This window comes from Proteus sp. PR00224, from assembly GCF_016238105.1.
Classification (GTDB): domain Bacteria; phylum Pseudomonadota; class Gammaproteobacteria; order Enterobacterales; family Enterobacteriaceae; genus Proteus.
Window position 1 is genome coordinate 403,698 of sequence record NZ_JAEHQU010000002.1, and the last position, 206,313, is coordinate 610,010.

General features: G+C 37.1%; 163 protein-coding genes, 1 tRNA gene and 1 riboswitch (1 of these 165 cut by a window edge). Of the genes, 75 read left to right on the forward strand and 89 right to left on the reverse strand.

Going from position 1 to position 206,313, the window contains the following annotated elements:
• The 7 genes from ftsI to leuO all read right to left on the reverse strand — a co-directional run.
• On the reverse strand, positions 1 to 1,104 hold the 5' portion of the coding sequence (gene ftsI / locus JEP71_RS05205; RefSeq protein ID WP_109371150.1) for a peptidoglycan glycosyltransferase FtsI. It extends 693 nt beyond the left edge of the window; the window shows 1,104 of its 1,797 coding nt (coding positions 1-1,104); it begins with the start codon at positions 1,102 to 1,104; the stop codon falls past the left edge of the window.
• An 11-nt stretch (positions 1,105 to 1,115) separates the two neighbouring features.
• Positions 1,116 to 1,433 carry a cell division protein FtsL gene (gene ftsL, locus JEP71_RS05210; RefSeq protein ID WP_109371152.1) on the reverse strand — a complete coding sequence of 106 codons (318 nt, stop codon included), beginning with the start codon at positions 1,431 to 1,433 and terminating at the stop codon, positions 1,116 to 1,118.
• A complete protein-coding gene (gene rsmH, locus JEP71_RS05215; RefSeq protein WP_196533377.1) occupies positions 1,434 to 2,381 on the reverse strand; it encodes a 16S rRNA (cytosine(1402)-N(4))-methyltransferase RsmH in 948 nt (315 codons plus the stop codon). It lies immediately after the preceding gene.
• Between the two features lie 3 nt (positions 2,382 to 2,384).
• Entirely contained in the window at positions 2,385 to 2,843 is a 459-nt protein-coding gene (gene mraZ / locus JEP71_RS05220; RefSeq protein WP_075670769.1) for a division/cell wall cluster transcriptional repressor MraZ, read from the reverse strand.
• A 684-nt stretch (positions 2,844 to 3,527) separates the two neighbouring features.
• Complete coding sequence (cra, locus tag JEP71_RS05225) at positions 3,528 to 4,535, reverse strand: catabolite repressor/activator (RefSeq protein ID WP_075670767.1); 1,008 nt, start codon at positions 4,533 to 4,535, stop codon at positions 3,528 to 3,530.
• A 223-nt stretch (positions 4,536 to 4,758) separates the two neighbouring features.
• A complete protein-coding gene (locus JEP71_RS05230; protein WP_198620832.1) occupies positions 4,759 to 6,564 on the reverse strand; it encodes an AMP-dependent synthetase/ligase in 1,806 nt (601 codons plus the stop codon).
• Positions 6,565 to 7,083: 519 nt separating this feature from the next.
• Positions 7,084 to 8,028, reverse strand: coding sequence for a transcriptional regulator LeuO (leuO, locus tag JEP71_RS05235; protein ID WP_198625862.1), 945 nt, complete (start codon positions 8,026 to 8,028; stop codon positions 7,084 to 7,086).
• Between the two features lie 869 nt (positions 8,029 to 8,897).
• Here leuO and leuA point away from each other — a divergent pair.
• From leuA to mutH, 6 genes are all read left to right on the forward strand, one after another.
• Positions 8,898 to 10,457, forward strand: a complete 1,560-nt coding sequence (gene leuA, locus JEP71_RS05240; protein WP_109371162.1) for a 2-isopropylmalate synthase — start codon at positions 8,898 to 8,900, stop codon at positions 10,455 to 10,457.
• 2 nt (positions 10,458 to 10,459) lie between these two features.
• Complete coding sequence (leuB, locus tag JEP71_RS05245; RefSeq protein ID WP_109371164.1) at positions 10,460 to 11,551, forward strand: 3-isopropylmalate dehydrogenase; 1,092 nt, start codon at positions 10,460 to 10,462, stop codon at positions 11,549 to 11,551.
• 1 nt (position 11,552) lies between these two features.
• Entirely contained in the window at positions 11,553 to 12,962 is a 1,410-nt protein-coding gene (gene leuC, locus JEP71_RS05250; RefSeq protein WP_198620834.1) for a 3-isopropylmalate dehydratase large subunit, read from the forward strand.
• 11 nt (positions 12,963 to 12,973) lie between these two features.
• The gene (gene leuD / locus JEP71_RS05255; RefSeq protein WP_198620835.1) at positions 12,974 to 13,576 is read left to right on the forward strand and encodes a 3-isopropylmalate dehydratase small subunit; all 603 of its coding nucleotides are present in this window, start codon (positions 12,974 to 12,976) and stop codon (positions 13,574 to 13,576) included.
• Between the two features lie 267 nt (positions 13,577 to 13,843).
• Entirely contained in the window at positions 13,844 to 15,523 is a 1,680-nt protein-coding gene (gene sgrR, locus JEP71_RS05260) for an HTH-type transcriptional regulator SgrR (protein WP_198620927.1), read from the forward strand.
• A 623-nt stretch (positions 15,524 to 16,146) separates the two neighbouring features.
• Positions 16,147 to 16,824 (forward strand): DNA mismatch repair endonuclease MutH, encoded by a 678-nt coding sequence (gene mutH / locus JEP71_RS05265; RefSeq protein WP_198620926.1) that lies wholly within the window; start codon positions 16,147 to 16,149, stop codon positions 16,822 to 16,824.
• A 93-nt stretch (positions 16,825 to 16,917) separates the two neighbouring features.
• Here mutH and JEP71_RS05270 read toward each other — a convergent pair whose 3' ends face one another.
• The 4 genes from JEP71_RS05270 to speA form a co-directional block, all read right to left on the reverse strand.
• A complete protein-coding gene (locus JEP71_RS05270; protein WP_232797518.1) occupies positions 16,918 to 18,288 on the reverse strand; it encodes a calcium-binding protein in 1,371 nt (456 codons plus the stop codon).
• A gap of 272 nt (positions 18,289 to 18,560) precedes the next feature.
• On the reverse strand, positions 18,561 to 24,017 hold the full coding sequence (locus JEP71_RS05275; protein WP_198625863.1) for an anthrax toxin-like adenylyl cyclase domain-containing protein: 5,457 nt from the start codon (positions 24,015 to 24,017) through the stop codon (positions 18,561 to 18,563).
• Positions 24,018 to 24,213: 196 nt separating this feature from the next.
• Entirely contained in the window at positions 24,214 to 25,134 is a 921-nt protein-coding gene (gene speB / locus JEP71_RS05280) for an agmatinase (RefSeq protein ID WP_198625864.1), read from the reverse strand.
• A gap of 102 nt (positions 25,135 to 25,236) precedes the next feature.
• Positions 25,237 to 27,144: a biosynthetic arginine decarboxylase gene (gene speA, locus JEP71_RS05285; RefSeq protein WP_198620923.1), complete on the reverse strand. Its 1,908-nt coding sequence runs from the start codon at positions 27,142 to 27,144 to the stop codon at positions 25,237 to 25,239.
• 689 nt (positions 27,145 to 27,833) lie between these two features.
• Between speA and metK the strand changes: the two genes are divergently transcribed.
• A complete protein-coding gene (metK, locus tag JEP71_RS05290) occupies positions 27,834 to 28,988 on the forward strand; it encodes a methionine adenosyltransferase (protein WP_198620922.1) in 1,155 nt (384 codons plus the stop codon).
• Between the two features lie 185 nt (positions 28,989 to 29,173).
• Here metK and bcsG read toward each other — a convergent pair whose 3' ends face one another.
• Positions 29,174 to 30,919, reverse strand: coding sequence for a cellulose biosynthesis protein BcsG (gene bcsG / locus JEP71_RS05295; RefSeq protein WP_198625865.1), 1,746 nt, complete (start codon positions 30,917 to 30,919; stop codon positions 29,174 to 29,176).
• A gap of 843 nt (positions 30,920 to 31,762) precedes the next feature.
• Between bcsG and bcsR the strand changes: the two genes are divergently transcribed.
• The 5 genes from bcsR to bcsC are packed head-to-tail and all read left to right on the forward strand — an operon-like array spanning position 31,763 to position 40,984.
• On the forward strand, positions 31,763 to 31,954 hold the full coding sequence (bcsR, locus tag JEP71_RS05300; RefSeq protein ID WP_198625866.1) for a cellulose biosynthesis protein BcsR: 192 nt from the start codon (positions 31,763 to 31,765) through the stop codon (positions 31,952 to 31,954).
• An 8-nt stretch (positions 31,955 to 31,962) separates the two neighbouring features.
• Positions 31,963 to 32,700, forward strand: a complete 738-nt coding sequence (locus JEP71_RS05305; protein ID WP_196533366.1) for a cellulose synthase operon protein YhjQ/BcsQ — start codon at positions 31,963 to 31,965, stop codon at positions 32,698 to 32,700.
• A complete protein-coding gene (bcsA, locus tag JEP71_RS05310; RefSeq protein WP_198625867.1) occupies positions 32,700 to 35,285 on the forward strand; it encodes a UDP-forming cellulose synthase catalytic subunit in 2,586 nt (861 codons plus the stop codon). Before JEP71_RS05305 ends, bcsA begins: the two co-directional genes overlap by 1 nt.
• Before the next feature lie 59 nt (positions 35,286 to 35,344).
• Positions 35,345 to 37,666, forward strand: coding sequence for a cellulose biosynthesis cyclic di-GMP-binding regulatory protein BcsB (gene bcsB, locus JEP71_RS05315; protein WP_198625868.1), 2,322 nt, complete (start codon positions 35,345 to 35,347; stop codon positions 37,664 to 37,666).
• Positions 37,667 to 37,669: 3 nt separating this feature from the next.
• Positions 37,670 to 40,984 (forward strand): cellulose synthase complex outer membrane protein BcsC, encoded by a 3,315-nt coding sequence (gene bcsC / locus JEP71_RS05320; protein ID WP_198625869.1) that lies wholly within the window; start codon positions 37,670 to 37,672, stop codon positions 40,982 to 40,984.
• A gap of 82 nt (positions 40,985 to 41,066) precedes the next feature.
• On the opposite strand, the gene JEP71_RS05325 is transcribed toward bcsC, so the two are convergent.
• Genes JEP71_RS05325 through JEP71_RS05335 form a run of 3 tightly spaced genes read right to left on the reverse strand, consistent with a single transcriptional unit; the run spans position 41,067 to position 42,246 of the window.
• A complete protein-coding gene (locus JEP71_RS05325) occupies positions 41,067 to 41,480 on the reverse strand; it encodes a DUF6691 family protein (protein WP_198625870.1) in 414 nt (137 codons plus the stop codon).
• A 4-nt stretch (positions 41,481 to 41,484) separates the two neighbouring features.
• On the reverse strand, positions 41,485 to 41,919 hold the full coding sequence (locus JEP71_RS05330) for a YeeE/YedE family protein (protein WP_109371192.1): 435 nt from the start codon (positions 41,917 to 41,919) through the stop codon (positions 41,485 to 41,487).
• 3 nt (positions 41,920 to 41,922) lie between these two features.
• On the reverse strand, positions 41,923 to 42,246 hold the full coding sequence (locus tag JEP71_RS05335; protein WP_036912417.1) for an ArsR/SmtB family transcription factor: 324 nt from the start codon (positions 42,244 to 42,246) through the stop codon (positions 41,923 to 41,925).
• A gap of 105 nt (positions 42,247 to 42,351) precedes the next feature.
• Between JEP71_RS05335 and JEP71_RS05340 the strand changes: the two genes are divergently transcribed.
• A complete protein-coding gene (locus JEP71_RS05340) occupies positions 42,352 to 42,861 on the forward strand; it encodes a SprT family zinc-dependent metalloprotease (RefSeq protein ID WP_023581469.1) in 510 nt (169 codons plus the stop codon).
• Positions 42,862 to 42,937: 76 nt separating this feature from the next.
• Here the strand turns inward: JEP71_RS05340 and mgtE are convergent, their stop codons facing one another.
• The 4 genes from mgtE to hcp all read right to left on the reverse strand — a co-directional run bounded on the left by mgtE (position 42,938) and on the right by hcp (position 47,795).
• Positions 42,938 to 44,011, reverse strand: a complete 1,074-nt coding sequence (gene mgtE / locus JEP71_RS05345) for a magnesium transporter (RefSeq protein ID WP_100159143.1) — start codon at positions 44,009 to 44,011, stop codon at positions 42,938 to 42,940.
• Positions 44,012 to 44,086: 75 nt separating this feature from the next.
• Positions 44,087 to 44,258: riboswitch (M-box (ykoK) riboswitch) on the reverse strand.
• A 214-nt stretch (positions 44,259 to 44,472) separates the two neighbouring features.
• The gene (locus tag JEP71_RS05350) at positions 44,473 to 44,808 is read right to left on the reverse strand and encodes a DUF6694 family lipoprotein (protein WP_198620915.1); all 336 of its coding nucleotides are present in this window, start codon (positions 44,806 to 44,808) and stop codon (positions 44,473 to 44,475) included.
• A 271-nt stretch (positions 44,809 to 45,079) separates the two neighbouring features.
• On the reverse strand, positions 45,080 to 46,084 hold the full coding sequence (hcr, locus tag JEP71_RS05355) for an NADH oxidoreductase (protein ID WP_198620914.1): 1,005 nt from the start codon (positions 46,082 to 46,084) through the stop codon (positions 45,080 to 45,082).
• 58 nt (positions 46,085 to 46,142) lie between these two features.
• On the reverse strand, positions 46,143 to 47,795 hold the full coding sequence (gene hcp / locus JEP71_RS05360) for a hydroxylamine reductase (protein WP_196533359.1): 1,653 nt from the start codon (positions 47,793 to 47,795) through the stop codon (positions 46,143 to 46,145).
• Positions 47,796 to 48,289: 494 nt separating this feature from the next.
• On the opposite strand from hcp, the gene JEP71_RS05365 reads away from it, so the two are divergent.
• Entirely contained in the window at positions 48,290 to 49,771 is a 1,482-nt protein-coding gene (locus JEP71_RS05365) for an aldehyde dehydrogenase family protein (RefSeq protein ID WP_198625871.1), read from the forward strand.
• Positions 49,772 to 49,958: 187 nt separating this feature from the next.
• On the opposite strand, the gene JEP71_RS05370 is transcribed toward JEP71_RS05365, so the two are convergent.
• The gene (locus tag JEP71_RS05370) at positions 49,959 to 51,359 is read right to left on the reverse strand and encodes an alanine/glycine:cation symporter family protein (RefSeq protein WP_099074772.1); all 1,401 of its coding nucleotides are present in this window, start codon (positions 51,357 to 51,359) and stop codon (positions 49,959 to 49,961) included.
• Between the two features lie 195 nt (positions 51,360 to 51,554).
• On the opposite strand from JEP71_RS05370, the gene clcA reads away from it, so the two are divergent.
• Positions 51,555 to 52,976 carry a H(+)/Cl(-) exchange transporter ClcA gene (gene clcA / locus JEP71_RS05375; RefSeq protein WP_109371202.1) on the forward strand — a complete coding sequence of 474 codons (1,422 nt, stop codon included), beginning with the start codon at positions 51,555 to 51,557 and terminating at the stop codon, positions 52,974 to 52,976.
• 99 nt (positions 52,977 to 53,075) lie between these two features.
• On the opposite strand, the gene tehB is transcribed toward clcA, so the two are convergent.
• The 5 genes from tehB to JEP71_RS05400 form a co-directional block, all read right to left on the reverse strand.
• Positions 53,076 to 53,930 (reverse strand): SAM-dependent methyltransferase TehB, encoded by an 855-nt coding sequence (tehB, locus tag JEP71_RS05380; RefSeq protein WP_198625872.1) that lies wholly within the window; start codon positions 53,928 to 53,930, stop codon positions 53,076 to 53,078.
• A 78-nt stretch (positions 53,931 to 54,008) separates the two neighbouring features.
• Positions 54,009 to 55,124: an NAD-binding protein gene (locus tag JEP71_RS05385; RefSeq protein ID WP_232797519.1), complete on the reverse strand. Its 1,116-nt coding sequence runs from the start codon at positions 55,122 to 55,124 to the stop codon at positions 54,009 to 54,011.
• Between the two features lie 79 nt (positions 55,125 to 55,203).
• The gene (locus tag JEP71_RS05390) at positions 55,204 to 56,289 is read right to left on the reverse strand and encodes a linear amide C-N hydrolase (RefSeq protein ID WP_198620910.1); all 1,086 of its coding nucleotides are present in this window, start codon (positions 56,287 to 56,289) and stop codon (positions 55,204 to 55,206) included.
• Positions 56,290 to 56,537: 248 nt separating this feature from the next.
• Complete coding sequence (locus JEP71_RS05395; protein WP_109371210.1) at positions 56,538 to 57,116, reverse strand: YceI family protein; 579 nt, start codon at positions 57,114 to 57,116, stop codon at positions 56,538 to 56,540.
• A gap of 33 nt (positions 57,117 to 57,149) precedes the next feature.
• Positions 57,150 to 57,704, reverse strand: coding sequence for a cytochrome b (locus JEP71_RS05400; protein WP_198625874.1), 555 nt, complete (start codon positions 57,702 to 57,704; stop codon positions 57,150 to 57,152).
• A gap of 1,016 nt (positions 57,705 to 58,720) precedes the next feature.
• Here JEP71_RS05400 and JEP71_RS05405 point away from each other — a divergent pair.
• The 8 genes from JEP71_RS05405 (at position 58,721) to JEP71_RS05440 (ending at position 72,539) form a co-directional block, all read left to right on the forward strand.
• Positions 58,721 to 59,548: a MurR/RpiR family transcriptional regulator gene (locus JEP71_RS05405; protein ID WP_069367652.1), complete on the forward strand. Its 828-nt coding sequence runs from the start codon at positions 58,721 to 58,723 to the stop codon at positions 59,546 to 59,548.
• Positions 59,549 to 59,775: 227 nt separating this feature from the next.
• Positions 59,776 to 60,525 (forward strand): YadA-like family protein, encoded by a 750-nt coding sequence (locus JEP71_RS05410; protein WP_198620908.1) that lies wholly within the window; start codon positions 59,776 to 59,778, stop codon positions 60,523 to 60,525.
• Between the two features lie 229 nt (positions 60,526 to 60,754).
• Positions 60,755 to 61,246 carry an N-acetyltransferase gene (locus tag JEP71_RS05415; RefSeq protein ID WP_198620907.1) on the forward strand — a complete coding sequence of 164 codons (492 nt, stop codon included), beginning with the start codon at positions 60,755 to 60,757 and terminating at the stop codon, positions 61,244 to 61,246.
• A 326-nt stretch (positions 61,247 to 61,572) separates the two neighbouring features.
• On the forward strand, positions 61,573 to 63,132 hold the full coding sequence (locus JEP71_RS05420; protein WP_198620906.1) for a sulfatase-like hydrolase/transferase: 1,560 nt from the start codon (positions 61,573 to 61,575) through the stop codon (positions 63,130 to 63,132).
• Positions 63,133 to 63,277: 145 nt separating this feature from the next.
• Positions 63,278 to 64,162, forward strand: coding sequence for an OmpG porin family protein (locus JEP71_RS05425; RefSeq protein ID WP_198620905.1), 885 nt, complete (start codon positions 63,278 to 63,280; stop codon positions 64,160 to 64,162).
• Positions 64,163 to 64,198: 36 nt separating this feature from the next.
• Positions 64,199 to 66,364, forward strand: a complete 2,166-nt coding sequence (locus tag JEP71_RS05430; protein WP_198620904.1) for an autotransporter family protein — start codon at positions 64,199 to 64,201, stop codon at positions 66,362 to 66,364.
• An 11-nt stretch (positions 66,365 to 66,375) separates the two neighbouring features.
• Positions 66,376 to 69,441 (forward strand): chondroitinase family polysaccharide lyase, encoded by a 3,066-nt coding sequence (locus JEP71_RS05435; protein WP_198625875.1) that lies wholly within the window; start codon positions 66,376 to 66,378, stop codon positions 69,439 to 69,441.
• A 56-nt stretch (positions 69,442 to 69,497) separates the two neighbouring features.
• Positions 69,498 to 72,539, forward strand: a complete 3,042-nt coding sequence (locus JEP71_RS05440; RefSeq protein WP_198625876.1) for a chondroitinase family polysaccharide lyase — start codon at positions 69,498 to 69,500, stop codon at positions 72,537 to 72,539.
• Between the two features lie 1,715 nt (positions 72,540 to 74,254).
• Here the strand turns inward: JEP71_RS05440 and JEP71_RS05445 are convergent.
• The 11 genes from JEP71_RS05445 to agaR all read right to left on the reverse strand — a co-directional run bounded on the left by JEP71_RS05445 (position 74,255) and on the right by agaR (position 84,287).
• Positions 74,255 to 75,316, reverse strand: coding sequence for a glycoside hydrolase family 88/105 protein (locus tag JEP71_RS05445; RefSeq protein ID WP_198620901.1), 1,062 nt, complete (start codon positions 75,314 to 75,316; stop codon positions 74,255 to 74,257).
• A gap of 17 nt (positions 75,317 to 75,333) precedes the next feature.
• A complete protein-coding gene (gene kduD / locus JEP71_RS05450; RefSeq protein WP_109371232.1) occupies positions 75,334 to 76,089 on the reverse strand; it encodes a 2-dehydro-3-deoxy-D-gluconate 5-dehydrogenase KduD in 756 nt (251 codons plus the stop codon).
• Positions 76,090 to 76,182: 93 nt separating this feature from the next.
• Positions 76,183 to 77,013, reverse strand: a complete 831-nt coding sequence (kduI, locus tag JEP71_RS05455) for a 5-dehydro-4-deoxy-D-glucuronate isomerase (RefSeq protein WP_109371234.1) — start codon at positions 77,011 to 77,013, stop codon at positions 76,183 to 76,185.
• A gap of 43 nt (positions 77,014 to 77,056) precedes the next feature.
• The gene (gene nagA, locus JEP71_RS05460) at positions 77,057 to 78,226 is read right to left on the reverse strand and encodes an N-acetylglucosamine-6-phosphate deacetylase (RefSeq protein WP_198625877.1); all 1,170 of its coding nucleotides are present in this window, start codon (positions 78,224 to 78,226) and stop codon (positions 77,057 to 77,059) included.
• Positions 78,223 to 78,657 (reverse strand): PTS galactosamine/N-acetylgalactosamine transporter subunit IIA, encoded by a 435-nt coding sequence (gene agaF / locus JEP71_RS05465; protein WP_109371238.1) that lies wholly within the window; start codon positions 78,655 to 78,657, stop codon positions 78,223 to 78,225. The genes nagA and agaF overlap by 4 nt, the downstream gene beginning before the upstream one ends.
• A gap of 99 nt (positions 78,658 to 78,756) precedes the next feature.
• Complete coding sequence (locus tag JEP71_RS05470) at positions 78,757 to 79,647, reverse strand: PTS system mannose/fructose/sorbose family transporter subunit IID (protein ID WP_109371240.1); 891 nt, start codon at positions 79,645 to 79,647, stop codon at positions 78,757 to 78,759.
• The gene (gene agaW / locus JEP71_RS05475; RefSeq protein WP_099074752.1) at positions 79,637 to 80,404 is read right to left on the reverse strand and encodes a PTS N-acetylgalactosamine transporter subunit IIC; all 768 of its coding nucleotides are present in this window, start codon (positions 80,402 to 80,404) and stop codon (positions 79,637 to 79,639) included. Before agaW ends, JEP71_RS05470 begins: the two co-directional genes overlap by 11 nt.
• A gap of 47 nt (positions 80,405 to 80,451) precedes the next feature.
• Positions 80,452 to 80,946: a PTS N-acetylgalactosamine transporter subunit IIB gene (gene agaV, locus JEP71_RS05480; RefSeq protein WP_109371242.1), complete on the reverse strand. Its 495-nt coding sequence runs from the start codon at positions 80,944 to 80,946 to the stop codon at positions 80,452 to 80,454.
• Positions 80,947 to 80,970: 24 nt separating this feature from the next.
• Entirely contained in the window at positions 80,971 to 82,161 is a 1,191-nt protein-coding gene (locus tag JEP71_RS05485) for an SIS domain-containing protein (protein WP_160230601.1), read from the reverse strand.
• A 12-nt stretch (positions 82,162 to 82,173) separates the two neighbouring features.
• Complete coding sequence (gene kbaZ, locus JEP71_RS05490; RefSeq protein ID WP_109371246.1) at positions 82,174 to 83,454, reverse strand: tagatose-bisphosphate aldolase subunit KbaZ; 1,281 nt, start codon at positions 83,452 to 83,454, stop codon at positions 82,174 to 82,176.
• Positions 83,455 to 83,507: 53 nt separating this feature from the next.
• Positions 83,508 to 84,287, reverse strand: coding sequence for a transcriptional repressor AgaR (agaR, locus tag JEP71_RS05495; protein WP_075673686.1), 780 nt, complete (start codon positions 84,285 to 84,287; stop codon positions 83,508 to 83,510).
• A gap of 535 nt (positions 84,288 to 84,822) precedes the next feature.
• On the opposite strand from agaR, the gene JEP71_RS05500 reads away from it, so the two are divergent.
• The 7 genes from JEP71_RS05500 (at position 84,823) to JEP71_RS05530 (ending at position 92,386) form a co-directional block, all read left to right on the forward strand.
• Positions 84,823 to 86,058: an anaerobic sulfatase maturase gene (locus JEP71_RS05500; protein ID WP_198620899.1), complete on the forward strand. Its 1,236-nt coding sequence runs from the start codon at positions 84,823 to 84,825 to the stop codon at positions 86,056 to 86,058.
• A 40-nt stretch (positions 86,059 to 86,098) separates the two neighbouring features.
• Positions 86,099 to 87,709, forward strand: a complete 1,611-nt coding sequence (locus JEP71_RS05505) for a sulfatase family protein (protein WP_198625878.1) — start codon at positions 86,099 to 86,101, stop codon at positions 87,707 to 87,709.
• 55 nt (positions 87,710 to 87,764) lie between these two features.
• Positions 87,765 to 89,240, forward strand: a complete 1,476-nt coding sequence (locus tag JEP71_RS05510; RefSeq protein ID WP_198620897.1) for a DUF2264 domain-containing protein — start codon at positions 87,765 to 87,767, stop codon at positions 89,238 to 89,240.
• A gap of 114 nt (positions 89,241 to 89,354) precedes the next feature.
• Entirely contained in the window at positions 89,355 to 90,209 is an 855-nt protein-coding gene (locus JEP71_RS05515) for a tagatose bisphosphate family class II aldolase (protein ID WP_198625879.1), read from the forward strand.
• Positions 90,206 to 91,177 carry a sugar kinase gene (locus JEP71_RS05520; RefSeq protein ID WP_198625880.1) on the forward strand — a complete coding sequence of 324 codons (972 nt, stop codon included), beginning with the start codon at positions 90,206 to 90,208 and terminating at the stop codon, positions 91,175 to 91,177. Before JEP71_RS05515 ends, JEP71_RS05520 begins: the two co-directional genes overlap by 4 nt.
• Positions 91,158 to 91,799: a bifunctional 4-hydroxy-2-oxoglutarate aldolase/2-dehydro-3-deoxy-phosphogluconate aldolase gene (locus JEP71_RS05525; RefSeq protein WP_198620895.1), complete on the forward strand. Its 642-nt coding sequence runs from the start codon at positions 91,158 to 91,160 to the stop codon at positions 91,797 to 91,799. Before JEP71_RS05520 ends, JEP71_RS05525 begins: the two co-directional genes overlap by 20 nt.
• Positions 91,800 to 91,804: 5 nt before the next feature.
• Entirely contained in the window at positions 91,805 to 92,386 is a 582-nt protein-coding gene (locus JEP71_RS05530) for a DJ-1/PfpI family protein (RefSeq protein ID WP_198620894.1), read from the forward strand.
• 85 nt (positions 92,387 to 92,471) lie between these two features.
• Here JEP71_RS05530 and JEP71_RS05535 read toward each other — a convergent pair whose 3' ends face one another.
• On the reverse strand, positions 92,472 to 94,178 hold the full coding sequence (locus JEP71_RS05535; protein WP_198625881.1) for a phospholipase: 1,707 nt from the start codon (positions 94,176 to 94,178) through the stop codon (positions 92,472 to 92,474).
• A 454-nt stretch (positions 94,179 to 94,632) separates the two neighbouring features.
• On the opposite strand from JEP71_RS05535, the gene JEP71_RS05540 reads away from it, so the two are divergent.
• Positions 94,633 to 95,265, forward strand: coding sequence for a LexA family protein (locus JEP71_RS05540; protein ID WP_109371264.1), 633 nt, complete (start codon positions 94,633 to 94,635; stop codon positions 95,263 to 95,265).
• Positions 95,266 to 95,902: 637 nt separating this feature from the next.
• Positions 95,903 to 96,640, forward strand: a complete 738-nt coding sequence (locus JEP71_RS05545; RefSeq protein WP_196573887.1) for an ankyrin repeat domain-containing protein — start codon at positions 95,903 to 95,905, stop codon at positions 96,638 to 96,640.
• Positions 96,641 to 96,787: 147 nt separating this feature from the next.
• On the opposite strand, the gene JEP71_RS05550 is transcribed toward JEP71_RS05545, so the two are convergent.
• On the reverse strand, positions 96,788 to 97,081 hold the full coding sequence (locus JEP71_RS05550) for a helix-turn-helix domain-containing protein (protein ID WP_198620892.1): 294 nt from the start codon (positions 97,079 to 97,081) through the stop codon (positions 96,788 to 96,790).
• Between the two features lie 774 nt (positions 97,082 to 97,855).
• Here JEP71_RS05550 and JEP71_RS05555 point away from each other — a divergent pair.
• On the forward strand, positions 97,856 to 99,004 hold the full coding sequence (locus tag JEP71_RS05555) for a type I restriction endonuclease (protein WP_198620891.1): 1,149 nt from the start codon (positions 97,856 to 97,858) through the stop codon (positions 99,002 to 99,004).
• Positions 99,005 to 99,086: 82 nt separating this feature from the next.
• On the opposite strand, the gene JEP71_RS05560 is transcribed toward JEP71_RS05555, so the two are convergent.
• Positions 99,087 to 100,502: an NAD(P)/FAD-dependent oxidoreductase gene (locus JEP71_RS05560; RefSeq protein WP_100160198.1), complete on the reverse strand. Its 1,416-nt coding sequence runs from the start codon at positions 100,500 to 100,502 to the stop codon at positions 99,087 to 99,089.
• A gap of 1,192 nt (positions 100,503 to 101,694) precedes the next feature.
• Between JEP71_RS05560 and JEP71_RS05565 the strand changes: the two genes are divergently transcribed.
• Positions 101,695 to 102,003: a helix-turn-helix domain-containing protein gene (locus JEP71_RS05565; RefSeq protein WP_198620889.1), complete on the forward strand. Its 309-nt coding sequence runs from the start codon at positions 101,695 to 101,697 to the stop codon at positions 102,001 to 102,003.
• A gap of 147 nt (positions 102,004 to 102,150) precedes the next feature.
• On the opposite strand, the gene JEP71_RS05570 is transcribed toward JEP71_RS05565, so the two are convergent.
• Both JEP71_RS05570 and JEP71_RS05575 read right to left on the reverse strand, forming a co-directional pair.
• Positions 102,151 to 102,690, reverse strand: coding sequence for a hypothetical protein (locus tag JEP71_RS05570; RefSeq protein ID WP_198620888.1), 540 nt, complete (start codon positions 102,688 to 102,690; stop codon positions 102,151 to 102,153).
• 550 nt (positions 102,691 to 103,240) lie between these two features.
• Positions 103,241 to 103,317 (reverse strand) — tRNA-Arg (locus JEP71_RS05575).
• A gap of 189 nt (positions 103,318 to 103,506) precedes the next feature.
• Between JEP71_RS05575 and folD the strand changes: the two genes are divergently transcribed.
• The 4 genes from folD to JEP71_RS05595 all read left to right on the forward strand — a co-directional run bounded on the left by folD (position 103,507) and on the right by JEP71_RS05595 (position 106,868).
• Entirely contained in the window at positions 103,507 to 104,379 is an 873-nt protein-coding gene (gene folD, locus JEP71_RS05580; protein WP_099074709.1) for a bifunctional methylenetetrahydrofolate dehydrogenase/methenyltetrahydrofolate cyclohydrolase FolD, read from the forward strand.
• Positions 104,380 to 104,382: 3 nt separating this feature from the next.
• Positions 104,383 to 104,595 carry a ribosome-associated protein YbcJ gene (gene ybcJ, locus JEP71_RS05585; RefSeq protein ID WP_109371317.1) on the forward strand — a complete coding sequence of 71 codons (213 nt, stop codon included), beginning with the start codon at positions 104,383 to 104,385 and terminating at the stop codon, positions 104,593 to 104,595.
• Between the two features lie 650 nt (positions 104,596 to 105,245).
• Positions 105,246 to 106,187 (forward strand): 1-phosphofructokinase, encoded by a 942-nt coding sequence (gene fruK, locus JEP71_RS05590; RefSeq protein WP_196533997.1) that lies wholly within the window; start codon positions 105,246 to 105,248, stop codon positions 106,185 to 106,187.
• A 237-nt stretch (positions 106,188 to 106,424) separates the two neighbouring features.
• On the forward strand, positions 106,425 to 106,868 hold the full coding sequence (locus JEP71_RS05595) for a hypothetical protein (protein WP_109371321.1): 444 nt from the start codon (positions 106,425 to 106,427) through the stop codon (positions 106,866 to 106,868).
• 89 nt (positions 106,869 to 106,957) lie between these two features.
• Here JEP71_RS05595 and cysS read toward each other — a convergent pair whose 3' ends face one another.
• A complete protein-coding gene (cysS, locus tag JEP71_RS05600) occupies positions 106,958 to 108,349 on the reverse strand; it encodes a cysteine--tRNA ligase (protein WP_198620840.1) in 1,392 nt (463 codons plus the stop codon).
• A 375-nt stretch (positions 108,350 to 108,724) separates the two neighbouring features.
• Between cysS and ppiB the strand changes: the two genes are divergently transcribed.
• From ppiB to JEP71_RS05635, 7 genes are all read left to right on the forward strand, one after another.
• Complete coding sequence (ppiB, locus tag JEP71_RS05605; protein WP_036934689.1) at positions 108,725 to 109,219, forward strand: peptidylprolyl isomerase B; 495 nt, start codon at positions 108,725 to 108,727, stop codon at positions 109,217 to 109,219.
• 12 nt (positions 109,220 to 109,231) lie between these two features.
• Positions 109,232 to 109,954 (forward strand): UDP-2,3-diacylglucosamine diphosphatase, encoded by a 723-nt coding sequence (locus JEP71_RS05610; RefSeq protein WP_100160151.1) that lies wholly within the window; start codon positions 109,232 to 109,234, stop codon positions 109,952 to 109,954.
• Between the two features lie 134 nt (positions 109,955 to 110,088).
• Complete coding sequence (purE, locus tag JEP71_RS05615) at positions 110,089 to 110,610, forward strand: 5-(carboxyamino)imidazole ribonucleotide mutase (protein ID WP_196533995.1); 522 nt, start codon at positions 110,089 to 110,091, stop codon at positions 110,608 to 110,610.
• Positions 110,607 to 111,674, forward strand: coding sequence for a 5-(carboxyamino)imidazole ribonucleotide synthase (gene purK, locus JEP71_RS05620; protein WP_198625882.1), 1,068 nt, complete (start codon positions 110,607 to 110,609; stop codon positions 111,672 to 111,674). Before purE ends, purK begins: the two co-directional genes overlap by 4 nt.
• Before the next feature lie 123 nt (positions 111,675 to 111,797).
• On the forward strand, positions 111,798 to 113,075 hold the full coding sequence (locus JEP71_RS05625; RefSeq protein WP_198625883.1) for an MFS transporter: 1,278 nt from the start codon (positions 111,798 to 111,800) through the stop codon (positions 113,073 to 113,075).
• 42 nt (positions 113,076 to 113,117) lie between these two features.
• Positions 113,118 to 114,143 (forward strand): mechanosensitive ion channel family protein, encoded by a 1,026-nt coding sequence (locus tag JEP71_RS05630; RefSeq protein WP_109371333.1) that lies wholly within the window; start codon positions 113,118 to 113,120, stop codon positions 114,141 to 114,143.
• Positions 114,144 to 114,319: 176 nt separating this feature from the next.
• Positions 114,320 to 116,482, forward strand: coding sequence for an ornithine decarboxylase (locus JEP71_RS05635; RefSeq protein ID WP_198625884.1), 2,163 nt, complete (start codon positions 114,320 to 114,322; stop codon positions 116,480 to 116,482).
• A gap of 87 nt (positions 116,483 to 116,569) precedes the next feature.
• On the opposite strand, the gene ybbP is transcribed toward JEP71_RS05635, so the two are convergent.
• Together ybbP and ybbA are read right to left on the reverse strand one after the other, a co-directional pair.
• Entirely contained in the window at positions 116,570 to 119,011 is a 2,442-nt protein-coding gene (gene ybbP, locus JEP71_RS05640; protein WP_198625885.1) for a putative ABC transporter permease subunit YbbP, read from the reverse strand.
• Entirely contained in the window at positions 119,008 to 119,694 is a 687-nt protein-coding gene (gene ybbA, locus JEP71_RS05645) for a putative ABC transporter ATP-binding protein YbbA (RefSeq protein ID WP_109371339.1), read from the reverse strand. Before ybbA ends, ybbP begins: the two co-directional genes overlap by 4 nt.
• On the opposite strand from ybbA, the gene tesA reads away from it, so the two are divergent.
• The 5 genes from tesA (at position 119,665) to JEP71_RS05670 (ending at position 123,524) form a co-directional block, all read left to right on the forward strand.
• On the forward strand, positions 119,665 to 120,294 hold the full coding sequence (gene tesA / locus JEP71_RS05650; RefSeq protein WP_198625886.1) for a multifunctional acyl-CoA thioesterase I/protease I/lysophospholipase L1: 630 nt from the start codon (positions 119,665 to 119,667) through the stop codon (positions 120,292 to 120,294). The genes ybbA and tesA overlap by 30 nt on opposite strands.
• A 50-nt stretch (positions 120,295 to 120,344) precedes the next feature.
• Positions 120,345 to 121,130 (forward strand): SDR family oxidoreductase, encoded by a 786-nt coding sequence (locus JEP71_RS05655; RefSeq protein ID WP_198620845.1) that lies wholly within the window; start codon positions 120,345 to 120,347, stop codon positions 121,128 to 121,130.
• 84 nt (positions 121,131 to 121,214) lie between these two features.
• Positions 121,215 to 122,072: a co-chaperone YbbN gene (locus JEP71_RS05660; protein ID WP_198625887.1), complete on the forward strand. Its 858-nt coding sequence runs from the start codon at positions 121,215 to 121,217 to the stop codon at positions 122,070 to 122,072.
• A 37-nt stretch (positions 122,073 to 122,109) separates the two neighbouring features.
• On the forward strand, positions 122,110 to 123,033 hold the full coding sequence (locus tag JEP71_RS05665; protein WP_088494787.1) for an SPFH domain-containing protein: 924 nt from the start codon (positions 122,110 to 122,112) through the stop codon (positions 123,031 to 123,033).
• Between the two features lie 2 nt (positions 123,034 to 123,035).
• Complete coding sequence (locus tag JEP71_RS05670) at positions 123,036 to 123,524, forward strand: NfeD family protein (protein ID WP_160230618.1); 489 nt, start codon at positions 123,036 to 123,038, stop codon at positions 123,522 to 123,524.
• Here the strand turns inward: JEP71_RS05670 and cueR are convergent.
• A complete protein-coding gene (cueR, locus tag JEP71_RS05675; protein ID WP_109371351.1) occupies positions 123,478 to 123,891 on the reverse strand; it encodes a Cu(I)-responsive transcriptional regulator in 414 nt (137 codons plus the stop codon). The genes JEP71_RS05670 and cueR overlap by 47 nt on opposite strands.
• Positions 123,892 to 124,023: 132 nt before the next feature.
• Between cueR and copA the strand changes: the two genes are divergently transcribed.
• From copA to ybaK, 6 genes are all read left to right on the forward strand, one after another.
• Positions 124,024 to 126,966, forward strand: coding sequence for a copper-exporting P-type ATPase CopA (copA, locus tag JEP71_RS05680; RefSeq protein WP_198625888.1), 2,943 nt, complete (start codon positions 124,024 to 124,026; stop codon positions 126,964 to 126,966).
• Between the two features lie 170 nt (positions 126,967 to 127,136).
• A complete protein-coding gene (locus tag JEP71_RS05685) occupies positions 127,137 to 128,450 on the forward strand; it encodes a TULIP family P47-like protein (RefSeq protein ID WP_198620847.1) in 1,314 nt (437 codons plus the stop codon).
• 10 nt (positions 128,451 to 128,460) lie between these two features.
• Positions 128,461 to 128,727 (forward strand): TULIP family P47-like protein, encoded by a 267-nt coding sequence (locus tag JEP71_RS05690; protein WP_198625889.1) that lies wholly within the window; start codon positions 128,461 to 128,463, stop codon positions 128,725 to 128,727.
• Between the two features lie 537 nt (positions 128,728 to 129,264).
• Complete coding sequence (locus JEP71_RS05695) at positions 129,265 to 130,503, forward strand: YadA-like family protein (protein ID WP_198625890.1); 1,239 nt, start codon at positions 129,265 to 129,267, stop codon at positions 130,501 to 130,503.
• A gap of 118 nt (positions 130,504 to 130,621) precedes the next feature.
• Positions 130,622 to 131,431: a TraB/GumN family protein gene (locus tag JEP71_RS05700; RefSeq protein WP_198620849.1), complete on the forward strand. Its 810-nt coding sequence runs from the start codon at positions 130,622 to 130,624 to the stop codon at positions 131,429 to 131,431.
• A gap of 34 nt (positions 131,432 to 131,465) precedes the next feature.
• Positions 131,466 to 131,945: a Cys-tRNA(Pro)/Cys-tRNA(Cys) deacylase YbaK gene (gene ybaK, locus JEP71_RS05705; RefSeq protein WP_198620850.1), complete on the forward strand. Its 480-nt coding sequence runs from the start codon at positions 131,466 to 131,468 to the stop codon at positions 131,943 to 131,945.
• A 121-nt stretch (positions 131,946 to 132,066) separates the two neighbouring features.
• On the opposite strand, the gene ushA is transcribed toward ybaK, so the two are convergent.
• Positions 132,067 to 133,731 carry a bifunctional UDP-sugar hydrolase/5'-nucleotidase UshA gene (ushA, locus tag JEP71_RS05710; protein ID WP_109371359.1) on the reverse strand — a complete coding sequence of 555 codons (1,665 nt, stop codon included), beginning with the start codon at positions 133,729 to 133,731 and terminating at the stop codon, positions 132,067 to 132,069.
• Positions 133,732 to 133,992: 261 nt separating this feature from the next.
• On the opposite strand from ushA, the gene JEP71_RS05715 reads away from it, so the two are divergent.
• A complete protein-coding gene (locus JEP71_RS05715; RefSeq protein WP_198625891.1) occupies positions 133,993 to 135,231 on the forward strand; it encodes an MFS transporter in 1,239 nt (412 codons plus the stop codon).
• 238 nt (positions 135,232 to 135,469) lie between these two features.
• Positions 135,470 to 137,230, forward strand: a complete 1,761-nt coding sequence (gene ybaL / locus JEP71_RS05720) for a YbaL family putative K(+) efflux transporter (protein WP_198625892.1) — start codon at positions 135,470 to 135,472, stop codon at positions 137,228 to 137,230.
• Between the two features lie 118 nt (positions 137,231 to 137,348).
• Here ybaL and JEP71_RS05725 read toward each other — a convergent pair whose 3' ends face one another.
• The 5 genes from JEP71_RS05725 to htpG all read right to left on the reverse strand — a co-directional run bounded on the left by JEP71_RS05725 (position 137,349) and on the right by htpG (position 143,902).
• Positions 137,349 to 138,659, reverse strand: a complete 1,311-nt coding sequence (locus tag JEP71_RS05725) for an inosine/guanosine kinase (protein WP_198625893.1) — start codon at positions 138,657 to 138,659, stop codon at positions 137,349 to 137,351.
• A 103-nt stretch (positions 138,660 to 138,762) separates the two neighbouring features.
• A complete protein-coding gene (gene wzz(fepE), locus JEP71_RS05730; RefSeq protein WP_198625894.1) occupies positions 138,763 to 139,881 on the reverse strand; it encodes an LPS O-antigen length regulator Wzz(fepE) in 1,119 nt (372 codons plus the stop codon).
• A gap of 163 nt (positions 139,882 to 140,044) precedes the next feature.
• The gene (gene hemH / locus JEP71_RS05735) at positions 140,045 to 141,025 is read right to left on the reverse strand and encodes a ferrochelatase (protein ID WP_109371367.1); all 981 of its coding nucleotides are present in this window, start codon (positions 141,023 to 141,025) and stop codon (positions 140,045 to 140,047) included.
• A 169-nt stretch (positions 141,026 to 141,194) separates the two neighbouring features.
• Positions 141,195 to 141,839 carry an adenylate kinase gene (adk, locus tag JEP71_RS05740; protein ID WP_109371369.1) on the reverse strand — a complete coding sequence of 215 codons (645 nt, stop codon included), beginning with the start codon at positions 141,837 to 141,839 and terminating at the stop codon, positions 141,195 to 141,197.
• 182 nt (positions 141,840 to 142,021) lie between these two features.
• Complete coding sequence (gene htpG / locus JEP71_RS05745; RefSeq protein WP_198625895.1) at positions 142,022 to 143,902, reverse strand: molecular chaperone HtpG; 1,881 nt, start codon at positions 143,900 to 143,902, stop codon at positions 142,022 to 142,024.
• Positions 143,903 to 144,113: 211 nt separating this feature from the next.
• Here htpG and JEP71_RS05750 point away from each other — a divergent pair, with 211 nt between their 5' ends.
• Positions 144,114 to 145,166, forward strand: coding sequence for an ABC transporter substrate-binding protein (locus tag JEP71_RS05750; RefSeq protein WP_232797520.1), 1,053 nt, complete (start codon positions 144,114 to 144,116; stop codon positions 145,164 to 145,166).
• 11 nt (positions 145,167 to 145,177) lie between these two features.
• Positions 145,178 to 145,897 (forward strand): substrate-binding domain-containing protein, encoded by a 720-nt coding sequence (locus tag JEP71_RS05755; protein WP_198620854.1) that lies wholly within the window; start codon positions 145,178 to 145,180, stop codon positions 145,895 to 145,897.
• A 38-nt stretch (positions 145,898 to 145,935) separates the two neighbouring features.
• Here JEP71_RS05755 and purT read toward each other — a convergent pair whose 3' ends face one another.
• From purT to JEP71_RS05770, 3 genes are all read right to left on the reverse strand, one after another.
• Positions 145,936 to 147,123 carry a formate-dependent phosphoribosylglycinamide formyltransferase gene (gene purT, locus JEP71_RS05760; protein ID WP_198625896.1) on the reverse strand — a complete coding sequence of 396 codons (1,188 nt, stop codon included), beginning with the start codon at positions 147,121 to 147,123 and terminating at the stop codon, positions 145,936 to 145,938.
• 125 nt (positions 147,124 to 147,248) lie between these two features.
• On the reverse strand, positions 147,249 to 148,160 hold the full coding sequence (rarD, locus tag JEP71_RS05765; protein ID WP_198625897.1) for an EamA family transporter RarD: 912 nt from the start codon (positions 148,158 to 148,160) through the stop codon (positions 147,249 to 147,251).
• 234 nt (positions 148,161 to 148,394) lie between these two features.
• A complete protein-coding gene (locus JEP71_RS05770; RefSeq protein ID WP_198625898.1) occupies positions 148,395 to 149,342 on the reverse strand; it encodes an aminoimidazole riboside kinase in 948 nt (315 codons plus the stop codon).
• Between the two features lie 272 nt (positions 149,343 to 149,614).
• Here JEP71_RS05770 and JEP71_RS05775 point away from each other — a divergent pair, with 272 nt between their 5' ends.
• Positions 149,615 to 151,081, forward strand: a complete 1,467-nt coding sequence (locus tag JEP71_RS05775; RefSeq protein WP_198625899.1) for a glycoside hydrolase family 32 protein — start codon at positions 149,615 to 149,617, stop codon at positions 151,079 to 151,081.
• 29 nt (positions 151,082 to 151,110) lie between these two features.
• Here JEP71_RS05775 and JEP71_RS05780 read toward each other — a convergent pair whose 3' ends face one another.
• Complete coding sequence (locus JEP71_RS05780; RefSeq protein WP_196533975.1) at positions 151,111 to 152,106, reverse strand: LacI family DNA-binding transcriptional regulator; 996 nt, start codon at positions 152,104 to 152,106, stop codon at positions 151,111 to 151,113.
• A 467-nt stretch (positions 152,107 to 152,573) separates the two neighbouring features.
• Here JEP71_RS05780 and JEP71_RS05785 point away from each other — a divergent pair, with 467 nt between their 5' ends.
• The 6 genes from JEP71_RS05785 to allS all read left to right on the forward strand — a co-directional run bounded on the left by JEP71_RS05785 (position 152,574) and on the right by allS (position 158,895).
• On the forward strand, positions 152,574 to 153,209 hold the full coding sequence (locus JEP71_RS05785; protein WP_109371383.1) for a response regulator transcription factor: 636 nt from the start codon (positions 152,574 to 152,576) through the stop codon (positions 153,207 to 153,209).
• A gap of 944 nt (positions 153,210 to 154,153) precedes the next feature.
• On the forward strand, positions 154,154 to 154,816 hold the full coding sequence (locus JEP71_RS05790; protein ID WP_198625900.1) for a CDP-alcohol phosphatidyltransferase family protein: 663 nt from the start codon (positions 154,154 to 154,156) through the stop codon (positions 154,814 to 154,816).
• Positions 154,817 to 154,819: 3 nt separating this feature from the next.
• Positions 154,820 to 155,542, forward strand: a complete 723-nt coding sequence (locus JEP71_RS05795; protein ID WP_198620859.1) for a lysophospholipid acyltransferase family protein — start codon at positions 154,820 to 154,822, stop codon at positions 155,540 to 155,542.
• The gene (locus JEP71_RS05800; RefSeq protein WP_198620860.1) at positions 155,529 to 156,464 is read left to right on the forward strand and encodes a phosphatidate cytidylyltransferase; all 936 of its coding nucleotides are present in this window, start codon (positions 155,529 to 155,531) and stop codon (positions 156,462 to 156,464) included. Before JEP71_RS05795 ends, JEP71_RS05800 begins: the two co-directional genes overlap by 14 nt.
• 318 nt (positions 156,465 to 156,782) lie before the next feature.
• Complete coding sequence (locus tag JEP71_RS05805; protein WP_196533972.1) at positions 156,783 to 157,604, forward strand: CPBP family intramembrane glutamic endopeptidase; 822 nt, start codon at positions 156,783 to 156,785, stop codon at positions 157,602 to 157,604.
• A 376-nt stretch (positions 157,605 to 157,980) separates the two neighbouring features.
• Entirely contained in the window at positions 157,981 to 158,895 is a 915-nt protein-coding gene (gene allS / locus JEP71_RS05810) for an HTH-type transcriptional activator AllS (protein ID WP_198620862.1), read from the forward strand.
• Between the two features lie 58 nt (positions 158,896 to 158,953).
• On the opposite strand, the gene JEP71_RS05815 is transcribed toward allS, so the two are convergent.
• The 7 genes from JEP71_RS05815 to JEP71_RS05845 all read right to left on the reverse strand — a co-directional run bounded on the left by JEP71_RS05815 (position 158,954) and on the right by JEP71_RS05845 (position 166,893).
• A complete protein-coding gene (locus tag JEP71_RS05815; RefSeq protein WP_196533970.1) occupies positions 158,954 to 160,198 on the reverse strand; it encodes an MFS transporter in 1,245 nt (414 codons plus the stop codon).
• A 25-nt stretch (positions 160,199 to 160,223) separates the two neighbouring features.
• Complete coding sequence (locus JEP71_RS05820) at positions 160,224 to 161,129, reverse strand: carbamate kinase (RefSeq protein WP_160230627.1); 906 nt, start codon at positions 161,127 to 161,129, stop codon at positions 160,224 to 160,226.
• Between the two features lie 47 nt (positions 161,130 to 161,176).
• Complete coding sequence (locus JEP71_RS05825; protein ID WP_198625901.1) at positions 161,177 to 162,004, reverse strand: DUF2877 domain-containing protein; 828 nt, start codon at positions 162,002 to 162,004, stop codon at positions 161,177 to 161,179.
• A 48-nt stretch (positions 162,005 to 162,052) separates the two neighbouring features.
• Positions 162,053 to 163,318 carry a DUF1116 domain-containing protein gene (locus JEP71_RS05830; protein WP_198625902.1) on the reverse strand — a complete coding sequence of 422 codons (1,266 nt, stop codon included), beginning with the start codon at positions 163,316 to 163,318 and terminating at the stop codon, positions 162,053 to 162,055.
• Between the two features lie 12 nt (positions 163,319 to 163,330).
• Positions 163,331 to 164,998: an acyl-CoA synthetase FdrA gene (locus JEP71_RS05835; protein ID WP_198625903.1), complete on the reverse strand. Its 1,668-nt coding sequence runs from the start codon at positions 164,996 to 164,998 to the stop codon at positions 163,331 to 163,333.
• 545 nt (positions 164,999 to 165,543) lie between these two features.
• Entirely contained in the window at positions 165,544 to 166,113 is a 570-nt protein-coding gene (locus JEP71_RS05840; protein ID WP_442958805.1) for a YceI family protein, read from the reverse strand.
• 102 nt (positions 166,114 to 166,215) lie between these two features.
• Positions 166,216 to 166,893 (reverse strand): hydrolase, encoded by a 678-nt coding sequence (locus tag JEP71_RS05845; RefSeq protein ID WP_023582649.1) that lies wholly within the window; start codon positions 166,891 to 166,893, stop codon positions 166,216 to 166,218.
• Positions 166,894 to 167,186: 293 nt separating this feature from the next.
• On the opposite strand from JEP71_RS05845, the gene JEP71_RS05850 reads away from it, so the two are divergent.
• Positions 167,187 to 168,062, forward strand: a complete 876-nt coding sequence (locus JEP71_RS05850; RefSeq protein ID WP_109371408.1) for a pirin family protein — start codon at positions 167,187 to 167,189, stop codon at positions 168,060 to 168,062.
• Between the two features lie 77 nt (positions 168,063 to 168,139).
• On the opposite strand, the gene JEP71_RS05855 is transcribed toward JEP71_RS05850, so the two are convergent.
• The gene (locus JEP71_RS05855) at positions 168,140 to 169,045 is read right to left on the reverse strand and encodes a LysR substrate-binding domain-containing protein (RefSeq protein WP_198620866.1); all 906 of its coding nucleotides are present in this window, start codon (positions 169,043 to 169,045) and stop codon (positions 168,140 to 168,142) included.
• Positions 169,046 to 169,577: 532 nt separating this feature from the next.
• Between JEP71_RS05855 and JEP71_RS05860 the strand changes: the two genes are divergently transcribed.
• Positions 169,578 to 171,050, forward strand: coding sequence for an anion permease (locus tag JEP71_RS05860; RefSeq protein WP_196533964.1), 1,473 nt, complete (start codon positions 169,578 to 169,580; stop codon positions 171,048 to 171,050).
• A 184-nt stretch (positions 171,051 to 171,234) separates the two neighbouring features.
• Here the strand turns inward: JEP71_RS05860 and JEP71_RS05865 are convergent, their stop codons facing one another.
• Together JEP71_RS05865 and JEP71_RS05870 are read right to left on the reverse strand one after the other, a co-directional pair.
• Positions 171,235 to 171,840, reverse strand: a complete 606-nt coding sequence (locus JEP71_RS05865; protein ID WP_109371414.1) for a histidine phosphatase family protein — start codon at positions 171,838 to 171,840, stop codon at positions 171,235 to 171,237.
• A 22-nt stretch (positions 171,841 to 171,862) separates the two neighbouring features.
• Positions 171,863 to 173,356 carry an SLC13 family permease gene (locus JEP71_RS05870; RefSeq protein WP_196533963.1) on the reverse strand — a complete coding sequence of 498 codons (1,494 nt, stop codon included), beginning with the start codon at positions 173,354 to 173,356 and terminating at the stop codon, positions 171,863 to 171,865.
• A gap of 109 nt (positions 173,357 to 173,465) precedes the next feature.
• Between JEP71_RS05870 and JEP71_RS05875 the strand changes: the two genes are divergently transcribed.
• The 3 genes from JEP71_RS05875 to JEP71_RS05885 all read left to right on the forward strand — a co-directional run bounded on the left by JEP71_RS05875 (position 173,466) and on the right by JEP71_RS05885 (position 176,450).
• Positions 173,466 to 174,380: a LysR family transcriptional regulator gene (locus tag JEP71_RS05875; RefSeq protein WP_198620868.1), complete on the forward strand. Its 915-nt coding sequence runs from the start codon at positions 173,466 to 173,468 to the stop codon at positions 174,378 to 174,380.
• A gap of 120 nt (positions 174,381 to 174,500) precedes the next feature.
• Complete coding sequence (locus JEP71_RS05880) at positions 174,501 to 175,325, forward strand: VanW family protein (RefSeq protein WP_232797521.1); 825 nt, start codon at positions 174,501 to 174,503, stop codon at positions 175,323 to 175,325.
• 195 nt (positions 175,326 to 175,520) lie between these two features.
• On the forward strand, positions 175,521 to 176,450 hold the full coding sequence (locus JEP71_RS05885) for a Dyp-type peroxidase (RefSeq protein ID WP_198625905.1): 930 nt from the start codon (positions 175,521 to 175,523) through the stop codon (positions 176,448 to 176,450).
• A gap of 73 nt (positions 176,451 to 176,523) precedes the next feature.
• On the opposite strand, the gene JEP71_RS05890 is transcribed toward JEP71_RS05885, so the two are convergent.
• Entirely contained in the window at positions 176,524 to 176,871 is a 348-nt protein-coding gene (locus tag JEP71_RS05890) for a hypothetical protein (RefSeq protein WP_198625906.1), read from the reverse strand.
• A gap of 277 nt (positions 176,872 to 177,148) precedes the next feature.
• The gene (locus JEP71_RS05895; protein ID WP_198620870.1) at positions 177,149 to 177,343 is read right to left on the reverse strand and encodes a hypothetical protein; all 195 of its coding nucleotides are present in this window, start codon (positions 177,341 to 177,343) and stop codon (positions 177,149 to 177,151) included.
• A 568-nt stretch (positions 177,344 to 177,911) separates the two neighbouring features.
• On the opposite strand from JEP71_RS05895, the gene mutS reads away from it, so the two are divergent.
• On the forward strand, positions 177,912 to 180,476 hold the full coding sequence (gene mutS / locus JEP71_RS05900) for a DNA mismatch repair protein MutS (protein WP_198620871.1): 2,565 nt from the start codon (positions 177,912 to 177,914) through the stop codon (positions 180,474 to 180,476).
• Positions 180,477 to 180,591: 115 nt separating this feature from the next.
• Here the strand turns inward: mutS and JEP71_RS05905 are convergent, their stop codons facing one another.
• The 17 genes from JEP71_RS05905 to cysJ form a co-directional block, all read right to left on the reverse strand.
• A complete protein-coding gene (locus JEP71_RS05905) occupies positions 180,592 to 181,746 on the reverse strand; it encodes a hypothetical protein (RefSeq protein ID WP_198625907.1) in 1,155 nt (384 codons plus the stop codon).
• A complete protein-coding gene (locus JEP71_RS05910) occupies positions 181,743 to 183,002 on the reverse strand; it encodes a hypothetical protein (protein WP_198625908.1) in 1,260 nt (419 codons plus the stop codon). The genes JEP71_RS05905 and JEP71_RS05910 overlap by 4 nt, the downstream gene beginning before the upstream one ends.
• Positions 183,003 to 183,172: 170 nt before the next feature.
• On the reverse strand, positions 183,173 to 184,156 hold the full coding sequence (gene rpoS / locus JEP71_RS05915) for an RNA polymerase sigma factor RpoS (RefSeq protein WP_023582671.1): 984 nt from the start codon (positions 184,154 to 184,156) through the stop codon (positions 183,173 to 183,175).
• Between the two features lie 687 nt (positions 184,157 to 184,843).
• Positions 184,844 to 185,962: a murein hydrolase activator NlpD gene (gene nlpD / locus JEP71_RS05920; protein ID WP_198620874.1), complete on the reverse strand. Its 1,119-nt coding sequence runs from the start codon at positions 185,960 to 185,962 to the stop codon at positions 184,844 to 184,846.
• Between the two features lie 153 nt (positions 185,963 to 186,115).
• Positions 186,116 to 186,742 carry a protein-L-isoaspartate(D-aspartate) O-methyltransferase gene (locus tag JEP71_RS05925; RefSeq protein ID WP_075673789.1) on the reverse strand — a complete coding sequence of 209 codons (627 nt, stop codon included), beginning with the start codon at positions 186,740 to 186,742 and terminating at the stop codon, positions 186,116 to 186,118.
• The gene (surE, locus tag JEP71_RS05930) at positions 186,736 to 187,500 is read right to left on the reverse strand and encodes a 5'/3'-nucleotidase SurE (RefSeq protein WP_198625909.1); all 765 of its coding nucleotides are present in this window, start codon (positions 187,498 to 187,500) and stop codon (positions 186,736 to 186,738) included. Before surE ends, JEP71_RS05925 begins: the two co-directional genes overlap by 7 nt.
• Complete coding sequence (truD, locus tag JEP71_RS05935; protein WP_198620875.1) at positions 187,478 to 188,530, reverse strand: tRNA pseudouridine(13) synthase TruD; 1,053 nt, start codon at positions 188,528 to 188,530, stop codon at positions 187,478 to 187,480. The genes surE and truD overlap by 23 nt, the downstream gene beginning before the upstream one ends.
• Positions 188,527 to 189,012: a 2-C-methyl-D-erythritol 2,4-cyclodiphosphate synthase gene (gene ispF, locus JEP71_RS05940; RefSeq protein ID WP_023582677.1), complete on the reverse strand. Its 486-nt coding sequence runs from the start codon at positions 189,010 to 189,012 to the stop codon at positions 188,527 to 188,529. The genes truD and ispF overlap by 4 nt, the downstream gene beginning before the upstream one ends.
• Before the next feature lie 4 nt (positions 189,013 to 189,016).
• The gene (gene ispD / locus JEP71_RS05945; RefSeq protein WP_198625910.1) at positions 189,017 to 189,763 is read right to left on the reverse strand and encodes a 2-C-methyl-D-erythritol 4-phosphate cytidylyltransferase; all 747 of its coding nucleotides are present in this window, start codon (positions 189,761 to 189,763) and stop codon (positions 189,017 to 189,019) included.
• 39 nt (positions 189,764 to 189,802) lie between these two features.
• On the reverse strand, positions 189,803 to 190,093 hold the full coding sequence (gene ftsB, locus JEP71_RS05950; RefSeq protein ID WP_196533953.1) for a cell division protein FtsB: 291 nt from the start codon (positions 190,091 to 190,093) through the stop codon (positions 189,803 to 189,805).
• Positions 190,094 to 190,375: 282 nt separating this feature from the next.
• Positions 190,376 to 190,996, reverse strand: a complete 621-nt coding sequence (gene cysC / locus JEP71_RS05955; protein WP_198620876.1) for an adenylyl-sulfate kinase — start codon at positions 190,994 to 190,996, stop codon at positions 190,376 to 190,378.
• Positions 190,996 to 192,447: a sulfate adenylyltransferase subunit CysN gene (cysN, locus tag JEP71_RS05960; RefSeq protein ID WP_198625911.1), complete on the reverse strand. Its 1,452-nt coding sequence runs from the start codon at positions 192,445 to 192,447 to the stop codon at positions 190,996 to 190,998. The genes cysC and cysN overlap by 1 nt, the downstream gene beginning before the upstream one ends.
• Positions 192,448 to 192,458: 11 nt before the next feature.
• The gene (gene cysD / locus JEP71_RS05965; RefSeq protein ID WP_198625912.1) at positions 192,459 to 193,367 is read right to left on the reverse strand and encodes a sulfate adenylyltransferase subunit CysD; all 909 of its coding nucleotides are present in this window, start codon (positions 193,365 to 193,367) and stop codon (positions 192,459 to 192,461) included.
• A 12-nt stretch (positions 193,368 to 193,379) separates the two neighbouring features.
• A complete protein-coding gene (gene cysG, locus JEP71_RS05970) occupies positions 193,380 to 194,801 on the reverse strand; it encodes a siroheme synthase CysG (protein ID WP_198620879.1) in 1,422 nt (473 codons plus the stop codon).
• A gap of 205 nt (positions 194,802 to 195,006) precedes the next feature.
• Entirely contained in the window at positions 195,007 to 195,738 is a 732-nt protein-coding gene (locus JEP71_RS05975) for a phosphoadenylyl-sulfate reductase (protein ID WP_198620880.1), read from the reverse strand.
• Positions 195,735 to 197,465 (reverse strand): assimilatory sulfite reductase (NADPH) hemoprotein subunit, encoded by a 1,731-nt coding sequence (gene cysI / locus JEP71_RS05980; RefSeq protein ID WP_198625913.1) that lies wholly within the window; start codon positions 197,463 to 197,465, stop codon positions 195,735 to 195,737. The genes JEP71_RS05975 and cysI overlap by 4 nt, the downstream gene beginning before the upstream one ends.
• Entirely contained in the window at positions 197,466 to 199,277 is a 1,812-nt protein-coding gene (gene cysJ, locus JEP71_RS05985) for an NADPH-dependent assimilatory sulfite reductase flavoprotein subunit (RefSeq protein ID WP_198625914.1), read from the reverse strand.
• A gap of 298 nt (positions 199,278 to 199,575) precedes the next feature.
• Here cysJ and queD point away from each other — a divergent pair, with 298 nt between their 5' ends.
• The gene (queD, locus tag JEP71_RS05990; protein ID WP_160230638.1) at positions 199,576 to 199,941 is read left to right on the forward strand and encodes a 6-carboxytetrahydropterin synthase QueD; all 366 of its coding nucleotides are present in this window, start codon (positions 199,576 to 199,578) and stop codon (positions 199,939 to 199,941) included.
• An 80-nt stretch (positions 199,942 to 200,021) separates the two neighbouring features.
• On the opposite strand, the gene queE is transcribed toward queD, so the two are convergent.
• Positions 200,022 to 200,693, reverse strand: coding sequence for a 7-carboxy-7-deazaguanine synthase QueE (queE, locus tag JEP71_RS05995; protein ID WP_198625915.1), 672 nt, complete (start codon positions 200,691 to 200,693; stop codon positions 200,022 to 200,024).
• Positions 200,694 to 200,859: 166 nt separating this feature from the next.
• Between queE and JEP71_RS06000 the strand changes: the two genes are divergently transcribed.
• On the forward strand, positions 200,860 to 202,227 hold the full coding sequence (locus tag JEP71_RS06000) for an amino acid permease (protein ID WP_098942033.1): 1,368 nt from the start codon (positions 200,860 to 200,862) through the stop codon (positions 202,225 to 202,227).
• Positions 202,228 to 202,321: 94 nt separating this feature from the next.
• On the opposite strand, the gene JEP71_RS06005 is transcribed toward JEP71_RS06000, so the two are convergent.
• From JEP71_RS06005 to JEP71_RS06020, 4 genes are all read right to left on the reverse strand, one after another.
• Entirely contained in the window at positions 202,322 to 203,503 is a 1,182-nt protein-coding gene (locus JEP71_RS06005; protein ID WP_198620884.1) for a methionine gamma-lyase, read from the reverse strand.
• 19 nt (positions 203,504 to 203,522) lie between these two features.
• Positions 203,523 to 203,921, reverse strand: a complete 399-nt coding sequence (locus JEP71_RS06010; RefSeq protein WP_109395436.1) for a hypothetical protein — start codon at positions 203,919 to 203,921, stop codon at positions 203,523 to 203,525.
• Positions 203,922 to 203,932: 11 nt separating this feature from the next.
• A complete protein-coding gene (locus tag JEP71_RS06015; protein ID WP_109401386.1) occupies positions 203,933 to 205,126 on the reverse strand; it encodes an NAD(P)/FAD-dependent oxidoreductase in 1,194 nt (397 codons plus the stop codon).
• A gap of 186 nt (positions 205,127 to 205,312) precedes the next feature.
• Positions 205,313 to 206,098: an endonuclease/exonuclease/phosphatase family protein gene (locus tag JEP71_RS06020; protein ID WP_198625916.1), complete on the reverse strand. Its 786-nt coding sequence runs from the start codon at positions 206,096 to 206,098 to the stop codon at positions 205,313 to 205,315.
• Positions 206,099 to 206,313: the final 215 nt, after the last annotated feature.

Here is a 206,313-nt window from a genome sequence, read left to right on the forward strand (position 1 = left end):
CGATTTCTGTAATATTCCTGTTATCGAAAGCTCATGATATAACGCCACATCTTTTATCTGATGCCCGCTAATACGATAAGGAACGGTATTAATAACACTATTTTCTTTAATAATATGATTGTGGAGCGCACTCATCACAACCATCGGTTTTACGGTAGAACCTGGTTCAAAAATATCGGTGATAGCACGATTACGCATCGCATCTTTAGGCGTTCCCGTTAAATTATTTGGGTTGTACGATGGGCTGTTAGCCATCGCCAGCACTTCACCGGTATTTACATCAACTAAAACAGCGGTTCCCGACTCTGCTTTATTCTTAATAACCGCATTGGTTAATTCGCGATAAACCACAGATTGCAGACGTTCATCGATACTTAACATCAGGTTATGAGCAGCTTGGCTGTCTGTTTGAGCGATATTCTCGATAACACGGTTAAAACCATCTTTACGAACAACACGCTCACCAGGAGCACCTGTCAGCCACTGGTTAAAGCTTTTTTCAACACCTTCAATACCATCACCATCAATATTTGTTACACCGATGATGTGAGCAGTTACTTCGCCTGATGGATAATAGCGTTTTGATTCTTGGCGCATATTAATCCCAGTGATTTTTAGTTTACTAATATAATCACTAATTTCAGGGTTCACTTGGCGAGCCAAGTAGATAAAACGAGCGGAAGGCGTTGCGACAATTTTTTGCTCGATGTGATTCACTGGCATTTTCAGTGCATCAGCAAGTGCTAACCAACGAGAATCTGTCATATCGGGATTAGCATCTAATACAACTTTAGGATCTGCCCAAATGGCAAAAACAGGCACGCTAACAGCAAGAGGCCTCCCCATTCTATCGCTGATCATGCCTCTTGCTGTCGGTACTTTTTGTACACGTAGAGAACGCATATCCCCTTCACGAATAAGGGGATCGGGGTTAATAATCTGTAAATAGGCAACACGGATTAATAGCGCGGCTAAAGCGATACCAATACCACCGCAAAGCAACGCAAAACGCCAACTCACAAATCCTGTTTTTTCTTCAGGCTTGCGTAGTTTGGCATTTGACTTTGTTTTTGCTTTCGCTTTTGCCGAACGTGAAAATTTCATACTTGCCTTAATTATTTAGTAACCACGATGTTCTCTTTTGTTGGGTCAACATGGATCATTCCCAAACTATCACTTGAAAAACGCTCTACTCTGCTATGGTCAGCCAGTGCGTTTTCTTCAAGAATGAGATTGCGCCATTCGATCTCCAATACGTTTTTCTCCAGCACTAAACGCTCTTTCTCGGCTGTTAATAAACGTGTCTTATGTGCGGTCGTCACGACATACACCGCAGAAATAATCACAGCAATCAGTAAACATACAGGTAATTTGCCATGACGCAGTAAATCCTGCCCTATAACTCTCGGTAGTGAGTGTCGTTCAGTAGACATTTATTCCTCAATACGTTGTGCTACACGCAATACAGAGCTTCGTGCCCGTGGATTTTCTTCAACTTCTACGCCTGTCGGTTTCATCTTGTGAATACTCGATAAGCGAGCACTTCCTAACTCTTTTATCTGCGCTTCTGTGAGAGGAATACCCGCAGGGACAACTGGCCCTTTACTTTCATCTCGAATAAAACGCTTCACCAATCGGTCTTCTAATGAATGGAAACTAATGACCGACAAACGTCCTTCTGGTGCTAAAACAGAAACAGCACCTTTTAATGCTTTTTCAATTTCATCTAATTCGCTGTTGATATAGATACGAATTGCCTGAAAGCTACGTGTTGCTGGGTGCTTATGTCGTTCTTTTACTGGGCTTGCGTCGCTAATTAAATCAGCCAATTGTTTGGTTCGAGTCAAAGGCTCTTCTGTTTTGTTACGTGCAACAATGGCGCGAGCAATACGCTTAGCAAATCGTTCTTCACCAAAGGTTTTCAATACCCATGTGATGTCTTCTTCTGCTGCTGTCATCAGCCATTGTGCGGCTGATTGCCCTGATGTTGGGTCCATACGCATATCAAGAGGTCCATCACGCATAAAAGAAAAACCACGTTCTGGATCATCAAGTTGAGGTGAAGAAACACCTAAATCCAGTAATACACCATCAATTTTCCCTGCTAAACCTAACTCAGTGACATACTGCTCAATATTTGAAAACGGCCCATGAACAATAGAAAAACGAGCATCATCAATTTCATTAGCAACAGCAATCGCTTGTGGATCTCTGTCTATCGCAATCAAGCGACCTTGTTCGCCCAATTGCGATAAAATTAGACGAGAGTGCCCTCCGCGACCAAATGTTCCGTCGATATAGATACCTGAAGGTTTAATATTCAGGCCATTCACTGCTTCATCCAGTAATACACTGGTATGACTAAAATTATTCGTTGTCATTATTTAAAGTGATAAATCCAATAGTCGTGTCGATAACGGTTCCTGTGAGGTTTGCTCGGCTACAATGTCTTTTTCGATCTGTTTGTACCAGACCTGTTCATCCCACAATTCAAATTTATTGAATTGACCGACTAACATGACCTCTTTTGTTAGCCCCGCATGCTGTCTTAGCGTGCTAGCTAACAAAAGACGTCCTGCGCTATCCATTTGGCATTCGCTGGCGTGACCTAATAACAAACGTTGAACTCGACGTTCCGCAGGATTCATGGAGGACAAAGCCGCTAATTTTAACTCAATCTTTTCCCATTCTGGAAGGGTATAAAGCAATAAACATGGCTGATTGAGATCAATGGTACAAACCATTTGACCTTCAGAAATCTCACTCAGCGTTGTTCGATAACGGGAAGGAACTGTTATTCGCCCTTTGCTGTCAAGATTAACGAGTGTTGCTCCACGAAACATCCTCATTACCCCCAGCTTTGTAATTTACACCACATTATCCCACAAATCCCCACAAATAGAGTTTACGGATGGTATGAAAACGTTGTCAAGCCAGATATAGGAAGCTTTATTTATATTTACAGTAATTTGGTAGATACTCTGGAATGTTTAAATTATCGACAAAAAGAAAAAAAGAAATATTAACACTATGATTAATAGAGGTTATTTTTCAAATTCTATTTTTAATCACGAAAAGTAATTATTTATAGCGATTACAAGGAAGAAAACCAGATAAAGAAATCATAATAAGTAAATCATGATTTTTATTATAAAAAACTAATTTATTGCAGTTCATTTACCTTTAGCCAACATAATAATTTGAGGTTGCTTTTATATAAACAAAAACAGCAAGACGAAAAAAAATAATTCAATATCATGAAGATAGTTATTTCTTTTTTTCTTAAGTTTCCCAAAATAAAATTAATTACTCATTAAATTTAAGCAATATCACTTATGGATATGTCAAAATTCAATCTACTAATTTAGCAAAATGCGAGAAATAGTAAAAAAACGCTTAAGATTAATCTCAAATTTAATATTCTCTAAGCAATTCGACATTCTTAAATCAAATAAAACATCCCCGTTTTAATTTAATAAAACAGGGATGAGTATAAATGCAGATAATTACCAACAGAGCGACATCAATTAACGCGCACGCCCCAAACTGCCTCGACGACATAAATCACGACGAATACGTGTAATTCCTGCTTGCGGTTTTTGTTCTTCTTCAAGACTCGCAAGAACAAGTTCTAACACACGTTCTGCAATATCACGATGTCGTTGAGCGACAGATAAAACAGGACATTCAAGGAAATCCAATAACTCATGATCACCAAAAGTCGCAATAACCAATTGTGTTGGTAAACGACCACTACGTTGTAATGTCACATCCATAACCCCTTGTAATAAAGCGAAAGAGGTAGTGAATAACGCATCAGGCATTGGATTGTTATTTAACCATTCAGAAAAAGCAGCCGCAGCAGCTTCTCGTTCATAGCTATTTGCATATAGGTAGGTGACTTCTCTAGGATCATCTTTCCATACATTACGGAAACCTTGTTCACGTAAAAAACTCACAGAGAGTTCAGGAAGTGCGCCTAAATAGAGTACAGATTGCGAAGGGAATGCTTTTAATTCTGTTGCCAGCATTTTGGCGTCTTCTAAGTCATCGCCAACAACACTGATAAAATGCTCACTTTCTAATGCTCGGTCTAACGCAATAATCGGTAATGAACGATTTGCCCAACGCTGATAGAAAGGATGCTCTGGTGGCAATGCTGTTGAAACAATAATGGCATCAACTTGACGTTGCAGTAAGTGCTCAACACAACGAATTTCGTTGTCTGGCTGGTCTTCTGAACAGGCAATCAGTAATTGATAACCGCGTTGACGCGCTTGTCGTTCAAGGTAATTTGCGATCCTGGTATAACTGGTATTTTCCAAATCAGGAATAACCAAACCAATAGAACGCGTACGACCAGCACGTAATCCCGCGGCAACAGCGTTCGGGTGGTAATTATGCTCTCTGACCACCGCCATCACTTTTTCAACAGTCTTGTCACTTACACGGTACTGTTTCGCTTTACCATTAATGACATAACTTGCTGTTGTTCGTGAAACACCAGCCAAGCGGGCGATTTCATCCAGTTTCACATTAGCCTCTTTTAATTATTAAATGTGTTATTTATTACATATTGCTATGAATTTCAGTCATCATGCTGATCTGAGTTTGCATTTTAACACAATTTACTGATAAAACCGTATGCGTCAACGTTTCCGTTTATGTCTTTTATCAATTATTTCAATCATTATTATCTATCAATAAGTAATTTCAAAAGAAAAAAGCACCATTTAGGTGCTTTTTCATCAATTAAAATTAATCTTGATACATTAATTCGATTTCATTTCGATAGCGTTCAAAAATAATTTTACGGCGAAGTTTCAATGTTGGTGTTAATTCACCCGATTCCATAGAAAAGCCTTCAGCAAGAAGAGTAAAGCGCTTAACTTGATGAAAACTTGCAAAGTTTTTTTGCATTTCACGTAAACGTTCATCAAATAGCTCTTTAATTTTAGTATGGCGTAATAATTCCATACGATCTTGATATTTTAGATTTAATGCACGCGCGTGTTCTTCTAATGCATCAAAGCAAGGTACGATAAGTGCAGAAACAAATTTGCGTGTATCTGCGATCACCGCAATATGCTCAATAAAGCGGTCTTGCCCTAATGTTCCTTCGATCATTTGTGGTGCAATGTATTTACCATTTGACGTTTTCATTAAATCTTTTAAACGTTCAGTGATAAATAACATGCCATCACTATCAAGTGCACCAGCATCTCCGGTACGTAACCATCCATCTTCTGTAAAGGCATCCGCCGTATCTTCAGGCTTATTGAAATACCCTTTCATGACAATGCTGCCACGTACTTGGATTTCGTTTTCTGCGCCAATACGCACTTCGACGCCCGGCAATGGGGTGCCAATAGAACCTAATTTATATTTGTTCTCTTCCCAGCATGAAACTGTGGCGCAGGTTTCTGTCATACCATAGCCATATTTAATATTGATACCAGTAGCCAAGAAGAAGCGGATCACAGCATCATCTAAACGCGCTCCTGCCGCAGGTAAAAAGCGAACTCGCCCACCTAAAATTTGACGCACTGGACTTAACACTTTTTTATCTGCAAAACGATAACATAAGCGGGAAATAAAGCCCTGTTGACGTTGATTTAGTTGTGCTTCACGCTGTTTTTCACCCTGCTTTATCGCCCATTTAAAGATAAATTGACGAAACACTGAAGCTTGAGACACTTTATCTTGAATAGCGCTATACACTTTCTCATAAAAGCGAGGAACGGCGCACATCACGGTAGGTTTAACCGCACTCATTGCCTCTCTGACAGCATGAGTGTCAGTCAAATACACGTTAACCGCACCTGTATGCATCACATAGAAGCTCCACGCGCGTTCAAAAACGTGAGAAAGAGGTAAGAAACAGAGAGAAACATCTTTATCAGATAATGAGAGACGCTCATCATGTAGATAAAGTTGTGATGCTAGACTTGTATAGTCAAGCATAACGCCTTTAGGTTCACCTGTGGTTCCTGATGTATAAATCAGAGTAAACAGATCATCTAAATTGCATTCATTAATACGCTGTTTTAACACGTCATCATGCTGAAATGTTGACTGGTTAATTAAATTTTCCAGATAACATGAAGGTATATTTTCGTTTAACACAACATCAGAGTTAAACACAATAATATGTTCAAGCTGAGGACATAACGCTAATAATTCAGAAACAATATCGTATTGCTTTTGGTCGCCAACAAAAAGAATACGAATATTCGCATCATTTAAAATGTAAGCGGCTTGTTCAACACTACTTGTTGCATAAAGAGGAACAGTTACTGCACGTAGCTGCAAAGAAGCAATATCAGCTAAAGACCAATCAATGGTATTTTGAGAAAAGATCCCAATATTTTCTTGAATATCCACACCCATTTCTAACAATGCATTTGAGAGCGCGCGTGTTTTCTTTTCAACCGACTCCCAAGACATTTCGATATTGCGCTTAGCATCCCACTGACGATAAGCAATTTTATTCCCGCTGTGCAAAAATTGCATCTGCAATCTTCTAATTATATGATAATCATGAAGATTATTATTAGTTATCATAATTTTCCTGCTATTTATGGAAAAGCGACCGTGTTATGAAACCGAAATGGAGAAAATGTCTCCCTTACAATTTCAGCTTACACATGTTCGCTGACTCGAATAAAAGTCTAAGTGATCCACCAAAATAAAGGAATTCAATTTTACATAAATTTGTAAAATTGTGAGTTATGAAAAGTTTTGTCAAAAAAGGCTATCTCATCATCGTGAGAAAACTAAATATGATGATCTTATTTTTTATGGAAAGCCGAAAAGAAAAGCTGATAAATAACAATAGGTAATTGTTATAACTTAATCAATGACAATATAGCGAGGGGGATATTAGTGAAAAAAAATAGGTTTAGCACAGTATAATACAAATAAGAGTCATTATTACAAAGAAAGGGCAAAAATAGTGGCAGCAATCCAATTTAGTTTACCTAACTGCATAAACGCCATTTTGGTCATTAGCCGAATAGCTAACGTTATCTGCCACTATTTCTGCATAATTAGTAAAAAATACTAATTATGAGCAAAAACACTCTATTTTTGACAAACTTCACTTAATAAATTTTTCATCCATAAGTGGCCTTTATCACGCGCTGTTGACTCATGCCAAATCAAGTAACATGGACGCTCTGTTTTTTCCCAAGGTAACGACACAGCTTTAATATCTAATTGCTCAGAATAACTTTCAACTAACCATCTTGGTGCAATAGCGACCAAATAAGTTCTAGATACAATATTTAATACACTATTTAAATCGGTTCCTTGATAAGTGATTAAATCTTCCAAATGAGTATCTTTATAATAAGGCGCACTAAATGAACCAATATCCTCTAAAGAAACAATGGAATGTTGCTCATTTAATAACATCTCTTGGGTCACACTCTCTTTAATACGAGGATGTTTATTAGAAACGACTAAAACAACTTCGTCATTAAATAGTGGTTGTGAATGAAATTCAGTCTTTTCAAATTCCTTATAGCTAATAAAGAACTCAACTTCTTGATATTTTAATTGGTGTTCTATATTGCTATTTAAATAAGACTTAATATTAACGTTAATATTAGGTGTTTCATTTTTAATTTGTTCAACTATTTTGGGTGCTAGTTTTATATCTAGAGGACTACAAATAGATAAATTAAATATACGCTCACTTTGTTCTGGTTCAAATCCTGCTCCAGGAAGCTCGTTATGAACCAATTGTAAGGCTTGTCTTACTGGGCCAAAAAGTTGTTTAGCTCTTAATGTAGGTTGAATACCGCGTCCATAGCGAACAAATAATTCGTCATTAAACATAACTTTAAGGCGAGATACAGCATTACTCACTGCGGGTTGTGACATGCCCAGTACTTGCGCAGCACGGGTAACATTTTGCATTTGCATAACAGCATCAAATACCGTTAATAAATTAAGATCAACATTACGTAAATGCATATCTGCTGATTCTCTGCTGGTAACTGTTGCTGATGTGTAATCCGTCATTTCTTACTCCACTATGTTATCATAATAGTCAAATAAACATTATTAACTAATATATTATTAATAATAAATAAGCTTTAACTATTACTTAAACTATTTATTAAAATTTATTATTCATCATCCATGTATATAACTAAAAACATAATTTTCATATCAATAAAAAAACATATTTCATATAAGAAATTAATTTTGACATTAAAATTACATGTATAGAAAATGATTATATCAATATATATTACAACCTGTTTTACCTTCTGCCTTGCAAATAATAAAACAAAGTATGATAAAAATCATAATAAAATAATGTACTTTCATTCCTAAAATAGGTATCCGATATCTATTATTTTTTATAATACAATGATTTTTATTCTTACATTCAAAACGTTGCTCACATTTGTCAATTATTCCTCCCCTAACCCCCTCTTTTTCCCCTACCCACTGGCTGATTAAAAAAAAAGCAAACAATTGTTTAATTTTTCATTTCACTCTTTTTCAAACAACGTATGGAACATTAACCCAATCAATGAATGCTTGATAGTTATAATCATTAGTAAAAATTTAGATATTAGCCAGAATCACTATGAAAAATTTATAAATAACACTGACAAATGAATTAATAAATTCCAACACTTGACATCTTTATTGGTATTAGGTATCAATAAATACAGATTATTGAGAACTTATCTAAGGATGTTTCATGTCAAACGCAATTTTACTATCAAGCCTACTACTACTCGCAACTTTTATGCGCGGTCGGCTTATGGGTAAAAAGTGAAACACACCTGCCCTTAGAGAGAAAACCCGCGCTAGTCGCGGGTTTTTTTATACCTGGGAGAGCGCAAACAGCAAATAAAAAGAGAAAGGAATAGATTATGAGCCATGACGTGATTATTTTTGATACCACATTGAGAGATGGTGAACAAGCATTGCAGGCGAGCTTAAGCGTAAAAGAGAAGTTACAAATTGCTTACGCTTTAGAGCGTTTAGGTGTGGATATCATTGAAGCGGGCTTTCCTGTTTCTTCTCCCGGTGATTTTGAATCCGTACAAACCATTGCACGCGAAATCAAAAATAGCCGTATTTGTGCATTAGCACGCTGTGTTGATAACGATATTGATGTTGCAGCAGAGTCTTTAAAAGTCGCAGAAGCTTTTCGTATCCACGTGTTCTTGGCAACCTCGGCATTGCATGCTGAACATAAATTGAAGAAATCATTCGAAGATATTATTGAAATGGGCGTGAACTCAATAAAACGAGCTCGTCGCTATACCGATGATGTGGAATTTTCTTGCGAAGATGCGGGACGTACTCATATCGATAATTTATGTCGAATTGTTGAAAGCGCAATTAATGCTGGTGCAACCACCATTAATATTCCAGACACCGTAGGCTATACAACGCCTTATCAGTTTGGTGGCATTATCACCAACTTGTTTGAGCGTGTTCCCAATATTGATAAAGCTATTATTTCTGTTCACTGTCATGACGATTTGGGCATGGCGGTCGCTAACTCAATTACCGCAGTACAAGCGGGTGCAAGACAAGTCGAAGGGACAATTAATGGCTTAGGCGAACGTGCAGGTAACTGCGCATTAGAAGAAGTCATTATGGCGATAAAAGTCCGTGAACAAATGATGAATGTTCAGACACGGATTAATCACAAAGAAATTTATCGCACCAGCCAATTAGTCAGCCAATTATGTAATACGCCAATTCATGCTAATAAATCTGTTGTTGGCTCCAATGCATTCGCGCATTCATCGGGTATTCACCAAGATGGCGTTTTGAAGAACCGCGAAACCTACGAAATCATGACTCCAGAATCTATCGGATTAAAAGAAGTGCAACTGAATTTAACTTCTCGCTCAGGTCGTGCGGCAGTTAAACATCGTATGGAAGAGATGGGTTATCGTGAAACAGATTATAACTTGGATACTTTATATTCTGCCTTCTTACGTTTGGCTGATAAAAAAGGCCAAGTCTTTGATTACGATTTGGAAGCTTTAGCATTTATGGGACAACAGCAACAAGAGCCTGATGAGTTTGTAATGAATTATTTTAATACTCAATCGGGTTCATCAACCGTTGCTACCGCGAGTGTCAGCATTACTCATGGTGATAAAGAAATTACTGAAGCAGCAACGGGTAATGGTCCCGTCGATGCGGTTTATCAAGCCATCTCTCGCGCAACAGGTTATCCGTTGAAATTAGTCACTTACCAATTAACAGCTAAAGGTGAAGGCAGAGACGCCTTAGGGCAAGTTGATATCGTCGTTGAATATCAAGGACGTAAATTTCATGGAATGGGTTTAGAAACTGACATCGTAGGTTCATCAGCAAATGCCATGATCCACGTTATTAATAGCATTTGGCGCTCAGAGCAAGTCGAAATAGAAAAACGCAAACAACACACAACACAAGAAGCGGTTTAATTATGTCAAAAAATTATCATATTGCAGTATTACCCGGAGATGGTATTGGCCCTGAAGTCATGGCTCAAGCACAAAAAGTGATGAAGGCAGTTAGTGAGCGCTTCTCACTCAATATCACAACAAAAGAATACGATATCGGTGGCATTGCCATTGATAATCATGGTACTCCGTTACCCGCAGATACTTTAGCAGGTTGTGAACAAGCTGATGCGATTTTATTTGGTTCAGTCGGTGGTCCTAAATGGGAACATTTACCTGCAAATGAACAGCCAGAACGTGGTGCTTTATTACCATTACGTAAGCATTTTAAATTGTTCTGCAATTTACGCCCAGCTCGCTTATATGAAGGTTTAGAAGCCTACTGCCCATTACGAGCCGATATTGCACAACGTGGTTTTGATATTTTATGTGTACGTGAATTAACAGGCGGTATCTATTTCGGTCAACCTAAAGGTCGTGAAGGTGAAGGTGCACAAGAGCGTGCTTTTGATACTGAAATTTATCATCGTTATGAAATTGAACGTATTGCACGCTTTGCGTTTGAATCAGCACGTAAACGCCGTCATAAAGTAACCTCAATTGATAAAGCTAACGTATTACAAAGCTCTATTTTATGGCGTGAAGTGGTAACAGGGATCGCAAAAGAATACCCAGATGTTGAAATTCAGCATATGTATATCGATAACGCAACAATGCAGTTAATTAAAGATCCTTCTCAGTTTGATGTGTTGCTGTGCTCCAATATTTTTGGCGATATTTTATCTGATGAATGCGCAATGATCACTGGCTCTATGGGAATGTTGCCATCTGCCAGTGTTAACGAAGAACGCTTTGGCTTATATGAACCAGCTGGAGGTTCAGCTCCTGATATAGCAGGTAAAAACATTGCTAACCCTATTGCACAAATTCTGTCTGCCGCACTGTTATTACGTTATAGCTTTAATGAAGATAATGCAGCTCAAGCCATTGAAGATGCTATCACACAAGTGTTAGCAAAAGGCTATCGCACCGCAGATTTAGCGGGTGATGGTAACGCAATCACAACCGCCGAAATGGGTGATCGTATCGCTCAATATATTCGTGAAGGGGCATAACATGGGTAAAACATTATATCAAAAAATTTATGATGCACATGTTGTCAGAGAAGTGAGTGATGAAACACCCATTCTGTATATCGACCGGCATTTAGTGCATGAAGTGACATCGCCTCAAGCCTTTGATGGATTAAGGACAAAAGGTCGCCCTGTTCGTCAACCGAATAAAACCTTTGCAACGATGGATCACAACGTATCAACACAAACTAAAGATATTAATGCTTGTGGTGATATGGCAAGAATTCAAATGCAAGAGTTGATGAAAAACTGCCAAGAATTTGGTGTCACGTTGTATGACTTAAATCATCCTTATCAAGGAATTGTTCACGTAATGGGGCCAGAACAAGGCATAACCTTACCGGGAATGACTATTGTTTGCGGTGATTCACATACAGCAACTCATGGCGCTTTTGGTTCATTAGCTTTTGGGATTGGTACTTCAGAAGTTGAACATGTTTTAGCAACTCAGACCTTAAAACAGTCTCGAGCTAAAACATTAAAAATCGAAGTTCAGGGTAAAACAGCCATTGGGATCACGGCAAAAGATATCGTATTAGCCATTATCGGCAAATTAGGCAGTGCGGGGGGTACAGGCTATATCGTTGAATTTGCAGGTGAAGCCATTGAAGCCTTAAGCATGGAAGGTCGAATGACCTTATGTAACATGGCAATTGAGATGGGAGCTAAAGCAGGTTTAGTCGCACCTGATGACACCACTTTTGACTACTTAAAAGGGCGTCAATTTGCGCCTAAAGATCAGTCATGGGATGAAGCCGTCACTTATTGGAGAACCTTAAAATCTGATGATGATGCAATCTTTGATGCCACAGTGACTATCAATGCTGCCGATATCGCACCACAAGTCACATGGGGAACCAACCCAGGCCAAGTCATTGCGATTGACCAAATTGTTCCATTATTAAACAGTTTTAACGATCCTGTTGAACGTGCCTCTGCTGAAAAAGCCTTGGCTTATATGGGATTAAGTGAAGGCGTTAACTTAACAGATGTCGCTATCGACAAAGTCTTTATTGGCTCTTGTACAAATTCTCGTATTGAAGATTTACGTGCTGCCGCTGAAATAGCCAAAGGTCATAAAGTCGCCTCTCATGTTCAAGCGATTGTTGTTCCGGGTTCAGGGCCGGTTAAAGCCCAAGCGGAAGCGGAAGGCTTAGATAAAATCTTTATTGAAGCAGGTTTTGAATGGCGCTTACCGGGTTGTTCAATGTGTTTGGCCATGAATAACGACCGATTAAATCCAGGCGAACGCTGTGCATCTACCAGCAACCGTAACTTTGAAGGCCGCCAAGGTCGTGGAGGTCGAACACACTTAGTTAGTCCTGCAATGGCGGCAGCTGCTGCTATTAATGGTCATTTTGCAGATATTCGTACATTTGCAGTGGCATCTTAAAGGAGAACACAATGAATAAATTTACTCAACACACGGGTATTGCGGTTCCTTTAGATGCAGCAAATGTGGATACCGACGCCATTATTCCTAAGCAATTTTTGCAGAAAGTGACGCGTACTGGTTTTGGTAAACACCTGTTTCATGATTGGCGTTTTTTGGATGACGAAGGCACTCAGCCTGATCCTACATTTATTTTAAATCAGCCAATTTACCAAGGCGCTTCTATTTTATTAGCACGAGAAAACTTTGGTTGTGGATCATCTCGTGAACACGCACCTTGGGCATTAACTGATTATGGTTTTCACGCCGTTATCGCACCCAGCTTTGCTGATATTTTTTACGGAAATTCATTTAACAATCAATTATTACCCATCAAATTAAGTGATGATGAAATCTCACAATTATTTGATTGGGTAAAAGAACATGCTGGTACACCAATTACCGTAGATTTAGTGGCACAAGAGGTTAGAGCGGGTGAATTACATTTCTCTTTTGAAATCGACTCATTTCGCCGTCACTGCATGATTGAAGGATTAGACAGCATTGGATTAACGCTGCAACACCAAGATGATATTAGTGCTTACGAGGCAAAACAACCCACCTTTATGCGCTAACTACAGTAATTTTTTCACCTTCTTCTACTTTCTGTGATGTTTACTTTGTCATTCTTGCCGTAAATTCATTTACGGCTTTTTTTTGCTCAAATAAAAAAGCCAGTGATCCGTATCACTGGCCGGTAATCACCGAATGCTCAAATGGGGGAGTCTGTCAGTATTCGTAATTTGTGATAACTAACATGAGAGCTAACTTTAAACACAGGCATTATCGGTCTAATATAAGGAAATTAAAATTGATCACTTTATCAAGGGATTTCCTCTTTTATGACCTCACCCCGCTTAGAGTTACAATTTATTCGCTTATGGCAAGCCTTCCAGGGAAAAGCAACCGAAACAACGTTACAAGAATTAGCACAAACCCTGCATTGCACACGTCGTCATGTCCGCTCTTTATTAAATAAAATGCAAGAAATAGGTTGGATAAATTGGCAAGCAGAAGTCGGTCGAGGTAAAAAATCCACGCTTATTTTTCATTCTAATGCACTTGAGATCCAACAAAATCGTGCCGAAAGACTAATAGAAGATAATGATATTGAAAAGCTTGTAGCACTAATGGGTGATAAAGATTCTGTACGCCAAATGGTGCTCTCACAAATTGAAAAAAGCTTTCATCCCGGTCAACAATTACTACGTATTATTTACTACCGTCCCTTTAAAAATTTATTACCAGGAACACCATTAAGGCGCTCTGAATTGCATTTAATGAGCCAAATATTCAATTCGTTGGTGCATCTAAAAGAGGAAAATGGGGAAGTAGAAGCGGAATTAGCTCATCATTGGCAAATGCTCACAGAGCAACATTGGCGATTTTATTTACGTCCCTCTATCTATTTTCATCATGGTCGAGAGCTTACACTTGAAGATATCAGCACTTCTTTAATGAGAATGAAACACTGCAATCCTCTTTATGCCCATATAGAACAAATTTCCTCGCCTCAACCTTATGTGCTCGACATTTACTTAAGCGAAGCTGATAAGCAATTTGCAACGTTATTAGGGAGTCCACAAGCTGTTATTTTGCCGCAAGAATGGGCATCACTTCCCTCTTTTGCACAACACCCTATTGGCACAGGCGCTTATCAAGTTATCGCTAATGATAAACATAAGCTGCAAATCAAGGCCTTTAATCGCTATTTTGGCTTGCGGGCATTATTAGATGAAATTGATATTTGGGTCGTTCCTGAACTGAATAACAAGATGGTTTGTTCAACTATTCATTTAACGGACGATGATACCAATAAAGATTCATTAGAAAGTCGTAAAGAGGAAGGGTGTTATTTTCTTCTCTATGATAGTCGCTCAAAACTGTGCCAACAGACTGAAATAAGGGAATGGTTAAGCAGTGTATTGACCCCTGTTAATATGCTCACTCATTGTGATCCTTTCTATCAACGTCATTGGTCTCCCGCTTATGGCTTATTACTTCATTGGCATCACAGTAAATTAATACGCCAACATCCTAAACCAGCTTCATTAACAAAACTCACTGTCACGCTTTATAAAGAGCATCATGAATACAGTACTATTGCAGACTTAATAGAAAGTATTTTATCTCAGTATGATATTGAACTAACCATTCAAGTACTTGATTATGAACAATGGTATTACGGTGAAGCTAATAGTGATATTTGGTTAGCGACAGTGAATTTTTATAAGCCTTTAGAGTTCTCAATTTTTGCTGCACTTTATGAATTACCCCTCTTTCACCAATGTTTGGGAGCATCGTTCTCACAAGAGCTCACATTATGGCATCAAAAATCTTTGCCACTTGAAGAGTGGTGTCGCCAGCTAACACAAGATATTTGGCTTTACCCTCTATTTCACCATTTATTAGAGCTACAAGGGCAGAGAACCATACGAGGTGTCAAAATGAATACTTTTGGCTGGTTTGATTTTAAATCAGCGTGGTTTACACCTGATATCGATACACCAAGATTAAAATAGGTTATCGTCTCTTTTCAGCATACGGATTAGCCATTATTTGCGTTAATTCACAGAAACCTTAAAAGTTATAAACACCCACATAAATGCTTAGGGGATTTATTCACTTTTTCTGTGGATATCTATGTGAAAAAGAGTGAGATAATCAGGGTATAGTTTTTATATTGTTAGAAAGGCTGTTGATATAAATTTTAAAATATCACTTATAATTCAAATTAATAGCTATATTTCAATGCCTATTTCAGCGATTGGATAAAACAATTAAAATACTCTCCTGCTTAAATCGCACAAAAAATAACCACAGGGTGTTTTATCCACAGGTTATGCCGATTAGTTAGACAAAATAGGATAATTTTGGCAAATATCTGCAAAAGTCAAGGCTGTAAATCAGAACAGTGATCTCACTTTCTGTGAGTTATCCCATAAAGCTGTGGATAACCTAGTGCAAAAGCCTGTTTATGATTTCAGGATAACCGTGCACAACTTAGAATTATAAATTTCAATTGGCGAGTTAACTCAAAAAAATGATGATATATCATGCTATTATGATTTAAATGAAATAAAGCTAAATACGTTATCAATAACCTGTTTTTTCTGTCTATTATTTATACAAGAAGATAATAACTATGTTTACGCCACCAGTAGCGCCCGAAAATGAGCAAGTTTTATTCGAACGAGCAAAAGCGCTTGCAGGTTATACTTTTGGTGAACTTGCCTCTTTTGCACAACTTCCTATCCCAATTGATCTTAAAAGAGATAAAGGCTGGGTAGGTATGTTGTTGGAATATTATTTAGGTGCAAGTGCAGGTAGCAAACCTGAGCAAGACTTCAGTGAGTTGGGCATTGAACTCAAAACAATTCCAATTGATAGATTAGGTATGCCTTTGGAAACAACTTTTGTCTGTGTCGCAGCATTAACCGGAAACAGCGGTATTACATGGGAAAATAGCCATGTAAAACGTAAACTCTCAAAAGTATTATGGGTACCTGTTGAAGGAGAAAGGGAAATACCATTAGCACAACGTCGCGTCGCCTCTCCATTACTTTGGAGCCCTAATAGGACGGAAGAAGAATTATTACGTCATGATTGGGAAGAGCTAATGGATATGATTGTGTTGGGTAAAGTAGAAAGCATTACCGCACGCCACGGACAAGTCTTACAAATCCGTCCTAAAGCAGCTAACAGCAAGGCATTAACCGAAGCCATTGGTGAAAATGGACAACGTATTATGACATTACCCAGAGGCTTTTATTTAAAAAAGAATTTTACCGCTCCACTGCTTGCTCGTTATTTTCAGCTTTAACGCTATCGTATTTAGCTATTTGTTATCTGTGAAACAGCCCCAAATTTAATTGGGGCTTTTTTTTTAAGTTATGGCATCTCAATGATTAAAAAATCACAACTGCTTTTCCACTAATGCCAAAGGCGACCATGTCGATAACGACATAGTTTCATGATTGTTTACGACAGTAAATTGTTGCTGATTGAATATTGCCATATCTTGGATAATATTTGCCACCCCTTGTAATGATAGCTCTGAGGATGTTTCAGTCATCGAAATAACAGGTTTCTGTTCTTTTTCATTCACCTCATTTGCTGCCATTTTTACAGTTAGCGTAAATTGCTTATCTTCAGTTTGATACTGTGTATTATTACCCACTTGAGATGAAATCAATGTTTCATTTTCCGTCAATCCAGTCACAAAAATATGACTGTTTTTTCCTTCATCATAAACAGTCACATGACTTTGCCGTTTTTGCACCACATATACATTGTTACCTTCACCCCCACTCAGATAATCATGACCAAATTGAGAAATTAACAGATCGTTGCCTTCACCTCCGCTCAAGCGATCATTACCTTCTCCAGCAATTAAAATATGATGCCCTTTATTGACAAGAATATTATCATCACCTTTCCCACCATCAATAACTGAGCTTATATTATTATGATTAATAACAATATCATTCCCATCATTCAGTTCAATAATAGGCAATAAATCAATGAGTTCTTTCGGTTTATCTGCAAGTGCTGCTGATAATGGAGTTGAATAAGGCACTACTGAATTAACACCATAGGCAGATAATGCTTCTTTATTTAAAATAAGTGATTCAGGGATCACTAATAAATCATCATTATTACTTATATTTAAATTCAAATTAACTACAGGCATTAGCAAATTTGAATAGCTATCTTTAGTTGGTAATGTAAAAACAATATTATCTTTATCTATTAATCGAATACTCACGTTTGTATCGACGATTTTATTTAATAGCTCTGAATCGAAAGATAGCGTTAAATAATCATCAGGAAGATAGCGATGAGATAAAAGGCCATCTTTAAATGTTAAATCAAAACCACTTATATCTGTTAAAAAGAAATGGCTCACATCAGCATCAGTTAGTTTATCGATATAGTCAGATAGTGAGATATTTACCCTTTCATTGTTATTGTTTGTTAAAAATGTTTTTATTTGATAACTGTCATTTCCCTGACTTAATTTAATGTATGAGTTAGCCTCAATACCAAAATAATGATTATTTTGGTTATTTCCGTGAATACCAAATCGTAAATTTGTTCCAGATGAGAAACCACTATATTTAAACTCTGGAAATAATTTTATATTTCGACTCTGACTTTTAAAAGCAGTCACAACTAAATTATCATACTCATTAATATAAAAATCTTTAATTGCTAATTTTGATTCATTATATTTTTCTAAATAACTAAACTTGTATAATACCTTATCTTTAGTACTTTCATCCAACGTGAGTGTAAAACCATCTTGAGTTATTAATGTATAACGATGTGAATGCGTATTATTTACTGAATCATCATAAACATTTTTCAATGTCACAGAATGATAAATATATTTTCCCTCCTGATTTTCATTATTAATTTTAAAATCAAAAATAATATCTTTTTTATTACGTTTTATTGATGTTATCTCATCAAAACAATAATTAAACCTTACAACACTAGATCCGAAATTATTAGTTTCATTAATTATAGTTTCAAATAATTTATTATAACTCTGTTCTAAAGAAGAACGTAAAATAACATAGCTATCATTGCCCCCCCCCCTTCAGCATAACCTTCATTTAATACAAGTGTATCATTTCCCCCTTTACCATATAAATGATCAACACTACCAGCACCATTTAAATAATTATCCTCTTCATTACCCAAAATATAATCATCACCTGTTTCACTGCCAATAACATTTTCAATACTGTCTAAATACGCAATGACTTGCTGATCTTGTAACTCTATATTAGGCATTGTATCAATAAGTTTTTTCGAATAAAAACGCCCTTCACTTTGATAAAGATAAAGTTTTGAATGAAAACTTTGGCTATTAGTTTTATCTTCTGAGTTTTGAAATTTAACGTAATTATGTTGTAAATCGACTTTATAACCCGTGTATTTACCTGTAGTTTTTATCAGGCGAAGTGTATCATTTCCTTCTCTACCATAAAAACGACTCGCATAATAAGGTGACTCTGATGTAAAGACATTAAATACATCATCTTTTTCACCACCACTTAATCGCTTAGTGCCATTATAAATATCGAATGTATTTTGAGTTATTGAGGGTGCTGCAATAATATCATTACCATTATGTGTGTTAAAATAAAGCACTGAATTTTCATGCCAATCCGAAGTATAGTATTTTTCAATATTATTAGTTTTTATTAATCCATTCTCTAATTTACTTTCTCCTAATTTATTAATCACATATTCTTTAGTCGTTTTACTATTCTTAAAAAAATCTTCATCCACTATCTCGCCAAAAATAGCATCTTCGTCGTCAGAAGCAATTTTTATTGTATATCGGTTTAACTCATTAATATAAAAATCCATATCAAAAATAAGTTTTTCATCTGTGGCAATCGCTTCTTTAGGTAAATAATATTTATAGGCTGTTTTTTTCGCACGCAGATTAGGATGAAGCGCTGACATTTCTTCAGCTTCTTTTTTGCTCATATTTTGTGCTATTCGCTGAGAAATAAAATCTTTTGAAGGTATTAAAATAGAATCGACTGTTTCTTCTATTAATGTAGAAATAACTTTATAATAATAATGTTCTTGATAAATCTGTTTTTCATTTGTATAAAAATAGTTACTATTTGGGCTCTGTTCTTTTATTTCTTCATAATGAGTTAACGCTTTTTTATCAATCATCTCTTCAAGTTGATTTTCGGTGTCTAAATATATTATCTCATTTTTCTTATCTGGCATAATATCGCCCATAAGAAAGGCATGAAAACCATTATTTAATTCCTCCATAGGTGTAAAATTGACTTGTTTTTTTGCCTCTTCAATTAATCTTACTGCATTATAAATTGAAGTTGCCAATGCAATCAAAGTACTCGCGACAATACCAATAGGTCCTGCAATTGTTGAACCTGCAAGTATAGCTATAGAAATGCCTACAGTAACAAGCCCTGAAACAATCGCGAATGAACCATTAACGATATAATCAATTTTTCTCTTTTCATCAGTCTCACCTGAAATACGGCTGAAATTATCATAAGCATGATAAATATCAAATCCAACTGAAAGCACATTAAGCGCAATCCCTACTCGCGTGCTTATCTTACTCACATATTCCAAAGGGTTGTGTCGATATCGCAATAATCCTTTTGCTATTGCAATTTCAATTATTTCAGAAACCCCATTAAATGCCATTTCAGACCACATTAAGGACAAGTCAGTAATGATTTCTTTTCGTTGTTGTAAAGATATATTTGGGTTATTGAGTTGTTCTGCTAAAGAAAAAGTATTATTAACAGACTGCCACATGGAATAACCAATATTAGCATAACCTACCTTACTCAATATTTTCATATGTCTAGGTATTTTTAATGAAGGTTTTCTGATGCTCTCCCAATAATGCTCATCAAATGGGACTTTTTCTAATTCTAAAATTTTAACTAATCGTTCATAACTTGCAAGATAATCAATACGCTCAGCATTAATTGAAATTAATTTTTTTATATTCTCTTCTTTATTATTTAATAAGCTTCTAATAATAGAAATAGCTGTTTTATCATCATCTGTTCCCGAAGCACATAAGAAATAATCATTTAGCTTATCCGCATCGAATGTAAAATTAGAATAATCATGATTTTTTTCAAAAATATCCGTATGCTCTATTTTTTTATTATTAATTTTCGCACCTAAGCTGATAAGTAGTCTTTTGTCTACTTCGATATCATGGATTTTTATTTTATCCTCTACAATTTCACTATTATTAAGCCCTAAGCTTAATTCAAATAAATTATCAGTTGATTTATTCTCATGTGATCTTTTTTGACTTAATGCTCGTACTTCGTTTATACCAAATGATGATAAAATATCTTTATTACTATTTAATGAGATTAAATAATCAACATCATTAATAGCAATATTATACTCTTGTTCATTTAAAGCTATTTTCAATAAATCAACCGTCAATTTATTTTTATTAGGTTCATTAAAATAATGAGAGAGTAAATCAATTGATGCGTCACTTAAATAATCAATCGATTTTGGTATATCATAAATATTATTTATTAATAATTTAATTCTATTTAAATTATCAGTTATAGTATCGTTTAAATAGTTAAAATCATAGCTGTTTTTCCATGCTTCTAAGGTTATATTTTCATTCACATACTGATTAAACGCTTTACTCATTAATGGATCATAAAGAGCAATATATAATTTATTGAATAATAAGGTGCTATTATCAATAGAGAAAACCTCTGAAATTTCTTTAAAGTATTTATGTATTGCATATTCAACTGAAATTTTGCCTTCGATAATTTTATCTATCACATTTTTAATAGTGACTGATCCTAGTGATTCACCACACCAAGCTCCAAAAATATTATTCAGCTGGAAAGAATTTATCTTTCTTTCCGTTTTTTCGTTAAATGTCGTTCTATACTTATCAATACCAATGCCTTTTAATTCTCCGTCATATAAATCAAAAACGGGCTCTTGATAATTTATTTCATTAGCAATTTCTAATACAACGTAATTTTTATTATTGATAATTTTATTTTTTATTACACGAAGATGTGTTCCCGGTGCAATAATTGCTCTTTCTGAACTACCTGAATGAAGACTTGTTAATGGTTTAGCTCGGTGCTTTCCAACAATAGAAACATACACATTATCAGACGATGTTTTCTTTACTTTTTCAATATTACTAAAGCCATGAAAAATACCATCAAAAGCGAGCAAATTTCCTTTTTCATAATTATTTTTTAAAACATCACTATTTTTAACAGTAAATGATTTATATATTGGTGTATCAATATCAGAATATTTAGATAATAAAGAAAAGACACTAATTAAACTAGTTTCATTCGTTCTATTCAAAAAAAGTCCATCTGTCTTAATCAATGACTCAAGTAATTGATAACCTACTTTTTTAAACCATTGTATATCTCTTATTTTAGAATAAAATTCGATTCTCTCTTTTGTAGATAGAAGATGATTTTTATTAGTCATCTTATTTAAAAGATCATTTTTACGATTATATTCTGATGATAATAAAGTTATTTCATTCCTAGCATTATTATTGAGTTCTATTTTAGACGAAATTGTATTATTTTTAACATAAGAACCTTCATTAAACTTATTAAGTGAAGCGTCATGTTCTAACGTATATTTATCTTTTTTATCTATGCTTAACTTTCGTCCTACTTCATTTTTTGTATCAATAAATGAGGCTGAGATCTTTCGTTTATTTGTAAAATAATTATCATTGATCCCATCGTTCCATTTTTCATTTAAAGGCGCAATATAACCTAAATCAATCATAAATTGCTGAAACTTTGAAAATTCATCTGGTGATTGTAATACAACAGTACCATTATTATTAATATAAAATAAATCATGTAATGTTTGATTTTTTGAATTAAGGGATTTATCAAATAGTGATTTAGGAACAAAAAAAGTGGCAGGAAAATTATCATGAATTACTGCAAAGGGATTAGCATCATCGGCACCATGATGGACTATTTCCATCCCTATTGATCGCCCCAATGCTGTGTTTAGTTCATTTTTTAGTTCTTTTATTTGCTGACTAATAAACCCTAATTGATGTCCTTCATTTTTTTCATATAATAATTGATTATTGTACAATATTTTTTGCTTATCAGTGAGTTCAGAGTAATTCACACTTTGTTTCCATTCCTCCCAAGATACAGGCATATTAACCCGTGTATTTGTTCCTAAATGGCTATAAGGATAAATCACCGTAAATAGATCATAATCCGCAATCATCGGTTTATTTGATATAGGATCAGCTATCACCAATACAGGTTCTACTTCAAGTCGATTATGGTGTTGAACTAAATAATACTGTTTTCCTTCTATTATTTGTAGTTCTAAAAAGAACTCATGTGTTTTATTATTGTGTATGACTTCAAAAATTAAAGGTGAATCTTTATCATAAGGATAATTGATCACCTTGCTCTCCATCAATTCGTCCACTCTTTCGGTAGAAAGATAAAGCTCACTCACAGATGCAACGCCTGTTTTTATTGCATCTGCTACTGCGTCCTTATATTTCAATAGATCTTTTTGTGCCGATGCTTTAGCCAGTGATTGATCGACAGGAATAAAACCAGCCATAGGTCCCCAATCAGAACTTTTCGCCTTGATAGCTAAACTCTTACTACTATATTCTCCCGATGAAATTAATGAAGTTGAGTTAGTATCGATCGGTCTTACACCAATAATAAGCCCTTTTTCTTCTGCTATCTGAGAAAATATCGCTTGATCTTTAATTGGCATACCTATTTTTACTTCGTTTAACTCCTTTTTTCTATGATTATTATAACCTAATGAATTTAATATCTTATTATTTTCTTTTTTGTTTAATTCTGAAAAGCTATTATATTCTTCTCTATTTGTGAAGCTGATTTTTTTTACTTTTTTATTTTTACTTAATAATTCATTATAGATGAGATTATTGTTATAGTCCTCGTCAGGATTTTCATAAGAGAAATAAATATTTGTATTTATTTCTAAATCTGATGGAAAAATAAATTCATTTTTAGGAAGATAACTACTTAATATAATGCCTTTTATTTCATTATTCTTGGCAAGATTATTTGCATATAATAAAAGCGCATTTTCTCTTTGATCGTTATTTCCATGAATGAAAATATTTTGAGGTAATTGCCCTCTATGCTGTAACCAAAGATGTTCTAATAAATCAGAACCTGCATTTTTGTTTTTTGATACATCAACAATAAATAAATCATATCCAGCCGCATGATATTCATCTACATATCTAAGATAGTTTTTTTCTATTTCATCTGCTTCACTCAGAAGAATAATGACATTTTCGTTAGTGTTCTTTCTTTTATCATTTAATGAATAATATGCATTTATTTTATCATTTCTTACTTTTTTTAAGATATCTGTCTCTGCTTTTATGAGTGTAAATCGATATGATTCATCATTATCTATTAATAATTTATTTTCTTCCATTTTATATTTTCCATTTAAATAATTTATTTATCTGAAAAATAATTGCATTATTTCATTAATGTAAATATAAAAAATAACACACATTAAAATAAGATGTATAATTATAATAAAACGAGTAAGAACAAGAATCGTTATTTTATAAAAAAATAGCTTCATATTATGAAGCTATTTTTTATTTAATAGACATCAAGCGAAGTTATTTTTTAGCTGCCTGCAAATAAAGCATATCAAGTGCAATTGTTGCCCCTGCAAGCGCAGTAATATCAGATTGATCGTAAGCTGGAGAAACTTCAACTACATCCATACCGACAATATTTAACGGTTGCAATGCACGTAAGATCTTCAGCGCTTTATCTGTTGTTAATCCACCGACAACGGGTGTTCCTGTTCCTGGTGCAAACGCAGGATCAAGACAGTCAATATCAAAAGTGAGATAAACAGGTAAATCGCCAACAATACCTTTGATCTGATCTACAAGATCAGCCACACCACGATCGTTAACTTGCGCTGCATCCAATACAGTGAAACCATTATTACTGTCATGATCAGTACGAATACCAATTTGAACAGAGTGGTTAGGATCGATTAATCCTTCATTTGGTGCATGGAAGAACATTGTACCGTGGTCAAATTTACTACCATTACCATAAGTATCGGTATGTGCATCAAAATGAACTAATGCCATTTTACCAAAGTGTTTTGCATGGGCACGTAATAACGGTAATGTGACAAAATGGTCACCACCAAACGTTAAACATTTTTTACCTGCCGCTAATAATTTCTCTGTATGAGCTTGTAATTTATCGCTCATATCTTGTGCATCACCGAAGTTAAAAACTAAGTCACCACAATCGACGACGCTTAAACGTTCACGCATATCGAAATCCCACGGCCAGCGGTTACCTTCCCACGCTAAATTCGTTGAGATTTGACGAATAGCGCCCGGTCCGTGACGAGTTCCTGCACGACCTGATGTTGCCATATCAAAAGGCACACCCGTAATAACCCAATCTGCATCACTGCTGTAAGGCTGAAAATTCAGTGGAAAACGTAAAAAACCAAATGCATTAGAGATCAATGAATTATCAGTCTCATTACCTAACGTACTATTTTTCATGCTATTACCTCTGTTACTTATTTAAAATAAGCAACATACAATCAATATGATAGATAAAGAGTGATGTTTAATAACATCACTCTTGCATTGGAAAGTGAAGAATTACTCTTCTTCTTCCAGATACGTATAACCGTATAAACCACTTTCAAATTCAGTCAGGAATTGCTCTTGTAACGCTTCATCTAACTGTGCATTTTTTACTTGAGTACGGAAACGATCTAACAGCACGGTAGGATTTAACTTAACGTACTGGAGCATATCGGCAACCGTATCACCCTCTTCACTTTGCTCGTAAGTCAGGTTACCTTTCTCATCAAGGTAAACGTCAACAGCTGCCGTATCACCAAATAAGTTATGCATATTGCCTAAAATTTCCTGATATGCCCCTACCATAAAGAAACCGATCATGGGTGGATATTCAGGATCATAAGCGGGCATTGGCATTGTTGTTTCAACACCATCACCATCAACATAATGGTCAATAATACCATCTGAGTCACAAGTAATATCGAGTAACACTGCGCGACGATCAAGAGGTTTATCTAGCCCTTCAATAGGTAATACAGGGAATAACTGGTCGATACCCCATGCATCAGGTAAAGATTGGAACAATGAAAAGTTAACATAGAACTTATCTGACATACGTTCTTGTAACTCATCAATAATAGGACGATGAGCGCGATTACTTGGATCTAAATCATACTGAATACGACGACAGATATTCAAATACAGCTCTTCTGCCCATGCACGCTCTGTCAGGCTTAACATGCCGTGAACATATTGAGTATGCACATCGTGTAAGTCTAATTGGCTATCGTGTAACCATTCACGTAATGAACGGCTATGCCCCTTAGTTTGCATCTCTTCCCATGTTTCCCAAAGACTTGCAATCGGTCTTGCAGCATCATCTTCAGGTGGTGTAATTGCCGTAAATTCATTACGCTCAACGCCAATCACATTAGAAATTAATACGGTATGGTGTGCCGTTAATGCACGACCTGATTCAGTAATAACAGTTGGATGTGGTAAATCATTTTCATCACATGCGTCACCAATCGCCCAAATAACGTTATTCGCGTATTCATTAAGGCCATAGTTAACAGAGCAATCAGATTGTGAGCGTGTACCTTCATAGTCCACACCTAAACCACCACCCACATCGAAATACTGAATATTTACGCCCAATTTGTGCAGTTCAACATAGAAGCGTGCAGATTCACGAACACCCGTTGCGATATCACGGATATTCGCCATTTGTGATCCCAAATGGAAATGCAGTAATTGCAGGCTATCTAAACGGTCAGCTTGGCGTAACATATCAATTAATTGCAGAACTTGTGTCGCAGCTAAACCAAATTTTGATTTTTCACCACCACTTGCCTGCCATTTGCCTGATCCTTGAGAAGCAAGACGAGCGCGAACGCCTAAACGTGGAATAACTTCTAAACGTTCAGCCTCTTCAAGAACCATTTTAATCTCAGACATTTTCTCAATGACTAAGAAAACTTTATGCCCAAGTTTTTCACCTGTGAGTGCTAAGCGAATATACTCACGGTCTTTATAACCATTACAGACAATCACAGAGCTTGTCATATTGGCATGAGCAAGTACTGCCATTAATTCCGCTTTAGAGCCAGCCTCTAAACCTAAAGGCTCTCCTGCATTCACTAATGACTCAATCACACGACGTTGTTGGTTAACTTTAATTGGATAAACTAAAAAATAGTCACCTTTATAACCATAGGATTCACGCGCGCGATGAAACGCGGCATTAATCGAACGTAAACGATGTTGTAGTATTTGTGGAAAGCAAAAAAGTGCAGGTAAACGCAGGTTTGGTTGCTCTTCTTGAACTCGTTTAACCAATTCGGTTAAATCAAAAGTAGCATCAGGAACATCAGGATTAGGGCAAACACTAATATTTCCCCGATTATTCGCTAAATAGTAACCGCCCCCCCAATATGCAATGTTATAGGTCTGCTGCATCTTACGAGCGATGTTATCATTCATGACATTCTCCTTAGGGAGTATGAGTTTATACCTTGCCTGTCACCATAGTAGTCAATTATCTGACAAAAATCTGAAACGACTGATAAATAACAGTTGGAAGTAATGGCTCACTATATATTTTTATATGATTATCCAGCTATACGCAGGACATAATAGTAGAAAGTTCTTGAGTTAACCTATAACGAGTTAACACAATCACCTATTGGCAAGTAACAGACAACTTCGCTCTAAAGAGAAAGAGCTCAAAGAGGAAATTACTCTAGATATACTACGTGTATAGTATTGGTGAGTACTGTTTTGGTTTTTGAAAAGACTAACCTGTAGACAATGGAACATTACCCATTCACTCCACACATGGCTTAAACCCGTAAGCCATTTCCCTAACAGAGAAACAGGATCAGAAATCCTGCGGTTTACACTGTGTTCAGATTTCACAGTAACCGCGAGTTTATACCTTTAGTTAGTTAAAAATGCAAAGCAAAAAGTACAAAAAACTTTTTTTTCTCTACTCCCTATTTTCTCCACACAAAAATAGCGGGCAACAAAAAATAAGATTAACTGTTTGATTCTGCTTTATCCCTATATTTGATTAAAAAAAGCTGGAATTAAAGAGAGAAGAGTCATAAAATGGACGTCTAGATGTTAAAACATCCATCCTTAAACCGTTTGTATTAAGGTAACGAGATATAATGACTACACACCTTTTTACTTCTGAATCAGTCTCAGAAGGTCATCCAGATAAAATCGCGGATCAAATTTCTGATGCCGTTCTGGATGCAATTTTAGAACAAGATCCAAAAGCACGCGTTGCCTGCGAAACTTACGTTAAGACAGGCATGGTTATGGTAGGCGGAGAAATTACCACCAAAGCTTGGGTCGATATCGAAGAAATTACACGTAACACTGTTCGTGAAATCGGCTATACCAGTTCCGAGATGGGCTTTGATGCTAATTCCTGCGCAGTTATCAGTGCGATTGGTAAACAATCTCCTGATATCAACCAAGGTGTTGACCGTGCAAATCCATTAGAACAAGGCGCTGGCGACCAAGGTTTAATGTTTGGTTATGCAACCAACGAAACTGATGTATTAATGCCTGCTCCAATTACTTATGCTCATCGCTTAGTTCAACGCCAAGCACAAGTCCGCAAAAGTGGTACTTTATCTTGGTTACGCCCTGATGCAAAAAGCCAAATTACCTTCCAATATGACAACAATAAAGTTGTTGGTATTGATGCAGTTGTATTATCAACTCAGCATTCTGAAGATATTTCACAAAAAGATCTGCATGAAGCAGTGATGGAAGAGATCATTAAACCTGTTCTGCCAGCAGAATGGTTAAATGAGCAAACTAAATATTTCATCAACCCAACAGGTCGTTTTGTTATCGGTGGACCAATGGGTGACTGTGGTTTAACCGGTCGTAAAATCATTGTCGATACTTACGGCGGTATGGCTCGTCACGGCGGTGGCGCTTTCTCTGGTAAAGATCCATCGAAAGTTGACCGTTCAGCAGCTTATGCTGCACGTTACGTTGCTAAAAACATCGTGGCAGCAGGTTTAGCAGATCGTTGTGAAATCCAAGTTTCTTACGCAATCGGTGTGGCAGAGCCAACATCCATTATGGTAGAAACATTTGGTACTGAAAAAGTCCCAACAGCACAACTGATCCTGTTAGTGCGTGAATTCTTTGACTTACGTCCTTACGGATTAATTCAAATGTTAGATTTACTGCACCCAATCTACCAAAAAACGGCTGCTTACGGTCACTTTGGTCGTCCTGAATTCCCTTGGGAAGCAACAGATAAAGCTGAAATCTTACGTGAAGCGGCAGGCTTAAAATAAGTCTCTTGCCAATAACATCATGTTATTGATTTTAAATAAGACCACATCTTTATAGATGTGGTTTTTTTATGGCTTCTGTTTATAAAACCCATAAAAAACCCCGCAATCATACGGGGATCTCAATAAGAGAAAACGAGAACATAGATTTATGATGAAACGCTTTTTTTATAAAAAGCGATAAAAAGTTAGTTAGGATAATTAATCCACTCTCCTCCATTTAACTTGATATAAGACTGCCCTTGATAATCAACCACAACCGTAGCTTGGTTTTCTGCAACATTGGCAGTTTGAGGAAGTTCACTGGCTAATGCATCCCAATCAATAGCAGATTGGTTAAAAACATCCCCATTCACATTACGAGAAATAAACTCAGAGATAGCTAAATAGCTGCTTGGTTCATCAACAATCACAGGAGGGTTAAATGATGCTTGCTCTTTTATTCCAGTGAAACGAATACCAACAGGTACGGTAGTAATACTTTGGCTTGGAATATCTCTTAACCCTGACATTTGCGTCTTATCACCTTGTAAAGCCGCACCATGCTCAGGCACAATCACCACCATCACTTTTCTTCCTTTTTTATCTAGTTCATCCATAAAGCTATCTAAATTATCAAGTAATGTGGAGGCACGTTTGCCATAATCAGCAGTACTATTTTCTCCTACATAACGGTTACCATCATGTAGTGATACCAAGTTCACAAAGGTCACAGTGCGGTCTTCGTTAGACTGTTCACGCGCTTTCAACCAACGTTGTAATGTTTCCTTATCGTTGTAAATTTTGGTGCCATCAAATGCGGTAATTTGATGAGAAAGATTTTCTTGATCTTGTAAGGCGATATTAAGATTGCCGAGTTGCTGAACTTCTTTGAGGTAATTACCAAACTTCCCGTTATGGTCGAGTACCAATTTCTTGGCAAATCCTAACGATGATAAATTATCCATCAGCGAGCATTGCGTATCTGCGGGATCGTATAAATCAGAATGGTGAGTCTGACCACAACTCGCACGTAATAATCTTAATGATGCAGGACCACTATAAGAAGATACGCTGTTAAAGTGGCTAAATAACACATTAAAGTTACCCCAAATTGGGTGTTCTTGTAGCCCAACAGCCGCCGCATCAGCGGTAGAAAGTGAACAAATATTAATAATCAAGATATCAAAAGGCTGAGCATTGGCTACTAACTGCGCAGGAAATGGTGTCGTACGTTTTTTCTCGTAACCATAAAATTGTGTGAGCCAATCATCCAATACCTTATTATTAACCTTCTGTTTTTGTGGTGGATAAACAGTATTAATTGATGTACTTTCTACCTCTTTAGTCGGTACAACTTCAGGGAGGACTTGAGGTTCGACTGATGCGGGTAACACCTCAGGAGCTTTGACGACCGCAGTGCTTTTTTCAGTATTAATGTTACTTTCTTGCACAAAAGTATTCGCTGAAACAGGAGGCACCATACCTTGAGAAATATGAGTAAACCCACCAATATTTAGCCACAATACACCTGCAATAATAAAAACAGATACCCTTACCCACTGTTCAATAAAAAGGTAACCGACTAACAAAACAAAGGCGACACCTATCATTTTGATATTGATAAAGTTAACAGTTAACTCAACCAGGTAATCAAAGGAAAACTGTTTAAGTTGCCCACCTTGGGCAAGTACCGTTGAAAAGCTGGGTAACCAAGTATCATGGTAAAATAGTATTATCCCTATTGGGATAGCGACCCAATTGCGCATTTTATGCCAAATATTTTTTGGTAATGGGAACAATAAAAAGGCAAGAAAAAGTAAATTGCTAAAAGCATCAAAATTTAAATAACCATACCAAAGCAAAACAAACTTTAGTAAAAAATAGAAATTCCATGCTCCCAACCCATGCCAGTAATGTAAAAAATTGAACTGGGTTGTATTAGATTTGTTCATTTTAATTTCCTACTCTTTAGTATAAATAAATCCAATTCGACAGTTATATGATTACTCACATCTGTCTTTTTATTACTTCTGATATTTAATTAACTACTAAATAAACATATAAGAGAATATTTATTTAAAACCAAGTAAAAACCCTTAAATAAAAAAAGAATCTCGCCAGAAAATACCGGTCTCTTATATAAAAGAAAAATTAATGCTAGAAAAATTATTTAAGATGAGTTTAAAAATAAAACACTCAACGTTCTATTTATATAATAGCGCCTATTTTTAAAAATGATGCTTTATTTACATTAAATAATGAAACACAGAGTTATCTTATTTTTATATTTCGAAACAAACACAAAACAAATTACACATCAATAACACCAAATAACAATTAATAAACATACTTATCAATAAACAAACAAGAGCCTCAATATAAAAACAAAACTAATCAATAAAAGAATATAATATAATGATTTTTCTATGAAAAATGATACTAATCAAGATACAATAATGATCATCGAATTTGAATAATTTAATATATTGTTATAAACAGCTAATCTACTTTTCTTTTTTTTTACTTTACTTTGTAGCTAAGCCCTTTCCGTTATTATTTAACAAATAAATTTTAAAAATATAAATATAAAAAAGAAAACCAATAGCCATCTTTTATAGAAATAAGATAATAAATATCTATTTTATGTGTTTTTACGTAATTGAAATAATGTATTTTAAAGCCTATTCTAAAATAAGAACCTTAATTAAACAGAACAAATCATTAATCAGACACTATTTTATCAAGATTTTAATTTTGATAGAAATCTATTTTTATTTTATTCAGAGGTTATTAAAATGAAAAATGGAAATTTTATTAACTCAAATATGAAAATAGAAAAAAATAATCTAAATAAGGACATTGATAAACTAAAAAAATTATTTTCATTAAATAACTATCACTATCAGGATATTAATAAAGAAGAAGGAAATAATATGCTTATTTATCGCTGGCCATTACTTAATGCATTTCATTACATGACTAAATGAGGCTAACTATGCCACTTATTGTATTAAAAGGACTCCGAGGTGGAGTGGGTACAACATCCACGGCAATTGCACTTGCTCGGCAATTTAATCAACAAAATAAAGAAGTGCTGATTATTGATAATTGCACAGAAAATATTTTGTCTTTCTATTTTCCAGCACAGCAAAAAAGTACCACATTAAGTCAGGCATTATTAGCAGAAACGCCAATAGAGGAGAGTATTTTTTACTATCGACCACACTACCAAGTGTTACCTTTTGGTTTGGTTAATATGAAGGATAACTTGCTCTTACAATTGTCATTCTCAGCAAAACAACATCTTACCCATTTTTTAACGACATTTATTCAGCTACACCCTGATGCCATTATTTTAATGGATTTACAGCATACGCAAGACACCCTTTTCGCGTCTTGGATAGAAAAAGCGGATATTTTTTTTACCGTATCAATGGCAGAAAGCAACTGTCATATTCGCCTTAACCAGCACACATTTATCGAAAATGAATATGTATTAATTAACCAATTTCGTGCCACCAGCCAAATTCACCAAGATTTTTATCAATTTTGGCAAACGACACCATTTCCATTATGCCCTGTTGTTCTTCATCGAGATGAAGCCTCACTAGAGGCCTGTGCCTCACGTTTACCTTTATATGATTACCGAGCTAATTGCATGTTAGTAGAAGAAATATCGCAACTTGCTCAATGGTGTTTTTCGTTATTTAAGAGGAAAGAAGGACAGTCATAATGCCATCATCTTACGATGCTACGAATAAAATCGAAAAGAATGTGACACAACATATTCTTATTCGTTACTACAAGTTTTATCGCCATAACGGTGCATCTCGTAGCGCAGCTATTGTTAGCGAGCTATTTATGGGCATTATGTGGTTTTTTTTACGGATGGAATCCCCTTTTTGGCGGAAAATTGCCAGAAAACAACGAGAGCTATATCCTCATATTGATCCCCGTTGCCCTAAAATTTTTGATCCCTTGCGCTATTTGTTACAAAGCATTTGGCTAGCTTGCCATTATGTAGGGCAATTACTGATTAAAAAACCCACACAATTTATTTTCTATATTCGAAAAACATACAAAAAACTCTTTGTTCATGTCTCTCCTATCGCGATTGAAATCATTGAACATAAGGAAAAAACCACACCTTTTTGGCAATATGCTCTCTATTCCATTATCGCTATTTTTGCCATTTTCTTTATTTTACTCAGTATCACTCAACCGTTTGATCTTACATTTCAGTTCGTTTTTGTAATTGTTCTTTGGCTAGTTGCCTTAGCTATCCGCGATATTCCTGGGCGTTTTTCTTCTATCGCAATGGTTATGTTGGCACTGACAATTGCATGTCGATACATATGGTGGCGTTATCATTCAACCCTTTATTGGATTGATAATTTCAGTCTATTTTGTGGCTTACTGCTTTTACTGGCTGAAACTTACGCATGGTGTGTACTATTCCTTAGTTTTATGCAATGTATTTGGCCACTGCATCGAAAACCTGTTTCTATGCCTGAAGACATTACACAATGGCAAAGCGTTGATATTTTCATTCCTACCTATAACGAAGATCTGCAAGTTGTTAAACCCACAATCTATGCCAGCTTAAATTTAGATTGGCCTAAAGATAAGCTCACTATTTATCTGCTTGATGATGGCTCCCGTCCTGAATTTAAAGCATTTGCTCAAGAAGTTGGTATTCGTTATATCGCACGAGAAAAACATGATTTTGCTAAGGCAGGTAATATCAATCATGCCTTAACTCTTGCTTCTGGTGAATTTGTCGCCATCTTTGACTGCGACCATATTCCAACACGTTCATTTCTACAATTTACAATGGGATGGTTTTTAAAAGATGAAAAAATAGCTTTGGTACAAACACCTCACCATTTTTTCTCCCCAGATCCTTTTGAACGTAATTTAGGTAACTTTCGTGAAACACCCAATGAAGGCACACTCTTTTATGGGTTGGTTCAAGATGGTAATGACACTTGGAATGCAGCGTTTTTCTGTGGCTCGTGCGCAGTTTTACGTCGTACTGCATTGGATGAGATTGGTGGCATTGCCGTTGAAACTGTTACAGAAGATGCGCATACCTCATTACGCTTACACCGTCATGGCTGGAGATCTGCTTATATTCGCATTCCACAAGCCGCTGGTTTAGCGACAGAATCATTATCCGCACATATAGGTCAACGTATTCGATGGGCGAGAGGAATGGTGCAAATATTCCGTCTTGATAATCCCTTGTTTGGTAAAGGACTAAGCGTGCCGCAACGTCTTTGTTACTTAAATGCCATGTTGCACTTTTTTTCTGGCATTCCACGGATGATTTTCTTACTCGCACCACTAACGTTTCTTATTTTCCATGCCTATATCATTTATGCACCTGCGATTGCGATCGCTCTCTATGTTGTGCCGTATTTGATCCACATTTCACTCGCCAGTGCAAAGTTACAAGGCGCTTATCGCCACTCATTTTGGGGTGAGGTTTATGAAACGATTTTAGCGTGGTACACCACTCGTCCAGTGTTAAGTACCCTTATCTCTCCTCATAAAGGAACTTTCAACGTGACTGGCAAAGGTGGCGTGATGGAAGAAGGCTTTGTCGATTGGCGAATTAACCGCCCTTACTTACTCTTTCTCAACTTGAACTTGCTAGGTATTTTGTTTGCTTTTTGGCGCATAGCAACGGGCGATCCCGATGAAGCATGGGCTGTTACCATGTGTTTATTATGGGTTTGTTATAACCTTATCTTACTTGGTGTTGCAATTGCAGTTTCTGTCGAAACAAAGCAACAGCGCCGTTTTCCTCGTGTTCGCGTTAAAGTTCCTGCCATGTTGCTGTTAGATAATGGCTCTCTCTACCGATGTTATCTCTATGATTTTTCTGATAATAGCTGTGCAATTTTATTGCCTGACAATGTCAAACTTTCACTATCTCCAAATGAAAGCATCACACTATTACTCAGTCAAAATCAGCGTGAACATGCCTTTAAAGCCAATATTTCACGTATTGATGGGCAAATTATTGGATTACAACTCCTTGAAATGACAACGCAAAAAGCTATCGAGTTTACTGCTTGTACTTTTGAGCGAGCCGATACTTGGGCAGATTGGCAAAATGAACTTCCAACCGACAGACCTTTAAGCAGTCTCAAGAACATTATTTTTATCAGTATGCAAGGTTATAACACCTTGTTAAAGCGTGCTCCTTACTTTATTTACGCTACTTTCCGCTTACTCGGTCTCTTTTTGCTATGGCTTTCATCGTTACTCCCTCAACGCGTTAATGTTTCACAAATATTTCATCAGTCTTGAAGGTAAAACTCAGTTTTCTGGGAATTTATTAATAAACAATAAGATCATGGGTAACAATAATGAAAAAACGTTTTCTCATATTTGCCTTATTTATGCTCACTTCTTCAGTTCATGGAGATGAAACGCAAGAAGCGCAAACCACTATTTCAGAGCCACCCGTTACAATAACTGAAGCAGCTCCTGAAGTTATTTCTCAAGCAGAGCCTAGAAATACACAATTGCCTTCTACAGATATCACGCCTTCTGCTCGCCAGAAGATATTAAAATTTGCAGAGACAGCACCTAGTTATGGCGCGATCCATTTGACGGGTGTTAGCCCTGATGGCTATTTAGAATTTGGTGTCCGTAGTGATGAATATGTTTCTAAAGCCACTCTTGATTTAGAATTTACACCGTCTCCGTCACTCCTTCCTGTGGAATCTCATCTTAATGTCTATTTAAATGATGAATTGATGGGAGTTATTACCTTAAAACCAGAAGATTTGGGTAAGAAAAACCAAATTACGATACCTATTGATCCTTTATTTATTCAAGATTTTAACCATATAAAACTCTCTTTTATTGGCCATTATCGTGAAATTTGTGAAAACCAAGCAAATACAACACTCTGGCTTGATGTAAGTAAAAGCAGTCAACTCAATCTGACCTTTCAATCACTCCGTTTAGGTAATGAGTTAGCGCACTTCCCTGAACCCTTTTTTGATAGCCGTGATTTTGGAGAATTAACACTGCCAATGGTTTTCAGCCAGTCACCTAATTTAGCTCAACAAAAAGCGGCAGCGATCCTCTCTTCTTGGTTTGGTACTCAAGTTGATTGGCGTAAGCAAAATTACCCTGTTTATTATGATACTTTGCCAAATCAACACAGCATTGTTTTTGCAACCAATACACAAAAACCCGCCTTTTTAAAACAGCATCCCGATGTGAAAGAACCAACCATCGAAATGCTGACGCATCCAACCAATCCTTATATTAAGTTACTTCTTATTATGGGGCGTGATGATAACGATTTGATCACTGCCGTAAACGGAATAGCCCGTGGACAAGTTATCTTCAGAGGGAATATCGTCACAATTAATGAAGTAGAAAAATTGATCCCGCGTGAACCTTATGATGCGCCAAAATGGGTACAGTTAAATAAACCTATCTACTTTAATACGCTACAAGACTATGAAGGCCAGTTGCAATCTCGCGGATTAAAACCGAATCCTATTACATTAAATATGACGTTACCGCCTGATCTATTTATGTTTAATAATACGGGATTACAAATGCAATTGCGTTATCGCTATACCGCTCCTGCATTTCAAGATGATTCTCGTATGTCTATCTCAGTAAACGACCATTTCATTAAAGCTTATCCTCTTGAGAAAGATAAAAAAGATAATCTTGTCATCGCTTATTTACCGCTTATTCAAGGCTGGATTGAGCATAAGAATTTATTGAATATACCCGCCGTAAAACTGGGTGAACGTAACCAAATTACATTTGCCTTTGATTACACCAACCCCATTCCTGGGGGCTCAGTAGATCAATGTATTACTTATCAACCTGTACCAAATGCTGTCGCTATTGATGATTTATCTAGCTTTAATTTTACAGGTGATTATCGACACTATATTGCACTGCCTGACTTACGGGTTTACAGCCATGCAGGCTTCCCATTTAGCCGTTATGCGGATCTGTCAGAAACCTTGATTTTTGTTAATCAGCAACCGTCTCCAACACAATTATCTACCCTATTAATTTCAATGGGGAATATAGGTGCTCAAACAGGTTATCCGGCACTCAATGTTTCATTAACCAGTTCATTGGATGAAGTGCAAAAAAGAGATGCTGATCTACTACTTATCGGAACCATTCCACCTGCATTAAATAATGATAAACAGATGAACGTACTGATTGATAAAGCACGTAGTGAAATCACTCTGCCTTCTCGTGAAATCAGTATCTTTAGCCACACAAGTTATCAACCGACTGATAAACGTCCTGATAGCCGGATCTCGCTGACCTCAAAAGGATCGATGGGGGCAATTATTGGTTTCCAATCTCCATTCTTTTCACAGCGTAGCGTTGTCGCATTATTAGCCGATAGTACGCAAGGTTACAAACTGTTAAATGAGGCGATCAGTGATAGTGGTAAGCGTGATGCTATGCATGGTTCAGTAGTATTGGTCAGAGAGTCTGGCGTAAATAGCTTGCGTGTGGGAGATACTTATTTCGTCGGTTATTTACCTTGGTGGGAAGAGGTTTGGTATGTGTTTGCTTCTCACCCTATATGGCTTGGTTTAGCGGCAATTGTCGGCATTATTCTTGTCTCTCTTCTTATTTGGCGAGCAATGAAAATAAGAAGCCAACGTCGTTTAGCGACTAAGGACTAAGCTATGTGGCAATTTGGTCACACACATCGCCACTCTGTTATTGCTCTCTTTTTGCTGACAGGCTTTTTGCCTGTCACGCAAGCCAGTGAAGAGGCAACAGAAGCCTTTTTACAAGAGCAAGTGAGATTAGGAACATCCACAGGAAATGAAGTTTTAGTGGCTCAATCGCTATATCGTTTAGCGTTAATTAAACCCAATGATCCTAATATCTTGTTAATGCAAATTCAGTTTGCTGTAAAACAGAAGGACAATGCAAAAGCACAACAGCTATTTACCCAATTAGGTACTCAATTTCCACAGTCAGAGCAATATCAGCGTGCAATCAAAACGTTATCACTGACAACGGATGTTAATCGGCAAAAATTACAGCGAGCCCAGCTTTACCGTACAGCTGGCCGCTATGATGATGCGTTAAATTTATACGATGAAATTTACCGAGGAATGCCTCCCGATGAGACTTTAGCACTCGAGTATATTCAAGTACTTATGCAATCGTCTCACGATGATAAAATAGAACGACTCAATCATATTTATCGTCAGTATCCGCAAAATACGAAAATAGCGAGCCTCTACCAGCAACAACAACACGCCATAGAGTCAGTAAAAAGCCCAGTTTCAACAATAAAACCGCAAATAGATGTTACCTCATTACCTATTGCGACCTTAAAACAAAAAGCACGACAACAACCTGATAATGCTGATGTTGTTGGTGCTTTAGGTGTCCGTTATTCTCGTGCTAATCAACGCAGTGCAGCTATTTTTTATCTTTCCCAAGCGCTGAAATTAGCGCCCAACCATGATAATAGTGGTCAATGGCGATCTATGTTGCAGGCTAACCAATATTGGCATCTGCTTTCAAAAGGCGATGACGCACTCTTAAAGCAAGATTATGAATTAGCAGAACGCTATTTTAATCAGCTTAATAAGTTAAGCCCTTATGAAAGTGAACCTTATCTTGGTTTAGGTGATATTGCTGTTGCACAGCGGCAATGGGATGTTGCCGAAAACCATTATTTACAGGCATTAAAATATCAACCCAATCACCCTGCAACGCTACATCGTTTAGCAAAGCTTTATCGCCAACAATCTCATGAAAAAGCGCAACAATTTATTGCAGGCTTAACACCTAGACAATATAAAAATTTAGCAGAAGATTATGGCTATATTATTTCTGGTATAAGGCAAGATTTAGCGGCTGATGATGAACATAAAGAGCAATACCTCAGTGCGATTGAAAAACGTAAGGCAATAGCTAAAGATTATCCTAATGATGTTTGGAATATTTATCGTCTTGCTGATGATTTATTAATTACCCAGCAAGACTCTGTCGCTGAAGCGTATTTTAATCAGCTTAATCGTCGTCTTCCTAATGATCCGTCTCGCCTTTATGCTTATGCGTTATATCTCAATAAAACAGGACGAGAAACTCAAGCACTTGATACGCTAAAAACGATCCCCTTATCTCAACGCAGTGAGAGCATGAAAGCGTTAGATAGTCGATTGCGTTTTGGTGAAATAGTCGCACATGCAGAGTCTCTACGAGCGAAAGGACAAGAACAACAAGCTGTTGATTATCTTTTTGCTCATATTCCGCCAGAGCAAAAAATTCAGACTTATTTGTTATTAGCGAACTGGGCTCAAGAACGAAATAACCTCGATCAGGCCTTAAGTTATTACCATACTGCACTGAATTTAGAACCCAATAATGAAACTGCATTATTAGGTGCGACGGATATCGCCTTAGAACAAGGGAAAAAGATGCAGGCAAAATACTACCTTGCCAAAATAGAAACGCTTTCTCCCAACCAGTTTAATCGCAACTCAATTAGACGCGTTGCCAATGCTGAAAAAGAAGTAGGTAATACAGAAAAAGCACAACACTATTTTGCTTATTTGGCACAACAAATTGAAACAGAGCCAGACAGTGCTGATCCTTTAGTATTACGCGATATTGCTCGTTTTCAGCGTGATGGGCAACATCGCCAACAAGCTCACTATTATTATCAACAAGCTATGATCAAGGATGGAATAACAGATAGGTTGCCAAAAGATAATATTGAGTACACCACATTAATGCGTAATGACGAAAAAGATAATTGGCTATCTCGGAGTTTACGCGCGGATGCTGACGCGCTTTATCGCCAACAAGAGTGGCGATTTACGCTTGAGCATGATTATTGGGGCTCTAGTGGTAGCGAAGGTTATTCAAAACTACGCGCCCACACCACAATGTTACAACTTGATCACCCTGTTTATGATGGGCGTTTCTTCTGGCGTGCAGACTTAGTTAATCTTAATAGTGGCAAACTGGGTACATCACCATATGATTCAAAATTTGGAACTTGTTACCGCACGGGTTGTTTCCCGCTAGAACAAAAATCCTTTGGTGTTAGCCCTGCAATTGGCTGGGAAAATGGTCAATGGCAATGGGATCTTGGTACCACACCGTTAGGTTTTGAAGTGACTGATTGGGCCGGTAAAATAGCCTATAGTCATGATCTTTTTAATGTGGGCTGGACACTTGATATTCACCGCCGCCCTGTTAATAGCTCTATGCTTGCTTTTGGTGGTCAACGAGATATTTGGACTAACCAAATATGGGGGGGTGTAAGAAGAACCGGTATTCGTTTAAGCGGAAGTTATGATTTAGGTGGGAAAGATGGTTATTGGGGTGAGGTTTCTGTTGATAAATTGACAGGTAAAAATGTTGAAGATAATAGCAGTGTCCGAGGAATGGGAGGCTACTATTATAAACTTATCAATGAGAACAACCGCCGCGTTTCTGTTGGGTTAAGTACTATGCTTTGGCATTATGATAAAGACTTAAGCGGGTACACTTTAGGTCAAGGTGGTTATTATAGCCCTCAAAAATATGTCTCTTTAGGACTCCCAATTAATTATCGTGAACGTACTGAAAATTGGTCTTGGGAATTATCAGGCTCTCTTTCTTGGTCTTACTCCCAAACAGATGACAGAAAGCGTTATCCTTTACAAAATCTCGTTTCTCTCGATAAATTTAATCGCTATATGAATGAACTTAGCCCCGAAGATCGAGAAGAAATAATGAGACTTTATTATCAAGAGCGTGATGCGGTTGATGAAGGAGATTCTGGCAATGGCTTTGGTTATACCGCCAGAGCATTAGTTGAACATCGTATTACGCCGCATTGGTTTATTGGTGCAGCTATTGATATTCAACAAGCCAAAAACTATACCCCAAGCCATGCATTAATGTACTTGCGTTATTCATTTGATGGTTGGAACGGTGATTTAGATTTACCGCCAAATCCTCTTATTCCTTATGCTGACTTTAAATAACGTTCAATGTATAAAATACACAAACGGGAAGCACTGGCTTCCCGTTTAACGTTTTCTCTAAAATGATGAGAGCAAACTGCTATTATTGCGCTTTACGAAAAAGCCCAACAAACAGCCAACCTACAATCATGGCAAGGACAAATAAAATACCTTGATAAAACCCAGCACCTGCTAATACCAAGCTAGGACCTGGACAAATTCCAGCTAATCCCCAACCAAGACCAAATAACGCACTACCTAACACTAAGGGTTTATCAATCATTTTATTGGTTGGGATATTTAAAGGGCATGCTAATACACTTTGCTGTCTACGCCGTGTTAATTGGTAACCTATCACGCTGACAACCAGTCCTGCTCCCATGATTATCAATAAAGAAGGGTCCCAGTTTCCTGTGATATCCAGAAAACCTAGAATTTTTTGCGGATTGCTCATTCCACCAACAATCAATCCTGCACTGAATAGAAGACCACAAAGAAAAGCAACAAACTTAGTCATTTTCTTAGCCTCCTATCACATGACGCTGAATATAAACGGTAATAAATGCCGTTGCCATAAACACTAACACAGCAACAATAGAACGACGCGATAATCGTGCTAATCCGCAAATACCATGACCACTTGTGCAACCACTGCCTAAACGTGTACCTGCTCCCACCAGCACTCCGGCAATAATTAACATCCAAGGTGATGTTTCAATTACTGGCGATAAGGGTTTATCAAAAAAATAAAACAGTGTAGGTGCGATTAGCATGCCTAGTAAAAATGCCCAACGCCAGCCATTACCTTGCTGTTTTGTTGATAAAACCCCACCCAAAATCCCGCTTATTCCTGCAATACGACCATTAAATAACAGTAAAATGGCGGCCGCAGCACCTATCATAAGCCCACCAATTGCCGCACTTAAAGGCGTAAAGTGAACCCAATCTATATTCATAAATTAACCTGCTATAGGGCAATAAAGCTGATAAAGCGTATTGAGTAGTACGAGAACTTTTTCATCAGCAATAGAATAAAAGATACGTTTTCCATCACGACGAGTATTCACTAACCCTTCATTGCGCAAAACGGTTAGCTGTTGAGAAAGTGTCGGTTGACGGATACCTAAACTCTCTTCTAATTCACTCACACTTTTTTCGCCCTGACTTAGCTGACACAATAATAAGAGGCGATCGCCATTTCCTAGCGTCTTAAGCATGCTAGACGCTTCATTAGCCGCCAATTTCATTGCATCTAATAAATCAGGTTGAACTCGTTGTGTCATGGTAAACTCCATAATCAATATACTTTTTAATAATATGTTAATTTATATATTGTGCAAGTTTTCTTTTTATTGCGTGTTTGTATAAGCCGCTATATGCTCTGTAACATGAAAACGGTAAGAGTCCCCATCGCCTTAGTGCAAAGCGTTATGCGAACACTGCGTGAAAAATTGCAGCAGGCTAATCTTTATCTTAATACAAATTACCCAGAACCTACTCTACATTATAATCAGAGAGGAACTATTGCAGGCAGTGCCTATTATGCAAATTGGGAAATTCGTATTAATCCTACATTATTGATTGAAAATAAACAGAATTTTATTGAAGAAGTTATTCCTCATGAATTAGCGCATTTATTAGTTAATCGCCATTTTGGTCGTGTAGCACCTCATGGAAAAGAGTGGAAATGGATGATGGAAACAGTATTACAAGTTTCAGCTAAACGAACCCATCATTTTGATGTCAGCGCAGTTAAAGCTAAAACCTTTCCTTATGCTTGCCATTGTGAAGAAAAACATCAGCTTACCATTCGCCGCCATAACAAAGTATTACGCGGAGAGACACAATACCGTTGTCGCCATTGTCAGGCTATTTTACAATTTATTAAGCATGAATAAATGCAGACAAAAATAAAGCCGATGTGTTGATTAATTCACATCGGCTTTATCTTGAGAATGAATATATGGGATTGTCTTAAGCAAACTCGCTCATCACATGAGATGCGATTTCAAAGTAAATAATAAGACCTGTACCATCAATTAACGTCGCGATAAATGGTGCTGAAACAACCGCAGGATCAATACCTAAACGCTTTAATACCATTGGAATAACAGATGAAACAATTGCACTCCAAACCGTGATTGAAATAAGCGTTAAGCCAACCACAATCATCACTTCCATACCCACACCTAAGAACCAAGCACGCACAAAACCAGCAATACCCATAGTCAGTGCAACCATTATCGATGTGGTTATTTCTTTTCTTAATACAGACCAAACATTACGTAAGCTCACTTCTCCTAATGCCATAGCACGTACTAATGTTGAGGTGATCTGTGTACCACTATTTCCACCCGTACCAATCAGCAATGGAATAAAAAATGCTAATGAAATCGCAGCTTCGAGTCTGTCTTCAAAAGCATGTAACACAGTGCTGGTATACGCTTCTGCCACAAACAGCATCAATAACCACACAACACGTTTACGCCATAATGTTACTGGACTGGTTTCTAAATAAGGCTGCTCTAAAGGTGAAGTTGCACCCTGCATTTGTGCATCAAGTGTATTTTCATCTTCAATTAATTCAGCAATATCTTGAGGACGTAAAACACCGACCAATTTTCCAAAATGCATCACTGGTACACTGTCTAAACCGCTATGGCTAATCAGTTGATACACATCATGTCGATTCTGTTCTGGTGAAACAGAGAAAAAGGTTTGACGCATCACATCAGACACAAACAGATCATTAGCCGCGGTTAATAATGATTTAACGGGCAAAATCCCATTTAGATAATTATCTTTATCCACCACATATAAATAGGTTGGAATTAATTCATCTTTTAAATCATTAACCAATTGAGCTTTCACATTTTCAACAGAATCAGCGACAGAAACCGCAATATAAGACTGGCTCATATAAGCACTAACGGTTGCATCATCTTTTAAACGATTGTATTGGTCTTGAGTTGAGTTATTTTGTGGTGTGTTTAAGGATGCATCTGCAACTAATACAGCATCCATTTTGTTTTGAGTATTGAATTTCATTTTGTGGTTCCCTATTACTGTTTGTGTTTAGCAAATCAGTTCTCCATAGGGGCGAAACCAGAAGCGAGAATGCAAAAGCTATCTACACGTCTCGGTTTTAGCACTATACAACGTATCCGATGAATACTGGAAGTTACATGGGGATATACCTTCGGTCGATATATCCTGTCCTAATCTTGGGCGTCTCTCGACGTCGTCAGATCAGTAACCTGTGTTTGTATAGGAGCCTCGCCTAACGAGATACTGCACTTTTCTTGCGAATGCGGCGCGCATTATAACCACCCACAATATAATGAAAAGCACGATAACGATTTTGTTTAAGTTCTATTGAAAAATAGCCTCAAGCATTCATCACACAATTAAGAATTGTAATTACATTCGAAACCAATATATAAAAAGAAATGAAGTTTTCCTACGAAAGCTAAAATCGTATAGTAAAAGATAATCTGTTTATTAATTGATTATTTTAATGCTAATTTTTGTACTCTTATTTCTTCTGCTTGCAAAAATATATCTTTTACCGTTTTACCATCTAATGATTGGCACATTTTACGCGTGATAATATCCGCATTTTTATTACGACCTGCGATAACTAAATCATTAAAATTAATATCATTAAGGATCGCTAATTCTATTGCTTCATCAAAACGTGATTGTTCATCAAGGGGAAGTGAGTTGCGCATTTCAACAATTGAGATACGTAGCGACTCTACATTAGAGCCATCAAGGGTTTGTTGAGGTTTTTCACAGCCAGATAACATGACACTAAATAAACAAACAAGTAACAATTTTTTCATATACCCCCCCTTACCCAGTCAATAGTTTAAATAATAGCAGAATGTTTATAAGGAAACGCCCCACTAACTAAAATATATTTTTAGTTAATCATTATTTCCAATATTTTTATTATTCTGAATAAATAAAAATCTTCTTTAATTTAAAATAAAGGGAAGCATTCTCCAAATTATTCAGTTTTTTAATGGGGAGAATAGACATAAAAAACCCTGTTAATAAATTAACAGGGTAAAAAAAACAGGAAAATAGAAGGAAATACTTAATAAAAAGAGGTTAAGCGAGCTCAACATCTCCTTTTAAACGACAGCTACATGCTAAGACATAACCTTGAGCTATCTCTTCAGCCGTTAATGTACTGGTACTGCTGACATCATAATCACCACTCACAATACGAGTTTTACAACTACCACAAACCCCTGCTCGACAAGCCGCAAAGACAGGAACTTTATTTTCTTCCATAGCGGATAATAAAGTCATGCCAACAGGAACTTTAATTTGTGATAATGGATGACGAATAGTCATGGTTAATTGTTCGTTTTCATCAACACAAACAGGCTCATCACCAAAACGTTCCATAAAGATATTCTCAGCAGGTACACCAAGATTTCTTGCAAAACGTCCTGTGTCTTCCATATAACTATTTGGGCCACAGCACATAACTGTACGACTCGCAATATCAGGTACTAATGCAGCCAATTTTTCTTGAGAAATGCGTCCACTAAATAACCCTTTATTATCAGGTAATTTAGGCATCATGATAAAATTAAGATTGTATGGATATGCATTTGCTAATTCGATCCACTCTTTCTCAAAAATAAACTGGCTTTGCTCACGAATATTAAAAATAACCGTGATGTCTGCTTTAGGTTGATTATTTAACAACCAACGTGTCATCGACATAACAGGTGTCACTCCACAACCTGCTGCCAACATTAAATAGCGCGCACCTTCTTTACCAGCACAAGTAAATTCACCCTGAGCATCAGATAACCAAAGATAATCACCTGGTTTTACTTGTGATGTTAACCAACCTGAACCCACACCATTTTCTAAACGGCGAACGGTTAAAGTGATAAATGGACTTAATCCCGGAGAAGATGAAATGGTATAAGCACGCAGTATTTCATCACTATTATTGATACTCACCAGTGCAAACTGACCTGGTTTATAAGAATAAAAGTCATGATTAATTAAATTCAGCGTCCACACTTCAGGTGTTTCCTGATTAATAGAGTGAACTTGCATACGATTAGGACAAAGAGAAGTAGGCATCGTCATGGATATTGATCCTTCACCGAAGCCCGTAGGCTTCGGTAATGATAATGAATTTAAAACATTAAGCAGAAAGAATATCTTTTAGATCTTGTTCTGGTGTAGTAATAGAGCGCATACCAAATTTCTCATTTAGTACCGCCAGCAGATTGTCGGTTAAGAACGCAGGTGCTGTTGGGCCGGTATAAATGTTTTTCACGCCTAATGAAAGCAGTGTCAATAAGATAACAATCGCTTTTTGCTCGAACCAAGAGAGAATTAAAGACAGTGGTAAATCATTCACACCACAACCTAATTTTTCAGCAAGGTTAACGGCTAGCATAATCGCTGAGTAAGCATCGTTACACTGACCCACATCAAGTAAGCGTGGTAAGCCTTCTAAAGTACCGAAATCCAGTTTATTGAAACGGTATTTACCACACGCCAAAGTCATAATTAAACAGTCTTGTGGAATTTCTCTTGCAAGATCGGTGTAGTAGCTACGTTCACCACGGCTACCATCACACCCCCCCACTAAGAAAACATGACGTAATTTTTTCTGTGAAACTAAATCAATCACAGTATCAGCGGCATTTAATAGTGTTTCACGACCGAAACCAACTGTAATTAAATGCTCAATTTCATTGTATGGGAAACCTTCTAATGATTGTGCTTGTTCAATCATTTCAGAGAAGTCATCACCAGTAATATGTTTTACACCCGGCCAGCCTACAATACTGCGAGTCCAAATACGGTCACCGTAATTACCAACATTAGGATCGATAATACAGTTTGAAGTCATTAATACAGGACCTGGGAATTTTGCAAACTCAATTTGCTGATTCTGCCAACCACTTCCGTAGTTACCCACTAAGTGTTTATATTTTTTAAGTTCTGGATAACCATGAGCAGGTAACATTTCACCATGAGTATAAATGTTAATCCCTTTACCTTCCGTTTGCTCAAGTAGCATTTGCAAATCTTTCAGATCATGACCTGAAATTAAAATCGCTTTACCTGCAACAGGGCGCACGTTAACAGTAACTGGTGTAGGGTTGCCGTAAGCTTGAGTTTCGCCTTTATCAAGAATAGCCATAATGCGGAAGTTCATTTGACCAATGCCCATCGCATTTTCTAACAACTCATTCATATCAGCAGGATCAGTACCTAACCACGCCATATAACGGTGATATTCTGCATAAATTTCATTGTCATACTGACCTAAAACATGCGCGTGCTCCATATAAGCCGCAGCTCCTTTTAAGCCATACAGGCACAGCATACGTAATCCATGAAGATCATCACCGATTTGCGCTTTATCTGCATTTAAAGCAAAAAGCTGAGCTTGTTTTTGTAAACTGTCTAAATCGTTACCCGCTAATTGGATTTCAGCTCTTGGATTAGTGACTTGAATTGCCGCATTTTTCGCTAAAGTACGAGATTTCAAACTTTCACGGAAATAGATAGCTTCTTTCGCATAACCAACAATGCGATCAGAATCAAAGTTGACGTTAGTTAACGTAGAGAAAAAAGCACGAGGAGCAAAGCTATCTACATCATGATCAATAATACCAACGCTACGCGCTGCTAAAGCCCACGCTGAAAGCCCTTCTAATACCGCAACGAGTAAATCTTGAAGATCAGAAGTTTCTGCTGTTTTACCACACATACCTTGCGCATAGGCACAACCATTACCTACAGGCGTTTTCATTGTTTGTTCACATTGCACACAATACATATCGTATTCCTTCTAATAAAAGATAACGCTTTATTTTTATAAGTTGCATTCAAGATGCAACATAAGAATACGCCATTTTTATAAGAGCGAAAGTGCAATATTGAACAATTTAAATGTTGTTTGATCTAACGCAATTTCTAGCAAACCTTTTAATATTCCTTTTTTTATCCTTTGATTTGGCTTAAGCCAAAAATCTTTTTTTAAAAAAAAAAGATTAATTACATGACACCGTAGGCATGTAAATGAGAAGGATTATTTAAGAATTATTGATGGTTGTTTTTTTTGTTTAATCATATAAAGACTGAGAGATGAAACGATTAAGTTCATCCATTTTTGTTAACTCAGTAATATTCTTTACTATTTTTTATAGTTAATATCACCTATTGCATCAATAGCTAATCAAATTATTTCAATTGATATATGTTATTAGCACGAGTATTACGAAATGAAACTACATATTTGAAAGATACTCACCCCTACATTGGAGATTAAAAATGATTAAATTAAATAATGTTCCATCAGAATTTCGCCCTCTAGAAAGCTACAAAATGTTAATTGGAGGAGAATGGGTATCTAGCACATCGCAAAAAACAACCAAAACCTATAGCCCTACTACTGGTGAATTATTAAGTGAATACCAATCTGGTAGTGCTGAAGATGTTGAACGCGCAGTGAGCGCTGCACGTAACGCATTCAAAACATGGAGCAAAACGTCACCTGCAGAGCGTCAAGCCCTCTTATTAAAAATCGCAGATCGTTTAGAGCAAGAGCAAGAACGCTTTGCTTGGATTGAATCGCTTGATAACGGTAAGCCACTCAATGAGTCGAAAAACATAGATTTACCTGCCTCTATTGACCATTTTCGATATTTTGCAGGCGTGATACGCTCTCATACCGATGAAAGTGCCATCCTAGACGAAAATACCATTAGCCTTGTTATTCGCGAACCTATTGGTGTTGTGGGCCAAATTATTCCATGGAACTTCCCATTATTAATGGCAGCATGGAAATTGGCACCAGCGATTGCGGCAGGTGATACCGTGGTTATTAATCCAGCAACACTGACTTCCCTTTCATTATTAGAGCTAGGTCGTATTTTAAATGAGATATTACCAGCTGGTGTGATCAATATTGTTACAGGGCGCGGTTCTGTCGTAGGACAAGCTATTTTAGAGCATCAAGATATTGATAAACTTGCGTTTACAGGTTCTACCAATGTGGGTTATACCGTAGCAGAAGCCGCAGCGAAAAAAATGGTTCCAGCAACATTGGAATTAGGCGGTAAATCAGCCAATATCGTGTTCCCTGATGCAAACATGAAAAAAGCGGTCAAATATTCAGCATTGGCAATCTTGATGAACCAAGGACAAGCTTGTGAATCAGGTTCACGTTTGTTCTTACATAAAGATATTCATGATGAATTTTTGAAAGCATTAAAAACTGAATTTGAGAGTATTCGTGTTGGTGACCCACTTGATCCGAATACGCAAATGGGTACACAAGTTAGCCAAGATCAAATGGATACTATCTTAGGCTATGTTGAACTCGCTAAAAAAGAAGGTGCGACAGTATTAACAGGCGGTGAACGTATCACCGGTGAAGGTTATGATGATGGTTTCTTTGTTCGCCCTACTATCATTATCAATGCCACAAACCAAATGCGTGTTGCTCGTGAAGAAATTTTTGGACCTGTATTATGTGTTATCCCATTTGATAATGAAGATGAAGTTATCGACATGGCAAACGACTCTGAATATGGACTAGGTGGTGGTGTTTGGACTCAAGATATTAACCGTGCCTTACGTGTTGCAAAAGCAGTAAGAACTGGTCGTATGTGGGTTAACACTTATCACGAACTCCCAGCTCACGCACCATTTGGGGGTTACAAGAAATCAGGTTTAGGACGTGAAACACATAAAATGATGTTAGATGCTTATAGCCAAGTGAAAAATATCTTCATCAGTATGAAAGAATAAGATTTTCTCTCTTTTCTAAATTCTTATAAATATAATATCTATACTCATCTCTTCGCCTTCTCCCCAGAAGGCTTTTTATTATCTATAATTTCTCACACCTCAAGTTATTACCATAAAAAAACCGCATCCTTATCGCTATAAAGTATGCGGTTTTATGTTGTGTTGTTAGCCAATAAGTAAGAACGAGTTACTCTGCTTCGGCTTCTTTTTTGCTCACTGAGTGAGTTTCTTTATCTAATTCAATATTATCAGCGTTAACATCTTTTATATGATCTCTTGTTAAGCGATAAACAACAGGGCTTAATAACGCTAATGCAATTAAGTTAGGGATCGCCATCATTGCATTGAGTGTATCAGCCAATAACCACACAAATTCTAATGATTGTGTTGCCCCAACTGGTAACGCAATCAGCCAAGCAATGCGAAATGGCATAATAGCTTTAGGTCCAAACAGGTATTGCACACATTTTTCACCGTAAAAACTCCAGCCTAAAATCGTGGTAAATGCAAAAATAGCTAATGCAATTGCCACAATATAGTTACCACCCGGAATAGCGATAGAGAATGATGCGGCGGTTAATGTTGCACCACTTTGCCCTGTTAACCATTGTCCTGTGATAACAATAGTTAATCCTGTAACAGAGCAGACAATGATGGTATCAATAAAAGTTCCCAGCATCGCAATCAAACCTTGGCGAACAGGATTTTGTGTTTTTGCCGTCGCATGGGCAATAGGCGCACTACCCAATCCCGCTTCATTTGAGAAAACACCACGCGCAACACCAAAACGGATCGCCGCCCAAACAGCTGCACCTGCAAAACCACCTTGAGCAGCAACTGGTGTAAATGCAGATTTAACAATAAGGATAATAGCATCTGGGATCGCAGTCACATTCAGTGCTAAAACAACAATACCTGCACCAAAATAGCCAACGGTCATAATAGGAACTAATTTACCGGCAACATCAGCAATACGTTTAATGCCGCCAATGAGCACAGCACCGACTAAAACAACGAGCACAATAGCGGTAATTGTCGTCGAAATACCAAAATTACTTTCCAGTACATCAGCCACAGAGTTTGCTTGTACTGTATTACCAATACCAAAACCTGCAAAACTCCCAAAGACAGCAAAAACAGTACCTAGCCAAACCCAATTTTTACCTAAGCCATTTTTGATGTAATACATTGGCCCACCGACATAGTTTCCATATTTATCAACTTCACGGAAACGTACAGCAAGCACGGCTTCTGAATATTTGGTTGCCATTCCCACTAATGCGGTCATCCACATCCAGAACAATGCACCTGGACCACCTAAGACAACAGCTGTTGCAACACCAGCAATATTACCCGTTCCTATAGTGGCGGATAGTGCGGTCATCAACGCATTAAATGGTGATATCTGACCTTCGCCTCTTTTATCATTTTTTTCAAATAACAGCTTAAATCCTGTACCTAATTTCCGAATAGGTAAAAAGCCAAGTCGAAACTGCATAAAAAGGCCGATACCGAGAATACCGACAAGCATCGGAACTCCCCATACCACGCCATTTATAGCGCTTAATATATTAGTGATAAAATCCATAAATTACCCTTTTTCGTCCAAATGTTATCTAAATATGTATTTTTTGTTATCAATTACACTAAAGATGAAAAAGTGAAAATATGCTAGAAAAAAAAACGACTAATTTTAAAATTGACTAAGTTATGTGAGAAATATCACTTCATTATTAAATTACGCTATCATTAGGTTCATCGTTACAATACTTCAGTCAAAGTTATGCATAATCATAAATCAGCACAAAATACCCAAAATGAACGTCGTTTTAATCTGTTCAGAAAAGCGCAAGAAACCAACCTTGCACCACTAAAAATCCTACTACTATCCGCTGTGGTTGGCTCGCTAGCTGGATTAGTGGGCGTTTTATTTGAAAAAAGTGTTAGTTGGGTAATTCATTTTCGACAAGAAGAACTGATTAAAACCTTTACTAATCCTTATATTCTGGCAATAAGTACTTTGCTTTTTTCCTCTATTTTAGCAATGCTGGGATATTATTTAGTCAAGAAGTTTTCACCCGAATCGGGTGGCTCTGGAATACCTGAAATTGAAGGTGCGATGATAGATATTCGCCCTGTTCGTTGGTGGCGAGTATTACCTGTAAAATTTATTGCCAGTATTGGAACTTTAGGCTCTGGTATGGTGTTAGGACGAGAAGGTCCAACGGTTCAATTAGGTGCCAATATCGGCCAGCTCGTAAATGATATTTCTCGAGTAAAAGATAAAGAGTCACGCCACACGTTATTAGCAACTGGTGCAGCCGCAGGATTAACCGCTGCTTTTAATGCACCTCTAGCAGGTATTTTATTTATTATTGAGGAGATGCGACCTCAATTTAAATACAGTCTTATTTCAATTAAAGCAGTCTTTATTGGCGTTATTATGTCTTGCATTGTTTTTCGCCTATTTAATGGTGAAGGCGGTGTTATTCATATCGGTAAATTTTCATCCGCACCACTCAATACACTCTGGCTGTATTTAGTTTTGGGTATGTTATTTGGCATTATTGGCGTTATATTCAGTAAGCTACTTTTTTATGTCCAAACCCAATTTCAGCGTTTCTATCAAGATAAAACATCACGCTTTGTTTTAACTGGTGGCATCATCGGTGGGCTTTGTGGCTTATTAGCATTAATTATTCCTGAAATAACTGGCGGTGGATTTAGTATTATTCCTGCGCTGAGTACGGGACAATATTCCCTGATTGCGCTATTACTTTTCTTTGTTTTACGAACGATCACATCTATTGTCAGTTTTGCCTCTGGTGCTCCTGGCGGTATATTTGCACCCACTCTGGCACTAGGTACTCTATTTGGCAGTGCATTCGGATTAACTGCAACCTTACTTTTCCCCGATTATCAAATTCAAATCGGTACATTTGCTATTGCAGGAATGGGCGCATTATTTGCGGCAACGGTAAGAGCACCACTAACAGGGATCGTCCTCGTATTAGAAATGACCGATAATTATCAACTTATTCTGCCTATGATTATTACCTGCTTAGGAGCAACGATGTTGGCGCAACTATTAGGTGGTCGCCCTATTTATACGGTTTTATTAGAACGCATATTACAAAAGTCTGAAGAAAAAGAACAAACAGACCAATCCCTCGACATTAAAAGCGATAAATCACCACAACAATAAAATTCGCTTAAACAAATAAAAAATACCCCAAAGTTGGTGTCCAACTTTTGGGGTGCAGTTCATTATTTGGGGTATTTAAAAAGAGATGATAGTTCTTAACTATTTTTTGCGTGCGATTAAAGTAGCAAAATTTAAGGCGATACGATTGCCATTTGCATCTGTTTTATGTAAATGTCCTAGATCCTCATTATATTTAATAATTCCCCAGTCTTTATAATAATCAGCTAATTCGTTTGGACGTAAAAAGGTTTTAAATGGAATTTCAGCTGGATCTCTATTTGGCGTTTCAACAGGGCAAACAATCACATTAATACCATTAGAGTTGGTACATTCCTGCATATTTTTAATAATACTTTCAATACGTTCCCGTTGGCAGAACATCAATACAACAGTTGAAAGAATAATATCGTATTTCTCAGTAAGTGAAGCTTTATTTATATCATATAAGCCACTTTTTACAGCCAATCCTGTTTTGGTTTTAACTGTTTCAATAGCATCAATATGTGAAGCATTAATATCTAACGCCGTCACATCATAACCTTGAGACGCTAAATAGAAGCTGTTTCGACCACGACCAGCACCTAAATCTAACACCTTGCAAGGCTGAGTAAACGTTGCCATATAACGTACTTCAGAATGCGGTAATGATAAGTCGTTTTCTTTAAATAGCTTATCTTCTGGGGCACATAAAAAAGAGAGTTGGCAACGTACATCATCACTGGCTTTATCTATTTTATGCCACTGTTGAGGTTGAATTAAAGGTGGCTGATCCTCAGTATTACACTCAACTGAAATTTGTGAACCATCATCATTAAAAACAACAAATGTCATGTTGCCTTGCAGTACTCGCATTTGGGCATAAGTGCCTTCCTTTGTATTGTGACGTTCTAATAACGCTAAAGGTATGGATGTACGAGTCCACTCTGGCATTGTTTTATAACTTACAAGTTCCATAATTCAACCTCAATTAAGATGCATTTTAAATACATCTTATGGCAATCATTATCATTCGTAAAGAAGGTTTTATCAAAACTATGATTTTAAATATTTGTTTAAAAGCAAATCAGTCACATCTGAGGAGGAAATAGATTCACCACATAAAACTTTCATCATAATTTCTTTGCCTAATGATGCTAAAGAAAACAGCATATCAGGACGTAATCGGCTGATCTTATCTCTATTTTCATCTTGATTAATAATGGTGATCAATTTGGCATCAACATTAGAACATTCTTGGATAGTCAGCAAAATAAAGGTATTTTCTGCATCACTTTCAGATAAAGTAACAACCCAACTTGCTTTCGCAATATTGGCAGATAGCAATGTTTTAAGATTAGTTGGATCACCTTCAATAATATTGGCTTGCGCGTCATAAGAGGCTTTACTTTTATCGGTACAAATCGCAATGACAGGTTTCCCTTGTTCTCTTAACCCTTTTTCTAATTGAGAAGCTAATGCCGATGAACCAATAATAATAAAATGATTATGCATTTTAGCGATCCTTTTCTTAACAATATCGCGAGTACCGCGCGCAAGAAATCCCATGACATACACAATGGAAGTAGTAAAAACAGTTATTCCCAAGATAACAACAGTGAGAGTAAAAATACGTGCATTCGTGCTAATTGGCACAATATCGCCAAACCCTAGTGTTGTCATGCAGACAATAGAAAAATAGAACGCATCCATCAATGTTGTAATATGTGGCTTAAATTCATCACCAATATAAAGACTTCCCAACATTGAGAATAACAGCAAAGAAAAGATACAGATAAAAGCCACAAAACCAGCACTGGTTAAACTATGATGCGGAAATGCGCGCCAACTGATTAATAACCCAATCGCTAAAATAAAAGAAAAATAAGCCTGAATGCCAATTTGCTGATAAACCGCAACATCAAGAAAAACAATGGTAGCTAATAAAATCAAGGAAACACACCACGCGATCCTCGCCCCTAGATACATAAATATTGAGAGCAAGATTAACGCACAAGCCAACATCACCTTTGGTATATCGAGGAGTTTTAATACCCCTAATGATTTAAGCCATGCAGAAAACCCGTGTATTTCCCAATCCAGATAAATACCACGAGACAGCAAAATGGAGTAAATGATCAAAATACCATTCAAGATAAGTAATAAAGACATCATTTTTCTCGTCACTTTAGATGTCTCTATTACATGTAGTATTACAGATAGTTTCATATTAGGTATTGTGAATATTCCACTAGTTATTTAAAGGGATATTATCTAATCCTTGAAATTTAAAAGGCTCTGCGGGTTTGAAATGACGGGTTGCATTAGCAGAATAGATGATTGATTGCTCCTCACCTAATGGTAATGTCATCACTTTCCCACTCTCTTTTGAAAAATCGATTTCCTTTAAATTAACCCAAAAGGTATTCGGTGATAATGCTGATTCGAAAAAATATAATTGGTTTTTATGATCAGCCACGGTTCTCCAGCGTGTGGATGAAATTTCTGGTGATTCAGCTGTACTTAATCCATAAGGTACAGATACATTTCTAATCACACCAAATACGCTAGCGAGAGATTTTTTACTCGATTGAGCTTTAGGAATGGCATTCACATAAAAAGAAGCTCGGGCAAAACGATCTGAAGCACGATTCGTCCCTGGTAACATCACGGTTCCACCGATTTGTTGCCAATAACTATTCAACGCTAATTGTTCTGAAAAAATAGGAGAATTCGTCATCACTTGATACTCTTTACTGTGATGAATCACTTGTTTACCATTTATATATTCAATAATGGCGCTATCTCCCGTTGCATCTGAAAGCGAAAGATGCAGTGTTGCCATTCTATCTTGTCCAGGAACTTTATCCGTCAATACAATAAAAGGCTCACTCTCTAATGCATTCACGGCTTCTTCAACTGAAGCAAAATTATCTAACACATACTGCGCCCAAGCTGAAATTGACAATGCGGGTTTATCTTTGGAATATGTTGGATAATCAGATTCCGCCAACCACAATAAATTAGCCACCAAGCCTTTTTCATTCATCCCATCTGTGGTTGAGATATCGTAACCTGATGCGATAACGCTACCATATTTAGATACCCACTTAATCGAATTATCGCCTGCCTCTCCTGATCGCTGCATACCTTGCGGAAATATCCATAAATTCGTTCCTATATCATATTTCCAATCCATTGAGCGAGCCGTAATAATTTGGTTATTATCACCTAAGTAAACAACTCGAGTGCAGGCATCCACCTCTGTAATACCCTCCATTAAAAATCCAGATACAAGTAGAGTACCTAAAAAAGTATGACGTAATTTTCTCATCATTGGTTCTTTTCCTGTGAAATAAATGATTAGATTAGGAGAATATTTTCTTCGTATTTCTCTTTTTGCTCTTCCTTAAAATAGATAAAATCGCTAATTAATTTCGATTAATTAAGTACAAAACAAGAACAATTTCCTAAGTATAAGACAATTAATCTTATTTACACATAAAAAAACCGATGCCTTAATGCATCGGTTTATAAATCATCTAGATTGTTTTGAGTACAATAACTCAATGAAAAAGCCAGTAATTACGCTTTTTTCACACCTTCAACAGAGATAATTAATTCTGCTTCTTGTGCTTTTGGTCCTAAGTCTGATTTAAAATTAAACTCTTTCAGATTAACTTTACCTGTTGCTTCAAAACCAGCACGGTAACCTTTCCAAGGATCAGTACCTTCGCCAATTAATTTAGCATTTAATGAAACAGGTTTAGTCACACCATTTAATGTTAAATTACCTGTTACTACATAGTTTTCGCCATCACGAGTAACTTGGGTTGAGACGAATCGAGCTTCAGGATATTTGCTTGCATTAAAGAAATCAGCGCTACGTAAGTGCTTATCACGTTCTGCGTGATTAGTGTCTAAGCTTCCTGTTTTAATCACAACATCAACTTTGTCTTTTGATGGATCTTCTTTATCGTAACTAAATGTACCATCGAAATCTTTAAAAGTGCCATATAACCAGCTATAGCCTAAATGTTGGATACGGAACTGTACAAATGCGTGTTGGCCTTGTTTATCAATAGCATAATCTGCTGCTAAAGCAGTACTTGCATTTAATAACAACGCACCTGCTGTTAAACCTAATAAAGCTTTCTTAAACATTGTTATCTCCATAATTTCATTTTATAAGTTTAATTATTTAGTCCGCATTCCTAGTATGCGTTTTAACGTGACATCTTTATCAATAAAGTGATGTTTTAAAGCACCAGCAGCATGTAATAGCGATAACAAAACCACTGCCCAGGCTAAATAAAGATGAATATCGCCCGCTAAATCCGCTTGTTCGGCTTCTCCTGTAAAAATGGCAGGCACAGAAAACCAATCAAATACAGATATAGCTTGTCCATCAGCGGTCGAAATTAAATAACCACTAATCAGAATAGAAAATAAGATTAAATATAAAAGCATATGTGCAATATGAGCACTAATGCGTGTCAATTTACTGTAACTTGATAAAGCTTTAGGAGGCGGAGAGATCCAACGCCATATCACACGCACGATCAAAATAATAAATAAAAGAATACCAATGCTCTTATGTATTTCAGGTGCAGAATGATACCAGCTATCATAATACCCTAGCGTCACCATCCACAGCCCTAAAGCAAACATACCATAGACAGTAAGCGCCACCCCCCAGTGTAAAAGGAGTGACAAGTGCCCATAGCAAGACGCATTATTTCGCCATTGCATAATAAAAATCCAATAGTTTCTAATTCATTAAAATAATGTTATCTAGTTTAGTGTATTGAGGATAATTTGTTAGTCCATAATTCAACAAATAATTTGCTTATCATTATCAATAATAATCAATAAGTAATAAGCTCTTATTAGTCACTCTGTTGATTATCTAATCAATGACATTGTTGGATCAGTTTTTTTCAAAATAAGATAGGTATATTGGCAGGTGTTTATATACATAATCAAAAACATAAAAATAGGAATAAAAAATAATAAGCAAAATAATATCAATACAACAATTGTCTAACTATAAAAACAATTGTATCTTTCACTTATCCTAAATTAGAACTTATTAAGCAAAATACAATAATAATTAGAGGAACCGTAAAAAAAACGGACAACCAGCGCATTTCGCGTACAACACCAAAAATAATACCAACAATACAAATAAAAAATATAACTGGCATCATTTCTGAGTAATGATCATGGCAATAGTGCATTAATAAATTAATCCACGAGTGATCGTTTTGCATATAAAAACTTCAACCAATGAAAATAAATTTTAATTAAGATAGTGATAAATTACTATCATTAACAAATAAAACAAGCGTCGTATTATAAATATCAATCATCGCGCACAAAGATATTAAAACACTTAACATTTCAAATAGAGATAACATTGATAATAAAAAATAACAATCTAAGCTAAATTTTCAAAAAAATAAAACAAACAAGGTCAAATAAAATAAAATCTTTCTAATGAAGCCAATATCATTATTAACATCACATTAGTTAATTTGAAATAATAATTTCATTTAAATTCAAATAAAGAAAATTAATTTCGCAAGGTTATAATAAAATTAATAAAGAATAAATAAAATAGAGTTTTAAACATCGAATAATTACCTTTAGGTCATTAATTTACTTGAAATTAACTCTATATTTCATTTTAATTACTATTAGCTAAAAACATTCAAATGCCACGCAAAAAACACTACAATTACAATAGTATTTTTATTGAGGGCACTATGTCTACTGCAACAAATCTGAATGAACTACAGGAACAAGTTCGCTCCCGCTATAATGGATTAAGTAAAAGGCTACAGCAGGTTGCACATTATCTACTTGATAATAAAAACAGTGTGGCATTTGATACAATTGCGATCCTTGCAGATAAAGCAAATGTTCCTCCATCGACATTAATTCGTTTTGCCAACGCATTTCATTTCAATGGCTTCAATGAAATGAAACAATTATTTCAAAATCACTTGATGAATGAAATGGTAAATGAAAATGAAAATTTAACTTATAAACAAAAATATAAAGAGGAGCCTCCTAATCTGAATGAGCCAGCCTATATTTTGCAAGAATTTGCACAAGCAAATAGCCATTCATTGCAACAATTGGCAAATCAGACTCACAGAGAAATGTTAAATAAAACATTACAATTACTCGAACACGCTGACACAATTTATATTTGTGGCTTTCATCACTCATTCAGTGCTGCAAGCTATTTTTTTCATGCTCTCTCGCATATCCCTTGTGAGACTGTTTTTGTCAACAGCCTAGGCGGGATGTACAAAGAGCAATTAAGAAATATTACACATCGTGATGTGCTCTTTGGTATTCATTTCCATCCGTATTCAGATGAAATGCAAAAAATGTGTGAAATGGCAACTTACAAAGAAGCAAAACAGATTATTGTTACTGATAGTCCAATTAGCCCATTAGCGAGTTTAAGCGATGTTTGTTTAACTGTTAAAGAAGCTCAAATAAAAACCTTTCGTTCTCAAACTTCAACAATGTGTCTGCTACAAGCAATCTCTGTCGCTTTTGCTTTTAGAAAAAAACATTAATAACTTTTTTATCCTAAACTGCATCTTAAGTAAGATGCAGTTTTTTATAAAATAAATTTTTTTAAATACTATTTAATGAACTATAACTATTGATCAAATATTAAATAGCTTAGTATTTTATTTAAAACTATTTTTAAGAGTAAATACAGAATGTTTTATTTGTGATGAGAAAAGTAATCATTTAGCATTAATTCATACCACTAAAGATCATTAAAGGATTAAATTAAATGTTATTTAAAAAATTATTTTTAATTGTTTTCTTATTTCCAAATTTCTCCTATTCAAACACAAACTTAATCAAAGAAAATAAAAAAGATCCAATAATCATTAATATCCCTAGTATTTCATTAGGCGATAAAAGTAATGCATCAGGTAACGGTTCAATTGCAATAGGAACAAATAGCCAAGCTAAAAATACACACTCAGTTGCTATTGGCGCTAATTCATTAGCAACGGAAGAAAATACAGTCTCATTTGGAAACATTGAAAATAAACACACTTCTCGATTAGTTAATATCAGTGAAGGAAAAAATAATACTGATGCCGTTAACTTTGCTCAAGCTAAAAAGTTGGTTGATAAAAATAAAATAGCAACAAACAACACCATTAATCAGCTAAAGAGAACGGTCAGTACAGATATCAGTAATCTCAAAACCCATATTAATGATTTTGATAATTATTATAAAAAAAGACAGGCTGAAATCACAGATTCAATTGCAAATTTAGACAAAGAAATTATCGCGTTAGAAAAAAAAGTATTTGCTGGCATAGCTTCATCAGTTGCAATGACTAGCATTCCTTATCTTGCTCATCACACTTTAAGTGGCGGAATTGGTATTAGTAATTATCGGACAGGAACAGCATTTGCTGGAGGTGTACAATATAAACCAAATAACGATATTGCATTTCGATTAAACTCATCCATTAATAGTGAAAAAGAAATTATTATTGGCGGTGGATTAGCTTATGGTTGGTAAACAATTTTCTCTTCTATAATCAGATTATTAAAAAATAACTTTATAATTAAAGCAGTAATAATTTAAGTAATATTACTGCTTCTTTATAAAAAAGAATTTCAATTGACAATAAATAAATCATCTAAAGAAAAATTGATAAGTTTAACTTTAGTATTTCTAACATATTTTTTGTAATATACATTATTTTTTATATACTAGGATTATAAGCCAGAGCAAAAAGGAATAAAAAATGAATTATATATTTCAAAAAATGACCGCTAAAGATATAAGTGCAGTAGCACTATTATTACAGGCAAATTCTGAATCTCAACAAGGTGGATTATATGGTGAATATCCTCTAAATAAAGTTGAGGCGATGTATCAAAATAGCACTAACGCCATTGTTGCACTTTACCAGGAAAATATCATTGCTGTTGTTTTTAGCTTTCCTGTTACCTCTTTTTCGATCCCTCCAATTGCTCAAGCTATTAACCAATACTTTCCAGAAATAACACAAAACAATTGGTTTTACGGCCCCGTTTGTATTGATAAATCGCACCGAGGAAAGTCACTATTAAAAAATCTCTACCAACAGATCTGTTCTTTACATGGCGGGCACCCTATCGCATTTGTTAATAGCGAAAATATTCGGTCACTAAAAGCACACCAAAAATTGGGCATGGAGGTCGTTAAAAACTTTGAGTTTAAAGGCACATCATGGTGGATCATTAAAGGACAATGAAAACAAACGAAAGAAAAATGCTTACACTTTCTGTTATCCTATTTACCAGCTAAAAATGGAGGCTTTTAGATATTTTTGCTACCATCATCACAAAACAAATAATATCTATATAAATCAATACAATAAATAAAACAATAAAAAATTAATCTATTCTTAACAATATTCCAACTCCTATTTTAGCTGTCAAATTGCTTACAATTTGACATCATTCTGTGATCTCCCTTTCAATTCTTGATCTTTCGTTAACTTACTTTTTGATCTTATACAAAAGTATAAATAAGATAAAAGACACCAATTCGAAAGTAAACGTAAAATAGGAGGAAGCAATGACTGTTTCCCGCAGAACTTTTATCAAAGGACTCGCAGCCAGCGGTGCGGCAATGTCTGTTTCTACCCCTGTTCTTGCTAATTCAGGGAGCTCTACGCCTAACAAACCAACGCGCCCAGAAAACGCACCTAATTTATTAATTGTTTTTCCTGATGAAATGCGTGCTCACGCTCTGCAGTTTATGGGGGAAGATCCTTCAATTACACCTAATCTTAATAAATTTGCGAAGCAAGCCAAAGTAATGACACAAATGGCATCAAACTATCCTTTGTGTTCTCCTTTTCGCGGCATGTTTATGACAGGACAATATCCTGTACGCAATGGCATTACAGGTAATGCTCATGATTACGGTGGAAAAGTGGGTATTGATTTATCGCCTTATGCAAAATGTTGGTCGGATGTTTTAAAATCTCTCGATTACAGCACAGGCTATATTGGTAAATGGCACCTTGACGCACCTTACGAACCGTTTATTAAAAGTTACAACAATCCAATGGAAGGTCGTTATTGGAATGAATGGGCAGCACCAGATAGACGTCATGGTTTTGATTTTTGGTATTCTTATGGCACTTATGATTTACATTTAAAACCAATGTATTGGGCAAACGATACCCCTCGTGATAAGCCAATTTACATTGATCAATGGGGACCTGAACATGAAGCTGATATGGCAATCAAGTTCCTCAAAAATGAAAATAATCAATTTAGAGATAATTCAAAACCATTTGCATTAGTGGTTTCAATGAACCCTCCTCATTCACCTTATGATCAAGTACCGAAGAAATACCTCGATGCTTATCAAGGTAAGACGTCAAAAGAGCTAAATACACGCCCTAATGTACAGTGGGATACTGAATATCAAGAAGGCTATGGACCTCAATATTTCAAAGAATATATGGCAATGGTCAACGGTGTTGATGAGCAATTTGGTCGCATCGTAGATGAATTAGAAAAACAAGGTCTTGCAGATAATACTCTTGTTGTTTTCTTCTCTGATCATGGCAGTTGCTTAGGGGCAAATGGACAAGCAACAAAAAATAATCCTTATGAAGAATCTATGCGTGTTCCTATGATGTTTCGTTTACCGGGTAAAATTAAACCAGGCACTGACGATGCATTAATGTCAGCACCTGATATTTACCCAACTATCTTAGGGCTACTTGGTTTATCGGAATGGATCCCTGATTCCGTAGAAGGTACTAATCTTGCAGATAGGGTAGTCACAGGCAAAGGCGACACAGCAAATTCTCAGCTTTATCTCTTTATTCCTTATGGTGAACCTTCATTCGGTAAACGAGGTGTCAGAACCAAAACTCATACTTTGGTTATAGATAGACAAGATGGACAACCATTAAAATATACTTTATATGACAATGTGAACGATCCATATCAAATGAAAAATGTTGCCAAAGATAATATGCCTTTAATTGAGAAGTTAATTAAAGAAGAATTAACCCCTTGGTTGGAAAAAACAGGAGATTCTTGGCGCGCCACTGAATTTATTACGGCTACAACTAATAAATTAAATAAAACAATATCAACATGTAAAGAGAAATAATAAAAATATCTGCGCCATAATATTATGGCGCTATATATAAACCCAATTCGCTGATATAAAAACCCTTTTAATAAAACAAAGGGAAAGATGTCCTACACCTAAAAATTGACACAAATAAAAGCGAATAAAGAATTGGATATATACCATGAACAAACTTCGTATTGCTCTTTTTTTACCTCTTCTTGGCTTAGGTTTAACTTCTTTTCATTCTCAAGCAGCTAATGTCAACGCCATGTTTTCGTGGGAAACAGCAGATTACGATACACCAAATAACTATGCTGGTTATCGTGTAGATTTTAATATTAATCCAGATAAGTCTAACTGGTATTTCGATGTTGGTTTTCGTCAACGTGAGCATGATAATAAAAACCGTTATCAGCGTTATGATTTACAGGGTAGCTATCGTTTTAAATTAAATAATGGTTGGATCCAACCTGGTTTAAAAGTACGTCAAGATCTCACTAACTATGATAATGGAAGTCGATTAACTATTGATTTCTATGAATCAAAAACCAATTACCAATTTCCAATCAATAAAAATTGGGTTTTAACGGGTAGCGTTTTATTTGGCTTACAAAAGAAAGAAGATAAACGCAGTAATGGTGTCACAAACACGGATTACTTAGGATGGGAAATTGAACCTGGCCTACGCTATTTTGTCACTCCTAATATTAATACAACCGTTGCTTATTTTGATGGTGGTAAGCAAGCTATTCGACACGAAGAATATGACACAAAAGAAACAAACCACAATCAGCAATTACGTATGTATGTTAACTGGACAACGCCAATAGGATTAATTGTTTCTCCATCAATGCGTAAATCTATTTTTGGAAAAATAGAAGATAGAACAAATAAAGGTGTTTATGTCGAAAAAGATATGACCCGTTATACCCTACAAATGGCTTATCAAATATCACCTCAATGGCGAGTCATGACGGAATATTATAATGAACGAGTTGAAAATAAAAATGATGGTAGTAAATCAACTCAGGATTATTTCAAAGTTTCATTCCGAGCAACATTCTAATAATTAAAATCATATAATTGTTCATGGAGTTATATTGTGAAAAATAAAAAATTGTTATTTTTGAGCGCTGCTATTTTATCAGCTATTTATGGTTCTGCGTGGGCTGCTGATTGTGATCCTAATTTAAATATCTGTGAAACCGTTAATGTTAATAATGGCAATAATGCTCAAATAGATAAAGATGTCACAGTTTCACAAGGTGATGGCGTTGTATTTAATGGTTCATCAACAGAATATAAAGCTCAAGCAATCACAAAAAATATTACCGTAACGGGTGATGGAGCCAGTGCAATCAAAATAAATCAGGGTGCCTCTTTTAGCAGTAATATTAATTTAAATGGTGCTAACGTCACCAGTGAAAATGGTACAGCAATACTTGTTGAAGGCAATTTTCCAAAACGAGGTACTGGTGTTTATATTAGAGACGGCGCCATTATTCGAGGAAAAACAGCGGCTATTGACTTTAGAACACTGAATACAGGTTTTAGAAGTGATGTAAATGGTGAGATCCACGGTGATATTCTAGGAAATGGTCACGTTGACACTAAAATAAACTTTGCTTATCAAGGTGGTGCTCAAAATGCTTTATTTGATGGATACAAAATCACAGGTGTTCCATTAATTGAAAATCATGGCAATTTAACTATCCAAGGAAAAGATAGAACAATTCATTGGGAAGGTAATTTCATGAATAAGGAAAATAGTCAGCTTATTTTCCGCCTTGATGATAATACCAATACTGATGACGCTATTCTCCATGTTGATGGTGATGTCACCTTTAAAAAAGGTAGCCAAGCCAAATTAGATTTTAAAGGAACCAGTGTCGATAATATCATTAACAAAGATATCGTATTAATTTCTTCAAATTCCGCCATTAAAGACGAAGCTGGTATCACCGTTACTGATGCTAATGCCATTGCACCTGATGTTTCTCCTTTATTAGAAAAAACAGATTCATGGTTAGAAACCACACCGCCGAATATTAGTGGTGGCGTTAGTGGCAATCAGTTAGTTGCACGTTATGGTATTAGTTATGAAGGCGGCAATAATTTTATTAGTGCAGCAGAACGTGGCAATGTAAGTGAAAATGGATTAGCTGCAGCAAACTTTGTTATTCCAACCGTATTAAATGAATTTAATAATACGCGTAACCAAATTTCAGATGAAGCACTGAGTTTATTAGTCGCCGCAGGAAATGACGATAATAATATTGCCGCATTATCGAATGATTTAGCCCCTATCGCTGATGGTAGTGATATTCAAGCGGGATTAATCATGGTTGAAGATATGCGCAATAATATTGCTCATCGCTATTTACGCTATGATAACCAATTACCTATTGAAGAAAGAGAAGCTGGCTGGAATAGCTGGGCTAATATGCTGTACGGTTACGGTACACAAAGTAATCAAGGTGGCATTAACGGTTACAACACTTACCGCACAGGTATTCAAATCGGTACTGATTACGAAATTAATCAAGATGCTCTTATCGGCGTTTCTTTGGCTTATAACTACGCCAAAGCTGACGCGAAACAACGTAACGCAAGTAAAGAAATTAACCATTTTGAATTTATGCCTTACACCGGTTGGTATAGTGACACATTATTCCTAAACGGTAATTTAAATATTGGTTATTACACTGTCGATAGCGAGCGAGATATCGGCGGCAATACCGGATGGCAAGGAAATACCAAAGCAAAAGGTGATTATTCTGGTGTGCAATTAGGTTATCAGATTAATGCAGGAACCTATTTTGATTTTGATTTCATCCATATTAAACCAATGCTGACTTACCAATATCAATGGCTAAATATTGATTCGTGGGAAGAAACAGGTTCGGCATTATCAATGCGTACTTATGGTCAACGCTACGCAGTTAATCAATTAGGGGGATCTGTTGCTTTATGGAATAGCTATCAAACCTCTTATGGCAAATTAACACCATCACTTAATCTCCGTTATTTCAAAGATATTGCGGGGGAAAATAATATTAATCAACGCCACAGCCTCACTTATTTTAATACTGGAGGAAGCACTTTTGATATTAAAGGAAATGCCGTTGGCGGTGACATTATTAGTGCAGAATTAGGTGCCAATCTCGATATTACCAACACGCTAAATTTAGGCACAACGATGGGATATCAGCGTTATGACAAATTCAATGAAGGGCGCATTGGTTTTACTGTTAGCCAGCGTTTCTAAGGAGAATAAATATGCCGATATTTCGCTTTACTGCACTTGCCATGACGTTGGGGCTATTATCAGCCCCTTATAATGCAATGGCAGCAACAAACAATCCTGCATTTGATCCTAATAATCTGATGCAGTCTGAAATATATCATTTTGCCCAAAATAATCCGTTAGCTGATTTCACAACAGATAAAAACTCAACACTGACGTTATCTGATAAGCGTAGCATTATGGGAAGCCAATCCCTTTTGTGGAAATGGAAAGGTGGAAGTAGCTTTACTTTGCATAAAAAGCTGATTGTACCGACAGACAAAGAAGCCTCTAAAGCATGGGGACGTGCATCTACACCTGTTTTATCATTTTGGCTTTATAATGAAAAACCCATTGATGGCTATCTCACTGTTGATTTTGGTGAAAAACTCAACACCAACAGCGAAGCGCAAGCGGGCTTTAAAGTAAAACTGAATTTTACGGGTTGGCGCGCAGTGGGTATTTCACTAAATAACGACCTTGAAAACCGTGAAATGACATTAAATCCCATGAATACCTCGTCAGATGGCTCTCAAGATAGCGTCGGTCGTGCTTTGGGTGCAAATGTTGACAGTATACGATTTAAAGCCCCGTCTAATGTGGGGCAAGGCGAAATATATATCGATCGTATTATGTTTTCTATCGATGATGCTCGCTATCAATGGTCTGATTATCAAATAAAAACACGCTTATCAGAGCCAGAAATTCAATTTCACACCGTACAGCCTCAATTACCTGTAACACCTGAAAATTTAGCGGCAATTGACCTTATTCGCCAACGTCTTATTAATGAATTTGTGGGTGGCGAAAAAGAAACAAATCTCGCGTTAGAAGAAAATATCAGCAAGTTAAAAAGTGATTTTGATGCACTTAACATTCACACTTTAGCGGATGGTGGAATACAAGGGCGACATCTGATCACGGATAAACAAACCATTATTTATCAGCCAGAAAACCTTAATTCTCAAGATAAGTCGCTTTTTGATAATTACGTTATTTTAGGTAATTACACGACATTAATGTTTAATATCAGCCGTGCTTATGTTCTTGAAAAAGATCCGACACAAAAAGCCCAGTTAAAACAGATGTACTTATTAATGACAAAGCATTTATTAGATCAAGGCTTTGTTAAAGGGAGTGCATTAGTCACAACTCATCACTGGGGATATAGCTCTCGTTGGTGGTATATATCTACATTATTAATGTCTGATGCCCTAAAAGAAGCCAATCTACAAACTCAAGTTTATGATTCATTACTGTGGTATTCACGAGAGTTTAAAAGTAGTTTTGATATGAAGGTAGGAGCAAACAGTTCAGATTTAGACTATTTCAACACCTTATCTCGTCAGCACTTGGCTTTATTATTGCTAGAGCCTGATGATCAAAAGCGCATTAACTTAGTTAATACTTTCAGTCATTACATTACTGGTGCATTAACTCAAGTACCGCCAGGCGGTAAAGATGGTTTACGTCCTGATGGTACAGCATGGCGACATGAAGGTAACTATCCGGGTTACTCTTTTCCTGCTTTTAAAAATGCCTCTCAGCTTATTTATTTACTGCGTAGTACACCTTTTGCTGTTGGTGAAAGTGGTTGGAATAACCTGAAAAAAGCCATGGTTTCGGCATGGATCTACAGTAATCCTGAAGTAGGATTACCTTTAGCTGGGCGGCACCCGTTTAATTCACCGTCATTAAAATCGGTTGCTCAAGGCTATTACTGGCTTGCAATGTCTGCAAAACCATCACCTGATAAAACGCTCGCTTCTATTTATCTTGCCATTAGTGATAAAACGCAAAGTGAATCGAGCGCTATTTTTGGTGAAAATATTGCACCAGCAGCACTTCCTCAAGGATTCTATGCCTTTAATGGTGGTGCCTTTGGTATTCATCGTTGGCAAGATAAAATGGTGACACTAAAAGCGTATAACACCAATGTTTGGTCATCTGAAATTTATAACAAAGATAACCGCTATGGTCGTTATCAAAGCCATGGTGTAGCCCAGATAGTCAGTAATGGCTCACAGCTTTTACAAGGCTATCAACAAGAAGGTTGGGATTGGAATAGAATGCCAGGAGCAACCACTATTCATCTTCCTCTTAAAGAGTTAGATAGCCCTAAACCTCATACGTTAATGCAACGTGGAGAGCGTGGATTTAGTGGAACATCTGCCCTTGATGGTAAATATGGCATGATGGCATTTGATCTTATTTATCCTGCTAATCTTGAGCGTTTTGATCCTAACTTTACGGCTAAAAAAACTGTATTAGCGGCGGATAACCATTTAATTTTTGTCGGTAGCAATATTAATAGCAGCGATAAAAATAAAAATGTTGAAACAACGTTATTCCAACATGCCATTACACCAACATTAAATACCATCTGGATTAATGGGCAAAAAGTTGACAGTTTCCCTTATCAAACCACGCTAAAACAAGGTGATTGGATCATCGATAGCAACGGTAATGGCTATTTAATTACCCAAGCAGAAAAAGTGAATGTCAGTCGCCAACACCAGACCTCGGCTGAAAATAAAAATCGCCAACCAACAGAAGGGAACTTCAGTTCAGCGTGGATTGATCACAGCGTTCAACCTAAAGATTCCAGCTATGAGTATATGGTCTTTTTAGATGCGACTCCTGAAAAAATGAGAGAAATGGCAGAGAAGTTCCATGAAAATAATGAGTTATATCAGGTTCTTCGTAAAGATAAAGATGTTCATATTATTTACGATAAACTCAGCAATGTGACGGGATATGCCTTTTATCAATCTGCATCAATTGAAGATAAATGGATCAAAAAGGTTGATAAACCCGCGATTGTAATGACTCATCATCAAGGAAATACACTTACTGTCAGTGCCGTTACACCAGATTTAAATATGACACGGCAGAAAGCCGCAACACCTGTCACAATTAATGTCACCGTTAATGGAAAATGGCAGTCTGTGGATAAAGATGGTGAGGTAAAACATCGCGTTTCTGGTGAGAATACCGAACTCACTTTCACCAGTTATTTTGGTATTCCACAAGAAATTAAACTCTCACCTCTCCCTTGATTTAACCTTTAAAGGAACGCATTCGCGTTCCTTTTTTATTTGCAGGAAATCTGATTATGCTAATAAAACATCCTTTAGCCCATGCTATTACACTAAGTTTCTGCTTATCCTTACCCGCACAAGCATTACCTTCTCTTTCTCATGAACCTTTTGGTGATCTTTACCTCTTTGAAGGTGAAATACCAAATACATTAGTCACTTCAAATAGCAATCAATTATCGTTAAGTAAAGAACATGCCAAAGATGGCGTTCAATCACTCAAGTGGCAATATCAACCACAAGCAACATTAACACTTAATAATCAAGTAAATTATCAGGATGATAAAGATACCGCGACACCACTCACGTTTATGATGTGGATTTACAATGAAAAACCACAATCATCGCCTCTCACATTACAATTCAAACAAAATGATCAAGTGGCATTAAGTTTTGATACTCAACTTAATTTCACAGGATGGCGCGGTATTGCAGTTCCCTTTCGTGATATGAAAGGCACTGCAACAGGAAAATTGGATCAATTAGTCATTACGGCACCAAATCAAGCTGGAACTCTCTTTTTCGACCAAATTATTATGAGTGTACCGTTAGACAATCGCTGGGCAGTTCCTGATGATAATGTGCCTTATGTTAATAATGCAGTAAATACCATGGTCAGTAAAAACTGGAGTGCTTTACTGATGTACGATCAGATGTTTAAAGTGCATTATCCAACTCTAAATTTCGATACTGAGTTTCATGATGATCAAGCTGAAATGGCATCAATTTATCAGCGTTTTGAGTATTATCAGGGAATTAACAGCGATAAAAAAATCACCTCAGATATGCTAGATAAAAATTTAACACTCTGGGAAAAATTAGAATTAACACAACACGCTGATGGATCAATAACAGGAAAAGCACTAGATCACCCCAACCGGCAAAACTTTATGAAAGTTGAAGGCGTATTTAGTGAAGAGACGAAAAAAGCATTACTTGATGCCAATATGCTAAGAGATGTAGGTAAAACGCTTCTTCAAACTGCTATTTACTTGCGTAGTAATTCCTTATCAGTAGCCGATAGAAAAAAATTAGAAGATCTTTATTTATTAGGAACTCGTTACGTTCTTGAGCAAGGTTTTACACGAGGTAGTGGTTATCAAATTATTACTCATGTTGGATATCAAACCAGAGAGCTTTTTGATGCATGGTTTATTGGTCGTCATATTCTGGCAAAAAATCATCTTTTAGCGCCAACGCAACAGGCAATGATGTGGTACAACGCCACAGGCCGAATTTTTGAAAAAGACGATGAGATCGTTGATGCAAACGTTGATATTCTCAACACACAATTACAGTGGATGATAAAAAGCTTACTGATGTTGCCAGATTATCAACAACGCCAACAAGCCTTAGCGCAACTGCAAAACTGGCTAAATAAAACCATACTAAGTTCAAAAGGTGTTGCAGGTGGTTTCAAGCCTGATGGTTCTATTTTTCACCACTCGCAGCATTATCCAGCGTATGCGAAAGATGCTTTTGGTGGTTTAGCTCCTAGTGTTTATGCGCTAAGTGATTCCCCTTTCCGTCTTTCATCTTCAGCCCATGAGCGTTTAAAAGATGTGTTATTAAAAATGCGCATCTACACTAAAGAGACACAAATTCCCGTGGTATTAAGTGGCCGCCATCCTACTGGATTACATAAAATAGGGATCGCACCATTTAAATGGATGGCATTAGCCGGTACACCTGATGGCAAACAAAAATTAGATACCACATTGGCTGCGGCCTATGCAAAATTAGATAACAAAGACAGTTTTGAAGGTATTAAAGCTGAAAATGAACCCACTGGCGCATGGGCGATGAACTATGCTTCGATGGCGATACAGCGTAGAGCCTCTATTCAAGCCCCCCAACAAAGCTGGCTTGCTATCGCTCGCGGATTTAGTCGTTATCTTGTTGGTAATGAAAGTTATGAAAATAACAATCGTTATGGGCGCTACTTACAGTATGGTCAATTGGAAATCATACCCGCAAACTTAGCACAATCAGGATTTAGCCATGCAGGATGGGATTGGAACCGATATCCGGGTACCACGACAATTCATCTTCCTTATGATGAACTTGAAGCAAAATTAAACCAATTACCGAGTGCAGGTATTGAAGAAATGTTGCTTTCAACAGAAAGCTATTCTGGTGCAAATACATTAAATAATAACAGTATGTTTGCCATGAAATTACATGGTCACAGCAAATATCAACAACAAAGCTTAAGAGCTAATAAATCCTATTTCTTATTTGATAATAGGGTTATTGCATTAGGATCGGGCATTGAAAATACGGACAAACAACATAAAACAGAAACCACACTGTTCCAATTTGCTGTTCCTAAATTACAATCTGTAATAATTAATGGCAAAGAAGTGAATCAATTAGGTACTCAATTAACTTTAAATAATGCAGATACTTTAATTGATCCTGCGGGTAACTTATATAAGCTCGCTAAAGGTCAAACTGTAGAGTTTAGTTATCAAAAACAACATTCACTCGATGATAGAAATTCAAAATCAACAGAACAACTATTTGCAACAGCCGTGATCTCTCATGGTAACGCACCTAGTGATGCGACTTATGAGTATGCGATAGCGATTGAGTCACAAGATAATAAAGCGCCTGAATACACTGTATTGCAACATAATAATCAATTGCATGCGGTAAAAGATAAAATCACCCAAGAAGAAGGGTATGCTTTTTTTGAAGCGACACAATTAAAATCACCTCAAGCAATATTATTATCGAGTGATGCACCTACTATGGTGATGGCTAAAGCACAAAACCAACAGTTAACATTGAGTATTGTTAATCCTGATTTAAATTTATATCAAGGCATTGAAGCTGACCAAATTGATAATAATGGAAATCAAGTCGAAGTCAGTGTTTATTCTCGTAAATGGCTAACGGCCGACTCTAAACCAATAAGCAGCACAGTTACCGTAAAAGGCGTGTGGAAATTAGCAACATCTCAATCAGGTGTTATTATTAAACATCAGAATGATAATACGCTTATTACTACTACGACAATACAAGCAACACCTATTGTAATTAGTTTAGTTAAGTAAATACTTTAATATTTCAATTAAAACCCTTCGATATAAAAATACCGAGGGGTTTATTATATTAGCGAATCAATTATTTATTTAAAATAACAAAAACAAATCGAATAATTTATTATTGATAATAAATGTGTTGTGCCTACTGATTATTTTTTTATTCTCTGCGCGGGTGCTTGGATCAATCTGGTTCAAGCATTTTATAAAGGCCAGAAAGAGAAAAGCCCCGATTATGTTATTTAACATTAACCGAGGCGGACTCAAACCCAACAATTTGATTCTGCCTCCATTTTTATCGGAGCGCAAGAGGAAATGAAGAAATATTCTTTAATCGGACTAATGATCGTCACGATGATAATATCGAGTAACGTATTATTAGAGAATACACTTTTTGTTTATTCATACCCAATAATGGATATTTAATGATTCAGGTTAATATATCTTTTATTTTATATTAATCTTGTGGGGGAGCGTTCCCCCACAATTTCCTTTTCCATTATTGTGTGTTCATCTAAGCACCCTAATTTACAATAAGAGGTAACAGATTGCTGTTACCTCTTATTTTATTAATTACACCCGTTAACGAATCAATTATTTATTTAAAATAACAAAAACAAATCGAATAATTTATTATTGATAATAAATGTGTTGTCTCAAATAAATATCTTGCTATTCTCTGCGCGGGTGCTTGGATCAATCTGGTTCAAGCATTTTGCAAGCACCAGAAAGAGAAAAGCCCCGATTATGTTATTTAACATTAACCGAGGCGGACTCAAAAACACACAATTTGATTCTGCCTCCATTTTTATCGGAGTGCAAGAGGAAATGAAGAAATATTCTTTAATCGGGCTAATGATCGTCACGATGATAATACCCAGTAACGTATTATTGGAGAGTACACTTTTTGTTTATTCATACCCAATAATGGATATTTAATGATTCAGGTTAATATATCTTTTAGTTTATATTAATCTTGTGGGGGAGCATTCCCCCACAGTTTCCTTTTTCAATTATTGTGTTTTACTCTAAGCACCCTAATTTACAATAAGAGGTAACAAATTACTGTTACCTCTTATTTTATTAGTTACACCCGTTAGCAAATCAATTATTTATTTAAAATAACAAAAATAAATCGAATGATTTATTATTGATAATAAATGTGTTGTCTCAAATAAATATTTTGCTATTCTTTGCGCGGGTGCTTGGATCAATCTGGTTCAAGCATTTTGCAAGTACCAGAAAGAGAAAAGCCCCGGAAAATATATTTCATATTAACCGAGGCGGACTCAAACCCGAGAACTTGATTCTGCCTCCTTATAGAGGAACTGTCAAGAAAATGAACAAATATTCTCTTATTAGTATGATTGTTATTAGTGTAAATATCACTGTATTATTGATAACTTTATTCTATAACAATCCAATTGAGAATTTCACGATTAATAGTGAATATATAAATGTTCAGGTTAAGTTTATTAATAATAAACACTAACCTTGTGGGGGAGAAATCCCCCGCAGTTTTCGAATTAAGTTATTACGGTTTAATCTAAGCACCCTAATTTATAGTAAGAGGTAACAGATTACTGTTACCTCTTATTTTATTAAATTAAATATAAAAAAAAGCCGACCCCTATTTTTGGTCGGCATCCTAATAAGGAAAATATTACACGGAAGGCATAATAGAGCGTGTAAAAAAACGAAGCGTCAATATCAAGGGTCTAGCTATTTCACGAAAGTTTTAACACTTCACTCCCTGCTAATAAATAAGCACCAGCACCATAATCCATATTATGTTCAAACTTCACTTCACGAGGGTTAAATGCCGGAAGTTGAACCCAGCCTATCATGCCATTGTCATGAATACAGGTTTGTAATGCCGCCCATGCTCTATTTAATGCAGGAAAATAGACTTCTTTCTCTAATACTCCCTGATTAATTCCCCATGCTAGCCCATAACAAAATAGCGCTGTTGCTGAACTTTCAGGCGCAGGGAAATTATCAGGATCTAATAAACTGGTTCGCCAAAAACCATCTTCATGTTGATAATCTAGAATGGATGTCGCTAATTCTTTAAACAGTACAATATAGCGTTCACGACCATGATAATCATCAGGCATATATTGAAGAATACGAGGAACTGAAGCTAAAACCCAGCCAATACCACGGCTCCAAAATACTTTTTCACCGTTAGCTTCACGCATTTCATTTCCGTGACCATCAGGGATATAGCGATGATCACGGAAAATAAGCCCTGTTTCAGGATCACGTAAATGCTCAATCGCATCCCAATAAGCTGTGTGCATATAATCTAAATAACGTCGCTCACCCGTTATTTCTGATAATGCAGCAAACCCTGGAGGAGCCATAAAGAGCGCATCGCACCACCACCAATCTTCACGACCCGGCTTAGGATCATTAAGCATAATGTCGAATGCTTTAATGGTTGGCTCAATCACTTCAAGTTGCTCAAACAGCGGACTTATGGCGAGATAAGCTTGAGCACAGACATGATCATCCGCAAAACGTGCATTTGGTCCTGTTCGAAATCCTGTATGCAACGTGTAATTTAACACACCATTAAGATACTCTTCGTCTTGCGTTGCCTGCCATGCAGCACTTACGCAACTCCATAAAACACCGCGTTCCCAATCCGTATCCTTTATAAAACGAGTTTTACCACTACGGCGGCGAACACTGCGAACTTGATTAGCCGATTGGTAACGATACACTCGCTTCATATTTTGCAATACGATACCTTTTTGCAAAGCCTCTGTATTAGCGTGTTCCATCCTATTTCTCCATGAATTTAACGAGCTAACCAACCACCATCAACCGCAATTGTGTATCCATTAACATAATCACTGGCTTTAGAAGCTAAGAAAATAGCAGGTCCTGCAACGTCTTCTGGGGTTCCCCAACGTCCTGCAGGAATACGTTCTAAAATAGCTGCATTACGTGCATCATCAGCACGTAATGCAGCCGTATTATCTGTTGCCATATAGCCCGGAGCAATCGCATTAACGTTGATGTTGTATTGAGATAACTCGGTCGCTAATGCACGAGTTAATCCCATCACCGCAGATTTACTTGCTGTGTAAGAAGGTACACGAATACCACCTTGATAAGAGAGCATAGAGGCAATGTTAATTATCTTGCCACCCTCTCCTTGTTTCACAAATTGGCGGGCAACTTTTTGTGATAAGAAAAACAGTGTTTTCTGGTTAATATCAATAACATCATCCCAATCTTTTTCACTAAACTCCAAAAGATCTTCTCGACGAATAATGCCTGCATTATTGACCAGAATATCAAGACGGCCCATAACTGAAACCGCTTCATCTACCACAGCTTGTAATCCATCTTGTTTCATTAAATTTTGTGTAATGTAATGAAAACGACGACCCAATGCTTCGACTTGCTGACGCGTTTCGGGTGCATCTTGAATACCGACACCCACAATATCAGCCCCAGCTTGCGCTAAACCAACGGCCATACCTTGCCCTAGCCCTGTATTACAACCTGTGACAATGGCAACCTTGCCACTTAAATCAAATAAATTCATATCAGTAACCTCTCAGATGTGGCCTTATAGCCACACCTTTTTTATCTGTAGGGTAAGAAAAAATGTGACTATTCGTAGTTATTTCAGTGGTAGTTATTTCAGATCTTTCATTGCAACGTGATCCATATCGTGGAATACCTGATTTTCACCGACCATTCCCCAAATAAAGGTATAGGACGCAGACCCCACACCTGAATGGATTGACCAACTAGGGCTTATCACCGCTTGTTCATTACGAACCACTAAATGACGGGTTTCGGTTGGCTCTCCCATATAATGGAAAACGACATTGTCATCTTTCATATCAAAATAGAGATACACTTCCATACGGCGTTCATGGGTATGACATGGCATGGTGTTCCATAAACTACCAGGCTCAAGAACGGTCATGCCCATTGATAATTGACACGTTGGTAACACTGAAGGGTGTAAGAATTTATAGATAGTACGAACGTTACAGTTTTCTACATTACCAATTTTTTCTGGCGAAGCTTGTTGTTGCGTAATTTTACGCGTTGGATAAGTATGATGAGCAGGTGCGCAGTTCATATAAAAACGCGCTGGCGTTTCTACAGAATCACTGGTGAATTCAACAGATTTTGCGCCCATTCCGATATAAATGGCTTCACGAGGGCCAATCTCAAACACTTCTCCATCAACAATCACTTTACCTGCGCCACCAATATTAATGGCACCTAATTCACGTCTTTCCAAAAAGAAATCAACGCCTAATGCTTTACCTGCCATTAATGCTAAAGGTTGTGTTGTAGGAACAATACCGCCAACAATAATACGATCTATATGGCTATAAGTGAGATTCATTTCCCCTTCACAGAATAGGTTCTCAATCAGGAACTCCTTACGAAGCCCTTCTGTATCAAGCCTTTTAGCGTGTTCACTATGAATTGGCTGACGAATTTCCATTATAAATACCTCATTTTTACTGATGGGAGCATAAGCCAAAAGGCTATGCATTTTCCCCGGATACAGAGTAAATATGATTTCCTCTGATGAATGTATCGGTGAGATGAAAACACTCATCCACCACAGCAAAGCTGGCTTGTCGACCCGCTTTGATATAACCCAATTGATCGCTGATACCGAGATATTCGGCAGGAATTGCACTCGCCATTTGTACCGCTTCCCATTCGGGCACATGCGCTAGTTGCACCATATTTCGCAATGCACTATCTAGGCTACAAGTGCTTCCCGCCAAAGAGCCATCTGCGGTTTTTGCCTGACCTTGAGTCACACTGACCGTTTGTGCGCCCAGTGTGTAATCACCATCAGGTAAACCACCCGCACGCATACAATCAGTAATTAAGGCAAGCTGCTGATATCCTTTCATGCGATACGCCAATTGCATCATGACAGGATGAACATGAATGCCATCAGCAATAAGTTCAGCTAAAACATTGTGATACAACACTGCACCACAACATCCAGGCTCACGATGGTGAAGCCCTGTCATACCGTTATATAAATGCACGCCACAATCAGCACCATGCAAAAATGCATCTGAAGTTTGCTCATAAGTTGCCGCGGTATGCGCCACACTTGGCTTAATACCTCGCTTGACCAACCAATCAATCGCCTCCATAGAGCCTTGTGCTTCAGGTGCAACAGCGACACGCAATAGCGTATCTCCCGCACTTTCGAGTAATGTTTCTAGCTCTGAAATTGTCGGCGCTTTGAGATATTTAACAGGGTGAGAGCCTCGATGACGCTCTGTAAAATAAGGTCCTTCTAAAAAGCTCCCAAGTAACAATGCGCCCGAAGTTTGTGGCGTTGATAAGAACTCACGCACTTGTGATAACGCGTCACGAATATCCTCCATAGGCGCGGTAACGGTTGTACCCACCCATGCAACGACGCCCGTTTTAACAAGCGCATCCGCAATGGTTTGTAACCCTTGTTGAGTGGCATCCATTACATCCGCCCCTTCACGGCCATGAATATGAATATCCACAAAACCAGGTAATAACGATTTCCCTTTTAGGCGAATAATAGGGCAATCTGTCGGTGCCTCTGTGGTGATTGATTCAATATTTTCACCCTTAACACGGACATAACAGAGATAGCGAATACCTTCTGGCGTAAAGGTTCTATCGGCTAAAATGGCATATTGCTGACTCATAAGCCGTCTTCTTCATCAGCATCATTACTGTCTATTTGAGCCAATTGCTCGCGAATATCTTGAATACTGTCTTGACCAATTTCTCGTAGCGTTTGCACTAGTTCTGAGGTTGAACATCCTTCTCGTTCAAAAGCTGCATTCACAATCATGGGTAAATTGACCCCAGCTAACACTTCAACTGCGGGATTTTGCATCATAATTGCCATGGCACGATTACAAGGGGTTCCACCGGGTAAATCGGTTAAAAAGAGATATTGCTGGCATGACATTGAGTCGATCGCTTCACGCATTTTTTCTTCAAGCTCATCAGGAGAGATTGACTCAACAAAATCGATAAACGCGATATCTTCTTGTTCGCCTGCAATAGCCTTTACAGCAGAAGCCATGCCTGAGGCAAAATTAAGATGTCCTGAAACAATAAGACCTATCATGAGTGACTCCTTGCGGGCAGCAGAAGGCTCTCCTGCCCGTTTATAGCAAGTTAATAATGTATTTCGACTGACAATAACGGCGGTGAAAAAGGCTCTCAGTTATAAGAATCCTAATACGTGACCGATAACGCCAAAGGCTAAAGTTGAGAAAATCAATACCGGAGGTTTACCCCAAAAACCGGTGCTTTTAACCATTTTGTACATCAGGAAAACTAAGCACAGAGGCAGTAAATTCGGCATAATTTTGTCAAAGAGCGCGGTTTGTAATTCAACCACCTTCCCTCCCAGCTCTAGCGAGGCGGTGGTTTGCACCTTGATAAAGGTCGCGGAGAGCGCACCAATGACAAAGATCCCCATAATATTGGCGGCTTTAGCCAGTTTTTCAGTGGCATCACTCATATTGACCATCGCCGCCGTACCTGCGCGATAGCCCATGAACATCAGCCCGAAATACACTAAAAAGTGCACAATTTGGTATAAAAAGAAGAAAACAAAAGGCCCTGCAATTGATCCTTCCATTGCAATGGAAGCACCTAATGCTAATGTCAGTGGCATTAAGGTCATATGGTCAATAGCGTCACCAATGCCCCCAGTCGGCCCCATGCCTGCAACTTTCATCACGTTAACAGTAGAAGGTTTCTCTTTGTTTTCTTCCATTGCAACGGCTGTTCCTAATAGGAAGGTAAACAGCTTTGGACTTGCATTAAAAAACTGTAGATGGTTTTTTAATGATGTTGCATAGTCACGTTTGTTATTTCCGTGAATTTTTTTCAATGCTGGAATAATTGAGAACGCAAACCCACCACCTTGCATACGTTCAAAGTTGAAGTTACCTTCCATAAACAAGCCACGGAACGCACACTTCCAGAGATCGCCCTTAGTGATAACTTTTCTGACAGTGGTATCTTGGTATTCATCAATGCCATCAATCAAAGAACCCGTTTCTGGTTTATCCTGCGTTTTCAATGCGGTGCTGTTATCAGATACCATCTTCGAAATCCTCATTCTGCTGACTTGAATTTTTGTTATTACCACTAAAGAAGAAGTAAAGTGCTGCGGCTGACGCGCCTAAAATAGCGACCGCCATAATTGGAAGTTTCAGATAAGTCGTCATCACGAAGCCAATAAAGAACACACCTGCCACTTCTTTTGACCACATGATTTTTAGCAACATGGCGAAACCAATTGCAGGAACCATTTTCGCGCCAATACCTAAGCCTTCTAGCAAGACTTTTGGTGTATTTTCATCAATCCATTGAGCAGCATGTTCACCGAAATAAACCGTAACAAAAGCAACCAAAGCATAGAGTAATGAACGCACCGTAATCGTGATGATCAGTAGCCGTGAAATACCCGCTGCATCGGCTCTTTCTGCATATCTATCAGCTTTTCCCATGGTGAAAGCGGTTACAGCAAAAAAACCAATCACGAGCATTTGCATTAACACAGCAATAGGCATCCCAATTCCCATCGCAACTTCTGGTGATTGTTTTGTCATTACCGCAAAAGCAACCGCAGCGATTGTCCCTAATGTCACATCAGGTGGCTGAGCACCCGCATTGGGAACTAGTCCTAACCATGCGAGTTCTAACGTTGCACCCGCAATCAATCCAACCTGCATATCCCCCATAATCAGACCCACAACAGGCCCTGTGATTAATGGTCTGTGAATATTTAATGCAACGTCATACTTATCTATACCGCAAAAGAAGGCCCATAAAGCCACTAAAGAAGCTTCAAAAATCATAAATAATCCTCAAACCTGCTAATGCAGGTTTTTTGCTCAGGAAATTATCAGGCTGATGCGAGTGCTAACACATCAACAGGTGTCTGATCGGGAGTGTTTTGAATTGTGCAAGTCACACCATTTGCAACGAGCCTTTTAAACGCATCAATGTCTGTTTCATTGACTGACACGGTTTTCGCAATTTGGCGTTTCCCTTCATGAAAATGCATATTGCCAACATTACAATGAGTAATAGGCACGCCCCCTTCCACTAAACGGGCAACATCTGTCGGGTTATTACACAAAACAAAAATTTTCTGACGAGGTGATGCTTTACTAATAACATCAATGGTTTTTTGAATAGAGAAGAAGCGAACAGCATATTCACCACCAGCTGATGCCTTCATTCCAGCTTGCATAAATGCGGCATTGGGGCCTTCTGCTGCGTCATCATTAGCCACTAAAATCAGGTTTGCTTCCGTATGTTTACCCCATGTAATGCGGATTTGACCATGGAGTAAACGTTCATCAATGCGGGTCCAGACAATATTCGGTGTGTTCATGATTAGCTCTCTTATTATATTTTATTAATTTAAAGCAGACTGTGTGTCTTCTGTTTTAAGTGAGAACGGATAAATTGTGACGCCTTGTACAACACGATTGATTTCTCCTGTCGGAGACGGGTTATCAGGCGTATTCCCTAGTGCAATGGAACTGTGAAATGCGAATGATTGCGCCAACATCAAGTATGGGAACAATAGCGCCACATCTGAACAGTTCTCTAGCGCAGGAATATAAACAAAACTCTCTTTTGAGAAAGTATTATCATTTCGTGCGGTGATCGCGATCACCTTACCTGATGCATTATCGTGAATAACCTCTCGTAATAAGTCAGTCTCATATTGACGAGTGTAAGGATCATTAGAGAAAAACATCACCACTAAAGTTTCTTTATTTACGATAGACTTAGGGCCATGTCGAAAGCCTAATGGAGTATCAAAACTAGCAACCACTTTACCTGCAGTTAGCTCTAACATTTTTAAAGCAGCTTCTTGTGCTAATCCTTGTAATCCGCCACTTCCTAAGTAAATAACTCGTTTAAATTTACCAGCGTATTTTTCGCGGATAATTTGATTCGCTTTATCAAACTGCGCTTTATAATCACTAAAAAATGGCGCGATTGAGTCACTAAAAACGTTATCACCTAAAAAGATGGTCACAGCCGCCATCATCATGGATGAAAAGCTAGAGGTCATCGCTAAAGAGCGGTCGTTTGATTCTTCTGGCATCAATAATGCCAATGCACTGCGGTTGTTTTGACAATACTCATAAAGTTTGCCATTTGGATTACACGTCAGTACTAAGTGATAACATTGTGATAGGCATTCAGTCGCAACATCTAACGCCGCCACACTTTCAGGGCTATTACCTGAACGTGCAAAAGAGATTAGTAATGTTGGAATGTCTTCCGCTAAATATTCTTGTGGATCAGCCACTAAATCAGTGGTTGCAATTGCATCTACTCGACGTTTTGTATGACCACTTAAAATGGGTGCTAACGCTTTTCCAGCAAAAGCAGACGTACCCGCACCAGTTAAGATAATTCGCGCATAAGGCAGTGAGAGCGCTTTATCTAAAAAGGCTTGGATCTCAGTACGATTTTCTTTCACTGATAGCCATGTTTTTTTCCAACATTCTGGTTGTTGCTCAATTTCTTTCGCAGTCCAAAATGCATTCAGTTGCTCTAATTGAGCGGTCTGATAACTTAAATATTCCATGGTTTCCCTCAATTAATGGACATAGCACGCATCGGCATAAACCGATAACACATCACGTATTTTCGCAATAACAAAAGATTCAGGTGATCCGTCAATCATGCCTTCTCTAAATTGGGTAAATTGATAAGGCAGATATTGGCTCAATAACGGCAATGGAATAGGTTTAACGGATAAGTTATCCATCAGTGTGTCGATGGCGGCATTAATTTCAGCATCAGGCCAGTAATAACGAATGCGATCACTAAAACTATAGACTCGAGCAAAGGCTTGTTGACGCTCGTCTCCGTGATAGTATTTTTGCCAAAATCCTGGCTCACGGCACATCAGTTGTTCCATTTTTTCACGCAATTTAGAGCACTGATCTTGAGGGAATAATGTTTCTTCAATCGAGCAGAGTGCGTATAAACCTTCACGCATAGCAAAGGTTAAGGCAGGCCCAACTTTTAAAATGGCAAAATGGTCATGAACTAATTGTTTATAAGCCTCTTTGGTTTGATAGTCCGTAGAGTGTGCTTCAAAAACAATGTGAGAATAATCGTTCACCACTTGGCTTAATGCCTGTGCTTTTTCAGGCTGATAATCAATGATGCCAGTGTGATCAAACTCAACACCAGGTTGAACCACTAAACCAATCACGCGCTCCCAACAGTCAGAAACGCCCGCCTTTTGAAAAGCTTGGCGGTGACACTCTAATGTTTTACGCGCTGCGTCTGGTGAAGTTACTTCAACGGTATCAAGTTCTTCGGCAGCACCACCCGGAACGGGCACTTCTGTACCAACAACATAAACAATGTCACTAGAACCAAATGTTTCTTTTGCGGTATTTTCTGCAATCACCGCAAGACGTGCTGCGCGAGAGGCCACAATTTCGTCTGTTAACGGGATAGGATCATCAGCACAAGACATACTGCAATCAAGATGGATTTTTTTGAAACCTGCGGCAACATAATGTGCAATCAACACGTCTGCATTTGCCATCGCTTCTTTGGCATTAAGATGTTGCCAACGATTAGGCCCTAAATGATCACCACCAAGAATAAGTTTCTCGATAGGAAAACCTACTTTTTCAGCCTGTTCAATGACGTATTGGTAAAAATCAGCGGGGGTCATTCCCGTATAACCACCAAACTGATCAACCTGATTAGAGGTGGCTTCAATTAGCAGAAAGGAATCATTATCCAGCGCTTGTAATAGAGCTGCTTCTATTACTAAAGGATGGGCAGAACAAACAGAATAAATACCATTCTGTTTGCCTGATTTATGTTGCTGAACAATCTTTTCTAAAGGATGCATTAAATACTAACTCCATAATCAACACCGGCGGTGTTGCTAATGGAGTTAGCAAATTACGATGCCTTATCGTCGACGATAATCACTTCGATTTTGTGCTCTTTCAGCTCCTGAATATACTCTTCAGGGATACCTGAGTCGGTCACTAATATATCAATATCACCAAACTCTCTGATCATATGACAGCTGCGTTTACTGAATTTCGTAGAATCTGCAACCGCAATAATCGTTTCTGAGATATCACACATTAAACGGTTAAGACTGGCTTCCTGTTCATTGTGTGTGGTGATACCAACACGTAAATCGAATCCGTCAACACCTAGAAATACCTTATCAAATCGATAATTTCTAAGGCTATTTTCAGCTTGTGAGCCTGAAAAAGACAACGCACTTTTTCGCAATACACCACCGGTCATTAATACTTCCACACCTGAGGTATTTGCTAACTCCATTGCGACATCCAGACCGTTAGTCATGACCACTACATTTTCGCGCGACTTTAAATGTGTCGCGATTTCGCGAGTAGTTGTCCCCGAGTCAAGAATGACGGTGTCTCCATCCTTTATCAGCGTTGCGGCAGCTTTCCCGATTAATGTTTTAATGCCCGCGTTTTGCCCACGTTTTTCGTGGATACTCAATTCGGCAATAAATCCCGTATTAGGAATTGCTGCACCATGAGAGCGAACGATATAACCATTTTTCTCAAGAAAACTTAGATCGCTGCGGATAGTGACACTTGAGACTTTAAATAATTCAGCGAGATCTTCGACTCTGGCTTTACCTTGTTGGTTTACCATATCGAGGATTTCCATACGCCTCTCAACTGCCGCTTTCACTTTCGTCTCCTTACGAAACCAAAAGACTTTCTTTCGATTGGTTTCGAATGTAGTTTACTACGCCAATTTTTACCGACAATGCAAAAAAACAAAACTTTTGATCTCTTTCACAAAGTTTCGAATCATCATCGATTACTTACGATTATTTTCGTGTAGCTTCAATAATAGCCTTGAGACCGCCAGTTTCCAATAAATAAAATGATATAACGCAATGCTATACTTATGATCACACCATATATAGCTAGATAAAACACAATAATATAGATTTAATATCACACAAACACACAATAAACAGCTTTAAACTCCATGTCATGCATTTCTTTTCGAAAAACAAATCAAAATAAATAGCTCAAATAGTCAATAAAACATGAAATAGTATCGAATCGAAAGTATTTTAATCGAAAATTTAAGTTCTCATCTTTCGAAATTAACTTTCATTTACTTTCGATATTTCGTATTTGTGATTTTAATCTCTTTTGTTTTGATAAATTTTACGTAATGTAACAGGATAAAAAAGAAACTCAGGAAATGACGAATGGCATTAAATCAACCTGCTTATTTTCATATGATGGCAAAACCCACAAGCTACCACTGTAATATTAAGTGTGAATACTGCTTTTATCTGGAAAAAGAAAATATTTTTCAAGATGAAGAAAAAGAGACAGGTCATACCGTCATGCCTGATGGTGTCCTTCGTCGTTATATTAAAGACTATATACAGTCACACAGTGGCGACCAGGTTGATTTTTCTTGGCAAGGAGGAGAACCAACACTTGCTGGATTAGCCTTCTTTGAGCAAGTCGTTAAATACCAAAAGCAATTTGCTAACGGCAAGACAATTACAAATAGCGTACAAACCAATGCAATCGCCATTAATCGCCAATGGGCACAATTTTTTGCGGATAACCATTTTCTATTAGGCGTTTCCATCGATGGTATTGAAGCAGTTCACGATAAATATCGTATTTCAGTCAATGGTAGCCCTACTTTTGAACGAGTAAAACGTGCAATTAAGCTACTAAACGAATATGGCGTCGAATTTAATACACTCACAGTAGTTAACGACCAAAATTGGAATAAAGGAAAAGAAACCTACCAAGCCTTAAAAGAATTAGGTTCAACATTCTTTCAATTTATTCCCATTGTCGAAGTCGATAGACGCTTTCCTCATACTCATGGCGGACATTATGCCCCTGGCCCCAATGCACAACTGGCCCCATTTTCTGTTCCAGCCGAAGGCTACGGACAATTTATGACAGAAGTGTTTAATGAATGGATACGCCAAGGCGATATTGGAAAAATATATATTCGTTTATTTGATAGCTTATTAGGCACATGGATGGGATATCCTGCATCAACATGTATTCAATCGAAAACCTGTGGTCAGGCGTTAATCATTGAGGCAAATGGTGATGTTTATTCTTGTGATCACTATGTTTATCCCGCCAATAATTTAGGCAATATCCATCAAAATAGCCTTGCTCGCTTAGCAACATCAAAACAGCAACAGCGCTTTGGTCAAAATAAATACGATAAACAAACCAGCCTTTGTAAACAGTGTGAAGTGCAAAGCTTATGTTATGGCGGTTGCCCTAAACATCGCATTATTGCTATTGAAGGTGAAAAACATCGTCATAACTACCTATGCCGTTCCTATAAACAAATATTTCATCATACAGCGATAGGTATGCAGTTAATGCAGCAATCTATTTCACGAGGAGGTCTCGCCAGCGATGCACTTCCCGCAATGAAAAAAAACTACATAAAGTAGCCCTATTTTTATTTTATCTTGTTTATTCTGGAGACAATTCGTGACCTTACCTTCTGTCAGAAAAAGCTTACTCGCTGGGCTCATTGCTACATCGTGTTTAAGTGCCCCAATATCTGCCAATGCAGGTGGAACACCTGAAAAACCGAATGTGCTGTTGATCGTGATGGATGATTTAGGCACCGGACAGCTTGACTTTGTGCTAGATACCTTAGATGTGGATGCGTTAGCACAAAGACCGACACCTCCTCGTTATGAAGGAGATATCAACAAAATGGTAGAAGCTGCACGCATTGCCATGCCCAATGTCAGCGATATGGCGGTAAATGGCGCAAAAATGACTAATGCATTTGTTGCACACCCTGTTTGTGGTCCTTCTCGAGCAGGTATCTTTACTGGGCGCTCTCCTGCAAGCTTTGGTACTTACAGTAATGACGATGCTATTTTAGGTATTCCAAAAGATATCAAACTATTGCCTTCACTTTTCCAAGAAAATGGCTATGCCACCGCCAGTATTGGTAAATGGCATAACGCAAAAGTTATTCGCAAACCGAAAATTAATGAAAGCAAGCAAACTCGTGATTATCACGACAATATGATCTCAACGCCAGAAGCGGGTTATGCCCCTCATGAACGAGGTTTCGATTATGACTTTAGCTATTACGCATCAGGAGTAGCTTTATGGAATTCACCTGCATTTTGGCGTAATGGTGTCAATGTTCCTGCTCCGGGTTACACCACTCATCTTTTAACGGATGAAACCCTAAAATTTATTGATGAACATAAAGATAAACCTTTCTTTATCAATCTTTCATATAGCGTTCCCCATATTCCATTAGAACAAGCTTCTCCTGCTAAATATATGGAGAAATTTGATACAGGAAATGTTGAGGCAGATAAATACTTTGCTGCATTAAATGCAGCCGATGAAGGTATTGGTCAAATTATTGCGAAATTAAAAGAAAATGGTGAGTTAGAAAATACACTGATCTTTTTCTTATCGGATAATGGTGCTGTTAATGAGTCACCAATGCCAATGAATGCGATGGATAGAGGCTTTAAAGGGCAAATGTTTAATGGTGGCGTTAGAGTACCTTTTATTGCTTATCAACCTGGCACTATTCCAGCTGGAACAAAAAGTGATGAGATGATCTCCGCACTTGATATTTTACCGACGGCACTACAAACAGCAGGTATTGCGATCCCTGACAATCTAAATGTTGAAGGGAAAAATATCATGCCTTTACTTAAAGGTGAAACAACAAAGTCCCCGCATAACTATCTTTATTGGACCGGCCCTGGTACTAAACATTATAGTGAAGAAAACCAAGAGTTTTGGCACGGATATCACCAATGGATAACCTATCAACGTAAAACACCGCCTACAAATCCTAATTTAGAAAAACTCTCTAAAGGTGCTTGGGCTGTACGTGATGGTGAATGGGCGCTCTATTTTTATGATGATGGAAAAAATCAGCCTCAACTTTTTAACGATAAAAAAGATCCTGCTGAATCAATCGATCTTGCTAAACAAAATCCACAAAAAGTGGCAGAGCTAAAAAATGCGTATTACCAGTGGATCAAAGATAAGCCAAAGCCCGTTCTTTGGGGACAAGATCACTATCAAATACTAGTGGATTCTGCAAAACCTTAATATTCAACTTCCGTTCTGTTTCGCAAGGATGCGTCTTTTTTTCTGAGATACGAAAATGGCTATTGAAATTGCATCTTCAGCACGTCCCAAACTCCCTTATGAGCACCCAAACGTAGAAATCTACCAACGCTTATTTAAGGAAAATATCATTCGACGATTAGTCAGAAAATCAGCTTATCGTCGCTATGATAAAACGATCACTGACTTTTTTAATGATGAAAGTCAGTCGCTTTTCTCTTTATGTGAAATGCTGACACAGTATGTCACACAGGCTTTTCATCATTACCAAGTATGGGGTTACTCTCATGCTTATTATCCCGGAAGTCCAGGGCAACAAACGGCAAGAACGGATGCTCTTGAAGGTGTTAGCAGGGTACTTCCTCTACTTGCAACATGGATAGTTAGCAGCAAGAAAAGTACATTGATGGGATTAAATCATCAAGCTTTCAACTTACCTTTAATGATCAAACAAAGCTTTATTCATGGCACTGATCCACTTCATAAAGGATATTGGGGGAAACTTGAAGATTACGATCAACGAATTTGTGAAGCATCTGATTTAGCGCTCACTCTTTGGATAAGCCGTGAATGGGTGTGGGATACATTAACACCCGCAACACAACAACAAATTATTACTTGGTTTGAGCAAGTTAATCACTGTGAAATTGTTGATAATAACTGGCATTTCTTCCCTCTTACCGTCCAATTTGTCATTAAAGCACTCACAGGGAAAGACACGATTGCCCATTGGCGATATGAACGATTAAAAGAGTTTTATGTTGGTGACGGATGGTTTCGTGATGGAGCAAAAGGTAATTATGATTACTACAATGCGTGGGGCTTTTACTATTCATTGTATTGGTTAACGCAAATTGATCCTCAATTTGATACAACATTTATTACTCAATCACTTAATACCTTTAATCAGCATTACCTTTATTTTATGACTCCCAAAGGTATTCCTTTCTTTGGTCGAAGTGCCTGCTATCGCCTTGCGGTTTCTGCTCCATTATTAGCGGGTGTCGATTTACATTGTCCTTCAGTAAAAGTAGGCGAGGCAAAACGCGCCTTTGAAAGCAGTTTACGTTATTTTATTTCTCAAGGGGCATTAAAAAATGGCGCCCCGACTCAAGGCTTATTTACTCACGATCCTCGTTTAGTTGATAACTACAGTGGACCTGCCAGTAGTTTTTGGTCATTACGTGCCGTGATTATTGCGCTTTATTGTGCTGATCGTATCAATTTATGGCAAACACCTTCACTTCCATTACCTATCGAAAAAGATAACTTTCGTTTCGAAATTCCTGCTATTCAAGCTTTAGTGACTGGAGTGAAAGCAACACAAGAGGTAAACGTCATTTTTTGCGAAGATTATACAACTCAGCAAACACCATTAACCCGCCGTTTAGAAAAACAAACCTTAGCACAAAAAGTCGCTGAAACCGTGATAGGACAGTCAAGACGACCGAAAAATAATTTATTACGCAAAGGGATCACCAGTTATAGCTCTAAAATGGCACATTTTTTCTAATCACCTTTCATTTGCTTTCAGTGCGAAAGCAATAAAAATGTGATTTAGATCTTTTACCTTTCTATTTCTTTCGTTTATTATGATTCGTAATTAAACGAAAGATGAGAGGCAAACATGTATCTGGTTTCTACTCGTAATATGCTCAATAAAGCACAGCGTGAAAATTATGCTGTGCCTGCTTTTAATATTCATAACTTGGAAACCATTCAAGTTGTGATGGAAACAGCCGCTGAGATGGCATCACCTGTTATCTTAGCGGGTACACCAAGCACGTTTGCTTATGCAGGTAGTGATTATTTGATCTCTATTTGCCAGCAGGCCGCAGAACAATATCGTATCCCTGTTGCCCTACATTTAGATCACCATGAAGATATTCCTGATATTTGTCATAAAGTCATTTCTGGTGTGCGATCTGCCATGATTGATGCCTCTCATTTTCATTTTGAAGAAAACATTCGTATCGTTAAAGAAGTGGTTAATTTCTGCCATCATTGGGATTGTACCGTTGAAGCTGAATTAGGTCGTTTAGGTGGGCAAGAAGACGACTTAGTCGTTGATGCTAAAGATGCGCTTTTCACCGATCCTGATTCAGCAGTACAATTTATCAAAGCAACGGGTATTGATTCATTAGCGGTTGCAATTGGTACCGCGCATGGCATGTACAAACATGAACCTCATCTCGATTTTGATCGTTTAGCCATTATTCGCCAAAAGACTGACATTCCTTTAGTTCTTCATGGTGCATCAGGTATTCCTGATGCCGATGTACGCCGTTGTATTGATTTAGGTATTTGCAAAGTTAACGTTGCAACCGAACTGAAAATTGCTTTCTCTGACGCTATCAAGCAATACTTTTTAGATAACCCTGATGCAAGTGATCCTCGTCATTACCTTGTACCAGGCAAAGCCGCAATGAAAGCTGTGGTTGCAGATAAAATTCGTGTCTGTAAAAGTGATGGAAAACTGTGAAAACCAATAAAACTGTCGCCATTATTGGCGAATGTATGATAGAGCTGAGTGGTCAACCGTTCTTACCACAACAACAACGTTTTGGTGGCGATACACTGAATACCGCACTCTATTTATCGCGACTATCGCCTTCATTACATCCGCTTTATATGACAGGACTAGGCACTGATACTTACAGTGCCTTAATGCAGAAAGCATGGGAAAACGAGGGGATAGACTGCCAATCTGTTATTACTATTCCCGAAAAACTTCCTGGTCTATATGCTATTGAAATTGATGCTCATGGTGAGCGCAGTTTCCACTATTGGCGAAATGATGCTGCCGCACGTTATATTGCGACCGATAAGCGTTTTTTAGACAGTTTCGATGCGCTTCCTGATGATAGCGTCATTTATCTTAGCGGTATTTCTCTTGCTATTTTAACGCATGAAGGAAAAATCGCTTTACTCACCTTATTAGCGCAACTTAAACAGCGTGGAATGACGCTCATTGTCGATTCTAATTATCGACCACGTTTATGGGATTCAATACCTCATGCACAAGAGTGGTTTGAAAGGCTGTATCGCATTAGTGATATTGCTTTAGTCACTGGTGATGATGAGCAAATACTTTGGCAAAAACCAGCGCTGACAGAACAAGACATTACACAACGCCTTCATCAATGGGGTAATCAGAACGTCATTGTCAAATTGGGTGCTAATGGCGCTTACTGGTCTGATGGCAAAAATGCTGGCTATGTTTCTCCCAAACCCATTGATTCCGTTATTGATACCACCGCCGCAGGTGACTCTTTTAATGCTGCTTTTATTGCTGCTTGGCTACAAAATCAAAGCCTATCGACCTGCTGTTTATGGGGAAATACCTTAGCTGGACTCGTCATTCAACACCATGGCGCCATCATTCCTCATGAAATTACTGATTCATTCTACACACTAATCAAGGATAACCATGACACAGTCAATTGTTGATACTCTTTCATCACTGAAAGTGATCCCCGTGATCCAAATTAATCGCGCTGAAGATGCAATCTGGCTGGGTGAAATTCTAACCCAAAATCAACTACCTGTTGCTGAAATTACCTTTCGTACACCGGCAGCAGCCAAAGCCATAAAGCTAATGCATGAGCACTTTCCTGAGCTTATTTTATGTGCAGGAACAGTATTAACCGCACAACAAGCTGATATGGCAAAAGAAGCTGGAGCAAGCTTTGTTATTTCTCCGGGTTATAACCCAAGTACCGTTGATTACTGCCTTAATAACGGCATTGATATTGTGCCAGGCATTAATAATCCAAGCCAAGTCGAAGTTGCTCTTGAAAAAGGCTTAACCTTACTTAAATTCTTCCCTGCAGAAGCCTCTGGCGGTGTAAAAATGCTAAAAGCATTAGCGTCACCTTACGCCCAAGTCCAATTTATGCCTACAGGCGGCATTAGTTTAAATAACGTGAGTGATTATCTTGCTATTCCACAAGTTGTTGCTTGTGGAGGAAGCTGGATTGCCACAGCAGATACCATTGATAAACAAGATAAAGAAACCATTGTTAATCATATTCAAAGTATCCACTCATTACTAAAAACACATAAGGGATAAATAAAATGAAACAGGTTGCCGTTTTATTAGCTGATGGATTTGAAGAAGGTGAAGCTGTTGTTTTTATTGATATCATGCGCCGTCTTGATATTCATGTTGATGTACTTTCTTGCATGGATAGCTTGGTATTAAATACTTATTTTGAAACTAAAATCAGTGCTGATTTTCTATTAGCAGATAAATTCACACATAGCTATGACGCAATAATGATGCCGGGTGGCCCTAAAGGCACAGATCGTTTATGCGCTAACGAGCAAGTTATTCAATTTATTAAGCGCCATATTGCTGAAGATAAATATATTTGTGCACTGTGCTCTTCTGGTGCCAAAGTATTAGCGGCACATCATCTTCTTGAAGGTCGTAATTACAGTACTGGCGATAAATTAGCAGATAAATACGATGATGGTCATTATCTTGATCAAGATGTTGTGGTTGATGGAAAGTTTATCAGTGCAAAAGGATTAGGTGTAAGTTTTGAATTTGCCTTTACGGTGGCTAAGTATTTATTAAGCGACAATACAGAAAAAGTAGACTGGCAAGCCAATCATATTTATTTCAAACACTGGCCATTAGATTATCTTAAATAAATACGTTATTTTATATTTAAATAAAAAGGGGATTAACTCCCCTTTTATATTCAATCACTTTTATGACTAAATGAGTTGATTAAACTTATTTATGTTTAAAAGCGTGAGGTTCAGAATAACGCCATAATTTATCCCAATACTCTTCAATAAATGTCCTTACGGCTTCTTCGCCTTCAACAAGATAGTTAAATTCTGACAAATACCCTGGGTACATATTATCGGAACCAACAATATACAATTCATCATCAATAATAGTTACTTTTGCGTGGTTTCCCGGTGCAGGAGCGACTTTAGGGTAAATACCGCTCGCATTAACCAATGACCAGAATGGGTGACCAATATCTCCTTGTTTCGGTGGATCTTCGCTTAGTGGTGCTTCTTTTAGTGTGGCGGTATAAGATGATTCATCTGCACTAGGCCATTTATAAGTTTTACCTTCCGTTTGTAGTGCTTTTGGCACTTTATCGGTAAAGAAGAATGGCGCTATTTTAATACGACGTAATGCTGATTCACGAATTTTATCAGGATCAGGAATAACGGCATCTGTATCAACATCATGAGTCAGATAATATTTAAATAATTCAAAGGTTCTTTGTGCTCCAGAGCCAAATGAATATTGGTCGCCATTAGCACCGGCGGCGGCATCTAATGGTGAAACAACAATTTCAACTTCTAACTCTGGATTTTTTAATAACGCTTCAATTATCCAATGGCAGACAGGATGATCTTTCCATTTTTTCTTCCATGCACTCACTACATCTTGTTGAGACATACGAATTTTTTTCTTAGCATTTTTTATAAGGTATTCCTTCATTTTCTCGGAACCTTTCTTATAATCAACTCGCATATCAGGCCCTTCCCAATATTTTCCTACAGAGAAAATACGGTCAGTTTTGAAAAAGCCTTCATCTGGCGATTGAGCTAAGTTTTGTTCATTTTTCTTTTTAATTTCTCTTAATACACTGCTCTTTGTTAATGGATCGATAATCTTATAGCTTGCTTTTTTAGCGACCCATTCATTTTTTTTACTATCAAAATATTCTTTCGTAATTAAATCGTTACCTACATCCCACATTTTATTTAAAAATAATTGGGAATGAAGTGCTGATTCGCCAATAACCTTAACAGAAACATCATGAACTGGTGGATAACTTTTAAAAAGATCCATATTTAAATTATGACCACCAACGAAAGCTTCACAACCATCAACAGCAATAATTTTTGTATGGTTCCATGTCATTCGAGTATCTAATTCAGAAATAAAATCTTCAGGTAATACTTTTTTTTCTAACGAGACTTTTAGACCATCAATAATACGATAAAAGCGACCAATCCAAATATCTGGAATACATTCCCAATATTTTCCGCGTTCTTTGATTAATTCAATAAGATCTTTTTTCAATGCCAGATATTCAGGCGTTCCACTAAAATAGTATTTAACACCATTTAATAAAACTGTTGGTGTCTGTGCAAATAAAAATCGAATTTGTGTGCGATCTTTACGTCCTTTCTTTTCAGAAAAAGATTTATCAATTGCAGCAAGAATAATTTTACGCCACTCTTCATCAGGGGCATTAAGTGATGAAATATCACAGCGATACAGCATTTTATCTAAGATAGATGTAATGGCTTGTTCAAACTCAGCCTCACGCTCTATCGCTTTTGGCATAATTTCTTTACCAAATGGCATTCCCCATACATGGGGCGTATCAAAAATCTTCACATAGTTATTTTCAGATGTTTCATTGAAAAAACCTTTTAATTCTTTTTTTAATCCATCAATAAGTTTCATAATATTCCTTTATTTTAAAAATAGGGCGTCCATATTATTTAAATAAACATTTAAATAATTAGCGCTTCAATTAATATAGATAGAATGTTTTCATTCCTAAAAAAGCATCACTTATCATAAACATGATGATTTAATATAAATTCAATTATTTTTTATAACGACCACCGCCTCCTTCCGCTTAAAAAGACCAAACCAGAAATTTATATTTTAGGCATTATTAATAATAAAACCATTCTTATTTAGAATAGTAATCTAACAATAAATAATTGTTATTATTAAACTACAAAACTAGTTATATCGATATTTATTAGCCTATAAATGATTCCTTATAAATTATTATTTTTTGATTTACTCTTTTTTAGATAAATTATTTAACAGGTATAACTGTATTAAATAACAGGTTTATCTGTTTGTCAAATACAGTTTTATCTGTATTATTTTAATAGGAGGAAACATGAGTCTTGCAAATAGAGTTAAATCCAGAAGAGATGCCTTGGGGCTTACTCAGACTGAAGCAGCTGAAAAAGCTGGCATCAGACAACAATCATGGGCTTCAATAGAAGATGGTTCAACAAAAAAACCTCGTAATATTATTAGCATTGCAAGAGCTTTAGAGTGTGATGCCGGTTGGTTAATGATGGGTGATAATATTCAACCTGTTCATGATATCAATACGAAAAAATTACCACTAATAAGCTACGTTCAAGCGGGAAACTTAGTACATAGTGTTCCTATTACAGATTGTGATGGTGAATTTGAGTATATTCTGACAGATCAAGAACTCTCACAAAGTGCTTTTGCATTAAAGATAGAAGGAGACTCAATGGAACCTGATTTTAAATCAGGAGATGTAATCATTGTCGATCCTGAGATAAAACCACATCCGGGAGAATTTATTGTTGCGGCTAATAATGAAAGAGAAGCAACATTTAAGAAATATAGACCAACTCGTATTGATGCTAATGGCAATGAACATTTTGAACTTGTGCCATTAAATAGTGATTATCCAACACTTAGCAGTGAAAACACGCCATTAATGATCATTGGTACGATGATTGAGCATCGTATTTATCGTCGTAAACGATAACGATTATTCCCAAAAATAACTCCAATAATAACTAGCTCAATTATTGGGGTTTATCTCAAAAAAACAGTTTTATCTGTTTTTACTCTCTGGAAATTTGACTAAAACTTTATGGATAGAAACCATCCAAGGTTCTATAATAAGATTAATCAAAAATAACTTGATGGTAAAACGACCAAAAACTTTAAATATTAAAAATAATAAATATAATGAGAGCAACATTATCTATCATTTATATAGATTACTAAGTTAATTTTTTGATTAATGACAATTAAACTGCATTAGTAGCTATTTTAAAAGTAACTAATTATTGCAATAAGAGAACAAGATAAAAAATAAAAGATTAATTAAATATAGATTTTTCACTTTTCAATATTTTATCTTTACTTAAAAAAAATACTCATATAAAGAGATAAAAATGCGTATTTTCCATCCTATTTTAATAAAAACAAGTAAAGATACTTATTTATTTTATCAAATAGGAAAAATAGATTACTAAGATTTATCTTTATTGAAAATACGTATTAACAAGACACATCTTACTTACATTCTGTTTCAATTACCAACACTAATAAATATTAATTTTTAATAAACTAATTGTAATAAGTTTTGTTAATTATTTCGATTTTAAGGTGTTTAAATGAATATAAAAATGTTTGTTATTTCATTGGCATTAGTTTCTTTTGGCGCACAAGCATTGATTATTAATGAGAATAATCCATTCGAATATCAATCTTTTAAATCAAATTATTCTGATATGATTGAGTTGGCTAATAAATCACGTTTACCACATAGGATATTCTATACCTCACCAAGTACAGGTAAAAATGCACTATGGTTTGATGCTGTTAAACATGGTGATTTAAATGAAGTCAAAAAGATGCTTGCCAATGGTCAAAATATTGAAGCGAAAGATACTGGAAGTTTAGAGCAAACAGCTCTGGGATGGGCTGCGTTTATTGGTGATGAAGAAATGGTAGATTATCTCATCTCTCAAGGCGCGAGCCTTTGGGCTACGGATAAAGACGATGTTTATAATGTTTTTAAATCAGCCGTATTAGGAAATAATGTCAATGTGGTAAAAAAAATTCACGACCTAATGAGAAGCGATATTGAACTCAATAACCAAAGAGTAGAAAGCGATGGTGAAACATTTATTATGATTGCAGCCAGTAATAATCGTCTTGATACCGTAGAATACCTTATTTCTGAAGGTGCTGATGTTAATCTTGTTACAACAACACAAGATAATTCATTATTTTCTTATAACCACAGCGCATTAAGTTATGCTTGCCAAAATAATCTTAAAGATATGCAGAAACTATTGATTAGAAACGGTGCTATAAATCATATAACAGGTACAACACTCTGCCATTAAATACACAAAAGCCATCCTATAATAAGATGGCTTTTGTGCTATTAGTTATTGAGTTTTGAGAAATAGAATTTTAATTAAAACAACTAGAAAACGACTCAATATATTTATCAGAACTCAATATCAACAAGTAATATACCAATGTGATTTTTAAACGATTTTCTTTTTTCTAAATATAACTATTTCACTTGGTTGAGTTATCGACTGCTTATCCTCAAAAACCATAAAGTCTGTTTTCTTAGCCTCTAAGATAAGACTTTGAGGTGTAACACCAAGTATATAAGAAATAGTAATCAATTGATCTACTGTTATTTTTAAATGTCCATTTTCTAATTGAGAATAATGTAGCATACTTATCCCCAACATTTCAGACATCTCATTTTCTGTTATTTTCAATTGTCTTCTTATCATTTTTATTCTATTCCCAACTTTGGTGTTAATCATCCCTTTACTCTCCTTCTTTCATTAGATGATTACATCGATAAAATACCGAATTATAGTTTGTAAACTATCAATCCATAAACTGAAAATACTTAACTATTAGTTATTAAATAATCGTAATATTACTTATTCTCACGAATTCTGTTAATAAGGTTATTCCGATATTTCAAATTTAAAATAATTTACATTTCTATATGTTATTTTAAACTAAATTAATATTAGAATAACAATTTGGAACTGAGTATCCGAGAATGAATGGTGTTATCATAAAGTTGAATAGAATGGCTTATTTTAATTTGAAATATATTTAAATGACATTGATAACCTATAAAAAATATCTATATATTTAATTAGAATATCATTTTATAAAGAATAATTCTGTATTGTTTTAATATATATAAATAGTATCCTAGGAAAATGAATCCCCCTGATTGAAATAATCTGAAAAAGACTACTCACTTATAATTTAAGAACAAAATTCATATCTATTTTTAATCTTTTAAAAAATAATTTTAATGGATTTGTTCACTATCAATCTTATTTATTGATAACAAAAATACTAAAAACATATAAATACTTATTTTTTATCAAGAAGTTCACTTACTTACTATAAGTGTGAGCTTATCGATATTGATTATTTTTATTTTATATTAAAATTTATTAAGGAAAGAGTTATCTGACTTCTATTTAGGTGTGTTTTATGCATAGTAACAATTAGAATGTCATTGATATACATAATATTATTTTTTATTCAGCAAATAATTATTAGGATGAATAATGGAAAGTTTTAAATTAAAGCTAAAAAATCACATGGATCATGTCAAAAACGTAGGGCAACATTGCTCGACGGAAGAAACAACTAAGCAAGCACTGATATTACCTTTCTTAGATATCCTTGGCTTTAACCCTTATGACCCTCAAAAAGTTAAGGCTGAATATGGTGCTGATTTCCCTGGTGTTAAAGCAAATGAACGAGTTGATTATGCATTGTTCTGCCAAGATGTTCCGGTAATGTTTATTGAAGCAAAAGGATATTCTGAAAAACTAGATAATCACTGCCCTCAATTATCACGATATTTTAACTCTACACCAGAAGTTACAATATCAGCTATAACTAATGGCTTAGAATGGCGCTTTTTTACCGATTTAAAACAAAAAAATGTAATGGATCCAACACCTTTCTTAAGAATAAGAATGGATGAAGTCAGCGATTCAGATGCAAGCCAATTATTCAGGTTCAGACATGATAAATTTAAACCAGAAGCATTAAGAACCTTGGCTGAAGAAAGTGTATATTTATCTGCTTTTACTAAAACTATTAGTTCAAGCTTACGTGACGTAGATAATGAATTTGTCAGATATGTAGCTAGTCGATCAAACATTGAGAGACAATTAAATCAAAGGTTCATCGACTCTATAACACCACTTGTAAAACTAGCTGTCGAACGTTCTGTTAGTGCAATGGTTGTATCTGGTCTATCAAATAAAGCCATGACAATAGACGATCCCACTGAAATAAAAGAAAATAACGATAGTAATCAGAAAAATACTGAATTTGTAAATATTGTAGATCCCAACAACCCTAATATTATAACAACAAAAAACGAATTAACATTATTTGAAAAAATTAAGCTTATCGTAGGATCTGAGGAGATCCAATACAAGGATACAGAATCTTACTTTGGTATATTATATCAAGGAAAATCCAATAGATGGATTGTTAGATTTTATGATAAAAATAACCCTTATATTATTGTCCCTATTGAAATTACAAATGTTTTAGCTAATGAAGTGTCTAGAGCTGGACTATCACTAGTTAATAACAGAATAAATATTAATGATCCAGAAGATATATTAAGAATAACAGGGATCATTTTAGATTCATTTGAATATGTCAAAAATGATGATAATTTCAGGAAGAAATAACTAGTAAAAAAACTCAAATTTAAAAAGCCCCCCAATAATTGTATAACTAATTACTGGGGGGCTTTTTATGAATAACACAAAATTAGAATCTGTAAAGACTAAATGGTTTTGGATCTAAAACTGGTTTTTTGCCCAGTAATAAATCAGCGGTTAATTCTGCTGATACAGGGCTCTCTGTCATACCCCAGCCAGTTGCAGTATTAATGACTAAGCCTGGATACTCTTTAACTTCTGAGATAATTGGGTTTTCATCTGGTGCGATAGCCATTGCACCACTCCATTGATCAATTAATTTCGATTCTTTAAAGGCTGGGAATTCTGCTTTTAATTTCTCTAATGAAGCATTTAACTCAGGTAAATCTGGTAATGCAGTCATATTTCTGAATTGCTCAAACGGAGAAACTTCATCTAAGTTCCAATGCGTTGATTGCATAAATGAATTGATTAATTGTTCATTTAAAGAAATATGCACTGGGAAATCAGGTAATGCTAATAATGGCAGATATTTATAGCCATAAGTGAAAGATTCTTTCACTACTGGCGCCACAATAACACGAGGAGAAGTTGCATAAGTACCATCAGCTTGTTCACGGAAGAAAATGCCACCTGGTAAAGCGACGTTGCCACCTGGTGCCGTTGGTGAACCACTGATTAGCTGTTGAGACTGATAGGCTGGCAGTGTTGGAACATCAACATTAAGATTTTGCATAAATAGGCGTGACCAAACACCACCAGCAACAACAACTTGAGAAGTTTTGATTGCACCTTTCTCTGTTACAACGTCAGAAATTACACCAGCTTGTGTTTCTAAGCCACGAGCCGCACATTGAGTGTAAATTCTAACACCCATTTTTTTAGCGTATTCAGCCATAACGAAGGTTGCAACTTCTGGATCGAAGCTACCAGAATCTTCTTCAAAGCCAGCAATTTTCCAATCTGTTGTCGCACCACGAAGACGTTGATTTAATTCAGCACCTTCAATAATTCTGGTTTTAAATGGAATATCTGAGCCAACATTTTTACTTCTTTCATCAATCCATTTTCTTACGTTAACTAAATCTTCTTCATCAAGAGGAACTTCAACGCGGCCTTGTGTACGATAAGTAGTATCAATACCTACTTTCGCATTCATTTCACGCCAGCGATGTTTGCCCAAATGGTGTAATAAGAACGTTTCATCTGGCATTTTATAGCTAATTGCCTGACCATAGAATCTCGAAGATTGCTCACCCGCGATATTACCTTTCTCAACAATGACAACAGATAAACCACGTTCTACAAGGTTAATTGCTGTCATAATACCAAGGATACCAGCACCAATAACAACAACATCAGCTTGTTTTGGTAAAGCACCTTCAGTACCTTCAACAAAGCCATGTCTTGGCGTACCCGGAACAAAGCGCCCTTCGCGAGTTAACATTGGTGTCAAAATACCCGCACCAGCAGCGACAGCCACCACTGTTCCACCAATGATAAATTTTCTTCTAGATATCGCCATTTTACACGTTCCTTTTACTCAATGAATTATTAGCATTAAAACAATCACGCTATCTTATTTCATTTGTAAAGTATTAGTAAAGTATTTGTAAATCTTTTCGTCTGTTTTTTTCTTAAAAATCCGTACTATTTAATTTACTTATGCAAAGAAGGGGATTAATCATCATTTTGTTTTTTATCGATTATTTAAGTACATCGAGTAAAATGAAAGCATATTCAGCTAGTTATTTTTTTGGTTTTTTTGTCAAAATATAAAATTTTTCACTATTAAAGATCTACTGCCTATTTGTTAAATATGGGTTTATGACACATTCAAATTGCAAATAAAATAATTTGATTAACAAATAATCCACAAGATCACTAATATTACTAAGTTAATAAATTGAGCACATAAAAAGGGGATAGTGATAAGAAATATAACGATGGATTGGTTATTTGATGTTGATTCAGAGGAAAATAAGGTAGTAGTTAAAATGGTTACACTTAAGATTATATTTATCTCTATATAACCAAATTTTAAGTGTTCATTTTTACACCAATACCAAAATAAATCTTTTTTTGATTGCTTTTATAAAAATAGTATTATTTTTTCTTTATAAATCAACATTGTTACAATTTGAAATAAAATACATATTTTTGGTGTCGGTAAAACAGAAACCGTTATTCAAATTAAAAATAATCATTTGATATTCTAGGTACTGATTTAATCACAGATAAAGGTGTTGCAACAGCCTTATTACGTCAACATGGTATAAAGGTGTTCTCTGAAAATCAATTAGAGGAATTAATTGGTTGGGTAGAAAATTGGGATAAAGAAAATACTATTTTATAATAAAAATCTGAATAATTAATAGTTTAACTAAGTAACAATTTGAATAATATTAACTTATTTTCATCCAATACAAATCATCACCCATAGTTTCACACAGGTTCCTCAAAATGGAGCCTTCCATTCTTACCAACCTCCTATTAACTCATATTATTCTTAATTAACACTCCTATTTCGTCATTAACAAACAAAAATACTGTTAAAGACTAATGTAATTTATCTAATTATTTGATTTTGGTAAAACGGTTTAAATCTTTTAATAAATAAAAACTGATAGATACCAGCTATCAATAATCTATTTTTGATCGCCCATATCGATCTCTAAGTGTTTTTACGGTAATCTCTTTTAAAAAGAGGGATTGATATGAGTTCAATTAATATTGTTGTAGGTCAGCGAATTAAACAAAAAAGAAAGCAATTAAAAATAACAGGTATCGAGATGGGGAGAAGGCTTGGTATCAGTCAGCAACACTATTCACGTTTGGAAAATGGGCATCTGAAAATAACCGTCGATCAGCTTATTGCTATTGCTTTAATATTAGGAATATCGCCACAAAGTTTGTTGGTTTCACCCGAAATAATGTCACCCATGCTAAGTGCTTGGGCTGAAACAACTTTATCATCAAATGAGATTGTTGTATTACGAAATAAGAAGCGTCGCAATCTTAGATAAAGATACAGTAATATTGTTTAGCGCTATCTGATTTAATATTTTAATTACTTCAGTTAAAGCACATCGAAAATTTTCATCTTTTTTATTTAAGTAAAAAACCATCTATTTATAAAATCAATCGCTTGATTTTTTTGTTAAAATAAAAGATTAATTGTTAATTTCTTTAACGATTGAATATTTTAATAGAATTTCTGGAGCATTAGATAATTTGCGATTAGATCCTTCCATTAAATAAGCCGCTATTTCTTCTGATGATAAATCATCAACTTCTTCAAGATTAAAATACTCATCAGGCCAATAAATAAGATCTGAAGAAAAGGCTTTAAAGTTTATCTCGAGTAAATTTATTGCATAAGATTGTTCAGATTCACTGCCTTCAGCTAAACATATGAAATCAACAATACTAATCAACTCGTTATAAGTCAGATCATCTAAATACTTCACCTGGTTAAAAGCTATTTTTGTAAACTCTTTTGCACTTGTCCACGAATTGTAGTCACGAAAATCTGAAAATTCACAAGGTGTTACTACTTGTGCATTCCATTTTATTATCATGGTGTTAAGTTCGGGATCATTTTCAGTTGCACCATTATCGATTTTAACAGTTATCTTTAGTAGTAAATCGATCAATTCATTGAGTTTAGTTTTGCTGACTTTTTTTGGTTTTAATCGGTTAGGTAAAGGCATTTTTTATTCCATTTATATTATTTGCATTAAATCTGTATATTTTAATCTTTTTATTTAAAAGTCATTATAACGCATTAATTTATTTAATAAATAACCAAATGGATTATTGAATCATGACTAATACTTAGAAAAAATAATATAATAAATTATTTATTTTATATTCTGATTTTAAAATTAGCTATTAACATTTTATTTTAATAATTACTTAATCATATCATCAAGAATATTAATGACATTATTTCTCAAATTCGCCCTCTAATTTTATCTACTGTAATAACTATATTTAATACATCAATATTTAAATCCATAACGGAGTTCAATTTGAAGTAATAACACAAAAAAAGTAGAGAGGGTTAGAAAAAAAGTAAAGCAGATGAAAGTACTTAGTGGAAAGATTACCAAGAAAATCTGCGAGTATTTATAGGGTGACTTATTTATGCCTAACTGAACATGTGAGACAAATTGATGACGTTTTTAATGATAACGACACAAATACGACACAGAAAAAAATCCAATTGGTTTTAAATAAAGGCAACTACTTGATTGTAAATGGTACGCCCTACAGGATTCGAACCTGTGACCTACGGCTTAGAAGGCCGTTGCTCTATCCAACTGAGCTAAGGGCGCCTAGAAGAACTTAGACGTCAGCAAGAGTGCTGATAACGGGTGTGAATTATACGTTCAACATTCTGAGAGTCAACGCTTTTTCAACGATATCAAACTATATGGTCAAAATATGGCAAGTATTCGACTGACAGATTGCTCTTGATCTGACAAAATAGACCAATACCGTAATTGAATAATTTGGATGTATAGATGTCAGCAAGAATTATAGATGGGAAATCGATTGCGCAGACCATCAGAAGCGAAGTTGCAGAAAAAGTAAAACAACGTATTAATGCAGGAAAACGAGCGCCGGGTTTAGCTGTTATTTTAGTGGGTGATAACCCAGCATCACAGATTTATGTTGGAAGTAAACGCCGCGCTTGTGAAGAAGTTGGCTTTATTTCTCGCTCTTATGATTTACCAGATACTACCAGTGAAGCTGATTTATTAAATCTGATCGACCAGCTTAATGAAGACAACACCATTGATGGTATCCTCGTTCAGCTCCCCTTACCTGCCGGAATTGATAATGTTAAGGTTTTAGAACGCATTCATCCTGATAAAGATGTCGATGGCTTTCACCCTTACAATATCGGCCGCCTATGCCAACGTGCACCTAAATTACGCCCTTGCACACCTCGCGGTATTGTCACTCTACTAGAGCGTTGTAATATTCCTATGAATGGCTTAAATGCCGTTATTATTGGTGCATCAAATATTGTTGGTCGCCCAATGAGCTTAGAGCTATTACTTGCGGGTTGTACAACAACAGTTACCCACCGTTTTACTAAAGATCTGCGTTTTCATGTTGAGCACGCGGATTTAGTCGTTGTGGCGGTAGGAAAACCTAACTTTATTCCTGGTGAGTGGATTAAACCGGGTGCAATCGTGATTGATGTCGGTATAAACCGTCTTGAAAGTGGTAAAGTTGTCGGAGATGTTGATTTTGAAGCAGCATCTCAACGTGCGGGCTGGATTTCTCCCGTCCCTGGTGGTGTAGGTCCAATGACAGTCGCCACACTTATTCAAAATACTTTGCAAGCATGCGAAGAATATCACGACCCTGAAACAGGAAATAATTAATCGATGGAAACATTTCAATTAGATGGGCACGACTATGTCGAGCTTTGTGATTTATTAAAACTTCAAGGTTGGACTGAGAGCGGAGCTGCTGCTAAAAGTGTCATTGCTGAAGGTTTGGTGAGTGTTGACGGTGAAGTTGAAACCCGTAAACGCTGTAAAATTGTTGCTGGAAAAATTGTCACCTTTGGTGAGTTTTCCGTTAGCGTCAGCAAATAATCAGCAAATTAATTAATATTGAAAAAGCGTCGCTATCTCAGCCTCGCTTTTTTTCTTTTTAACCCTTTTTTACCTTCAATGCGCTTTATCTTCCTCTTTTTTCTTATTTATTCATATTAAAAAAAACAAATCAACATAACCTATTGAATAAAAACAAAATTATAAAATTTGATTTAATATATTTAAATTTAGATCATCATTTTTAAGCTTATCTATGGTTATAATCTCCTCTTGCAGTTCAGCAGATTGTACATTTTATAAAAAAATAGATAAAAAGAAGTGCTATAAGTTATTATTTTATATATGGATAACACTTTTTAACCATTACTGTAAAACTTCAGCAACAAACCTTTTTATTGATACTTTTATCCGTTTATTCATGTTTAAATGCACTAAAATGTGATTTAGATCTAATTTATTTCTACTTTCATTAGGCAAAAGAACATTGTTTGTACTAAATTACAGGTTATAATTTGAAACGATTCAGCTTAATGGTACTATTTTAGTTGTTATTTTGTGATATTTAAGTTTTTTTGCCCTTTATCTAACAGGAGATTTTATGCTCGACTTACCCACTCAAGGTATCTCTGTCTTTGCTAAATTACAGCAAAAATCGATGCCTGTTCTTTTATTTAAGGTAAGGAACTAGCATGAAACACAGAGTAGCGACCATCACACTTAACCCTGCATATGATCTTGTTGGTTTAAGTAATCCTATTGAACTTGGTGAAGTTAATCGTGTTAAAACGGCTGGCTTCCATGCCGCGGGCAAAGGCATCAATGTGGCTAAGGTTTTAAAAAGCCTTGGCGTTGATGTCACTGTTGGCGGTTTTTTAGGCAAAGAAAACCAAGATGGATTCCAAAAAGAATTTAGTGAATCTGGTATCGCTAATCGTTTTCAAATGGTTGAAGGTCGTACTCGTATTAATGTCAAACTCACAGAACCCAATGGCAAAGTGACTGACTTCAACTTTTCTGGTTTTGAAATCACAAAACAAGACTGGACTCGCTTTGTTAACGACACGCTAAGTTGGGCGGGTCAATTTGATATGATTTGTGTCAGTGGTAGTGTTCCTCCTAGCGTTGATCTCAATGATTTCACTGCATGGATGACTCGCTTGCGTAGCGAATGTATGTGTTTGATCTTCGATAGTAGCCGAGATGCTTTTGTCGCGGGATTAAAAGCCTCTCCTTGGCTTGTTAAACCTAATCATCATGAATTAGAAATTTGGGCAGGTAGACCCTTACCTGAACTTTCTGATGTTGTGCAAGCGGCACAAACATTACGTCAGCAAGGTATTGCTCACGTTGTGATTTCATTAGGTGAACAAGGCGCGATGTGGGTTAATGCATCTGGCGCATGGATGGCGAAACCACCTAAATGTGATGTCGTGAGTACAGTCGGAGCTGGAGATTCAATGGTTGGTGGCTTAATTTATGGTTTAATGATGCGACAAACCAGTGAACACACCTTACGTCTTGCTACTGCCGTTTCTGCACTTGCTGTAAGCCAAACCAATGTTGGTATTCATGATCGCGAACAATTAGCAAAAATGATGGCTGAAGTCGAATTAACCCCTCTAAAATTATAAGTAATAACACTCAGTGGTAAATTGAATAATATTAAGTAGAATTACCACTGCTTCAATTAAATATATTAACGCTAGGTTATAAAAAATCCAAAATAGAATCTCTTTAATTGATTAATATTTATTTATTATTAAATCAAACTTTATTTTTTCTATTTATTCGATAAACTTCACTTTAATAAAATTTAATAAAGATATTCTAAAGCCAATAAAAACTTATTTCTGTTTTTAGGAGAAGTTATGGAAAGGCCCATAGTACTTTTATGGATACAAGTTATTTCAGTATTATTTTTGGGTGTAAGTTTATTTATATTAGTTGCTGGGGCTCCGATTTATTTATTAGCAATGGCAATGGGTGGAGGCCAAACAATGCTAGTGGGATTGTTTATCATGCTGTGTCTAATTATAACAATGATAATGCAAGTTACAGTATGGATAAAACTAGCTAGAAATAGTAGAAATGCTTACTCTTTTTTAAAAATTTCATGGGTATGTTTATCTATTTCGCTCTTTTTTATACTTAGTATTTCGATGTCATTAACAAATATGTCTGAAGTTAGCTTTGTTGTTTTTTCTATTATCGTTATCTTAACACATCGACTCTTTTTCTCTGAAAATGTAATTGCTTATTTTGAAGATAAACAAAAAGATAGCGAAAGAGAAACAAGTATTATTAGTCAATAAGTTAATCATCAAACAAAAAAATATCGGATATTAAATATCCGATATTTTTATATTAAACACGCATTAAGTGTTATTACTCAATTGTCGTATTAGTTATTACGACGCCAAACTGTTCCTTGAGGACTATCTTCTAAAACAATCCCCATCGCTGTTAACGCGTCACGAGCAACATCAGCTGCCGCCCAATCTTTATTTTTACGAGCATCATTACGCTGTTGAATTAATGATTCAATTTTTTCAACTTCACCAGCATCATCCGCTTTAGCACCACTTTGTAAGAAGTGCTCAGGCTCTTGCTCTAACAAACCTAATACTTTAGCAAGCTTACGTAACACTGCGGCTAAGCCATTCGCCGCATTCATATCAACCGATTTTAGACGATTAACTTCACGCGCTAAATCAAACAAGACTGAATAGGCTTCTGGTGTATTGAAATCATCGTTCATAGCGTCAATAAATTGCGCTTCAAACGCTTCGCCACCTACTGGTTGAGCATTTGCATCAGTGCCACGTAATGAAGTATAGAGGCGCTCTAATGCAGTACGAGCCTGTTTTAAGTTTTCTTCCGTGTAGTTAAGTTGGCTACGATAATGGCCTGATAATAAGAAGTAACGCACTGTTTCAGCATCGTAATAAGCCAATACATCACGAATAGTAAAAAAGTTATTAAGTGATTTAGACATTTTTTCTTTGTCTACCATCACCATACCAGAGTGCATCCAGTAATTAACGTAAGGACCATCATGGGCACAAGTTGATTGCGCTATTTCATTTTCATGATGAGGGAACATTAAGTCTGAGCCACCACCATGAATATCAAAATGATGTCCTAACTCTTTACCATTCATCGCAGAACATTCGATATGCCAACCAGGGCGACCGTCTCCCCACGGAGATTCCCAGCTTGGCTCACCCGGTTTGGACATTTTCCATAAGACGAAATCCATTGGATTGCGTTTTACGTTAGCCACTTCAACTCGAGCACCGGCTTGTAGTTGCTCTAAATCTTGGCGAGAAAGTAAGCCATAATCAGGATCAGTATCAATAGCAAACATGACATCGCCATTGTCAGCAACGTAAGCATGTCCACGTTTAATTAGCGCTTCTGTTAATTCAATAATTTCTGCAATATGGTGTGTTGCACGTGGCTCTGAATCAGGGCGAGCAATATTTAATGCATCAAAGTCTTTGTGCATTTCAGCTAACATACGAGTGGTTAATTGCTCACATGTTTCATTATTTTCAATCGCACGTTTGATGATTTTATCATCTACATCCGTTACGTTACGAACATAGTTAACATCGTATCCTAAGTAACGCAGATAACGGGTTATGGCATCAAAAGCCACAAATGTACGTCCATGACCAATATGGCATAAGTCATAAATAGTGATGCCACACACGTACATACCTATTTTTCCTGCATGGATAGGTTTAAATTCTTCTTTTTGGCGAGTGAGAGTATTAAAAATCTTTAGCATCAGTGGACGTTCCCGTTTTCAACTGTACGTGTTTATTACGTTTTTATATAAAAGAAAATAACAACTACTATAACATGATATTAATCAGGATATTGGATCTTGAAGGCAAAGCAAACTCAAGATTAAGGTTTTTATCTTACTCTGCTTAGCGCTTATTTTCACTGTTCAATCGTTGATAGCGAACAATCAAACTTCTATTATTTGGCTAAATTTTGGCGAAAAGTGTTTTTTCCTTCTATTACTGATTTATTTAGCAAGAAAAAGTAGAGCGAGAAAAAGATGCATACTGACTAAATTAGGCAACTGTGATATAAAAACGGGACTGTTGTTTATGCCCAAATCTGGGTAAAGCTAAAATTATATTAGGATCTGAATATGGTTACTTTTCATACCAATTACGGCGATATCGTGATTAATACATTTGCAGACAAAGCACCTGCAACCGTAGAAAATTTTTTAGACTACTGTAAAGAAGGATTCTACGATAACACTATTTTCCACCGTGTCATCAATGGTTTTATGATCCAAGGTGGTGGCTTTGAACCGGGTATGAACCAAAAAGCGACCAAAGCACCTGTAAGAAACGAAGCAAACAATGGCCTAGCAAACAACCGCGGTACATTAGCAATGGCTCGTACAAACGATCCACATTCTGCTACTGCTCAATTCTTTATCAACGTTGCAGACAACGATTTCTTAAACTTCCGTGCTGAAAACGCAAATGGTTGGGGATATTGTGTCTTTGCTGAAGTTGTTGAAGGCATGGACGTTGTTGATAAAATTAAAGCGGTTTCCACTGGTCGTAGTGGTTTCCACCAAGATGTTCCTCGTGAAGATATCATCATTAAAAGTGTCACGGTTAGCGAATAAGCCTCACTTTTTATGTGTACGCTTTTTATTGCAGACCTGCATCTAAGTGAACATGAACCGGCAATCACTGCCGGTTTTCTTCGCTTTTTAAAAGAACAAGCCATTCATGCAAAAGCACTTTATATCTTAGGTGACTTTTTTGATTTTTGGATAGGTGATGATGATCCCAATCCTTTACATCAACAAATTGCTCAAGCTCTGATGACGCTAAAAAAAGCAGGAGTGCCTTGCTATTTTATTCATGGAAATCGTGATTTTTTAATTGGCTCTCGTTTTGCAAAAGAGAGTGGTATCACCTTACTTCCACAAGAAAAAGTGCTCGAAATTGAACAGCACCGTATCTTAATTTTACATGGTGATACGCTTTGTACTGACGATGAAGCTTATCAACGCTATCGTAAAAAAGTACACAATAAATTTATTCAGCGCCTATTCTCACTACTGCCTCTATTTATTCGACTGCGTATCGCTGACAAAATGCGCTCACGTAGCCAGCACGAAAATCAGTACAAATCAGATGCCATTATGGATGTGAATCCACAGGCTGTGATAGATACTTTTAAACATTTCAATACAGAATGGATGATCCACGGTCATACGCATCGCCCAGCAATTCATACAGTCAACATTGATGACAAAATACATTATCGTGGTGTATTAGGTGCTTGGCATACTGAAGGTTCTATGTTTAAAGTGACTGCTGAAAAAATAGAATTGATTCATTTCCCCTTTTAAGTTGTTTCGCTTATTTTCTTCATAAAAAGGCTGTTTTTTCTTTACGCAAACGTTTTCCTGTGCGTGTTAGCGTGATACTATCATGCTCAGTTTATTAGGCTATATCCGTTTATGCTTACAGGAGCAGTTAAGTAATGTCTTCTCAAGTTGGTCTAAATACCTCTTCCGCTCGTATCGCCATTGTAATGGGCTCTAAAAGTGACTGGGCAACAATGTCTCATGCCGCTGATGTACTAGACGCACTACAACTTCCTTATCATGTTGAGATTGTCTCTGCACACCGTACCCCTGATAAGCTGTTTAGCTTTGCAGAACAGGCAAAAAGTAATGGCTTTGATGTCATTATTGCAGGAGCGGGTGGTGCAGCCCATTTACCGGGTATGCTCGCAGCAAAAACACTCGTTCCTGTATTAGGTGTTCCTGTTCAAAGTGCAGCATTAAGCGGTGTTGATAGCCTTTACTCTATTGTGCAAATGCCAAAAGGTATTCCCGTAGGAACATTAGCAATTGGTAAAGCAGGTGCCGCCAATGCTGCTTTATTAGCCGCTCAAATTTTAGCGTTACACTCACCTGCTATTTTTGAAGCACTAACAGCATGGCGCACAGCACAAACTGACGATGTATTAAATAACCCAGATCCAAGGGAGGCACTATGAAGCCAGTTTGTGTTCTTGGAAATGGTCAATTAGGGCGAATGCTAAGACAAGCTGGTGAGCCTTTAGGAATTGCGGTTTATCCAGTAGGATTAGATGCAGAGCCTGAAGCTGTTCCCTATCAAAAAAGTATAATCACAGCTGAAATTGAGCGCTGGCCTGAAACTGCACTCACCAAAGAGTTAGAACGTCATACTAACTTTATAAACCGTGATATTTTTCCATTACTTGCTGATAGATTGCCTCAAAAACAACTTCTCGATGAATTGGACTTAGCAACAGCACCTTGGCAACCATTAACGTCACCAACACAATGGTCTGATATCTTCGCTCAACTGGGTGATTTTATTATTGTAAAGCGCCGTATTGGTGGTTATGACGGCCGTGGTCAATGGCGCATTCATCCCGGTGAAGAACAGCAATTACCTGCTGAAATTTATGGTGAATGTATTGTTGAACAAGGTATTCCCTTTTCAGGTGAAGTTTCACTAGTGGGCGCGAGAAATAGCAATGGTGACTGTGTTTTTTATCCATTAACACACAATCTTCATCAAGATGGCATCTTACGCATGAGTGTTGCATTACCAACCCCTGCATCGGAACTACAACAATCAGCAGAAAAAATGCTAACTGCCATCCTTAATAAACTCAATTATGTTGGTGTAATGGCGATGGAGTGCTTTATCGTTGATAATAAATTACTTATTAACGAATTAGCTCCTCGAGTTCATAACAGTGGTCATTGGACACAAAATGGAGCCTCAATTAGCCAGTTTGAATTACATCTACGTGCAATTTTAGATTTACCCATGCCAAAACCTGAGGTTTGCCAACCGGCAGTCATGGTTAATTTGATTGGTACTGATGTCAATCCTCAATGGCTTTCATTGCCATTAGTTCATTTACATTGGTATGAAAAAGAAGTGCGCCCTGCACGTAAGGTTGGGCATCTCAATCTTGTGCACCGCGATAATTTCCCTCTGAAAGAGACACTCAAATCATTAAGCTCAATGCTCGATGATGCCTATCAGTACCCTATCAAATGGGCTTTAGAAAAATTAAGCTAGCAGTCCGACTCATAAAGTTAGAGAATAATAGCCTTTAAACGAACAGACCTCAGATAAAGAGGTCTGTTATTCGCTATTTTCTCCTGATTATTCAGGTTACTGCACCCATTTGATGGAGTCAGGATGCAAGTCAAGCAACAGATTTTTGGGCCCGCTTATCAGTGGAGTATGCTGATATTATTAGGTTTTGTGTATTTTTTAGCTACCGCAACCACATTTACCTCTTTAGGTGTTGTTCTTCCTAGTATGATAAACGAGCTAGAGTGGAACTGGACTCAAGCAGGCCTTGGCTTTACGTTATTAGGATTAACCTGCGGCCTTGCAAGTTTTTTACCTACATTACTTATCCGTAAATTAAGTGTTCGCCTTACACTACTTATTGGGTTGATCATTTTTGTCAGTGGTTTCTATTTTCTTTATGAAACATACACCATTGCACGTTATTTTCTTGGTACTGCACTGCTAGGTATTGGTTTTACGCTACTAGCTACTGTACCTGGCACTTATGTTATTTCTCGCTTATTTGAAAAACAGTCCTTTGCCTTTGGTGTCTATTTTACCATTGGTGGATTAGGTGGTGTTGCTGGACCTTGGATCTACTTTTTAGCAACCCATTTATGGCATACATGGCGAATGCACTGGCTTATTTCAGCAATCACACTCACTGTCGTTACTCTTCTCACCATTTTATTTTTACGCGAAGGTAGTAAAGAGCAAGAACACGCAAAAAAAATTAGCCAACTTCAAACCACAAAACGTATCTATCAAACTAAAGAGATTTGGACAGCTCGTCATGCTTTAAGAACATGGCAATTTTATGTTATTGCTGCGACTTACACGGCCTTTTTATGGTGTGGGATCACAGTCAATAGTTTTGCTGTTGCACATATTATTGAAAATGGTTTTGGTGAAACTATTGCCGCGACACTATTAAGTAGTATGGCATTTATCAATGCTTTCTCGCGCTTAGCGGGTGGAGCTATTGGTGAATGGTTAGAACCTAAAAAATTACTTATCGCAAGCTTAAGTATTATCATCATAGGGTTACTTGCGCTAAGTATGGCTAATTCTTGGGGTTACCTGATCTTATTTACGGTTTGTGTCGGTATTGGTTATGGCATGACGTTTTTGGCATCAAGTATATTGCTTGCTAACTATTTTGGTCGCTCACCTTACCTTGAGCTATTTTCAGTGATGAATTTAATTTCAACACTAGCTTGTTTAGCTCCCTTCTTTGCTGGAGCAATCAAAGATATTTCAGGTAGTTTTACACCGGCATTCTTGATTTTAACCATACCTGTTTTACTGATTTTAGCGGTCACTCTGTTTATGAAACCACCCGTTTATCCTAAATTTCAGCATGCCAGTAAGCAGCAAGAAGAACCTAAAGTAACTAGGTAATTAAACCTATATAAAAGCATTTTCTAAGGAGATGTTAAGCTGATGAATGATGCATTAATAATAAAATACTCAATAGGTATAGGCATTGCTTTAGCCTGTTTTGTCGGTTTTTTCGTTGTATCTCTTTTTCATGATAAGAAGAAAAAGCGCCGTAGAAATATTATTATTCATATCAGCCAAGCGGTCTTTCTCTGTAGTTTAGTCATTATCTTAAGCCAATATTGTGAAATGGCTGTCGTTGATTTTAATCTCCATTTTATCTCTTTTAGGATGATTAATTTCTTTACCTATGTCGCTATCGCGTTAATTTTAATGCGTAAATTTTTCTTATTGATTAATTTATTAGAGAAATCACAAATTAATAAAGGGAGCGATCCTACTTCAGCTCGTATTATTTCCCGCATATTTAAAATCACCCTTTTCGTCATTATCATCTTACTGTTTGGTGAGCATTTTGGTATGAGCTTATCTGGTTTAATGACCTTTGGGGGATTAGGCGGTATTGCCATTGGTATGGCAAGCAAAGATGTGATGAGTAACCTTTTTTCAGGGGTGATGCTCTATTTTGATCGCCCTTTTAATATCGGGGATTGGGTACGTTCTCCTGATCGTAATATTGAAGGCACCGTGGTAGAAATCGGTTGGCGTATTACAAAAATCATTACCTTTGATCATCGCCCCCTTTACATTCCAAACTCTGTTTTTTCCTCTATTAGCGTAGAGAATCCCGGTAGAATGACCAATCGACGCATCGAAACAGAATTAGGTTTACGTTATGAAGATTCAGATAAAATAGGTGCCATTGTTGAGGACATTCGCACTATGCTGATGCAAAATGATAAAATTGACACTCAACAAACCTTATTAGTTTATTTTAATCAATTTGCAGACTCTTCACTCAATATCATGGTGTATTGTTTTACCAAAACGACAGTCTGGGCGCAGTGGCTTGAAGCTCAACAAGAAGTCTATTTGAAGATGATTGATATTGTGCATAAACATGGCGCTGATTTTGCTTTCCCATCTCAAACTGTTTATATCGAAAAGTCTTCACCTATCGCGCAATAATAGAAGATAGATAAGTTTATTTTCTCATAGACTTATCCATTCACCCACTTATTAAAATGGTGATTTATGCACTCAAAACGCATAAATCACCTTAGTTATCTTTTAATTTATTTCAATCACATTCACAACCACGTATATTGTTCGCCAATTCTTCCATTGATAAAAACGCGAGTATAATGAAAAAAATGAAGTTGGCATGTCACCCTACTCTTTCACACTATTTTTATTGTGAACGTCCGATAGTTGATATTGTTGATGCAAATTTAACGCAAGTATCAGCAGTAGTGTTGTCATTGTCAGATATTGAGTCTGGCGAATTAGATCGCATTTATCAAACAGGCTTTCAACTACCCGTATTTATTGCAGTTAATCTCAATGATGCAATCAATGCTGAATTGCTTAATCAGGTTTCAGGGGTTGTGATTACGGATAAAAGTGCACATCAAAAAAATAGTACGTTAATTAATAAAGCGGCACAGCAATATGAAGAGAGTCTGACCACACCATTTTTTTCACGCTTAGTGAATTATGTTGCCGAAAAGAACGTCGCTTTTGATTGCCCAGGTCATCAAGGCGGGGAATTTTTTCGTCGTCATCCTGTTGGCGAACAGTTTTATCAATATTTTGGTGAGAATCTATTTCGCTCTGATCTCTGTAATGCTGATGTGGCAATGGGTGATTTGCTTATTCATGAAGGAGCACCTTATGATGCCCAAACTTTTGCAGCGCAAGTGTTTAATGCCGATAAAACCTACTTTGTTTTAAATGGAACATCCTCTTCTAATAAAGTTGCTTTAAATGCCTTATTGGCACCAAATGATTTAGTGCTATTTGATAGAAATAACCATAAATCCAATCATCATGGCGCACTAATTCAAGCAGGAGCAACACCTGTTTATTTAGAGACGGCTCGCAATCCCTTTGGCTTTATTGGTGGCATTGATGCTCATTGCTTTGAAGAGCACTATTTACGCCAACAAATTGCAGAAATTGCGCCAGAACGCCAATTCGATAAACGCCCATTCCGTTTAGCGGTTATTCAACTGGGCACTTATGACGGTACGATTTACAACGCAAGGCAAGTGGTTGATAAAATAGGTCATCTTTGTGATTATATTTTATTTGATTCTGCATGGGTGGGCTATGAACAATTTATTCCAATGATGAAACAGTGTTCGCCTTTGTTACTAACGCTTAATGAAGACGATCCTGGTATTCTCGTTACTCAATCAGTTCATAAGCAATTAGCTGGATTTTCACAAACCTCACAGATACATAAAAAAGATGCTCACCTTAAAGGGCAATCACGTTATGTTAATCATAAACGTATGAATAATGCTTTTATGATGCATGCATCTACCAGCCCATTTTATCCCCTTTTTGCGGCTCTTGATGTCAATGCAAAAATGCATTCTGGCAAAAGTGGTGAAGCAATGTGGATGAGTTGCGTAAAACAAGGCATTGAAGCCCGTAAATCATTACTAAAACAGTGCCAATTTATTAAGCCTTTTATTCCTGAAATCATCGATGGAATTGCTTGGCAAGATCACGACACAGATGAAATCGCTCACGATCAGCGTTTTTTCAATTTTATTCCTAATGATAATTGGCATTCATTTGAAGGTTACGCCGCCAATCAATATTTTGTTGATCCTTGCAAATTAATGCTTACAACGCCAGGGATCGATCCTCATACAGGGGAATATGAATCTTTTGGTGTGCCTGCATCTATTTTGGCAAGTTATCTACGTGAACACGGCGTTATTCCTGAAAAAAGCGACCTCAATTCAATCTTATTTTTGCTGACTCCCGCAGAGCATCAAGCGAAGTTTGAGCGCTTAATTTCTTTGATTGGTCAATTTGAAAAGCACTTAGTTGAAGATGTGCCATTAGAACAAATATTGCCTTCTGTTTGTCGTCAATATCCATCTCGTTATCAGGGTTATACATTGCGCCAACTCTGTCAGGAAATGCATGATATTTGTGTCAGATACAATATCAAGTTACTGCAAAAACAGATGTTTAGAAAAAGTCACTTTCCTAAGCGAGCACTAAGTCCACAACAAGCTAATATTGAGTTTGTTCGTGGTAATATTGAATTGTTACCTTTAAATAAATTAGCAGGCCGAATTGCTGCTGAAGGTGCTTTACCTTATCCGCCGGGTGTTTTATGTGCTGTACCTGGTGAAATTTGGGATGGTGCTGTTTTACGTTATTTTCAGGCTCTTGAAGTCACTATTAATCAACTTCCAGGCTTTTCAACTGAACTTCAAGGGGTTTATATTTATGATGAAAATGATGGCAATAAGCGAATTTATGCTTATGTTATAAAAGAATAATTATCTTATCTTTCCCTATAAAAAATGCTGATGTTTAATAACATCAGCATTTTATTTAACTCTATTTATAAGCCTTATTTATTTCAACTATTCGCCTTGAATTCGTCGATACTGCCCTTTATCTTGCAACAGCCTGACGCCTAATATACTGCCACATAATGAAAGTAATAATGCCGCAACAATAGGTACGGTGATCCACATTCCCCATTGTGGTTGCCAAGGGAAATCAAACACCGATATTTGTAATAAGCTTAATGCGACCTCAGCACCAATCGCCGCAGCTAATCCCGCCATTAAACCTAATAATGCAAATTCAGCCCAAAGAGTCCGTCTTAATAATGATTTACCAGCACCTAATGTTCGATACACCACCAGCTCAATGCGTCGTTGTGTCATTCCTACCTGAATTTGAGCAACTAACAATAACGCACCACAAATCATGACTAATCCAACCATAATCTCTAATGCTCGACTGACTTGCTGTAAGATTTGTTGAACTTGCTGAATTAATGCGCCTGTATCTAACACGCTTACGGTTGGAAATTGCCGATTAAGCGCAGTAATTAATGTGCCTTCACCATTGTAATAAAAGCTACTCATCCATTTTTCCGGCTGATTACTTAATCCTTCTTCAGAGAAAATAAAGAAGAAATTAGGGCGCATATTCTCCCAATCAACATGGCGAATACTCGTAACAATGGACTTAAATTCACGAGTATCACCGACAAATGTTAGTTCATCACCCAACTTGATTTCGAGTTGCTCTGCAACGCCTTGATCAAGAGAAACACCATTACCGACAGGTGGCCAAGTTCCTTCAACAATGACGTTATCTTTAGGTAATTCACTGTGCCACGTTAAGTTAAGCTCACGACGAACCGTATTATTGCCAGCATCACGTTTATCAGCCCACTCTTTGGCATTATGTTCATTAACCTGTGTTAAACGCGCTAATACCACAGGGAATGCATCCGTAGGTTCAACCTTATATTGTGCCAATAAGGTATTAATTTCTTGAACTTGAGGTGCAGACATATTGATTAGAAAATAGTTAGGACTATCTTCTGGTAATTGCTTTTGCCATTTTTCCAGTAAATCACCTTGAATAAGGACTAAAAGCGTTAACAACATAAATGAAAGTGCGAAAGCAGCAAGCTGAGTCATCGTTTGAAAAGGTTGTCGTAATAAACGAGTTACTGCTAAACGCGCACTGAGTTGGCGAAATTTAAACTGCTTTAATACCCATAATCCTAACCAACCAATTATTCCAAGTAAAAAAGCAATAACAACAACACCAAATAGAATTGACCAGAGTAAGACGCCTGTTCCCGCAAAAAGCGTTAAAGCACCGACAATAATTAAGCCCACTATCGGTAAATAATAACGAAGAGGCCATATAGGGGCCGTAGTATCACTTCTCAATACTCGAGAAGGTTGTGTTGCCATTAATTGATAGTAAGGCCTTAATCCTGTTAATAAAGCAATTAACAGTAAAGAGCCCACAGACCATATCCATGGCAAAAAGCTCGCCTCAGGCAAACTTTTTGGTAAGACTGGCGCTAAAATTTGTAGCAATATTGCCTCAAAAACAAGCCCGACTAATGAGCCAACAATAATTGCGCCAATGAGGATCACTCCCCATTGTCCAACAATCCACTTTCTCAATGCGCGTTTATCTGCACCTAACGTTTTTAATACCGCAATTAAAGTATGACGACTACGGCAATAATGAGCCATTGAAACGGCAACTGCCGATATAGCAAGCAATAACGTTAATAGCGCTGAAAGCAAAAGAAAGTTTTTCGCACGCTCCATTGATTGTGAAAGTGCTCCACTATCTTGTTTTAAACTATTCCAACGCTGATCGGGTTTTAATAGTGGGTCGAAGCGTTGCTGATAACTATCAATTACAGACTCATTACCTGCAAACATATAGCGATAAGTCAGACGGCTTCCGGGTTGCACTGCTCCAGTTGCTTCAACATCATCAAGATTAATTAAAATACGGGGGGCGATTTGAAAAGGATTGAACCCGCTGTCTGGCTCTTGAATTAATACACCACCAATAGTAAATGAGGCATCGCCTACATCAATTTTATCGCCAACTTTTATATCAAGTAATTCAAGTAATCTGGCACCAACAAGTGCAGTTCCTTTTTCAGGTTTTAACCCTGCGGGCTCTGTTTCTAACTCACCATACAGTGGATATAATTTATCCACAGCCTTCACCAACGCAAGCTGAGGTGTATCGCCTTCAGGAGCATAAGACATCGTGGTAAATTGCATTTGGCGACTGAGAGTTAACCCTTCCTTATTCGCCTCTGTAAGCCAGTTTTCATCAACGGGATAAGATGCACGTAAGACTAAATCGCCAGCAATTAAATCACGACTTTGAGCGTAAATACTTTTATCAATGCGATCACCTATACGCCCTAAAGCAAGCACACAAGCAACCGCTAGCGCTAAAGAGAGCCAAACAATTAATAGTGCAGGAGAACGCCATTCACGCCAAAACCAACGCCAAATCATGACTCCTCCTTAAGTTGTCCATCTACTAATCGTAATCGTCTTTGGCAACGAGCTGCCAGCTCATTATCATGAGTCACTAAAATTAAGGTTGTTGCATAATCTCGGTTAAGAGAGAACAGCAAGTCAGCAATTTTATCGCCTGTTTTACGATCAAGATTCCCTGTTGGCTCATCAGCAAAAAGAATAGCTGGCTGAGTACAAAATGCTCTTGCTAATGCAACGCGTTGTTGCTCACCACCAGACAGTTGTGCTGGCATATGGTATAAACGTTCGCCTAATCCTAACAGCTTAAGTAAATCAACTGCACGCGCATGACTGTGCTTTTCTGATTCGCCTTTTAATAATGCGGGCAACTGCACATTTTCAAGTGCATTCAATGTTGGGATCAACATAAATGATTGAAAAACAAAACCAACATGTTGAGCGCGTAATTTAGCTCGCTCTTCTTCATTCATTTTTGTGAGATCTTCACCCATTAAATGCACGCTGCCAGAACTACCATCATCTAATCCAGCAATGATCCCTAACAGAGTCGATTTACCCGATCCTGACTCACCGATTAACGCAATTGTTTGTGCAGGCTCGACAACTAACTCAACACCCTGCAATATAGAGATCTGACTATCACCTTGTCCTACTTGTTTGGTTAACCGATGAACTTCAAGAACCTTTTCCGTCGACATACATTTTTCCTTATCGTTATGATGATGTTTAGCTTTAAGGCAATTGCTGCTGATACCTTTTTAATCTTTGGTGACAGCTTGAGTGCAGGATATCGTCTTCCAATTGAAAGTGCATGGCCACAACGCCTTGCTGATAAATGGAAAACAACCTACCCTGAAATTAATGTTGTTAATGCAAGTATTAGTGGTGAAACTGCCTTTCAGGGGAAAAATAGGCTTCCTGATTTATTAAAACAGCATCAACCTCGTTGGGTTTTAATTGAATTAGGTGCAAATGATGGCTTACAGGGATACCCTGTTGCACAAACAAAAGAGGCATTACAAAACATCATTACACAAGTAAAAGATGCCGGTGCAACGCCACTTTTTATGCAAATAATGATTTCACCTAATTATGGTAAACGTTATACACAATCATTTTCAGCGATCTATCCAAAACTCGCTGAAGATAATGCGCTTCCTCTACTTCCTTTTTATATGGAGCAAATCGCTGATAAGCCTGAGTGGATGCAAAATGACAGCATACACCCCAATGAAGATGCTCAGCCTTTTATTGCTCAGTGGATGGATGAAAAATTATCCCCTTACTTAACACGTTAGACTATTCTGACAGTAGTTGACGTAGATTAAACGAGATTAATTGTAAAATTATGCAAAAAACGGTATTGATTACAGGAAGTTCCAGTGGAATAGGGCTCTGTGCCGCCAAAGCACTAAAGAAAAGAGGCTATCGAGTTCTTGCGGCTTGCCGTAAAGGTGAAGACCTTGAACGCATGGAAACACTGGGATTAGAACCTATTCATCTTGATCTTGATGATCCAAAAAGTGTTGAAAATGCGGCACTAGAAGTTATTCGCCTAACAAATGGTCGTTTATATGGATTATTTAATAATGGCGGATTTGGTGTTTATGGTCCATTAGATGCCATTACTCGTCCACAAATGGAAAAACAGTTTTCTACTAATTTTTTTGGTTTACATCAGCTGACTACATTACTTCTACCAGCAATGTTACCACACGGTGAAGGCAGAATTATTCAAACGAGTTCTGTAATGGGGATTATCTCAACACCCGGTCGAGGTGCTTACGCAGCGAGTAAGTATGCTGTAGAAGCATGGTCTGACGCATTAAGAATGGAAATTGCTCATACTGGTGTCAAGGTGAGTTTAATAGAGCCTGGTCCAATACGTACTTGCTTCACCGAGAATGTTGCTCAAGCAGAAAAAGATAAACCAGTAAAAAATCCTGGGATTGCGAGTCGTTTCACACTAACGCCTGAAGATGTAGTGAAAAAGCTTATTCATGCTTTAGAAAGCCCAAAACCTAAGATACGTTATCCCGTAACCCTATTAACTTATGCTGTCAAAATACTAAAACGCTTTCTACCTGACACACTAATGGATGCAATTTTAAGTCGCCAAAGTGGCAAGGCTTGATTTTTCGGGTTTCACCCTTACTTATTAATAAAATAGCTTTATAAATCGCATCTATATTTAAAACTCTCAAAAAGGGGCAAGTTAATGTTAGCAACTGCACATATTGTTGATGTAAATGAATCAAATATTCAACAAGTTATAGAACAATCGATGAATAAACCGGTCATGATGTATTTCTATTCAGAACGTAGCCCTCATTGTGCAGAGCTTGGCGCAACATTAGATAAACTGGCAGCCGAATTTGCTGATCAATTTATTTTAGCTAAATTGGATTGTGATGTTGAACAAATGATTGCCTCACAATTTGGTCTACGTGCTATTCCAACTGTTTATATTTTACAAGAAGGTCGCCCAGTTGATGGCTTCCAAGGCCCTCAACCTGAAGAAGCAATTCGCCAAGTGTTAGCAAATGTATTACCCAAACCAGAAGAATTAAAAGCGGCACAAGCGGCGCAATTACTTTCTGAAGGAAAAGCCGAGGAAGCTCTACCTTTGCTTAAAGAAGCCCATCAACTCGCACCTAAAAACAGTGAAATTACCCTTGCGTTAGCGGGCGCTTTAATTTCTTTAAATAAAAATGAAGAAGCTCAAACGCTGTTAATTACCATCCCATTACAAGATCAAGATAGTTACTACCATAGTTTGTTAGCGCAAATTGAATTACAAAAACAGGCTGCTGATACGCCTGAAATCCAACAATTGCAGAGCGATTTTAATCAACAACCTGAAAAAACCAATCTTGCCATTCAACTTGCACTAAAATTACATGAAGTTGCTCGCAATGAAGAGGCGTTAGAGTTGCTATTTAGCTTTATCAAAAAAGATCTAAATGCAGGTGATGGGCAAGTTAAGAAAACCCTGATGGATATTCTATCAGCCTTAGGTACTAATGATAATTTGGCGTCTAAATATCGTCGTATGGTGTATTCTTTACTTTATTAATTTTATTTTCTTATTCAAGCAGACTTAGGACAGGTATATGGAAATAGTCATTGGTATTATCATCTTATTCGCTATTATTTTAGTTTTATGTGGTGTTAAAACCGTTCCACAAGGTTATCAGTGGACTGTCGAACGTTTTGGTCGTTACACTCGAACTCTGACTCCAGGACTCCAAATTCTCGTGCCATTTGTTGATCGTATTGGTCGCCGTATCAATATGATGGAACAAGTACTGGATATTCCTTCTCAAGAAGTCATTTCTCGTGATAACGCCAACGTCAGCATTGATGCAGTCTGCTTTATTCAAGTTATCGATCCTGTAAAAGCCGCGTATGAAGTTAATAACCTTGAACTTGCGATTATTAACTTAACACTCACTAATATTCGTACGGTGTTAGGCTCAATGGAACTTGATGAAATTCTTTCTCAACGTGACCAAATCAATAGCCGCCTTTTACTGATTGTTGATGATGCAACAAACCCTTGGGGTATCAAAATTACCCGTATTGAAATTCGTGATGTCCGCCCACCAAAAGAATTGATTTCTGCAATGAATGCGCAGATGAAAGCTGAACGTACTAAACGTGCCGACATTCTTGAAGCTGAAGGTATTCGTCAAGCGGCTATCTTAAAGGCTGAAGGTGAGAAACAAGGACAAATACTGAAAGCAGAAGGTGAGCGTCAATCTGCGTTCTTACAAGCAGAAGCCCGTGAACGTGCGGCAGAAGCAGAAGCCAAAGCAACACAAATGGTATCTGAGGCCATTGCAAAAGGTGATATGCAAGCAATTAACTACTTTGTTGCTCAAAAATATACTGATGCACTGTCTCAAATTGGTTCAGCTAATAACAGTAAAGTTATTATGATGCCATTAGAAGCAAGTAATCTCATGGGTGCGATTGGCGGTATTTCTGAATTACTCAATACCAAAAAAAGTGACTCTGGCAACAAGAGCAATTAATTATGATTGAATGGATTAGTGCTCAACCTGCACTTTTCTGGCTTTGTCTTGGTGGCTTGCTGTTAATTACAGAAATGTTAGGAACAGCAGGATACCTTTTATGGTCAGGAATGGCGGCTCTGTGTGTATCGTTGATCACATGGATATTGCCTATTAGCTGGCCTATTCAAGGTATTTTATTTGCGATATTAACGGTTATTAGTGCTTTACTTTGGCACCTTTGGCTTAAACGCAGAAAACTATCAAAAGAAGCTGAAAACTTAAATCAGAAAACGCATCAACTGATTGGTGTTCATGCTGTTTTATTATCAGATACTGAAAATGGTTTTAGTCGCGTAAAATTAGCTGATGGCAGTTGGCGTGTTTATTCAGACACGCCATTACTTGCTGGCGATAAGGTAACAGTAACCGCAATTGATGGTATTACCTTACAAGTGATTGCGCTTAAATCGGCTGTTTCTGGTGATGACAACACCCTGACAAATGATTGATGATGGGGCAATCTGCACCATCATCTCCGGGGCACTCGCTGGCTAATAACAGTAATCGCTGGCGAATGGCATTAAGCTCATTAATTGTTTTCTCAATTTCGGCCACTTTTTTTAAGGTGGCTTCTTTCACGTCAGCACTATGACGTGAAGGATTTCTTAGCAACATCAATAAAGCACGGCACTCTTCTAAATTAAAGCCCACCTCTCGTGCTTGTCGTAATAATGTCAACTCTTCGATATGTTGAGCCTGATAATAGCGATAGCCGTTTTCACCTCTTCCCGGTGGCGTTATCAAGTCTTTTTCTTCATAAAACCGAATAGCTTTAGCTGTTAATCCTGTTTTATTTGCGATTTCACTAATATTCAAAATTCCCCCTTGACCTTCCCCTTGCGGAAAGGTTTAGCCTTTATCTCAATAAGAAAAAACCTTTAAAGAAAGCAAGTTACCGAATATTGCGCAATAATAGAGGTAACGCTTTTATGTCGGAGATAAATTAACATGGCAAAAACTATAATACTCGCACTACAAGGACTTTCCTGCTCCCACTGTGTTAACAGTGTAAAAAAAGCACTTGATGCTCGCAATGATATAGAGCAGGCAATTGTGACTATTCAATACGCTAAAATTGACAGCGATGCAACTGCTGAAAGCTTAATCAAAACAATTGAAGATGCAGGCTATGAAGCAAGTGTAGCAACACAACCCGATGTAAAATTAAGCCTAAGTGGGCTTAACTGTATGAAGTGTGTCGGTAAAACTGAAAAAGCATTATTAGCCATTGAAGGCGTTGCCGCAGTTAATGTGACAAAAGAGTCAGCTGAAATTTTTGGTGATGCTACGGCAGATACTTTAATTACAGCGATTACGGCGGAAGGTTTTCAAGCAAGCCTAGCGCCCACTGACAACGTAATTAATTTAACTCTATCTGGCTTAAATTGTGGTCACTGTGTCGGTTCAGTTAAAAAAGCACTAGAAAATACTGCAGGTGTTGAAACAGCTGAAGTTGAATTAACACATGCAAAAGTGACTGGTTCTGCAACCGCTGAAACCTTAATTACTGCCATTACAGAAGCAGGTTTTGAAGCACAACTAGCAGGTACTGATTTCCCAAAAACTGAGCCGCTGACGCAAACGCATGCGCAACTGGAAGCATCGTCAGCGGCTGTTTGTGATATTCCAGTTGAGAATGCTGATATTAATAATGGCGCTGAAATTGATACTGACGATGACAGCAGTGTTCAGCTTTTAATTGATGGCATGACCTGTGCAAGTTGCGTAAGCAAGGTTCACAAAGCATTACAATCTGTTGATGGCGTTGAAAATGTGCGTGTAAATCTTGCTGAACGTAGTGCATTAGTGACTGGTGAAATCGATCATGACGCACTTGTGACTGCTATTGAAAAAGCGGGTTATGGCGCTGAAATTATTCAAGACGATGTAAAACGCAGAGAACGTCAGCAAGAAGTTGCTGTTGCCAATATGAAACGTTTTCGCTGGCAAGCTGCATTGGCCTTAGTTGTTGGTATCCCCGTAATGATTTGGGGAATGATCGGCGACAATATGATGCTGACAGAAGCCAATCACAGCATCTGGTTAGGCATTGGTATTGCAACGCTGTTTGTGATGGTTGTTGCTGGTGGTCATTTCTATCGTAGCGCATGGCAGAGTTTAAAAAACCGCAGTGCAACAATGGATACCCTCGTTGCGTTAGGAACAGGAACAGCGTGGCTCTATTCCATTACCGTGAACTTATGGCCAGAAGTGTTCCCTGCCCAAGCGCGACATCTCTATTATGAAGCCAGTGCGATGATCATCGGTTTAATCAATCTGGGTCATATGCTTGAGCAAAGAGCACGCCAGCGTTCATCCAAAGCACTGGAACGGCTATTAGATTTAACTCCGCCAACAGCAAGAGTCATAACTGAAAACGGTGAAGTTGAAATGCCATTAGCTGATGTTAAACAAGGAATGACCTTACGTTTAGCAACAGGTGATAAAGTGCCGGTTGATGGTGAAATTATCCAAGGTGAAGTATGGATGGATGAGGCAATGCTGACAGGCGAGCCAATTCCACAACAAAAAACTGTGGGTGACACTATTCATGCGGGAACAACGGTTCAAGATGGCTCAGTTCTATTTAAAGCGGCAGCGGTGGGAAGTAAAACAACACTTGCTCGTATTATCAAATTAGTTCGCCAAGCGCAAAGTAGTAAACCTGAAATAGGCCAGCTAGCGGATAAAATTTCAGGTGTATTTGTACCTGTTGTCGTTGCTATCGCTCTTATTGCTGGTGCTATTTGGTATTTCTTTGGTCCGTCGCCACAAATTACCTATGCACTGGTGATTATCACAACCGTTCTTATCATCGCTTGCCCTTGTGCTTTAGGTTTGGCTACTCCTATGTCGATTATTTCAGGTGTAGGTCGTGCGGCTGAATATGGCGTGTTAGTTCGTGATGCAGACGCACTACAACAAGCGAGCAAACTAGATACTTTAGTCTTTGATAAAACAGGAACACTGACAGAAGGTATGCCTCAGGTCACTGAAATTCATACTTTCAATCAAGTAGATGAAACTCAAGCACTTGCATTGGCAGCATCGTTGGAAAATGGTTCTAATCACCCATTAGCTAAAGCCATTTTAACGCGAGCTGAAGGCATTGATTTACCTGAAATAAGCCAATTCCGCACTCTTGCAGGAATGGGGTTAAGTGGCGAAATTAACGGAAAAACAGTGCTTTTAGGCAACCCTAAATTGATGCTTGAATCAGGTATTGATATTAGTGAAATTAATTCACTTATTGACACTCAAGCAGCGAAAGGTGTTACTCCAGTCTTATTAGCTCAAGAAGGTAAGATTGCCGCCCTTCTCTCTATCCGTGATCCTCTAAGAGAAGATACTGTAAGTGCATTACAACGTTTACATAATCAGGGCTATCGCCTAGTGATGTTAACGGGTGATAATCCAATTACTGCAAATGCAATAGCAAAAGAAGCAGGTATTGACCAAGTTATCGCAGGTGTCATGCCAGAAGGTAAAGCACAAGCGATAACAGAGCTTCAAGCACAAGGTCGTCGTGTTGCAATGATTGGTGATGGTATTAACGATGCGCCAGCACTAGCAAAAGCAGATGTCGGTATTGCAATGGGTGGAGGTAGTGATATTGCTATTGAAACAGCAGCTATCACATTAATGCGTCATAGTTTGCATGGTGTTGCCGATGCGGTTGAGATCTCAAAAGGTACACTACGTAATATGAAGCAGAATTTATTCGGTGCCTTTGTTTACAATAGCTTAGGTATCCCTATTGCAGCGGGTATTTTATATCCTTTCACTGGCACACTGTTAAATCCAGTGGTTGCGGGTGCTGCAATGGCGCTGTCTTCCATTACTGTTGTTAGCAATGCAAACCGTTTATTGCGTTTTAAACCTAAGCAATAAACTAAGTAAGCTTTAATTAAAAAAAACACCGCTTTTTTACTTATTAGTAAAAGCGGTGTTTTTACACTTCAATCAACTGAAAATAAAAATATCTCTATTATTATTCATTCTATAAATTTTCACTTAAAAATAATAAGGTAAAAGACACCTTATATAATAAAGGAAAATCTATGAATAATTACAGATGGGATGTTATATACGCTTGTTCAGGTAATTATATAAATAAACAATTATCTAATAATAAAAATCAACTTATTCAATCTTTTGAATATGAAGATTCGGAAATTAAAATCACAGGAATTTTTGACTCATGGAAAATTGTTTCTGGTGGTAGTGGTAATTTACTTCAATTTGAAACTCCTATTAAAACAGGGGTGCTTTTCATTAAGCAATTCAATGAAACAATTACTCTTAATAATGTGATTCCCTTAATAGAAATGCAATTAAAGTTAATTAAAGGGAGTGATCAAACCGTACTTTATAAACTTGTTTTTAATTGTTTAATAGAAGGGAAAAACAAAGGTGATATGACTTTTGGTGCAGTCACTGTGATTAACCCAGATGTGAGTGGAAACTTAGGAAAATATCTTCGATCTCACCCGCAAGAAGCCTCTTTAGGTGCAGCACTACTCACTATTGGTTTATCTCGTGTTTTTATACAAAATGCAGAGCAACTTAATTTTGTATTTGCCAATATATTACCTTCACCAACAGGAGAAAATGCAAATTGGTTGACACCTAAAAAACTTACCTATGCCTATCAACAGCCTGTTAGTGGTGCTTTAGGTGGTATTGCCATTTTAGGTATGTTAGAGAATGTATCGATCACTAATTTACCTCGTAGTTTTGATACCAATTTATTATTTAATAAAGATTTTGGTTTTATATTATCGGCGAGGGCTTTTCTATTAAATGTTGTTATACCTTCATTGCCTTTAAGTTTTCAAGGGAATTCTACTTTTTATGATTTTCGTTTAGAAAATAATGTAATAAATTTAAATAATAATTTTAATCTTAATGCAGTCAAAGTTGATTTAATTTATTACACACCAACAGTCACCGACATTAATTTTCATATTGAAGATAATAAAATGTGGTGTTATGTTTCAACACATACAAATATCACTGGATTAACCGGAGCTTATATTATAAATACTGTCACATCAATTAATCCATCCTCATTTAATGTATCAACAAAAACATTGTCTTTTAATTCTGATCCAAATAAATCAGCAACAAAAAATGAACATATTCCATGTTGGGAACAAGGACTAGGTGCTTTAACATTTGGCATTATGAATATTGTAATTGAAGCCATCAGCCTTTCTATTGAAAACTCAATGGGTACACTCACCTCATCAAAAACAGCTCAATCATTAAGGGAGCTAGCGCCAGGACTCGTCAGTTGGAATGGTCAGCAGAATATGACGATTGATGCGGGTGGGTTAGCCGATAATGTTTATATGCAAGGAAAATTAAATTAAGGAAAACATTATGAATAACTCAGTGAGCACATTTGGTTGGGATACGGCTTATCTCGCTTCTTTTCCTATTGTAAATAAAGCAATAATGGTACAAAAAAGCTTTCCAAGCACTTTTGACTATAAAGACGCTACTGATATTACGATATCGGGACATTGGGAGTCATGGCAATTAATCCCAGCTGGTGCTGGAGGTGATGTTCAATTGAAAATGAAGCAGGTGCAGAAGCCACCATTTCAGGTTCAATTACGGGTTCTATTGGCATCGCTAAAGCCGTAACTCAACAAGAATATGATCAAATTCCTGCTTTAAACACTTTTTCCACTAATTGTATAGGTGCAACACAATGGACTTCTTTATCAAATTACACCTTACTTGGTGCCAATTTTCAGACTAGCCTAGTTATGGGGATCTCAATGGATGTAGATAATTAATCCAATCATTTATTTTTTGATGATACTGTGATACCAACAACCTAATTATATGAAAGATAAATCATCTCAAAGAGAAGATTTATCTTTTTTCCAAAGATTAAATACTGAATTATCAATCAATTAAAAAAAAGCCGATATTTCTATCGGCCAGTCAAAGAGGAATTTCTCATTATACAAGAGAGTCATTACTCCGCCCTCTTAGCGCTAGAATAGCAATATATTATAAATATTTCATTATTTTTTATTATTCATAAAATAAATATAACATTGACATAAAAATCACTCTAATAATAAGGGTGTTTATTTATATTAAATAAAAAATTAGCATTCAGAATATATTAGTGAAAAATCAACATCATTTTATTTTTAAAAGGATTTAAAATTGAAATATAAAAATATTTTTATCGCAACAGTATCTATCATTTATTCTTCCTGTGTTTTTTCAAACACAGTAAATACCCCCCCATTCTCTGATGTAATCACGCCAGAAAATGAAGAGCGAGAAAATAAAAAAAGCTATTTAGTATCAACGGTTTTTAATCAGATAGTTGATAGTAATTTAATTAATATAGTAAAAGGAACAAATAAAGATAAAGAAGCCTATGGTATTGAATTAAATAGTAGCGTAGCTAAAGATTTAGAAAAATACTTAAGAAATCGAAATTTAACCGATTCTGCCGATCTTATAAAGCAAAATATCGTTAATAAAAATGGTTATATTTATATTCAATCTAGCAATAGTGATTTAAAAATGGGAATGGTGGGTTATTTATCAGAAAAAGATTTATTGACCGAAAAAAACCGTAATGAAGTTATTAATATAATCAAGCATGCGGAAACAATGATCTACAGTACTCAAGATAGTGCATTAACATTAGATGATCTAGAGTCTCCCGAGAGACTACATAAAATAGTCGATAATCTCAATACCAAAAACCGTTTTTTATTGTTATTAGAAAAAAACACAAAACAAGATCTAGCCCAGATGAGTAAGTTACAAGAGCAAGATACTAGAATGCTAAATAATTCAATTTTAGATAATAAGAAAAGATTATCAGAAAACATTAAAAATAATGAGACTAAAATTCAAGAACAAAAGTTAATTATTGATAACAATAATGAATTAACGGAAAAAAATAAAAATGATATTGATACAAACACGCAAATTATAAATAGTAACACTGATAATATAAGAGCGAACAAAAGTGACATTGACAATATTACGAAAGACTATATAGATAATCTAAATATTAATGGAAATAATATTTCATTAAAAAGCCATTTTGCAACGCTCTATACTGAACAATCAATCTCAAGAAATGAATTTAAAACATTAAAAAGTGACTTTGAATATTTTAAATCTGACACTCAAAACCGTTTTTATAAAGTCGAAAAACGTGCTAACCAAGGTATTGCCTCTGTTGCGGCAATGAGTAATTTACCTTTTACCGATACAGCAACATTTAGTACAGCCATTGGTATTGGTAATTATCGTAATGCCACAGCCCTCGCTTGGGGTATGCAATATCGTATTAATGAAAATGTTAAAGTCAGAGCATCAACAGCATGGAATGAGACAAATAGTTGGGTCTCTGCGGGGGGGGTAGGCATTAGTTGGTAGTCATTCAGCCTAAAGTAAAAACAGAGAAAGCTAAGTAAAGCTTCGTTTTCTCTGTTTCATTCAATTAAAAATCCGTTATGCTGAGGTTTAGTGATCGACACTTAAAGGAGCGTATCAAATGACGGGTATTTTTCAGAAAGTTAAAAACTGGATAGGGATAAAAAACGCTCAGCATTATCCTTACCCTGCCGTTGATATTACGCTACCAAATAATATCTCTTTACACCTTGTAGGCAGTATCCATATGGGTGTTCCCACAATGTCACCACTCTCCAATGTGCTTATTAACGAAATAAAAAATGCAGATGCGATTATTGTTGAAGCGGATATCTCAACGGATGTACAACCTTTTGATCAAGCCTCTCTCTTTAGAGAACCATTAGAAACTCGTTTAAATGAAACACTTTTTTCTCAAATTATTCAACACTGTGAAGATCTCTCGCTTTCTCTTTATCAAATTGAAAATAAACCACTTTGGCAAATTGCGTTAATTTTACAATCAACCCAAGCCATGCAACTTGGATTACAACCGCAATATGGTATTGATTATCAAGTCATTCAGCATGCAAATAAACACCAAAAAAACATCATAGAGCTTGAAGGTATTGAGAGTCAGGTCGCACTATTATTGGATTTTCCTCATGATGGTCAGCAATTACTCGAGGATACGCTAAGAAATTGGCACGATAATGCACGTACATTGCAAATCATGATCAATTGGTGGTTAAATTATAATAGTAGAGAGAAACAACCGCCTTTACCGAATACCTTTAGTAAAGCTGTATTTGATATTTTGATGGAAAGCCGTAACCAAAAATGGGTAAGCACGTTATCAACATTACCCGCAGGTCGTTATGTGGTAACTGTCGGCGCCCTTCATTTATTTGGCGAAGAAAATTTGATCGATTTATTAACATCCCAAGTATAAAGATATTGTTCTAACCTTGTAAGTAGGAATAACTATGACTCCCGCTGTAAATTTACTGGAAAAACAAAAAATCAAATTTACCCTTCATCCTTATGAGCATGATGCTAATGTCCATAATTTTGGTGATGAAGCGGTCGAAAAACTCGGTTTAGATAACCGCCAAGTATTCAAAACACTTTTAGTGGCCTTAAATGGAGATGCTAAGAATCTTGCCGTTGCAGTAACACCGGTTTCTGGTCAGTTAGATTTAAAACTCGTTGCTAAATGCTTTAAGGCTAAAAAAGCAGATATGGCAGATCCCCAAATTGCACAAAAGGTCACGGGTTATTTAGTGGGTGGAATAAGTCCATTAGGTCAGAAAAAACGCCTACCAACAGTGATTGATGAACAAGCACTCGAATTTGACACTATATTTGTTTCTGGTGGTAAACGTGGCTTAGATATTGAATTATCAGCAAAAGATTTAGGCACTGTATTAGGTGCTCAATTTGCACTTATTCGTAAAGAGTCATAATCCTTAATGATTTTTTATTTTAAGGCTCATCCTCAAAATAAGAAATTAACGTGATTTAGACCCCAAATAAAAGGCGACATTAGATGTCGCCTTTTGTCTATATAAGCGTTATTGGTAAGATTTATTTTTTGTAAACAATTTCGCCTTTAGGTTCGAAATCATCAGCTTTCAATGGAGAGTGTGATTCGATATAACCTTTTAATACTTCAGCATCAACGAAACCCGTATTTACATAACCTGGGTGTGTATCAATTTTCGGATAACCATCACCACCAATACCGTTAAAGTTCAGTGTCGCCATACGGTAAGATTTTGTTTTATCTAATGGTTTACCTGCAATTTTAACATCGCTAACTTTACAGTCTGCATCTACGGTTAAGCTAACATTGTAGAATTGTGCATAAGCACCAGAGTCTACTTTCATACATGCAACAGCTGATAAATAAGGTTCGACTTCTTCACCTTTAAAATCAACATAAACCAGTTCGTTCGCGAATGGTTGAACTTTCAGAACATCTTTGTAAGTGATATCACCAGACTCAATAGAATCACGAACACCACCACCGCTCATAATGGCAAAGTCTGCATTCGCACGTTCAGCTTGAGCTGATAATAATAGACGTGCCATATTGGTTTGAACAAAGCGAACTTTACTACGATCACCTTCTAATTTACCAACAACCTCACCCACTTTAACATTCAGTTGCTCACCACCTTTTTCTTGGTAAGGTGTCAGCAGTTTCATCATTTCAGGGTTATGAGGAATTTCTTTAGTGTAGTAAACGAGTTCAGTTGTGCCATCGTCTTTCTTCACTTTCTGATTTAAGTTGATTGGGATTAATTGGTAATGTTTTAGCGTGAATACACCATTACGGAATTCGAAATCTGCACGACCAACATATTTGCCCCATTCATGAGCCTGAACAATCCATGTACCATTTTGGTTATCTGGTGCACAAGGTGTTCCTGGTACATAATCCGCTTGTTTGTAGTTTTTATTCTCTTGAGACATACAAACAGGATCTTGTGAGTGACCACCCACAATCATATCAAGGTAACCTTTTGGTAACGCACGCGCCATTTCCACATCACCCGGTGCGTTAGAGCCGTGATTACCATCATCATAGTGACCCATATGAGTTGCTGCGATAATAATGTCTGGTTTTTCCGTTGTACGCAGTTCTTCTACAACTTTTTTAGCTTCATCAGACGGTTTGCGGAATTCAGTATCGGGGAAGTTTGCTGGGTTACCAATACGCACAGTATCATCAGTCGTTAAGCCTAATACTGCAATTTTGACACCTTGCTTATCAAAAATGGTGTAAGGCTTGAATAAACGCTCACCCGTACTTTTTTGATAAATATTTGCAGATAAGAATGGGAATGTTGCCCATTTTTCTTGTTGACGTAAAACCTCTAATGGATTATCGAATTCATGGTTACCCAATGCCATTGCATCATAGCCCACAAGATTCATACCTTTAAAATCAGGCTCTGCATCTTGTAAATCAGATTCTGGTACACCCGTATTGATATCACCACCTGATAACAGCAGTACGCTACCGCCTTTTTTAGCCACTTCATCACGAATATTATCAACAACCGTTTTTTGTGCAGCTAAGCCATATTCACCACGATCGTTATGCCAGAAATGACCATGATGATCATTAGTATGTAGAATAGTTATTTCGTAGGTTTTATCCTTTTCCCATGCCTGAGACATCGCAGGCGCCATCGCTAAAGAAACCGTCAATGCGCATGCTGATAATTTAAAAGATAAGCTCATGGTATATCCCCATGTATATTATTTATTGAGAAGGTTCTGCCATGGTTCTACAGTAGAAAAAGAAGACAGAAGTTAAATACTTTTGCTGTATTTTATGACGTAGGTTATATAATTTTTTTATTATTTCATTGATCCAATAGTTTTTTTGAGACATGAATCAAACTCTATTTCTCACAAAAGCACTCAACTCCAAATAGATGTAAACTAGACCAATAAAAATAGAAACAATTTATTAACAAAATAATGTGGCAGGGAATTAAAATGAGCAATGCCGATCCAACGCTTCCCATAGAAGAAACTGACGTTTTACAACGAAAAGCCAATAAGCGTAATACGGTTTTTAGTATTTTAACTGCTATCAGTTTTTCACACCTTCTCAATGATATGATCCAATCATTGATATTAGCTATTTACCCTATGTTGCAATCTGAATTTTCTCTCAGCTTTGTGCAAATAGGGATGATAACGTTGACGTATCAAATTACAGCATCCTTGTTACAGCCTTTTATTGGTCTCTATACTGATAAATATCCTAAGCCTTACTCATTACCTATTGGTATGGGTTTTACGCTAACAGGGCTTATTCTTCTCGCCTTTGCTGATACATTCCCAATGTTATTACTCGCAGCAGGATTAGTCGGTACAGGCTCGTCTATTTTTCATCCTGAATCATCTCGTGTTGCAAGAATGGCATCAGGTGGAAGACACGGGCTGGCACAATCACTATTCCAAGTGGGAGGCAATTTAGGCAGCTCTTTAGGTCCTCTTTTGGCGGCTTTACTGATTGCTCCTTATGGCAAAGGTAATGTCGGTTGGTTCTCTCTTGCTGCATTACTGGCCATTATAGTGCTATTACAAGTTAGCCGTTGGTATAAAATTCAACAAGAAGCTCAGAAAAAACAACCAATGGTGCTAAACAACAAAGCAATATTGCCACGTAAAGCCCTTTTTGGCTCTTTAGCCATTTTACTTATTCTGATTTTTTCTAAGTATTTTTATCTTGCAAGCATCAGTAGCTACTATACTTTCTATTTAATACATAAATTTGGCGTTTCAGTGCAAAATGCACAAATTCACCTATTTGTTTTCCTCTTTGCTGTCGCTGCTGGCACCATGATTGGTGGCCCCATAGGCGATAAAATTGGCAGAAAATACGTTATTTGGGGATCTATTCTTGGTGTTGCGCCTTTTACGCTGATACTCCCTTACGCTAGCCTTTATTGGACTGGCGTACTTACTGTATTCATTGGTGTGATTTTGGCTTCAGCATTTTCTGCTATCTTAGTTTATGCTCAAGAGTTAATTCCGGGTAAAACTGGCATGGTTTCAGGGCTTTTCTTCGGACTTGCTTTTGGGATGGGAGGGATTGGTGCTGCAGTCTTAGGATATGTTGCTGATCAGAAAAGTATTGAATATGTCTATCATATTTGTGCTTATCTCCCACTATTAGGTATTTTCACCATTTTTCTTCCTAATATTGGGGTGGATAAAACTGAATAACTTGTAATTATCCCTGTTATCTAAATGAACTAGTAACAGGGTATTTCTTACTTTAAAAGGTAAGACTGATTAAAATAACATAAAAAAGTGCATTTGCATCAAAAAACTCAATCAACTTGCTATTTTTATAAATAATCGATAATTTTTAGCGAATTTATTGCATGAATACGTTAAACTATCAGCCTGCTATATTACTCGCCCCCCGATACATGTAGTTTTATAAAAAGAAGGAGAATTGATGCCGCATTCAACACCCCTCATTACCACCATTGTTGGTGGGTTAGCACTTGCTTACATTTTAGGCATGATCGCTCAACGGCTAAAAATCTCACCTTTAGTAGGATATCTTGCTGCGGGTGTACTCGCTGGTCCATTTACTCCCGGCTTTGTCGCTGATACATCTCTCGCCCCTGAACTCGCTGAAATTGGCGTTATTCTGCTAATGTTTGGTGTAGGTTTACATTTTTCGTTAAAAGATCTGATGGCAGTGAAAGCCATCGCTATTCCGGGTGCTATTGCTCAAATTGCAGTAGCAACACTATTAGGGTTGGGATTATCAGCATTTTTTGGCTGGGGTTTATTTAGTGGCATCGTGTTTGGTTTGTGTCTTTCAACTGCAAGTACCGTCGTTCTTTTACGAGCACTTGAAGAAAGAGGTCTGATTGATAGCCAACGAGGTCAAATTGCCATTGGTTGGTTGATTGTTGAAGACTTAGCAATGGTATTAGCCCTTGTACTACTCCCAGCTATTGCCAATATGCTGGAAAGCAGCGATCAAACCAATGTTTCTCAACTCATGATCAATTTAGGTATCACAATCGGTAAAGTCGTAGCCTTTATCTTAATCATGATGATTGTTGGTCGTAAGCTTATTCCGTGGATCTTAGCTAAAACCGCGGCAACAGGCTCTCGTGAACTCTTTACGCTGAGTGTATTAGCACTCGCTTTAGGTATCGCTTACGCTGCGGTGACTTTATTTGATGCCTCTTTCGCATTAGGTGCTTTCTTTGCGGGTATGGTGCTTAATGAGTCTGAGTTAAGCCACAGAGCCGCACAAGATACCTTGCCATTGCGTGATGCCTTTGCTGTTCTGTTCTTTGTGTCCGTTGGTATGCTGTTTGATCCAATGGTATTAATTGAACATCCTCTTGGTATCTTAGCAACACTGGCTATCATTATTATTGGTAAATCTGTCGCCGCGTTGGTGCTTGTACGAATGTTTGGGCATTCTCGACGAACAGCCTTAACCATTTCTGTCAGTCTTGCTCAAATTGGTGAGTTTGCCTTTATCCTTGCAGGTCTAGGTGTGGCGCTAAACGTTTTAGAGCCAGATGCACGTAATCTTGTTTTAGCTGGTGCTTTAGTCTCGATTATGCTAAACCCAGTTCTGTTCTCTTTATTAGACCGTTATCTGGCAAAAACAGAAACCAAAGAAGAAGTGGAACAGCTACAACAAGAAGAGCTGGAAGAAGAGATGCCTGTCCCTGTTGATATTTGTGGTCACGCCATTATCGTCGGCTATGGACGTGCAGGAAGCATGCTTGCTGAAAAATTATTAGCTCAATCTATTCCATTAGTGATTATCGAAAATAGTCGTAATAAATTTGCTGAGTTAAAAGAGAAAAGTTTAAACACAGTACTGGGTAATGCATCGACTAAAGAGTCACTTGCTTTAGCCCGTATTGATTGCGCTAAATCTTTATTACTGACGATACCGAATGGTTATGAAGCAGCAGATGTCGCTGAAACGGCAAGAAGTATGAACCCTGATTTAAATATCATTGTTCGCGCCCATTTTGACGATATTATCGTGCGAGCTAACTATGATGAAGAAGCTTCTTTTATCCTTGAAAAAGGCGCAAATCACGTCGTTATCGATGAAGATCAAACAGCATCTGCAATGGCGGATATGCTAATTAAAGAAGTTGAATTTGGTTGCGCTATTGATGATACACCTGAAAATGGTCAACAAATCATTGCACCTAGTGCAGCGCAATAATCAAACACAGGTAATCACTTAAATCCATAGAATTTAAGTCAATAAAAAACCTATCAATAAATGTTGATAGGTTTTTTTATTTCACACTGATAAAACAAGACTTAGAAACAATACAAACTTAGCGTTCCCAATAGGCTTCTTCCAAGCTGTCTTCTTTTTCAGGTAAACCGCGCGTCAAGCGTGGAGAATGCTGGCTTAATACTTGATAACTCACTCGGTTAGCATATTTACATACTTGTGCTAATGATGAGTAAGTTAAATAAGTCCGAGGATGCTTACTTGAATTTGGCACATTAATGCGATGATAGCTATTTGCTGTAATATCATGCAGTAATGCTGATAATGCTGCATCACCCGCACCATTGGTATTCATAATTTTTTCAGGGCCACCCATATAAGGTTCAATATGAGAATAGACTTTCTCTGGCTCTTCACAATCTTTACGACGCATTGCTCGACTAAATTCATAACGATTAAATTCAGCAATAGCACCGGGTAATAAAGGATGTGTGGTTTGGCGCTTAAAGCTGTGTTCTGTATAGCCACCCATATAAAGCCCAGCAGGTCCCGCAGTACAAAGCACTAAATCAACCCATTCTAAAGCAACATCGGAAGCCAACAGAGGATCTGCATGCCCAGTTAATTCAAAAGCTTCATCTTCATTCATGGCGACAACAGAAACGTGCTCTTTTAAGAAATCACGCCACCATTGTGGATCATCTGCAATAACATATTTTGTGCCAAGTGTGAGAACGACCGGCACATCATATTTTTTCGCATACTCAATCGCTTTCATGGTTGCTAGTGGCATCGGTTCACCTGGTTTACAGCGAACTAAGTAAGCCGTTAACACCAATGCGGAAGCTTCTGCAATCACCTCTTCCGGAATGCTTTCAGGTTTAAGTTGATTCATTTGACCGGGGCTAATAGCAAATGTGCGTTCACCATTTTCCGTGATCAGCGTAAAGCAGCGCCCAATGGCACCATCAACACCTTGGAGGTAATTGAGATCAGTACGGCTAGATGTGTTACATAAATAACGATAAGCATAGCTACCAATCTGAATGTTATTACACATAGTACCTAATAACACAGAGCGGTCGTCAGCCAATACAGAGTAGTTATGTAGCGTATTACCAATAGTGCCACCAGCGAATTCGTGTGTTATCAGATTATTGTCTGTTAATTCACGATAAAGTGCCTCTGCGATATCATCTTCAATAACAAGAGAGTGTCCCTGACTCAAGTTATAACGGTTAATAAACTCTTCATCAACTTTCGCTTCAATATCAACCAATGTTTGGTCAATACCCACGATATAAGCGCGAGAGGATTCACTCTCCGTCATATTGATGATGGGTTGTAATAGAGGATCTCGTAAACTAACGGGAAAATAGTGTTTGGATTTTCGTTTGCCAGGGAATTTCATTGTGAACGATGCTACACAGCTAAAAAAGATGCGCAATGTTAACACAATATTATGGGAGAGGCAGTAGGTGTACGTCAGTACACCTACTTATTTAAAGATATTTTTATGCGGTTTTACGACGGCTTCTTACCATATAGCTCAATAAAACACCCATAACAGACAGAATGAAACCAACAAAAGCGGCACCCACTAAAATCAGAGCACGTTTAGGTGCATCTTTTTTAGTTGGTTCGTAAGGCTTCAACATATATTTGAATGGTACAAATTGAAGCTCGCCTAATTTCACTTTTTCTAACTGTTGAATATTGTATAAACGGTTTTTCAGATCTGTGCTTACTGTTGTTGGATCAGTAATAGCTTCAGTGATTGCCAGTTTACTGCCTAATGCATCAGAACCCATTGCAATAGAGTAATCAGGATCATCTTTAATCTGCGCACCTTCACTTGAAATCGGTTTTTTCACGCCAGCCGCATTAGCAATTTCTAACGCATATTTTAGACGTTGCACATTCACATTACGTGCATTGGCAATACGCTCTAAATCCATTTCATAGGCTTTTTGCGCAAAACTTAATTTACGTTCAATTTGGTCATCAATTTCATCTTTTACTTCCATTCGCACTTTGGTGGAAATAAAACGAATATAACCAGAAAGTAAATCATAAGCCTCTTCTGAAGTTGGTGCAGTAAAGCTTAGATTAATTTCTCCACTAAACTCATCTTCACTTTTTTTATCATCTGAAGCTTTTAAATTAATGTCTTTGGTGACAATTGATTCAATAAGTCTACGTTGATCCAACGGCGTTGGATTTTCCATTTTAGCCAACAAACGTTTGTAATAATCCGTACTTATTAAATATTCTTCACGTAAAACACGAGAGTTATAGTTATTGATAAACTTTTGATAAACAGATGACCCATTCACACCAGTATCAACATCCACTAAGCTAAGCTCAGTCAATGTTGCTCTTAATTGCTTCATTTCATCAAGCATTGGCTTGGTAATTGCAGCTTGGCTCGTCCATTTTTGTGGTAAAAAACTTGCAACAGTAAAGCCAACGATAGCAAATAATAACGTGATACCAATAATGACAAATTTTGATTTATAAATAACAGAAAATAATTCAAAAAGATCTATTTCATCGTTCTGTTTTAGATAGAAATCGTCAAAATGTCCTTTATCAACTTCTGAAGATTGTGGTTTTGAAAGCTTACTATTCATTTTCCTGCCTAAATTTAGGTAATGCAGTGTCCGTTTATCAGCACTTTTAGTGGTTCACACTAAAATACTTAAAAAATGAGAAAAGATAAGTTTATATATAACTGAAATATGATCAAATTAATATATCATCAAATCCGATAATTTTATTTATCGAATTCAGTAATTATTTTTTACATACCTCTCTGATCATCGCTTCTAACAAGTCAATATGCTCAGGATCATCATTTAATGCCGGAATGTATTCATACTGTTTGCCACCACCATGAATAAAGAACTCTCGGTTCTGTTCATTAATTTCTTCTAATGTTTCCAAACAATCAGATGAAAATCCTGGGCACACAACCTGTACATGTTCAATCCCTTCACTTCCCAGTTTTTCCATCGTTTTATCCGTATAAGGCGATAGCCAAGGTTCACGGCCAAAACGTGACTGGAATGTCAACATGACTTGTTCTTTAGGATAACCTAGCTTCTCTTCTAATTGCTCTTTTAATTTTTCTGTTGTGAGGCAACACTCATCGTAATAAATATCACCCGTTTTGATAAAACGCTCAGGTATACCGTGGAAAGAGAGAATTAAACGATTGGGTTTGCCATATTGCTGAAAACTTTTCTCAATAGAGGTGACAAGTGCTTTGATATAAAGCGGATGAGTAGGATAACTACGAATAAAGTGAAGAGAGGGCATTGTACGCATGTCTTTAAAAATTCGACTGACACCATCAAATACCGCAGCAGAAGTAGAGCAAGAGTATTGAGGATAAAGTGGTAACAAAATAATGTTCTCAACACCTTGTTGTAATAGTTTTTCAACCCCTTCATTTAGTGATGGATTGCCATAACACATTCCTAACTCTACAGGGATATTAGGTAATCGCTGAGCAACCGCACGTTGTTGCGCTCGACTATAAACTAAAAGTGGCGATCCCTCATCCATCCAAATCTGTTGATACAATTTAGCCACTTTAGGTGAGCGAAACGGTAATATAGCCCCTTGTAATATTGGTTTCCAAATCAAAGGAGAAACATCAACAACACGAGGATCGCTAAGAAATTGTGCCAAATAACGTCGAACAGCCCCCGTTGTCGGCGCATCAGGTGTGCCTAGATTAACCAAAAGAACACCATACTTAGCATCATTCATACTATGACTCCTTAGAGTTATTTTATTAGGATAACCAAAGAGTAGAAGAATAAAGGAAAATAATAGATTGTGCTTGTCAATTTATTGGATCGCGCTTTTTATCTCATCTTCTTATTTTTAAGATAAAAAAAATCCCGGCTCAACCGGGATTAGTCATCACAATGACGAATTAGCCAAGGATACTTTTCAGTTCAGCGTTAATTTCGCTTACTTTTTGTGTACCATCAACTTTGAAGTATTTCGCATTGTTTGCTTTAGCTTCATTTTGGTAATAAGAAACTAATGGTGCAGTTTGAGTATGGTACTCAACTAAACGTTTACGAACAGTTTCTTCTTGGTCATCTTTACGCGTTGTTAATTCTTCACCCGTCACGTCATCACGATTTTCCACTTTAGGTGGGTTAAATTTCACATGATAAACACGACCTGATGGTGCGTGAACACGACGACCAATAATACGATCGACAATGATTTCATCCGGTACAGCGAATTCCAGTACGAAATCCACGTTAATACCCGCTTCTTTCATTGCATCAGCTTGTGGAATTGTTCTTGGGAACCCATCCAACAAGAAACCATTACGGCAATCGTCTTGTTTGATGCGCTCTTTAACTAACGCAATAACTAATTCATCAGTCACTAACTGACCATTGTCCATCAGTGCTTTTGCTTTCAGTCCTAGTTCTGTACCTGCACTTACTGCCGCACGTAACATATCACCAGTTGAAATCTGTGGGATACCATAGTTTTCTTTAATGAATTGAGCCTGAGTGCCTTTACCAGCGCCTGGAGCGCCTAGCAGAATGATACGCATCGCGTAAATCCCCTTGCATTTAATTTTTTATATTTAAACTCGAAAACGCATTACCATACCATTTTGTGAGGTCATCGCTCAAGAAATCACGGTAGCGATTGCATTTTATTTTTTATCGAAAAAGAAAAAACCACGCTCTCTTTTCAGATAAACGTGGTTTAAATGTTTGAAAACGAAAACAGTTACGCTTTTTGAACTAAAAGTTGATTCACTAAGCGAATAAACTGGTTTGGATCCTCTAAAGAGCCTCTTTCAGCAAATAGAGCCTGATCCAGCAATAAATTTACCCAATCCGCAAACAACGCTTCATCGGTTAACTCGGCAGTTTGTTTCACTAATGGGTGATTTGGGTTCAGCTCAAAGTTATATTTCACTTCTGGTACTGCTTGTCCTGCAGCTGCAAACAACTTGGCCATTTGTGTTGTCATTTCATCAGCACTGGTTGTCACAATTGCCGGAGTATCTGTTAAACGATGTGTTAATTTCACATCTTTAACTTTATCCCCTAGCAAGGTTTTAATGCGTTCAACAAAAGGTGCTAATTGTTTATCTGTTTCTTCTTGCTCAGCCTGCTTCTCTTCATCAGCAAGTTTATCAAGAGATTCATCTGCTTTACTGACAGACTGGAATGATTTGCCATCAAACTCAGTCAGGTAATTCATCATCCACTCATCAATACGATCAGATAACAGCAGTACTTCGATACCTTTTTTGCGGAACAGCTCTAAATGAGGGCTATTTTTCGCAGCGGCATAGCTATCAGCAGTGATGTAATAGATTTTTTCTTGGCCTTCGACCATACGGTTAACGTAATCTTCCAGTGAAACTGTTTGAGCATCGCTGTCATTATGCGTTGATGCAAAACGCAGTAATTTAGCAATAGCAATGTTAGATGAGTCTTCTGCGGGGCCTTCTTTTAAGACTAAACCAAACTCTTTCCAGAATGCTTGATACTCTTCAGGCTTGTTTTCTGCCAATTTTTGCAACATCTGTAATGCACGCTTAGTTAATGCACTGCGTAAATTACGTGTAACAGAGCTATCTTGTAAAATTTCACGAGAAACGTTTAACGGTAAATCATTAGAATCCACTAACCCACGGATAAAACGTAGGTAATTAGGCATAAACTGCTCAGCTTCATCCATAATAAAGACACGCTGAACATAGAGTTTTAAACCATGGCGTTGTTCACGATTCCATAAATCCCAAGGCGCTTTTGAAGGCACATATAATAAGCTTGTATATTCTTGCTTACCTTCTACACGGTTATGTGCCCAGCTTAATGGATCTGCGAAATCATGAGAGATATGTTTATAAAACTCTTTATACTCTTCATCACTCACTTCAGCTTTGTTTCGAGTCCACAGTGCTTGCGCTTTATTAATTTTTTCCCATGTTACAGTGCCGTCTTCTTCATTTTTCGTTTCAATTTCAACAGGCAGAGAAATATGGTCGGAATATTTACTAATAATGCTACGCAGGCGCCAATCATCTAAATACTCATCTTCACCTTCACGTAAATGAAGCGTAATTTCAGTACCACGATCAGCTTTTTCAATATCAGCAACGGTGTAATCACCTTCACCTTCAGATTCCCAAAAAACACCTTTATCGGCGCTTTCACCAGCAGCCCGAGTACGTACTGTCACTTTATCTGCAACGATAAACGCAGAATAGAATCCAACACCAAACTGACCAATTAGTTGGCTATCTTTAGCTTGATCTTGTCCGATAGATTCTAAGAATGATTTTGTACCTGATTTTGCAATAGTACCGAGATTATCAATGACTTCATCACGAGTCATACCAATACCATTATCACTGATAGTCAGAGTACGAGCTTCTTTATCAGTGGAAATGCGTACATGCAACTCGCCATTATTTTCATAAAGCGCTGCATCTGATAATGCACGGAAACGCAATTTATCAGCCGCATCTGATGCGTTAGAAATCAATTCGCGAAGGAAAATTTCTTTATTGGAGTAAAGAGAATGGATCATTAATTGAAGAAGTTGTTTAACTTCTGACTGAAATCCTCTTGTTTCCTGACCTTTCATACTCATTTTTACCTCAATTAATCCTAATTTGGCGAAAAAAATCAATATGGATAAAAAGTGGGGATAGTTAAGCAAGTTTCAAGGGTTGAGTAAGAAATTAAGCTAATAAAAGTGATTACGCACCTTATATGATTAAAGTTTGAGCCAAAATAATACTTGTTGGATATTTTTAGTTGTATATTTTATTACACAGCGATATTAACTTGGGTTTATAACTATGAAAGCGTTATTACAGCACTGTTTATTGGGTATTGGCTTACTCTCCCTCTCTTTTTTCTCTTATGCAGATAGACAAATCGTAGACCAAATTGGTCGCACCGTTACCATTCCAGATAAAGTAGAAAGAACGGTAGTTTTACAACATCAAACCCTCAATTTATTAGTTCAGCTTGATGCAACAGATAAAATTGTTGGCGTGATGTCTAATTGGAAGCAACAACTTGGTGATGGATATGCACAATTAGCACCATCGCTAGAGAAAACACCTAAAGTCGGTGATCTCACCAGTTTTGATGCAGAGAGTTTAGTCAAACTGCAACCTCAAGTTGTCTTTGTCACCAATTATGCCCCTAAAGAGATGATTGATAAGATTTCTGCATTGGGTATTCCTGTTGTTGCAATTTCATTGCGTAAAGAGAGTAACGACGATAAATCAAAGCTTAATCCAACATTACAAAACGAAGAACAGGCTTATAACGAAGGGCTAAAAGAAGGTATTTTATTGATTGGTGATATCGTCAATAAATCAGAAAATGCACAAGCATTAGTTAACGATACCTTTAAACAACGTGAGCAGGTTAGCCAGCGCTTACAAGATATTCCTAAATCGCAACGAGTCCGTGCCTATATGGCCAATCCTGATTTAACCACTTATGGCTCAGGAAAATACACGGGACTTATGATGGAACATGCAGGCGCCTTTAATGTTGCCTCATCAACCGTCAAAGGCTATAAACAAGTTTCTTTAGAGCAAGTTATTGCATGGGATCCAGAAGTTATTTTTATTCAAGACAGATACCCTCAAGTTGTTGATGAAATCAAACAAGATGCACGTTGGCAAGTGATTAGTGCGGTTAAAAACAATCGCATTTATTTAATGCCTGAATATGCAAAAGCGTGGGGTTATCCAATGCCAGAAGCCATGGCAATCGGTGAATTGTGGATGGCAAAAAAACTCTATCCTGAAAAATTTAGTGATATCGATATGCAAAAAGCAGCTAATGATTGGTATCAAAAATTCTATCGTACTCAATATCAAGGAAAAGAGTAAGATATAACACCATGATATTTTCCCTTTTTGCAGCAGGTAGCTTAAAAACCACACTACCTGCTTTTATTGAGCATTATAAGCAGAAAACAGGCGAAAAGTGGGCGCTTACATTTGGACCCGCTGGACTTTTGCGTCAACGAATTGAACAAGGGGAAACCTGTCATTTATTTCTTTCTGCTGATGAAAATAATGCTCAACAATTAATCAAGAAAGGCTTTGCACTGCAATATGCCCCTTTTATTGCCAATCAGCTTTGCATTACCGCTCGTCGTAACGGTGTAAATGAAGAAGATAACTGGCTTAGTGTATTATCAAATACCGCATTAAAATTAGCGATATCCACACCAAAAGCAGATCCATCAGGGGATTACAGTTGGCAACTTTTTAATAATATTGCACAAATTAATCCAGAGTTAAGTCAGGCATTAAAAATGCGAGCACTTTCTTTGGTTGGAGGTAAGCATTCACTTACTATCCCTCAAGGTAGAATGGCTGCTCATTACTTAATTACAACACATCAAGCTGATGCCTTTATTGGCTACCAGCACTATCAAGCACAACTCAGTCAATTTCCTGAATTAAAGATATTCGATATTCCAAAGCCTTTTAATGTTACCGCGCACTATTGTGCAACACTTATTCATTCTCAGGCTTATAGTTTATATCAGGAGATATTATCTCCTTATGCTAAAGCGTATTTTATTAAAGCTGGGTTTTTACCGCTAAGTTAGGTTCCCTTCTTAGCGGTAAGTAATCTTATGTTACATCGCTATTTTTGGGCGTCATTGACAATGATAGCGTTAGCACCTGCTTTTGCTTCATCTAATGCGTGTTTTATCGTATCAGCGTGAGCAAGTACAACACCTAAACGGCGAGAACCCGCAATTTCAGGCTTGGCGAAAAGGCGAATTTGACGATCCGCCTTCAATGCTTTTTCAATACCAGAATACACAATATTCGTACTATAAAGCTCAGGTAAAATAACCGCTGATGCACAAGGGCCTAATTGGCGAATTCCACCAATGGGATAGCCTAAAAAAGCACGAACATGAAGCGCAAACTCTGATAAATCTTGAGAAATTAGTGTCACCAATCCAGTATCATGAGGGCGAGGTGAGACTTCATTAAAAAATACCTCATCACCTTGAACAAACAACTCAACACCAAATAAACCATAGCCCCCTAAGTTCTCAACCACTTTACTCGCAATATGCTGTGCTTTAGCAAGCGCGATGTCACTCATCTTTTGAGGTTGCCATGATTCACGGTAATCCCCTTTTTCTTGTCGATGACCAATAGGGGCACAAAAATGGGTACCATCAACAGCGTGAATAGTCAGTAACGTGATCTCAAAATCAAACGGGATCATTTTTTCAACGATAACGCGTCCTTTTCCTGCTCTCCCGCCCTCTTGCGAGTAAGTCCAAGCTTGAGCTAAATCGTTTTCATTACGAATAACACTTTGCCCTTTTCCAGATGAACTCATGACAGGTTTTACAATACAAGGGAAGCCTATTTCTAGAGCAGCTTTTTTAAAGCTCACTTCATCATCAACAAATTGATAGTTCGATGTAGGTAAATGCAGTGTTTCCGAGGCTAAACGACGAATACCTTCTCTATCCATAGTTAGCTTTACAGCACGGGCACAAGGAACAACTTTTTGCCCCGCTTGTTCTAATTCAACCAGTAACGTTGTTGCAATAGCCTCAATTTCAGGAACGATAAAATCAGGTCGCTCTTGTTCAATAACTTGCTTTAACGCATCGCTATCCAACATATTTACAACATAATGACGATGAGCAATATGCATAGCTGGAGCATTGATATAGCGATCAACGGCAATCACTTCAATTCCCAAGCGTTGGCATTCTATCGCGACTTCTTTGCCTAATTCACCGGCACCTAATAACATCACTTTTGTTGCACTTGCTGTAAGAGCCGTACCCAGCACTGTCATTTTTTATCCTCACCATTAATAAAAATCACAATCACGCAAACGATTGCCTTTCATATAGCATAGCGGATTTAGCTTGATAGAAAAATAGCCAGACAAAAAAATAATCAGACAGATAAATAAAACAATTACATTGTTTGGCTACGCTTTCCTTTTTGAATTTTTAGATAATTAAGGCGTTTTCGGATAAGTGCTAAGATACAGCATAAAAGTCCTAACCAAATCAGTGAGAAACTCACGCCTTTTACTTCATCAAAAGCTTCGTGGAATAAGAAAACAGCCAGTAAAAATTGAATGGTAGGTTCAATGTATTGCGCTAATCCTATCACGGTTAACGTGGTTCGTTTGACTGCAGCAGTAAAGAATAATAACGGCAAGATAGTCACTGGAGCTGTTAAGATATAATAAAAACGAGTCAAATTATCAGCCGAAGGTAATGCACTTTTATCGGTAACAACCAACCAAATCGTAGCGCCTATTGCTAATGGCATTAACCAAAGAGTTTCCATAAATAAAGACGTGATCACATCAAAACGAATAAACTTACGAATTAATCCATATACAGCAAATGCACCGCCCATCATTATAGCCAATACAGGTAATTCACCGTACATCCACAATTGATAGCCCACACCAGCACAAATTAAAGCAACAGCCCATTTTTCTGCTGAATTAAGCTTTTCTTTAAGAAATATGACGCCTAATAAAATTGAGAAAAGCGGATTAATAAAATACCCCAAGCTCGCTTCTAATACTTGTTGATGTGTTAATGCATAGGTAAATGTACACCAAGAAACGGCCATAGCCATTGAGCTAAATAGACACATAAAAATAGAGCGCTTATCTTGTAAAACAGCGCGCCATCGTGTCCTATTTTTAATAAAGAGTCGTACGAATAATAAAAGAGGGATAGACCAGATCAAACGCTGAGCCAACATTTCTAACGGCTGCGCTCCCGGTAACAGCCGATAAAACAGAGGAGTAATTCCCCAAAGAATATAAGAAAAAATGGCTAATACCGCGCCCGATTGAGCCCACATTTAATGTTCCATCAATAAAAGTCGATAAGATTTAATATCATACGCTTAAAACCGACAGAACAATATGATCAGCATCGCTGATTGATTGATTAAACATCAGTACAACAGCATAGATGAGATAAAAAAATCTCCACAAATAACCACTCCGAGAAAAGTCGTTATAAATGGAGAATAGGAAAATCCATTAAGGGAAAACCGTGGTAAAAACCACAACCAGAAAAAATAGGTAAATTGTTAGAAAATCTCCCTAACATGCAAAGGCGGTTGCTGCTGAACAAAATCATGTAATTTTTTACGACTTGGTGCCGCGGCTATTGCCCCCTTTTTAGTGGTGGCTAAAGCGCCACAAGCAGCTGCTTGCGTCACTATTTTTGATAGATATGGTTCATCTTCAGCAAAACCATATTCAGCAAGCGCAGCTAACAAGCCTGACATAAAGGCATCGCCAGCACCGGTTGTATCAATACATTCAACGATAAAGGCACTAAATGCGACTTGGGTATTTGGCGTTAAAACTAAACAACCTTTAGAGCCTTGGGTGATCACTTTTAAACGAGCGGGATAATCTTCTAATTTTTTAAGTGCATTATTCAATGTCACTTCTTGTGTCATCCACGTAAGCTCATCTTCGGATAATTTTAATATGTCTGCTTTATGCGCATAATTATCAATAACTTCGCGCATTTCTTCATGATCACACCACATTTGAGGTCGTAAATTAATATCAAAACTCAGTAGTGAACCGCTTTCTTTAATATTTTTGATTGCACAATCTAAGGTCGAGCGACAAATGGGATTCACTAATGCTAAAGAGCAAAAATGCAAAATATCTTTTTCAAACGCAGGTAAAGATTTTTCTGTTAAAAATTGATCCGCAGACTCAGCAACTAAAAAAGTAAAATCACGCTCACCATTTTCTTGTAAAGAGACAAGAACAGTACTGGTACGATGAAACTCATCAAATTCCATTGCACGAGTATCAACGCCCAGATCAAACAATGTTTTTTGCATAAAATGGCCGAACGCATCTTCACCTACACGTCCAATAAAACCACTTTGTTGACCAAGCTTAGCAACGCCAGCAGCAACATTGACTGGCGCGCCACCAGCACATGCTTCATATTGCATGTTTTGCAATGGGATCAAGTCAACAACAGCGTCACCTAAAGACCAGACTTTCATAATCTCTCCTGAAGATAAGCAATTATTTTTCTTAACTATATTCTGTTTTTATGACTATTCATAACGAATAAGTAAAGATATTGCTCGTAAATCCACACTGATAACGTTAACATAATGAGATAAGATGATAAAGTCAATCTCATGCATCGTATTTTTTTCACTCTAAATGTTATCGTTAACAACAAGAGTAATAGTGTGATTACATCTGTTCTTTACCCTTTTGTGATCTTAAAAACACACTAATAACTCTAAAATATAATAAGGATAATGATATGAAACACCGCTTAGAACAATCAACAAAAGCCCTAAATACCTTGATTGAAAAACGAGGCAATAAATTTTATCCCCAGTTTCATTTGGCAGCGCCTGCGGGTTGGTTAAATGATCCTAATGGTCTTATTTATCATGATGGTTTATATCACGCCTTTTATCAGCACCATCCTTATTCTCAAGATTGGGGACCAATGCATTGGGGACATGCCACAAGTACCGATATGATCCACTGGCAACATCAACCTATTGCGTTAGCACCAGGAGATGACTACGACAAAAGTGGTTGCTTCTCAGGATCAGCAATTAGCCATGACGGTAAACTCTATCTTTTCTATACCGGACACAATTGGTTAGCCGCCGAAGGGGATGATAACCAAATCTATGAAGCGCAATGTGTTGCTATCAGTGAAGATGGCATTCATTTTGAGAAAAAAGGGATCGTTTTAGAACCCCCTAAAGGTTATATGCATTTTCGTGATCCTAAAGTCTGGTATCAAGACGGTAAATGGTGGATGGTTGTTGGTGCTCGTGATGAAAAAGATCAAGGACAAGTCCTACTTTTCTCTAGCGAAACCTTATTTGAGGAAGGTCAACAGTGGAACAACGATTACACTGTTTTAGGAAAAACGGATGATAAAAATGTCTATATGTGGGAGTGCCCTGATTTCTTCCCTATTAGCCAAGAAAACGAATTTGCAATCGTCTTCTCACCACAAGGAAAACGAGCCGAAGGCTATCAATATCGCAATCTCTTTCAATCAGGGGCATTAATTGGCCAGTGGTCGCCAAATCACCCCTTTAAACCACAAGGTCACTTTATTGAACTTGATAATGGCCATGACTATTATGCGCCACAATCATTTACGACACCTGATGGTCGTCGCGTTTCAATGGGATGGATGGATATGTGGAATTCGCCAATGCCTTCAAAATCTGAATTTTGGTCTGGCTGTTTTACACTCCCTCGTGAAATCACGTTTGATAAATCCAAAAATCGCTTACGCATGATCCCCGTTAAAGAAGTCGAATCATTGCGCCAAGAAAAACAGACTATCCAGCCATTAACACTCAGTAATCAATCTATCGAGCTAATAAATAATACTGCCGCTATCGAACTCGACTTAACGTTATCTTTAGACAGTCATGCTGAAAAATTTGGCTTATGGCTAGGTGAAGGGCTTGAGCTATTTGTTGATAATCAATCACATCGTTTAGTTCTTAACCGCCATTATCCTCAGCACAATATGAGTGGAGCTAGAAGTATTCCATTACCTGAAGGTTGTGAATTGAATTTACGTATTTTTATTGATCGTTCATCAATTGAAGTCTTTGTAAATAAAGGCGAATTCACCTTTAGCAGCCGATATTATGCTCAACAAGATACTCAAACTTTACGTCTTTTTGCCATGAATGGCGATGCAACACTGATTAATGGTCAATATTGGCTGCTAAATAGTATTTACTGATATTGAGAAGGTAAGTAAGACGTGAGTCTTTAAATAGACTCACGTTCAACTAATTGACAAGGTACGTGTACGGTATCTCTATGGTTTCGTTCTTGAATAATATGCAACGTCGCCTCTTTACCTAATTCATAATGAGGCAGTTGTACCGTTGTTAATGGTGGATAAAACAATTCTCCCGTACCAATCATATTATCGTATCCCAAAACAGCCACTTGCTCTGGAATACGTAACCCCATAGAAAGTAAAACTTGGTAAGCGAGAAAAGCGATACGGTCATTACCACAAATGAGAATATCAAAGTCAGCCTTTTGATGAACACAATGCTTTTTCAATATTTCAATCACATCACGGTAGTGTTCATCTCCAAACATCATCGTATATTGTTGTAGATCCGCCAATGGTAGCCCAGCCTCTTGCCAAGCATCTTCAACGGCTTTACGACGAATAGGACCTGCAACAGACTCTTCAGGTATATAAAAGCACAAAGGACGGCGATACCCTTTCTCGATGACTTTTTTCATCCCAAAATACTGTCCATGATAATCATCGGGAATATAAGTTGGAAAAGCGTGCGTTTTATCTAAACAGTTTGCTAACACTAAATTCTTATCGAGCAACTTTTCATGTACGGTGATTTCACGCAACCCCATCGTGGTATAAATAATACCATCTGGACGTTGAGCCAAAAGTTGCCAAATGGCATTTTCATAACAATCTTGTGCAGTCAAATTAACAACAAATGAACTCCAACCAAATTCTCTTGCGGTTTGTTCTATCGATAAAATCATTTCCACAGAAAACGGTGTCGTTGCGGTATCAATTGCCAGAACACCAATTGATGATACTTTTGTTCCTTGACCACGAATTTTTCGTGCAGAATAATCTGGAACATAGTTAAGTTGATCAATCGCATTTTGGACTTGTTTCAGTGTTTCTGGTTTTAATAACTCAGGGTTATTAATCGCTCTTGAGACTGTCATCAAAGAAACGGATGCAAGTCGAGCTACATCTTTCAGTGACGCCATAGCATTGGCTCGGTTGGTTTATTAAAAAGGGTCAGTAGAAATAAAGTGCTATTTTACAAGAAGTAAAGCCAAAAAGCCACAAAGGGAATTGTATTGTAACTAAATGCGACTATTAATTACTTCATAAAAAAACACCTAAATATATTATTTTTTTACTTATTAAGTGAGTTTAATATAGTTAAAATCACTTACGATAAAAAACTTAGTTACAATTAATAATAGTTATCTCATCCTTTCATTATAGAAATAAATTATTCTTATCTATAAAATACAAATATTGAAACAAAACAAAGTTCTGATATTTTATCTATAATATAATACAGAAGTATTAATCATTTTTAATTTGATATATTCTGAATATGGCTCCGTTGCGTGAATGTTACCCTACATAAAAAACTTATAAATTAGTCAAATTTCGTTACTCATTCACTTTTAGTGTAAGAGCAGAGTAAAACCAGGAGCAACATATGGAATCAATAATCCACTTAATCACTTTTGAAGATGACAGTACAAAAGTTCAACTTAAAGCCGTTCTTTCTTCTTTAGCGGCTAATGTGAAAACCTATTCAAATGAGCAGGCTTTCTTGAAATACTATTTTTCATCAACAAAAGGAGCTCATAAAGAGTGCATCATAATTAATACAAAGAGTAGTGCAGCACCATCAATTGCACTGATTAAAGAACTCAACAAATTGAAAAACATCATCCCTGTTATTATTATTTCTGGGGATAGTTCCATTGAGAGTTGTCGTAACGCATTTAAATCAGGGGCTTTCGAATATTTAACTCGCCCTCTAAATGTGAATGAACTTCTTAATATTGTCTCGGAATCTTTCCTACATTATGAAAGTGAAGTTGAGCAATTCCGAACATATATATCTCTAAAAGATAAATTTGGTAAGTTATCTAATAGAGAAAAAGAGGTTATGGAGATGATCCTTGACGGAAATACGAGCAAAGAAGCGGCAGAAAAACTTTCGTTATCGCCTCGTACAGTTGAAGTGCATCGTTCAAATATGTATACGAAATTGAAAATAAGATCACTACCACAATTAGTTCAAGAGTATGATTTCTTTAAGAAATATGACTTAAGAGCAAACTGATTTACAATGTGATTTCTATTTATCAATGGGTTGTATTATCTTACTATATAACGATATGACCTGTTTAATTTTCATTATATTTTATTAATGAGAGAAAGCTGTACTTCTAAAAATATTCTATTTTGGATGAATTACACCTAATATGGGAATAATTAATACGCTAGACACCATTCTACGATAGAAAGGGCGGCAACTTATTTTGATGCCACCCTTTCATTAGTGTTCGTTTAATTTCAATTTAAAACATTTGTATATTTTATTTTCATAATCGCTATTATTAATAACTATTATCATTGTTTTTTATTAGTAATAGCAATATAAGAATAAATGAAGTCCTTCATTTGATATAAATCATTTTTTACTTATTATAAAGATGAGTATTCTCATTTCTAATTTCTCATTTCCTTTATTCTTATTTTACGAAGAAAATTATTAATGAGTAAAAAATAATACAAAAGAAATTCCCGTCTCTTTTTTTTATGCCCATTTAAAGACTGGTTATGCGTTTTGATTTTCGATTTAAACAAAAAATTCCTTATAAGAAAATTCTAATCGAAGTGTTTTAATTGTGATTATTTAAACAGTAAAATAAGAAATAATAATAAGTATTTCCTTTTATACTCCCTTTTACTTAAGAAATTTATTCTCTTTATAGTTTAATTAATGTAATACATTATTTACCATTTCTACTTAATAATAATCAAATAAAGAGCATCATTAAATGATCACATTGTGTAAGTATAATGCACTAGCCCTAAATAAGTATTAACACCTAGAAAAACAAATGATTATTAATAATTTATTTATAGTCTTAATAAGAGCAAAAAAAGAAGGAATTAATCTGCATAAAAAAATATAAGATAAACTTATACGTTTATTCTTATTTTCACTTTGAGTAAATGCCCTTATGCTATACCCTCCTAACTCGCTTTTTACAAAGAAAAATGAACACTCAAGATAAAAACCGTCGCCCGATAAAAGCAAGACAAACAAACTGGGCTACAAAGTGCAGCCGCTACTTACAACAAAAAGGGGCAACGCCTAACGGCATTTCCGTGTTTAGTGTCATATTTGCATTACTTGCAGGCTTATCACTCTTTTGTGCCCTCTTCTACACATCTGGACTATTACGCTCAATTTTACTGCTCCTTGGCGCTATCATGATCCAAGGTCGCCTCATTTGTAATTTACTAGATGGTATGGTTGCCGTCGAAGGAGGCATGAAAAGTCCAGTAGGTGCTGTTTATAATGAATTACCAGACAGAATTGCTGATACTTTAATTATTTTGGGTGTCGGTTATGGGCTATCTTCTGACTTTTCTATGGCCATTACGTTGAGCTGGGTGTGCGCTTTTTTTGCAGTAATGACCGCTTATGTTCGTGTATTAGGTGGCGCTTGTGGACTAGATCAACAATTTACAGGCCCCATGGCAAAACAACACCGAATGGCGTTATTAACCTCTGTTGCTGTTATTGCTGCATTTATTCCTAATCTTTGGGGAATATGGCTCTTTTTGATTTCATTATGGATTATTATTTTAGGTTCAATGCTGACCACAATTTTCAGAACCCGTCGAATTTTACGGGATTTAGCACAAGGCGTCTGATTAATGAAAAATGGAAAACTTGCTTTAGATGCAAAAGTGGTATCATCCGTTTTAGTCTCTATTTGTCGATTCCTAACAGGTATTCGCGCTAAACAAACTTCTCCTATTGCAAAAGATATTCCTTGTATTTATTACGCTAACCATTCTAGTCATCTTGATGGCTTAGTTATTTGGTCTTGTCTTTCACCCAATATTCGCCCTTATGTTCATCCCGTTGCCGCTGAAGATTATTGGAACAAAAACCGCTTACGCCGTTATTTATCTCATCGTATCTTTAGAGCTATTCTTATTCCTCGTCATGCCGCCAAAATGAATTTTCCACAAGAGGAAAATTCTTGCGGAGAAAGCGCAGAGCAACTTGCCAATGACGCTGCATCATCAGCACCAAATAAAGCCAATGCACTTGCTCTGATGCAAGAAATTTTAGACCAAGGGGATTCTTTAATTATTTTTCCTGAAGGTACTCGAGGTAATGGCGAATCTATTCAAGATTTTAAAACAGGTCTTTGGCATCTTTCTCGTAAAAATCCGAATGTTCAATTAGTCCCTATTTATCTGGAAAACTTAAACAGAGTTCTTCCCAAAGGCTCTCGCTTAGTTGTTCCTGTTATTTGCAGTGCAATTTTTGGTGCCCCTATTGAAGCCACTCATGAACATGAAAGTAAACAAGAGTTTCTAGTAAGAGCAAAAAGTGCGTTAGAGGAGCTACACAATGGAACGTATTAATAACGAAGTCCTCTGGATCTTTATCGGACTCTTCTCTTTCTTAATTATCGCCAGCATTATTGGTGCTATTTTAGCAGCAGTAAAAGGCCCTACATCCACCATCACCAATCTTAATTCAAGGATCAATGCGTGGTGGGTGATGTGTATTATTGCAGGTGTTGCAATAGGGATTGGAGCAATAGGTTCTGTCGTCCTATTTGCTATTATCTCATGGCTTGCATTACGTGAACTTATTACCTTAACACCCACACATCGTGGCGACCATGAAGCGCTGTTCTGGTGTTTCTTCGTTATATTGCCTATCCAATACATTCTTGTTGGTGTGCAATGGTACAACTTAATGGCAGTATTTATTCCCGTTTACGCCTTTCTATTAATACCAACACGTATGGCACTTTCAGGTGACACTCGCCACTTCTTAGAACGTATGGCAAAAGTGCAATGGAGCGTAATGATAGCAATTTATTGCCTAAGTTATGCACCCGCACTTTTAATGTTGCCAATTGAAGGTTTCGAAGGCCGTAATATCAATTTACTGCTCTTTTTAATGATAGTGGTGCAAGTTTCTGACGTACTTCAATATGTGTTTGGTAAATTATTTGGCAAACATCCTATCGTGCCTAAATTAAGTCCAAATAAAACAGTGGAAGGCTTTTTTGGTGGCATTATCTCTGCCAGCCTTATTGGCATGATGTTGTGGTGGGCAACGCCTTTCTCATGGTGGGCTGCATTTTTACTCTCTTTAGTAATCACATTGGCAGGTTTTGCCGGTGGTTTATGTATGTCTGCAATCAAAAGAGATAGCGGAGTAAAAGATTTTGGCACGATGATCGAAGGTCATGGTGGCATGATGGATAGAATGGATTCGCTCTGTTTTGCAGCCCCTATTTTCTTCCACGTTATTCGCTATTTTTACGTTTAGTTTTACTCTGTTTAATCAAAAGCAAACTAACCTATATAAACTAAAGTGCCGATATTAAAACTATCGGCATTTTTATATTCCCTGTTTTACTTATGCTAATTTAATATCATAAATTAACTATCATTATATAAATTAAACATTTGTTTTAATTTTGGATTAAAAGTCGATATATTATATTTTACATATAAATCAAATAATTAAATAAAATTATTGCGCATAAAGAGGTCTGCTTTCTCTACTTTTTTATTTATAGTGATAGCTTAGAAAGCTGCTATCTTTTACCCTAACGCTCCTTTTCTTTCTAGATTATTTATCATTATGATCACTTGGCTACTCCTTGCTTTTTCTTTATTACTTTTGGGTTTTAATCGCACTCTTGCACTTATTACACTTGCATTTACGGCAGTTAGCGCATTTATAACTGGCGTTATTACATGGCAAACTTTGCCCATTATTTTTGGTATTCTGCTATTAGCATTTGCTTATTCACGTTATAAAACACAACCACTGCTACGCGGGATCATCATTCTTGCGCTTATCATCATTGCCAGCGGGTTAGCCTTTCACCTTATTCCTGGTTTTAACAATTTACGTTACCTTTCACACACCGCTATAGGGATAAAAAGCGCCCCTTTTTCATTTTATTTCAATGCTGACAAAGCATTATTACCTTTTATTTTTCTGATCTTTATTCCTACGCTTTTTGTCTGCACTCCATTAAAAGAAGCAAATAAATTACAGTGGGCAATGCTAATTATTGCCATTCCTGCACTGTTATTAATCGCCGTAAAACTAGGGGGATTAGCAATTGAATTGCATTTACCATCGTGGTTACCTGCATTTATTCTCGCGAACCTCTTTTTTGTCTCACTCGCTGAAGAAGCATTATTTAGAGGTGTTATTCAGCAAACATTATCACGCTATCTTCCCCCTTATATTGCACTATTAATAGCAGCCACTATCTTTGGTTTAGCACATTTCGCAGGCGGAGTATTGTTAGTTGTTTTTGCTTCACTCGCGGGGATTATTTATGGGTTAGCTTGGATGTGGAGTGGTCGGCTCTGGGTTTCAACGCTATTTCACTTTGCACTTAATCTGACTCACCTGCTCTTTTTTACTTACCCATTTAAAATAGCCTGATTGATTTTTTTTCTTATCGGCTCGAAGGATTTTTTATCCTAACTTTCACCACCTTTTACTGATATCTTAACTTCATCAGTAAAAGGATGTGTGAAACGTGAAAGCACTCACACAAATAGAATACAGATATTCTTATTGCGCCCATTATCCGATGAAATTTTTGTTAGTATGCTTTATCGCTTATCTATAAATAATCAAAACTTCATTCGGTACACAATAACAAGCTCAAAATAATAACATCCATTAATACGATAAGAAGTTGCCTCACTTTACGGTATAGACCTTAGAAAAAATAGGTAAGCTTTGCTCTGTTTTCTTTTTTTTAGTTCAGCATTATCTGCTGAAAATTTGCCTCTTTCGCCATCAGGACAAAAATATGTTAGATCAAGAAATGATCCGCACTTTTATACAGGTCGCCGACTGCCAAAGTTTTACCAAAGCAGCCGATATGCTTCATAAAACATCAGCGGCAATTAGTTACCGTATAAAAACATTAGAAGAAAATATTGGTACCCAACTTTTTAATCGCACCACAAGAACCGTTACACTCACACCGGCAGGCGAATATCTATTAGAAAAATGTCGTCAATGGATTGTATGGCTAGAATCAATGCCTATAGAACTTCAACAAATGAACGCAGGTGTCGAACATCAGGTCAATATTGTGATTAATAATCTTCTTTATGATCGCACCGCTGTTGCCAGTATGTTGGCTTGTCTTCATCAACGTTTTCCTTCTACCCAATTTCATATTACTCGCCAAGTCTATATGGGTGTTTGGGATGCACTTATTAATGAAGATTACCATTTTGCTATCGGTGTTACGGGTAATGAATCCCTTAAGAATAATATTAACATTTGTGCGATGGGCGAAATTCAATGGCAATTTGTTGTCGCGCCGAATCATCCTTTAGCCAATATCAGTGGTGTCTTAAGTGATGATCAAATGCGTATGTATTCTGCTGTAAACGTCGAAGATACGTCTCGCCATCTTTCTAAACGTACTGCATGGCGCTTATCGGGTCAGCACGAGATCCGTGTACCTGATTTACACACAAAATTAGCCTGTCATTTAAAAGGCGTGGGAATAGGATTTTTGCCATTAAGTTTATGCAAACCACTTATTGATAGCGGACAGTTAATTGCGAAAGAAGTAAAAAATCGTCGTCATAACTCTCCTCTTTCATTGGCATGGTGTGAAGATAAAAAAGGCGCAGTAGTCAGTTATTTAGTGGAGTTGTTTAAGCAAAATCACCCGAGTGTGCAATCGTTTTACGATCCTTTAAATTAAAAAGGCAAACCGAAGTTTGCCCTTTTACTGTATATTCAGTGACTATCTGAATAGCGTACTACGCTTTTGCTTCTTCATTATTGTTGTTGCTTTCTTTAATAAAAAGGCTTGCCACAATACCGATACAAATCAGAATAGCTGCAAAGTAGAAACCTGAGTCCATGCTACCTGTTTTGTCTGATAGGAAACCAGTTAATGTTGGTGCAAAAACAGAACCCAGCATACCGATACAGTTATAAACACCAAATGATGTACCTAGTGCATGTCGCGGTGAGTTATCAGCAACCACAGCAACAAGTACTGGGTTTGTGCTGATTTTACCGACAATGCCGTAAAGGATCAGCGCGCCAATTAACACAGGCATTGATTCTGACATTGGCACAGCAAGAATAGCGACTAATGACAGCGGTAACATGATCAATAATACAGGTTTACGGCGACCAATTTTATCTGAAACCCAGCTAAAAATAAGTGAACCAGGAATAGCAAACCACGGCATTAATGATGCGATAGTTGAAATTTGTGTCCCAGTAATTCCACGCTCAGTTTCTAAGTAATACGGTAACCACGTTACTAAGACAAAGAAGCCATAGATTGAACAGAAGATGGTGACATACGCAAGGTTGATATTGCGATTACCAAATAAATCTTTAAATGTCAGTTTAACTTTTTGTTTTGGTGCGCCATTTTCTGCCGCAGGTTGTGCTTTTGGCTTATCTTTGATGATCCATAACATAACCAAACCAATAATAATAATTGGCACACCAATGATATAGAACGGAGCACGCCAGCTCATTCCCATCTCACCAACAGAAATACTTGAGATGTAGTAACCAATAGACAAACCAAATGCCATACCACTATTGATAATCGCACTACCTAATGTAATACGATGTTTTGGTATCGCTTCTGAGGATAGACCATACTGAGGGCCATAATAGAAACCTTGGAATATCCCCACCATGACCCATGCAAACATAAAGGTCACGTAAGTTGGCATCATACCCGCAATAATGGTGAATCCACCGAAGAGAACAACACCTGTTACTAATACTTTTTTCTTACCTAAATAGTCACCAATCATGCCTGATGGAATATTTAGTGCAGTATATCCGATAAAGAAAATACTCATGATGGAGCCAAGTTGAGCTTTAGACAGATCAAACTCAGCACCAATATTTACCATTAAAGGGCCAACAATAGCACGGCTACCATACAGCGCAATCCAACCAAAGAAGAAGATAATGGTCAGTTTAACCCAATAAGGGACTTTGCCTTTCTCATTCACTTGTGCATCGTTCATAATGACGCTCCTGAAAGCATTTTTATTAAGACTGATAAATTAAAGTGCCAGACTGACCTTCAATAACTTGTTGAATATTTTGTAATGCACCAATATGAGCTTGTTGCCCTGTTGCATTAACAAAATCACTCACTGCCATGATTTTTGGTCCCATTGCGCCATCAGCGACAGCCATTGGTGCAAGTTCTTCTGGTGTTGCTTCACGAATTGCAGCTTGTTCTGGTGTACCCCAATTTTTATAAATAGCATCTGCCTCTGTTAAAATAACAAAGTGCTCTGCATTTAATTCACGAGAAATTAAAGCCGCCGTTAAATCTTTATCAATAACAGCTTCACTACCAATAAATTCATTATTTGAATTGTTGACTGGAATACCGCCACCGCCACCACAAATAACAATATGACCTTTATCTAATAAAAGTCTTACTGCTTCGATATCAATAATCTTTTTCGGTGTTGGTGATGGCACAACACGACGATAATATTTACCGTCTTGTTTAAATGTCCATTGATACTTCGCAATTAACTCTTCTTTAGCAGCTTCATCATAAATAGGGCCAATAAATTTACTTGGATCGTTAAATGCTTCATCATTAATATCAACGGAAACTCGAGTCATTACCGTTGTAATAGCTTGTTCAGGGTGATTTTGATTAATTTTCTGCATCATCATATAACCAATCATACCTTGGCTTTCTGCGACTAAGATATCCAATGGATATGCAGGAACATCTTGATATGCAAGGTTTTGAAGTGCAAGCAATCCAACTTGAGGCCCATTACCGTGTACTAATACAACACGATACTCTTTAGCTAATTTATTAATTGTCTCTGACATCAATTCAATATTTTTATATTGATTTTCAGCAGACAAAACTTCCCCGCGTTGCAATAATGCATTTCCGCCTAAAGCAATAACAATTGTTTTCATAATTATCCGTATCCGAATGTTTATATAAATTCTTTTATTAAAAAATATTAATCAATATGCTGTTGTTGTTTTTTAGTTTGGTAACCAATCCATAAGCCCAGTAATGTATCTGCACCAGAATGATGACCAATAGAGAGTATTTCCAACATATCCTTAAAAATAATCTCTTTATTCTTTATTTTTTTACCTAGTTGAATGAGATAGGTAGAAAATATTCCCTGTGTGGCATATTCCAAATAATGCTTACTGACAATGGTGGTCAATTCAGATAAAGGCGGTGTGTTATTAAAAAAATTATTAAGTTTATTTTCTGGCTCTGCTAAATAATGTGCAAATAGCATCCCCACCAGCATATCATCTGAACTTGGCGTTAATCCGGGGCCTTTTCCTGTAAAAATAGCCCAGTTAACCGCATTGCCTAATAGCTGGTTATGAAATAGCTTAGTTAGTAATCTAATTTCACTGAGTTGCGCGATTTGACGGTAATTTTTCAATGAGCCGTATAACCCCGTTGCAATCGAGGGAGATAACAGAGAAAAAAAACTTTCTAACCAACGTAAATCTAAATTCGCTTTATCTTGTAAGCGCAAATTCTCACTTTGACCTGCGATCAATGTGAGTTTATTTGCGAGTATCGCTTGATGATTTTTAAGACTCATCACAATCGAGGGATGGCACTGTTTGGCAAAATAATCAAAATCATCTTGTTTTAGTAACCATCCCATCGGGCTTAATCCTTTTCCTTCACGATGAAAAGTCATTAAGCGTTGTTGAGGGCAAATGAAATTCAAAGCATGGTCATAAATGCCCACACATTTAATCTCACCTTCAAAGTCAGTGATATGCTGGCTGGTTTGAAGTGCTTGAATTTGCATAATGCCCCCTTTATTGCTATTGCTGCACTTTGTCGTTAAAAAACGAGATTAAGCGTCGATGCCTAGCTCTTCAGCAAGTGCAACAATTGCTTTTTCAAAGCAACCTAAAGGTGCGCGTACAGTACCAGCACCAATCTGACCAACACCCGGCTCTTTATGTGCAATCCCTGTGTTAATCAGTGGCGTGATCCCTGTTTCAACTACGCGACGAGCATCTAAACCTAAACATGCACCTTGGAAATCCCAAGTTGGAATTTGCAACATCATGTTGCGTGCAAGATAGATCTCAGCCATTTCTTCAGTCACTTCACGCGCCGCATCCATACCACCTGATGTCCCAACAAAGCGTGTTACACCAGGAGCGGCAACCATTGCTGCGCCACCAATACCGAAGGTTTCAGTGATTGCACTATCACCGATATCTGGATTCGCATCTGCTTGACTAAAGCCTGAGAAGAACAGACCTTGTGGTGTATTTACTGGAGCGGTAAACCATTGGTCACCCATTCCGCTGATTTTGATACCAAAGTTGCTGCCATTACGTGTCATTACAGTGACGATAGTACCTTGCTTGATTTGAGCACCCGCATCCATCGCAGCCTTACAGTAAGCCATTGCTAAGTTCAGGAAGAATTGGTCTGTAATGCTCAGGAATTTAGTTACTTTTGTGATTTCAGCTTCTTCGAAATCTAAAGTGCCTAGTACTGGTGCAAGCTGGCGCAGTAACAGTGCAGATGCGGCGATGTTACGTTGGTGGAATTCATCACCCATCGTAATTGCTTGTCCCATAATTGCCGTCAGATCGATACCGTTTTCAAACGTTGCAATCGCTGCTTTTAATACTGGCGCCAAGCTATTTTGCATCCAATGTAAACGCTCTTGCACATCTGGACCGTAAGCACCAAAGCGCATCACTTTACCGATACCTTCGTTCATGTTGCAGTAAGCGTAGTTACCATGAATGTGGTTTTTGATAACCAGCATTGGCATATGAGCAGAAGTAATACCGCCCATTGGGCCTACTGCATTCACGTTATGGCAAGGAATAAACTCAATTTCACCGGCTTCTAACATTGCCAATGCTTGTTCTTCAGTTTCTGCCCAACCTTCAAATAAAGAAGCACCAATACATGCACCGCGAACAGGGCCACTCATTTCCCCCCAAGTTACTGGTGGACCTGCGTGAAGTAATTTTTTACCTGTCTCTAAAGCAGGAACAACTTCTTTTGCTAAGCTAACATCACACCAGTGAGGACGGGCTTCACGGATACGTTCGATAACTGCTTCATTCGCTTGTTCGATAGTTGAGTACATATCTGCAATTCCTTATTTCAATTTCTTTAATATTTCAGCCAGTTTTTTATTGCCACCTGCGACAGGTGCCCACTGATAATGAACAACGGGGGTGCCACTTGATTGCAGATCGTCTGCAAAGCTACGTAATCCTGCGTTGATCACAGAGATCCCGTTAAGCAGTGGCGACACTTCAGCATGTGCTTCTGCTGGATGAGGCTGGATTAATTCTTTGGCTAATAAAACGGCTTCTGGCAACGTATCCATCACAATAATGCCCGCTTCTTTTAGCTGTTTTTGCTGTTCGCTACGGTTTTGTGGATCGTCTTCAGTACCCGTGATAGTTGCGATAGTGATCAGTGGATTTGCTTCGCCACGTTTCTCATTCAGTTTTTTGATTTCCTGAATTAACGCGCCAGCTGGATCTTGAGTTGCGCCATAACCAATAACAAAATCAACCAGTAACACGCCCGCTTCAGTTTTATTACTTAGCTCACTGATAAATTTGTTACGTGTAGATGGGTCAATCATTGGGTGTGGTTTACCCTGTGTATAGAAGTCATCACCCATATCGATAATTTTGTGACCATCAGCATCTAGCATCGTGCCTTGTTTATGCTCGTTATCGACTTCAACATTGAGTTTTTCAGATAACAACATGGCGCACTCAGCCGCTAACGTACCACCGGCATAAAGACCAATGATTTTCTTACCTGCTACTTTTGGTAATTCCGCGGCAATATCTTCAACACGAGCTAATTCAGCCGCAATACGTGCAGTTTCATCTAAAGTGCGAGTGAAATAGATATTGTCGTCTTGGAATTTCTCAGGTTTTGTTCCTAAGAATTGAGCCACAATCGGTTTGTTATGGCGTTTCATTTCAGCAATGATTTTTTGGCGAACAGCTGGCGCTGGTGGCTTAGAAACAAAAGCAATAACTCGAGTATTAGGATCAGCAGCCAGCATATTGATAGCTGTTATTGCACTGATGCCACCAATTTGCTCAGTTAAATCACGCCCACCTAAACCAATGGAGTGAGAAATACCTTGGCGCTGTAAAACAATCTGTGAGGTGATTTCTTGAATACCAGTACCTGATGCGCCCACAATACCTATTGAACCTTTAGGTGCAATATTCGCGAAAGCAAGAGGAGCACCCGCAATATTCGCAGTACCACAGTCAGGCCCCATCACAATCAGACCTTTTGCAGCTGCTTTTTCTTTTAATGCTTTTTCATCTGCGATAGAAACGTTGTCAGAGAACAGCATAACGTTACAGCCATCTTCTAAACCGGTATCAGCTAATTCAGCCGCATATTCCCCCGCAATAGAGATAAGTAACATATTGGCATTCGTGCTTTTTTGTTTAGCGGTACGCCAGCTACGCACTGTCGTTAATTTGTTACCACCTTTTTGACCACTGGCTATCTCTGCCAGTGCTTCCTCTAATGCCGTAGAAATCATATCGATAATGGAAGGATCGTCTGATTCCGCTTTAATCGAAACACAAATGTCATTCGGTGTGGCTTCGTTAAACATGTCGTGCCAGAAACCGGTGACATCGAGAAGAGATTTATTCGCTGGTGTTCCCATCATGACGGAAATTTCTTCCACCTCTGGGGCTTCACTTAATTTTCGGGAAATAATCATCAGGCTTACTGAATCCTGAAAGCTCCCTTTTTTAATAAAAGCATGGATCATTATGATATCCTTAACGCATTTAATATATGTAACAGCACATATCTATTTGCATTTCGTTTTTTTGATAATAAGAAGCCTATTTGCTTAAGTTATTAAGCAATATAAATAAATGTCTGATTTATTAATTTCTAATCTCTGTATATAAACATACTGAAGAAATATCGAAATGTAGAGTGACAGAAGTCACACTTACTTATTGTAAAAAATTTTTATTTAATCGAACGATATTTATTAAATAAATTATGATGAGGAAAGCTTATTAATTTAGGGATAAAACCTAAAACTTCATAGAGGAATTTAACGAATAAGAAACAACCAATAGAATACAAACTTCAAATAAAACAAAGACAACTAATTATCAAGTTACAATTTTATAACATACAACAATAAATAATTATTATCAATAAATAAAAAAGGCTATTTTCCTTTGTTAAATTTTTAAGTTAATCTTTATTTTCAATTGTATTTAATTTTATAAAAAACAAAAAAGCCTTTTATTTAATAAGGCTTTTAAAATAGAAAGAATATTTAATATATAACTTAAGTTACTGCTTAATAGCTTCAACTTGAATTTTTAATGTCATATTATCCGCCATTCCTTCTTTGACTAAAAAGTCTACGCCCCAATCTGAACGTTTAATGGTTGTTTCAAAATCTCCCCCACAAACAGGTGCATTAAATACAGGGCTTTCATAACAATTAAATTTAGTTGCTGTTAAATGAATTGGCAGTGTTTTCCCTTTCATTGTTAATAACCCATCAATAGATGTAGGCTTATTATTAGAAAAATGCCATTGTGTTGAAGAAAACTGAATTGTTGGGTATTTATCTGCATCTAAAATATCGGCACTTTTCACATGATTATCAAATACCTTTAATCCCGTATTTAATGTTTTAACTGGAATAGAAACATTTATTTTTCCTATATTCTTTTCTGGTGAATAAGTTAAATCCCCTTCAATCTCATAAAAACCACCACTATTGGTCGAAGTACCAAAGTGATCAATATAAAACATAGCCTTAGTGTGTGTCGGCTCAAGTTTATATTCATTTGCTTGCACTGTCGGCACAAGTAATAATGAGGATAATACGGCAGGTAAAATAAATTTCATTATTGATTCCTAATATATTTTTATAAAATAATGCCCATAAAGAAAAAGCTTTATAGGCATTTTTAAACAAAGAGAATAAAAATTACAAAGAGAATTTAAAATTAATTAACGCTGAGAATCTAAAACTTCGTTATTTTTTAATACGTCTTGAGCTTTGCTATAACTTTCAATTAATAACTGATAAGCAGGGAAAATCTGAGTATACGCTTGCGCCCATTCAGCGGCATCAGCACGATTCCATGTTTTTTGAATTTCAGAAGCAACCGCTGCGGTGTCCATCGGTACTACACCCGCTTGAACAATACGAGCTAAGGTAATTTCTTCAGCCATTTTACTGTAAGTACCTGATGCATCAATCACTGCAAAGACTTGATAACCTTCAGCAACCGCACTAATTGCAGGGAATGCCATACAAACACTCGTAATAGTACCCGCGATAATTAATTGCTTTTTACCTGTTGCTTTAACAGCTTCAACAAACTCAGGATTATCCCAAGCGTTAATTTCACCTTTACGTGCAATATATTTTGCATGAGGTGCATTTTGATGAATTTCAGGAATTAATGGACCATTAGGGCCTTGTGGTACAGAAGCAGTTGTAATAACAGGCATATTAGCTAATGTTGCCATTTTCGCTAATACTGAAGCGCGTGCTCGTAATTCAGTCATTGGCATATCACCTACGGTTTGAAATAAACCACTTTGGTGATCAATTAATAACATAACAGCATCTTCTGGATTAATTACAGGGCGTTGACCATTAAAATTTGCTGGAGTGCTCATTTGTTTATTCCTTTTAATTAATAAAGTTGATTATTAACATGATTGAAGAAAAATATTAGAGAAAAATATTAGGGGAAAATATTTTTATATCGTTTCTCTTCTGCTGTAATAAACAATAGTCAATTAATTAAAAGCTCGGTAGTAGCAATTCTGATAAACACTATTCTAAAAATAGAACACTGAAACATTTTATTATTGTTCTATTTTTAGGATGATGAAATCTAATTTTGATACTACTTAAATATATTAGTCGTTCTAAAATAGCACCTATAGACATTTTATAGGAACATTTTATGAAAAAGATCATAGGTATTTATAAAGCACCTCGTCAACATTGGGTTGGTGATGGTTTTCATGTTCGCTCACTCTTTAGTTATGGTAATCATGGTAAATATTTAAACCCATTTTTACTTTTAGATAGAGCTGGCCCTACTGATTTTCCTGCATCTCAAGGACATAATCGTGGTGTCGGTGAACACCCTCACCGCGGATTTGAAACGGTCACTATCGTTTATAAAGGTGAAGTTGCACACCATGATTCCACTGGAGAAGGTGGCGTAATCGGTCCAGGTGATGTGCAGTGGATGACCGCTGCTTCAGGTATTTTACATCAAGAATATCATTCTGATGCATTTACTAAAGAAGGCGGTGTGTTAGATATGGTGCAGTTGTGGGTTAACCTTCCATCTGAGGCTAAATCAGCACCTGCTGGCTATCAGTTATTAAAAGAAAGCGCGATCCCTGTACTTCCTTTGGCAGATAACGCGGGTCAATTGCGCGTTATTGCTGGGAATTATCATGATACAGATGGCGCAGCAAAAACCTTTTCACCTGTAGATGTGTGGGATCTCCAATTAAAAAGCACAAAATCAGTGACGCTGCCGACCAAGAAAGATCGCTATGTTGGCTTAGTCGTTCTACACGGTAGTGTTTATCTTGATAATCAGACCCAATTACAAACAGGTGATTTGGTTATTTTAGATAATGAAGGTGGTACTGTTAATCTTGAAGCGATTGAAGATGATGCTATCGTCTTATATCTCAGTGGTGAGCCTATTAATGAGCCTGTTGTAGGTTATGGTCCTTTTGTGATGAATAGCGAAGCACAAATCAGACAGGCCATTGATGATTTTAACCAAGGTAAATTTGGTCGTATTCCTAATGAGTAACACTTTTTTAAATACGGTATAAAGCAATAAACATTCAAACGGCTCCCTTTAATATTCGGAGCCGTTTTTATATTGTTCTACTCTTTCAATGGCGACATATTATCAGCAAGGTATTCCAGCAACACCTGAATAGCAGGTAATAACCCTTTTCTTGACGGATAAACTGCATGAATAACATCTTTAGGAAAACGCCAATTTGGCAACACTTCAATTAGCGTGCCGTCTTGTAATTCTTTTTCAACCACACTCAGTGGTAATCGCGCTATTCCTAATCCTTTTAATGTTGCTTTATAAAGCGTAATAACATCTGTTGTCGCTAATTTCGGCGTTACGTGTTGTGTGGAAACCGTACCATTTTCATGAGTCAACGTAAGTGTGTATTGTTGTGAGTGTTCGCTATTTGCCAAAATAGGATAATCTGCAAGTTGTTCTGGTGAATCAGGAAGCTCTTGCCCTTCAAATAACAGGGGACTGGCAACTAGAACACGTCGAGAATAGCCTAGAATTTTCATTGTTAAACCTGAATCATCTAGCGGTAATGCTCTTACTCGTAAAGCTAAATCAAGGCCTTCACTAATTACATCAACAGGTCGATTAATGGCTAAGATCTGAATATTAATATCTGGATATTTTTCCATAAAATCGACCAAAATATCTTGAATATAAATTTGTAATAATGCGACAGGACACGAGAGTTTAATGGTGCCATGTGGGTGCCCTTGTACCGAATAAATAATTTCTTCCGCTATTTCAGCTTCTGCAACCACATTTTTACACTGCTGATAAAATGTCTGCCCGATTTTAGTGACATGAAATTGACGAGTAGAACGATAAATCAAAGAGACATTGAGTTTCTGTTCCAAATCAGCGATACGACGACTTAGTTTAGATTTAGGTATACCTAATGTTTCTGCCGCTTGAGAAAAACCGCCAAACTCAACGACTTTCACAAAATAGTAGAGATCATTTAAATCGTACTTCATTGTGTATCACCTATTAGGTTATTTTCAATATTTAGCTGAATTGTTTCAGATATCGATATTATGGCAAAAAATAATTGTAAATATTATTTACCATTATTCAGCTATTGTTAATGACATTATAATCACATAGGTTAATAAAATAAAGGCGACCGAGAATAGTAACACAATCCGTTATAATCTTATTAATTTAATATTATAAATGTGATATGAGATAAAATTACATACCATAATTATATTTTATTTCCACCTATCATTGAATTTAGTTTTTATTATTAATGTTTAGTTATAATAATAAAAATAAAAAAACAACAATAAAAACATAAAGATAAATAATCACCCTGTATTTCAATAACATTAAGTTACATAAAATCTCTTATTTTAAAATTAAGTTAATAAATAATTTTATTTTTATGACATCAATCAATGAATATTTAATAATATGTTAATAAGATCATCTTCAATAAAAATACTTATTAGCTTTACTTTTTACTTCCGATTATTTATTTAACCTGCAACCTAATGGAATAACCTGATGAATAAATTAACTCCATTACGACCGATACCTACATTAATCGCCGTTTCTATTACCCTTATTATCTGGTTTCTTGTTCCTGTACCACAGGGGGTTGATCCCAATGCTTGGCATTTATTAGCACTCTTTGTCGGTACTATCGCCGCCATTATTGGTAAAGCACTTCCTATCGGTGCTGTATCTATTATTGCTATCGCATTAGTCGCTGTTACAGGTGTCACTAATCCTAATTCAACCAAAGCCGCTATCGGTGATGCATTAAGTGGATTTTCCAATGATCTTATCTGGTTAATTGGTATTTCCATTATGGTATCAATGAGTCTAAATAAAACGGGACTCGGCGCTAGAATTGGTTATTATTTTATTTCACTTTTTGGTAAAAGAACCATTGGAATAGCCTATTCATTAGCAATTGCAGAAACAATCTTAGCTCCTGTAACACCAAGTAATACCGCACGAGGGGGTGGGATTATTCACCCCATTATGCGATCAATTTCAGATAGTTTTAACTCTAAAGCGGAAGATGGTACAAGTGGTAAAATAGGCCGTTACCTCTCTTTAGTGAACTACAATATAAATCCTATTACTTCCGCTATGTTTATTACGGCAACAGCTCCTAACCCGCTAATTGTCAGTTTAATTATTAGTGAAACAGATCCTACACATGAGCTTAGTTGGTCTATGTGGGCAATTGCGGCTTTTGTGCCAGCTATCGTTTCATTAATTTTAATGCCTATTGTTATTTATCTACTGTATAAGCCTGAAATAACCCGCACTCCAAATGCACCTCATTTTGCCAAAGAGCGTTTAGCGCAATTAGGCCCTATTTCATTACCTGAAAAAATAACTCTTGCCGTCTTCGCCTTGTTATTAATCATGTGGGCTGGTGTCCCAGCATTATTATTTGGTGATGGATTTAGCGTTAATGCAACAACAGCAGCCTTTATTGGTTTGTCGATTTTATTATGTACTGGCGTTTTAAATTGGGATGATATTTTAAAAAACAAAGGTGCATGGGATACAGTAGTTTGGTTCTCTGCATTAGTAATGATGGCATCCTTCTTAGGAAAATTAGGATTAATTAAATGGTTGTCACTCAGTGTAGGGGCAAGTATTGATAGCATGGGTATTAGTTGGGTCAGTGGCATGATATTACTGGTACTAATTTATGTTTATTCTCATTATTTCTTTGCTAGTACTACTGCTCATATTACCGCAATGTTCGCCGCTTTTTATGCCGCAGGTTTAGCCCTTGGCGCACCACCAATGTTATTAGGGCTTATTTTGGCATTCTCATCTTCATTAATGATGTCACTCACTCATTACGGCACAGGCACCGCCCCCATTATTTTCGGTTCTGGCTACGCCACATTAGGTGAATGGTGGAAAACGGGATTTGTGATGAGTGTGGTTAACCTTATCGTTTGGATAACCCTTGGTAGCATGTGGTGGAAGGTGTTGGGATATTGGTAGGATTTAATGGTTTGATTTCAATAAATCAGAGCAAAGTTTCCCTTGCTCTGATTTAATATCGGAGTGACTTATTTTAAATTTCAGATTTAAATTTCAAATTTAAATTCTAGATTTAAATTCTAGCCTTAAATAAGAAATACGTTTAAAACAGGATGATTAAATTGAAAACCACTTCTTATTAATCTTAATCAGCGACATTCTTATCTGGCATATAAGATCCAATATTATAGGCTTCTAATTTTGGCGCTTTATCAGAATTAAGATCAAAATTAAATATCGTTATTGTGCCTGGTGTTGCGGGTAATAAAAACTCAGGTGACAAATTTAAAAATACTTTGCAGGCTGCACGAATAACACCACTATGCACAACCGCTAATAAATCACTGTCTTCTTTATGTACCCATTCCTTTAATGCCGCACCAATACGATCACAAAAATCAAACCAATTTTCACCTTTAGGTGGCGTATATGTTCCTGCTCGCCAATTTTTGTATTTATCTGCATGATGTCTTATGAGTTCTGGTTTTCGCTGTCCTGTCCATTCCCCCATATTTAACTCACGTAATAACGGCTCTTTAACCGCTTCGGGATGACCGACAATTTCTGCGGTTTGTACTGTTCGCCCTAAATCTGACGTAATAATCCTAGCGGGTGATAACAATTTAATACTCTCTTTTATCGCCATTGCTTGATTAATGCCTTTTGGTGATAAACAAGAATTAGCATGTCCTTGTAAGCGTGATTCCATATTCCATAAGGTTTCACCGTGTCTTAATAAAATTAGTCTCATTATTATTCCTTAATTTAATGGCTTAAAGACCATATCCAAGAATTTGGAACCAAGTGAATATCGCAATAGAAATTACCGATGCACCAACAAAACAGGTAATTAATCCATATTTCATTTGGTCTAATACACTAAAGTAACCACTTGAAAAATAGATGGTATTTACTTTTGAATGTGGTGGTAATGTAATGGTATATGTGAGTGTAAATGACGCGGCTAATGCTAATGTTACCGGATCCATGCCTAATGTTTTGGCAAGCGCAATAATGGCTGGAATTAATATGGTCGTTTTCACGGTTTTACTCGTAAAAATTAAATGGCTATACATACAGATAAAAACAACAACAACATAGACCATCGTCGTACTCATATTTTCGAGTCCGAGCCCATAAACCATTTTACCAATTAACCATTGCGCACCTTGTGTGGATTCTAAAGTATTACCTGCCGCATAAGCACCTGCTGCAAATATCATAAGATCCCATTTAATATTGGCTTCATTCCACGTTAATAAGCCAATACGAGGCATCAGACAGAGAATGGCAGCAATAACAGCAGTCATATAAACGCTAATTTTGAAGCCAAACATATCTTGGTGATAACTTTCGGTTGCCCATAAGAACACCGCCATTAAAAAGATATACATGGCTTTTTTCTCATTCTTAGTTAATGCACCAAGTTGAGAACGTTCTTTTTTTAATTTCTCTAGCGAACCTTCAAAATCCACTTCCCCCTTAAAAGAGAATAATTTTAATCCAATAAAAAAGGAGATAGTCATACCAACAATAGCTAATGGGAAAGAAGCAATTAACCAATCCATATAACCAATAGAACCACCGGCTTGTGAATTGATAAATCCAACTGCAATAATATTAGCCGCAGTTCCCGTCATTACACCGGATGTTGCCAAAGCATCAGCTTGTACGCCTTGCAACATCATTAATTTCCCGTAATTACTTTTTCCAGGAATTGCCTTATGTATCTCTAATAAGATCATACAAATAGGCACCATTAATGTCGCGCGTGCAGTCGTTGAGGGAACAAAGAAAACTAAGCTGAAGTTAATTAAAATAAGGACAAATAACGCTTTTTTGGGTGTTTGCCCAAATTTGGTGATCATCCATAGAGCAAAGCGTCTGGCAATATTCGATTTGATCATGGCGGACGTTAAAACAAATGCTGAAACCATCAACCAAATAACGTCATAACCTAATGTACCAAAAACCACTTTCTCTTTTGCAACAGTGCCCGTTATTGGAAGTAAGACAATAACGAGCATTGAGGTTAAATAAATGGGTAAAGATCCACACACCCATAAAATTAACGCGGCACAAAAAATAGCAATGGCTTTTTGCCCTTCAATACTTAATCCATCGGGTGTTGGCATAAAAAATAAAACGAGTAATACCAATAAAGCTAAAGGTATTCCTATTGTTTTTAAGGTTATTTTCTTACCGTTTTGTTTTGGTGATGATGGCGCTGGTTTAGCGATGTCATCTCGCTTCGCAGTCTTTTCCATAACCGATTCCTCTTAATGTGTAGGGTAGGAAGTTCAGTATAGAAATATTGAGGTATAAAGATAATTGTATTAATATATTATAACTATAAAAATAATTTATGGTGCTGAGATGAATTTAAGCCAACTTGATGCTTTTCTACTACTTGCCAACGGTTTTAATGTTACTGAAACCGCAGAGCGCCTATTCTGCACTCAACCAAGTGTCAGTATTAAAATCAGAAAACTAGAAGAAGAATTGCAAACAACGTTGTTTGAAAGGATCAATAATCGGCTTTATTTAACGCCTCAAGGTAAGGTTTATCAGCAGTACGCAACCCAAATTATTAATTTAGTAAAATCCTCTTCTGAGCATATGCGACAATTTGATGATCCCTCTAAAGGTGAAATTAAGTTTGGCGCTAGCCATTTTGTTGGCGTTTACCTATTACCTCAAATTATGGCGCAATTTAGAGAACAGTATCCAGATGTGAAATTAAGTATGGATATTTCAAGCTCAACACAACTTATCCATAAACTTGATACCCAAGAATTAGAATTTTTGATCATGTCAGATCATATCTATTTAGATCCGACGGAATATCATCTTGATACCTTTCTTATCGATCCCTTAGTGCTTATTTGTTCACCTGAACATTGGCTGTCAAAAAAGAAACATTGCAGATTTTCTGATATTGCCTCAGAAGTTTTTCTGATCAAACCAGAGCACTCTGCTACCCGTGATTTTTTATTAGATAGGATCCAAGAAAATAATAAAGAACTCAAAAATGTGATGGAAATAAATAGCTTGGAAGGAATAAAACAGGGGGTTATTCACGGTTTAGGAGTCTCAATTTTATCTCGTCTGTCTATTATGCAAGAATTAAAATCAGGTCTTTTATGTGAAATTGCATTTGATGATATCCAATTTAGCCGAGGCATTCGTTACTTTTATCATAAAGAAAAATATATCTCTCCAGCCACTAAGAATTTTTTATCTGTTTTACAATCTCAAGCTCAAATTTTAACGAAAGATATCAATAAATAAATTTATTGGCTAAATTCTTAGCTCTATTATTTTAAGGATATCGGCGTATCAATACACTCATTCAATCGTTATCATACTCACGTTTATCTCTTTCTATTAACTATTGTTTAAAAGGATTTTATGCGTAGAACACTCTCGTCTTATCACCCTATTCTTTATACTTTGAGAGTGGCACAACGTCGTTTATTTCGCTCTCTTAGTTGGCGATTTTCAAGTCGAAAATACAGCAGAGACGTTCAACCAGAACATCGGCTTTCACACCGTTATCTAAAACACACATCTAAATTAATTAGTCGCCGTGGCGAAAGTGATATCCAATTACAATACAATAAGATAACGAATCTTAAATTAGTTGAAAAAGCATTAGATGGTATCGTGATAAAATCGGGAGAGTATTTCTCTTTTTGCTATTTAATTGGTAAACCTAGCTATAAAAGAGGTTTTATTGATGGCATGCAACTCTCCTATGGTGAAGCAAGAAAAGGTGTAGGCGGTGGAATTTGTCAAGCCAGTAATTTAATACATTGGTTAGCACTACATTCTGAATTAAAAGTGATTGAAAAAGCCAATCACAGTTTTGATCCCTTTCCTGATGAAGGACGAGTCCTCCCTTTTGGCTCAGGAGCCGCTATTTTTTATAACTATGTAGATTTAATCTTATATAATCCAACGTCTTATGATTATCAAATTAGATTACATGTCGCTGAACATCAGTTAGAAGGCGAACTCCTTTGTAGCGAAGCAAGGGAATATCGTTATCATATTTATGAGAAATCTTCTTCTTTTATCAAAAAGGGAGAGCATGTGTATCGTTGTAATGAAATTTGGCGAGATATTTACACTAAAAACAATGTGGGCGCTTTTCCTCAATTAATTAAATCAGAATTATTGTATAAAAATCGTGTTGTCATAAAATATGATATTCCAGACTCAGAATTGAATTAATTCATTTAGATAAATATTTGTTGCCCACATTTTATATTCTAAAAAAGAGTATCATATTGAAACTCGTTACTTATAAAAATAAAAATCTCACCCTCTCTTTGTAATAGAGAGGTTTTTGGTGTAAAACTAAAAAACAATATTTTGTAAATATAGCTTAATTATTATTCATCTATTATTCGTCATTTAGGGATCACTATGAAATACCAAGATGTTACGAAATCACCCTGTGAGAATGCTTATTTTTTAGTTTTTAACCTCACCCACTCATCTGAAAACCGCGATACTCTGATCGATTTTTGTAATAATTTTTCTGGTTTGATACGTAGTATGAGGACACGTTTTCCTGAATTGGAAACAAGTTGTGTAATGGGATTCGGTGCAAATGCGTGGACTACATTATTTCCCAATCAGCCAAAACCCAAAGAGCTAAATACCTTTAAAGAAATTAAAGGTGACACTTATACTGCGGTTTCTACTCCAGGCGATCTCTTTTTCCATATTCGAGCCCTCAAAGTTTCAGCCTGCTACGAATTAGCGTCTATCATCAGCCAAAAGCTAAAGAATATTGTTACGCATGTTGATGAAGTTCATGGGTTTAGATATTTTGACGGCCGTTCTATTATTGGTTTTGTCGATGGAACTGAAAACCCAGAGTATGAAGATGAGCGTGCTTCTTATGCCGTTATTGGCGATGAAGATCCTGAATTTAAAGGTGGCAGTTACGCCTTTGTACAAAAATATATTCACGATATGGAAGCATGGGAAAAACAGCCCCTTATCGAACAAGAAAAAGTCATTGGTAGACACAAATTCAATGATGTGGAGTTAACCGATGAAGAAAAAGAACCCGGTTCACATAATGTTGTAACCAATATTCAAGATGAGAACGGCGAAGATTTAAAAATTGTCAGAGCCAATATGCCTTTTTCCAATCCATCTAGAAATGAATATGGTACTTACTTTATTGGTTATGCGCGTTATTTTTCAACAACTAACCGTATGTTAGAAAATATGTTTGCAGGCACACCTGAAGGCCATACCGATAAATTACTTAAATTCAGTACCCCTGTAACAGGTACATTATTCTTTGTTCCATCACCTGAATTTCTAGATGATCTAGCGTAATTTATTACAAGTAGATATATAGGCTTGTTACTTATATATCTACTTTTTTATTATGGTTTTTTCTCTGGATCAATTATAAACCGAAAACATTAACGTAAAATTCTTTGCCGTCATCGGTGCTTTCAATGGTATAAGTAATCGGAATTGAATTTTTGCCGCCTTTACCTTCAAAAGAAAGTTCCGCAGCACATGAGTAAGTATCTCTTTTCTCATCATGTTCACGAGTACGCACGCTTTCTACTTTGATCTTTATTTGATCGATCACAGCAGCCATTTTTTGATCACGAAGTTCATCTTTTGTAATATCAATGACTAAGTCTTTTGCTTCTGAGCTGTCACAAGTCGGTGTTCCACCACCACATCCCACTAAAGGTAATGCTAATGCGCTTAATAAAGCTAATTTTAGAATTCTAGTTTTCATGTTGATTATTTCTTCCTTGCTCACAAGATAAAATAAATTTTTCAATATTTTACCTAATAATTATCTCGCAACAATATAGTGAGTTAATAGTCAGAATAAGATAACGATAGAAATTAATATTTTAGTGTTAAGATAATCATTAAGTAAAACCTACAAACTTTAACGCCAATATTAATGTGCTTCGATTTCTTGTTTGTTAATCACACCAATAATATCAACACGAATATTTCGTGTATCCGCTCTTCCTTTATCATCTACTGCGCGAATACGATAGCGACTACTCTCTTTGGGATACCACTCTATTGAGCGCTGATTTTGTACTATTCCCTAGATAAGCATCATCAACAAACCAATAAATAATATTGCTGTCATTATCTGTTGTTGCATTAAATACAATTGATGTGTTTGGTGCTGAAGTACGTCTTAAAGTATAAGTGGTATTACGTAATGGCGATAATATACGAGGCGGCATTCCTGTAACTCTTTATGTTTATTTCAAGAAAATCCAGCAATTCATAATATTTATTATTAATAAAAATATGACTGGCTTGTTTTTGCCTTATTATCCATAAGATACCTTATTACTCTTACATACTCTTAATTTTTTCACACGCTTTAAAAATCGAAAAACACGAGTAAACTATTTTTATGCGAGTTATACCGCAAAAGGGATGATTTTCTTATGTTATGCACTAAAATATCTTGTTTTGCTTTGATGACCCGCGTATTTATATTTTATGTTTAAAAAAGCGTATATCTTTCCTCACTATTGCGTTAAAACATTATCTCCATCAATACTTACTATCGGATAATTAAAGAGTTTTCAGAAAAAGTGTGGATTGTCATTGAGGGTTAATCAACGATATTATAGTGATTAAAATTATTTCGCTTTCGGTCTAAAAAGATATTTGTATCATTAAAACAACTGACTGAAACCTTGTGATATGATCGTGCAAAGCTTGTGAAATAGAACGAAATGCAGTGTAACAACAGATTTTCACAAATAACTCAAAATTCAATACGTTAAGACAGACAACAACATGACTGACATTCAACATTTAGACTCCCACACACCAATGATGCAGCAGTATCTTAAGCTTAAAGCAGAGCATCCTGAAATCTTACTGTTTTATCGTATGGGTGACTTTTATGAACTGTTTTTTGATGATGCTAAAAAAGCCTCTCGCTTATTAGATATTTCATTAACAAAACGAGGTCAGTCTGCGGGCCAACCTATTCCTATGGCTGGTGTTCCTCATCACGCCGTTGAGAACTATCTCGCTAAATTGGTGCAATTAGGCGAGTCTGTCGCCATTTGTGAACAAATTGGTGATCCTGCAACAAGTAAAGGTCCTGTTGAGCGCAAAGTTATTCGTATTGTTACGCCAGGTACAGTGACTGATGAAGCCTTACTTGAAGAGCGTCAAGACAACCTTTTAGCCGCAATTTGGCAAGACAAAAATGGTGCTTTTGGCTATGCAACGTTAGATATCACATCAGGTCGTTTTCGTGTTACTGAAATGCCAGATAGTGAAAGCATGATTGCCGAATTACAACGCACCCACCCAGCCGAATTGCTCTATCCAGAAACCTTTGAGTCAATGGCTCTTATTGAGCGCCAGCAAGGTCTACGCCGTCGCCCTATTTGGGAATTTGAACCAGAAACAGCAAAACAACAACTGAATCTGCAATTTGGTACTCGTGATTTAACAGGTTTTGGTGTTGAAAATGCACATTTAGCACTCTGCGCCGCTGGGTGCTTATTACAATATGTGAAAGATACACAGCGCACTGCACTCCCTCATATCCGTAGCATCACGATGGAACGCCCTCAAGATTCAATTATTTTAGATGCCGCAACTCGTCGTAATCTCGAATTAACACAAAATCTAGCAGGGGGCACTGATAACACATTGGCATCTGTACTCGACCTTTGCGTTACCCCGATGGGCAGTCGTATGCTAAAACGTTGGATACATTCGCCATTACGCCAACGTGAACAACTTATCAAACGCCAAGATGCAATTAGTGCATTACAACCACTCTATTTTGAGTTACAGCCTTTTTTACGCCAAGTCGGTGATTTAGAACGCGTATTAGCCCGTTTAGCGTTACGATCAGCTCGTCCTCGTGATCTCTCCCGTATGCGTCATGCATTTCAGCAATATCACGATATTCATCAAGTGCTTGAACAAGCCGATATGCCTTACATTAAAGAATTACAAAAGCGCATTAGCCAGTTTGATGAATTATGTGAATTACTTGAACATGCCATTGTTGAAACACCACCTGTATTAGTACGTGACGGAGGTGTTATTGCCTCTGGTTATAATGCCGAATTAGACGAATGGCGCGCATTAGCCGATGGCGCAAGTGATTACCTTGATAAACTTGAAATTCGTGAACGTGAGAAATGGGGTATTGATACACTTAAAGTTGGCTTTAATGGTGTACATGGCTATTACATTCAAGTCAGTCGTGGGCAAAGCAATTTAGTGCCTATGCACTATGTTCGTCGTCAAACGTTGAAAAATGCTGAACGTTACATCATCCCTGAATTAAAAGAGTATGAAGACAAGGTATTAACCTCTAAAGGTAAGGCATTAGCTATCGAAAAAATGCTTTATGAAGAGATTTTTGAAAAGCTATTACCTCACCTTGCCGCATTACAAAGTAGTGCTGAGGCTTTAGCTGAAACAGATGTTCTCTCTAACCTTGCAGAACGTGCTGAATCATTAAATTATACTCGCCCAGAATTGAGTGAGAAAACAGGTATTCTGATCACTGGGGGACGTCACCCTGTTGTTGAACAAGTCCTTAGCGAACCTTTTATTTCAAATCCATTACAATTATCACCTCAACGTCGCTTACTGATAATTACAGGCCCTAATATGGGAGGGAAAAGTACTTATATGCGCCAAGCTGCATTAATTACTTTACTTGCTTATATTGGTAGCTTTGTCCCTGCTGAAAAAGCTTTAATTGGTCCAGTCGATCGTATCTTTACGCGTGTGGGTGCTTCTGATGATCTTGCTTCAGGTCGCTCTACCTTTATGGTTGAAATGACCGAAACAGCTAATATTTTGCATAATGCGACTGAAAACAGCTTGGTCTTAATGGATGAGATCGGTCGAGGTACATCCACTTATGATGGGCTATCTCTAGCTTGGGCCTGTGCTGAAAACTTAGCAAATCGAATTAAGGCAATGACACTCTTTGCAACCCACTATTTTGAATTAACCACACTGCCTGAAAAACTTGAAGGTACTGCAAACATTCACTTAGACGCAGTTGAGCATGGTGACACAATTGCCTTTATGCACAGTGTGCAAGAAGGTGCGGCAAGTAAAAGCTATGGTTTAGCTGTTGCTGCATTGGCGGGTGTTCCAAAAGAAGTTATCCGTCGAGCTAAGCAAAAATTAAAAGAGCTTGAAATGCTATCAGGCAACTCCGGCTCTGGTCATGTTGAAACATCACAGCTGATGTTATTAACAGAAGCGGAACCTTCAGAGATTGAATTAGCGTTGGATAAAATCGATCCTGATGCCCTAACACCACGACAAGCATTAGAACAACTTTATCGTTTAAAAGAGATGGCAAAATAGGCCATAAACAGTACAACATACTGATAATAAAAAAAGCTCTGTTTGATTTCACAGAGCTTTTTTATGGTTTTTTTTATAATTTATCAAACAGAGATAGTCAGAGATAAATACAACTCTACTTAATAAAAGCATGGCTATATTTCAGTCGTTCACCCAATAATAGTAAAGTATCTTCGTCGCCGTAATTATCAAACAAACGAATAAATGAAGATAAAGCAGGATTAAACATCATATCGTCATTAATTTTCTCATAAGAAGTATAATTTTTTGTTTTTAATGAGAAAACTAGCGTAGTTTGATCATCGTTACGACCTTTATTTAAAATCAAATCATCATTACTTATCATCAAATCATTTAGATATTTATAACCACTTTCATAGAAAGTTTTTAAATTTCCATCAGTTTGACGTTGAACCACAGAATAGAGATCACGAGAAGCATGTTGAGCAATAAAATAGATATCACCTTTATCATTTTGAGCAACCTCTTTAACACGCAAAGGAAGCCAGCGTGTTTTTGTTACTTCTTTATTCACTAAATTTAGCGTGATTTCTAACGTGTTTGTTGTGTAATGATGATTGTAAAAAATAACCAGAGAATCACCTGAAAGGGCATAATGAAATTGTGTAAACTCACCGAAATCCTCAGCGTAATACTGCTTCACCAGATCTTCTGTATTAACTGAATATTCCCAGCTTTCACCTTCATCTAAACTTGTCAGTATCGTCTTATTATCAACTAATACTAATTGTGATGTTGTTTGTGAAAACAGTAATTTTCCACCGATAAGCGCTAAAGGGAAGCGATAATAGCCAGCGTTAGTCTCTTGCCAAGGCATTAAATCTGCGACTGTAAACTTTGCTAAATCTATATTTTGACGCCCCTGTTCTGTAAATAATACACACTTATCAAGAACGCAATAAGCGTTATAAAAGCTACCTTGGCCTTGTGATACAAAGCGTGTGCCTTCTTTGTCAGAAAAGTACAGCGTATATTTTCTCTGATTATCTTGGCGGTGAAGTCGACCATAAATATCTACGTCATATCGCCCACTATCAGATTCAGTCTTAATTAATATCCCACTAGCAGCATAAAAAACCTTACGCCAATCATAACGAGAATAAGGATATGAAGATAACTCAGAGGCGTTTTCATTTTTCCATTGCCACTTAGAGGCAAAACCATGAAAAAGCACACCATAACAGAGCAGTAAGCTTAAAATAAATAAGCTTGTGATGATGATAAAAGGCTTACGGAAAAAAGGATTCATTGACGCAGCTCCGTAATATACAGCGGTCGCTTGTTCTCAACACATTGCTGCTGAAGTAAAAAATGGGTTTGATAACTACTATTACCTTTTTCTGAAAACAAAATATAAAGGTTTGAAAACAATGCAATTAAAAAGGCAAAGCCACTCATGATTAAACCATAGATAATACCCATTCCTAAAAAAGCATCACCAATAGAATACCAATCCCATTTATCCCAATAATTTCCATTATCATAAACATCGGAAATAGATAAACCAGCAACCATTGAGAACACAAAAATACTGACTAATGCGGTTATTAACAGCGATAAACGATATGTGCGCTGATGCCCAATATACATTTGTCCTGAAATTGAATAAGCGCCATTATCTGTATGATTATAAACCCCTAAGATAACAGGCCCTGAGTTCTTATCTTCAGCTTGCCAAAAGAACAATTCAACATCATCGCCATCAGCAAGAAACAAATTATGATCAGAATAAAATAAGCGCTCTCTATAACTTAATACAAAAGGATGTTTATTAATCAGACAGGATATTTGCATTATTACAGTCTCGCTATTGCGGGAATGTATTTGAAGTCTATTAATACTATGAATTTGTATTATTCCTCTAACTCGCTGTACTTTACTTTGCTTTATTTGAGGAAACGACTTTTTACTCAAGGTAAATGAAGGTAATGGTGCTGATTTTATTCCAGTAATAATGAGTTGCTCGCCATCTGGAGCTATCAATGCTTGCTTGGCGATGACTTTATCCAACGCCTTTATTCTCTTTCTATGTTTGGGGCTGGTGCGCTGAAAATAGCGATAAACTTTTTCTCCGATATAACTGATCCCAGCCATGACAGCACCAAATGAAATAATCATTGTGATAATGATAAAGAAATTAGGCTCTAAATAAATTAACGAGAAATAACTCCACCAGCCTCCAATCACGGTCAGAAAAAATGCAATCAATAACCATTTTTTCTGTTTTGCTGTTAGCGTGAATTTTCGTTCAGGCTCCAATCTTCCTTTTGTATCATGATAAATCCATTGCACCCAGAAACTGCCATCTTTCAGTAATTCTGCACAGATTTTAAGCTCATCACCTTGTTTTAATCGTTTAAGAAAATCTTGAGAGTTAGCAAAATCAGCTTCATTAAGATAAAAGTTTTTACCTGATGCTATTAATCTCACCATTCCCTTTGGAGAGATTTTACTTTGGCTAAAATCGCAACGCTCTAGTTTAACGTTTAAAAAATAATCTTTCATATCTTCCTTTATTACTTTCATCAGGCTGACGAGGTACAAGACTGCGCTCTTGTTTTATCGTTTTGAATCGTATAATACAAGATAAAGAAAAGCCGATTAGCAAACCCACTAATCGGCTTTGGTAATAACAATATGTCAATTAAAGCTATAAACAGAAATTGGGTGGCTAACTATGCTTTGAAAAGTGCTTCAATACATAATCCCTGACTTTGTAGAATGTCTTTTAGTCGACGTAGTCCTTCAACTTGAATTTGACGAACCCTTTCTCTTGTCAGACCAATCTCTCTACCAACATCTTCTAAAGTTTCTGCTTCATAGCCTAATAACCCGAAACGACGTGCTAATACTTCACGTTGCTTAGGATTCAATTCAAATAACCACTTTATGATATTTTCCTTGAGGTTATTATTTTGAATTGTTGCTTCCGGCCCTTCTTCATTTTCGTCAGAGATAATATCAAGTAATGCTTTATCTGAATCACCCCCAATAGGGGTATCAACAGAAGTAATACGTTCGTTTAAACGTAGCATTTTACTCACATCTTCAACTGGTTTATCCAATGTTTGTGCAATTTCTTCAACACTAGGCTCATGATCGAGTTTATGTGCTAATTCTCTTGCCGTTCTTAAATAAACATTCAGCTCTTTAACGATATGAATGGGAAGGCGGATAGTGCGGGTCTGGTTCATAATGGCACGTTCAATTGTTTGACGTATCCACCATGTCGCATAAGTTGAAAAACGAAAACCTTTTTCAGGATCGAATTTTTCAACAGCACGAATAAGACCTAAATTCCCTTCTTCAATAAGATCAAGAAGAGCAAGTCCTCGGTTTGTATAACGACGAGAAATCTTAACAACTAAACGTAGGTTACTTTCTATCATTCGTTGTCTTGAAGGAATATCACCACGTAGCGCTCTACGGGCAAAGAAAACCTCTTCTTCAGCGGTCAGCAACGGAGAATAACCAATTTCTCCTAAATAAAGCTGAGTTGCATCGAGCGCACGCTGGTTGACTCCTTCAATAAGTTCAATTTCGTCTTGAGCATCAGACTCATTTTCTGCCTCTTTTGCAGCAACTTCATCGAACTCTTCCATGTTCTCTTCAATTTCATCTGTATATAACTCGTCTACTCTTAGCGTACTTTGGCTCATCAGCTGCTCCTACCCTTGATAATTTAGGTAAACGACTCATGATTAAAGTCTGTTTACCAGTTTATCGCTGTGTCACGACACAACGGGTTTACTGATTTTCCCTTGTAACGAATTACAAAATAAAAGATAACATAATCTATTTTACTGTTAATTTTATTCTTTCTTTATTCAATATATAACTTAACTATTGAGTGCAGGTTATTAACAGTTTTTTTATTATATTTTACGTACATTTATCTATACGTAAAATTACTCTATTTGATGCGCTATTTGTGACTACTTACATCTAAAAAAACAAATAAAAACCCATAATAATAAAATAATATCCAATAATTTTTATTACGTACTATTATTAAAAAGATAATCTAATAAAGGAAATATCCACCTAAACAAGGGGTTATTTTATAGTCCATCTTTTAATAACAACGAATCTTTATTCATTTTTTATATAACAATTTTTAGCATACGCATTCATTGGTTGAGAATCAACCGTCTAATTTAACGTTATCTATAATTTTATATTGATCTCTCATTTTTAATAATCTTTTAATAAGCACTTATACTTAGGTAAAATTTATTTTGTTTCAATATTTTAATTAATTACAGATAAGAAAAAGCCCTCTCCTTTTTGTAAAGGAGAGGGCTTAACTTTAGGATTATTCACTATGCGAGTAAAAAACCACTTATTTATTTCTTGGGTAAATAACTCATTGGATTGAGTGATTTTTCTTTATAGCGGATCTCAAAGTGTAGTCGGACAGAACTGGTTCCAGAGCTACCCATTGTGGCAATTTGCTGACCCGCATTCACATTTTGCTGTTCACGCACCAAAATGGTGTCGTTATGTGCATATGCACTGAGGTATTCGTCATTATGCTTAATGATAACGAGGTTACCGTAGCCGCGTAATGCGCTACCTGCATAAACCACTTTACCCGCAGCAGTGGCAACTATTGGTGAACCTTTTGTACCACCGATATCAATACCTTTATTGCCACCAGGCGCACTTGAGTAACTTTCAATAATATTACCTTGCGCAGGCCAAATCCACTTACCAGAAGCTGCCGTTGGTGCTGGTGTTGCAGCAGTTGTAGTATTTGTATTCGTTGTTGGTGGCGGTGTCGTTGTTTTTGGTGGTGTTGTTGCCGGTTTAGTAATCAATGGTCCCATAGCACCATTGTTTGTTGGTTTAGTGTGTGCCGTTTGAACACCAGCGCTACTTGATTGATTAATAACCGATGTATTGACATTGGTATTAGTACCCGTGTTGACCTGACGGTTACCAATATTCAACACCTGCCCTACGTTTAAGCTATAAGGTTCTGAGATGTTATTCATTGATGCTAGTTCTTTTACATCACTATCAGTTATCCAAGCGATATAGAACATAGTATCACCGCGTTTTACGGTGTACGTATTACCGTTGTAGTTTCCTTTTGGAATACTGTCGTAGTTACGGTTATACACAATGCGTCCAGAACCATCAGTGTTTACATTTTGAGCCGCAACTGACGTTTGAGAGCGAGGCTGGCTTTGAGACTGAACCACGCCTCCATTAGTCGAAGCGGAGTTCACCTTAATAGAAGGAGGAGGTGACGATTGTAAGGGGGTAGTTCTTTCAATAGGTGTCGCATTACTGCTAGTCATCACAGGTGCAGTTGATACCGTATTATTTGAAGAGCTATCATTTACAGAGGTAATTGGCGCAGGACGATAAGGTGTATCTGCACAGCCTGTTAATGCAAATCCAATTACCGAACACATGATTGCCCAGCGGACATGCTTAATTGGGCTTTCTGAATTCATACTTCCTTCTCCCTTTAAAAAGGCATTAGCATCTAGCAATTTGTCGAGTTAAACAAAAAGACTGCAATTTTTTGAAAATGTTTCATTTATTAGTGCAGATTACGACAAGCTATTAAAAAGCAGTAATAAAAAACGGTCAGATTTATCTGGAAGTTATGCTAACTCACCTGCGATTAAAGGAACAAATCTAACAGTTTCTATAGATTGATAGTGAAAATCATTACCTAAACGTCGGATAAACTTCAGTATTTGTTGTTGTTCACCAACAGGTATGATCATCCTGCCACCATCGGCTAACTGCATCAATAACTGTTGTGGTACTTCTGTTGCACACGCTGTCACTATTATGGCATTAAAAGGAGCTTTTGATGACCAACCTTCCCATCCATCACCATGACGTGTCGAGATATTATGTAAATCAAGATGTTTAAAGCGCCGTTTAGCTTGCCATTGCAATATCTTTATACGCTCAACGGAACTAACATGATGAACTAAATTTGCTAATACTGCAGTTTGATATCCCGAACCTGTACCAATTTCTAATACAGAATCGGTACTTTGTAATTCCAGTAGCGTTGTCATTTTGGCAACAATATAAGGCTGTGAAATAGTTTGCCCATTGCCAATAGGCAAAGCCGTATTTTCATAAGCCTTATGAGAAAGCGCTTCATCAATAAAAAGCTCTCTTGGTACTTTACTCATTGCTTCCAACAGGCTCTCATCCTTGATGCCATGCTGTTTTAACATTGTCAGTAAGTCTTTCATTGACCGACTTAACATGTTTTTTTGACCTCTGCTTTATTTAACCAATTTTGTAGTAAATCAAGTGCTTTATAGGCTGTTAAATCGACATGTAATGGGGTTATCGATACATAACCTTCGTCAACAGCAGCAAAATCTGTATCAGGGCCTACATCATTTTTTTCACCTGGAGGCCCAATCCAATAAAGACTATTTCCTCGAGGATCAGTATGTGTATAAACATGTTGTGAAGCATGACGACTACCACAACGTGTAATACGAAAACCTTTTACTTCATCAAGAGGAATATCAGGTACGTTAATATTGAGAATATTTCCCGCTCTTAACGGTACTTGTTGTAACATTGCCAAAACTTCACAAGTCACTTGAGCGGCGGTCTCAAAGTACGTTTCACCATCAAGTGAAACAGCAATGGCAGGTAAACCTAAAAAACGCCCTTCTGTTGCCGCTGCAACAGTACCTGAATAAATAACATCATCACCCAAATTAGGACCATGATTAATACCAGAAACCACAATATCAGGGCGAGGACGTACTAAATGGTTTACACCAAGATAAACGCAATCTGTCGGTGTTCCCTCAACAATCGCAATATCCCCATTCTCAAGCTCTTGCTTACGTAGAGGTCTGTCAATTGTTAAAGAATTAGATGCAGCACTACGATTACGATCAGGTGCAACAATTTGTACATCATAACGCTGGCGCAATGCTTTAGCGAGAGTCTGTATCCCCTTAGCCATCACACCATCGTCATTACTCACCAATATTTTCAGCATCATCATTCCCTAATAAAATTAATTCACGTACAACGCTAGTTGCAAAGCTTCCTGCGGGTAAAAAAAATGACAGAGAAACAGTGGTGTCGTCTACCCAATTCCATGACATATTTTCTGGTAATACATTGATAGCACGTCTTGTATTATCAACGCGTTCTTGTCGAGCGAGTGACCAGAAGGCTTCATATTCTGCCAGATTTTCAGTTTCAAAATCCAATGCTTGTGATTGTGTACCTAAATCACCTTTACCCGGCAAAGGTGCCGTAATATGAACATCATGCTCTTCATAACGAGTTTGTGTTTGAGCCAATTCTGCTTCATCAACAACAAACCAGCTACCTCTTCCATGAAGCTGCATTGCATCACCGAGTATCACTTTTGAATATAAATCATATTCCAATCTTGTGCTGACAATATGATTAAACATCGCACTACGAGCTGCTGAGAGATAAAAGCTACGTTTTCCTCGTTCTTTTACGCGGATTTCGTCCGTTGCCCAACGCATGGCTTGTCGTAAATTATCACCATTACGACCGAATCGTTGAGCACCAAAGTAGTTAGGAATACCTTTTGCTTTTATTTGCACTAATCGAGTATCAACAAAATCGCGATCAGAAATTTCTCGTAACACCAATGTAAAGTGATTACCTTTTAGCGTTCCTATACGTAATTTACGTTGTTGGCGAGTCGTTTCTAGAATTTCACAACCTTCTAAAACAAGCTGACTAAAATCGGGCATCTCTTTACCCGGCATTCGCAGACAAAACCATTGTTCAGTCACTGCATTTCTATCTTTTAGACCAGCGTAACTGGCATCACGAGGATGGATACCAACAAATTTTGCTAATTTTTCAGCAACAAAAGCCGTATTACAACCTGTTTTTCTGATTTTCACCATGACATGCTCGCCTTCCCCATCAAGGGTGAAGCCAAGATCTTCACAGACAATAAAATCTTCAGGGATTGACTTTAATAAACCTGTTGCTTGTGGTTTTCCATGTAACCAATGGAGTTCGGGTAAATCACTCATTCAGGTAATGACTCTTTCATTAGTAAAACAACGGCTTCACAGGCAATGCCTTCTTTTCTACCAACAAATCCAAGCTTTTCTGTTGTGGTCGCTTTCACATTGATATCATCAACATGGCAATGAAGATCTTCAGCGATATTGACGCGCATTTGTGGTGTATGAGGTAGCATTTTTGGTGCCTGAGCAATAATCGTGACATCTAAATTACCAATTCGGTAACCTTTTGCTCTTACGCGTGAGAAGGCTTCACGAAGGAGTACACGGCTATCTGCACCTTTGTATGCAGGGTCGGTATCAGGAAACAATGTGCCAATGTCACCCATTGCCACTGCGCCTAAAATAGCATCTGTAACTGCATGTAATACTACATCGCCGTCAGAGTGAGCTAACAGCCCTTGTTCATAAGGAACTCTGACGCCGCCAATAATAATAGGACCTTCACCGCCAAATTTATGTACGTCGTAACCGTGTCCAATTCTCATTTTATTATGTATTCCTTATACTGGTGATTTGGCGTGAGAGGAAAAACTCTGCAAGCGCTAAATCTTCTGGCTGAGTAACTTTAATATTATCTGCACGACCTTTAACTAATAAAGGTTCATATCCAGCAAACTCCATCGCTGAGGCTTCATCAGTGATCGTTGCTTTTTTTGAGAGTGCATTTTCTATATTTTGTTTTAATAACAATGCAGGAAAGAATTGTGGCGTTAAAGCATGCCATAGGGTTGTTCTTTCTACTGTTTGTTCAATATGGTTATCTTGTTGATGACTACGTTTCATTGTATCGCGAACAGGTGTCGCAAGAATGCCACCACAAAATTGTGGATCCATAACGTTTTCATCAATGAGTTTAATAAGATGGTCAAGATCGCCAAAATGCAGGCAAGGTCTTGCTGCATCATGAACTAACGCCCATGTATTTTCAGAAAAATGTTGAGTGACATACTCTAAACCTGACAATACAGAGTCAGCGCGTTCACCACCACCATTAACCGTAATTATTCTTTCATCTTGCGCTAAAGGTAAAGTGTGAAAATAGCTGTCATTAGGGCTGATCGCCACGATAATTTGCGTTATACGTGGATGTTTTAATAAAGCATTAATGGTATGTTCAAGAATAGTCAATCCGCCAATTTTCAAATATTGTTTTGGGCAGACTGATTGCATTCGACTTCCAATACCAGCCGCTGGAATAACGGCAACAATAGGAATAGTTGAGTTTGTTATATTCATTATGATATTTGTATCAGGGCACACTATTAATTCAATAAATTAACGACGTGGTTGAGATTTATCGCTCACAATACGGAAAAATGTCTCATTAGGCTTTATCATTCCTAATTCACTACGAGCACGTTCTTCTAACGCTTCTTGCCCGCCATTGAGGTCATCAATCTCTGCAAATAGACGATCATTACGCTCTTTTAACTGCGTATTTTGCGCCAATGCAGATTCAACTTCTTGACTTACTTTGTTGTAATCATGGATACCATTTTTACCTAACCACAATGAATATTGTAGCCAACCAAGTAAAATCAGAAGTAAGACTGTTAATTTCCCCATTACCACCCCCAAGATTAATGGGCTAATCATCCCACAACTCAACAACAGACGCCACAAAAGTGCTGGAATATATTACATTATTATTCCTATTTTCCTCACTATAAACGTGGGTAACTTCTATAAAATTCAGACTAAGGTGTGATTTTTTCTTATTAAGATAAGGATCTATACACTGAATTCATCAGTAAATGTATGCGTGGTTGAAAATCTTAAATAGCCATAATATCTCTACACATCCCCTCCTTTTATAGGGTGTTTGTGTAGAGATAATGTAATGTCGTCCTAAAACTCACGATAGATTTGATTTTGCTGTAGGTAAGCGAGGATTTGTTGGATTAGTTCACTTATAGAAAGTGTGCCGTCTAAATGTAATTCAGGATCAATGGGCTGTTCATAAGGCGAATCTATACCTGAAAATTGTTTTATCTCTCCACGTCTTGCTTTTTGATAAAGCCCTTTCGGATCACGGGCTTCACAAATAGAAAGAGGTGTATCAACAAAGATCTCAATAAATCTTCCTTGCTCAAAGCGATCTCTCACTTGTTGTCTGTCTTTTTGGTAAGGAGAAATAAAAGCGGTTAAGACAATAAGTCCCGCATCGACCATCAATTTAGCCACTTCCCCCACACGGCGAATATTCTCATGCCTATCTTCGGCACTAAACCCAAGATCACAACATAAACCATGGCGTAAGTTATCCCCATCTAATAAATAGCTATGAATAGGCGAATGCTTTTGTGAATATTGATAAAGTGCTTGCTCTAACGCATCGGCAAGTGTGGATTTACCTGAACCAGATAACCCTGTAAACCAAAGCACACATCCTTTGTGTGCTTGTTGTGATTCGCGTTCATTTAATCCAATTTTATGAGGATGCCAAACAATATCGTTGCTTATCACCACTATTTTCCTCCAAGAAGATCTCTTGCGCCCCAATGGGGAAAGTGGCGACGGATAAGCTGATTTAACTCGACTTCAAAAGCATCATATTGCGTCATAGTTTGTATCGCGTTATCTCTCGTTTCTCGAATAAGTCCAGCGCCTACGGTGACATTGCTTAGTCGATCAATCAGTATTAATCCTCCAGTATCAGCATTAACTTGATAGTTATCCAGCACCAGAGGCTCTTCAAATGAGACTTCAACACTACCAATCGCATTTAAACTTAAGTTATCTGTGACTTGTTGGGTGAGTTTATTTACATCCACTTGATAATGAATATTTTCTATTTTGGCGCGGCTTTTTTTACCTGCAATTTTGATATCCAGAGTATGACCTTGCACTAAAGGCTGCTCTGACATCCACACCACGTCAATTAACGCATGAGTGCTAATATTGGCGGTTGTATCGTTATCATCAACGATAATATCCCCTCGACTAATATCAATTTCATCTGCCAGAACCAATGTGATTGCTTGCCCTGCTTTAGCTTGCGTTAAATCACCATCAAAAGTGACAATACGTGTAATCGTTGTATGTTTTTCTGAAGGTAATACTTTGATTTTTTGCCCTTGATAAAGCACACCTGAAGACACTGTACCGCTGTATCCTCTAAAATCTAAATCTGGACGATTCACATATTGCACAGGAAAACGCAATGCTTGCGGATCTGAACCTAATTTAACTGGTGCATCCTCTAATAATGAAAGTAGCGTTTTTCCTTGATACCAAGGCATATTCAATGAGGGAGAAACCACATTGTCACCATCAAGGGCGGAAATAGGGACAAATTCAATAGTAAGATCTGTTGGGAGTTGATCGGCAAATTTAAGATAATCTTGCAGGATCGAATCAAAGGTCGCTTGCTGATAATCCACCAGATCCATTTTATTGATCGCTACGATTAAATGACGGATCCCAAGGAGTGTGCTGATAAAACTGTGTCGCCGTGTTTGTTCTTGTACGCCTTTTCGAGCATCGATCAACAGAATAGAAAGTGAACTTGTTGATGCTCCTGTCGCCATATTGCGAGTATATTGAGCATGCCCAGGCGTATCAGCAATAATAAACTTACGTTTTGACGTTGAAAAATAGCGGTAAGCAACATCAATCGTGATCCCCTGCTCTCTTTCTGCGGCTAATCCATCCACCAGCAAAGCAAGATCGAGCTTTTCACCTTGAGTACCGATCTTTTTACTTTCATTTTGTAATGTAGAAAGCTGATCTTCGTAGATCTGCCTTGTGTCATGAAGTAAACGTCCTATTAATGTACTTTTTCCATCATCAACATTTCCACAGGTTAGAAATCGCAGTAATCCTTTATTCTGTTGAGCCTTAAGATAGCGATCTACACCGCCTTGTTGTGCGATTTCACCCGCGACAAGTTGATTCGTTTTTATGGCTAAAAGTCCCATATTTCCTCCGATTAAAAATAACCTTGGCGCTTTTTCAGTTCCATTGAGGCCGACTGATCACTGTCAATTAAACGCCCTTGTCGTTCGCTGCTGGTGGAAATCAGCATTTCTTCAATAATGGCGGGTAACGTTTCTGCTTGTGAAGGAATAGCACCCGTTAATGGCCAGCATCCCAGCGTTCTAAATCTCACTTGTTGCTGTGTGATCACTTCACCCGGTTTTAGATCAATTCTGTCGTCATCTACCATAATTAAGGTGCCATCACGTTCAATAACGGGTCTATTTTTGGCAAAATAGAGAGGAACAATATCGATATTCTCTAAATAGATATATTGCCAAATATCGAGTTCTGTCCAGTTAGAGAGTGGAAATACACGAATACTTTCACCTTTATTAATCTGTCCGTTATAGTTTTTCCATAATTCAGGTCGTTGGTTTTTCGGATCCCAGCGATGCTTTCTATCTCTAAATGAATAAATACGCTCTTTGGCGCGTGATTTTTCTTCATCACGGCGCGCACCACCAAATGCCGCATCAAAACCATATTTGTCTAAGGCTTGCTTTAGTCCTTCTGTTTTCATGATATCCGTGTGTTTTGCACTACCATGAATAAATGGATTGATCCCAAATTCTGCACCTTGCGGATTGCGATAAACGTTAAGCTCAAAGCCATATTCTTTAGCCGTTTTATCTCGAAACTCATACATTTCTCGAAATTTCCAGCCTGTATCAACATGCAATAAAGGAAAAGGTAATTTCGCGGGATAAAACGCCTTGCGAGCTAAATGCAACATCACCGAGGAATCTTTGCCTATTGAATAAAGCATGACGGGATTTTCAAATTCAGCGACAACTTCACGCAGAATATAAATGCTTTCTGCTTCTAATTGCTGAAGATGTGTTAATTGTGTTTCATTCATAACAACCTCGTTTTAGGCAAAATGAACCAAAGGTGAATGGATTGATGATGTTGATTGGGATTGTCTATCGCCAAACCACGCAAGTTGGTGATGTAGTGCCGCGACTTCCCCTACAATTAATAAAGCGGGCATTGGTGCGTTTTCGGCTAACTGCGCTAATTGTGTTAGATTTCCCGTGAAAACTTGCTGATCACGACGTGTACCACAACTAATCACCGCAATAGGTGTTAATGGAGAACGCCCGAGTTTGATTAAACGCTGGCTAATAAGCTCGGCTTTTGTTGTTCCCATATAAATTGCTAGCGTATGGTTCGCCTGCGCTAATGAAGCCCAATCAGGCTCTATTCCGTCGGGTTTACAATGTCCTGTCATAAAGGTGACAGTTTGTGCGTATTGACGATGCGTTAATGGAATACCAGCGTATGCACTTGCGCCACTTGCCGCAGTAACCCCAGGAATAACTTGGAATGAAATGCCATGTTGTACTGCAACCTCTAGTTCTTCGCCACCTCGTCCAAAAATAAAGGGATCGCCCCCTTTTAATCGGACAACACGTTTACCAAGTTGCGCATGTTTCACGATCAGCGCATTGGTTTCTTCTTGAGAAACACTATGGTGCCCCGCTCTTTTACCTACACAAATAGTGTCAGCGTCACGACGAACAAGCTCTAAAACCTCTGGACTCACTAAACTGTCATAGAGCACAACTTCGGCTTGTTGAATAACCTGTAAGCCGCGCAGTGTTAATAATCCTGCGTCACCGGGCCCTGCCCCAACTAATGCTAGTTCACCTTGTTGGATCTCTTTTTGTTTCAATTGTTGTGCAAGCAAGGCTTCTGCTTGTGCCAGTTGATCACTTGCCACTAAAGCGGCAAATTTGCCACTAAACGCTTGCTCCCAAAAACGGCAACGCGCTTGAAACGAGCCTAATTGCTGTTTCACTTTATTGCGCCATTTTCCAGCAATTGTTGCCATTGTGCCTAATGAGTTTGGTAATAAAGCTTCTAATTTTTCACGTATCATTCGCACTAAAACAGGGGCTTTTCCTGCCGATGAAATCGCAATCAAAATGGGGTTTCTATCGATAATGGCGGGAAAGATAAATGAGCATTGAGGTTGTGAATCCACAACATTGACAAAAATATGCCGTGCTTGTGCATCAAGATAAACTTGCTGATTAAGCACACTGTCATCAGTTGCCACAATCACAAGCATCATTCCTAATAGATATTCAGATTGATATTTGGCTGATACCCATTCAATTTTTTCTTGCTGATAAGCAAGATGTAATTCATCACACAACTGAGGTGCAATCACTCTTAAGCGAGCGCCTGCTCTTAATAACAGCAAAGCTTTACGCGCAGCAACATGACCACCACCAACCAATAACACTGGGCGTTCTTTTAATTCCACAAATAAGGGTAGGTAATCCATACGCGCATTTCACCTTCGTTGTTCACTTTATAACTAACGACTATAAAAGGTGCTTTAAGGGTTATGAAATGACAAAAAGATATGTAATGGAACAGAAAGGAATAAGGAAAAATAAAATATTTTCAAATAGTTATGATTTTTAAAAATGACAAAAAGGGCAATAGATAAGCTCTATTACCCAACTATTTATTGGCAGATAATGACGTTATTCGTGTAATCCACACTCGCGTTTTAAGCCAAAAAATCGTGTTTCTTCTTCACTCATACCCTCTTCCCATTTTCGAGTTGTATGAATATCTCCCACTGAGAGATAACCCTGCTCCCATAAAGGATGGTAAGGTAAGTCGTTTTCTTTAAGATATTGATAAACTTTCTTATTATCCCAATCTACGATGGGTAAAAACTTAAAGATCCCTTTTGCGATTGAAAGCACAGGCAAATGTTCACGACTTTTAGATTGCTGACGACGAAGGCCTGCAAACCACGTTTGAGCCTGTAATTCACGTAAAGCTCTTTCCATTGGCTCTACTTTATTTATCTGGTTATAACGCTCAATACCGTCAATGCCTTCTAACCAAAGTTTGCCGTAACGCGCTTCTTGCCAAGATGAAGATATTTCAGCTCGATAGACCTTCAAGTTAAGTTGTAACTGCTGCGTTAGACTATCAATAAACTGGTAGGTTTCAGGAAATAAGTAACCTGTATCAGTCAAAATCACGGGGATATCAGGGTATTGTCTTGTCATTAAATGCAAACAAACCGCGGCTTGAATGCCAAAACTGGAACTTAATACAAAGGCTTTAGGTAAATTATCTAAAGCCCAAGTAACCCGTTCAATGGCGCTTAATTGCTCTAACCGTTGATTAATCTGGCTCAAAGCATGTGTCTGCTCTTCAACAGGTAACTGTTTTAGCGAAGCAAGCTGAAATAGACTCATACCGCCTCCTGCACTTCATAAAAATCAATCGCAGAATTAAGTACGGGTTTAACAACGTCAGTGCGAATAAGAAAATCACCAAAACCTTCATTGTTATGACGAGAAACTGCCCATTCACCAATCAGTGAATCAAGTATTGAGATGATTTCTTGTGAGGTAATATTTTCGCGATACATTCTCGGAATACGTGTCCCGATGCGATTACCGCCTAAATGTAAGTTATAGCGATCAGGTGCTTTCCCCACCAGCCCAACTTCTGCAAGCATTGCTCGACCACAGCCATTTGGGCATCCCGTTACGCGCACAACAATATGCTCTTCACTCACACCATGTTTAGCCATTAAGCTATCAAGTGTATCAGTAAATGCCGGTAAAAAGCGTTCTGCCTCTGCCATTGCCAATGGGCAAGTTGGGAAAGAAACACACGCCATTGCATGTTCACGCAGAGGTGTGACGTTATCGTTAATCAAACCATATCGACGAGTAATTGCCTCAATATTGGCTTTTTCATTCTCTGGTACACCTGCGACAATTAAGTTTTGATTTGCGGTAAGGCGAAAATCACCTTGATGAATTTTAGCGATTTCAGCAATACCTGTTTTTAGCGGAGCATCAGGCGTATCAATCAGCCGTCCACTTTCAATAAATAAAGTCAGGTGCCATTTATCATCAACACCTTTTAACCAACCAATTTGATCGCCTCGATGGGTAAATTCATAAGGTCGAATAGCCTCAAAAGTCACCCCCGAACGGCGTTCAACTTCTTGTTTAAACGTTTCTACGCCAACACGCTCTAATGTGTATTTTGTTTTTGCATTTTTGCGTTCAGTTCGATTTCCCCAGTCACGCTGAGTTGTCACAATCGCTTCTGCAATTGCCAATGTATTCTCAATAGGGATATAACCAAACTCACTGGCTAAGCGAGGAAAGGTCTTCTTATCGCCATGTGTCATAGCTAAACCGCCCCCCACAAGTACATTAAAACCGACTAAATGCCCATTTTCAGCAATCGCAATAAAATTCATGTCATTCGCATGAAGATCAACATCATTATGAGGAGGGATCACCACTGACGTTTTAAATTTCCGTGGTAAGTAGGTTTCCCCCAAAATAGGCTCTTCGTCTGTGGTTGCAACTTTCTCTTTATCTAACCAAATTTCCGCATAAGCATGAGTGCGAGGTAATAAGTGTTCTGATATTTTTTTCGCCCACTCATACGCTTCTTGGTGTAACGAAGATTGCACTGGGTTTGAAGTACATAAGACATTACGGTTAACATCATTCGCAGTAGCTAGAGAATCCAACCCTGTTGCTGCAAGCATCTGATGTGCGGGTTTTACATTACCTTTTAAAATGCCATGAAATTGAAATGTTTGACGATTAGTAATACGAATACTGCCATAAAGTGTATTTTCAGTCGCAAACTTATCAATACTAAGCCACTGTTTAGGCGAAATAATGCCGCCAGGTAAACGGCAACGTAGCATCATGGCATGGCGAGGTTCTAGCATTTGCTCCGCACGTTCAGCACGAATATCTCTGTCATCTTGCTGATACATGCCATGAAAGCGAATTAACAAAAAGTTATCGCCTTCAAAGCCACCAGTTAAACCATTTTGTAAGTCTTCTGTAATAGTGCCGCGTAAAAAGTGACTCTCTTTTTTCATGCGTTCACTATCAGCCAGTTTCCCTTCAACCACTAAGGGCGCTTGAGTGTGTGATTTCATTTAATAGACATCCCTCTGATAACGCCGTTCTAGGCGTAGCTCACTTAAGTATTCATCTGCTTCTTCAATATTTTTATTGCCATACTCCATCACAATATCTAACAACGCCTGTTCAACATCTTTTGCCATCCGAGATGCATCACCACAAACATAAAGATAAGCACCTTGCTGTAACCATTGCCAAATCTCACTACCACGTTCGCGTAATTTATCTTGTACATAAATTTTATGTGCTTGATCTCGTGACCATGCTAAATCGATATGAGTTAACAGACCGCTTTTGACATAACGTTGCCATTCCACTTGATAGAGAAAATCTTCTACAAAATGAGGATTACCAAAAAATAACCAGTTTTTACCTGTTGCAGCGTCATTTTCGCGCTGCTGCATAAAACTTCTAAAAGGTGCAATTCCAGTACCTGGACCAATCATAATGACAGGTGCGGTGTTATCTTCAGGGAGACGAAAATGTGCATTTTTTTCGATAAAAACATTGACGCTATCGCCTTCTTTTAAGCTATCGGCTAAAAAACCAGAGGCTCCACCAGTATAAGTACGCGAGTTAACGTCGTAACGTACAACCCCTAAAGTAAGGTGTACTTCGTCTTCTACTTCTTGTTGTGACGATGCAATAGAGTAAAGGCGAGGAGTTAGTGGACGTAAAATATCAACAAAATCTTGTGCCGTGGGTTGAGCACAATATTGACGCACCATCTCATTAATAGGATGTTTGTCTGCATATTGCTGAAGCTTGGTTTTATCAGCTACCAATGACAATAGATCTTCATGGCGCGTCAATTGGGCATAGGCTTTTACGATAGGTGCGCTATTTTGAGTTAGTTCACAATGATGCAGCAACGCTTCTTTTAAGGTGAATGTTTGAGATTTTAACGTGACAGGTTCATCACCTTTTAGCCACAACAAGGCAATAAGTTCATCAACTTTTTCAGGTGAGTTATTAAACCAAACGCCTAGCGCATCACCTGGTTGATATTGTAAATCAGAACCTTCAAGGCTGATTTCAATATGGCGAATATCTCTATCTGAATTTCTGCCTGTAATTTTTTTATTAGTCAGTAATGTAGCAGTAAAAGGCGCATCTCGATGATAAATAGAAGCATTAACTGTATCCGTCGTACCTGACTGTGTTTGTTGCAGGATTTGCGTACTTTGTTCTGGTACTCTTGCTTTTAAGAGTTCTGTAAGCTGTTTTATCCATTCATCCGCAACAGATTGATATTCAACATCGGCATCAACTCTTGGTAATAAACGAGTTGCGCCCAGTTGTGCTATTCGCTCATCAAAGTCTTTTCCTGCCTTACAGAAATGCTCATACGAGGTATCACCTAAGCTCAATACTGCATAAGCCGTTTCTTTCATTTCAGCGGCTTTTTTAGAGTTCAGATATTTATAAAAAGCTATCGCTTCTTCAGGAGGATCACCTTCACCTTGCGTCGATGCAATGATGATCAAGGTTGTTGTTTTATGGATCTGCTTAAACTTATATTCACCTGCGGAATATAGTTCTACATTCAATTTGTGAGCAACCAGATTATCTCGTAACTGTTCGGCAAGATGACGCGCATTACCCGTTTGAGAAGCAGAGATCAATGTAATGGTTTCCTGCTCTGGTACGTGTACTGAATTAACCGCTGTCGATGCGGATACAACAGAAGGATTAAGCTGCCCCCACAAATAGCCAGATAACCACGCAATTTGCGCTGTTGAGAGATCTTTTGTTGCGTCCTTTAATTTACTCAATTGCTCCGAGGTTAATGGAAGCATTGATAATAATGGAGGTTGATTGCTCATTTATCCTGCCTTAAAAAAGCGAAGCACTTATCTGTGCTTTATTGTTCTTTGATAATATTTCTAATATTGAGAGGGTATCTCACGACTAGAAGGCGAATTAAAGACCTGTTGGCTCTATCTAATAACCTTAAATGCTAAATTTATTTATTGGTTTCCTTTATCAATATAATGAATAAGCAAAAAGAAACATAATAAGCCATTAAGATTAAGGGAGATTAGGCGTGATACGCTAAATCAGCTACACTGGTAGACTTCGTTCTATTTGTGTCTTTTTTTTACTAATTAAGTCAAGAGAGTTTTGATGACAACCACCATCTTTAAAGATTTTCAGTTTGAAGCAGCCCACCATTTGCCACATGTTCCTGAAGGCCACAAATGTGGGCGTCTTCATGGACACTCTTTTCTTGTTAGATTAGAACTAACAGGTGAAGTTGATGAACATTCAGGTTGGCTTATTGATTTTGCTGATGTGAAAGCCGCATTTAAACCTACTCTTGAGCGTCTAGATCACTACTATCTCAATGAAATTGAAGGCCTAGAAAATCCAACCAGCGAAGTGCTGGCAAAATGGATTTGGCAACAAGTAAAACCGTCATTGCCATTATTATCTGCGGTGATGGTAAAAGAGACGTGTACAGCAGGATGTATTTATCGCGGTGAATAAATCGGGTTTTACATTAACCCATTATCACTTAAAAGAAAATCAGCCTTTTATTGGCTGATTTTTTTATATTAAAAACGCGATCACGCAATATTTAAATACTTATGCGTTTGCATAGAGAAACGCCAATTACGTTCAATACAGGTTTTAATACATAATGCTGTTGCACTCTCTTTACAACTAATGGGCTGTAAGGCAACAACAGGCACAGGGTGTTCTGTGCGTAATATCAGTAAGGCATCTAACGCTTCAATATCTTTTTCACGCCCAACGGGATGTTTTATCTCATTAGCTCTATTAATTGCGCTGGGTAATACCGTCAATCCCCCTTTCATGCCTACTTTTGGGGAAAGTGTCACCCATGTTTTCTCACTACATAAAATATCGTGAGTACCACTGGTTTCTATCTGACAGGCAAAACCTGCTTGCTCTAGCCCTTCTGTTAAAGGACGTAAATCATATAAGCAAGGCTCGCCTCCTGTGATAACCACGTGTTTTGCACTATAACCTTGTTGTTGGAAAAGTGATAAAATCTGAGCAACACTGGCTTCTCCCCAAGTATCGCTTTCTTGCGTTTTAATAGGAATATCGCCAAGAGGAACTTTTTTTTCCTCTTCTTTTTCCCAAGTATGTTTGGTATCACACCAACTACAACCTACAGGACAACCCTGTAATCGAACAAAAAGTGCAGGAACGCCAGTAAAAACACCTTCACCCTGTAAGGTTTGAAACACTTCATTAATGGGGTATTGCATAAGAAACTCTGATATCCAATGAATGCTGATGATTATTACAGATAACTATCTCACCGTAAGAGGCTTTATGATAAGGTACATGGTTTGTTTTGAATAGCTAACGTGCGAGAAGACACTGAAAAAGAGGATAGCATTCCTCCGTTGGACAGAGATGGGAATACTTTAGATGCAAAAAGAGAATCAACTTTCACGAGGATTATCAGGGCGGCACATTCGTTTCATGGCGCTTGGCTCTGCAATCGGTACAGGTTTATTTTATGGCTCTGCGGCTGCCATTGAGAAAGCGGGTCCAGCTGTATTGCTTGCTTACCTTATTGGTGGTGCAGCAGTATTTATGGTTATGCGTGCATTAGGTGAAATGGCAGTTCATCATCCTGTTGCAGGCTCTTTTTCACAATATGCAAGCCATTATATGGGGCCTTTAGCTGGCTTCTTAACTGGCTGGAACTACGTTTTTGAAATGCTGATTGTATGTCTTGCAGACGTCACGGCATTTGGCTTTTATATGAAACTCTGGTTCCCAGATGTTGATCAATGGATATGGGTATTAGGGATAGTTTGCTTTATTGGTGCCTTAAACCTTTGCCATGTGAAGATATTTGGTGAAATGGAATTTTGGCTTTCCATTGTTAAAGTGACCGCCATTATCGCCATGATAATTGGTGGTGTTGTCATTATGATGTATGGCTTTGGCCAACAAACTGAACACCCTATTGGTATCTCTAACTTATGGGAGTTTGGTGGCTTTATGCCGAATGGCATTGAAGGGGTTATCGCCTCACTTGCCATTGTGATGTTTGCGTTTGGTGGGATTGAAGTCATTGGTATTACTGCCAGTGAAGCTAAAGATCCTGAAAAAACCATTCCTAAAGCTATCAATGCCGTACCGTTTCGTATCTTATTATTCTATGTACTGACGATTTTCATTCTAATGTGCATTTTCCCTTGGCAACAAATCGGCCATAACGGTAGCCCATTTGTACAGATTTTCTCAAATCTAGGGATCAATTCAGCGGCAAATATCTTAAACCTTGTGGTTATCACAGCTGCAATTTCTGCGATCAACAGTGATATTTTCGGTGCTGGTCGTATGATGTACGGCATGGCTCAAGAAGGGCAAGCACCAAAATCTTTTATGAAGCTCACTCGCAATGGTGTGCCTTGGATGACGGTGCTAGTGATGTCTGTTGTATTGTTGCTGGGCGTAGTACTTAACTACCTTATTCCAGAGCAAATCTTTGTTTTAATCGCTTCTATTGCGACATTTGCAACAGTTTGGGTGTGGTTAATGATTTTGCTTTCTCAAGTTGCTATGCGTCGCAAGATGAGTGCAGATGAAGTGAAAACGCTTAAATTTCCAGTACCGCTATGGCCTGTTGCACCAGCACTGACTATCGTCTTTATGGCGTTTGTTATCGCAATCTTAGGCTATTTTGAGTCAACCAGAATGGCATTGGTTGTCGGTATGGTATGGGTAGCTATTTTAACTGTTGGCTATTATGTCGGTATCAAACCGAGAATGAACCAGAAATAAATCACATTTCTGAATCAAACAATTCTGAGTTAAACAATAAAGGCTGTGGATTAATTCACAGCCTTTTTCTTTATTATAAATTATGCGATTTTCACTAAGCCAGAGCTTGTTTTAAATCAGCAATTAAATCATCCACATCTTCAAGACCAATCGATAGTCGAATTAAACCATCACTAATACCATGTCTTTGTCGTTCTTCTGCACTATAAGTGGCATGAGTCATTGTGGCAGGATGTTGAGCTAAAGATTCGCAGTCTCCTAAACTCACTGCTCGACTAAAGAGATTTAAACGATTGAGAAACTCTCTACCCGCTTTTATGCCTCCTTTTAGCTCAATAGCTATCATGCCACCAGATAAACGCATCTGGCGTTTGGCGAGTTCATATTGAGGGAAAGAAACTAATCCCGGATAATAAATAGTTTCAACCTTAGGATTATCTGTAAGATATTCTGCAATACGTTGTGCATTTTGGCAGATCTGCTCCATCCTTATGCCTAGCGTTTTTATTCCTCGCAATATTAACGAAGCATCATGAGGAGACAAACAAGCCCCAGTCATATCCTTTAAACCTTCAACACGTATTTTATCTGCTAGGGCGTGCGTGGTAATAATTGCTCCTGCAGTGACATCTCCATGACCTGATAAATATTTGGTCATAGAATGCACAACAATATCAGCACCAAGCCCCAAAGGTTGTTGTAAATAAGGCGAGCAATAAGTGCTATCTACCATGACTAAAATATTATGTTGATGCGCTATTTCTGATATTTTTGCTATGTCACTGACACGCATATTAGGATTAGCAGGAGTTTCAAAAAAAATTAATTTTGTTTTCTCAGTAATCGCTTCTTTCAGTTTTTCAAGGTTAGTTAAATCAACATGCTTTATTTTAACACCAAATTTAGCCAGTCCATGATTGAAAAATGTAAAAGTGCAGCCATAAAGCGTCATATCAGCAATGAGTTCATCACCAGGCTGAAGTAACGACCAGCAACTAGAAGTAATTGCCCCTATTCCTGAAGAAAAAACAACGGCGCCTTCACCATTTTCTAATTGTGCTAAACGCTTTTCTAATAACTCTAAAGTAGGGTTTGAGATCCGAGAATAAAAATACCCTTTTTGTTTTCCAGCAAAGCAATCAGCACCATATTGTGCCGTTGGAAAAACAAAAGTGGATGTTTGAAAAACAGGAGGCACTAATGCCCTCTGAAAATCTAACGGAGAATAACCATAATGTATTGCTTGAGTATTAAAATGTTTATTACTTTGCGTCATTATATCTCCTAATTATTAATTAATTTTCTATTCTTTGGTTATTTTCCCCGATAATTTGAACTGTTCTTAGAATAATTGAAATCCCTTTAAGCGTATCAGGGTTTCTTAATAACGCAAAAGTTGAACCTAATGTATATTTTTTATCTTGATAAATAGATTCTTTCTTTGCCATATTATAAGCAGCACTTAACTCCCATACTGGAATTAATGTTTCTTCAAACGCAACCGAAAGTTTTTCAACCGTTGCATTATCCATAATATCTATTGAGTCAGATATTAAAGATAATAAATCGACGATATTATCAAAGCGCTTTAATGCTAATAATGGTCTTGCTTTTTCTAATAAATGTTGAAGATGTAATTTATCTTCATCAGATAATAGTTGAATATCTGCTGGGCTTAAGTTATTTTCACTCATTATTGTATCCCCTATAATAATCCTCTAACGGTTGCCCAATATAAACCTCGGTTATAACTATTACGCAGTAATCCGCCTAGCTTTGTCGGTGGTGTAGGAATTACGTCATGTTTATAGTCATACTGTAATGGCATACCGGCTGATAATCCCATTTGTGCGACCGCCTGCACACGACCATCATAAATCGCAGCAGGATAACCGTAACGAAGCTCGCCACAGATGTTATTTGCAATTACACCCGCTTGGTTATGACAACTACCACCGGCTTTACTAATCGGTAAATCAACCGTATCACCAAGAACATACACTTGATTTAATCCATAGACTTGCAATGTTTCAGGATCAGTAGGTAACCAGCCTTCACCATTATTATGTTCACTCAAACCTGTATTACGAATCGCCTCAACGGCCGTAATAGGCGGTGTACTCATAAGGATATCAAATGGCTCTGCCTCGCCCTCTTTTGAGTAAGCTATTTTCTTATCAGGATCAACATGGCTCAACGTAAAGCCTCGCTTAGCTTTAATATCTCGCTCAGAGAATACGGCCGGAAGAACTTCACAAACCTCTTGTTGCATAAACAGACAGTTTCTTAGAAGTTGAGCAACCGTAGGATAGGTATAAACAATTTCAATATTATTTCTCACCCGACGCTGACGAAGAAGCTCATCCAGCATCAATGTTGTCTCCATAGGAGCAATACCACATTGATGCGGTACATTAGGTGTTTCAGGGAAGCTAACAGTAATAAATACACGACCTTTTTCAATTTTAGCTAATTTATCAGCAAGTGTTCTTGCGGCTTCATATTGGTAAAAATGATTTCCCGCTTCTTTTAAGCCTTCAATTCTATGAGGACTAGGAACACAACCTGTTGCTAATACTAAAAAATCATAGTTATATTTTTTATTAGATTCGCAATAAATCACTTTATTATTAAAGTCAAAACGTTCTGCTTTATCGATAACAAATTCAATTTCGGGTCTTAATAAACTTCTTTCTGAACGCATTAGCTCTTCTTTTAAAAAAAGATTAAATGCAATATACATAAATGCAGGTTTGTAATAATGATTAGGATTATCTGAAATAAGCGTAATTTTAATTTTATTTGAAAAGATTTCGTCATTTAATTTTTTAGCTAGGATATTAGCAAGAATAGTTCCGCCGGTACCACCGCCAATAATAACTATATTTTTTGTTGGCATTTTATTTCCTATATCTAGTGATATTAGATAGACCAAAAAAGTATAGTAAATAACATTAATATAACAAATAGATTAAATAGATAGATTAGTTAAGCATAATATATGCTATATTAATAAATGATAGATATAATCATATTTAATTTAAATATTAAAAAATTAAACATTAACTTATGTTATTATTACCTACTAATAAAATGTTGCGATTAAAGGATGATGGTCAGATGCATCTGTGATTAAGACCTCAGCTTTATTCAACGATAACCCTCGATAAAAAATATAATCCAAAGGTTTACCAAAGGCTTTTGTACGCCAATCATTATCAAAAATAACTTCTTTAAGTCTTAACGCTCTTGCAAAACGTTTTAATACATTGACTCTTGGGCGGCTCCACGCATTAAAATCACCCGCTAAAATAACAGGTCCTTTGTGATGCATGATATGAACAGATAAATTGCTCAATTGACGCTGATAAACATCGACACCAAAACTAAAATTAATCGCATGTACATTAATAACCATTAAATGATCACCCGTAATTAATGGATATACCGTAATTAATGCTGATTTGGGTAGTCGTAAAAAGGGCTCTTTCTCTCTGAGAGGGCAGCAATAGATAGGATGGGAACTTGATAATGTCATCACACCAGCTGGGTGTTGTTGAAAAGCCAAGGCAGGGACTTGGTCTGCAATTAAATGGTGAATTCCAGCAAAACGTACAAGCTCAGGTGTAGTTTGAGCTTCTTGTAACAAAAGCAAATGCGTATCTGTTGAGAGCGTTTCCAACATATTACGCCAATTGAGTCGTTGCTGTTTATAGATATTCCAAACCGCAATTTTTAGAGTGCCTTCAGTGTAAAGGGGCATTCCGATAGGTAAGGTATCCTTTCTTTCACTTAAAGGTGGGCTGGGCTCAATCCTTTCAACAGGTTGACCTGCTACAAAACGCACTGAATAATTCGGTTTTTTCGCCATTAGCAACCTCAGATAAACAGCAAGATATCTTGCTATAACTAAAGTATACCAAAGCCAAGCTTCGCTCTCACCCTTTAAAAGGACACCATAATCAACAAAAGTAATTATTTTTATATATAATATTTATGTTTACTTAAAATTATCCGATTAATTTATTTTTTATTCTAAATTTTAAGCAAAAAAAAACCTAAGTCGTTAGACTTAGGTTTCTTAAT

What these genes read in the sequence shown, in the direction of transcription:
- ftsL (WP_109371152.1), bottom strand. Translation starts at nt 1,433, where the DNA reads ATGTCTACTGAACGACACTCACTACCGAGAGTTATAGGGCAGGATTTA.
- rsmH (WP_196533377.1), bottom strand. Translation starts at nt 2,381, where the DNA reads ATGACAACGAATAATTTTAGTCATACCAGTGTATTACTGGATGAAGCA.
- mraZ (WP_075670769.1), bottom strand. Translation starts at nt 2,843, where the DNA reads ATGTTTCGTGGAGCAACACTCGTTAATCTTGACAGCAAAGGGCGAATA.
- JEP71_RS05230 (WP_198620832.1), bottom strand. Translation starts at nt 6,564, where the DNA reads ATGATAACTAATAATAATCTTCATGATTATCATATAATTAGAAGATTG.
- leuO (WP_198625862.1), bottom strand. Translation starts at nt 8,028, where the DNA reads ATGACGGATTACACATCAGCAACAGTTACCAGCAGAGAATCAGCAGAT.
- leuA (WP_109371162.1), top strand. Translation starts at nt 8,898, where the DNA reads ATGAGCCATGACGTGATTATTTTTGATACCACATTGAGAGATGGTGAA.
- leuB (WP_109371164.1), top strand. Translation starts at nt 10,460, where the DNA reads ATGTCAAAAAATTATCATATTGCAGTATTACCCGGAGATGGTATTGGC.
- leuC (WP_198620834.1), top strand. Translation starts at nt 11,553, where the DNA reads ATGGGTAAAACATTATATCAAAAAATTTATGATGCACATGTTGTCAGA.
- leuD (WP_198620835.1), top strand. Translation starts at nt 12,974, where the DNA reads ATGAATAAATTTACTCAACACACGGGTATTGCGGTTCCTTTAGATGCA.
- sgrR (WP_198620927.1), top strand. Translation starts at nt 13,844, where the DNA reads ATGACCTCACCCCGCTTAGAGTTACAATTTATTCGCTTATGGCAAGCC.
- mutH (WP_198620926.1), top strand. Translation starts at nt 16,147, where the DNA reads ATGTTTACGCCACCAGTAGCGCCCGAAAATGAGCAAGTTTTATTCGAA.
- JEP71_RS05275 (WP_198625863.1), bottom strand. Translation starts at nt 24,017, where the DNA reads ATGGAAGAAAATAAATTATTAATAGATAATGATGAATCATATCGATTT.
- speB (WP_198625864.1), bottom strand. Translation starts at nt 25,134, where the DNA reads ATGAAAAATAGTACGTTAGGTAATGAGACTGATAATTCATTGATCTCT.
- speA (WP_198620923.1), bottom strand. Translation starts at nt 27,144, where the DNA reads ATGAATGATAACATCGCTCGTAAGATGCAGCAGACCTATAACATTGCA.
- metK (WP_198620922.1), top strand. Translation starts at nt 27,834, where the DNA reads ATGACTACACACCTTTTTACTTCTGAATCAGTCTCAGAAGGTCATCCA.
- bcsG (WP_198625865.1), bottom strand. Translation starts at nt 30,919, where the DNA reads ATGAACAAATCTAATACAACCCAGTTCAATTTTTTACATTACTGGCAT.
- bcsR (WP_198625866.1), top strand. Translation starts at nt 31,763, where the DNA reads ATGAAAAATGGAAATTTTATTAACTCAAATATGAAAATAGAAAAAAAT.
- JEP71_RS05305 (WP_196533366.1), top strand. Translation starts at nt 31,963, where the DNA reads ATGCCACTTATTGTATTAAAAGGACTCCGAGGTGGAGTGGGTACAACA.
- bcsA (WP_198625867.1), top strand. Translation starts at nt 32,700, where the DNA reads ATGCCATCATCTTACGATGCTACGAATAAAATCGAAAAGAATGTGACA.
- bcsB (WP_198625868.1), top strand. Translation starts at nt 35,345, where the DNA reads ATGAAAAAACGTTTTCTCATATTTGCCTTATTTATGCTCACTTCTTCA.
- bcsC (WP_198625869.1), top strand. Translation starts at nt 37,670, where the DNA reads ATGTGGCAATTTGGTCACACACATCGCCACTCTGTTATTGCTCTCTTT.
- JEP71_RS05325 (WP_198625870.1), bottom strand. Translation starts at nt 41,480, where the DNA reads ATGACTAAGTTTGTTGCTTTTCTTTGTGGTCTTCTATTCAGTGCAGGA.
- JEP71_RS05330 (WP_109371192.1), bottom strand. Translation starts at nt 41,919, where the DNA reads ATGAATATAGATTGGGTTCACTTTACGCCTTTAAGTGCGGCAATTGGT.
- JEP71_RS05335 (WP_036912417.1), bottom strand. Translation starts at nt 42,246, where the DNA reads ATGACACAACGAGTTCAACCTGATTTATTAGATGCAATGAAATTGGCG.
- JEP71_RS05340 (WP_023581469.1), top strand. Translation starts at nt 42,352, where the DNA reads ATGAAAACGGTAAGAGTCCCCATCGCCTTAGTGCAAAGCGTTATGCGA.
- mgtE (WP_100159143.1), bottom strand. Translation starts at nt 44,011, where the DNA reads ATGAAATTCAATACTCAAAACAAAATGGATGCTGTATTAGTTGCAGAT.
- JEP71_RS05350 (WP_198620915.1), bottom strand. Translation starts at nt 44,808, where the DNA reads ATGAAAAAATTGTTACTTGTTTGTTTATTTAGTGTCATGTTATCTGGC.
- hcr (WP_198620914.1), bottom strand. Translation starts at nt 46,084, where the DNA reads ATGACGATGCCTACTTCTCTTTGTCCTAATCGTATGCAAGTTCACTCT.
- hcp (WP_196533359.1), bottom strand. Translation starts at nt 47,795, where the DNA reads ATGTATTGTGTGCAATGTGAACAAACAATGAAAACGCCTGTAGGTAAT.
- JEP71_RS05365 (WP_198625871.1), top strand. Translation starts at nt 48,290, where the DNA reads ATGATTAAATTAAATAATGTTCCATCAGAATTTCGCCCTCTAGAAAGC.
- JEP71_RS05370 (WP_099074772.1), bottom strand. Translation starts at nt 51,359, where the DNA reads ATGGATTTTATCACTAATATATTAAGCGCTATAAATGGCGTGGTATGG.
- clcA (WP_109371202.1), top strand. Translation starts at nt 51,555, where the DNA reads ATGCATAATCATAAATCAGCACAAAATACCCAAAATGAACGTCGTTTT.
- tehB (WP_198625872.1), bottom strand. Translation starts at nt 53,930, where the DNA reads ATGGAACTTGTAAGTTATAAAACAATGCCAGAGTGGACTCGTACATCC.
- JEP71_RS05385 (WP_232797519.1), bottom strand. Translation starts at nt 55,124, where the DNA reads ATGTCTTTATTACTTATCTTGAATGGTATTTTGATCATTTACTCCATT.
- JEP71_RS05390 (WP_198620910.1), bottom strand. Translation starts at nt 56,289, where the DNA reads ATGATGAGAAAATTACGTCATACTTTTTTAGGTACTCTACTTGTATCT.
- JEP71_RS05395 (WP_109371210.1), bottom strand. Translation starts at nt 57,116, where the DNA reads ATGTTTAAGAAAGCTTTATTAGGTTTAACAGCAGGTGCGTTGTTATTA.
- JEP71_RS05400 (WP_198625874.1), bottom strand. Translation starts at nt 57,704, where the DNA reads ATGCAATGGCGAAATAATGCGTCTTGCTATGGGCACTTGTCACTCCTT.
- JEP71_RS05405 (WP_069367652.1), top strand. Translation starts at nt 58,721, where the DNA reads ATGTCTACTGCAACAAATCTGAATGAACTACAGGAACAAGTTCGCTCC.
- JEP71_RS05410 (WP_198620908.1), top strand. Translation starts at nt 59,776, where the DNA reads ATGTTATTTAAAAAATTATTTTTAATTGTTTTCTTATTTCCAAATTTC.
- JEP71_RS05415 (WP_198620907.1), top strand. Translation starts at nt 60,755, where the DNA reads ATGAATTATATATTTCAAAAAATGACCGCTAAAGATATAAGTGCAGTA.
- JEP71_RS05420 (WP_198620906.1), top strand. Translation starts at nt 61,573, where the DNA reads ATGACTGTTTCCCGCAGAACTTTTATCAAAGGACTCGCAGCCAGCGGT.
- JEP71_RS05425 (WP_198620905.1), top strand. Translation starts at nt 63,278, where the DNA reads ATGAACAAACTTCGTATTGCTCTTTTTTTACCTCTTCTTGGCTTAGGT.
- JEP71_RS05435 (WP_198625875.1), top strand. Translation starts at nt 66,376, where the DNA reads ATGCCGATATTTCGCTTTACTGCACTTGCCATGACGTTGGGGCTATTA.
- JEP71_RS05440 (WP_198625876.1), top strand. Translation starts at nt 69,498, where the DNA reads ATGCTAATAAAACATCCTTTAGCCCATGCTATTACACTAAGTTTCTGC.
- JEP71_RS05445 (WP_198620901.1), bottom strand. Translation starts at nt 75,316, where the DNA reads ATGGAACACGCTAATACAGAGGCTTTGCAAAAAGGTATCGTATTGCAA.
- kduD (WP_109371232.1), bottom strand. Translation starts at nt 76,089, where the DNA reads ATGAATTTATTTGATTTAAGTGGCAAGGTTGCCATTGTCACAGGTTGT.
- kduI (WP_109371234.1), bottom strand. Translation starts at nt 77,013, where the DNA reads ATGGAAATTCGTCAGCCAATTCATAGTGAACACGCTAAAAGGCTTGAT.
- nagA (WP_198625877.1), bottom strand. Translation starts at nt 78,226, where the DNA reads ATGAGTCAGCAATATGCCATTTTAGCCGATAGAACCTTTACGCCAGAA.
- agaF (WP_109371238.1), bottom strand. Translation starts at nt 78,657, where the DNA reads ATGATAGGTCTTATTGTTTCAGGACATCTTAATTTTGCCTCAGGCATG.
- JEP71_RS05470 (WP_109371240.1), bottom strand. Translation starts at nt 79,647, where the DNA reads ATGGTATCTGATAACAGCACCGCATTGAAAACGCAGGATAAACCAGAA.
- agaW (WP_099074752.1), bottom strand. Translation starts at nt 80,404, where the DNA reads ATGATTTTTGAAGCTTCTTTAGTGGCTTTATGGGCCTTCTTTTGCGGT.
- agaV (WP_109371242.1), bottom strand. Translation starts at nt 80,946, where the DNA reads ATGAACACACCGAATATTGTCTGGACCCGCATTGATGAACGTTTACTC.
- JEP71_RS05485 (WP_160230601.1), bottom strand. Translation starts at nt 82,161, where the DNA reads ATGGAATATTTAAGTTATCAGACCGCTCAATTAGAGCAACTGAATGCA.
- kbaZ (WP_109371246.1), bottom strand. Translation starts at nt 83,454, where the DNA reads ATGCATCCTTTAGAAAAGATTGTTCAGCAACATAAATCAGGCAAACAG.
- JEP71_RS05500 (WP_198620899.1), top strand. Translation starts at nt 84,823, where the DNA reads ATGGCATTAAATCAACCTGCTTATTTTCATATGATGGCAAAACCCACA.
- JEP71_RS05510 (WP_198620897.1), top strand. Translation starts at nt 87,765, where the DNA reads ATGGCTATTGAAATTGCATCTTCAGCACGTCCCAAACTCCCTTATGAG.
- JEP71_RS05515 (WP_198625879.1), top strand. Translation starts at nt 89,355, where the DNA reads ATGTATCTGGTTTCTACTCGTAATATGCTCAATAAAGCACAGCGTGAA.
- JEP71_RS05525 (WP_198620895.1), top strand. Translation starts at nt 91,158, where the DNA reads ATGACACAGTCAATTGTTGATACTCTTTCATCACTGAAAGTGATCCCC.
- JEP71_RS05530 (WP_198620894.1), top strand. Translation starts at nt 91,805, where the DNA reads ATGAAACAGGTTGCCGTTTTATTAGCTGATGGATTTGAAGAAGGTGAA.
- JEP71_RS05535 (WP_198625881.1), bottom strand. Translation starts at nt 94,178, where the DNA reads ATGAAACTTATTGATGGATTAAAAAAAGAATTAAAAGGTTTTTTCAAT.
- JEP71_RS05540 (WP_109371264.1), top strand. Translation starts at nt 94,633, where the DNA reads ATGAGTCTTGCAAATAGAGTTAAATCCAGAAGAGATGCCTTGGGGCTT.
- JEP71_RS05545 (WP_196573887.1), top strand. Translation starts at nt 95,903, where the DNA reads ATGAATATAAAAATGTTTGTTATTTCATTGGCATTAGTTTCTTTTGGC.
- JEP71_RS05550 (WP_198620892.1), bottom strand. Translation starts at nt 97,081, where the DNA reads ATGATTAACACCAAAGTTGGGAATAGAATAAAAATGATAAGAAGACAA.
- JEP71_RS05555 (WP_198620891.1), top strand. Translation starts at nt 97,856, where the DNA reads ATGGAAAGTTTTAAATTAAAGCTAAAAAATCACATGGATCATGTCAAA.
- JEP71_RS05560 (WP_100160198.1), bottom strand. Translation starts at nt 100,502, where the DNA reads ATGGCGATATCTAGAAGAAAATTTATCATTGGTGGAACAGTGGTGGCT.
- JEP71_RS05565 (WP_198620889.1), top strand. Translation starts at nt 101,695, where the DNA reads ATGAGTTCAATTAATATTGTTGTAGGTCAGCGAATTAAACAAAAAAGA.
- JEP71_RS05570 (WP_198620888.1), bottom strand. Translation starts at nt 102,690, where the DNA reads ATGCCTTTACCTAACCGATTAAAACCAAAAAAAGTCAGCAAAACTAAA.
- folD (WP_099074709.1), top strand. Translation starts at nt 103,507, where the DNA reads ATGTCAGCAAGAATTATAGATGGGAAATCGATTGCGCAGACCATCAGA.
- ybcJ (WP_109371317.1), top strand. Translation starts at nt 104,383, where the DNA reads ATGGAAACATTTCAATTAGATGGGCACGACTATGTCGAGCTTTGTGAT.
- fruK (WP_196533997.1), top strand. Translation starts at nt 105,246, where the DNA reads ATGAAACACAGAGTAGCGACCATCACACTTAACCCTGCATATGATCTT.
- JEP71_RS05595 (WP_109371321.1), top strand. Translation starts at nt 106,425, where the DNA reads ATGGAAAGGCCCATAGTACTTTTATGGATACAAGTTATTTCAGTATTA.
- cysS (WP_198620840.1), bottom strand. Translation starts at nt 108,349, where the DNA reads ATGCTAAAGATTTTTAATACTCTCACTCGCCAAAAAGAAGAATTTAAA.
- ppiB (WP_036934689.1), top strand. Translation starts at nt 108,725, where the DNA reads ATGGTTACTTTTCATACCAATTACGGCGATATCGTGATTAATACATTT.
- JEP71_RS05610 (WP_100160151.1), top strand. Translation starts at nt 109,232, where the DNA reads ATGTGTACGCTTTTTATTGCAGACCTGCATCTAAGTGAACATGAACCG.
- purE (WP_196533995.1), top strand. Translation starts at nt 110,089, where the DNA reads ATGTCTTCTCAAGTTGGTCTAAATACCTCTTCCGCTCGTATCGCCATT.
- purK (WP_198625882.1), top strand. Translation starts at nt 110,607, where the DNA reads ATGAAGCCAGTTTGTGTTCTTGGAAATGGTCAATTAGGGCGAATGCTA.
- JEP71_RS05625 (WP_198625883.1), top strand. Translation starts at nt 111,798, where the DNA reads ATGCAAGTCAAGCAACAGATTTTTGGGCCCGCTTATCAGTGGAGTATG.
- JEP71_RS05630 (WP_109371333.1), top strand. Translation starts at nt 113,118, where the DNA reads ATGAATGATGCATTAATAATAAAATACTCAATAGGTATAGGCATTGCT.
- JEP71_RS05635 (WP_198625884.1), top strand. Translation starts at nt 114,320, where the DNA reads ATGAAAAAAATGAAGTTGGCATGTCACCCTACTCTTTCACACTATTTT.
- ybbP (WP_198625885.1), bottom strand. Translation starts at nt 119,011, where the DNA reads ATGATTTGGCGTTGGTTTTGGCGTGAATGGCGTTCTCCTGCACTATTA.
- tesA (WP_198625886.1), top strand. Translation starts at nt 119,665, where the DNA reads ATGAACTTCAAGAACCTTTTCCGTCGACATACATTTTTCCTTATCGTT.
- ybbA (WP_109371339.1), bottom strand. Translation starts at nt 119,694, where the DNA reads ATGTCGACGGAAAAGGTTCTTGAAGTTCATCGGTTAACCAAACAAGTA.
- JEP71_RS05655 (WP_198620845.1), top strand. Translation starts at nt 120,345, where the DNA reads ATGCAAAAAACGGTATTGATTACAGGAAGTTCCAGTGGAATAGGGCTC.
- JEP71_RS05660 (WP_198625887.1), top strand. Translation starts at nt 121,215, where the DNA reads ATGTTAGCAACTGCACATATTGTTGATGTAAATGAATCAAATATTCAA.
- JEP71_RS05665 (WP_088494787.1), top strand. Translation starts at nt 122,110, where the DNA reads ATGGAAATAGTCATTGGTATTATCATCTTATTCGCTATTATTTTAGTT.
- JEP71_RS05670 (WP_160230618.1), top strand. Translation starts at nt 123,036, where the DNA reads ATGATTGAATGGATTAGTGCTCAACCTGCACTTTTCTGGCTTTGTCTT.
- copA (WP_198625888.1), top strand. Translation starts at nt 124,024, where the DNA reads ATGGCAAAAACTATAATACTCGCACTACAAGGACTTTCCTGCTCCCAC.
- JEP71_RS05685 (WP_198620847.1), top strand. Translation starts at nt 127,137, where the DNA reads ATGAATAATTACAGATGGGATGTTATATACGCTTGTTCAGGTAATTAT.
- JEP71_RS05690 (WP_198625889.1), top strand. Translation starts at nt 128,461, where the DNA reads ATGAATAACTCAGTGAGCACATTTGGTTGGGATACGGCTTATCTCGCT.
- JEP71_RS05700 (WP_198620849.1), top strand. Translation starts at nt 130,622, where the DNA reads ATGACGGGTATTTTTCAGAAAGTTAAAAACTGGATAGGGATAAAAAAC.
- ybaK (WP_198620850.1), top strand. Translation starts at nt 131,466, where the DNA reads ATGACTCCCGCTGTAAATTTACTGGAAAAACAAAAAATCAAATTTACC.
- ushA (WP_109371359.1), bottom strand. Translation starts at nt 133,731, where the DNA reads ATGAGCTTATCTTTTAAATTATCAGCATGCGCATTGACGGTTTCTTTA.
- JEP71_RS05715 (WP_198625891.1), top strand. Translation starts at nt 133,993, where the DNA reads ATGAGCAATGCCGATCCAACGCTTCCCATAGAAGAAACTGACGTTTTA.
- ybaL (WP_198625892.1), top strand. Translation starts at nt 135,470, where the DNA reads ATGCCGCATTCAACACCCCTCATTACCACCATTGTTGGTGGGTTAGCA.
- JEP71_RS05725 (WP_198625893.1), bottom strand. Translation starts at nt 138,659, where the DNA reads ATGAAATTCCCTGGCAAACGAAAATCCAAACACTATTTTCCCGTTAGT.
- hemH (WP_109371367.1), bottom strand. Translation starts at nt 141,025, where the DNA reads ATGAATGATGCTAAGTATGGTGTTCTTTTGGTTAATCTAGGCACACCT.
- adk (WP_109371369.1), bottom strand. Translation starts at nt 141,839, where the DNA reads ATGCGTATCATTCTGCTAGGCGCTCCAGGCGCTGGTAAAGGCACTCAG.
- htpG (WP_198625895.1), bottom strand. Translation starts at nt 143,902, where the DNA reads ATGAGTATGAAAGGTCAGGAAACAAGAGGATTTCAGTCAGAAGTTAAA.
- JEP71_RS05750 (WP_232797520.1), top strand. Translation starts at nt 144,114, where the DNA reads ATGAAAGCGTTATTACAGCACTGTTTATTGGGTATTGGCTTACTCTCC.
- JEP71_RS05755 (WP_198620854.1), top strand. Translation starts at nt 145,178, where the DNA reads ATGATATTTTCCCTTTTTGCAGCAGGTAGCTTAAAAACCACACTACCT.
- purT (WP_198625896.1), bottom strand. Translation starts at nt 147,123, where the DNA reads ATGACAGTGCTGGGTACGGCTCTTACAGCAAGTGCAACAAAAGTGATG.
- rarD (WP_198625897.1), bottom strand. Translation starts at nt 148,160, where the DNA reads ATGTGGGCTCAATCGGGCGCGGTATTAGCCATTTTTTCTTATATTCTT.
- JEP71_RS05770 (WP_198625898.1), bottom strand. Translation starts at nt 149,342, where the DNA reads ATGAAAGTCTGGTCTTTAGGTGACGCTGTTGTTGACTTGATCCCATTG.
- JEP71_RS05775 (WP_198625899.1), top strand. Translation starts at nt 149,615, where the DNA reads ATGAAACACCGCTTAGAACAATCAACAAAAGCCCTAAATACCTTGATT.
- JEP71_RS05780 (WP_196533975.1), bottom strand. Translation starts at nt 152,106, where the DNA reads ATGGCGTCACTGAAAGATGTAGCTCGACTTGCATCCGTTTCTTTGATG.
- JEP71_RS05785 (WP_109371383.1), top strand. Translation starts at nt 152,574, where the DNA reads ATGGAATCAATAATCCACTTAATCACTTTTGAAGATGACAGTACAAAA.
- JEP71_RS05790 (WP_198625900.1), top strand. Translation starts at nt 154,154, where the DNA reads ATGAACACTCAAGATAAAAACCGTCGCCCGATAAAAGCAAGACAAACA.
- JEP71_RS05795 (WP_198620859.1), top strand. Translation starts at nt 154,820, where the DNA reads ATGAAAAATGGAAAACTTGCTTTAGATGCAAAAGTGGTATCATCCGTT.
- JEP71_RS05800 (WP_198620860.1), top strand. Translation starts at nt 155,529, where the DNA reads ATGGAACGTATTAATAACGAAGTCCTCTGGATCTTTATCGGACTCTTC.
- JEP71_RS05805 (WP_196533972.1), top strand. Translation starts at nt 156,783, where the DNA reads ATGATCACTTGGCTACTCCTTGCTTTTTCTTTATTACTTTTGGGTTTT.
- allS (WP_198620862.1), top strand. Translation starts at nt 157,981, where the DNA reads ATGTTAGATCAAGAAATGATCCGCACTTTTATACAGGTCGCCGACTGC.
- JEP71_RS05815 (WP_196533970.1), bottom strand. Translation starts at nt 160,198, where the DNA reads ATGAACGATGCACAAGTGAATGAGAAAGGCAAAGTCCCTTATTGGGTT.
- JEP71_RS05820 (WP_160230627.1), bottom strand. Translation starts at nt 161,129, where the DNA reads ATGAAAACAATTGTTATTGCTTTAGGCGGAAATGCATTATTGCAACGC.
- JEP71_RS05825 (WP_198625901.1), bottom strand. Translation starts at nt 162,004, where the DNA reads ATGCAAATTCAAGCACTTCAAACCAGCCAGCATATCACTGACTTTGAA.
- JEP71_RS05830 (WP_198625902.1), bottom strand. Translation starts at nt 163,318, where the DNA reads ATGTACTCAACTATCGAACAAGCGAATGAAGCAGTTATCGAACGTATC.
- JEP71_RS05835 (WP_198625903.1), bottom strand. Translation starts at nt 164,998, where the DNA reads ATGATCCATGCTTTTATTAAAAAAGGGAGCTTTCAGGATTCAGTAAGC.
- JEP71_RS05845 (WP_023582649.1), bottom strand. Translation starts at nt 166,893, where the DNA reads ATGAGCACTCCAGCAAATTTTAATGGTCAACGCCCTGTAATTAATCCA.
- JEP71_RS05850 (WP_109371408.1), top strand. Translation starts at nt 167,187, where the DNA reads ATGAAAAAGATCATAGGTATTTATAAAGCACCTCGTCAACATTGGGTT.
- JEP71_RS05855 (WP_198620866.1), bottom strand. Translation starts at nt 169,045, where the DNA reads ATGAAGTACGATTTAAATGATCTCTACTATTTTGTGAAAGTCGTTGAG.
- JEP71_RS05860 (WP_196533964.1), top strand. Translation starts at nt 169,578, where the DNA reads ATGAATAAATTAACTCCATTACGACCGATACCTACATTAATCGCCGTT.
- JEP71_RS05865 (WP_109371414.1), bottom strand. Translation starts at nt 171,840, where the DNA reads ATGAGACTAATTTTATTAAGACACGGTGAAACCTTATGGAATATGGAA.
- JEP71_RS05870 (WP_196533963.1), bottom strand. Translation starts at nt 173,356, where the DNA reads ATGGAAAAGACTGCGAAGCGAGATGACATCGCTAAACCAGCGCCATCA.
- JEP71_RS05875 (WP_198620868.1), top strand. Translation starts at nt 173,466, where the DNA reads ATGAATTTAAGCCAACTTGATGCTTTTCTACTACTTGCCAACGGTTTT.
- JEP71_RS05880 (WP_232797521.1), top strand. Translation starts at nt 174,501, where the DNA reads ATGCGTAGAACACTCTCGTCTTATCACCCTATTCTTTATACTTTGAGA.
- JEP71_RS05885 (WP_198625905.1), top strand. Translation starts at nt 175,521, where the DNA reads ATGAAATACCAAGATGTTACGAAATCACCCTGTGAGAATGCTTATTTT.
- JEP71_RS05890 (WP_198625906.1), bottom strand. Translation starts at nt 176,871, where the DNA reads ATGAAAACTAGAATTCTAAAATTAGCTTTATTAAGCGCATTAGCATTA.
- JEP71_RS05895 (WP_198620870.1), bottom strand. Translation starts at nt 177,343, where the DNA reads ATGCCGCCTCGTATATTATCGCCATTACGTAATACCACTTATACTTTA.
- mutS (WP_198620871.1), top strand. Translation starts at nt 177,912, where the DNA reads ATGACTGACATTCAACATTTAGACTCCCACACACCAATGATGCAGCAG.
- JEP71_RS05905 (WP_198625907.1), bottom strand. Translation starts at nt 181,746, where the DNA reads ATGAATCCTTTTTTCCGTAAGCCTTTTATCATCATCACAAGCTTATTT.
- JEP71_RS05910 (WP_198625908.1), bottom strand. Translation starts at nt 183,002, where the DNA reads ATGAAAGATTATTTTTTAAACGTTAAACTAGAGCGTTGCGATTTTAGC.
- rpoS (WP_023582671.1), bottom strand. Translation starts at nt 184,156, where the DNA reads ATGAGCCAAAGTACGCTAAGAGTAGACGAGTTATATACAGATGAAATT.
- nlpD (WP_198620874.1), bottom strand. Translation starts at nt 185,962, where the DNA reads ATGAATTCAGAAAGCCCAATTAAGCATGTCCGCTGGGCAATCATGTGT.
- JEP71_RS05925 (WP_075673789.1), bottom strand. Translation starts at nt 186,742, where the DNA reads ATGTTAAGTCGGTCAATGAAAGACTTACTGACAATGTTAAAACAGCAT.
- surE (WP_198625909.1), bottom strand. Translation starts at nt 187,500, where the DNA reads ATGCTGAAAATATTGGTGAGTAATGACGATGGTGTGATGGCTAAGGGG.
- truD (WP_198620875.1), bottom strand. Translation starts at nt 188,530, where the DNA reads ATGAGTGATTTACCCGAACTCCATTGGTTACATGGAAAACCACAAGCA.
- ispF (WP_023582677.1), bottom strand. Translation starts at nt 189,012, where the DNA reads ATGAGAATTGGACACGGTTACGACGTACATAAATTTGGCGGTGAAGGT.
- ispD (WP_198625910.1), bottom strand. Translation starts at nt 189,763, where the DNA reads ATGAATATAACAAACTCAACTATTCCTATTGTTGCCGTTATTCCAGCG.
- ftsB (WP_196533953.1), bottom strand. Translation starts at nt 190,093, where the DNA reads ATGGGGAAATTAACAGTCTTACTTCTGATTTTACTTGGTTGGCTACAA.
- cysN (WP_198625911.1), bottom strand. Translation starts at nt 192,447, where the DNA reads ATGGGACTTTTAGCCATAAAAACGAATCAACTTGTCGCGGGTGAAATC.
- cysD (WP_198625912.1), bottom strand. Translation starts at nt 193,367, where the DNA reads ATGAATGAAACACAATTAACACATCTTCAGCAATTAGAAGCAGAAAGC.
- cysG (WP_198620879.1), bottom strand. Translation starts at nt 194,801, where the DNA reads ATGGATTACCTACCCTTATTTGTGGAATTAAAAGAACGCCCAGTGTTA.
- JEP71_RS05975 (WP_198620880.1), bottom strand. Translation starts at nt 195,738, where the DNA reads ATGAGTCTATTTCAGCTTGCTTCGCTAAAACAGTTACCTGTTGAAGAG.
- cysI (WP_198625913.1), bottom strand. Translation starts at nt 197,465, where the DNA reads ATGAAATCACACACTCAAGCGCCCTTAGTGGTTGAAGGGAAACTGGCT.
- cysJ (WP_198625914.1), bottom strand. Translation starts at nt 199,277, where the DNA reads ATGAGCAATCAACCTCCATTATTATCAATGCTTCCATTAACCTCGGAG.
- queE (WP_198625915.1), bottom strand. Translation starts at nt 200,693, where the DNA reads ATGCAATACCCCATTAATGAAGTGTTTCAAACCTTACAGGGTGAAGGT.
- JEP71_RS06000 (WP_098942033.1), top strand. Translation starts at nt 200,860, where the DNA reads ATGCAAAAAGAGAATCAACTTTCACGAGGATTATCAGGGCGGCACATT.
- JEP71_RS06005 (WP_198620884.1), bottom strand. Translation starts at nt 203,503, where the DNA reads ATGACGCAAAGTAATAAACATTTTAATACTCAAGCAATACATTATGGT.
- JEP71_RS06010 (WP_109395436.1), bottom strand. Translation starts at nt 203,921, where the DNA reads ATGAGTGAAAATAACTTAAGCCCAGCAGATATTCAACTATTATCTGAT.
- JEP71_RS06015 (WP_109401386.1), bottom strand. Translation starts at nt 205,126, where the DNA reads ATGCCAACAAAAAATATAGTTATTATTGGCGGTGGTACCGGCGGAACT.
- JEP71_RS06020 (WP_198625916.1), bottom strand. Translation starts at nt 206,098, where the DNA reads ATGGCGAAAAAACCGAATTATTCAGTGCGTTTTGTAGCAGGTCAACCT.